General features: G+C 46.0%; 137 protein-coding genes, 9 tRNA genes, 1 pseudogene and 3 riboswitches. Of the genes and pseudogenes, 126 read left to right on the top strand and 21 right to left on the bottom strand.

The genetic code is table 11. The features are described 5' to 3' along the window. Positions 1–414: 414 nt before the first annotated feature. Positions 415–1,059, bottom strand: a complete 645-nt coding sequence (locus tag BLP57_RS06690) for a YesL family protein (protein WP_015526055.1) — start codon at positions 1,057–1,059, stop codon at positions 415–417. Between the two features lie 592 nt (positions 1,060–1,651). Here BLP57_RS06690 and BLP57_RS06685 point away from each other — a divergent pair. From BLP57_RS06685 to larE, 12 genes and pseudogenes are all read left to right on the top strand, one after another. Next, entirely contained in the window at positions 1,652–2,905 is a 1,254-nt protein-coding gene (locus BLP57_RS06685) for an ABC transporter substrate-binding protein (RefSeq protein ID WP_092070268.1), read from the top strand. A 99-nt stretch (positions 2,906–3,004) separates the two neighbouring features. Continuing rightward, positions 3,005–3,907: a carbohydrate ABC transporter permease gene (locus BLP57_RS06680; protein ID WP_092070265.1), complete on the top strand. Its 903-nt coding sequence runs from the start codon at positions 3,005–3,007 to the stop codon at positions 3,905–3,907. A gap of 15 nt (positions 3,908–3,922) precedes the next feature. Then, a complete protein-coding gene (locus BLP57_RS06675) occupies positions 3,923–4,762 on the top strand; it encodes a carbohydrate ABC transporter permease (protein WP_092070262.1) in 840 nt (279 codons plus the stop codon). Positions 4,763–4,942: 180 nt separating this feature from the next. Then, positions 4,943–7,162: an alpha-galactosidase gene (locus tag BLP57_RS06670; RefSeq protein ID WP_092070259.1), complete on the top strand. Its 2,220-nt coding sequence runs from the start codon at positions 4,943–4,945 to the stop codon at positions 7,160–7,162. Between the two features lie 149 nt (positions 7,163–7,311). Next, positions 7,312–8,232 (top strand): AraC family transcriptional regulator, encoded by a 921-nt coding sequence (locus BLP57_RS06665; RefSeq protein WP_092070256.1) that lies wholly within the window; start codon positions 7,312–7,314, stop codon positions 8,230–8,232. Positions 8,233–8,543: 311 nt separating this feature from the next. After that, entirely contained in the window at positions 8,544–9,869 is a 1,326-nt protein-coding gene (locus BLP57_RS06660; RefSeq protein WP_022426688.1) for an alpha-glucosidase/alpha-galactosidase, read from the top strand. Positions 9,870–10,021: 152 nt separating this feature from the next. Then, complete coding sequence (locus BLP57_RS18665) at positions 10,022–10,171, top strand: substrate-binding domain-containing protein (protein WP_092070253.1); 150 nt, start codon at positions 10,022–10,024, stop codon at positions 10,169–10,171. Continuing rightward, a pseudogene (locus BLP57_RS06650) lies at positions 10,146–10,478 on the top strand (L-arabinose isomerase family protein); the annotation flags it as partial. The gene BLP57_RS18665 and the pseudogene BLP57_RS06650, both read left to right, overlap by 26 nt. Before the next feature lie 107 nt (positions 10,479–10,585). Further along, positions 10,586–12,190, top strand: a complete 1,605-nt coding sequence (locus BLP57_RS06645) for a xylulokinase (protein ID WP_092070248.1) — start codon at positions 10,586–10,588, stop codon at positions 12,188–12,190. Between the two features lie 176 nt (positions 12,191–12,366). Further along, positions 12,367–12,705 (top strand): Uma2 family endonuclease, encoded by a 339-nt coding sequence (locus tag BLP57_RS06640; RefSeq protein ID WP_330389362.1) that lies wholly within the window; start codon positions 12,367–12,369, stop codon positions 12,703–12,705. Between the two features lie 113 nt (positions 12,706–12,818). Next, complete coding sequence (locus BLP57_RS06635) at positions 12,819–13,619, top strand: MBL fold metallo-hydrolase (RefSeq protein ID WP_022426660.1); 801 nt, start codon at positions 12,819–12,821, stop codon at positions 13,617–13,619. Between the two features lie 257 nt (positions 13,620–13,876). Continuing rightward, entirely contained in the window at positions 13,877–14,704 is an 828-nt protein-coding gene (gene larE, locus BLP57_RS06630; RefSeq protein ID WP_092070242.1) for an ATP-dependent sacrificial sulfur transferase LarE, read from the top strand. Between the two features lie 146 nt (positions 14,705–14,850). On the opposite strand, the gene BLP57_RS06625 is transcribed toward larE, so the two are convergent. Both BLP57_RS06625 and BLP57_RS06620 read right to left on the bottom strand, forming a co-directional pair. Next, positions 14,851–16,815 (bottom strand): oleate hydratase, encoded by a 1,965-nt coding sequence (locus BLP57_RS06625; RefSeq protein WP_092070239.1) that lies wholly within the window; start codon positions 16,813–16,815, stop codon positions 14,851–14,853. 157 nt (positions 16,816–16,972) lie between these two features. Further along, positions 16,973–17,557, bottom strand: a complete 585-nt coding sequence (locus tag BLP57_RS06620; protein ID WP_015526040.1) for a TetR/AcrR family transcriptional regulator — start codon at positions 17,555–17,557, stop codon at positions 16,973–16,975. Between the two features lie 142 nt (positions 17,558–17,699). On the opposite strand from BLP57_RS06620, the gene BLP57_RS06615 reads away from it, so the two are divergent. The 10 genes from BLP57_RS06615 (at position 17,700) to BLP57_RS18850 (ending at position 28,962) form a co-directional block, all read left to right on the top strand. After that, entirely contained in the window at positions 17,700–18,728 is a 1,029-nt protein-coding gene (locus tag BLP57_RS06615; protein WP_092070236.1) for a sugar ABC transporter substrate-binding protein, read from the top strand. Beyond that, on the top strand, positions 18,706–20,214 hold the full coding sequence (locus BLP57_RS06610) for a sensor histidine kinase (protein ID WP_092070233.1): 1,509 nt from the start codon (positions 18,706–18,708) through the stop codon (positions 20,212–20,214). The genes BLP57_RS06615 and BLP57_RS06610 overlap by 23 nt, the downstream gene beginning before the upstream one ends. Further along, positions 20,192–21,790 (top strand): response regulator transcription factor, encoded by a 1,599-nt coding sequence (locus BLP57_RS06605; RefSeq protein WP_092070230.1) that lies wholly within the window; start codon positions 20,192–20,194, stop codon positions 21,788–21,790. Before BLP57_RS06610 ends, BLP57_RS06605 begins: the two co-directional genes overlap by 23 nt. A gap of 5 nt (positions 21,791–21,795) precedes the next feature. After that, positions 21,796–22,875, top strand: coding sequence for a sugar ABC transporter substrate-binding protein (locus BLP57_RS06600; RefSeq protein WP_412209745.1), 1,080 nt, complete (start codon positions 21,796–21,798; stop codon positions 22,873–22,875). 308 nt (positions 22,876–23,183) lie between these two features. Next, on the top strand, positions 23,184–24,212 hold the full coding sequence (gene chvE / locus BLP57_RS06595; RefSeq protein ID WP_227588556.1) for a multiple monosaccharide ABC transporter substrate-binding protein: 1,029 nt from the start codon (positions 23,184–23,186) through the stop codon (positions 24,210–24,212). Between the two features lie 85 nt (positions 24,213–24,297). Next, entirely contained in the window at positions 24,298–25,836 is a 1,539-nt protein-coding gene (gene mmsA, locus BLP57_RS06590; RefSeq protein ID WP_092070227.1) for a multiple monosaccharide ABC transporter ATP-binding protein, read from the top strand. 4 nt (positions 25,837–25,840) lie between these two features. Beyond that, a complete protein-coding gene (mmsB, locus tag BLP57_RS06585; protein ID WP_092070224.1) occupies positions 25,841–27,016 on the top strand; it encodes a multiple monosaccharide ABC transporter permease in 1,176 nt (391 codons plus the stop codon). Between the two features lie 227 nt (positions 27,017–27,243). Continuing rightward, positions 27,244–28,035 (top strand): ParA family protein, encoded by a 792-nt coding sequence (locus BLP57_RS06580; RefSeq protein WP_092070221.1) that lies wholly within the window; start codon positions 27,244–27,246, stop codon positions 28,033–28,035. Beyond that, complete coding sequence (locus tag BLP57_RS06575) at positions 28,022–28,456, top strand: hypothetical protein (protein WP_092070216.1); 435 nt, start codon at positions 28,022–28,024, stop codon at positions 28,454–28,456. The genes BLP57_RS06580 and BLP57_RS06575 overlap by 14 nt, the downstream gene beginning before the upstream one ends. A gap of 176 nt (positions 28,457–28,632) precedes the next feature. Then, on the top strand, positions 28,633–28,962 hold the full coding sequence (locus tag BLP57_RS18850) for a DUF6783 domain-containing protein (protein WP_442855615.1): 330 nt from the start codon (positions 28,633–28,635) through the stop codon (positions 28,960–28,962). Here the strand turns inward: BLP57_RS18850 and BLP57_RS06570 are convergent. Next, entirely contained in the window at positions 28,877–30,598 is a 1,722-nt protein-coding gene (locus tag BLP57_RS06570) for an ABC transporter ATP-binding protein (RefSeq protein ID WP_092070213.1), read from the bottom strand. The two genes, BLP57_RS18850 and BLP57_RS06570, sit on opposite strands and share 86 nt — an antisense overlap. Positions 30,599–31,035: 437 nt before the next feature. Here BLP57_RS06570 and BLP57_RS06565 point away from each other — a divergent pair, with 437 nt between their 5' ends. Further along, positions 31,036–33,288 carry a PTS transporter subunit IIABC gene (locus BLP57_RS06565; protein ID WP_092070209.1) on the top strand — a complete coding sequence of 751 codons (2,253 nt, stop codon included), beginning with the start codon at positions 31,036–31,038 and terminating at the stop codon, positions 33,286–33,288. A gap of 242 nt (positions 33,289–33,530) precedes the next feature. After that, entirely contained in the window at positions 33,531–34,358 is an 828-nt protein-coding gene (locus tag BLP57_RS06560; RefSeq protein WP_092070295.1) for a PRD domain-containing protein, read from the top strand. A gap of 28 nt (positions 34,359–34,386) precedes the next feature. On the opposite strand, the gene BLP57_RS06555 is transcribed toward BLP57_RS06560, so the two are convergent. Continuing rightward, positions 34,387–35,265: a LysR family transcriptional regulator gene (locus tag BLP57_RS06555; protein ID WP_092070206.1), complete on the bottom strand. Its 879-nt coding sequence runs from the start codon at positions 35,263–35,265 to the stop codon at positions 34,387–34,389. Between the two features lie 166 nt (positions 35,266–35,431). Between BLP57_RS06555 and BLP57_RS06550 the strand changes: the two genes are divergently transcribed. Together BLP57_RS06550 and BLP57_RS06545 are read left to right on the top strand one after the other, a co-directional pair. Continuing rightward, a complete protein-coding gene (locus tag BLP57_RS06550) occupies positions 35,432–36,079 on the top strand; it encodes a YoaK family protein (protein WP_092070292.1) in 648 nt (215 codons plus the stop codon). Between the two features lie 15 nt (positions 36,080–36,094). Next, positions 36,095–36,850: a DUF4866 domain-containing protein gene (locus BLP57_RS06545; RefSeq protein ID WP_173739789.1), complete on the top strand. Its 756-nt coding sequence runs from the start codon at positions 36,095–36,097 to the stop codon at positions 36,848–36,850. A 95-nt stretch (positions 36,851–36,945) separates the two neighbouring features. Here BLP57_RS06545 and BLP57_RS06540 read toward each other — a convergent pair whose 3' ends face one another. Further along, on the bottom strand, positions 36,946–38,274 hold the full coding sequence (locus tag BLP57_RS06540; protein WP_059086780.1) for a threonine/serine ThrE exporter family protein: 1,329 nt from the start codon (positions 38,272–38,274) through the stop codon (positions 36,946–36,948). A 321-nt stretch (positions 38,275–38,595) separates the two neighbouring features. On the opposite strand from BLP57_RS06540, the gene pckA reads away from it, so the two are divergent. The 11 genes from pckA to BLP57_RS06485 all read left to right on the top strand — a co-directional run bounded on the left by pckA (position 38,596) and on the right by BLP57_RS06485 (position 50,635). Next, entirely contained in the window at positions 38,596–40,200 is a 1,605-nt protein-coding gene (gene pckA, locus BLP57_RS06535; protein ID WP_059086781.1) for a phosphoenolpyruvate carboxykinase (ATP), read from the top strand. A 296-nt stretch (positions 40,201–40,496) separates the two neighbouring features. Then, a riboswitch (NiCo riboswitch) is annotated at positions 40,497–40,677 on the top strand. Between the two features lie 200 nt (positions 40,678–40,877). Next, positions 40,878–41,807 carry a cation diffusion facilitator family transporter gene (locus BLP57_RS06530; RefSeq protein WP_059086782.1) on the top strand — a complete coding sequence of 310 codons (930 nt, stop codon included), beginning with the start codon at positions 40,878–40,880 and terminating at the stop codon, positions 41,805–41,807. Positions 41,808–42,112: 305 nt separating this feature from the next. Then, the gene (locus BLP57_RS06525) at positions 42,113–42,316 is read left to right on the top strand and encodes a hypothetical protein (protein ID WP_022426534.1); all 204 of its coding nucleotides are present in this window, start codon (positions 42,113–42,115) and stop codon (positions 42,314–42,316) included. 112 nt (positions 42,317–42,428) lie between these two features. Further along, complete coding sequence (locus tag BLP57_RS06520; protein WP_092070200.1) at positions 42,429–42,761, top strand: rhodanese-like domain-containing protein; 333 nt, start codon at positions 42,429–42,431, stop codon at positions 42,759–42,761. Between the two features lie 126 nt (positions 42,762–42,887). Continuing rightward, positions 42,888–43,430, top strand: a complete 543-nt coding sequence (gene yfcE, locus BLP57_RS06515) for a phosphodiesterase (protein ID WP_022426532.1) — start codon at positions 42,888–42,890, stop codon at positions 43,428–43,430. Beyond that, positions 43,427–44,584 (top strand): THUMP domain-containing class I SAM-dependent RNA methyltransferase, encoded by a 1,158-nt coding sequence (locus BLP57_RS06510; RefSeq protein WP_015526018.1) that lies wholly within the window; start codon positions 43,427–43,429, stop codon positions 44,582–44,584. Before yfcE ends, BLP57_RS06510 begins: the two co-directional genes overlap by 4 nt. Beyond that, positions 44,581–45,165: an XTP/dITP diphosphatase gene (locus BLP57_RS06505; RefSeq protein ID WP_015526017.1), complete on the top strand. Its 585-nt coding sequence runs from the start codon at positions 44,581–44,583 to the stop codon at positions 45,163–45,165. The genes BLP57_RS06510 and BLP57_RS06505 overlap by 4 nt, the downstream gene beginning before the upstream one ends. After that, entirely contained in the window at positions 45,162–45,641 is a 480-nt protein-coding gene (locus BLP57_RS06500; protein WP_015526016.1) for a metallophosphoesterase family protein, read from the top strand. Before BLP57_RS06505 ends, BLP57_RS06500 begins: the two co-directional genes overlap by 4 nt. Positions 45,642–45,879: 238 nt before the next feature. Continuing rightward, a complete protein-coding gene (locus BLP57_RS06495; RefSeq protein ID WP_092070197.1) occupies positions 45,880–46,461 on the top strand; it encodes a hypothetical protein in 582 nt (193 codons plus the stop codon). After that, on the top strand, positions 46,458–48,089 hold the full coding sequence (locus BLP57_RS06490) for a GH3 family domain-containing protein (protein WP_092070194.1): 1,632 nt from the start codon (positions 46,458–46,460) through the stop codon (positions 48,087–48,089). The genes BLP57_RS06495 and BLP57_RS06490 overlap by 4 nt, the downstream gene beginning before the upstream one ends. Positions 48,090–48,091: 2 nt before the next feature. Next, positions 48,092–50,635 carry an HD domain-containing phosphohydrolase gene (locus BLP57_RS06485; protein ID WP_044960578.1) on the top strand — a complete coding sequence of 848 codons (2,544 nt, stop codon included), beginning with the start codon at positions 48,092–48,094 and terminating at the stop codon, positions 50,633–50,635. A 68-nt stretch (positions 50,636–50,703) separates the two neighbouring features. Here BLP57_RS06485 and BLP57_RS06480 read toward each other — a convergent pair whose 3' ends face one another. Next, positions 50,704–51,477, bottom strand: a complete 774-nt coding sequence (locus BLP57_RS06480; protein ID WP_015526012.1) for a hypothetical protein — start codon at positions 51,475–51,477, stop codon at positions 50,704–50,706. Between the two features lie 262 nt (positions 51,478–51,739). Between BLP57_RS06480 and BLP57_RS06475 the strand changes: the two genes are divergently transcribed. From BLP57_RS06475 to BLP57_RS06445, 7 genes are all read left to right on the top strand, one after another. Further along, positions 51,740–51,814: transfer RNA gene (locus BLP57_RS06475), tRNA-Pro, on the top strand. Between the two features lie 27 nt (positions 51,815–51,841). Continuing rightward, a tRNA-Gly gene (locus BLP57_RS06470) sits at positions 51,842–51,912 on the top strand. Positions 51,913–51,930: 18 nt separating this feature from the next. Continuing rightward, positions 51,931–52,004, top strand: a tRNA-Arg gene (locus tag BLP57_RS06465). Positions 52,005–52,009: 5 nt separating this feature from the next. Continuing rightward, positions 52,010–52,083 (top strand) — tRNA-His (locus BLP57_RS06460). Between the two features lie 10 nt (positions 52,084–52,093). After that, a tRNA-Gln gene (locus BLP57_RS06455) sits at positions 52,094–52,165 on the top strand. A gap of 11 nt (positions 52,166–52,176) precedes the next feature. After that, a tRNA-Lys gene (locus BLP57_RS06450) sits at positions 52,177–52,249 on the top strand. Positions 52,250–52,316: 67 nt separating this feature from the next. Then, a tRNA-Leu gene (locus BLP57_RS06445) sits at positions 52,317–52,396 on the top strand. A 131-nt stretch (positions 52,397–52,527) separates the two neighbouring features. Here the strand turns inward: BLP57_RS06445 and BLP57_RS06440 are convergent. The 3 genes from BLP57_RS06440 to BLP57_RS06430 all read right to left on the bottom strand — a co-directional run bounded on the left by BLP57_RS06440 (position 52,528) and on the right by BLP57_RS06430 (position 57,371). Then, entirely contained in the window at positions 52,528–53,541 is a 1,014-nt protein-coding gene (locus BLP57_RS06440) for a transglutaminase domain-containing protein (protein ID WP_022426386.1), read from the bottom strand. 180 nt (positions 53,542–53,721) lie between these two features. Then, on the bottom strand, positions 53,722–55,608 hold the full coding sequence (locus BLP57_RS06435) for an ABC transporter ATP-binding protein (protein WP_092070289.1): 1,887 nt from the start codon (positions 55,606–55,608) through the stop codon (positions 53,722–53,724). 11 nt (positions 55,609–55,619) lie between these two features. Further along, a complete protein-coding gene (locus BLP57_RS06430) occupies positions 55,620–57,371 on the bottom strand; it encodes an ABC transporter ATP-binding protein (protein ID WP_092070188.1) in 1,752 nt (583 codons plus the stop codon). 262 nt (positions 57,372–57,633) lie between these two features. Between BLP57_RS06430 and BLP57_RS06425 the strand changes: the two genes are divergently transcribed. Next, positions 57,634–58,023 carry a metal-dependent transcriptional regulator gene (locus BLP57_RS06425; protein ID WP_015526009.1) on the top strand — a complete coding sequence of 130 codons (390 nt, stop codon included), beginning with the start codon at positions 57,634–57,636 and terminating at the stop codon, positions 58,021–58,023. 54 nt (positions 58,024–58,077) lie between these two features. Here BLP57_RS06425 and BLP57_RS06420 read toward each other — a convergent pair whose 3' ends face one another. After that, complete coding sequence (locus tag BLP57_RS06420) at positions 58,078–59,016, bottom strand: DMT family transporter (protein ID WP_092070285.1); 939 nt, start codon at positions 59,014–59,016, stop codon at positions 58,078–58,080. A 139-nt stretch (positions 59,017–59,155) separates the two neighbouring features. Then, positions 59,156–60,388 (bottom strand): argininosuccinate synthase, encoded by a 1,233-nt coding sequence (locus BLP57_RS06415; protein WP_015526007.1) that lies wholly within the window; start codon positions 60,386–60,388, stop codon positions 59,156–59,158. 528 nt (positions 60,389–60,916) lie between these two features. Here BLP57_RS06415 and argC point away from each other — a divergent pair. From argC to BLP57_RS06195, 43 genes are all read left to right on the top strand, one after another. Beyond that, on the top strand, positions 60,917–61,957 hold the full coding sequence (gene argC, locus BLP57_RS06410) for an N-acetyl-gamma-glutamyl-phosphate reductase (protein WP_015526006.1): 1,041 nt from the start codon (positions 60,917–60,919) through the stop codon (positions 61,955–61,957). A gap of 101 nt (positions 61,958–62,058) precedes the next feature. Beyond that, complete coding sequence (gene argJ, locus BLP57_RS06405; RefSeq protein ID WP_021650304.1) at positions 62,059–63,282, top strand: bifunctional glutamate N-acetyltransferase/amino-acid acetyltransferase ArgJ; 1,224 nt, start codon at positions 62,059–62,061, stop codon at positions 63,280–63,282. A 472-nt stretch (positions 63,283–63,754) separates the two neighbouring features. Further along, on the top strand, positions 63,755–64,651 hold the full coding sequence (argB, locus tag BLP57_RS06395) for an acetylglutamate kinase (RefSeq protein WP_022426393.1): 897 nt from the start codon (positions 63,755–63,757) through the stop codon (positions 64,649–64,651). Then, positions 64,638–65,828 carry an aspartate aminotransferase family protein gene (locus BLP57_RS06390; protein ID WP_015526003.1) on the top strand — a complete coding sequence of 397 codons (1,191 nt, stop codon included), beginning with the start codon at positions 64,638–64,640 and terminating at the stop codon, positions 65,826–65,828. Before argB ends, BLP57_RS06390 begins: the two co-directional genes overlap by 14 nt. A gap of 300 nt (positions 65,829–66,128) precedes the next feature. Then, positions 66,129–67,568, top strand: coding sequence for a sodium:proton antiporter (locus tag BLP57_RS06385; protein WP_092070182.1), 1,440 nt, complete (start codon positions 66,129–66,131; stop codon positions 67,566–67,568). 15 nt (positions 67,569–67,583) lie between these two features. After that, positions 67,584–68,588 carry a cytidylate kinase-like family protein gene (locus BLP57_RS06380; protein ID WP_022426396.1) on the top strand — a complete coding sequence of 335 codons (1,005 nt, stop codon included), beginning with the start codon at positions 67,584–67,586 and terminating at the stop codon, positions 68,586–68,588. 301 nt (positions 68,589–68,889) lie between these two features. Continuing rightward, positions 68,890–69,102 (top strand): FeoA family protein, encoded by a 213-nt coding sequence (locus tag BLP57_RS06375; RefSeq protein ID WP_015525999.1) that lies wholly within the window; start codon positions 68,890–68,892, stop codon positions 69,100–69,102. A 103-nt stretch (positions 69,103–69,205) separates the two neighbouring features. Then, positions 69,206–69,424 (top strand): FeoA family protein, encoded by a 219-nt coding sequence (locus tag BLP57_RS06370; RefSeq protein WP_015525998.1) that lies wholly within the window; start codon positions 69,206–69,208, stop codon positions 69,422–69,424. A gap of 58 nt (positions 69,425–69,482) precedes the next feature. Then, a complete protein-coding gene (feoB, locus tag BLP57_RS06365) occupies positions 69,483–71,666 on the top strand; it encodes a ferrous iron transport protein B (protein WP_022426397.1) in 2,184 nt (727 codons plus the stop codon). Positions 71,667–71,738: 72 nt separating this feature from the next. After that, positions 71,739–72,086 (top strand): FeoB-associated Cys-rich membrane protein, encoded by a 348-nt coding sequence (locus BLP57_RS18200; RefSeq protein ID WP_227574085.1) that lies wholly within the window; start codon positions 71,739–71,741, stop codon positions 72,084–72,086. Between the two features lie 18 nt (positions 72,087–72,104). Beyond that, positions 72,105–72,461, top strand: coding sequence for a heavy-metal-associated domain-containing protein (locus tag BLP57_RS06355; protein WP_021651583.1), 357 nt, complete (start codon positions 72,105–72,107; stop codon positions 72,459–72,461). 470 nt (positions 72,462–72,931) lie between these two features. Continuing rightward, positions 72,932–73,705 carry a nucleotide-binding protein gene (locus BLP57_RS06350; protein WP_021651581.1) on the top strand — a complete coding sequence of 258 codons (774 nt, stop codon included), beginning with the start codon at positions 72,932–72,934 and terminating at the stop codon, positions 73,703–73,705. Further along, on the top strand, positions 73,702–75,006 hold the full coding sequence (locus tag BLP57_RS06345; protein WP_021651580.1) for a nitrogenase component 1: 1,305 nt from the start codon (positions 73,702–73,704) through the stop codon (positions 75,004–75,006). The genes BLP57_RS06350 and BLP57_RS06345 overlap by 4 nt, the downstream gene beginning before the upstream one ends. After that, positions 75,003–76,040 (top strand): nitrogenase component 1, encoded by a 1,038-nt coding sequence (locus BLP57_RS06340; protein WP_021651579.1) that lies wholly within the window; start codon positions 75,003–75,005, stop codon positions 76,038–76,040. The genes BLP57_RS06345 and BLP57_RS06340 overlap by 4 nt, the downstream gene beginning before the upstream one ends. 78 nt (positions 76,041–76,118) lie before the next feature. After that, positions 76,119–78,491, top strand: a complete 2,373-nt coding sequence (gene hypF, locus BLP57_RS06335) for a carbamoyltransferase HypF (protein ID WP_092070280.1) — start codon at positions 76,119–76,121, stop codon at positions 78,489–78,491. A gap of 90 nt (positions 78,492–78,581) precedes the next feature. Next, the gene (locus BLP57_RS06330; RefSeq protein WP_022426401.1) at positions 78,582–78,791 is read left to right on the top strand and encodes a HypC/HybG/HupF family hydrogenase formation chaperone; all 210 of its coding nucleotides are present in this window, start codon (positions 78,582–78,584) and stop codon (positions 78,789–78,791) included. Next, positions 78,791–79,834 (top strand): hydrogenase formation protein HypD, encoded by a 1,044-nt coding sequence (gene hypD, locus BLP57_RS06325; protein WP_092070179.1) that lies wholly within the window; start codon positions 78,791–78,793, stop codon positions 79,832–79,834. The genes BLP57_RS06330 and hypD overlap by 1 nt, the downstream gene beginning before the upstream one ends. A gap of 130 nt (positions 79,835–79,964) precedes the next feature. Beyond that, positions 79,965–80,972 (top strand): hydrogenase expression/formation protein HypE, encoded by a 1,008-nt coding sequence (gene hypE / locus BLP57_RS06320; RefSeq protein WP_021651575.1) that lies wholly within the window; start codon positions 79,965–79,967, stop codon positions 80,970–80,972. A gap of 27 nt (positions 80,973–80,999) precedes the next feature. Continuing rightward, entirely contained in the window at positions 81,000–81,269 is a 270-nt protein-coding gene (locus tag BLP57_RS06315; RefSeq protein ID WP_015525986.1) for a TM1266 family iron-only hydrogenase system putative regulator, read from the top strand. Continuing rightward, positions 81,266–82,033: a nucleotide-binding protein gene (locus BLP57_RS06310; RefSeq protein ID WP_059086799.1), complete on the top strand. Its 768-nt coding sequence runs from the start codon at positions 81,266–81,268 to the stop codon at positions 82,031–82,033. Before BLP57_RS06315 ends, BLP57_RS06310 begins: the two co-directional genes overlap by 4 nt. Next, the gene (locus BLP57_RS06305; RefSeq protein ID WP_092070176.1) at positions 82,027–83,370 is read left to right on the top strand and encodes a nitrogenase component 1; all 1,344 of its coding nucleotides are present in this window, start codon (positions 82,027–82,029) and stop codon (positions 83,368–83,370) included. The genes BLP57_RS06310 and BLP57_RS06305 overlap by 7 nt, the downstream gene beginning before the upstream one ends. Continuing rightward, entirely contained in the window at positions 83,367–84,683 is a 1,317-nt protein-coding gene (locus BLP57_RS06300) for a nitrogenase component 1 (protein ID WP_092070173.1), read from the top strand. Before BLP57_RS06305 ends, BLP57_RS06300 begins: the two co-directional genes overlap by 4 nt. 180 nt (positions 84,684–84,863) lie before the next feature. After that, complete coding sequence (locus tag BLP57_RS06295; RefSeq protein WP_021651570.1) at positions 84,864–85,295, top strand: DMT family transporter; 432 nt, start codon at positions 84,864–84,866, stop codon at positions 85,293–85,295. Positions 85,296–85,405: 110 nt separating this feature from the next. Further along, on the top strand, positions 85,406–86,233 hold the full coding sequence (locus BLP57_RS06290; RefSeq protein ID WP_059086802.1) for a ComEA family DNA-binding protein: 828 nt from the start codon (positions 85,406–85,408) through the stop codon (positions 86,231–86,233). A gap of 10 nt (positions 86,234–86,243) precedes the next feature. Continuing rightward, positions 86,244–86,933, top strand: a complete 690-nt coding sequence (locus BLP57_RS06285) for a response regulator transcription factor (RefSeq protein WP_015525979.1) — start codon at positions 86,244–86,246, stop codon at positions 86,931–86,933. Between the two features lie 3 nt (positions 86,934–86,936). Then, positions 86,937–88,367, top strand: a complete 1,431-nt coding sequence (locus tag BLP57_RS06280; RefSeq protein WP_022426407.1) for a sensor histidine kinase — start codon at positions 86,937–86,939, stop codon at positions 88,365–88,367. A 10-nt stretch (positions 88,368–88,377) separates the two neighbouring features. Beyond that, positions 88,378–89,325: a GerMN domain-containing protein gene (locus BLP57_RS06275; RefSeq protein WP_092070169.1), complete on the top strand. Its 948-nt coding sequence runs from the start codon at positions 88,378–88,380 to the stop codon at positions 89,323–89,325. Positions 89,326–89,369: 44 nt separating this feature from the next. After that, positions 89,370–91,649, top strand: coding sequence for a DNA internalization-related competence protein ComEC/Rec2 (locus tag BLP57_RS06270; RefSeq protein ID WP_092070166.1), 2,280 nt, complete (start codon positions 89,370–89,372; stop codon positions 91,647–91,649). Positions 91,650–91,738: 89 nt separating this feature from the next. Continuing rightward, on the top strand, positions 91,739–93,118 hold the full coding sequence (locus BLP57_RS06265; RefSeq protein ID WP_092070163.1) for an NAD(P)/FAD-dependent oxidoreductase: 1,380 nt from the start codon (positions 91,739–91,741) through the stop codon (positions 93,116–93,118). Positions 93,119–93,437: 319 nt separating this feature from the next. After that, positions 93,438–93,612, top strand: a riboswitch (cobalamin riboswitch). Positions 93,613–93,774: 162 nt separating this feature from the next. Next, on the top strand, positions 93,775–95,067 hold the full coding sequence (locus tag BLP57_RS06260) for a sirohydrochlorin cobaltochelatase (RefSeq protein ID WP_015525974.1): 1,293 nt from the start codon (positions 93,775–93,777) through the stop codon (positions 95,065–95,067). A gap of 121 nt (positions 95,068–95,188) precedes the next feature. Then, a complete protein-coding gene (locus tag BLP57_RS06255) occupies positions 95,189–96,088 on the top strand; it encodes a hypothetical protein (RefSeq protein WP_092070160.1) in 900 nt (299 codons plus the stop codon). Next, positions 96,085–97,230 (top strand): ABC transporter substrate-binding protein, encoded by a 1,146-nt coding sequence (locus tag BLP57_RS06250; protein ID WP_092070157.1) that lies wholly within the window; start codon positions 96,085–96,087, stop codon positions 97,228–97,230. Before BLP57_RS06255 ends, BLP57_RS06250 begins: the two co-directional genes overlap by 4 nt. A gap of 96 nt (positions 97,231–97,326) precedes the next feature. Next, entirely contained in the window at positions 97,327–98,346 is a 1,020-nt protein-coding gene (locus tag BLP57_RS06245) for a FecCD family ABC transporter permease (protein WP_044961544.1), read from the top strand. 3 nt (positions 98,347–98,349) lie between these two features. Beyond that, positions 98,350–99,453 (top strand): ABC transporter ATP-binding protein, encoded by a 1,104-nt coding sequence (locus BLP57_RS06240; RefSeq protein ID WP_092070154.1) that lies wholly within the window; start codon positions 98,350–98,352, stop codon positions 99,451–99,453. A gap of 245 nt (positions 99,454–99,698) precedes the next feature. After that, positions 99,699–101,402 carry a DUF1002 domain-containing protein gene (locus BLP57_RS06235; protein ID WP_022426414.1) on the top strand — a complete coding sequence of 568 codons (1,704 nt, stop codon included), beginning with the start codon at positions 99,699–99,701 and terminating at the stop codon, positions 101,400–101,402. 232 nt (positions 101,403–101,634) lie between these two features. Further along, on the top strand, positions 101,635–102,837 hold the full coding sequence (locus BLP57_RS06230; RefSeq protein WP_015525970.1) for a class I SAM-dependent rRNA methyltransferase: 1,203 nt from the start codon (positions 101,635–101,637) through the stop codon (positions 102,835–102,837). 74 nt (positions 102,838–102,911) lie between these two features. Continuing rightward, complete coding sequence (locus BLP57_RS06225) at positions 102,912–103,325, top strand: hypothetical protein (RefSeq protein WP_015525969.1); 414 nt, start codon at positions 102,912–102,914, stop codon at positions 103,323–103,325. A 1-nt stretch (position 103,326) separates the two neighbouring features. Then, the gene (locus BLP57_RS06220) at positions 103,327–104,175 is read left to right on the top strand and encodes a DUF5685 family protein (RefSeq protein WP_015525968.1); all 849 of its coding nucleotides are present in this window, start codon (positions 103,327–103,329) and stop codon (positions 104,173–104,175) included. Continuing rightward, positions 104,169–104,816 (top strand): J domain-containing protein, encoded by a 648-nt coding sequence (locus BLP57_RS06215; protein ID WP_021651556.1) that lies wholly within the window; start codon positions 104,169–104,171, stop codon positions 104,814–104,816. Before BLP57_RS06220 ends, BLP57_RS06215 begins: the two co-directional genes overlap by 7 nt. Before the next feature lie 194 nt (positions 104,817–105,010). Further along, entirely contained in the window at positions 105,011–105,997 is a 987-nt protein-coding gene (locus BLP57_RS06210) for a diaminopimelate dehydrogenase (RefSeq protein ID WP_044961542.1), read from the top strand. A 284-nt stretch (positions 105,998–106,281) separates the two neighbouring features. Next, positions 106,282–107,772 carry an N-acetylmuramoyl-L-alanine amidase family protein gene (locus BLP57_RS06205; protein WP_242872560.1) on the top strand — a complete coding sequence of 497 codons (1,491 nt, stop codon included), beginning with the start codon at positions 106,282–106,284 and terminating at the stop codon, positions 107,770–107,772. A 283-nt stretch (positions 107,773–108,055) separates the two neighbouring features. Continuing rightward, positions 108,056–109,516, top strand: coding sequence for a C40 family peptidase (locus tag BLP57_RS06200; protein WP_092070151.1), 1,461 nt, complete (start codon positions 108,056–108,058; stop codon positions 109,514–109,516). Positions 109,517–109,748: 232 nt separating this feature from the next. After that, positions 109,749–109,918, top strand: a riboswitch (cobalamin riboswitch). A 266-nt stretch (positions 109,919–110,184) separates the two neighbouring features. Then, positions 110,185–110,472: a cysteine-rich small domain-containing protein gene (locus BLP57_RS06195; protein ID WP_173723397.1), complete on the top strand. Its 288-nt coding sequence runs from the start codon at positions 110,185–110,187 to the stop codon at positions 110,470–110,472. A gap of 107 nt (positions 110,473–110,579) precedes the next feature. Here the strand turns inward: BLP57_RS06195 and BLP57_RS06190 are convergent, their stop codons facing one another. Beyond that, complete coding sequence (locus BLP57_RS06190; protein ID WP_092070148.1) at positions 110,580–111,296, bottom strand: phosphatase; 717 nt, start codon at positions 111,294–111,296, stop codon at positions 110,580–110,582. Positions 111,297–111,649: 353 nt separating this feature from the next. Here BLP57_RS06190 and BLP57_RS06185 point away from each other — a divergent pair, with 353 nt between their 5' ends. The 16 genes from BLP57_RS06185 to BLP57_RS06110 all read left to right on the top strand — a co-directional run bounded on the left by BLP57_RS06185 (position 111,650) and on the right by BLP57_RS06110 (position 126,914). Continuing rightward, on the top strand, positions 111,650–114,175 hold the full coding sequence (locus BLP57_RS06185; RefSeq protein ID WP_092070145.1) for a glycyl radical protein: 2,526 nt from the start codon (positions 111,650–111,652) through the stop codon (positions 114,173–114,175). A gap of 11 nt (positions 114,176–114,186) precedes the next feature. Further along, positions 114,187–114,978 carry a glycyl-radical enzyme activating protein gene (locus BLP57_RS06180; protein WP_059086811.1) on the top strand — a complete coding sequence of 264 codons (792 nt, stop codon included), beginning with the start codon at positions 114,187–114,189 and terminating at the stop codon, positions 114,976–114,978. Between the two features lie 186 nt (positions 114,979–115,164). Beyond that, positions 115,165–116,052 carry a class II aldolase/adducin family protein gene (locus BLP57_RS06175; RefSeq protein ID WP_059086812.1) on the top strand — a complete coding sequence of 296 codons (888 nt, stop codon included), beginning with the start codon at positions 115,165–115,167 and terminating at the stop codon, positions 116,050–116,052. Between the two features lie 33 nt (positions 116,053–116,085). After that, complete coding sequence (locus BLP57_RS06170) at positions 116,086–117,474, top strand: aldehyde dehydrogenase family protein (RefSeq protein WP_092070142.1); 1,389 nt, start codon at positions 116,086–116,088, stop codon at positions 117,472–117,474. Positions 117,475–117,492: 18 nt separating this feature from the next. Continuing rightward, positions 117,493–118,725 (top strand): zinc-binding dehydrogenase, encoded by a 1,233-nt coding sequence (locus BLP57_RS06165; RefSeq protein WP_059086814.1) that lies wholly within the window; start codon positions 117,493–117,495, stop codon positions 118,723–118,725. Between the two features lie 24 nt (positions 118,726–118,749). Next, on the top strand, positions 118,750–119,064 hold the full coding sequence (locus BLP57_RS06160) for a BMC domain-containing protein (protein WP_015525953.1): 315 nt from the start codon (positions 118,750–118,752) through the stop codon (positions 119,062–119,064). 84 nt (positions 119,065–119,148) lie between these two features. Beyond that, entirely contained in the window at positions 119,149–119,424 is a 276-nt protein-coding gene (gene pduA / locus BLP57_RS06155) for a propanediol utilization microcompartment protein PduA (RefSeq protein WP_015525952.1), read from the top strand. 44 nt (positions 119,425–119,468) lie between these two features. Then, complete coding sequence (locus BLP57_RS06150) at positions 119,469–119,810, top strand: BMC domain-containing protein (RefSeq protein ID WP_015525951.1); 342 nt, start codon at positions 119,469–119,471, stop codon at positions 119,808–119,810. A gap of 72 nt (positions 119,811–119,882) precedes the next feature. Beyond that, positions 119,883–120,161: a BMC domain-containing protein gene (locus BLP57_RS06145; RefSeq protein WP_005427721.1), complete on the top strand. Its 279-nt coding sequence runs from the start codon at positions 119,883–119,885 to the stop codon at positions 120,159–120,161. A gap of 141 nt (positions 120,162–120,302) precedes the next feature. Beyond that, positions 120,303–120,914, top strand: a complete 612-nt coding sequence (locus BLP57_RS06140; RefSeq protein ID WP_370816971.1) for a phosphate propanoyltransferase — start codon at positions 120,303–120,305, stop codon at positions 120,912–120,914. A gap of 68 nt (positions 120,915–120,982) precedes the next feature. Beyond that, positions 120,983–121,249 carry a EutN/CcmL family microcompartment protein gene (locus tag BLP57_RS06135; protein ID WP_015525950.1) on the top strand — a complete coding sequence of 89 codons (267 nt, stop codon included), beginning with the start codon at positions 120,983–120,985 and terminating at the stop codon, positions 121,247–121,249. A 4-nt stretch (positions 121,250–121,253) separates the two neighbouring features. Next, on the top strand, positions 121,254–122,582 hold the full coding sequence (locus BLP57_RS06130; protein WP_015525949.1) for a 4Fe-4S dicluster domain-containing protein: 1,329 nt from the start codon (positions 121,254–121,256) through the stop codon (positions 122,580–122,582). A gap of 16 nt (positions 122,583–122,598) precedes the next feature. Continuing rightward, positions 122,599–123,147 (top strand): BMC domain-containing protein, encoded by a 549-nt coding sequence (locus BLP57_RS06125; RefSeq protein ID WP_015525948.1) that lies wholly within the window; start codon positions 122,599–122,601, stop codon positions 123,145–123,147. 72 nt (positions 123,148–123,219) lie between these two features. After that, entirely contained in the window at positions 123,220–123,984 is a 765-nt protein-coding gene (locus BLP57_RS06120) for a DeoR/GlpR family DNA-binding transcription regulator (protein WP_092070138.1), read from the top strand. Positions 123,985–124,120: 136 nt separating this feature from the next. Then, positions 124,121–125,272: a 1-propanol dehydrogenase PduQ gene (locus BLP57_RS06115; protein ID WP_015525945.1), complete on the top strand. Its 1,152-nt coding sequence runs from the start codon at positions 124,121–124,123 to the stop codon at positions 125,270–125,272. A 415-nt stretch (positions 125,273–125,687) separates the two neighbouring features. Then, the gene (locus tag BLP57_RS06110) at positions 125,688–126,914 is read left to right on the top strand and encodes a cob(I)yrinic acid a,c-diamide adenosyltransferase (protein WP_092070135.1); all 1,227 of its coding nucleotides are present in this window, start codon (positions 125,688–125,690) and stop codon (positions 126,912–126,914) included. A gap of 103 nt (positions 126,915–127,017) precedes the next feature. On the opposite strand, the gene BLP57_RS06105 is transcribed toward BLP57_RS06110, so the two are convergent. Further along, a complete protein-coding gene (locus tag BLP57_RS06105) occupies positions 127,018–128,328 on the bottom strand; it encodes a hypothetical protein (RefSeq protein ID WP_092070132.1) in 1,311 nt (436 codons plus the stop codon). 287 nt (positions 128,329–128,615) lie between these two features. On the opposite strand from BLP57_RS06105, the gene recQ reads away from it, so the two are divergent. Further along, positions 128,616–130,445, top strand: a complete 1,830-nt coding sequence (gene recQ / locus BLP57_RS06100) for a DNA helicase RecQ (protein ID WP_092070130.1) — start codon at positions 128,616–128,618, stop codon at positions 130,443–130,445. Positions 130,446–131,060: 615 nt separating this feature from the next. On the opposite strand, the gene BLP57_RS06090 is transcribed toward recQ, so the two are convergent. Beyond that, complete coding sequence (locus tag BLP57_RS06090) at positions 131,061–131,909, bottom strand: AraC family transcriptional regulator (protein ID WP_021651531.1); 849 nt, start codon at positions 131,907–131,909, stop codon at positions 131,061–131,063. Positions 131,910–132,114: 205 nt separating this feature from the next. On the opposite strand from BLP57_RS06090, the gene BLP57_RS06085 reads away from it, so the two are divergent. The 4 genes from BLP57_RS06085 (at position 132,115) to BLP57_RS06070 (ending at position 139,539) form a co-directional block, all read left to right on the top strand. Continuing rightward, complete coding sequence (locus BLP57_RS06085) at positions 132,115–133,911, top strand: L-fucose isomerase (protein ID WP_015525941.1); 1,797 nt, start codon at positions 132,115–132,117, stop codon at positions 133,909–133,911. A 161-nt stretch (positions 133,912–134,072) separates the two neighbouring features. Next, on the top strand, positions 134,073–135,113 hold the full coding sequence (locus BLP57_RS06080; RefSeq protein ID WP_092070126.1) for an aldo/keto reductase: 1,041 nt from the start codon (positions 134,073–134,075) through the stop codon (positions 135,111–135,113). Then, entirely contained in the window at positions 135,110–136,258 is a 1,149-nt protein-coding gene (locus BLP57_RS06075; protein WP_015525939.1) for an exonuclease SbcCD subunit D, read from the top strand. Before BLP57_RS06080 ends, BLP57_RS06075 begins: the two co-directional genes overlap by 4 nt. Beyond that, positions 136,255–139,539: an SbcC/MukB-like Walker B domain-containing protein gene (locus BLP57_RS06070; RefSeq protein ID WP_092070123.1), complete on the top strand. Its 3,285-nt coding sequence runs from the start codon at positions 136,255–136,257 to the stop codon at positions 139,537–139,539. Before BLP57_RS06075 ends, BLP57_RS06070 begins: the two co-directional genes overlap by 4 nt. Here BLP57_RS06070 and BLP57_RS06065 read toward each other — a convergent pair. Next, on the bottom strand, positions 139,533–141,104 hold the full coding sequence (locus BLP57_RS06065; RefSeq protein WP_118368601.1) for a response regulator transcription factor: 1,572 nt from the start codon (positions 141,102–141,104) through the stop codon (positions 139,533–139,535). The two genes, BLP57_RS06070 and BLP57_RS06065, sit on opposite strands and share 7 nt — an antisense overlap. Then, positions 141,101–142,846 carry a sensor histidine kinase gene (locus BLP57_RS06055; RefSeq protein ID WP_092070120.1) on the bottom strand — a complete coding sequence of 582 codons (1,746 nt, stop codon included), beginning with the start codon at positions 142,844–142,846 and terminating at the stop codon, positions 141,101–141,103. The genes BLP57_RS06065 and BLP57_RS06055 overlap by 4 nt, the downstream gene beginning before the upstream one ends. A gap of 156 nt (positions 142,847–143,002) precedes the next feature. Between BLP57_RS06055 and BLP57_RS06050 the strand changes: the two genes are divergently transcribed. Both BLP57_RS06050 and BLP57_RS06045 read left to right on the top strand, forming a co-directional pair. Further along, complete coding sequence (locus BLP57_RS06050) at positions 143,003–144,292, top strand: ABC transporter substrate-binding protein (RefSeq protein WP_015525935.1); 1,290 nt, start codon at positions 143,003–143,005, stop codon at positions 144,290–144,292. Positions 144,293–144,352: 60 nt separating this feature from the next. Then, positions 144,353–145,240, top strand: coding sequence for a carbohydrate ABC transporter permease (locus BLP57_RS06045; protein WP_021651521.1), 888 nt, complete (start codon positions 144,353–144,355; stop codon positions 145,238–145,240). On the opposite strand, the gene BLP57_RS18195 is transcribed toward BLP57_RS06045, so the two are convergent. Continuing rightward, positions 145,215–145,412, bottom strand: a complete 198-nt coding sequence (locus BLP57_RS18195) for a hypothetical protein (protein ID WP_242872559.1) — start codon at positions 145,410–145,412, stop codon at positions 145,215–145,217. The two genes, BLP57_RS06045 and BLP57_RS18195, sit on opposite strands and share 26 nt — an antisense overlap. Positions 145,413–145,419: 7 nt before the next feature. On the opposite strand from BLP57_RS18195, the gene BLP57_RS06040 reads away from it, so the two are divergent. Beyond that, complete coding sequence (locus tag BLP57_RS06040; RefSeq protein ID WP_242872558.1) at positions 145,420–146,058, top strand: carbohydrate ABC transporter permease; 639 nt, start codon at positions 145,420–145,422, stop codon at positions 146,056–146,058. 13 nt (positions 146,059–146,071) lie between these two features. Further along, positions 146,072–146,920 carry an MBL fold metallo-hydrolase gene (locus tag BLP57_RS06035; RefSeq protein ID WP_021651519.1) on the top strand — a complete coding sequence of 283 codons (849 nt, stop codon included), beginning with the start codon at positions 146,072–146,074 and terminating at the stop codon, positions 146,918–146,920. Between the two features lie 110 nt (positions 146,921–147,030). On the opposite strand, the gene BLP57_RS06030 is transcribed toward BLP57_RS06035, so the two are convergent. Further along, positions 147,031–148,515 carry a DUF1846 domain-containing protein gene (locus BLP57_RS06030; protein WP_015525931.1) on the bottom strand — a complete coding sequence of 495 codons (1,485 nt, stop codon included), beginning with the start codon at positions 148,513–148,515 and terminating at the stop codon, positions 147,031–147,033. A 175-nt stretch (positions 148,516–148,690) separates the two neighbouring features. On the opposite strand from BLP57_RS06030, the gene ftsH reads away from it, so the two are divergent. The 4 genes from ftsH to BLP57_RS06010 all read left to right on the top strand — a co-directional run bounded on the left by ftsH (position 148,691) and on the right by BLP57_RS06010 (position 154,756). Next, a complete protein-coding gene (gene ftsH / locus BLP57_RS06025; protein WP_092070113.1) occupies positions 148,691–150,829 on the top strand; it encodes an ATP-dependent zinc metalloprotease FtsH in 2,139 nt (712 codons plus the stop codon). Between the two features lie 72 nt (positions 150,830–150,901). Continuing rightward, on the top strand, positions 150,902–152,749 hold the full coding sequence (gene uvrC / locus BLP57_RS06020) for an excinuclease ABC subunit UvrC (RefSeq protein ID WP_092070110.1): 1,848 nt from the start codon (positions 150,902–150,904) through the stop codon (positions 152,747–152,749). Between the two features lie 110 nt (positions 152,750–152,859). Beyond that, positions 152,860–153,807: an HPr(Ser) kinase/phosphatase gene (gene hprK / locus BLP57_RS06015; RefSeq protein WP_021651515.1), complete on the top strand. Its 948-nt coding sequence runs from the start codon at positions 152,860–152,862 to the stop codon at positions 153,805–153,807. A gap of 13 nt (positions 153,808–153,820) precedes the next feature. Then, the gene (locus BLP57_RS06010) at positions 153,821–154,756 is read left to right on the top strand and encodes an ROK family glucokinase (protein ID WP_021651514.1); all 936 of its coding nucleotides are present in this window, start codon (positions 153,821–153,823) and stop codon (positions 154,754–154,756) included. A 177-nt stretch (positions 154,757–154,933) separates the two neighbouring features. On the opposite strand, the gene BLP57_RS06005 is transcribed toward BLP57_RS06010, so the two are convergent. Then, on the bottom strand, positions 154,934–157,570 hold the full coding sequence (locus BLP57_RS06005) for a transglycosylase domain-containing protein (RefSeq protein WP_092070105.1): 2,637 nt from the start codon (positions 157,568–157,570) through the stop codon (positions 154,934–154,936). Between the two features lie 178 nt (positions 157,571–157,748). Here BLP57_RS06005 and BLP57_RS06000 point away from each other — a divergent pair, with 178 nt between their 5' ends. Further along, positions 157,749–158,405, top strand: a complete 657-nt coding sequence (locus tag BLP57_RS06000) for a YigZ family protein (protein ID WP_092070102.1) — start codon at positions 157,749–157,751, stop codon at positions 158,403–158,405. Positions 158,406–158,509: 104 nt separating this feature from the next. On the opposite strand, the gene BLP57_RS05995 is transcribed toward BLP57_RS06000, so the two are convergent. Beyond that, positions 158,510–159,028 (bottom strand): peptidylprolyl isomerase, encoded by a 519-nt coding sequence (locus tag BLP57_RS05995; RefSeq protein ID WP_021651510.1) that lies wholly within the window; start codon positions 159,026–159,028, stop codon positions 158,510–158,512. Between the two features lie 93 nt (positions 159,029–159,121). Between BLP57_RS05995 and tsaE the strand changes: the two genes are divergently transcribed. From tsaE to BLP57_RS05955, 8 genes are all read left to right on the top strand, one after another. Continuing rightward, positions 159,122–159,562 carry a tRNA (adenosine(37)-N6)-threonylcarbamoyltransferase complex ATPase subunit type 1 TsaE gene (tsaE, locus tag BLP57_RS05990; protein ID WP_015525922.1) on the top strand — a complete coding sequence of 147 codons (441 nt, stop codon included), beginning with the start codon at positions 159,122–159,124 and terminating at the stop codon, positions 159,560–159,562. Beyond that, positions 159,559–160,284, top strand: coding sequence for a tRNA (adenosine(37)-N6)-threonylcarbamoyltransferase complex dimerization subunit type 1 TsaB (gene tsaB / locus BLP57_RS05985; protein WP_015525921.1), 726 nt, complete (start codon positions 159,559–159,561; stop codon positions 160,282–160,284). Before tsaE ends, tsaB begins: the two co-directional genes overlap by 4 nt. Then, positions 160,281–160,724: a ribosomal protein S18-alanine N-acetyltransferase gene (gene rimI / locus BLP57_RS05980; RefSeq protein ID WP_092070099.1), complete on the top strand. Its 444-nt coding sequence runs from the start codon at positions 160,281–160,283 to the stop codon at positions 160,722–160,724. Before tsaB ends, rimI begins: the two co-directional genes overlap by 4 nt. A gap of 77 nt (positions 160,725–160,801) precedes the next feature. After that, the gene (locus BLP57_RS05975) at positions 160,802–161,713 is read left to right on the top strand and encodes a ribonuclease Z (RefSeq protein ID WP_092070271.1); all 912 of its coding nucleotides are present in this window, start codon (positions 160,802–160,804) and stop codon (positions 161,711–161,713) included. Positions 161,714–161,717: 4 nt separating this feature from the next. Beyond that, positions 161,718–162,737 carry a tRNA (adenosine(37)-N6)-threonylcarbamoyltransferase complex transferase subunit TsaD gene (tsaD, locus tag BLP57_RS05970; protein ID WP_092070096.1) on the top strand — a complete coding sequence of 340 codons (1,020 nt, stop codon included), beginning with the start codon at positions 161,718–161,720 and terminating at the stop codon, positions 162,735–162,737. 21 nt (positions 162,738–162,758) lie between these two features. Continuing rightward, the gene (gene ispD, locus BLP57_RS05965) at positions 162,759–163,463 is read left to right on the top strand and encodes a 2-C-methyl-D-erythritol 4-phosphate cytidylyltransferase (RefSeq protein ID WP_092070094.1); all 705 of its coding nucleotides are present in this window, start codon (positions 162,759–162,761) and stop codon (positions 163,461–163,463) included. 190 nt (positions 163,464–163,653) lie between these two features. Beyond that, positions 163,654–163,739: transfer RNA gene (locus BLP57_RS05960), tRNA-Ser, on the top strand. A gap of 138 nt (positions 163,740–163,877) precedes the next feature. Then, positions 163,878–163,966 (top strand) — tRNA-Ser (locus BLP57_RS05955). Positions 163,967–164,197: the final 231 nt, after the last annotated feature.

The following is a 164,197-nucleotide window of genomic DNA, read 5'->3' as shown; positions in this document are numbered from 1 at the left end:
GTCCTACGATCTCGCCTCATATCGAGACACTCCTGTTACGCTACCTGGTCCCGGTCAAGCCCGGCCGGAAATTTCCCCGTACCAAAAAGAGGAAAGGCTTTGTAAGCTTTGCATACCGAGTGTCCTAATATAAGAATACTATAACTTTTTTTGGATAAAAACACAAGTTATTTAAAGGATAAAAGTACGATTTCTACCCCAAAGGGGAAGTTTGCGTATTTTTTCCTCTCAAAGCACTCCAAATATCAAAACATTACAGAATGTAACATAAAGAATCATCTACAAAATGTTCTATCTAAATGGCATTGAAAACGGGCTTCGCAACTCTGAGTGCTTTCCCCCTCGCAGATTTCCTCTGCTTTGAAAAGCGAAAATACTATATCTAAATAAATAACAATTTTCCCAAGCTTTTCATCACAAAAGCGAAATATCCTCCTCCGGAGGAAGCAGCTTCTTAAAAAATCGATACAACAGCATCGAATTTATAAAAGCTACAAGTCCAAATCCAAAGAAAAACCAGCAGCATGCGTAAAGTGGCTGTAGCTTTGCATCGAGATATGTCATATACAATGGAAAGATCGTGATCACCGCAATGGCGATCGTTGTGGGGAAATGCATAAATGCCAGCAGAAATGCATTTCTGCAAAGTGCCCCCAGTGTATTGGCAAAGGTTGCGATCACCGGGAATATGTATAAAGTAAAAATTATCAGCAAAGTCAGAACCCCCACAGAAAGATAAAACAGCATATGTGCAGCGCTTCCTTCTGCATGGAGCAGAAAGCGGATATTCAGGATGAGCATGGTTCCGGCAGCAAGGATCAGCAGCCATATGATCAGTGACTGTTTGAAGTTTTCCTTAAAAGCTCTGAAAAATGTTTTCGTTGTGCCGTTGTTATTCCCTTTTACTGTACGCATCATGCAGTGATAAAGAGCAGTTAGTGACGGCCCAATGGTGATCACGGGGATGCAGCAGAGAATAAAAAGAAGATTGGCGATCACGATGTCACCCAGCTTGTTGAGAAATACATGGACGACATTATCTTCATTTAAAAGATTCATAACGAAATACCTCCTTATATAGAAATGTAGAAATGAAAACAGACCATATGGGAAAAGTCCGATACAGCTAATCTTAGCATAGTTTTTGATTGTGTGTAAAGAGAGGGGACGCAGATAAGTATCAGCACGGTTTATGGGACTGTATAAAAAAACATGGAACTTTGCGTGCACATGTGAAAATGATGGCACGCATGGAATTATGTTAGGAAAGGAAAATTGTGTTTTTTGGAAAATGACATTTATACATGTGCTGAGTTAGTAAAAACATACAAAAACAGATATGTAAAAATGTTGGTTTTGCTACAAGGAAATAAATGGGTGCCAAAATATGCTCATAAATAGTGAAAAATATGAAAATATATGTAATAAATGAAAGAAAACATGTAAAAATGACGAATAATTAACTAAGTATGAACAAAAAATGGATAAAATGAATAAAAAGCAACATTTTTCCATATTGAAATGACAATAATCCATTTATCATTTTTCCATGTGCAATTATAATAATATCAACGGTCAGGGACGTGAAAAAATATAAAAACTGACCAAAGAAAGAGGGCAAATAAGAAAGATTTAAAAGGAGGAAGAAGTTATGAATTTCAAAAGAGTAGCAGCATTATTGTTAGCAGGTGCCATGGTAATGACAGCAGTTCCGGTATATGCAAAAGGTGACGATGTTACACTTTCCGTATCCATCTGGGACACCAACCAGGAGCCGGGAATCAAAGAAATTCTCGCAGACTTCACAGAGAAGACAGGAATCAAGACAGAGATCTCCGTTGTTAAATGGGATGAGTACTGGACAATGCTCGAGGCCGGTGCACAGGGTGGTTCCCTTCCGGACGTATTCTGGATGCACTCCAACGAGAGTCAGAGATACATGTCCAACGATATGCTTCTTGATCTGACCGATAAGATCAAAGACAGCGATCTGATCGATCCGGAGAACTATCCGGAGGATATCTGGGGACTGTATACATACGATGATAAATATTATGCAGTACCGAAGGATATAGATACAATCGCTCTCTGGTACAACAAGACATTATTTGACGAGGCAGGACTTGATTATCCGACAGCTGACTGGACATGGGATGATGTTACAGAGGCAGCTAAGAAGCTTACTAAGGATGATGGTTCCCAGTACGGTCTCGCAATGAGAAATGATAACAACCAGGCCGGATACTACAACCTGATCTATGATAACGGCGGATACATCATCAGCGATGACAAGACAAAATCCGGCTGGGATGATGAGAAGACGATCGCAGCTATGCAGACACTGGAAGGATGGATCAAGGATGGCGTGATCCCGTCTCTTGAGACAATGTCCGAGAACAACGAGGACGTACTTTTCGAGGCTGGCAAGATCGCTATGACATGCCAGGGCTCCTGGATGCTTGCAGCATTTAAAGAGAACGAGTACACAGCAGCTAACTGTGATTGTGTAGAGCTTCCTAAAAACGCTGAGACAGGCAGAAGAGCTTCCTTATATAACGGACTTGGATGGGCAGCATCTGCTTCCGGTGAGCACACAGACGAAGCTTGGCAGCTGATCGAGTACCTCGGATCCAAAGAGGCTCAGGAGAAACAGGCTGAGCTTGGTGTTACAATGAGTGCATACAAAGATACATCTGATGCATGGGCTAAATCCGCAGATTTCAACCTTCAGGCATACCTGAACATGATGGATGACATGGAGATCCGTCCATACTCCAAATCTACTGTAACATGGGAGAACGAGGACAACGAGATCCTTAAAGGCGTATACACAGGCGACATCACAATGGAAGAGGCTTGCAAGCAGATGGCTGATCAGATGAACGAGAAGCTGGCTGAGGAGTAAGCATTAAGAAACACCGATAATTAAGTGCAGTAATGAGAGGGGCCGCCGCACGCAGGTGCAGCGGCCTCATACATAGAAGGAATAGAAGGAGTGATTCTTATGGCTAAAACTACCAAGTCACAGGCACGGACAAAGAGAGAGCGCAGTGAGTTCCTCTGGGGCTGGCTGTTTATTCTCCCAACAACCATCGGATTGATCGTATTGAACATCATCCCGATCTTCCAGACTATTTACCAGAGCTTTTTCAAAACAGGAGATTTTGGTAAAGGAAATATCTTTATCGGCTTACAGAACTATCAGAAGGTTTTTGCAGATAAAGAGATCTGGCAGGCACTGATCAACACATTCAAATATGCGATCGTGGAGGTCCCTTTTTCCATTGCCATCGCACTTGTTCTTGCAGTACTTCTTAATAGAAAGATGAAGGGCCGTTCTGTTTACAGAACCATCATCTTCCTCCCGATGGTAGCAGCTCCGGCAGCGGTAGCCATGGTATGGAGATGGCTGTTCAACTCTGATTATGGTCTTATCAATAACGTTTTCCATGTTCATGTAAACTGGGTTTCTAATCCGAAAATTGCAGTATTTGCAGTTGCGATCATCGGTGTATGGTCTATCATCGGTTACAATATGGTTCTTTTCCTGGCAGGACTTCAGGAAATCCCGAGAGATTATTATGAAGCTGCATCTATTGACGGTGCTACAGGTGTGAATGCATTCTTTAACATCACGATCCCGCTTCTTTCACCAACCATTTTCTTCGTACTTGTTACCCGTGTGATCGGATCCCTTCAGGTATTCGACCTGATCTATATGGTTATTGACAAGTCAAACCCGGCACTTACCAAGACTCAGTCACTGGTTTATCTGTTCTATAAATATGCATTTATCAATAAGAACATGGGATACGGCGCTACGATCGTAGTAGTACTTCTTATTATCACCATGATCCTGACAGTATTCCAGATGATCGGTCAGAAGAAATGGGTATTCTACAACTAAAAAGGGGGATTAACCATGGATAGTATGGAAACAAAAAAGAAATTAACCACTATTTTAATACATGTCATACTGATCATTGTGTCCATAACGATGCTTGTGCCATTTATCTGGATGATCCTGACAGCTTTTAAATCTGTAACGGAAGCAACATCTGTAGATCCTTTCACCATTTTCCCGAAAATATGGAGAAAAGACGCATTTATTTCTGTTATCAATAATATGAACTTCCTGCTTCTGTACAAGAATACACTGCTTCTGATCTTCTTCCGAGTAGTGTGTGCGGTTCTTACAGCAACTATGGCAGGCTATGCATTTGGACGACTGAATTTCAAGGGTCGTGATCTCTGCTTTAGTCTTGTACTGTTCCAGATGATGGTTCCGGTACAGATCTTCATCATCCCGCAGTACCTGATGGTCAGCAAGATGGGTATGCTGAATACGATCTTTGCCCTTGTATTCCCGGGTATTGTCACTGCGTTCGGTACCTTCCTTCTGAGACAGGGATACATGGGACTGCCGAAGGATCTGGAGGAGGCTGCCAGACTTGATGGATGTAACATCGGTCAGACCTTCCTTTACATCATGGCACCACTTACAAGATCCAGTATGGTCGCACTTGGAATTTTCACAGCTGTATTCGCATTCAAAGATCTGATGTGGCCGATGATCGTTAATACAGATAAGGATATGCTGGTACTTTCTTCCGCACTTGCAAAGATGCAGGGCCAGTACGTATCCAAATTCCCGGAACTGATGGCTGCATCTCTGATCGCCTGCATTCCGATGATCGTGATCTACATGATCTTCCAGAAACAGTTTATCGAAGGTATTGCTACCAGCGGTGGAAAACTGTAATCAGAAATATTACATAAGGTAATACAAGACCGCTGACAATGTATATAACTGAGGATTTGGTTATTGAGGTTGTCAGCGGTATTTTTATCGAAGCAAATGCCAAAATGCACAGTTATTTGATGATTCTTAAGGAAAGAGGCGGATATTTTTATCCGCAGTAAACGAAAAAAGGAGAAAATTATGCCGATCAAATTTCACGAGGGATCAAAGACATTCCACATTTATAACAAACATTTAAGCTACATCACCTGTATCATGGAAAATGGCCAGATGGAGAATCTGTACTATGGAAAAGCTATCCGCGATAAAGAGGATTTCAGTTATCTTCACGAGGAGATCATGCGTTCCCTGATGGCTGTATGCGTTCCGGAACCGGGACTTCTTTCCATGCAGTATATCAAACAGGAGTATCCTGTTTACGGAACCGGTGATTTCAGAAGCCCCGCTCTTACTGTTCGTCAGGAGAACGGAAGTGAGATCGTAGATTTCAAATATGTTTCCCACGAGATCTATGGCGGCAAAAAGAAACTTGCAGGTCTTCCTGCAACTTATACAGAGAGCGATGAGGAAGCAACATCTCTGGACATCATACTTCATGATCCTGTGATGGACACAGATCTTGTTCTTACCTATTCTGTATATGAAGATTATCCGGTGATCACAAGAAGTGCACGCCTTGTTCAGAAAGGGGATCAGAAAATCCGTCTTGAGAACGTGATGAGCGCAGCAGTGGAGTTCCCGGATATGGATTATGAGATGATCCATCTTTCCGGTGCATGGGCACGTGAGCGCTATGTAAAAACACGCAAACTTGAGATGGGTATACAGGCTGTACAGAGTCTTGCAGGAACCGGCTCCAGCTCTGAGCAGAATCCGTTTATCGCGCTGAAGCGTCCTCATACAACAGAAGATACAGGCGAGGTTTTCGGCTTCAGCTTTGTGTACAGCGGAAACTTCCTTGCACAGGTTGAGGTTTCCACCTACGAGATGACACGAGTTATGATGGGAATCAATCCTCAGGGCTTTTCCTGGGAGCTTTCCAGAGATGAGGAATTCCAGACTCCGGAGGTCGTTATGGTATACAGCGATAAGGGCTTAAACGGAATGAGCCAGGCTTACCACAGACTGTACCGTGACCGCCTGATGCGCGGAAAATGGAGAAATCATGCACGCCCGATCCTTCTTAATAACTGGGAGGCAACCTATTTTGATTTTGATGAGGAAAAAATCCTCAATATTGCAAAAAAAGCCAAAGAGGTTGGGGTAGAGCTTTTCGTTCTGGATGACGGATGGTTCGGAACCAGAAACGATGATTACCAGGGCCTTGGCGACTGGTTCGTAAATAAGAATAAGCTTCCAAACGGAATTTCCGGACTTTCCCGTAAGATCGAGGAGATGGGCCTGAAATTTGGTCTTTGGGTAGAGCTTGAGATGGTAAACAAGAACAGCGACTGCTACAGAGCACATCCGGACTGGCTCATCGGAGCACCGGATCGTTTTGAGTCCCACTCAAGACATCAGCACGTTCTTGATTTTTCCAGACCTGAGGTTGTGGATTTTATTTATGATTCCATCTCCAAGGTTATCGAGGAATCTTCCATTTCCTACATTAAATGGGATATGAACCGCTACATGTCCGAGCCTTTCAGCCGCGGCGCATCTGCAGCAGATCAGGGCAAGACTATGCATAAATATATCCTTGGTGTATATGAGCTGTATACAAGACTGACAGAGAGATTCCCTGACATCCTCTTTGAATCCTGCGCAAGCGGCGGAGCAAGATTTGATCCGGGAATGCTGTATTTTGCACCGCAGACATGGACCAGTGATGATACCGATGCAGCAGAGAGAGAGAAGATCCAGTACGGTACCTCCTTTGTTTATCCGATCGTCAGCATGGGATCTCATGTATCAGCAGTACCGAATCATCAGCTGCACCGTACCACACCGCTTTCCACAAGAGCAAATGTGGCATATTTCGGAACCTTTGGCTATGAGCTGGATCTGAATCTTTTAAGTGCCAAAGAGATCGAAGAGGTAAAGGCACAGGTGGAATTCATGAAGGAACATCGTGACCTGATCCAGGTGGAGGGCGATTTCTACCGTATCTTAAGCCCGTTCGAAGGAAATGATACTGCATGGATGGTTGTTTCCAGAGACAAAAAACAGGCAGTTGCCGGATACTATGAAAGACTGAACAAGGTCAATGCTTCCTGGATGCGTCTGCGCTTCAAGGGTCTTGACGAGGATCAGCTTTACAAAGTAAAATGGGAAGATAAGTGCCTGAAAGCTTACGGAAATGAGCTGATGTATGCAGGAATCCCGGTTGATCGTGACTACTGCAATAAGACAAACGGTGATTTCCATTCTGTATTGTATACAATTGAAGCAGAGGACTGATTTCTGTAAATGATGGAATAAAAATTATCTGCAGAAAAACATCCGCCTGACCAGAAAAATAACAGGCCGCCGGATATGGCGGTCTGTTATTGGGTGGCGAAGCAGCTCACAGGCGGAAACATAATATATGACATCAGGGAGGTGACAAGTTGCTTCATACAGTTGGTTTTACAAACTCGGACAGCTATAAATGTCTGGAGAATTTAAAGAAAGGTGCGGTGGATCTCTGTCTTACTTATTGTGGGTGGGAAAAATGCGATCCGGGACATCGATTTGGACCAAATAAAAGGATCTCTCATGTACTTCATATCGTGGAATCCGGAAGCGGAGTTTTTGAGATGGATGGCCATCAGTATCATCTGACAGGTGGAGAAGCATTTCTGATCCCATCCAGTGTGGAGGCCTGGTATGAGGCAGACATGGATAATCCCTGGACGTACCGCTGGGTGGGATTTGAGGGAATGACTGCAGAGGAAGTGATCCATGTAAGCGGCTTCAGCAGGGAAAATCCGGTCCGAAGGATCCACTGCATGGAAAATGCTGCAAAATATATTGATGCAATGGTCCAGACCAACAAGCTCGTTTTTGAAAATGAGCTGAAACGGAACGGACTTCTGCTGCTCCTTTTGTCTGATCTGATCGTAGATAACCGGGATGCATGTCTGAGAGAAGGCAAGCTTCTTCCGTCCCACAGATATCCCAATTCCGTTTATGTGGAGCATGCAGTAGATTACATTGCAGCCAACTTTGACAAGCGGCTTAAGATCAATGAGCTGGCAGACCGCATCGGAGTCAACCGCAGCTATCTTACCAGCACCTTTAAGAAAAGCCTCGGATGTTCCCCGCAGGAATACCTGATGAATCTCCGCATTGAGAAAGCCAAATCACTTCTGAAAAAAGGAGATATCCAGGTCAACGAGGTGGCTGCAAGAGTGGGATATGGAGACCCTTTAGCTTTTTCTAAAGTTTTTAAAGCAAGAACAGGAAGGAGTCCAAGAGAATATAAAGAAGAAAAAAGAAGCCTTGTGGTGAAAGGGAAGAAAGGGGATTATACAGAATCTGAGCCCTGATCCTGTGATATATTTCACGAAGAAAAAAGAACTCTCTGTCTGGCCGGAATATATAAAATTCTGGTATCGGGCAGAGCGTTTTTTATGTCATAAGAAATGTTATAGAAAATTACTTCCAGGTATCTCATGCAACAAAACAACAATTATTAACATCAAAGTACATATTTTAAACAAGTTTCCGGTAGTATGATAAGATCACAAAGAAAACGAAGCGGGACTGCACCGCAGAAATAGCAGAAAATCAGGAATTTCAAAGAAAAATATAAGAATTCCGGATAAGAGATCCAACAAAGGAAACAGGAGGAACGAATATGATCAAAATTACATTCATGGGAGCTGGAAGCACGGTTTTCGCAAGAAATGTACTTGGCGATTGTATGTGCACACCGGCACTTCGCGAGAGCGAGATCGCACTTTATGATATTGACGAGAAGAGACTGGAGGATTCCAGAATTATCTTAAGTGCCATCAACCACAACGTAAACGAGGACCGCGCAGTGATCAAAACTTATCTCGGTGCCGAGAACCGTAAAGATGCACTTCGAGATGCAGATTTCGTAGTCAACGCCATTCAGGTAGGCGGATATGAGCCATGCACAGTTACAGATTTTGAGATCCCGAAGAAATACGGCATTAAACAGACTATCGCAGATACCCTGGGAATCGGCGGAATCATGCGTGCACTTCGTACCATTCCGGTCCTGGAAGAGTTTGCCCGGGATATGGAAGAAGTCTGCCCGAACACTCTGTTCCTGAACTACTCCAACCCTATGGCAATGCTTACCGGCTATATGCAGCGTTTTACAAAGATCCGTACTGTAGGCCTCTGTCACAGCGTTCAGGTCTGCTCCCAGAAGCTTCTTGAGGGAATGGGAATGGAAGACAAGATTGAGGGACGTACCGAGCTGATCGCAGGTATCAACCACATGGCATGGCTTCTTGAGATCCATGACAAAGATGGAAACGACCTGTACCCGGAGATCCGCAGAATTGCAGAGGAGAAGAATACATCCGGTGAGAAACATGAGGATATGGTACGTTATGAGTACATCCGTCATCTTGGCTACTACTGCACAGAGTCCAGTGAGCACAATGCAGAGTATAATCCGTTCTTCATTAAATCCAAATATCCGGAGATGATCGAGGAGTTCAATATTCCGCTTGACGAATATCCGAGAAGATGTATCAAACAGATCGAGGGCTGGGAAAAAGAGCGCGAGGATATCCTCAAGGATGGCAAGATCGGCCATGAGAGAAGTAAAGAGTATGCTTCTTATATCATGGAGGCTGTTGTTACAAACACACCGTACAAGATCGGTGGAAATGTTCTTAACAACGGTTACATCGATAACCTTCCGTCGGATGCTTGCGTAGAGGTTCCATGCTATATCGACGGAACCGGTGTACATCCGGTAAAAGTGGGCAAACTGCCCACACAGCTGGCAGCTATGAACTCATCCAATGTCAGCCCGCAGCTCCTTGCTATTGAGGCAGCAGTGACCAAAGACCGCCAGAAAATCTATCAGGCAGCCATGATGGACCCGCACACAGGTGCAGAGCTGAATATCAAAGACATCCAGGCAATGTGTGATGAGCTGATCGAGGCACATGGGGATTATATGAAGATGTACCGCTAAGGCAGGAAATGATCGGAAGGCAGCAAAAACTTTGAAATAAATATGCAAGGCGGCATATAAAGGCCGGAACACCAGAATGGGGAGGGTGTTCCGGCCTTTCTTTATATGGAACTTTTGATAAATAATAAAAACAACAGATCGCTGTCCAGGTCATGGAAGAACTGGAACGTCAGGGCAAAAAGATCCCGGAAGATGTTGCGGTAACCGGCTATGATAATTCACTATATGAAAGACAGGGACAGGGCATTACCACTATCACCCATCCCCAGGAAAAACTGGGAGATCGATGCTTATCCGGTTAATGAGATCGCAGAATATGTTCAGGATGTAAGCCAAGGAGATATTGATGTTCTGGTAGAAGAATATTATAATAAATACGATATGATTCTGGATGGACGTGACCCTGAGGAATTTAAGAAGCATGTAGCAGTCCAGGCAGGGATCGAGATCGGTTTTGAGCGCTTCCTCGAGGAGAAAAACTATCAGGCTATCGTAACACACTTTGGTGATCTGGGCTCCTTGAAACAGCTTCCGGGACTTGCGATCCAGCGACTGATGGAAAAAGGCTATGGCTTCGGTGGCGAGGGTGACTGGAAAACAGCAGCTATGGGGATTGAAGCGGTTTATATTGATGGCGATACAACGATCCGGAATCTGCAGAATGAGCTGAGATGGAACAGCATGTATTTCAGCAAATAATACGGGAGGTTTTTACAATGGGATTAAATGAGGCAAAAACAGCAATTTTTGAGAATCGCACGGCTCTTGGTATTGAGTTTGGTTCCACAAGGATCAAGGCAGTTCTGGTGGACGATAAGAACCAGCCCATCGCATCCGGAGCCTATGAATGGGAGAACCAGTATGTGGATGGTATCTGGACATACAGCCTGGAGGAAATCTGGAAAGGTCTCCAGGGCAGTTACCAGGATATGGCAGAAGATGTTCAGAAAAAATATGGAGTGGAGCTTACAAGCGTAGGTGCGTTTGGTGTCAGTGCCATGATGCATGGCTATATGCCGTTTAATAAAGAGGGAGAGCTGATGGTCCCGTTCCGTACCTGGAGAAACAACATCACAGGAGAAGCCTCTGAGAAGCTGGCAGAGCTTTTCCATTACAATATCCCTCAGAGATGGAGCATCGCACACCTGTATCAGGCGATCCTTAACGGTGAGGAGCATGTAAAAGATATCGATTATATCACCACTCTGGAAGCCTATGTGCACTGGAAACTCACCGGAAAAAGAGTCCTTGGTATCGGTGATGCGGCAGGTATGTTCCCGATCGACAGTGAAACGAAGGACTATAACGAGGAGATGGTTCAGAAGTTCGATGAACTGGTTGCGCCTTATGGTTTCCCATGGAAGCTTCGCGATATTATGCCGAAAGCTCTGGTGGCAGGTCAGGATGCAGGAGCTCTTACTGAGGAAGGCGCAAAGCTTCTGGATGTAAGTGGAAAGCTGAAAGCTGGAATCCCGATGTGTCCGCCTGAGGGAGACGCAGGAACCGGTATGGTTGCCACAAACAGTGTCCGCCAGCGTACCGGAAATGTTTCCGCAGGAACTTCCGTATTTGCCATGATCGTCTTGGAAAAAGCACTTTCCAAACCGTACAAAGAGATCGATATGGTTACCACTCCGGCAGGAGACCCGGTTGCCATGGCACATTCCAACAACTGTACTTCGGATCTGAACGCATGGGTAAATGTGTTTAGGGAATTTGCAGAAGCTATGGGCATGGAAGTAGATATGAACAAACTGTTCGGAACTCTTTATAACAAAGCCATGGAAGGCGACCCGGACTGTGGCGGACTTCTTTCCTACTGCTATTTCTCCGGCGAGCATATGACCGGCTTTGAAGAGGGACGTCCACTGTTTGTACGTTCTCCTGAGAGCAAATTTACACTGGCAAACTTTATGCGAAATAATCTTTACACCTGCCTCGGCGCCATGCGTGTAGGTCTAGATATCCTTCTGAATCAGGAGCATGTAAAGATCGATAAGCTTCTGGGCCATGGCGGCCTCTTTAAGACAAAGGGTGTCGGCCAGCAGATCCTTGCAGATGCGGTAAATGCACCGGTATCCGTAATGTCCACAGCAGGAGAAGGCGGAGCCTGGGGAATCGCACTTCTGGCTTCCTATCTGCTCAACAAGAGAGAAGGCGAAGACCTTGCGGATTTCCTGGATGAAGATGTCTTCAAAGGAAACGAAGGCAGCACACTGGCGCCGGAAGCAGAAGGCGTGAAAGGATTCAACGCATTTATGGATCGGTATATGAAAGGTCTTGGCATTGAGCGTGCGGCTGTAGAGTCTGAGATTTGGTAAAACGAAGAACGGATTGAAATAAAAATCTTCGATTTACTGGCATAATAGAAAAATCTGTTAATTTATTGTATGTGCTTAAAGAGGAATATAAATGAAGCAGATGATTTATGAAAAGAAGAAACCGACTCCGGGCCAGCTTGTACATATCATGATCGACCGTCCAATGAACAGTTATAGTGAAAGAAGATATTTACACCATTGAAGATATTTATAATCTTCCTGAAGGGGAACGGGCAGAACTGATTGATGGACAGATTTATTATATGGCACTGCCCAGCAGGAAACATCAGAAGATTTCGGGAGAAATATTTGCTTCTGTCAGTGAATATATTCGTTCCAATAAGGGAAAATGTGAAATTTATGCGGCTCCGTTTGCTGTATTTTTGGATGAAAAATCAAATACCTACTTTGAACCATTTTTCTGCTATGAAAATGAATGGATCTCATTGAAAATATTTCTTCATAATGTTATCATTGGACACGAAAAACACAGAAAAAATAAGAAAAAAAATTAAACGGTTGTATATGTGTCTGTAATATGATCAGAGACAGCCGGTCAGAGTGTCAGAGATCAGAATGGTGGGTGGCTGAATGTTTGATGACCAGGGCTATACAGGAGGAGAACAGAATGAAATTAACCATGCTTGGAACAGGTAACGCACTGGTAACAGAGTGCTACAATACATGTTTTGTGCTCAGCGATGAGTACGGCCATTTTCTGGTTGACGGAGGCGGCGGAAATACGGTGCTTTCCCAGCTGAAGAAGGCTGGCGTTGATCTGATGGATGTTCATGAGATCTTTGTTACACATAAGCACGTAGACCATATCATGGGAATCGTGTGGGTGATCCGCATCATTTGCCAGAACATGAAAAAAGGCACTTATCAGGGCGAGGCAAACATCTATGCTCATGATGAAGTGATCGGACTTCTCAAAGACATGGCATTTAAGCTTCTGAATAAGAAGGAGACACAGTACATCGGTGACAGACTTCATCTGATCGAGGTAAAAGACGGCGAGGAAAAAACAATTCTTAATAAGAAAGTGACCTTCTTTGATATCGGTTCCACCAAGGCGAAACAGTTCGGTTTCCAGATGATCTATGACGGTGGTAAGGTACTTACCTGCTGCGGAGACGAGCCATACAATGAATGTGAAGAGAAATACGCAAAAGGCAGCGACTGGATGTTCCACGAAGCATTCTGTCTGTATGGACAGCGTGATATCTTCAATCCATATGAGAAACATCACTCCACAGTTAAGGATGCCAGTGAGCTGGCTGAGAACCTTGGAGTTAAGAATCTTGTCCTGTATCACACAGAGGATAAGAACATTAAGAAACGTAAAGAGCTTTACGGAGCAGAAGGCAGAGAGTATTATCACGGAAATTTGTTTGTTCCGGATGATCTTGATGTGATCGAAATGTAATAACTGTAAAAAGAAAGACTGGAAGTATGGCATATGCTGTATTTCCGGTCTTATTATGTTTGGAAACAGAGAGGATACTAATAAATTTCATAGTACATCTGTCAGGTAGAAAAATACTTGTATGGCAAAAAGGTATCGTTTACAATAAAGAATACACACATAGCATTGCAAGAGCATGTCAATAAGAACAGATCTGAAAATTACAGATTCGGATCCGGCAAAAATAAGATTTTACAAATTACGAGGTGACAGAACATATGCCAGCAACAGATAACATCACACTTGAAAAAAAATACAGAAAACTTCAGGAAATCCTCCGTTCCCTGGGAAGTGTAGCCGTAGCTTTTTCCGGTGGAGTAGACTCCACATTTTTGCTGAAAGCTGCACAGGAAACACTTGGCGATAAAGCTATGGCCATTACCGCATGTCCATGCTCCTTCACCGACAGAGAACTGAAAGAAACGCAAGATTTCTGCCAGGAAAATCACATTTGCCAGGAGCTATGCAAGATCAACGAATTCGACATCCCGGGGTTCCGTCAGAATCCGCCGGATCGCTGCTATATCTGCAAAAAAGCTATCTTTACCAGACTTTGGGAAGCTGCAAAGGCGCGCCATATGAACATGATCGTGGAAGGTTCCAACATGGATGATCTGGGCGACTACCGTCCGGGAAAAAGGGCTATCCAGGAGCTTGGGGTCCGCAGTCCGCTCCAGGAAGCAGGCCTCTATAAAGAAGAAATCCGGGAGCTGTCAAAAGACATGAATCTTCCAACCTGGAACAAGCCATCCTTTGCCTGTCTTGCTTCCAGATTTGTATACGGTGAGACCATTACCGAGGAGAAGCTTCACATGGTAGATCAGGCCGAGCAGTTTCTGATGGATCTGGGATTCCATCAGTTCCGTGTTCGCATCCACGGTACCATGGCAAGGATCGAGGTTCCGGAAGAAGAGATCCTGAAAATTGCAGATAATGAAACAAGAACAAAGATCACAGAGAAATTCCGCACATTGGGATTTTCTTACGTGACTCTGGATCTTCAGGGATTCCGTTCCGGAAGTATGAATGAAACATTGGGAAAATAAAAATATGAAAATCAAAAAAATCCCCCGGAAATACCGCGCGAGAAGTATTTCCGGGGGATTGCTGCACGAATAGAACCGTAGGCTCCGTTACTGTGTTCAAATCTTAATTTTCGGATTGAGAATATCTGTCTGGCAGGCTGTATATCTTACATATAATCTTTCAGCACATCATGATCCCGCAGTACCTTCTCAACCACAGTACCCTTCACAACATTCAGAAGTGGTTTCTTCAGTGCATTCAGCGGCCCTGGCAGCTGGATCTCCAGCGGGGATTTTCCGTCCATCAGCTTCACACTGCTGTCCAGAAGCTCACGGATATCGTAAACGCTTCCCCATACTTCCGGAACTCCACGGTCTACACCGAAAAGTCCGTATACAGCCTCCATTGCAGTACGTACGGAATACTCTGTTGTGAATACGGTATCACGAGGAGTTTCCGCAAACTGGCCCAGGAATGCAAAGTTTACACAGCCATCCGGGATAACATCCGGGCGGTCACCTTTTGTGCGTGGCATGAAGAAGGCGGTGATGTATGGCATCATAGTCGGAACGCAGACAGCGCTGTTTTCTGCCATATCGTCGATCTGCTCTACCGGAACACCGAGGTGGTACAGCCACTCGGCGGTAATTTCCTTACCGGTACAATCCTTCATCGGCTTCTTGATATAATCACCGGGAACATCTGTGAACAGTCCGTAAACCCATACACAGACCTTCTTCGGATCTTGTTCCCTGAATTGTCCCTGACGGTTGATGGTCCAGCTTAAGAGCCATTTGGAATCCTGGCAGCTTACGATACCACCGGTAACAACCTTGCCGGTACGTGGGTCACGCTGGCAGATATTGGTGATATAAGGGATAATACGGTCATCCAAAGTGGTGACAGTAGCGGATTCCCAGTTTGTTCTGGAAATGTCTGAGCAGAACTTTTCCGGATGTCCGAAGGAAGGATCCTGAGCTGCGATATTTTTCCACAGAGACCATACACCACTGGTACGGACCTCTGCATCACCGTTTGGTGCGTGGTTCTGGTCACCGTAGATCGTGCCCTCTGTACAGCTTCCGTTAGTGACGAAAACATAATCATTCTCTGTAAGAAGGATACCTTGCTCCACATCCTTTACCTTGCATTCGATAGCAGTGGCGATCTTTTTGCCATCCTTGAAATTGAAGATCACGTTTGTGACCTCAGTATTAAACTGGAAGTCAACACCTGCATCCTCCAGATATTTTTTCATGGGAAGGATCAGGGATTCGTACTGGTTGTACTTGGTGAATTTCAGGGCGCTGAAATCCGGAAGACCTGCAATGTGGTGGATAAAACGCTGGAAGTAAAGCTTCATCTCCAGAGCACTGTGCCAGTTTTCAAATGCGAACATGGTTCTCCAGTACAGCCAGAAGGTGGAATCAAACACTTCATCATCGAATACATCTTCGATGGTTTTATCGTAAAGATCCTCATCCTTTGTCATAAACAGCTTCATGATCTCCATACAGCCCTTCTGGCTCAGGTTAAATTTTCCGTCAGTATGTGCATCCTGTCCACGATTGACGGTTGCACGGCAGAGAGAATAGTTCGGGTCGTGCTTGTTCAGCCAGTAGAACTCGTCCAGAACAGAAGCACCCGGTTTTTCAAGAGAAGGAATACTGCGGAAAAGATCCCACAGGCATTCGAAATGGTTTTCCATCTCACGACCGCCACGCATGATATAGCCTCTGGACGGATCAAAGATTCCATCGCAGGCACCGCCGGCAATATCCATGGCTTCCAGGATGTGGATATGATCACCTGGCATCTGTGCGTCTCTTACCAGGAAGCATGCAGCAGCCAGGGAAGCAAGACCGCTTCCTATAATGTAGGCATGCTTGTCGTCCACACCTTCCGGTTTTTCCGGACGGGCAAAGGCTTCGTAGTTACCGTTGGAATAATAAATCCCTTTGCTGTTTTTGTCATGCTTTCCACGCTCGGTGTTGCGGTAGTTTGCAGTAGTTTCTTTCACATGGAGGTTTTCCTCTTCGTTGATCTCTCTTGTTTTTTTCATCAGCATGGCTGCGCCGGCTCCGGCTGCCGCAAGTGCTGCAAGTCCCATGAATCCTTTTTTATCTGACATATGACATCCACCTTTCGTAAATGAGATACCTGTTTGTATCGGATTAACTGTTCTTTGTTGCTGTTGAGGCTATGATAGCCCATCCGGAAAAAAGATTCTATTTACAAAATACCGAAAGTGTTCAGTTTTTTATCATTATGTCTGTTTTGATAAGTTTTTATTCTGTATGCATTTCTGCTGTTTTGTTTCTGGCGGCAAAATTGCGGATGGCGTTGTCGATGCTTCCGTACAGTGCGGTTGCGGTATCATCTGCGATTTCGCGATAATCTTCGCGCATGCCGTTTTTGATCCAGTCCAGCATGATTCCTACAAAGCTGTATTTATACAGATCTGCGATAAAAATTTTCTGTTCATCCGTGATGGGGATATCTTTTGATTTTTCTGTTACCACGCCCATAAGAAGATCGCAGGTAAGCTGGAACAGATAATTCTCGATCTGTTCCCGCCCCACGCAGCGGTATACATTTAAGATAAACGGCTTGTTTTCCATCACGGCATCAAAGATCTGCAGAAGCCCTTCATGCCATGTGGAAGAGGTTTTTTTGCCCTGAAGGGCAATTCTGGCATCTTCCAGACAGCACCACTCCACAAGATCATAGATATCCTTGAAATGATAGTAAAAAGTCATGCGGCTGATCCCGCAGTCCGTAGTCAGGTCATTGATGGTGATCTTATCTAAAGGTTTCTTAAGAAGTAGATGCTTCAGGGATTCTTCCAGGGCAAGCTTGGTTGCATTTGTCATGTTTTGCGGCCTCCTTTGGTAATGTTGTGGTTACTAATATAACATGAAAGTGCACAGAAAATCCATGCCAAACAGTGACTTTTCTGTGAAATTATGATAAACTGAAACCCGGAATGTTTTGTGAAACAGAATGGAGTGTATTATGAAAAAGAAATCAGCTTGCATCCTGCTGGTTTTTGCTGCCGTGATAGTACTTACTTATATGACAGGAGAATCCTATTATAGAGGAATCAGTGAAAAAGCAGGGTTGGATGAACAGGAAGAGAAAATATATAAATACCAGTACGACATGATCGTGGACAGCCCCGATTCCCAGTTCTGGCAGGCAGTATATGACAGTGCGAAGAAAAAAGCAGCTCAGAATAATGTACTGCTTGAGATCATGGGGCCGGACAGAGAAACATCCTATGATAAACTTGATTATATGAATATGAGCATTGCGGCCAAGGCGGATGGTATTATCCTGCAGTATAATGGAGAAGCCGGTCTGGAAGAAGCAATCAATACTGCAGTAAGAAACGGAATACCGGTGGTTACAGTCATGAGTGATGCGGTGCACAGCCGCCGCCAGAGCTTTGTGGGAGTCAGCGATTATCAGCTTGGCATGGCTTACGGGGAAATTGTTGCCAAATACGTGGATGAGAACACGAAGAAGATCCTGATTCTGCAGAAACGGGACATTGATGATATGAACGAAAGTCAGATATACACTCAGATCAGCAATGCGGTGAAGATGGCAGCTGGTTCTGAGGATATTGAGATCAAGGGAAGGAATCTTCTGTCAACAGGAACCTTTGAAACAGAGGAGGCAGTTACTGATATTTTTCAGCAGAAGCGGAATGTTCCGGATATCCTTGTGTGTATGGATGAGGAGACAACGGAGTGTGCAAGACAGGCAATTCTGGATTTCAACCTTGCAGGAAAAGTGAAGATCATTGGTTATTATACATCTGAGGATATTCTGGCGGCAGTTGAAAAAGGTGTTATTTCAGTTACCTGTGATGTGGACACGACCCAGCTGGGACAGTACAGTGTGGAGGCAGTTACCAGCTATATAGAAGATGGAAGAACCAATTCTTTCTACAACGTAGACATTAATTTTCTTGACAGAACAGCAGTGAAGAAGATGAGGAGGGAGGCAGTCACAGATGAAAAAGATCCGTTGGAGTGACTTTTCTCTTGTAAGCAAGATCATGATCGAGGTTGGCGTGCTGGCAGTTTTACTGTTCAGCATCAACATGCTGTTTTATGCGCGGATCAACAACTCCATGCAGGAGATGGATGATGTGTATGCCAGCAATGCCCAGATCACAGAGCTTGGGCAGGTTTTTGACGATGTGCAGGACAGTATGTACCAGTATCTGAAGGTAAAAAACTCTCAGGCACTGATGGATTATTATCAGAATGAGGCGAAATACAGGCAGGAGCTGGAGAAGTTAAATGAACGGAATATTGATGATTCCGTAAAACTTCTGGAGAAGAAGATACGTAAGATGTCAGAATCATATCTTTACTGTACCGCAGGAACTGTAGCTGCCAAGAGAGGCAGGAATGTGGAGAAATATAAGCAGGAATATGATGAAAGTCTGGAGCTTTATAGTTATATCCAGAGTTCTATGGATGAGCTGAACAAGCAGCTTTTTAAAGAAAATTCCCAGACTTATGCAGCTCTCCGGGCGGTTATGAGATATCTGGAGATCAGTAATATGATGATCATGCTTCTGGTGGTGATCTGTGGGATGTTCCTTCTGATCATGGCAACAAGGGAGATGTTCCTGCCGCTGACTAATATGGCAGAAACTGCACAGCTGGTAGGTCAGGGGAATTTTAATGTAAAGATGCCCCCAGCAGATTCCAGGGATGAGCTTGGAACGGTAACAAGAGCCTTTAATACCATGGTGGATAATCTTGGTCTTTACATTGCCAGGACAAAGGCCAGCATGGAAAAAGAACAGCAGATGATAGAGAGGGAGCTTTTGATGGAAACACATCTCAAGGAGGCACAGCTTAAGTATCTCCAGTCTCAGATCAATCCGCATTTCCTTTTTAATTCCCTGAATGCAGGAGTACAGCTTGCAATGATGGAGGATGCAGAAAAAACCAGTATCTTTGTGGAAAAGATGGCAGATTTTTTTCGCTACAATGTAAAGAAGGGTGAGGAAGATGCCACACTGGAGGAAGAACTGGAGGCTGTGGACAATTACATTTATATTCTGAATGTACGGTTTGCCGGGGACATCCATTTTTCAAAAAAAGTGGAATGTGATGTGGAAAATGTACGTGTTCCCAGTATGATCCTGCAGCCGGTTGTGGAAAACGCAGTCAATCATGGAATCCGGAATATAGATTGGGAAGGACATATTGATCTCAGTGTGGAGAAATGGAACGACCATATTGAGATCAGTGTTCGGGATAACGGACTGGGCATGACCGGAGAACAGATACAAAGAGTACTGTCAAAAAAAGTCCACAGCAGTTCAGGCGAGGGTGATTCCACGGGAATTGGAATGAATAATGTGATCAGCCGTCTGGAACTGTATTATGAGCGGGACGGATTAATGGAAATATACAGTGAAGGTGAAGGAATGGGAACAGAGGTAGTGATTAATATTCCTCTGGAGAGGAGCGAAAAAAATGTACAGAATCCTGATTGCTGATGATGAGGGGATCATGCTGGAATCCCTGAAAAATATTATAAGTTCCAACTATGGAAATGAATGTGAGATCCATACAGCCAAGACAGGCCGTGTGGTTGTGGAGGAGGCGGAGAAATATCCGCCGGATATCTGCTTTATGGACATTCAGATGCCGGGCTTAAGTGGAATCCAGGCAATCCGGGAAATTCAGAAATTTAACAGATCTGTGGTCTTTGTGATCATTACAGCCTATGATAAATTTAATTATGCCAGGGAAGCGGTAAATCTTGGAGTTATGGAATTTCTTACCAAGCCGGTAAACAAAAAGGTGATTCTGGAAATATGCTCCAAAGCTATGGAAAAGGTAGATTCCACAAGACAGAAGCGAAGCGATGATCTCCGTATCCGTGAAAAGCTGGAGACAGTTGTACCCATGATCGAAAGCGGATATATCAATAATATTCTTCTGCAGGATGATTTTCAGACATATCAGGATAATTACAGGGAGCTTCTGGATATCCGGGAAGAATATGGATATATGATTGTGGCTGAATTCGGGGATTCCACGGAAAATGGTGTTCTTACCAATGCGGTGGGGGCCAGTGTGAAGGCAAACAAATTTTATTCCACATTCCGGGAAATCGCTCAGGGATTTTTTGAATGTCTGGTAGGACCCATTATGGGAAACCGTATTGTACTGCTTGTTCCATACCGTAATTCCAGGGAGTCCTATGAGGAACGTGTGGAGGTTGTAACAAGAACCAGAAACATGGTACATAAGCTGGAAAGCAGGATCGACAGTAAATTTCGCTGTGGTATCGGCCGGGTGAAGGAGATGGGAAGCACCATGAAAGAATCCTTCAAGGAGGCCATGATCGCACTTCGGGAAAGCACCAGCCATGTTATACATATTGAGGATGTTCCGGCTGCACAGAAATATGACGGCGAATATCCAAGAGATTTGGAACGTCGCTATGAAAAGCGGGTGATGGATAAGGATGTGGCAGGAGCTTTAAGCTGTGCCGAGGAATTTATCCGGTGGATGGAGAAGCAGCCGGGAGTAGATCTGGAGGACATGCGCATCAAGATCCTGGAGCTTGTGATGGGAGTGGAAAAAAAGGCCTTTTTTGCAGGTACCGTGAAATATGCGATCAGCTGCCGCAGAAATTATATTCATGAGATCCAGGAATATACAGATATAGAAGGAATGAAAAAATGGTTCCTGGGCAAAACATCAGAAATCTGCAGTAACATGGAAAGTGCAAGGGAAAAAGAAGCGGTTTCTATTATCGAAAAAGCAAAGTCCTATATTCGGGACAATTACAAAAAAGATATTTCACTGGATGAGGTGTCACGGGAGGTGGATATCAGCCCTTATTATTTCAGCAAGCTTTTTAAGCAGGAGACCGGAGGAAATTTTATCGAGTATCTTACAGAAGTGCGGCTTCGGAATGCAAGAGAACTTCTCAAGGATTCAGGGCTTTCCATCAAGGAGATCTGTGCGGAATCCGGATACAGCGACCCCAATTATTTCAGCAGGATATTCAAGAAATACGAAGGCGTGACACCAAGTGAATTTAGAGAGAAGTTGAGGTAGACAATATGAGCGGGGGGAAAATGATCAGGAAGCTGTTGATCTTGCTGTGTCTGTTGACATTGATGCTGAATGGCTGCGCTTCCGAAAAAACAAAGCAGACAGCTGCACAGGAAAACGATACAGAGGAAGACAGTGGTGAAAAGAAAATTCAGATCGGTCTTACAGTGGATTCTTTTGTTATTGAGAGGTGGATTCGTGACAGGGATGTATTCGTGGCAACAGCAAGGGAGCTGGGAGCGGAAGTGAATGTTCAGGATGCGGGAGCAGATACAAAAGAGCAGATCAGCCAGATTGACTATTTTATCAAGAAGCATATGGACGTGATCGTGATCATTGCCAGAGACTGCAAAGCATTATCTGAGGCTGTGGAGCGTGCCCACAATGCAGGAATCAGGGTGATCTCCTATGACCGCATGGTAAATGATGCGGATACAGACATGTATATTTCCTTTGATAACCGGAAAGTCGGAGAGGTTATGGCACAGTCCATGATGGAAGCGATCCCTGATGGCGGAAAGATTTTTATGATCCAGGGATCTGCTTCAGATAACAATGTGGACATGGTAAAAGAGGGATTTGAAGACACTCTGAAAAACAGTGATCTGAAGGTGGTTTACGAAGCCAACTGTGAGGGCTGGGTCGCGGAGCTGGCAGCAGATTATGTGGAGGAAGCACTGGAAGAGTATCCTGATGTAAAGGGAATCATGTGCGGAAATGATGATATTGCCAGCCAGGTGATACAGATTCTTGCGGAAAACCAGCTTGCCGGACAGGTGATCGTGGTAGGCCAGGATGGTGATCTGGCTGCATGTCAGCGTATTGTGGAAGGAACCCAGTACATGACAGCATTTAAATCTATCGAAGATCTGGCACGCCAGGCAGCTGAATATGCGGTGAAGATGGCAGAAGAGGGAAAGATTTCGTCAGATGTGACAGATACCATGAACGATGGAAGCTACGATATCCCGGCGAAGGTGCTGGAACCGGTTGCCGTTACAAGGGATAATATTGATGAGGTGATCATTGACGGCGGTTTCCACAGACGAGATGAAGTATATCTCAATATAGATTACGATACAGAGTAATGCAGAACAGATTGCATACCGGCATATATGTGGCAGTAAAATTCTGCAAGTAATGTGGCAGTGTATCCATATGCGCAATAATACACAATTATGACAAAAATCAATAGCAGATTTTTGGTGCAAAAATGTCTTGCCTGATGCAGGGCATTTTTCTTTTGCAAAAAAATGTCTCTGTCCTTGCCAACTATGTCCAGACAGTCCTGTGCTATAGTAACATCATCGAAGGAAACGTGATTCCAAAAACAAATAATGAAACGGAGGATTTTACAATGAAAAGAAAAATGGTATCTGCACTTCTTTGCGCAACAATGGTAGCTGGTATGGTGGTAGTTCCGGCAGCAACAGCACAGGCAGCAGACAAGAAACTGATCGGTGTTACCATGCCGACCAAGGATCTCCAGAGATGGAACCAGGATGGCGATAACATGAAGAAAGAGCTGGAGGCAGCAGGATATGAGGTAGACCTTCAGTATGCATCCAATGATGTAAGCACACAGGTTTCCCAGCTTGAGAACCAGGTAGCAAACGGATGTGACCTTCTGGTTGTGGCATCCATCGATGGAAGCAGCCTTGGCGAGCCTCTGAAACAGGCCAAAGAAAAAGGAATTCCGGTTATCTCTTATGACCGTCTTCTTATGAATTCCGATGCAGTAACCTATTATGCAACATTTGATAACTACAAAGTAGGTCAGAAACAGGGCGAGTACCTGGTAGATGCACTGGATCTTGACAATCAGGACGGACCATTCAATATTGAGCTGTTCACAGGAGATCCTGGCGATAACAACTGTAACTTCTTCTTCGGTGGTGCAATGGATGTTCTCCAGAAATACATCGATGACGGTAAGCTGGTAGTAAAATCCGGTCAGACAGAGTTCGAGCAGGTTGCTACAGCTAACTGGGACAGTGCAAAAGCACAGGACAGAATGGATACTATCATCGCAGGTAACTACTCTGACGGAACAAATCTTGACGCAGTTCTCTGCTCCAACGATTCCACAGCCCTTGGTGTTGAGAATGCACTGGCAGCTTCCTACACAGGAGAATATCCGATCATTACTGGTCAGGACTGTGACACACCAAACGTTAAGAACCTTGTAGCAGGAAAACAGGCAATGTCTGTATTCAAAGATACAAGAGCTCTTGCATCTGCAGTAGTAAAAATGGTTGACTCCATCATGAAAGGTGAGGAGCCGGAAGTGAACGATACAAAATCCTATGATAACGGAACCGGTGTCATCCCGACATACCTTTGCGATCCGGTTGTTGTTACAACAGATAACTACAAAGAGATCCTGATCGACTCCGGATACTACACAGAGGATCAGATCAAATAATCAGAATTTTTAAGAAAGAAATTTATCACATGCAGGCGGGGAATATAACCGCCTGCATGAACAGTGGAAAGGGAGGGAAATTGAGTTGGCTAAGATACTTCTGGAAATGAAAAATATCACCAAAACTTTCCCAGGTGTAAAGGCACTGGATAATGTTAATCTCCAGGTCGAGGAAGGCGAGATCCACGCACTGGTAGGTGAAAACGGTGCCGGTAAATCTACATTGATGAATGTATTAAGTGGTATTTATCCGTACGGTTCGTATGAAGGAAATATTATTTATGATGGTGAGATCTGTAAGTTTAACACTATCAAAGACAGTGAACATAAAGGAATTGTAATCATCCACCAGGAACTTGCTCTGATCCCGTACATGACTATCGGGGAGAACATGTATCTGGGTAATGAAAGAGGCAAAAGCTTTTCCATCAACTGGAATGAAACTTATGGAGAAGCAGATAAATATTTGAAAATAGTAGGACTGGAGGAATCCTCCAGAACTTTGATCAAGGATATTGGTGTAGGTAAGCAGCAGCTGGTTGAGATCGCAAAGGCACTTGCAAAGAATGCAAAGCTGCTCATTCTGGATGAGCCTACCGCATCACTGAATGAAGATGACTCCAAAGCTCTTCTGGATCTTCTTCTGAAATTCAAGAAGCAGGGAATGACCTCTATCATCATTTCCCATAAATTAAATGAAATCTCCTATGTAGCAGATAAGATCACAGTTATCCGAGATGGATCTACCATTGAAACACTGGATAAAAATAAAGACGATTTTTCTGAGCAGAGGATCATTCAGGGAATGGTTGGACGTGAGATGACAGACCGGTTCCCGAAACGTCCAAATGTAAAGATCGGCGATGTTTCCATGGAGATTAAAAACTGGAATGTTTATCATCCGCTGTATACAGAACGTAAGGTGGTAAATAACGTATCCTTTAAAGTACATAAAGGAGAGGTTGTCGGTATTTCAGGACTGATGGGAGCAGGACGTACAGAACTGGCTATGAGTATTTTTGGCAAGAGCTATGGAACTAAAATTTCTGGACAGGTGTTCATGAACGGAAAAGAAGTGAAGCTGAATACAGTTCAGGAAGCCATCGACAACAAGCTTGCTTATGTTACAGAGGATCGAAAAGGAAACGGGCTGATCCTTTCCAAGTCCATAAAGATGAACACTACGCTTGCAAACATGTCCGGTATCAGTAATGGAAAAGTGATCGATACGGATAAAGAATACGCAGTTGCTGAGGAATACAGGAAGAAACTGAAAACCAAGTGTCCGACAGTTGAGCAGAATGTCGGAAACCTGAGCGGTGGTAATCAGCAGAAGGTCCTTCTTGCAAAATGGATGTTTGCAGAGCCGGATATTCTGATCTTGGATGAACCTACAAGAGGTATTGACGTAGGTGCCAAATATGAAATCTACTGTATCATCAATGACCTGGTCGCAGCAGGAAAATCTGTGATCATGATCTCTTCTGAGCTTCCGGAAGTGCTTGGAATGTCAGACAGAATCTATATCATGAACGAGGGCAGATTCGTAGGTGAGGTAAGTGGTGAGGAAGCTACATCTGAGCTGATCATGTCCAGGATCGTGAAGTCAGGTAAAGGAGAGTAAGAAGATGGAGAAAAAGATTAGTTTTTCAGAAATATTAAAAAAATATACCATGGTCATTGTTCTGGTATTTGTTGTGATCATGTTTTCTGTGAACACAAAGGGCGTTATGCTTCTTCCGCAGAATGTAAATAACCTGGTAGCCCAGAATGCATATGTATTTATTCTTGCAACCGGTATGCTGTTCTGTATTTTAACAGGTGGTAACATCGATCTGTCAGTTGGTTCTGTTGTATGCTTTGTTGCTGCTGTCGGTGGTAAGATGATGGTTCTCAACAGTATGAACCCGTATCTCACTATGATCGTGATGCTTCTTGTGGGTATTGCCATTGGTGCATGGCAGGGATTCTGGATCGCTTATGTACGAATTCCTCCATTTATTGTTACTCTGGCAGGTATGCTTGCTTTTCGTGGCCTTTCCAACGTAGTTCTGGAAGGACAGACCCTGGCCCCGATGCCGGATGCTTATCTTGCTCTGTTCAATAACTATATTCCGGACTTCCTTGGTGGAGGTGAAGGATTTAACAGAACATGTTTTGTAGTTGGCATTATTGTCTGCATCGTCTATGTTGCACTTGTTATGAAAAACCGTGCAGACCGTGCAAAAAAAGGCTACAGTGTTGAGTCTTTCGGTGGTGTTGCAGTGAAGATGGTTCTGATCTGTGTAGTTGTTCTTGCATTCATGTTCAGACTTGCTCAGTACAAAGGTATCCCGAATTCCCTTCTCTGGGTTGCAGTGATCATCGCAATTTATACATACATTGCTTCCAAGACTACAACAGGTCGTTATTTTTATGCAGTTGGCGGTAATGAGAAGGCAACAAAGCTTTCCGGTATTGACACAAACAAGGTTTATTTCCTTGCTTACCTGAATATGGGCCTTCTGGCAGCTATTGCAGGTATGGTGACAATGGCCAGACTGAACTCATCCAACCCACAGGCAGGTACAAACTTCGAGATGGATGCGATCGGTGCATGTTTCATCGGTGGTGCTTCTGCTTATGGTGGTACCGGTACAGTTCCCGGTGTTATCATTGGTGCCCTCCTTATGGGTGTTCTGAACCTTGGTATGAGTATCATGGGTATTGACCAGAATATCCAGAAGGTTGTCAAAGGTATGGTTCTTCTTGCAGCCGTTATCTTCGATGTTGTAAGTAAGAGAAAATCCTTTATCGTAAAATAATAAAAATGAATGAAGTTTAGCAGCAGGCTTTCGGAAAGATCTGAAGCCTGCTGCTTTTTGTATAGGAAATTATTTCGCAACAGGATTCTTTTTTTGTTGTTGTTTTATGTGAGAGTTTTTTGCCAGATTTTGTGGTTTTATGGGGGATATGCTTGTTTTTGGGAGAGCGTTATATTATAATAAGGGAAAGTTAGTGATTTACGATTTTGTGTTGTCGGGAGGCTGTGATGGGAAATACAGTGACGATTTGTTTTGCGAATAATAAGGGCGGCAGCGGGAAGTCTACCAGCTGTTCCAATGTAGGTGCGGCACTGGCCGGTATGGGGAAGAAGGTTCTTCTCGTGGACGGCGATATGCAGCTGAATCTTTCCCTTTCATTTTTTGATGAAGAAGAAGTTCTGAAAATGGCTGCCGGGGAAAAAAATCTCTACTATGCCATTGGTCATCAGTCGGATCTCAGCGATTTTATCGTGCATACGAAGTATGAGAATCTGGATCTGGTTCCGTCGTCTACGCTGATGAGCTCCGTGGAATATGAGCTTTTTACGAAATGGCAGAGAGAATTTATCCTGCGGAAATGCCTGCAGAAGATCAAGGATTCCGGGGTGTATGATTACATTCTCATCGATGCACCGCCGACTCTTGGCGGCTGGGTGATGAATATCCTGTGTGCATCGGATTACGTTCTGGTTCCAGTGGAGGCCAGCCCGTGGGGCATGTTTGGGCTTGCAAATATGTTTGATTTTCTGAATGAGGTCCGTGAGATCGCTCCGGCGCTTCAGGTTCTGGGAATCGTGGTGACCAAGGCAGATGCCAGAAAGAATTATTTCAAACAGACCATGGAGACTTTGAAAGAGATGGAAGGAATCTATCTTTTCGAATCCTTTATCCGTGTGGACAGCTCTATCGAATGGTCACAGGACAGCAGCGAGCCGGTTGTGGAATTCAAAAAAAGCAGCCGCAGCGCAAAAGAATACATAGCATTGGCAGAGGAGGTAATGGATCGTGTCAGTAGGTAAAGCAAGCATCGCAAGAGCAGTAAATGCAGAGAAAACAGCAAAGACAGAAGAGAAAGTTACAGAGGTAAAAGTGACAGAAAAGCCGACAGAAGTAAAGACAGAAACAGGAGAGAAAGCTGCTGAAAAAACAGTCGAAAAGAAAACCACAGCGAAAGCTCCGGCAAAGAAGACCACAGCAAGGAAAGCAGCCACAACAAAAACAACAGCAAAGAAAACCACCACCAGAAAGACAACAACACGAAAAACTGCAGCTAAGAAAACAGCCGCCGCAGAAACCACAACAGGAACCGTAGCTCAGAATGTGATCAGTGGAGGAAACGCTGATGAACTTCAGGCCAAGTTCCTCACCCCAAAGAAAGACGAGCCGGACAACAACCAGCCGGTAGGAATCAAGGATGAGCTTCCGGTTTATCTGCTGTAATATTTGCTGAATTTTTTGAAAAATAAGTAACAAACAAAAAAGACTGCCATATATCCACATCATTTGTGATATACAGCGGTCTTTTATTTTTATCCCATAATAATCCCAGTGGGACAGCGAAGCGCCTCCCACGTCCGTACGTCACAGTCATCATTCAACCCATTCTGTCTTGATGAATCTGGCGTGCCCAAGAGGGTGGGAGCTTTAGCGCTGGGACGAAAAATCATTCCAACAAGCTGCACGCCCCAAACTGCGGAAAATCTGTCCCGAATTCAGTTGGCGTAGCCCGCTACGCCGCCCTCATCCGAAACAGATTTTCCGCAGTTTGTGACGCACATCTTGTCGAAAGCATTTTTCGTCCCAACGCTAGGAGGGTCTTCGGGCTTCGCAACTTTGAGATGACCCTCCCTCGTATCTTATTTACATATTGTAATACGCAGCATACAATCCATTCTTCTCAAGCAGCTCAGCATGTGTACCGCGTTCAGCGATACCATCCTCTGTGATCACAATGATCTCATCCGCATCACGGATCGTAGAAAGCCGGTGCGCGATCGTAATGGTAGTACGATTTTTTGAAAGTTCCTCCAGACTCTTCTGAATCCAACGTTCGCTTTCGTTATCCAGAGCGCTGGTGGCCTCATCCAGGATCAGGATCGGAGGATTCTTAAGGAATACACGTGCAATGGAGATCCGCTGCTTCTGTCCGCCGGAAAGGCGTGTGCCACGTTCTCCGACATAAGTGTCGTATTTATCCGGAAGCTCCATGATAAAGTCATGGATACTCGCACATTTGGCGGCTTTGATGATCTCTTCATCGGAAGCTCCGGGCTTTCCGTAGGCAATATTATCCTTGATGGTTCCATCAAAAAGATAGACATCCTGCTGTACCATACCGATCTGGCTTCGAAGGCTCTTAAGAGTCAGCCCGCGGATATCCTTTCCGTCTACAGTAATGGAACCGCCGGTCACATCATAAAATCTGGGCAGGAGAGAGCAGATCGTGGTTTTTCCGCTTCCGGAAGGTCCCACCAGGGCAATGGATTTTCCTGCCGGGATATCAATAGAGATATCGGAAAGCACAGGAGTTTCATCATCGCTATAATGAAAAGAAACATGGTCGTAACGCACATGTCCTTTCACGTCCGTAAGCTCCGCAGCGTTGTCTGCATCCCTGATCTCGGATTCTGTTTCCATCACATCCAGGAAACGGCGGAAACCGGAAAGACCCTTCTGCATCATTTCCACAAGTTCCACCAGGATCTGAATGGGGCTGATAAAGATTCCGATATACAGGGCATACATGGCAAGATCTGCAGTCTGCATTTCACCCTGAGCGATCAGATAACCGCCGTAAACAAGAGTTACCAGGTACATCATGCCCTGGAAGAAAAGATTGGAACTCATGAAACTTCCCATGCAGTGATAATTATCTCTTTTGGAAACAAGGAACGCTTCATTGCTTTTCTTAAATTTGGCACGTTCGATGTCCTCGTTTGCGAAGGACTGCACCACGCGGATTCCGGAAAGCGTATCCTGAAGACTGGCATTTACATCTCCGATCTTACGACGGTTTTCCATGAAGGTTTCCTGCATTTTTGCATTCTGGCGGAAGGAAAACACAAACATTACGATCACCAGGAGGATCAGCGGCAGTGCAAGCTTCTTGTTGATAAAGAACAGGAAGATAAAAGCACCGACGATCTTTACCAGAGAGATAAAAAGATTCTCAGGACCATGATGTGCAAACTCGGAAATGTCAAAAAGGTCACTGACCAGCTTGCTCATCATCTGACCGGAATTATTCCTGCTGTAATAGGAAAAAGACAGCTCCTGGTAATGGTCAAAAAGCTCCCGGCGCATATCACGTTCCATCTTTGCACCCATCATATGTCCCTGATAGGTTACATAATATTTGCAGAGACTTTGCACAATGTACATAACAAAAAGAGAAGCTGCAATCACAGGGAGGGCATGAAGAATAATATCCTTATCCTGTGTAAAGAGAGTTTTTGTCATAGTACGAAGAATCTGGGGATAAGCAAGATCTACCAGACTGATAACGGCTGCACAGATCAGGTCAATAAAAAAGACCGCTTTGTACGGGCCGTAGTAGTGGATGAATTTCTTGATGGTATTCATCGGAAAAGTACCTCCGTTTTTATGAAATGTATAGTGTTGTCTGGGCAAAAAACATTGCTGCCGGACATTCTATGTTCATCTTATCATAAGTAAGAATAAAGTCAAGATAAGTGAATTTCCGGTCTGTTTCGTTTCTGCATACTTTCTGAGAATAGAGGCTATATGGCTGCTGTTCACAGGTAATATTCCGCGAGGGATTGCTGGCAACGGAGCGGATAGTGATATGAGGAGATATCTTTTTGGGAAAAAATCAAATTACTCCTTGACACAGAAGAACAAAACCCGTATAGTGTATTTCAGATTTGGTGTGTAACTGATAAGCAGGCATTAACCAGTCATAAATGTTATTATTTGACGTTTATGGGGGTTGGTGTCTTTTTTTGTTGCCCACTTAAAAGACTCCCGCTCCAAAACGTCGAAAAAAAAGGAGAGAAAACATGAAAGACAAGATTTTCGGAGTTTTGCAGCGAGTGGGACGTTCCTTTATGCTTCCCATAGCAATCCTTCCTGTGGCAGGCCTGCTTCTTGGATTCGGCAGTTCCTTCACAAATGAAACAACCATTGCAACCTACGGACTTCAGAAGATTCTGGGAGACGGAACGATTTTACATGCACTCCTGATCATTATGAACAAAGTCGGAAGCGCGGTATTTGATAACCTGCCGCTGATCTTTGCGGTAGGTGTGGCCATCGGTATGGCAAAAAAAGAGAAAGAGGTAGCAGCTCTTTCTGCACTGATCGCTTACTTCGTTATGAATGTAGCCATCAATGGTATGCTGGTAGTAAATGGTAAGATCACAGCAGACGGACAGATCGCAAAAAGCGTTCTGGAAGGTACTGTAACCTCTGTCTGCGGCATCCAGTCCTTACAGATGGGTGTGTTTGGCGGTATCATCGTCGGCCTTGGTGTTGCAGCTTTGCACAACCGTTTTCATAAGATCGTGCTTCCAAACGCACTTTCCTTCTTCGGTGGTTCCAGATTTGTGCCCATCATTTCCACCATTGTATATATGTTTGTGGGAATCCTGATGTATTTCGTATGGCCGGTAGTCCAGAACGGTATTTATGCTCTGGGTGGTCTTGTAACAGGCAGCGGCTATATCGGAACTCTGATCTTCGGTATTATCAAACGTGCGCTGATCCCCTTCGGACTTCATCACGTATTTTATATGCCATTCTGGCAGACAGCCGTTGGCGGGACTATGGAGGTTGCAGGCCAGATGGTACAGGGCGGACAGAACATCTTTTTCGCCCAGCTTGCAGATTCCGCAAATGTAGCGCATTTCAGCGCAGATGCAACAAGATATTTTTCCGGAGAGTTCATTTTCATGATCTTCGGTCTTCCGGGAGCAGCTCTTGCCATGTACCGCTGTGCAAAGCCTGAGAAGAAAAAAGCAGCAGGCGGACTTCTTCTTTCTGCAGCCCTTGCATGTATGCTTACAGGAATCACAGAGCCACTGGAGTTCTCTTTCCTGTTTGTAGCTCCTGCATTGTTTGCGGTACAGGTTGTTCTTGCAGGCGCGGCTTATATGATCGCACATATGCTGAACATTGCAGTAGGACTTACCTTTTCCGGCGGTTTCCTTGATCTGTTCCTGTTCGGGATCCTTCAGGGAAATGCAAAGACAAGCTGGCTCAGGATTATCCCGGTAGGTATCATTTACTTTATTCTCTATTATGTGATCTTCACCTTCCTGATCAAAAAGTTCAACTTCAAGACTCCGGGACGTGAGGATGACGACACAGAAACAAAGCTTTATACAAAAGCAGATGTAAACGCGAGAAAAGAAGCCGGAAAAGCCGGTGAAGCAGCAGGAAGCACATCCGCAGATCCGGTAAGTGAAGCCATCACAGCCGGTCTTGGCGGAAAGAAAAACATCAGTGATGTGGACTGCTGTGCAACAAGACTCCGTATCACCGTCCATGATGCAGCAAGAGTCAACGACGACATTCTGAAAACAACAGGCTCCAGAGGAATCGTGAAAAAAGGTCAGGGCGTGCAAATCATCTACGGTCCGCAGGTAACTGTGATCAAATCCAAGCTGGAGGATTATCTGGAGACAGCGCCGAATGAATATTTTGAAGGTGCAAATGAGACAGAATCAGACAATGCGGAAAATCAGGCTCAGTCTGATACAGAGCGTACAGCAGAAAGTACAGGTGAGGCTGCTCAGAACACAGCTCCGACATCCGAAGCCAACACGCAGCCGGAGAAAAAGGTTCTCAGAACAGCGATTGTCTACAGCCCGGTAACCGGTATCGCCGCAGACCTTTCCACAGCGCCGGATGAAGGCTTTGCGGAAGGAATGATGGGAGAGGGTGCTGTAGTCACACCGAAGGACCCGGTGATCTGTGCTCCGGAAGACGGCGAGGTAGAGTTTATTTTTGACACAAAGCATGCCATCGGATTCCAGACAGATACAGATCTTCCTATGCTCCTCCATATCGGCATTGACACTGTAAAACTGGAAGGAAAAGGCTTCGAGATCCTGGTAGAGCAGGGACAGCATGTAAAAAAAGGCGAGCCGTTGATGAAGATTGACATCCCGTATCTTACAGAAAACGCTCCGTCCTTATGTTCTCCGATCCTTTGCACAGAGATCGAGGATAATCAGAGAGTACGCCTTCTTGCCAATGGAGAGATCAAGGCAGGAGAGCCGCTGTTCGCAGTAGAGACTGTGGAAGAATAGGAAATTTTTCAGCAATAATAATATAGAAGATTGGTTTTGTGAAAAGCGCGCCTAATGCCCGGGCGCGCTTTTCCTGTGGCAAAGAAAATAACTGTCTGTCAGAAGGACTTTACACAAAAGAAAGATTCTGTTACGATAAAGAAAATCAACAGCTGCAGACAAAAATGTCGACTGAAAATCCGGGGCAGACAGTGGTGGAATGTGGAAAAGCAGCAGGATATATAAAAATGGTGGGGAAAAAGATGTACAGAGTGAGCAAGGTATTGAACAATAACGGCATCATTGCCATAAATATGGAAGAAAACCAGGAATATGTACTTCTGGGAAAAGGTGTGGGATTTGGAAAGAAGGTCAGCCAGCGTTTTGAGGCTCCGGCAGACTGTACTATTTACAGGCTGGCTCAGGAGACAGAACGTGGCTCAGCAAAAGAACTGGCAAAGAGCGTAGCACCGGAATTTCTGGAGATCGCAGATGAGATATTGAGAGAAGCTGAGAAGACCTTTGGGGATACCATAGACAGAAGGATCCTGTTTCCCCTTGCTGATCATATTTCCTTTGCAGTGGGACGTATCCGGAATCATGAGCAGATCAGCAATCCTCTGACGGATGATATCAAGGTGCTTTTTTACAGCGAATTCAAGGTGGCGGAGGTATTGAAGAAGATCCTGAAGGAGCGGATGGATATTGAGATCGACGAGCATGAGGTGGGATATGTGGCACTTCATATTCACTCAGCACTTGGAGATGAAAAGGTGTCTGTTGCCATGCAGACAGCAAGAACGGTACGGGAATGCATTGCCATGATCGAGATGGCCACAGGAAGAAAGATCGATGTGATCTCTCTATCCTACAACCGTATGATGAACCATATCAAATATATGGTAGCCCGTGTCTCCACAGGGGAGACACTGAAGCTGGATATGAATGAATATATAGAAGAAAAATATCCGGAATCCTACAGGATCGCAGAGGATGTCTGCGAGAGCCTGGGCAAAAGCCTTGGGAAAAAGCTGGACCCTATCGAGATCGGTTATCTTGCCATGCATATTGAGCGGACAGTAGAGCAATAAATATAAATGGCTGATCCGCCTCAGGGATTTACACAATAAATTCAATGGCTTTTTTGACAGCAGTACTCATGGTAGTACTGCTGTTTGTGACTAGGCAGACTTCCCTCTGGGGGAGCGGCTCTTTAAGCTGAAGGGCAAAAATCTTCCCGTCATTGATCACTTCCCGGGCAAGGGGTTCCGGGTAAAAGCCGATTCCCAGATTATGGACGATCATGGGAAGGACCTGGTCTGTAGTTGCTGCCTCGATGTCAGGATGAAAAGAAACACGGTTTTCCATAAAGTAATTCATATACATTTCTCTGGTGCTGGTCCCTTCCGCAAGACCTACAAAGGGCAGGTCCTGAAGCTCATGGATGCTGATGGGGGCAGTGGTCAGATCCTTATATTTGCTTCCACACACAAGGATCTCCCGGTAACGCAGGAGACTTTTTTTCTGTAAAGGCTTGCGGATGGAGATCGGAGTGGTGACAATAGCGAAATCCACCGCATAATTTTTCAGTGCCTGTACTGCCTGAGGAGTAGAATGGTTAAAGAGGCGCAGGCGAACATGGGGATATTGCTCGCGGAACAGCTCCAGCTTTTCCAGAAGGATCAGACGCAGGGCATTTTCGCTGGCGCCGATGGAAACCAGACCATGCTCCAGCTCTCCGTTCTGGCGGATTTCCTCCTCGCCGATGGACAGCTGCTCAAAAGCCAGGGCAACGTGTTCATAAAGCTGGCGGCCTTCCGGTGTAAGTGCGATTCCCTTGTTGGAGCGGAGAAAGAGCGTACATTTCAGCTCCTGCTCCAGGTTGTTCATACAGCGGGTGATATTTGGCTGATTGTTGTGAAGAGCTCTTGCTGCCTTGGTAAAGCTCTTATACTGGGCTACATAATAAAAGATCCGGTAGTAGTCGTAAGTGATCATATATTGTCTCCATCCTGTGATATGATTTTAATATGTTTACGATATTAATAATACTTTTTACATTTGCTTCTGAGCAAACTATAATACACCCGAGGAAAAAAATCAATGACAGGAGTGATTTAGAGTGGTTTCAGGAGGCAGAAAGCTGCAGAGCGCAGACCGGCAGATGTCAGAAGCTTTTATCACAAGTGTATTTCTGGCAATGTCCGGCGGATTTCAGGATGCCTACACATACTTTACAAGAGATGAGGTGTTTTCCAACGCCCAGACAGGCAACGTGGTTCTGATGAGCCAAAATTTTATGACAGGACAGTGGGGAGACGGTTTAAGGTATCTGTTTCCTATTTTAGCCTTTGCCATTGGTGTTGTAGCGGCGGAGCGGATCCAGAGTACCTTTAAATATGCAAAAAAACTTCACTGGAGGCAGATGATCCTGCTGATCGAGATCCTGATCCTTTTTGCGGTGGGATTTATGCCGGGAGAATTGGATATGCTGGCAACCGTACTGGTATCCTTTTCCTGCGCCATGCAGGTACAGACCTTCCGGAAGGTGGGCGGTTATTCCTATGCAAGCACCATGTGCATCGGAAATTTACGAAGCGGCACGGCGGCGTTGTCCGTGTATTGTCGTGAAAAACGTCCGGAACAGCTGAAGCAGGCTCTTTATTATTTCGGGATAATTTTCTTTTTTGCCATTGGAGCCGGCGGCGGAGGAAATCTGTCCATGAGGCTGGGGATCCCGGCAATCTGGGTATCGGATGTTTTGCTTCTGATCAGCTTTATTCTGATGTTTTCCAGTAAACATAGAGATTAGAAAGGGTGAGGAATTGTGGAAAACAGCACATTATTCCCAAGAGAGGAAAAGGCAGAGCTTTTATTTGAAAAGATCCTGAAGGATCCGGAGGCGTGCAGACGGCTGACTGAGACCTTCTATGAATCCATGGATGCGGATACAGACATAGAATGCGGATATCTTCCTCCGGAAAAATTCGCCTATGCATTGCTGGACGCATATAAAAACCGTGATCTGACTGCTCTCCTTATGGCGATCTGCCAGAACAGTATGTTTGATCTTCTGCGAAATTCTTTTCTGGCACCGTTCAGGTTCAATGCAGATGGACAGGAGAATCCGGTATTTCTCACAGATGAAAAAGGAAATTTTCTGCGGGAAAAGGGAATTCATGTAAGTGATAGGGATTACGACCGGTTCCGCAGGATATACAGGGAGAAGCAGGGCGTAAAGATGTATCTGGCGTATGGCTACCGGAAGCGCCATGCCTATGATGAAGATACCATGGAAGTAGAAGAGTACAAAATGGGCGAACATATCGGTGTGCTGCTGGTGTATGAGCTTCCGGACAGCGTAAGGGAAAAGGAAACGGAGGCACAGGCCTATGCGGCTGTATGGGATATCATGATGGCAATTCAGAAGAAGCTTCCAAGAGCCTTTGTATATTATGGGCAGGATTCTGTGGAGGATGGTGGAAAACGTTATGACGGACTGGGCGTTTTTCTCCCCATCCATAAATTTGCGGACCGCCTGGAAAAAATGATCGGGATCGCGGATGAGATCGTAATGAAATAGAATGTACAAAAAAGGACTGCTTTTGTATTGCTCCGGTTATCAGAAGGATAGCTGATGACCGGAAGCTACAGAAAGCAGTCCTTTTTGTATGCCAATTAGGTGCAGTAGCGGAACATTTTGTCCGTAAGGATCCTGGCGAAAATAAGGCCCAGGGGAAGAGCAACGATGATCAGGATCGCAGCTGCAAACCAGGAGGCGGAAACATTCAGGGACATGATCCCCAGATTGTAGATCGCCCGGTAGAGATAAAGTCCGGGAACCATGATCACAATGGATGGTACGGTAATGGAAATCCTGGGATATCCCACTTTTGTTTTGATGAGGGAGGCCAGAAGTCCGGCTGTCAGTGCTCCGAAAAAAGCCGCGGCAGCAGGTGGGAAACCGGCAAGATCAACAAGCTCCAGACGTAAAGTGTTGGACAGTGCGCCGATGAAGGCGGCAGCTGCGGCTAGACGGACAGGGCTGTTGAACATGACCGAAAAGCCGAATACCCCGCAGAAGCTTGCCAGAAGCCGGAACAGGATCCTCTGAGCTGCCGAAAGCTCCAGAGGCAGGAAATCCACAGGCTTCAGATGAAGAAGCAGTGCCATCAGCCAGGCAGAGACAGCAGCCACCATTACAACAATAATGGCGTAGGCCAGTCGTTCCAGACCGGAACGCATATCCAGCTTGGCAAGGTCGATCCCGCTTGTGATAAACGGAAAGCCCGGAATGATAAACAGCATGGAACAGATGTACCCGGCCTCATGCTGGACGGAAATGTGGAACAGAAGCTCTGCCAGCTTCAGGAATCCTGCATATACAAGACAGGCAGAGGAAACAGAAACTGCAATGCACATAAACAGAGTAAAATGATGCTTGCCAAGCTTGCAGCGGATGGCGTTTCCTATGCCTGCGCCTGCAAAAGCCAGGATCATTTCCAGCGGGCCACCGCCCAGAAGAAAAGTAAATGCACCACAGGCCAGTGCAGAAGCCAGGCCCAGGGCGGCAGGGGAATAAAGCCCGTGGATCCGCTCGATCTCATCTAACTGACTGTGCAGTGCTTCACCGCTCATATGGATACCCTCCGCAGGAAAATCACTGACAAAATGTTCCAGCCTGTTCAGTCTGGAAGTATTTACGCCGGTGGTAGTCAGACTAAGTGCATGGGAAAAACTGCTCTCACCGTCAAAGCAGGTGTAGCTTATGGACATCAGTCCGATATCTGCGGAGCAGGTGATACCAAGTGCTTCTGACAAGGTATTCATGGAACTCCGTACCCGCCAGGCACCGGTCCCACAGGAGAGAAGCATCATGCCTGTACGGCCGATCAGGGAAGCTTTTTCGGAAAGAGAAGCTTCGGTAATGGGCTGGCTGTTCCTGGTACTTACGTAGTTGTGCCAAGGGATTTCCATATGATTACGTTTGATCAGAATATCTGACATAGAAATCACTTCTTTCTATATATTAAAATCATATAGTTGCTATTATAAATATATATAATAACTATAATCAGATATATTGTAGCCATTATTCTGAAAAAGTCAAGTATAGATGGAGTAAAATCTGACAGTACCAAAACGTCACTGTTAAAGATTTATCATTTTTTTGCGGAAAATGAATTTTTTTGGTTGCTTTTACGTACAATTTATGTATAATTGTGGATAGGGATGTTGGAATGACCAATTCCTATGGCAGGATGACAAAAACCTGCAGCAGTAGGTGGCTATCATAATTACTATTAAAGAAGAGAGGTAAATGTTAAGATGGCAAAAATCGATTTAACAAAGTATGGTATTACCGGAACAACTGAGATCGTGTACAATCCTTCTTACGATGTATTATTCGAGGAAGAGACCAAACCGGAGCTTGAAGGATTTGAGAAGGGTCAGGTCAGTGAGCTTGGTGCTGTCAATGTAATGACAGGTATCTACACAGGACGTTCCCCTAAAGACAAATATATCGTTATGGATGAGAACTCCAAGGACACAGTTTGGTGGACATCCGATGAGTACAAGAACGATAACCATCCGGCAACTCAGGAAGCATGGAATGCAGTTAAAGATCTTGCCAAGAAGGAGCTTTCCAACAAGAAACTTTTCGTAGTAGATGCATTCTGCGGAGCTAACAAAGACACACGTATGGCTATCCGTTTCATCGTTGAGGTTGCATGGCAGGCACACTTCGTAACAAACATGTTCATTCAGCCGACAGCTGAGGAGCTTGAGAACTTTGAGCCGGATTTCGTTGTTTACAACGCATCCAAGGCTAAAGTTGAGAACTACAAAGAATTAGGACTTAACTCTGAGACAGCTGTAATGTTCAACATTACAAGCCGTGAGCAGGTTATCGTTAATACATGGTACGGCGGAGAGATGAAGAAAGGTATGTTCTCCATGATGAACTACTATCTGCCGCTGAAGGGCATCGCTTCCATGCACTGCTCTGCAAACACAGACCTTAACGGAGAGAACACAGCAATCTTCTTCGGTCTTTCCGGAACAGGTAAGACAACACTTTCCACAGATCCTAAGCGTCTTCTGATCGGTGATGACGAGCATGGCTGGGATGACAACGGAGTATTCAACTTCGAGGGTGGATGCTACGCTAAGGTTATCAACCTTGACAAAGAGTCTGAGCCGGACATCTACAATGCGATCAAGAGAAACGCTCTTCTTGAGAACGTAACACTTGATGCTGAGGGCAAGATCGACTTCGCTGACAAGAGCGTAACAGAGAACACACGTGTTTCTTATCCGATCAACCACATCGAGAACATTGTTCGCCCTGTATCTTCTGCACCGGCAGCGAAAGAGGTTATCTTCCTGTCCGCAGATGCATTCGGCGTACTTCCTCCAGTATCTATCCTGACACCGGAGCAGACACAGTACTACTTCCTTTCCGGATTCACAGCTAAGCTTGCTGGTACAGAGCGTGGAATCACAGAGCCTACTCCTACATTCTCCGCATGCTTCGGACAGGCATTCCTTGAGCTTCATCCGACAAAATATGCTGAGGAGCTCGTTAAGAGAATGGAGAAGAGCGGTGCGAAAGCATACCTCGTTAACACAGGATGGAATGGAACTGGAAAACGTATCTCCATCAAAGATACTCGTGGTATCATCGATGCTATCCTTGACGGATCTATCCTTAAAGCTCCGACAAAGAAGATCCCATTCTTCAACTTCGAGGTTCCGACAGAGCTTCCGGGCGTAGATCCTGCAATCCTTGACCCACGTGACACATATGCAGATGCTGCAGAGTGGGAGACAAAGGCTAAAGATCTTGCTGCAAGATTCGTTAAGAACTTTGCTAAATATGAAGGAAATGCAGCTGGTAAAGCACTCGTTGCAGCTGGCCCGCAGGCATAATCAGTCATTCCAACTGAATACAGATCGTAGACTTAACCGGGAGCGGATTTATCCGCTCCCGGTTTTTTGACAAACAACTAAGGATCTATTATTTGATATAGAACTGTGCAGTGCGAAGCATGTTTCCAGACATGGAATAAACAGAAAGTTGAAGATATCTACCTGTAAAATAAAAAACTTTGGCTTGACTAACAGAGGGCATATGGTGTATCCTTTCTGAGAAGTTAAGCGGGAGACCCGTAAGACTGTAAAAATTCTCTTTGCACTGCATTACATTCGAACAGGATGCGAGATCAACAGTACAAACTGAGCAGGCGATGCTTTTCGGAATCGAAAATATTTATCGAAGGCATGGGGCCGGGCCGCAGGAAGCGGCAGCGGATATGGATTTAAACGTAATTGCAAAGAACCTGCATTCACGGAATATGAGGTGAAGCAGAATGTGACTTTGCTTTCAGACATATCTGCGGGACAGTGTATGTTTCGCAGGTATGTCTTTTTTACTGCAAAATATGGATGGAACAGAAGGTAGAAGCTGGGATATCCCTATACAGAAAAGAAAGAACACCGGCGGAAAATCGCACTGTAGCGAGTAGTGAAGGAACCGCCGGTTTTTTCACGGAAAATGTTGTGCCATAAGAAGAACCTGATCATATATTTAAAAGGAGATTCTGTTTATGGAACACACAGAAAACAAAACAATTATACATGATACAGAAAAAACAGCTTCATGGGAACAGCAGACAGCAATGAAGGTATCCGGGATCAGTATTCTGGTAAACCTTTTATTATCTGTATTTAAACTGATCGCAGGTATTGTGGCACATTCAGGAGCGATGATCTCGGATGCCATTCATTCTGCATCAGATGTGGGAAGCACCTTCATCGTAATTATCGGTGTCCGTCTTTCTACAAAGAAATCGGACAAAGAGCACCAGTACGGACATGAAAGAATGGAGTGTGTTTCTTCCATTGTCCTTGCAGGAATGCTGCTTGTCACTGGTCTCGGGATCGGAATTACCGGTGCCCGTGATATCGTAAAAAGCACATCCGGCGGAACCATTGCCATTCCGGGAACACTTGCACTGATTGCAGCAGTGGTATCCATTGTGGTAAAAGAGTGGATGTTCTGGTATACAAGAGGTGCTGCAAAGAAGATCAATTCAGGAGCCCTGATGGCAGATGCATGGCACCATCGTTCAGATGCACTTTCCTCTATCGGAGCGTTTGTCGGTATTTTAGGTGCAAGACTGGGATACCCGATCCTGGACCCGATCGCCAGTATCGTGATCTGCGTTATGATCGCCAAGGCATCGATCGACATTTTCAGGGATGCCATTGACAAGATGGTAGATCATTCCTGTGATGCAAAAACGGAGGAATCCATGAAGAGAGAGATCCTCAAGGTACCGGGCGTCAGAAGAGTAGACCTTCTTAAAACCCGTCTTTTCGGATCCAAGATGTATGTGGATATCGAAATCGCAGCAGATGGAAATATTTCCCTTTTTGATGCACATGATATTGCGGAAAATGTACATCATACGATCGAGAATAAATTCAAAGATGTAAAGCACTGTATGGTGCATGTAAATCCGATCAACGGATAAAAAACAAGCTACCGGAGCGACTGTGATCGTCAATCCGGCGGCTTGTTTTTGTATAGAGAAACACCCGGTAGGGGAGCTACCGGGTGTTTCGAGGGGAGTATAAATAATTAAATAAGGGGTTATGTAAAAAAAATTTTTGAAGGGTAAATTCTTTTTACAAGAATGATTATAATATAAACTGGAAAAAAAAGCAATATGATTTTGGCGAATAATCTCCAAACTTTTTGGGATACTATTTCCTGTAATAAAAAGCGGCAGAAAGCTTCGGAAAGCCGTAAAATCAACTTCATCAGGAGGTAATTCAAATGGCGAAAAATTACGAAACAGACAGAAATGAGTCTAATTATGCAGGAAAAAATCACGGGGAAAGTGCTTCCAGAAACTGCGGAAAAAACAGCTCTAAGAACAGTTCGGGAAATTCTTCCAGAAACAGTTCCAAAAGCAGCTACGGAAACAAAATTTCCGATGAATATGATTCTGAGAAGGACAGAGGCTCTGACAGATATTAAAGGATAAGAAAAGCGGGAAAAGTCAGAGATGGCTTTTCCCGCTTAAATACATATAAGGGAACATTCACCCGGAAGCTTCCATATAATATACCAAAAAGAGGAGATTTTTTCCATGTTTCAGATCGAAACTATCTCTGCAAAAATGCTGGATTATTATGTGGAGCGCAGCGACGCTGTTATCATAGATCTCCGGGATCCTGTCGCCTACAGAAGGGGACATGTCCGGAACGCGGTAAATATTCCATACAGAGAGCTGGAGGAATATCTTGAGAAAAAACAGGATCAGAAATATCGTTTTCCCAAAGATAAGCTGCTGATATTTTACTGCGACCGCGGCGGCGCCAGCATGCAGGCTGCCCGGAGCCTGGCAAGACAGGGCTGTCGTACCAGGTCCGTGATCGGTGGATTTGCAGCCTACAGAGGGAGAAATCTTGTGCGCGGATAAAAAAAGCGGACGATATCAAAATAGATTGCGAATGCATATCTGTAACAAATCTTGTATTTTAAAGGAAATCATGATAATGTAAAGAACAGAGATAAAAACCAACACAAATTACAAGGAGAAAAGCTTATGAAATATATGTTTGCGTCCGATGTACATGGTTCGGCATATTACTGCCGGAAAATGCTTGAAGCATATGACAAGGAGAAGGCGGAGAGACTGGTGCTTCTGGGAGATCTGCTTTATCACGGACCAAGAAATGACCTTCCGAAGGAATACGCACCAAAGGAAGTCATCCGCCTTTTAAATGAGAGAAAAAACCAGATCTATGCAGTACGCGGAAACTGTGAGGCAGAGGTGGATCAGATGGTCCTGGACTTCCCGGTTATGGCAGATTACTGTATCCTTGCCATCGAAGGAAAAACGATGTACGCCACACACGGTCATATCTATAATAAGGATAATCTTCCGCCGATGATGGACGGAGACATTCTGATCCACGGCCATACACATGTGCTGAAGGCAGAAAATATGGGGAATTATATCCTTCTGAACCCAGGTTCCGTATCCATTCCAAAGGAAGGTAACCCGCCGACCTATGCAATCCTTGAGAACGGAATTTTTACTATTAAAGATTTTGAAGGAAATACAGTACGGGAGATCACTTTATGAATCTGTGGGAATTAACGGCGCCCTGTCATTTTGGAACAGAGGCGGTGCTGAAGCGTGAAATACTGGATCTTGGCTATGAAGTGACCAGGGTGGAAGACGGAAGAGTAACCTTTGAGGCTGATGCCCAGGGTGTGGCAGACGCCAATCTGTTCCTTCGTACCACAGAACGTGTGCTTCTGAAAATAGGCGAAGTAAAGGCTGAGACTTTTGATGAGCTTTTTGAAAAGACCAAGGCCCTCCCATGGGAGAATTACATACCGAAAAACGGTAAATTCTGGGTAGCCAAGGCAAACTCCATCAAAAGTAAGCTTTTTAGTCCATCTGATATCCAGTCCATTATGAAAAAAGCCATTGTAGAGCGTCTCAAAGGCATCTACGGGATTTCCTGGTTTCCGGAAGATGGTCCGGAATTTCCTATCCGTGTGGCCTTTATGAAAGACGTAGCTCTGATCGGAATCGACACTTCAGGAGTATCCCTCCATAAGAGAGGGTATCGCCAGATGACTGTCAAGGCACCTATCACCGAGACGCTTGCCAGCGCTCTTTTGATGCTCACCCCCTGGAAAAAGGATCGTATTCTTGTCGATCCGTTCTGCGGAAGCGGCACCTTTCCTATTGAGGCGGCAATGATGGCAGCGGATATGGCGCCGGGACTGAACCGTCATTTTCTGGCCGAGAGCTGGGAGCATCTGATCCCGAAGGAATGCTGGGAGGATGCAAGAGAAGAAGCCAGAGAACGTGTAAATCTTGATATTGAAACCGATATCCAGGGCTTTGATATCGATGCAGCTGCCATCAAGGCAGCACGCGCCAACGCAAAAATGGCAGGAGTGGACAGACTGATCCATTTCCAGCAGCGCCCGGTCAGTGAACTCCGCCATTCCAAACCCTTTGGTTTTATCGTGACAAATCCGCCATATGGTGAGCGGATCGAAGAAAAATCCAATCTCCCTGCATTGTACCGTGAGATCGGTGAAAGCTATAAGGGGCTGGATCGCTGGTCCATGTATCTGATCACTGCCTATGACAAGGCAGAGAATGACATCGGCCGAAAGGCAGATAAAAACCGTAAGATCTATAACGGAATGATGAAAACCTACTATTACCAGTTTCTTGGACCACGTCCGCCGAAGAAAGGAAGTATTAAAGAATGAAAAAGATCATTTTTGCTACCGGAAATGAGGATAAAATGAAGGAGATCCGAAGGATACTTGCGGATCCTTCTCTGGAGATCCTTTCCCTGAAGGATGCCGGGATCCATGCGGATATTGATGAAAATGGAAAAAGCTTTGAAGAAAATGCCATGATCAAGGCAGAAGCAATCAGTAAAATGACTGGCGAGATCGTTCTGGCAGATGATTCCGGTCTGGAGATCGACTATCTGAACAAAGAGCCGGGAATCTATTCCGCACGCTATATGGGTGAGGATACTTCTTATCATATTAAAAACGCAAACCTGATCCAGCGTCTGGAAGGTGTACCTGATGAGAAACGTACTGCACGTTTTGTATGTGCTATTGCGGCAGTTTTCCCGGATGGCAGAAGAAAGACAGTCCGTGCTGCCATGGAAGGCCGCATCGGCTACGAGGAAAAAGGGGAGAATGGCTTTGGCTATGACCCGATCTTTTATCTTCCGGAATATGGCTGTACTTCCGCAGAGCTTTCCATGGAAGAAAAGAACAGGATCAGCCATCGTGGAAAAGCTCTTTGCCTTATAAAGGAAGAGCTTGTATGAAGGTGCTGATCGTAAGCGATACTCACGGAAGAGATGAAAACCTGGAGATCGCGATAAATCGGGAGGCTCCTTTTGACATGCTGGTACATTGCGGAGATGTGGAAGGCAGAGAATTTTATATCGAAGCCCTTGCAGAATGTCCCTGCAGTATTGTGTCCGGAAATAATGATTTTTTCTCGGATCTTCCGAGAGAAGATGTGATCGAGGTCGAGGAAAATAAGATTCTGGTAACTCACGGTCATTACTACGGTGTATCCATGGCCTTTGATCAGCTGGCAGAAGCTGCCCGCTCAAGGGGATGCAATGCGGCTTTTTTCGGACATATCCACGTACCGGTTGTTGAAAAGGAAGCAGGTGTGCTTCTGGTAAATCCCGGAAGTCTGGCTTATCCCAGACAACGGGGACGCCGTCCAAGCTATGCAGTAATGGAGACAGATGGAAAGGGCGAAATGCACGTAGAGATCCGTTACCTCTGATTCCGGCAGAAAAAACAAATAAACTGTCATAATTGATAAAATTTGTGCCAATATTCAGCATATATTAGTCAAAAACGATTGCGAAAGTCAGCTATGTGCTATATAATGAACAAGTAGCTGTTTTCTAGTAATATAGAGCATTCTTTAGGGTACTGACCATGAATGGGTCTCGTTCCTGAGAATGCAGCAGAGCGGAATGAGAAGGTCCGCTTTACATAAATGAAGGGGGAAAATACGCATGACTGCGGTTATTATAGGAAGTATCGGCTTTTTATGCTGCTTCCTGTATGATCATAACAGTATCCGACTGAAAAAAAGCTTTCTCCACCCGTTTTTTAGCATAGGATGTTTCCTGATCGCAGTGTCAACAGGTCTGGTGATCCGGAACTGCTGGCCGCGGCGGGGAAGTTCTTTTTTTATTTCTGCTGTTTTTCTGGCAGCAGCGCTCCTGTTTCTGGGACTGTTGATCTATACATTGTTTTTTGCGCTGCCCTTTGATGAGACATATGTCAAAGAAAATCATGAAAGGCTGGCTTATACAGAGGGTGTTTATGCACTCTGCCGACATCCTGGCGTTCTGTGGTTCGCCGGATTTTATTTTTGCCTGGCCGGATTTCTGGGATCCGGGAAGGCGCTGGGGGCTTTTGTGGTCCTTATCGTGTGGAACATATTGTACATTTTTTACCAGGACAGGATCGTGTTTCCGGAAACATTCAGTAATTACGGAGCGTATCAGCAGACAACTCCCTTTCTGATCCCAGACCGAAACAGTACAGCTGCCTGCATAAAAACATGGCGAAAAGGGGGGAAAAGGCGGTGAGTCTTGGCGAAAAGCTTCGAAAACAGCAGTATGATGCTATCTGGAAAGAATATTGCGGATTTCTTGATCTGACAATGCAGGATTACATGAAGATCCAGAATCGCCTGATGGAAGAGCAGATCCAGCTCTGGTCAGACTGTGAACTGGGCAAAAGCATTCTGAAGGGCAGGAGGCCATCCGGGATCGACGAGTTCCGTCGGCTGGTACCTCTTACCACTTATGAGGATTATGCCGACATGCTTTTGAAGAAGAGAAGCGAAACACTTCCGGGTAATCCGATCATCTGGATACAGACGACCTGGGAAGGCGGGCGCCATCCGATAAAAGTAGCACCATACACGAGAAGTATGCTGGATACCTACAGGAACAATGTAGTTGCCTGCCTCATATTGGCTACAAGCCACGAAAAGGGCAAATTTGATGTGGAGGAAACGGACAAGATCCTTTACGGACTGGCACCGCTGCCTTTTGCTACCGGTCTTTTTCCACTGGCGCTGAAAGAGGATATCGACATCCGTTTTCTTCCGGAAGTGGAAGATGCGGTAAATATGAGCTTTGGTGAGCGGAACAAAGAGGGATTCAAGATGGCCATGAAACAGGACGTGGAATTTTTCTTCGGACTTGGAAGTGTGGCCTATGCAGTAAGCCAGAGCCTCACTGGAAGCGTATCATCAGGAAAGAGCAAAACATCCTTTTCGGAACTTCTGCAGTATAAACCAAAGATGCTGAAAAGGATCCTGAATGCCAAAAAGATCTGTAAGAAGGAGAAACGGGAGCTTCTTCCGAAAGATCTTTTTCACCTGAAGGGATTTATGGTGGCAGGAACTGACAACCAGTGCTATAAGGATGATCTGGAGGAAATGTGGGGAGTTCGGCCCATGGAACTTTTTGCGGGAACGGAACCTTCCATTATAGGAACCGAGACCTGGACCAGGAACGGAATGTACTTTTTCCCGGATACCTGCTTTTATGAATTTATCACCGAAAAAGATATGCTCCATAATTATGAGGATCCCACGTTCACTCCTCCGACTTATCTTATGGATGAGGTTGTCCCCGGGGAGAAATATGAGCTTGTGATCACTGTGCTGAAAGGCGGAGCCTTTGCCAGGTATCGTGTGGGAGATATGTATCGGTGCGTGGGGCTTACCAACCAGGAGGACCGGACACAGATCCCAAGATTTGAGTACGTAGACCGGGTTCCATGGATCATTGATATTGCAGGGTTTACCAGAATTTCAGAGAATGGTATCAAAAGTGTGATCCAGCTGTCCGGGCAGCCGGTTACGGATTGGATCGCAGTGAAAGAATATAATGAGAAAAAACGCCCATATCTGCATCTTTATATAGAAGTAAAAAAAGAAGCGCTGATGTATCAGGCTATGAGTACGGATATTCTGAAAGAGCTTCTGACTACGTATTTCAAATATATTGATCAGGATTACCGGGATCTGAAGAAGATCCTGGGAATGGATCCCCTTGTGGTGACCATCCTGCGCTGTGGTACCTTTCATCTGTATGAGTCCAGAAACGGACGGAAACCACGGCATATGAGCACTCCTTATTATGAGGTGGCGGAACTTTTGAGACTGCAGGATGAGATTGGATCCGGGAATATGAGGAAGTAACTATGGAAAGCTATGTATCATTTTCAATCATTTCAGTTTTTTTCTATACATTTATGATACTGACTCTTCTGGCTGGTAAGCGCAGCCGGATCATCAACAGTTTCATGTGTGTGCTGGGAGGAATGCTCTGCTGGACGCTGGGCTCTTTTCTGATGCGTATGGAGGCAGGACCCTCTTACATCCTGTGGTATTATGTGTCTCTGGCCGGAATCCTGTTTCTGCCATATTTTTACTATGTGTTCATCAGTGAATTCATGGGAGTGCGTATGGGCAGAAAAAGCAAGATCCCATTGTTTTTGATGATGCTGCTTTTTGCGATCAATATCCCGGGCGGGATCATCCTGCGCTGGCCGGATCTGATCCGTAAAAACGGTGGTGCGCATTTTGTTTATAAGATCACACCCTGGTTCCTTCTGTTCTTTGTGGTGGCAGGGATCACCATTATCCAGATCTTTATCACCATGTACCGCGGATGCCGGAGACATCCCGGATACCGCAAACAGATCGAACCGATCCTTGTGGGGATACTGATCATTTTTGTGGGAAACCTTGCGCTGGCAGTGCCGGCATTTTCCGGATTCCCCATCGATATTGTCAGCGGCCTGATCAATGCTGTCCTGATGCTTTATGCACTGACCAGAAGACGGCTGTTCCAGATGCGCCGTCTTGCGTCAGATGGGGTTTGCTTTGGTGTGGGCGTGGTCCTGACGGTAGTACTGTTTATCAATCTTTCACCGTACCTGATGAGCTATATCCGAATGCTGCTCCCTGCAGCCAGTGAGTATCATGTGCTGATCTTTTCTTTTGTTTTTCTCATATCTGCATGGCTGGTCACCGTGCTGTGGAAATGTCTGATGAACAATGTTTTTATCAAAAAAGAGATCCAGCAGTCTCAGGAGCTGAAAGATTTCAGCCAGTCGGTTTCCAGGACACTCCGGGTAGGAGAGATCCTGCGCAATACGGTAAATGTGCTGAAGGAAACTACCAATGCAGGACGGATCTATATTTGTCTGAAGGACAAAAAATCAGGGGAATATCAGGCAGTTTACAGTGACCGTCCATTAAATGATCTGGCCTTTTCACTGAAAGCAGATAATCCGGTGGTCACCTGGCTTACCAGAAATGAGGACTGTGTGGTGATCCGGGATTTTCGTTCCTCCACAGCCTACAAATCCATGTGGGAGTCGGAAAAACATATGTTTTCGGAGCTGGGTATTGAATACTGTGCTGGTCTTCGCCAGAATGATGATCTGGCCGGGATCATTGCGATTTCCGGTGACGGACACAGAAATCTGAACCATAATGATCTGGCCATGCTGTCTTCGGTCAGTTCGGTAGCTTCCATTGCCATCAAAAATGCCAGACTTTATGAGGCGGCATGGACAGAGGCAAGGACCGATGAACTGACAGGCCTTCTGAACCGGAAATATTTTTATGAGATCCTGGATGAGGAATACGAAAAAAATAAAGATGGTTCGCTTGCACTGATCCTGTTCAATATCGATGATTTCAAGTTGTACAATCAGCTGTACGGAAATCAGCAGGGAGATGTTGCACTCCGAAAGGTGGCAGATATCATCCAGGCAAGTGTGGGAGAACGGGGATATGTGGCACGGCATAGTGCCAAGGAATTTGCGGTCCTGATGCCAAATTACGATATTTTTTCCGCCAGAAATCTGGCAGAATCCATACAGAAGCAGATCCTGCATATGCGCAACGATTCTGCAGACTACAAGCTGAAGATCCTTACGGTAAGCGTGGGGATCAGTGCGGCGCCTTATGCGGCACGCTCAGCAAAGGAGCTCCTGGATAATGCGGACCTGGCAGTATATCATGTAAAGCGCAGCGGTAAAAACGGCATCGAGATTTTTGACACCATGCTGAAGGAAAGCCTGGATGAAGAAAATGCGGGTAAGAAATCCGATCATGAACATATTTATCAGTCCTATGAATCCACGATCTATGCGTTGACTGCAGCCATTGATACCAAAGATCATTATACCTTCGGACATTCCAACAATGTGGCTTATTACGCAACAAGTCTTGCGAAGGCGCTGAACTATACAACGGAAATGGTGGAGATCATCCGTCAGGCGGCGCTTCTTCATGATGTTGGAAAGATCGGGATCCCGGAGCATATCCTGAACAAGGAAGGCAAGCTTACGGATGAAGAGTATGAGATCATGAAAGGTCATGTGGAGGCGTCCATCGGGATCATCCGTCACCTTCCGTCGCTGGATTATGTTATCCCTGCGGTTATCGGTCATCACGAACGTTATGACGGAAACGGCTATCCAAGGAGGATCGCGGGAGAAGATATCCCGGCATCTGCAAGGATCCTCTGCATCGCAGATTCCTTTGATGCCATGACATCCAAACGTTGTTATAAGGAACTGATGCCAGTGGAAAAAGCTCTTCGGATCATAAGAGAAGAGGAAGGAAAACAGTTCGATCCGGATATGGCGGAGGTATTTATCCACATATTTCGGGAAGGAAAGATCCATCTGGCAGAACCGGCGGAGCTGAAACGGGAAGAAAAAGCATAAAGAATATTAAGATTACGGGTCTGACAAGCTATGTCAGACCCGTTTTTGTGAAGAATATGAAGAAAGCTTTATTTATCATCTCCAGTAAGGCGAAGTACATCCCGGATCTCATCCACATTCATATCCAGGATCACGGCAAGCTCATCAATGGTGAATTTGGTGGCGTCATCATCGTCTGTGAGTTCTTTAACCGCAGCCTCCAGGTTTTCTACCTTGGATACCAGATAGTCGTCACGGAATTTCTGTTGTGTCTGTTCCTCAATGGCATGAAGGATCCCACTGCGGATACGACCACGCATCCAGGTGTCGTTTTTCTCCTGTGGGGCAGTTTCTTTGAGAGACGCCAGAAGGGCCAGATTTGCCTCCTGAATGAGATCGGCCAGGTGGATTTCCTCACAGTTCAGTTCAGCGGCCATCTGGGCTGCCTGAGCCATGTAGAACTGTGTCAGTGCACCTTCGGCAGCAGTGTCACCCTTTGCAAAGGCATGAAAGAGGGACGCAAGATCATCCGGATCAAGTCCTTCCGGGGAAAAGCTTTCCATATAGTCACTGAGATAAGCCTGTTCTTCGGCAGTAAGAGCAGCACGGGTACCCGGAAGCTCGTCCTTGTCGCTGGATTCGGATGAAACAGCATCTGCTCTGGCAGCGCCGGCAGCTTCATCGGCGCCTTCGATGGTGATCCCCTTTAATTTGAGATACTGCAGGATCTTTACAAGCTGTGAAGTGCTCAGATCCGATTCATCGAAATGATCACGGATCTGCTGCTGGGAGAGCTGCTTATTGTTTTCCTCAGCGATGGCACAGATGTCATTAAGCTTCTGCTGAAATAATTTTATATCCATGTAAAAACATCTCCTTATTATTTGCTTTTTTTCTTGACTTTAATTATGGTTTCATGATACCATAAGCCAGTCGCAAATGACAAGAAAACCTTTAAATAGGCGGAAAAAACGTGAAAAAAAGTTTTTTTAAAAAAATTCAAAAAAGGTGTTGACATTTGTAGATTGCTATAATATAATATCACTTGTCGTCAGGCAGGAAACGAAAACGAAACACAAACGAAGACGACAACAACTTAATAAAAACCATAAGTAAATGGTACATCGGGGTGTGGCTCAGCTTGGCTAGAGCGCCTGGTTTGGGACCAGGAGGCCGCAGGTTCGAATCCTGTCACCCCGACTGCTGTAAACTTATTACCGCAAGCATGCGGGTGTAGTTCAATGGTAGAACACCAGCCTTCCAAGCTGGATACGTGGGTTCGATTCCCATCACCCGCTTCTCTGAGAAGAGAGCATGTGTCTGTAGCTCAGCTGGATAGAGCAACGGCCTTCTAAGCCGTGGGTCGGGGGTTCGAATCCCTTCAGGCACGTTGTGGTGGGTATAGCGCAGTTGGTTAGCGCGCCAGATTGTGGCTCTGGAGGCCCAGGGTTCGAATCCCTGTATCCACCCTTCGCCCATTGGGCTATCGCCAAGCGGTAAGGCACAGCACTTTGACTGCTGCATTCGCTGGTTCGAATCCAGCTAGCCCAGTCCTTTTTTATGGGGTATTAGCTCAGTCGGTAGAGCACTTGACTTTTAATCAAGTTGTCCGGGGTTCGAATCCCCGATGCCTCATTAGCGGAAAGCATTTGCTTTCCGTTATTTTTTTATCATCAGACAGGATGAAAATATAATTGAATATGCGGATATGGCGGAATTGGCAGACGCGCTGGTTTTAGGTACCAGTGGGCAACCGTGCAGGTTCAAGTCCTGTTATCCGCAGTGCTTAAGAGGCTTTCTATAAATCTGATTTATGGAAAGTCTTTTAATTTTTAGAATTATATTCACAGAAAAATGCCACATATGCATAATGATATGTGGCATTTTGACTCTATCGAATTTCTTAAATGACGTTACAGTTTCTCCCCTTCATTCACTTCCTCAATAAACACCTTCCCTTCCGCCTGCTGTTCCACAAAATGAAATCGAAGTACAGCCTGAGGCCAGTTGAGTGTGATGATGGCTTTTTTGTCCCGTGTCTTTCCTGCGGCCTGGATCTGATCTACAAGGTCTGCGAGGACTTCACGGGTGAGATATCCGCCTCGCCAGTGGAAGGTGAATTCGCGGCCTTTTTTTGCGGCCTGGAGGGCACGTTTGTATACGTCTTCCAATTTGGTGAAGGATAGCTTTTTCTCACGGTAATAAAAGTGGTTTCCATCCGGGCAGGGAGGTGCCGGAGCGATCAGTGGTTCATGGTCACGGAAGATGTTTTTGTCATCCAGATTAAAATAATCGTAACGGATACTGGTTAAGCCGTCTTCGTTTTTGCCCAGAGTATTATCGAAGGTGGCATCCAGATGATAGTACTGTCCGTTGATCCGGACGATGTTCCAGGTATGACGGTATTTGATCCCTTTTTCCGGATTGTTCCCGCAGATGGCGATAATACACCATACACCAAGGGCATCACAGAGGACCTTTACGGATTTGGCGATTCCCTCGCAGACACCGACACCATGGCCCAGAGGCCCGATGATCTCGTGGGAATATGGCTTTTTCAGTTTGTCGTAGCGGATATTTTCGCAGATGAAGTCATGGACATATTTTTCCTTATCCCACTCGGAAAACTTCATGGCGGTGCGCACAAGCTTGTCTACGCGGGCTCCCAGGGCTTTCTGATGCTCCCGGATTTTATTTTTGTCGAAGATATATTCAGGAATCAGTATCAGATTTGGCGAGTCCTTGTAATAACGGTATTTAAACCCCACAGCCCAGAAAATCTCCGGGTGATCCAGACGAAGCTGGAAAAATACATCATAGAGCCAGTTTCCATCGGTGGTTGGTACCTGCGGGATCAGGAACTCGTCGGAAAGCTCCATAAGCCCGTGAAGCATTGCACGGTACACGTTTTGTTTATCTTTCGACATTTTGCCGTAGTAATATTCTTTAGTTTGTTTCATATATAAAAATACGGAGACTCCTTTCCGGAAAAATAGATTTCAATCAAAGATTATAGCATAAAAAAACATGCAGGACTATCAGAAAAGATACACCCTGCATGTTTTTTGTATTGAATATTTTAAATCGAAAATAACTGTGAGCCTGGATTAGCCGTTATACAGCTGATAATACCGGCCCTTCTGTGCAAGCAGCTCCTCGTGGGAACCACGCTCGATGATGTGTCCTTGCTCCAGGACCATGATGCAGTCACTGTTGCGTACTGTGGAAAGTCTGTGGGCGATCACAAAGGTCGTCCTGCCTTCCATCAGCTTATCCATACCATCCTGTACAAGCTTTTCGGTACGGGTATCAATGGAGCTGGTGGCCTCGTCCAGGATCAGGACGGGTGGGTCTGCAACGGCTGCACGGGCAATGGAGAGAAGCTGTCGCTGGCCCTGACTTAAGTTTGCACCGTTTCCGCGGAGAAGGGTATTATAACCCTGCGGAAGCCTGCGGATGAAACCGTCGGCGTTGGCAAGCTTTGCTGCTGCGATAACCTCCTCATCTGTGGCATCCAGCTTTCCGTAGCGGATATTTTCCATAACGGTTGCTGTGAACAGGTTGGTATCCTGAAGAACGATGCCCATGGAACGTCTGAGATCATCTTTTTTGATCTTGGTGATGTTGATGCCGTCATAACGGATCTTACCCTTCTGAATGTCGTAAAAACGGTTCAGAAGATTAGTGATGGTGGTTTTTCCGGCGCCGGTAGAGCCTACAAAAGCGATCTTCTGGCCTGGCTGTGCATACATGTTGATGTCATGGAGAACGATCTTGTTGGAATTATAACCAAAGTCTACATCCTCCAGGACCATATCACCCTTCAGCTCGATATAATCAGTGGTACCCTCAGCTTTGTGGAAATGCTTCCATGCCCAGCGGCCGGTACGTTTGTCGGATTCGGTAAGAACACCGTTTTCCTCTTTTGCATTGACGAGAGTAACGTAGCCTTCATCCACTTCCGGTTTTTCATCCAGAAGATCAAAGATACGTTTTGCACCTGCAAGAGCCATAACAATACTGTTGAACTGCTGGCTGACCTGGTTGATAGGCATGTTGAAGCTCTTATTGAAGGTCAGGAAGCTGGCAAGCCCGCCAAGTGTGAAGCTGCCGATGCCGTTGATAGCAAGGATACCGCCCACCATGGCGCAGATCACATAGCTGACATTTCCAAGCTGTGCGACCACAGGCATCAGGATGTTGGCAAAACGGTTTGCATTGTCTGCGCTGGTGAAAAGCTGATCGTTCAGTTCATCGAATTTCCGGATGCTTTCGTCCTCATGGCAGAAGACCTTGACAACCTTCTGACCCTCCATCATCTCTTCGATATAACCATTGACAATACCAAGGTTGGTCTGCTGCTCCAGGAAATATTTTCCGCTTAAGCCTGCAAGCTTCCGGCTGGCAGTCATCATAATGGCAACCATAAGCAGGGTAACTACAGTAAGCGGAACATTCAGGATCAGCATACTTACAAGAACACTGACGATGGTGATCACACTGGAAAGCAGCTGCGGAAAGCTCTGGCTGATCATCTGGCGCAGGGTATCAATGTCGTTGGTGTAGATGGACATGATATCGCCGTGTGCGTGAGTATCAAAATATTTGATGGGAAGCGTTTCCATCGTTGCAAACATATCGTTTCGGAGGTTACGTAAGGTTCCCTGGGAAACATTGATCATGATACGGTTATAAGTATAGGTGGCAATAACACCAATGGCGTAAAAGCATGCCACACGTGCGATGGCTACAGCCAGAGGCCCGAAATCCGGTGTATCTGCTGAGAGAAGCGGTGTGATATACTGGTCGATCAGGGTTTTCATGAACATGGTTCCCTGTACATTGGCAAGAACACTGACAAAAATGCAGATCACCACGATCACGATATGGATACTGTAGTTTTTAAAGATATAACGGGCAAGGCGTCCCAGAAGCTTTCCCGGCTGCTCCGGTGTTCCCATACCCCTTGGGCCAGGACCGCCCGGGCCTTTCATGTTCTGTTTTTTCAAGCCGGCTCACCTCCCTCGTCAAAATCACCGGCGCCGCCGGTCTGTGAATGAAATACTTCCTGATAAATGGCGTTGGTCTTAAGAAGCTCCTCGTGGGTACCAAAACCGTTGATCTCACCGTTATCCATAACGATGATCCGGTCCGCGTTCTGGATGCTGGAAACACGCTGTGCGATGATTAGCTTGGTGGTATCCGGGATCTCCTCGGCAAAGGCACGGCGGATCCTTGCATCTGTGGCAGTATCTACCGCACTGGTGGAGTCATCCAGGATCAGTATCTTCGGCTTCTTCAGAAGAGCGCGGGCAATACAGAGACGCTGCTTCTGGCCTCCGGAAACATTGGAGCCGCCCTGTTCAATGAAGGTATTGTATTTGTCCGGCATTTTTTCGATGAAATCATCGGCACAGGCAAGCTGGCATGCGCGGCGGCATTCCTCCTCAGTGGCATTTTTGTCACCCCAGCGGAGGTTTTCCAGAATGGTTCCTGAGAAGAGTACATTCTTCTGAAGAACAACGGAAACCTGATTTCTGAGAGATTCCAGATGGTATTTACGGACATCGATGCCTCCTACGGAAACAGAACCATCCGTTACGTCATAAAGACGGCTGATCAGGTTGACAAGGCTGGATTTTGCACTTCCGGTACCGCCGATGATCCCTATGGTCTCGCCGGAGCGGATCGAGAGATTGATATCCTTCAGAACGGGTTCCTGACTGTCTTTCTTATAGCTGAAATTTACATGATCGAAGACGATACTTCCGTCTGGGACATCTGTTACCGGATCCTCCGGATCTGTGATGTCAGCAGTATCATTGATGACTTCCGTAACACGCTCTGCGTTGGCAATACTCATTGTTACCATAACAAAAACCATGGAAAGCATCATAAGGCTCATGAGAATGTTCATGCAGTAGGTGAGAAGGCTCATAAGCTCACCGGTAGTAAGGGAGCTGCCTACGATCATTTTGGCGCCGAGCCAGCTGATCCCCAAGATACAGGCATAAACGGTAAACTGCATCAGGGGCATATTCATGACAACGATCTTCTCAGCACTTAAGAACATTTCGTATACTTTGTTGCAGGCTTTCTGGAATTTGCTGATCTCGTAGTCTTCGCGGACATAGGCCTTGACCACACGCACAGCGCCGATGTTTTCCTGGACACTTGCGTTCAGGTCGTCATATTTACGGAATACGGCCTGAAAATATACCGTTGCTTTTCTCATGATAAAGATCAGACAGCCTCCCAGGAAGATAACAGCGACAAGGTAGATGCTTGCAAGCTTTGCATTGATAAGAAATGCCATGACCATGGCACAGATCAGACTGGCCGGTGCACGGGTACACATACGAAGGATCATCTGATAGGCGTTCTGCAGGTTGGTCACATCAGTGGTAAGACGGGTGATCAGGCCGGCAGTGCTGTATTTGTCGATGTTGGAAAAAGAAAAGGTCTGGATGTTGGTGTACATGGCTTTTCGGAGGTTTCTGGCAAAGCCTGTGGAGGCCAGTGCTCCGTATTTTCCTCCCATGACGCCGGACCAGAGTCCGCACAGGGCAAGAGCTACCATAACTGCACCCATCCGATAGATATGGCCGATATTTCCGGCTTCCACACCCTTATCAATGATGGAAGCCATGGCCAGGGGGATCAGAGTCTCAAAGAGAACTTCCAGGATCATGAAAAAAGGCGTGAGAAACGATGCCTTTTTAAACTCCCTGACCTGGGCCAGAAGGGTTTTGAGCATAAAAAATCTCCTTTCTTTACTGTTCAAAAGACAGCACTACTGGAAAGAATTCCGGGCTGCTATAGAACAGATATATTGTTCAGCTACTATTATCGGGGAAATTATTTTTAATGTCAAGATAAACATGTGCGAAATGCTTGACACAACATCCTTTAAGCGGTATATTAAAAGTCAATATTCGCCTGTAGAACAGGGAAGGAATGGGATTCAGATCCCTTTAGAGGGTCTATATAGAGTTAAATTTTTGCAGGGAGGATTTTATATGGAAATCAGACAGTCAGCGGAGGATTATCTTGAGTCAATTCTGGTTTTATCCAAAAAAGGCGGAGGAGTTCGTTCTATTGATATTGCGACCAGACTTGGTGTTTCCAAGCCAAGCGTCAGTCACGCAATGAAGCTTCTTCGTGAGGATGGTTATATTGCCATGGACCGTTACGGTACCGTGACACTTCTGGAGAAGGGGGCGGAGATCGCCAATCAGATTTATGAGCGTCACATTGTTCTTGCCAGGATGCTGGAGGGACTTGGGGTTCCGGCAGAGATCGCAATGGAGGATGCCTGCAAGATGGAGCACGACATCAGTCAGGAGAGCTTTGAGAAGATCAAGGCACATTATAATAATTTCATTAAGAAAGAAGAAGCAGCAGAATAAGAAACATGCAGACAGGCAGCCGGAAGGTAAAATACCAAACCGGCTGCCTGTTTTTTATTTATTTTCTTTTTCTGGCAGCTGTGCCAGGATGATGGCTGCAAACATGATGACACATCCAAGAAGCTCTTTTATGGAAAGCTTTTGATCCAGGAGCACCCAGCCTGCAAGCACGGAGATGCAGGATTCAAGAGAAAGGATCAGAGAAGCAACGGTGGGATTCACATTTTTCTGGCCTACGACCTGCAGGGTGTAGGCAACACCGCAGGACATCACACCGGCATACAGGATCGGCAGCCAGGCAGTGAGAATGGAAGAAATCTGCGGATGTTCCAGAATAAGTGCCGGGATCATGGACAGGATCCCGCAGACAAGAAACTGGATACAGGAAAGCTTTACACCGTCTGCCTTCGGGGAAAAATAGTCAATCACCAGAATGTGCAGGGAAAAGAGAAAAGCACATACCAGCACCAGAATATCTCCGAGGCCAATGGAAAATCCGTCTGTGATGCAGAGAAGATAAAGTCCGACCAGTGCCATGACAACGGCTGCCCATATAAAGGGACTGCATTTCTTTTTCAGGAAAATTCCGATGATCGGGACGATGACAATGTAACAGGCGGTGATGAAGCCGGCTTTTCCTACTGTTGTGTACTGGATACCAAACTGCTGGAAGCTGCTGGCAGCAAAAAGAGCAAATCCGCAGGCAATGCCGCCCAGCCACAGGTCACGGCTGTTATATGGCGTGTGGGATACAGCTTTTTCTGAAGGTGCTGATGAGGATTCCGGTATTGCGGAGTCTGTGGCAGCAGAGGATTTATTTCCGGAACGGTTCAGGATAAAGAGCACCGGAACCAGGACAGCGGCGCCGATCAGGGAACGGACGCCGTTGAAGGTGAAGGGGCCAACATATTCCATGCCCACACTCTGGGCAACAAAGGCGATTCCCCAGATCGTTGCGGCCAGAAGCAGACAGAGAGAATTTTTCAGAGGCATTTTCTGTGAGTTCATGATAAAAAATCCTTTCGTTTATTAGGTATTATGTGATCAAAGCAGTATATAACAAAAGACCCCGGGGAACTTATATAGCTTCCCGGGGCATTCTTATGATCTGTCGGAACAATGTCCAACAAAATTAGTTCTGATTCTGGTTATTCTTAACTTCTGCAAGCTTCATGGCACGAACCTTCAGCGGCAGACCGAACAGAGTGATGAATCCGTCTGCATCATGATGATCATACATATCACCGGTTGTGAAGGAAGCAAGAGACTCATTGTAAAGGCTGTACGGAGAGGTTGTACCATTCTTGATGATGTTTCCTTTGTAAAGCTTGAATTTAACCTCACCGGTAACATATTTCTGAGTGGACTCAACAAATGCCTGGATAGCCTCACGGAGAGGTGTGTACCATTTTCCTTCGTAAACAACCTGTGCAAACTGGCTGCCAAGCTTTTTCTTGGCTTCCATTGTCTCACGGTCAAGGATCAGCTCCTCAAGCTGGTCATGTGCTGCCATCAGGATCGTTCCGCCAGGAGTTTCATAAACGCCACGGGATTTCATACCAACAACACGGTTCTCAACAATATCAACGATACCGATGCCGTTCTCACCGCCAAGCTTGTTCAGCTCTGTGATGATCTCGGAAACCTTCATTGCTTTTCCGTTGAGTGTTTTCGGAACACCCTGCTCGAATGTCATGGTGATCTCGGTTTCTTTATCCGGAGCCTTCTCCGGTGTTACACTTAATACAAGCATGTCATCATAGTTCGGAGCCTGGGATGGATCCTCAAGCTCAAGTCCCTCATGGCTGATGTGCCAGAGGTTTCTGTCACGGCTGTAGCTGTGGCTTGCATCAAATGGAAGAGTGATGCCATGAGCCTTACAGAACTCGATCTCATCTTCACGGGACTGCATGGTCCACAGATCGGTCATACGCCATGGAGCAATGATCTTGATGTCCGGAGCGAGAGCCTTGATGCCAAGCTCGAAACGGATCTGGTCATTTCCTTTACCGGTAGCACCGTGGCAGATAGCAACGGCACCCTCTTTACGTGCGATCTCAACCAGCTTCTTGGCAATGACCGGACGAGCCATGGAAGTTCCGAGAAGATAGGAATGCTCGTATACAGCACCAGCCTCTACACACGGCATGATGAAGTCATCGCAGAACTCATCGACGATATCCTCGATATATAATTTGGAAGCACCGGACATTTTTGCTCTCTCTTCAAGACCGTCCAGCTCGTTTCCCTGTCCGCAGTTTACACAGCAGCAAACAACGTCATAATCAAAGGTTTCTTTCAGCCACGGGATCAGGGCTGTGGTATCAAGACCACCGGAATACGCTAAAACAACTTTTTCTTTCATAATATATGTCCTCCTGGGATTTTTTTGATTTTGTATCGCTCCGGACATTTCCGGGACGGTGAATTTTTTTACGTTATCTGGAAAAAAATTATGCTGTTTTATAACTTTACCAGAGTGAATAAATATTCATGTACAACAAAACAAAATTTTCGGCTGTCCTGTCGACATGGCTTAATATACACCAGATTTTATAAATATGCAAGAGATAATTTGAAAAATATGAAAAAAAATTTGCATAAAAATACATCTAAAAGTAGGCGGTATTATAAGAAAATACAGGAAAAACAGAAAAGACCGTGAAAAATCAAAGAAAATGACTATTGCATAATATGCAGAGAAGATGTATAATCTATCCATTGATAAGATGGACATACGAGCTGGCAGTACAGACTGGTTTAAGATGTCCGTCTGACCTGTGCAGAAGGTTCAGATATCAGAAGACATAAAAAAGAGGCATAAATAAGAATAGCAAGCGCTTCTGCAGTGTGTATTAAGCCGTAGGAAAACGGCAGAGGAGGAATGTGAAAGATGATTAAAGCAGGAATTATCGGTGCGACAGGATACGCAGGAAATGAGATCGTAAGACTTCTTCTTGGACACAAGGACGTTGAGATCAAATGGTTCGGCTCCCGAAGCTACATAGATCAGCAGTATGCAGATATTTATCAGAATTTTTTCAGGCTGGTGGATGCCAAATGTATGGATGACAACATGGCTGCACTTGCAGATGAGGTGGATGTGATCTTTACAGCAACACCACAGGGCCTTTGTGCATCCCTTATTAATGAAGAAATCCTTTCCAAATGTAAGGTGATCGACTTAAGCGCAGATTTCCGTATTAAAGATGTGAAAAAATATGAGAAGTGGTACGGAATCGAGCATAAGGCTCCGCAGTTTATCGAGGAAGCTGTTTATGGCCTCTGCGAGATTAACCGTGAGGATATTAAGAATGCAAGGCTGATCGCCAACCCGGGATGCTATCCGACATGCTCCACACTGTCTATTTATCCGCTGTTAAAGGAAGGCCTCATTGATCCGAATACCATTATCATTGATGCCAAGTCCGGAACCTCCGGAGCAGGAAGAGGAGCCAAGGTTCCGAATCTCTACTGTGAGGTAAACGAGAGCATCAAAGCTTACGGTGTTGCCACACACAGACATACACCGGAAATCGAGGATCAGCTTGGATATGCATGCGGACAGGAAGTGATGATCAACTTTACCCCGCATCTTGTTCCGATGAACCGTGGAATCCTGGTAACAGCATATGCCTCCCTGACCAAGGATGTTACCTATGAGGAAGTAAAAGCAGCCTATGACAAATATTATAAAGACGAGTTCTTTGTACGTGTCCTGAACAAGGATGTATGCCCGCAGACAAGAAATGTAGAAGGCAGCAATTTTGTGGACGTGAACTTCAAGATCGATCCGAGAACAAAGAGAGTCATCATGATGGGCGCTATCGACAACCTGGTAAAGGGTGCAGCAGGACAGGCTGTTCAGAACATGAACCTGATGTTTGGATTTGACGAGAACGAAGGACTGAAACAGATTCCGATGTGTCCGTAAAACAGGCAGATCACAAATAAAATATGGGGGATGCCGAAGGACTTTAAACGAATGAACTGCGATATTCGATCCGGCATCACCATTGAGAGGAGATATATAATATGAAGATCATCGACGGCGGCGTTACAGCCGCAAAAGGTTTTAAGGCAGCGTCAACTGCAGCAGAGATCAAATATAAAGGCCGTACCGATATGGCCATGGTATTCAGTGAGGTTCCCTGTGTGGCTGCAGGAACCTTCACGACCAATGTGGTAAAAGCAGCTCCTGTAAGATGGGATCAGGACATTGTATACAACCACCCGGGTGCAAGAGCTGTGATCTGCAACAGCGGAATCGCCAACGCATGTACCGGTGAGGAAGGATTCGGCTATTGCAGGGAAACCGCCAAGGCAGCATCCGAAAGCCTTGGGATCCCGGAAGACAGCGTACTGGTAGCATCCACAGGTGTCATCGGAATGCAGCTTCCGATCGACCGTATCGCAAACGGAGTAAAAGCCATGGCACCGAAGCTTGAGGGAAGCCGCGAGGCAGGCCTTGAGGCAGCAAAAGCCATCATGACAACAGATACCGAGAAGAAAGAGGCAGCGGTAGAGATCGAGATCGGTGGAAAAACCGTAACGGTAGGCGGTATGTGCAAGGGCTCCGGAATGATCCACCCCAACATGTGCACAATGCTTGGATTTATCACCAGTGATGTGGATATCTCAAAGGAACTTCTTCAGGAAGCACTCAGCGAGGATATCAAGGACACCTACAACATGGTATCCGTTGATGGAGATACCTCCACAAACGACACTGTCCTCCTCCTTGCAAACGGCCAGGCCGGTAATCCGAAGATCACAGAGAAAAACGCAGATTATGAAGAGTTCAAAAAAGCTCTTAACTACGTAAACACAACCCTCGCCAAAAAGATCGCAGGTGACGGAGAAGGCGCAACTGCACTCTTCGAGGTCAAGGTCATCGGCGCAGCCACCAAGGCAGAAGCCGTAACCTTAAGTAAATCCGTAGTAACCTCTTCCTTAACAAAGGCAGCCATTTACGGCCATGATGCAAACTGGGGAAGAATCCTCTGCGCCCTCGGCTACTCCGGCGTCCAGTTCGATCCGGAAAAGGTAGATCTCTACTTTGAGAGCAAAGCAGGAAAGATCAAGATCATTGAAAATGGAGTTTCTACAGGCTACAGCGAAGAGGAAGCAACTAAGATCCTCTCAGAAGAGGCAGTGACAGCCATCGCGGATATGAAGATGGGAGATGCATCCGCAACTGCGTGGGGATGCGACCTCACCTATGATTACATAAAGATCAATGCGGATTATCGTTCTTGATGTAAGAGCTTTGTAGAATGTTTTTTATGGTGGATTTTAGTTGTAGTTTTGTTTCAGTTTGTAAGCTGAGAAAACCCTTAGGGGGAGCGAGCTCAAAGTTGCGAAGCCCGCACGCTCCCCCTAAGAACCCCCTCCGTTGGGCACGCTTGGCTGTGGCATGTAGAACTTCAGTCGCCGAAGGCAGACTGACGAGCTGTTCGCCTTCGGCGAAAGCGCGTCGGAAGCGGCTGTCTGCGACAGCCTGTCCGCAGCAGGCGCTTTGCCCGCAACGCGGGCAACAGCCCGTTCCCCGTGGCCGGAGGGGAGGAGCGCGAGGAGGGGAAACGGCCTTCGGAACTCCGAGTGCCTCCCCTCCTCGCAAATCCACAGCTGTCAGCTGAGACAAAATTATAATAAAAAAGAAATCCCTCCAACATACAACAACAAAACCTTTTTCAATCCATATCATTTTTCAAAAAAAGGAGACACCCACATGGTAAATCAGAAATATCTTGACAAAGCAGAGGTTCTCATAGAAGCCCTGCCATACATCCAGCGGTTCAACCGCAAGATCGTAGTCATCAAATACGGCGGAAGCGCCATGCTTGATGAAGAATTAAAGCGTAACGTCATCAAGGACGCAGTCCTTCTGAAATTAGTCGGTTTCAAACCAATCATTGTTCACGGCGGCGGCAAGGAAATCAGCCGCTGGGTCGGTAAAGTCGGCATGGAGCCGCATTTTGTAAACGGTCTCCGTGTAACGGACAAAGACACTATGGAGATCGCAGAGATGGTTCTTGCAAAAGTAAACAAGGAGCTTGTTACTCTGGTAGAATCTCTCGGCGTACAGGCTGTAGGTGTCAGCGGTAAGGATGGCGGCCTTCTCCAGTGCAAAAAGAAGCTTTCCAAAGGCGAAGACATCGGCTACGTAGGTGAGGTTACAAAGGTTAATCCGAAGATTCTTCATGACCTTCTGGAAAGAGATTTCCTTCCGATCGTATTCCCGATCGGCTTTGATGAAAATTTTGATTCCTACAATATCAATGCGGACGATGCAGCCTGCGCCATTGCAGAGGCAGTTGAGGCAGAGAAGCTTGCCTTCCTGTCCGATATTGAGGGCGTTTACAGGGATGCAGATGATCCCTCCACTCTGATCTCCGAGCTTCGTGTAGATGAGGCTGAGAATCTGATCTCAGATGGTACTGTGGGCGGCGGTATGATCCCGAAGCTGAAAAACTGTATCGACGCTATCGAGCATGGTGTAAACAGAGTCCATATCCTGGATGGAAGGATCCCGCACAGCTTACTGCTTGAGATCTTTACAAACAAAGGTATTGGTACTGCAATTCTAAAAGATGATGGGGAGAAATATTACAATGAGCATGAATGAACAGATGGAAGAATCTGAAGCCAGTATTCTTCATACATATAACCGTTTTCCAGTAGTTTTTGAAAAAGGCGATGGCTGTTACCTCTATGATTCCGAAGGAAAGGAATATCTGGATTTTGCGGCAGGTATCGCAGTAAATGCCCTGGGCTATCATTATCCGGGCTATGACGAAGCACTGAAATCCCAGATCGACAAGCTGATGCATATTTCCAACCTGTACTACAATGAGCCGATCATTGATGCAGGAGCCAGACTTGTACAGGCAAGTCATATGGAAAAGGCTTTCTTCACAAACAGTGGTACAGAGGCCATTGAGGGTGCTCTGAAGGCTGCCAAGAAATATGCCTACGAAAGAGATGGCCATGCAGACCATGAGATCATTGCCATGAACCATTCCTTCCACGGTCGCAGCATCGGCGCTCTTTCCGTGACAGGCAATGCACATTACAGAGAGCCCTTTGAGCCTCTGATGGGTGGGGTGAAATTTGCAGATTTCAATGATCTTGAGAGTGTAAAGGCTCAGATCACAGATAAGACCTGTGCCATCATCACCGAGACCGTACAGGGAGAAGGAGGTATTTATCCGGCTACAAAAGAGTTCCTGGAAGGCTTACGTAAGCTTTGTGATGAGAAGGATATCATCCTGATCCTGGACGAGATCCAGTGCGGCATGGGACGTACCGGACATTATTTTGCATGGCAGGCATATGGAGTACAGCCGGATATCATGACCTGTGCCAAAGCCCTTGGCTGTGGAGTTCCGGTAGGTGCTTTTGTGCTGAACAAAAAAGCAGCTGCAGCTTCCCTGAAGCCAGGCGACCACGGAACCACTTACGGTGGAAATCCCTTCGTATGTGCAGCAGTCAGCAAGGTATTTGACATTTTTGAAAAAGATCAGATCCTTTCCCATGTGCAGGGACTTACTCCGTATTTTGAGGAGAAGCTGGACGAACTGGTTGCAAAGCATGACTGTGCAGAAACAAGAAGAGGCAAAGGTTTCATGCAGGGTATCGTGATCAAGGGGCGTCCGGTAGGAGACGTGGTGAAAAAAGCTCTTGCAAAGGGCCTTCTGGTGATCTCAGCAGGAAGTGATGTTCTCCGCCTTGTTCCACCTCTTGTGATCACAAAAGAGGATATCGACAAGATGGCAGAGATCCTTGACGAGTGTATGGAATAATAAAAAAATAACAGATACAAAAGCAGCAGTATTTTCCGGAAAGGGTAGTGTGCCGATGGAGAATACGGCTGCTTTTTTGTCAGAGAGACAATGTATATAAATTATATAACAGATATAGAAAACAGTATCCGAAAATCTGGTCGTGTGTTTGAAAACAAACAAAAACTGCTATGACACACCGACAAAATGCACAAAAAAGAGAGAGGGTTCGAGTATAAATTGCACATCTACACAGTTGATTTTAGAACGCCATATGTTATAATTTCACTGGTAAAAAAATTTATGTGAGGGGTGAAAATTTTGAAAAAATTATTAACCGTCATGTGTACTTTTCTGACAGTATTTCTGGCATGTCCTGTGGGTGTATGGGCAGCCGGAAACGGTGGGACAGGATCTGGTGTGCCGGTGTGGCTTTGTATCCCTTTTGCGGGCCTTCTTCTGTGTGTTGCAGTGATGCCGCTGGTAAAGGGTGAATGGTGGGAGTCACATCAGCCCGTTGTGGTTGCATTCTGGATCGTTCTTATGATCATTCCGTTTGCAGCTGTTTACGGTGCCGGAAAAACTGCGGAAACAGTACTGGAGTGCGTGATCAATGACTATCTTACATTTATCATCCTGTTATTCGGACTGTTCTGTGTATCCGGTAACATTACAGTTGAGGGTGATTTTGCGGGCTCACCAAGAGTAAATGTAGGACTTCTTGCACTGGGAACCCTGCTTTCCAGCTGCATCGGAACTACCGGAGCCAGCATGCTGATGGTCCGTCCGGTGATCAAAATGAATTCCTGGAGAAAAAGAAAAGGTCATATTATGATCTTTTTCATCTTTATGGTATCCAACATGGGTGGCTGCCTGACACCGATCGGTGATCCGCCGCTTCTGATGGGCTTCATGCGAGGAGTTCCGTTCTTCTGGAGTCTGCATCTTTTTCCGGTACTGATCCTTAATATGGTGATCCTTCTGTTTGTGTTCTATCATCTGGATATGCGCTCTTACAAGAAGGATATCTCAGAGGGACGTAAACCGGATATCAGCAAACCGGGTACCGAGTTTAAGATCGAGGGTCTTCATAATATCATCTTCCTTGTGATGATCGTTGTGGGTGTTATCTTAAGCGGAATGCTTCCCGGTATGCCTGCATTCCAGGATGCAGCCGGAAATGTAAAGGGGATTCATATTTTCGGCGAGGTTACTTTAAGCTTCCCGTCGATCATTGAGATCGTCCTGATCCTGGCAGCTGCATTTCTGTCCTTTAAGACAACGGATAAGAGGATCCGTGTGCGGAACCATTTTACCTGGGGTGCGATCAAGGAGGTTGCAGTACTTTTCATCGGTATTTTTATCACCATGCAGCCGGCCCTGATGCTTCTGAAAGCAGTAGGACCGAATCTTGGTATCACCGAGCCGTACCAGATGTTCTGGGCGACCGGAGCTTTGTCCAGCTTCCTGGATAATACGCCTACCTATCTGGTATTTCTGACAACAGCAGGAACTCTTGGATTTACAAACGGAATCGCAACAACGCTGGGAACGGTTCCTGTAAAGCTACTTTCTGCGATTTCCTGCGGTGCTGTATTTATGGGCGCCAATACATATATCGGCAATGCTCCGAACTTTATGGTCAAGACACTTTCTGACGAAAATGGTATCAACATGCCGTCCTTCTTCGGATATATGGCATGGTCCATTTGTTTCCTGGTACCGGTGTTCATCATCGATATGCTGGTATTCTTTTTATAAGGGAGGAGGATCAATATGCAGGATAATAACATTCGAGAGAAATGCAGAGAGCTTGCCACCAGACTTTATGAACTGGATGGCGAGGTTTATGAAAGCGTAGGATCTTCCCTTGGACGTACCTTCACCGGTGACAGAGAAGGCACTATCCGGAACTTAAGTGCTCTGATGTATACCAAACCGGACGGACATCTTCTTCGAAGCGAGATGGCACTGATCAGCAACATGGCCAGAACCATCAAGGATAAAGAAGAAAAAAGCCGTCTCATGAAGAAATATGATGAGATCTTTCAGGAGATCCTGACGCTGCCGGAGACTTTTGTTGCTACGGATATCATGGATAAGGAACGTGTGGCACTGAATCATATGATCAAGCGCAGGGAAAAAATCTCTGAGAATGACCATCTGGTCATCTGTATCAGCCGTACACAGGGAAGTGCCGGCAATGATATCGGTTTCGGACTGGCAGACAAGCTTCGGATCAACTATTATGATGTGGAGATCTTTGATCAGGTATTAAGGCGTCTTGAGGCAGAAAAGGGCGCGGTCAACGATGCGGAATATTTTGCGGATTTCAATAAATATGAGAAGAAGCATAAATTTGATCCCAAGGGCTGGTTCCGGGAATTCAACCGTTACCATGGTCTTCCGAAACAGGATGCGGTATTCTTTAACATGAGTGACCTGATCTGCGATCTGGCCTCAAAAGAGGACTGCATCATTATGGGAAGGTGTGCGGATGCGATCCTCAAGAACAATCACATTCCGCATATCAGTCTGTTTATCACAGCTCCTTTTGCTATCCGTGTGCAGCATGTTATGGATGTACGGAAGATGAATATGAAGCAGGCAGTCCGTTTCCTGAAGAAGATGGACAGCCAGCACAGACGGTATTACAATTTTTACGGCGGAGCTCAGTGGGGCAAGCCGGATAACTACGATCTTTGTATCAACAGTGCAAGCTACGGAATCAATGAAACGGAGAATCTGATCCTGAAGCTTTTGAATGATCAGATCCACTAAGAGATAAAAATATGAGCAGCACGGAAGAAAGAAAAAGTTCCGGAAGGGGTTTTTAGCTTAACAGGCTGCAAACAGAAAAAGAATAAGAACAGAGTTCCTGCATTCTGAGGTAACCTTCTGCCAGACAGAAATACCTCAGAATGCAGGAACTTTTTTTATATTTTGTTTATAAAAACTTAATCTTGATTAACTTTTTTCATTTAGGGGATTGACATTCGAAAAAACTTAGTATAAACTAACCTATGAGTTAGGACCGACTAATTAGACCAAGTTAATTAATAGAAAGAAACGGAGGGATTCCATGCAGCCGATTTTATTTTTACAGTCAGGCGATACTGGTACGATCAAGCGTATTTCCGGAGCGGAGGATACAAGAAGATTTCTTGCAGGCCTCGGTTTTGTTGAAAATGCGGAAGTGACAGTTATTTCCCAGTTTGACGGCAATCTGATCGTAAATGTCAAGGATTCCAGAGTAGCAGTCAATAAAGAAATGGCCAGACACATTATGGTGTGACCGGACTGCGAGGCAGTGACCGGTAGTGGATTTGCCCCAAACTGCGGAAAGCGCAGTTGAGGATAGATTAGGAATTGGAATATGAACAGGGAGGAAAAGAGAAATGACTTTACGTGATGCAGCAGTAGGTTCTACAGTAGTTGTTTCCAAGATCACCGGCGACCCGGCTTACAAGCGTCGTATCATGGATATGGGAATCACAAAAGGCAGCGAGGTTTATATCCGAAAGGTAGCTCCTCTTGGAGATCCGGTTGAGATCACCATCAGAGGTTATGAGCTTTCCCTGCGTAAGCATGACGCAGCATGTGTGGAAGTAAAGTAAATAAGCTTCGAAAAATGACAGAGCGTCAGGCTCTGACCTGAAAAAAGGAGGATGCAAAATGTCTGTAACAATAGCTCTTGCCGGAAACCCGAACTGTGGTAAGACTACAATGTTCAATGCTCTTACAGGCGCAAACCAGTACGTTGGTAACTGGCCAGGTGTTACTGTAGAGAAAAAAGAGGGTAAGCTGAAAAACCAGAAGGATGTAACGGTAACAGACCTTCCGGGTATCTATTCACTTTCCCCGTATACACTTGAGGAGGTTGTCAGCCGTGATTATCTTCTGAAAGAGAAACCGGATGTGATCATCGATCTTGTGGATGCAACAAACATCGAGAGAAACCTGTATCTTGCAACCCAGCTTCTTGAGATCGGTATCCCGGTTGTTATCGCTCTTAATATGGTGGATCTTCTGAAAAAGAACAACATCCATATCAATGTAAAAGGCTTAAGCTCCGCGCTTGGATGCCCGATCGTTGAGACCTCTGCTCTTAAAGGAACAGGCCTTAAAGAGGTTGTTGATGAGGCAATCAAATGTGCGAACCAGCACAGAGTACCATCGAAGCAGATGGAATTTCCGAAAGCAGTAGAAAAAGCTGTAAATGAGATCGAGGGATTTGTTCCTGCAAACATCGCTGAGGAGAACAAGAGATGGTATGCAGTAAAGCTTCTTGAGAGAGACAGCAAGGTAAAAGAAGGTCTGAACCTTCCGGCTTCTGCACAGTCCAGGATCGAGGAGATTGCTTCTGGCCTTGAGAAGGCAGAGGATGATGATACAGAGAGTATCGTAACGGATGGAAGATATCAGTACATCCAGAAGGTTGTTTCTGCAAACGTTAAGAGAAGCGGAAATAAGATGACAGTTTCCGATAAGATCGACCGTATCGTAACAAACCGTATTCTCGGTCTTCCGATCTTTATCCTTACCATGTTTATCGTTTATTATGTATCGGTAACAACAGTTGGTACCATGGTAACAGACTGGACGAACGACAGCTTTGTGGGAACCATCCAGGGTGTTGTATCGGATGGACTCGGCAATGCCGGCGTTGCGGATTGGCTGGTAAGCCTTGTATCAGATGGTATCATCGGTGGTCTTGGTGCAGTGCTTGGATTCGTTCCGCAGATGGCAATCCTGTTCCTGTTCCTTTCCATCCTTGAGGACTGCGGTTACATGGTTCGTATCGCATTCGTCATGGACCGTGTATTCCGTCATTTCGGACTTTCCGGAAAGAGCTTTATCCCGCTTCTTATCTCCTCCGGCTGTGGAATCCCTGGAATCATGGCTTCCAAAACGATCGAGGCAGATAATGACCGTCGTCTGACGATCATGACAGCGACATTTATCCCATGTGGTGCCAAGCTTCCTGTTATCGCTCTTATGGGTGGTATCATGACAGCTTATGCAACCGGTGACTATGTAGCTGCTGGTTTCATCACACCACTGATGTACTTCATCGGTGTTGTAGCAGTTCTTGTAGCTGCGATCATCCTGAAGAAAACAAAACCGTTCTCCGGTAAACCTGCTCCGTTCGTAATGGAGCTTCCACAGTATCACATTCCGTCTGTAAAGACAGTTCTGCTTCACGTTTGGGAGAGACTGAAAGGCTTCATCATCAAAGCCGGTACCATTCTTTTCCTTGCAACCGTTATCATGTGGATCCTTTCCAGCATCGGAAATACAGGAAGCGGAATCGGATTTGTTGAGGACAGCAACGACAGTATCATGGCTATCCTTGGCGGTATCCTTGCTCCGATCTTTGCTCCTCTTGGATTTGGCAAATGGCAGCCGGTTGCAGCCTCCATCTCCGGATTCTCCGCAAAAGAGTCCATCGTAAGTACAATGGGTGTTCTTGCAAACGTAGCTGGTGATGATGCAGAGGATACCATGATCGTTGGTGCAGCGATCAAAGCATGGTTCCCGACAGCAGTAGCAGCATTTTCTTTCCTGCTGTTCAACCTGCTTGACTCTCCGTGCCTTGCAGCTATTTCTACAATGGCACATGAGATGCAGTCCAGAAAATGGTTCTGGTTTGCAATTCTCTTCCAGAACATTTTTGCTTATGTTGTAACACTTTGTGTATACCAGATCGGTCTTGTTGTCACAGGTGCCGGTTCCTTCGGAATTGGAACGATCGTAGCGCTGATCCTTGCAGCGATCCTGCTCTTCCTTCTGTTCAGACCAGATCCGTACAAGAACCAGAACGATGTTACAAAGAGATCTGTACAGGCAGCAGAGTAATTGAAAACCGGTCATACAGTAACGATCCGGTACATATGATAGCTTTGAAATGATGCTGTAAGAACAGCTGAAATGATAAGAAATGCAGGAGACCGGGGATGTAAATACCTGGTCTTCTGTGCTATAATAAGCCTGAAGAAATATGGAAGTTTTTTTACAAAAGTATTCATCAGAGGCTGGCAGCAGTTTACAGGCTGTGCAGCGAAAGAAAGGGTGACAGATATGAGTATGATAGCGGATATTATTGTACTGGCACTGGTGATCGCATATGGCGTATTTGTGATCAGTTATCTCTATTCAAGAAAGAAACAGGGGCTCAGCTGTGTCGGCTGTGCCGGTAACACACGTACAGGAGGCTGTGGCGGCAGCTGCTCCGGTCATTGCTCCGGATGCTCCGGCTGTAGTGGAATGCATAAGTAACCAGGAGGGAAAGAAATCATGGCAAATGCAATTGTTGTCATCGTTGTTATCATCATTATGCTGTTTGCCGGAAAAGGCGCATATAAACATCTGAAGGGCGAAGGCGCCTGCTGCGGAGGCGGCAGCAAGCCGGAGATCCCGAAGAAGAAGTTGGATGGAACCAAGCTGGGTGAGAAAACCATGAAGATCACAGGCATGCACTGTGAGAACTGTGTGGCCAGCGTCACAAGAGCGATCAACCGCATTGACGGTGCGGCAGCAAAAGTAAGCCTGAAAAAAGGTGAGGCAGTGGTTTCCTACGACAGAGAGATCTCCAACGAAGAGCTTAAGAAGGTAGTGGAAGACAGAGGATATCACGTAGTTTCTATCCAGTAAAGCTTTATCATAAGAATAACTTTGCCGCGGCTTCTGAGCCGGCAGATTAGAGAAGAGACTTCTCGGCGAAATGCTTAAAAATATTTCGCCTTGGGGTCTTTTTTTGTATAAAAAGTCAGAGTTGCAATTGACTCACTAATGTACACCATTGTATAATAAAAATAGAAAAATTCAGACGGAACGAAATATTTTCTTTCTATCCGGATGAGACATTAAAACAAAATACAGCAGGAAACAGACTTTGACGGCAAGGAATATCCGAGCAGGAATCGTTGTTCATCCGGCACAGCTTAACCGAATCAGCTGCGAAGCCGTTATTCGGTTATGAACAAGCGGCAAATGCGGATCGCGAATATCCGCTTGACTTTGTTTTGTGAGCGGAATACGGGACTCTTTCACCTTGTGCGTGAAAGAGCTTTTTTTATGAAAAATACCTGCGGGAGCGGACAGAATGAATTAGGGAGGATTTTATGCTGAAGGTAGCAGTATACGGAAAGGGCGGTATCGGAAAGTCTACAGTGACGTCCAACTTGGCGGCGGCTTTTGCAGCCATGGGGAAAAGAGTGATCCAGATCGGTTGTGATCCCAAGGCGGATTCCACCATCAATCTTCTTGGGGGAGAACCTCTGCGGCCGGTAATGAATTATATGCGGGAAGAGGATGAGGAGCCGGAAAAGCTGGAGGATATTTCAAAGGAGGGGTTTGGTGGAGTCCTCTGCATTGAGACCGGCGGCCCCACGCCGGGACTTGGCTGTGCAGGCAGAGGTATCATCGCAACCTTTCAGCTTCTGGAGGATCTGAAGCTTTTTGAGACCTGGAAGCCGGATGTAGTGCTTTACGATGTTCTTGGAGATGTAGTATGCGGCGGTTTTGCGGCACCGATCCGGGAGGGCTATGCGGAAAAAGTACTCATTGTCACATCCGGAGAGAAAATGGCACTCTATGCAGCCAATAATATTTCCAGTGCTGTGCGGAATTTTGAGGATCGAAGCTATGCGAGAATCTTCGGAATCGTGCTGAATCACAGGAATGTGGAGAATGAAACGGAAAAAGTAAATGCTTTTGCAGAAAAAAATAATATCCCGATCGTGGGTGAGATCCCGAGAAGTGACGAGATCATCCGATGGGAGGATCAGGGCAAAACGGTGATCGAGGGAGATGAAAATTCTGAGATCAGTGAGAAATTTTTTGCACTGGCCAGGAAGCTATTGGAAAGTGAAGAAACGGAGAAGGAGGATATATGAAAAAGGAAGCATATTTTGCAACTGCAGAAGAATTGGCCCGGGGCGGGCTGGAAGCGATCCCTCCGCAGATGCTCTCCGGGAAGCATCTGATCTACAGCTCTCCGGCAACTCTGGCATTTAACTCTCCGGGAGCGGAGGGCTTTGGCGTAAAGCGGGCCGGGCTTGCAGTGCCGGATTCCATTATGCTGATCGTGGCACCGGGATGCTGCGGAAGAAATACTTCTCTTATCAGCTCCATGCCGGAGTACAATGATCGATTTTTTTATCTGATGATGGACGAGACGGATATTGTTACAGGCCGTCACCTGAAAAAGATCCCGAAAGCGGTAAAAGAGATCTGCGACTGCTGTGAGAAGAAGCCGTCTGTGGTGATGATCTGTATCACCTGTGTGGATGCACTTCTGGGAACGGATATGGAACGTGTCTGCCGAAAGGCAGAGGAAAAGGTGGATATTCCGGTGCGCCCCTGTTACATGTACGCACTGACACGTGAGGGCAGAAAGCCGCCTATGGTCCATGTGCGCCAGTCCTTATACTCACTCCTTGAGCCACAGAAGAAAAAGGGAAATGTGGTCAATCTTCTGGGATTTTTTTCGCCGCTGGTTGATGACTGCGAGATGTATGAGCTGCTGCAGCAGGCAGGCGTAAAGACCATCCATGAGATCTCACGATGTAAGGATTATGAAGAATATCAGACCATGTCACAGGCCAATTTTAATCTGGTGCTTCATCCGGAAGCAAGGTTTGCAGCGGAGGATTTTCATGACCGGCTGAAGATTCCTTTTATTGAGCTTCGGAGGCTCTACCAGACAGATAAGATCGAAAATCAGTATCGTGCCTTGGGACAGGTTCTTGGAGTCTCTTTTGACCAGGAAGTGTATAAAAAAGCAGCAGAAGAGGCAGTGGAGCGATTCCGGGAGGTCTGTCCGGATGCGTCCTTTGCAGTGGGGGAGTGCATGAACGGAGATCCCTTTGAGCTGGCCCTTGCCCTGGTGCGGTATGGTTTCCGGGTGCCGGAGATCTACGGAACCATCACAGCCGAGAATTTTGTATACATACGGCATCTTGCGGAATTGAGTCCGGATACAAAGGTTTTTTCCAATATGGAACCCACCATGCTGTATTACGATCCGTCCGGGAGCGGAGTGAACCTTACTATAGGAAAGGATGCAGGATATTATCACCGGGATCAGCCAAATGCCGTGTGGAATCAGGACCGGCAGCCCTATGGCTATGCGGGGGTACGCAGGCTGTTTGAAACACTGACAGAGAAAGTTTTGCAGAAGGGAGAAAAGGTATGAGAGGACTTCGGAAATATCTGACACCCTTTGCACCGGATCAGTCCGGAGCCGTGTCAGTGCTGTATGAGCTTGGCGGGATCATCGTGATCTGTGATGCAGGAGGATGTGCGGGAAATGTCTGCGGCTTTGATGAACCAAGATGGTTTGAACAGAAAAGTGCGGTATTCAGCGCAGGACTTCGGGATATGGATGCCATCCTGGGACGGGATGACCGCCTGGTTGCCAAGCTTGTGGATGCAGCAGAAAAGGTGGAGGCAGGCTTTGCAGCCATTATCGGAACACCGGTACCTGCTGTGATCGGAACGGATCATCAGGCACTGCGGCGGATGTGCGAGAAGAAAACAGGTCTTCCGGTGCTTGCAGTAAATACCAACGGAATGGAGCTTTATGATGCGGGAGAGCGGAAGGCTTATCTGGAGCTTTTTAAAGCCTTTGCCCGGGAAAAGCAGCCTGTGGAGGCTGGTAAGACAGGAGTTCTCGGAATGACACCTCAGGATGTCAGTGACCTGAAAGCAGCAGACAAGATCCGTGAAAAATTCCGTACCAGAGGACAGAGAGCAGTCTGTTATGGAATGGGAGACGGGCTTGATGAGGTAAAAAAAGCCTCCTCTGCGGAAAAAAATATCGTGGTTTCTCCTGCGGCACTGGAATGTGCCAGATATCTGGAGAAAACCTTCGGAACACCTTATGAGGTGGGATATCCTCTGGCGGAAGAGCTGGTTCCTGATATGGATTATACAGGAAAAAAGATTCTCATCGTGCAGCAGCAGGTGATGGCCGGTTCCATAAGAGAGGAGCTACGGAAACGTGGTGCGGACGGAGAGCTCACCGTGGCAAGCTGGTTTTCCATGGAAAAAGATCTCCTGGAGGAGGGCGATGTGTCATTAAGGGATGAGGAAGATTACATGGAACTGGCAGAGAAGGGCGGATATGACGTGATCTTTGCAGATCCATGTATGAAGCGGATGACAAAGGCTTTTTCAGGAGTGTTTGTGGATACAGTGCATTTTGCAGTATCCGGAAAATGCAGGTAGACCATAAGGGCAGGACATAAAGTTACATGCATGCTGCAGCCGGATCAGTGGAAACAGTTGCAGGGAATGGAGAAACATATGGAGCGGGAAATTACGAAAATGATCCGTGTTTACGGGATCGTACAGGGAGTGGGATTTCGCCCTACGGTGAGTCGTCATGCTATGGCAAGAGGAATCCGTGGCAGTGTGTCCAATAAAGGACCCTATGTGGAGATTTTTGCTCAGGGTAAGCAGCAGGATGTGGATGCCTTTATCGCAGATATCGGGAATAAGCCACCGAAGCGTGCAGCTATCCTGAAGCTTCTTGAAGAACCGGTGGAGGAGCCGGAGAAATTTACACAGTTTGATATCATCGAAAGTGAGAAGACAAAGGGGGAAATCTTTGTCTCCCCGGATATCGCGATCTGCGATGAATGTAAGGCGGAGATGTTTGACCCGGAAAACAGGCGGTATCTTCATCCCTTTATCAACTGTACCTGCTGCGGTCCGAGACTGACGATCCTGGATTCGCTTCCTTATGACCGTAAACGGACCAGTATGAAGGAATTTCCCATGTGTCCCTCCTGTGCGGATGAGTACCATAACCCGGATACCAGACGCTATGATGCCCAGCCGGTGTGCTGTAATGACTGCGGCCCTGAGGTATACTTAGCGGGAAGAGAGGAACGGGGACGGGAGGCTATCACTTATACAAGGAAGATCATTGCTTCCGGCGGGATCGTGGCCATCAAAGGGATCGGTGGTTTTCACCTTTGCTGTGATGCTACCAGTGAGGAGGCTGTACAGCGGCTGCGGCAGCGGAAACGGCGTCCGGTGAAGCCTTTTGCAGTGATGGCACAGGATATGGAAACTGTGAAGAAGATCTGTAAGGTCAGCGAGGAACAGGAGAAGATCCTTACCGGTCATCAGAAGCCGATCCTGCTGTTGGATAAGCTGCCGGGAGAAACGGGGCTTTGTGAGAGCATTGCACCCGGGAATCCCAAGGTGGGTGTCATGCTTCCCTATGCACCGGTTCAGCTGCTTCTTTTTCATTACGATGATGGGATCCGGATGCCCGGGCTTCTGGTAATGACCAGCGGAAATACTTCCGGGGCGCCGATCTGCAGAGATGATGAGGAGGCGGCAGAGGAGCTTTCCCATCTCTGTGACTGCATTCTTTCCCACAACAGGAAGATACGTATCCGGGCCGACGATTCGGTGATGGATTTCTATAAGGGTGAACCCTATATGATCCGCCGTTCCCGCGGGTATGCGCCTCTTCCGTTTATGGTCTCCACACCCTGGAAGGGCCAGGTGATCGCAGCAGGTGGAGAACTTAAGAACACCTTCTGCATTGGTGTGGATAACCGTTTTTATCCTTCCCCTTATGTGGGAGATCTGGAGGATCTTCGAACGGTAAAAGCACTGAAGGAAACGATCGGGCGGCTGGAAACACTTCTGGAGGTGCAGCCGGAGGTAGTGGTCTGTGATCTTCACCCTAAATATAATTCCACAGTGGTGGCAGAGGAGCTAGGGCTTCCGGTTCTGAGGGTGCAGCATCATTATGCACACATTTTATCCTGCATGGCAGAAAATGACTGCGAAGAAAAGGTGATAGGGGTTTCCTTTGACGGAACAGGCTATGGAACCGATGGGACCATCTGGGGCGGAGAGCTCCTGGTTGCAGACTGTCAGGGATTTACAAGGCTTGGAAGTATAGAACCCTTTGTCCAGGTTGGCGGAGATATTTCCGCAAAAGAAGGCTGGCGGATCGCCGTTTCCCTGATCTGGCAGAATACGGGAAATCTGGAAAAAACCCTGGACACTGTCCGTAAACTGGGACTTTGCACAGATCAGGAAGCAAAGGTACTGGTGACTATGGCACAGCGGAAGATCAATGCCGTGACTTCCACCAGTGCAGGAAGACTTTTTGACGGGGTCAGTGCGATCCTGGGGATCCGGAGAGCGTCCACCTTTGAGGGAGAAGCGTCCACAGCACTGGAATTTGCGGCGGAGGCCTGGAGAAAGCAGCGGGAGATGCAGAAGAAAAATCCGGAAGAAAATCTGAAGATACGGATGTCAGAAAAGGAAGACATTCCGGAAAGCACAGGCATCTCAGAAGCGTCTGAAGATGAACGAAAATTTATTTTAAATACAGGTGAGATCGTTGCATATCTGGTCCGGGCAAGGCTTGCAGGAGAGGATCCCGGGAAGCTGGCTTATGGATTTCACCGGGCACTGGCAGATGAGATCCTTGCAGCCTGTGAGGAAGCAGAGCGGCAGACCGGAATCCGGAAAGTGGCATTAAGTGGCGGTGTCTTTCAGAACCGGCTGCTTCTGGAGCTGGTAGATGACGGCCTTACGGAAATGGGGTTTAAAGTTCTGAAGCACAGCCTGATCCCGCCGAATGACGGAGGGATCGCACTGGGACAGGCGGTGTATGGGATGGCTTATGTGCAGCGGCACAGATAAATATAGACGAGATCATGCAGATACGGATCAAAAATGTTTTATGATAACGCATGGAGCATACAGCAGAAATGCAGGATGGGAGGCACAGATATGTGTGTAGGATTATCAGCAAAAGTAGTAAAGATCAGTGACGGAACAGCAGTGGTGGATGCAGGCGGCGCAAAGAGAGAGGTTTCCGCCCAGCTCCTGGGAGACCTGGAGCCGGGGGATTATGTGATGGTGCATGCAGGTGTTGCCATTGCAAAGATCACCGATGATGACGAGGAAGAGACAGACCAGCTGATGGAGGAACTGCTGTGATGGAAGAGAGGAAAAAAACAGCAAGAGAGATCATAGAAGGATATCAGGGGCCGCCGGTGCGGATCATGGAGGTCTGCGGAACACATACCCACGAAATCTTCCGTCTGGGGATCCGCAAGCTTCTGCCACCGCAGGTGGAGCTGATCTCAGGACCGGGATGTCCGGTCTGTGTAACACCGGTAGGGTTTATTGACGAGGCCGTTTATCTTGCTCTGGAAAAACAGGTGACGATCTGCACCTTCGGTGATCTTGTCCGCGTACCGGGAACAAAGAAAAGCCTTGCAGATGCCAGGGCAGAAGGCGCCAGGATACGGATCGTCTATTCACCGGCAGATGCAGAAAAATATGCGAAAGAGCATCCAAAAGAGCAGGTGGTATTTCTTTCCGTTGGCTTTGAGACCACCACGCCTGCCGGCTGTCTTTCCGTGAAAAAGGCCGGAGAGGACGGACTTTCCAATTATTCGCTCCTTGTGGCAAACAAGACCATGCCCCAGGCTTATCAGGCATTAAAGGGCAGTGCGGATGTGTTCCTTTATCCCGGACATGTCAATGCGATCACAGGAACTGCGCTCTGCGAGCATCTGGCAGAGGAAGGCATCAGTGGTGTGGTGGCAGGCTTTACAGCGAAGGAGCTGCTTACGGCACTGGCTGTTGCACTGGTACGTTTTCAGGAAGGAAAACCGTTCTTTGTGAATTGCTATCCCCGTGTGGTAAAAAGTGAGGGAAGCCCGGAGGCACAGAAGCTGATCGATGAACTGATGGAGCCCTGCGATTCTGAATGGCGCGGTCTGGGTATGATCCCGGGGTCCGGGCTGGTGCTCCGGAAGGAGTGGGAAGCCTTTGATGCCAGAAAAAAATATGCAGTGCCGCCGATCCAGGGCAGGCCAAATCCGGCCTGTCGCTGTGGGGATGTGCTTCAGGGAAAATGCAGGCCATCAGATTGTAAGGTATTCGGAAAGGTCTGTACCCCGCAGCATCCGGTAGGTGCCTGTATGGTATCCAATGAAGGAGCATGTTCCGCATATTTTATGTACGGAAACTGATGTCCGTTTTAATGGACTGCGAAACATGATACATTACATATAGTACAAACGAAGGATCGTATCCGGAAAATCTGACAGGATGAAACCGATATGAAATTCCTTTGACCCAGCATAGAAAGAAGATAATATTATGGAAAATAAAACAGTGACCATGGCACACGGTGCCGGAGGCCGTCAGACCTCAGAACTGATCGATGAAGTATTCAAAGCGCATTTTGCAAACCCGGATCTCACAGCCGATGATGCGGCCGTGCTGGTTCCGCCTGCAGGAAAAATGGCAGTATCCACCGATGGATTTATTGTTTCTCCGGCATTTTTTCCGGGGGGAAATATCGGCAAGCTTTCCATCTGCGGAACCGTTAATGACCTTGCCTGTATGGGAGCAAAACCGATGTATCTTACCTGCGCTTTTGTTATTGAGGAGGGTTTTCCCATGGAGAAGCTGGAGGAAATCGCCGCAGCCATGGAAAAAACAGCAAAAGAAGCCGGAGTGCGTATTGTTTCCGGAGATACTAAGGTGGCAGGAAAAGGTCAGGTTGACGGTGTGTTTATCACAACAACCGGAATGGGTGAGATCCAGGAGGGCGTTCAGGTAGGCGGTGAGCTGGCAAAACCGGGAGATGCCATTATTGTAACCGGTGATGTGGGAAGACATGGATGCACCATTCTTCTGGCAAGAGAGGATTTCGGTATTGACGCAGATGTGACAAGTGACTGCGCACCGCTGTGGGGAGCTGTAAAAGATGTACTGGATGCCACCCATAACATTCATGTGATTCGTGATGCCACAAGAGGTGGTGTCGGAACGGTTCTTTACGAGATCGCAGGACAGAGCAACGTAGGGATCCGCCTGGATGCAGCAGCTGTTCCGGTAGCTCCGGAGGTAAAGGGTGTCTGCGGCATGCTTGGCCTGGAGCCTCTTTATCTGGCCTGTGAGGGACGAATGGTGATCATGGCGCCAAAGGAAGAGGCAGGAAGGATCGTGGAAGCACTGCGTAAATGTCCTTATTCCAGGGACGCAGCCATTATCGGTGAAGTTACGGAAGACCAGCCAGGAAAGGTTGTCATGACTACGGAGATCGGAACGCAGGCACTTCTTCCGCAGCCGGGAGGAGAGCTTCTGCCGAGGATCTGCTGATAATATCGGAAAGGAGAGTCAGATCTTATGGAGACAAGAGTGGCATTGATCTCGATCATTGTGGAAAACAATGACGTGATCGATGATATCAACCGTTTTCTTCATGAAGCGGGAAAATATATTATCGGGAGAATGGGGATCCCTTACCGGGAAAAAGGCATCAATATCATCAGTATTGCCATTGACGCACCACAGGATGTGATCAGCTCCTTATCCGGAAAGATCGGACGCCTCAGTGGAGTTTCCGCCAAAACGGCATATTCCAATGTGATCACAAAAGCGGAGGACAGAAAATGATAAAAGTTGCGGTATACGGAAAGGGCGGCATCGGAAAATCTACTACGGTTTCCAATGTGGCAGTAGCCCTTGCGGAAAAAGGAATGAAAGTGATGCAGATCGGCTGTGATCCCAAGGCAGATTCCACGATCCTTCTCAGGCATGGAAAAAAGGTTCCCACTGTGCTGGAGCTGTATAACGAAAAACGCCAGGAGCTGAAGCTTACGGATATGGTGCAGATCGGATATGGGGGTGTAGTCTGTGTGGAAGCCGGCGGTCCTGCACCGGGGCTTGGATGTGCGGGAAGAGGTATCATTACTGCTCTTGAGAAGCTTAAGGAAAACGGAGCCTATGAGACCTATAAACCGGACATTGTTTTTTATGACGTACTGGGAGATGTTGTCTGCGGTGGATTTTCCATGCCCATGCGAAAGGGGTATGCAGATAAGGTATTTATCATCACCTCCGGAGAAAACATGGCCATCCATGCAGGGGCAAATATTGCCATGGCAGTGGATAATTTTAGAAACAGAGGATATGCATCTCTTGGCGGCGTGATCCTGAACCGGCGGAACGTGCCGGGAGAGGAAGAAAAAGTCCGGGAGCTGGCAGAGGATTTTCATACGCGGGTAGTGGGAACGCTTTCCAGAAGTGAACTGGTCCTGGAAGCAGAGAATCGAGGAAAAACTCTTCTGGAAGCCTATCCGGATTGTGAGATGGCAGAGGAGTACCGGACACTGGCCGAGCAGATCCTGAGTGCATGCAGGGAGGAAGGCTCATGTTAAAAAGAGTTGGTAACAGAGAGCTTTTGGGAAAAACAGAAATATTTATAAAGGAAGCCTCTTTTCCGGTTCCCTTTCAGCCGGGGCTGGAATTTAATTCACCGGTCCATGGAAACTGGAATATCGTACATACGGGAATGCTGGTTCCAGAAGCAAGGCAGATCTACGTCTGTGCGGATAACTGCATGCGTGGCGTTGTGCTGACTGCTGCAGAGATGAATGCGGCAGACCGTTTTTCCTTTGTGATCGTGGAGGAAAAGGATCTTTTGGGCGGAAATCTGGAGGATGTAACCATTGAAGGAGTGACGGACATTCTGAACCGGCTGGATGAGAAGCCAAAGGCAGTATTGCTTTTTACCGTGTGTCTTCATCATTTTCTGGGAAGTGATCTGGACCGCATCTACGGCGAACTGGAAGAAAGATTTCCGGAGATCTTTTTTATGCGATGCTTTATGGATCCTGTCATGCAGAAAACAGGTCCGACTCCGGATCAGAAGCTGCGCCGTGCCATGTATGATGCAGTACCGGAGAGGAAAGCTGATCCGGAATGTGTCACAGTCCTGGGCAGTGATTTTGTGTTGGATGAGAGTGCAGATATCTGCCGGATCCTGAAAAAGAACGGAATCCGTCTCCGGGAAGCACCGGCCTGTAAGACCTGGGAGGATTATCAAAGCCTGGGAGAGGGAAGCCTGATCCTTAACTGTTATCCGGCAGGAAAATTCGGAGTACAGCAGCAGGCGGAGAGACTTGGAAGGCCGTTTTTATACCTGCCCGGAAGCTTTGACTATGAGGAGATAGAGACGCAGGAAAAGTATTTGCTGGAGCTGCTGAAGCAGCAAAGTGGCAGTAAAAATGGCCTGGATATCGAAACGGAGATCCGAAAATGCGAGGAAGCTCTTTTCCATGCACACCAGATCATCGGTGACACTCCCGTAGCTGTGGATTATCTTTTTCATCCAAGACCTCTGGGACTTGCAAAGCTTCTCCTTACCCATGAATTTCAGGTACAGTCCGTTTTTCTGGACAGTATCAGCCCGGAAGAAAAAGAAGTATTTTTCTGGCTGAAGGAGAATTATCCGGAACTCAGGCTGATTTCGACTGTTCGCCCGGAGATGAGAGTGCGGCCACGGCAGCATTCCGGAAAACTCCTTGCGATCGGACAAAAAGCAGCCTGGTTTACCGGAAGCCGGAATTTTGTCAATATGGTACAGGGCGGCGGGCTCTGGGGCTTTGACGGGATCAGACGTACTGCACAGCTGATGCTGGAGGCATTTAATGAGGAAAAAGCTCCGGAGGATCTGATCGTTCGAAAGGGATGGGGGTGCGAAAGCTGCATATGAGACAGGCATATCGGATCATACCGATCTACACGGCAGACGTGTCCGGCGTCTGCTCTGCATTGTATGAGCTTGGAGGAATGACAGTGATGCATGATCCCTCCGGCTGTAATTCTACCTATAATACCCATGATGAGATCCGGTGGTACGATCAGGACAGTCTGATCTTTATCTCAGGTCTTACGGATATCGATGCTATTATGGGAAATGATGAGAAATTTCTTCAGGATATCGAAGAGGCGGCAAAGGAGCTGAAACCGAAATTTATTGCACTTGCAAGCTCTCCGATCCCTTTTATGAATGGAACGGATTTTCCGGGACTGGCCCGTGCACTTACAGCAAGGACCGAAATCCCGGCATTTTCGGTTCCGACCAGCGGCATGCATGACTATGTATACGGAGCAGGGCTGGCGCTGGCAGAGATCGCCGGACATTTCACAGGAGCTGCAGAGAAAACCGGAAGGTGTTCAGAAGCACCCACAGGATCTGCTGAAAGATCTACAGAGAAGAGAAGCCGGAAATTAAATATTCTTGGAGCAACCCCCCTTGATCTTGGCCCGCAGTCTGCAGTAGATGCCATGAAAAAACGTCTGGAAAACTATGGCTGGGAGATACTTTCCACCTGGGCTATGGGGGATACGCTGGAAGCTTTGTCCCGTGCCGGTGAAGCAGCGGTAAACCTTGTGGTATCCTCTGTGGGAATCCCGGCGGCCAATGTGCTGAAAGAAAAATTCGGTACGCCATTTCTCGTGGGGAATCCTGTGGAAGGCTATGAGGGACAGATTTCAGATGCACTTGAGCGGATCGCGGATAGATCCTGTGGAGAGTGGGTAAATAAGAAGGATGACTCCGCAGAGGAAAGCGGAGGGCAGATCTTAGGGAAACAGGAGGAACTGTGGAAAGTAACTCCGGAGCAGGTAATCTATTTTCAGGGAAGGAACAGTCTGTCAGCAGTATCTGACCATTCAGGAGAAAGCAGGGAAATGCCCGACAAAGATGAGGTATTTTTTTCCGCACCGGACATTACCATCATCGGAGAACCGGTTACCATGGGATCCTTGGCAGCAGTCATAGAGCAGAAATACGGAAAAAAGGTTCAGCTGCTCTGTCCGCTGGAGATCACAGAGGGACTTTTGCACAAGGGAGATGAAGCCATCTGTGGCGAGGAAGCCATGGAAGAAAAGCTGAAAACAGCCAGGATCATTGTGGCAGACCCACTCTATCGTCCGATCTGTCCGAAAACAGCCATTTTTTATGAGATGCCGCATATTGCGTTTTCCGGAAGGATATATCTCAGAAAATATTTTTCGGAATAAAGAGCGTTTCGTGATCATGTATATAAATATTATGCGGATGAGAAAACAGGGCAGCAGTGTGTATAATTGCAGGAAAATCACATAAACTAAATTATAAGAAACCGTAAAGGCGTTGCAGAAATATGCAGCGCCTTTTTCCAGCAGTAATACCGGAAATGGAGTATATATGGAGGGATTTTTATGTGGGGATTTTTGTCAGCACTGATCTCAGGTGCACTGATGAGTATTCAAGGGGTATTTAACACAAATGTAACAAAACAGACCAGTCTGTGGGTTTCAACCGGCTGGGTACAGTTTTCTGCATTTCTGGTCTGTGTGGCAGCATGGTTTTTTACAGGCAGAGAAAGTATCGGCATGCTGTGGCAGGTAGAGGCTAAATATAATTTACTCGGAGGAGTGATCGGTGCATTTATCACTATCACAGTGATCCGGAGTATGGGAAGTCTGGGGCCTGCGCGGGCGGTTATGCTTATTGTCATTTCTCAGCTTGCGGTGGCCTATCTTATAGAATTGCTGGGGATTTTCGGTGTGGAAAGAGCAGATTTTCAGTGGAGAAAGTTGTTGGGAATGCTGATCTGTATTGCAGGTGTGGTTATTTTCAAATGGAAATAGAAATAAAAGTATTGTAATATTTGTAATACTTCGTTAAAATAAGGTATGGTTTTGCATGAGTAACGGGGCACCTGCCGCCACATCGGCGGAAAGGAGTGAACCGCCTACCTATGAAAATAAGATCACATATCAGAAGTGTTCGGCTTGTTTTTTCCATATTTTTGTTACAGATCCTGGCAGGGCTGACAGGCTGTAAGGATGACGGAACAGAATTTCTGGAGAAAGAACTGGTGCAGGAAGAAAGTACGGAAGCATCCGGAATGGATGCAGAGCAGGAAGAACCGAAGGATACGGAAAGTGAAGTATCCGGGAAGGCATCCGCAGGGGCTGCGGCAGATATATCACAGAAGAAACAGAATGAGTCTGCGGAGGAACCGGCTCCGGAGGTTGAAAAACAGCTGCCGGAGATCTCAGACACCCCTCAGACCATTTATGTAGATATATGTGGAGCAGTGACCAGCCCGGGAGTCTATGAGCTTCCATATGGCAGCCGTGTTTTTCAGGCTATCGAGCAGGCCGGAGGATATCTTCCGGAAGCTGCGGCAAGCTATCTCAACCGTGCTAAGGGACTTTCCGATGGACAGCAGGTTTATGTGCCTACCCAGGCGGAGGTGGACAGCCAGCGGATCGCAGCTACCCAAGATGGATCGGAAGTCACAGCAGAAAACAGTACCGAAACGGCGAGCGGACAGAAATCCGCCGGAGAGGATTCCGGTGAAGCTGAGACTGCATCTTCCACAGAGCAGAAGATCGATCTGAACACCGCTGATGTATCCCAGCTTACTACTCTCACAGGTGTAGGGGAGTCCAAGGCCCTGGCGATCATCGCTTACAGGGAAGAGAACGGTCCCTTTACTTCAGCAGAGGATATCATGAATGTACCAGGCATCAAAGAAGGAACCTATGAGAAGATAAAGGATAAAATAGCAATAAAGTAAGGAGCGCTAAATGAGCAGGAAAGTATTGGTAGTAGATGATGAGAAACTGATTGTCAAGGGACTTCGCTTCAGTCTGGAGCAGGACGGAATGGAAGTGGATTGTGCCTATGACGGAGAGGAAGCACTAGAAAAAGCAAAAGCAGGAGAGTACGATATCATCCTTCTTGACCTGATGCTTCCAAAAATGGACGGTCTTGAGGTATGCCAGCAGATCCGTGAATTTTCCAATGTTCCGATCATCATGCTTACAGCAAAAGGAGAAGATATGGATAAGATCCTGGGTCTGGAATACGGAGCTGATGATTATGTCACCAAGCCTTTCAACATCCTGGAAGTCAAAGCCCGCATCAAGGCGATCATCCGCCGTGCAGGCAGCAAACAGGACAAGCAGGAGAAGGCCAAGACTGTGGAAGTCGGAGAACTGAAGCTGGACTGCGAAGGACGCCGCGTATTTATCTCCGGAAAAGAGATCAACCTCACAGCCAAGGAATTTGATGTGCTGGAACTGCTGGTATTCAATCCGAACAAGGTATACAGCAGAGAAAATCTTCTGAATATCGTATGGGGTTATGAATATCCGGGAGATGTCCGTACCGTAGATGTACATATCCGCCGCCTGAGAGAAAAGATCGAGGCCAATCCCAGTGAGCCGAAATATGTACACACCAAATGGGGTGTGGGCTACTATTTCCAGGCATAACCTGTGAAGTTCAAAAAGAACGGCAAATTTTTCAAAAGTCTCCGCTTTCGTATTCTGATCATCCTGATCATACTGGGAATCGTACCGAGTGTCATCGTAACGGAAATGGTCATTGCCAACTATGAAGATCGTGCCATTGCCAACCGTGTGCAGAGCATGGAGAACATCTGTGACATCATGTGCGACCTGCTGATCAAGGAGAATTATCTGAATGACACCAGCTCTCAGACGGTGAACAGCAAGCTGGAATTACTGTCCAACAGCTATGGTGGCAGGATTCTCATTGTAGACAGGGATTTCAGGATCATCAAGGATACCTATGGCGTGGATGAGGGCAGGACTCTGGTTTCCCAGAAAGTATTGAACTGTTTTAAAGGAGAAGATGCCTACCAATATGACTCTGACAGCCAGAAGCTGATCCTGGCAGTTCCGGTAAAAAGTCCGGATGTAAAACAGGTGCAGGGTGCCATGATGATCATGGCATCTTCCAGTGAGGTGACAGCAACCATCCATGAACTGGAGCAGAAAGGGATTCTGATCATCGGTATCATTGTAGTGCTGGCCATTTTTCTGGGGTATATTCTTTCCACGATCCTGGTGAAGCCATTTGCCAGGGTAACGAAAGCAATCGAGGACCTTACAGACGGATATCAGAATGAGGAGATCTCGGTACCGGATTATACAGAGACAGCTTTGATCACAGATGCATTTAACAAGATGCTTTCCAGAATGAAGACGTTGGATGAATCCAGACAGGAGTTTGTATCCAATGTGTCTCATGAGCTGAAGACACCTATGACTTCAATGAAGGTTCTGGCGGATTCGCTGGTAGGACAGCAGGGGGTTCCGGAGGAACTGTATCAGGAATTTCTTTCTGATATCACAGAAGAGATTGACAGAGAGAACAAGATCATCACCGATCTGCTCTCCCTGGTAAAAATGGACAAAAAAGCAGCAGATATGAATATCAGTAATATGAATATCAATGAGCTGCTGGAGAATATTCTGAAGCGTCTCCGTCCTATTGCAGATCAGAGAAGGATTGACCTGATCCTGGATTCGTTCCGACCGGTAACGGCAGATGTGGATGAGGTGAAATTTACCCTTGCCATCAGTAACCTGGTCGAAAATGGTATCAAATACAATGTAGATGAGGGATGGGTCCGCGTAACACTGGATGCGGATCATAAGGATTTCTATGTGACGGTTGCAGATTCCGGCCTGGGAATACCGGAAGATTCCATTGAACGGATCTTTGAGCGTTTTTATCGTGTGGATAAATCCCATTCCAGAGAGATCGGCGGAACCGGTCTTGGACTTGCTATTACAAGAAGTTCTATAGCCATGCATCATGGGATCATCAAGGTATCCAGCAAAGAGGGCGAGGGAACCACATTTACCGTGAAGATCCCGCTGTCCTATATCCCGTCCTAGGAGGTACAGCATGAAAAAAACGATTTTGATCATCTGTGTGGCCGCTGCCTGCATCCTTTTTGGTTTGGTTGCTTTCATAGGTTTGTCGGGAAGAAATAAAAACGAAGAACAGCAGTATAGATTTTATTATATCAACAGCGATGAAACGAGACTGAAAGAAGAAAAATATACTCCGGAGAAGGAAACGACAGAAGTGATGCTGCGCAATTTTTCCGAGAGTCTGAATAACCGTGAGACCCGGGAAAACGGAATCTCACTTTTTCCGGATGGGGTAAAGATTTCTTCTTATTCCATACAGGATGGAGTCCTGAACGTAGAATTCAATGAGGCCTATGATAAAATGTCACGTACCAGAGAACTTCTGGTGCGGGCAGGTATAGTGAAGATCTTTTTACAGGTTCCAGGAGTGGATTCTGTGGAGATCTATGTGGGTAAAAAGCCGCTGACAGATACCAGGGGTGAAGAAGTGGGAGCCATGAACAACGACACCTTTGTGGAGTTTTCCGGGTCCGATGGGGATGTGTACAGCTATGACACCTTTACTCTGTATTTCACAAATAAAAACGGAGATAAACTGGTAGCGGAACAGAGAAGTGTCCGCTACAGACGAAATCTTCCGAAGGCTACGGTGGTTCTGGAGCAACTTGCAAGAGGTCCGCTGGAAAAAGGACATTATCCTACAATACCGGAGAATTCAGAGGTACTTTCCCTGACGAGAGCAAACGGAATCTGCTATGTGGATTATAATTCCGTATTTCAGGATTATGCGCTGGATGTTTCGGAACAGATTGCCGTGTATTCGGTGGTAAATACGCTGATCGCGGCAACGGATGTGGACAAAGTTGAGATTTCCATCGAAGGAAACAAGGAAGTGACCTTTGGCCAGAATATGCAGCTTTATAAGTTCTATGAATGGAACGACAGCCTGCTGGCACACACAAAGGCTAAAAAAGAATAGAAAAAATAAAACATTTCAAAATATCAGAAAACGGGAGAACATTTATGGCGAAAAGGCCGATGTGTCTGTTGTGTTTTCTTATGGTGCTGAGTCTTGGCGCACTGGAGCTTATGGGGATTCCTCTGATCAGGGGGAATCCCCTTCCGTTAAATGTGCAGGAGCAGATCGAAGCGCACCCTGGTTCCATGATCTGCGGGGAGGTGGAACAGTATGAAAACACAGAATTTTCCCAGTCTGTTTATCTGAAAAAAACATATCTTATCCATCAGTCAAAAAAATTTCCAATTGAAAATGTAAGAATATTTCTCAAAAAAGAAGAAGATCTGAAACCGGGAATGCGGATCCTGGTCAAGGGAACGCTGAAAAGAGTGGAAGGTCCTGCGAATCCGGGGGGCTTTGACAGCCAACACTTTTACGCCTGTCGTCATATTTATTATTTTATGAAGAACGCTGTGCTCCAAAAGAAAACAGCAGTGTATTCCGGCTACAGGCAGCTCCTTTTGGAGATAAAAGAAAGCTGCAGACAGATCCTGAAGGAAGCAGCAGGAAAAGATGCACCTGTTTTTTGTGCCATGACGCTTGGAGACAAACAGGAACTGGATCCGGAAACACAGATGCGCTATCAGCTGGCCGGGATCATACATATCCTTGCCATCAGCGGACTTCATATCAGTATTCTGGGAATGGGGCTTTACAACCTTCTAAAGAAGATGGGACTGGGAATCTGGCCTGCCGGGATTTTTTCTCTGGGAGTGATGCTGCAGTATGGGATCATGACCGGAGGGAGTGTTTCCACCATGCGTGCAGTAACTATGTTTTTGATCGCTATGGGAGCCAGGATCACCGGACGGATCTATGATATGATGAGTGCTCTTTCCGTAACTGCCATGATGATCCTTGTGGAATCTCCGGCCTATCTCCTGGACAGTGGATTTCTTCTGTCCTTTGGCTGTGTTCTGGGAATGGGGCTCGCTGCGGAAAAGATCTGTGCCCTTGCAGGAGCGGAGAAAAAATGGACAAAGGCACTGGTAAGTCCTATAGCTCTTCAGCTTGTGACTCTGCCGGTGATGCTGAAGTTTTTCGGAGAAGTCTCTATTGCCGGATTTATCCTGAATCTGTTGGTGCTTCCAAGTGTGGGGGTAGTGCTGACTGGAGGAATGGCGGCGCTGCTGCTGGGAATTCTCAGTATTCCTGCGGCAAAACTGGTAATCCTGCCGGCAAGGGTACTGCTGCTTTTTTATGAATATCTCTGCAGTCTGGTAGGAAGATCAGGATGGAGTACTTGGATCGGAGGGGAGCCGGAAATATGGCAGATTGTGGTATATTATGGCTTTTTGATCATAGTCCTGTTTATGGGACAGTATATAAAAGAACAGCTCCGGAAGAAAAAAGCAGTCAGTGAGGAAACGGAGTTATCAGAGGAGCGGGCGGAAGTAGGTTGCCGGAAGCTATATGCTATCCGGATAACAGCCGGTATTTTTCTGGCAGTCGGAATCCTGATACTGGGATATCATCCAGCAGGAAGTCTGAAGGTGATCTGCCTGGATGTAGGACAGGGGGACGGTATTCTTGTGGAGACCCCGGAGGATCATCATTTTCTGATCGACGGAGGAAGCAGCAGCCAGTCGGATCTTGGAAGATACTGCCTTTTGCCGGCATTGAAAAGCCAGGGGATTTCCTGGCTGGATGGGATTTTTATTTCCCATACAGATCAGGATCATATCAACGGTGTGAAGGAGCTTCTGGAATATATGGGAAAAGGTCTTACAACCATCCGGGCCGGATATCTGATCCTGCCTGCCTGGGCGGAAAGACCAGATGCATGGCGGGAGCTTGCAGAGGCAGCAAAAACAGCCGGAGTTAAGGTCGTGACAGCAGGAAAAGGGGATGAATTGCCTTGCGGCAAAGTATCTTTTTCTGTTCTGTGGCCGGAGAAAAATGCCACAGGAAAAGATGTGAATGAGGAAGCTATGGTGATGGAGTTGTCTTTTGGAGATTTTCAAATGCTTTTTACCGGAGATATCGGTGCAGATACGGAGAAAAAGCTTCTGGCAGCCGGGGGGCTTGAGGATGTTGACTGTCTGAAGGTGGGACATCACGGTTCCCGTTATTCTACCACAGAAGCATTTCTTGAGAAAATAAAGCCGGAAGTGGCGATCATTTCCTGTTCTTCCACCAACACCTACGGACATCCGTCACCGGAAACCGTAGAGCGGCTTAAAGCGGCCGGAAGTCAGGTGGAATACACCATGAAAAACGGTGCTATTACCGTGGAAACAGATGGAAAAAAGCTTAAGATCGGAAGGTTCCGAAAAAAACGGTGACTTTTGAACATGTTTGTTGTAAAATAGACAGGGTTTGTGCAAAAACAAAATACTGAAAATGTGCAATACAAGATAAGGAGTTTTTATTTATGAAATATGATGTACTGATCGTAGGAGCAGGTCCCGGTGGAATCTTTGCGGCCTATGAACTGATGAATAATGATCCGGAGAAAAAGATCGCGGTTTTTGAAGCTGGTCATCCTCTGGAAAAAAGAAAATGTCCCATCGACGGAAAGAAAGTAAAATCCTGTATCCACTGCAAAACCTGTGCGATCATGAAGGGATTTGGCGGTGCAGGCGCTTTCTCCGACGGAAAATATAATATCACCAATCAGTTTGGCGGAACTCTGTACCAGCATATCGGCAAGGATACAGCCACAGAGCTGATGGAATATGTAGATAAACTGAACCTGATGCATGGCGGTGAAGGAACCAGGCTTTATTCTACCACAAACAGCGAGATCCGTAAGCTCTGCCTTCAGAACGGCCTGCATCTTTTGGATGCATCAGTCCGTCATCTGGGAACAGATATCAACTATGTGGTGCTTCAGAACCTCTATGAAAAAATGAAAGACCATGTGGACTTCTATTTTGACGCATCTGTTGACAAAGTAGAAAAAACTGAAGACGGTTATGCAGTTTTTGTAGGAGATGAGCGTTACGAGGGAACTTACTGTATCATCTCCGCAGGACGAAGCGGAAGTAAATGGATGGAGACGGTATGTACAGAGCTTAAGATCCCGACTCTTTCCAACCGTGTGGACATCGGAGTCCGTGTGGAGCTTCCGGCAGAGGTTTTCAGCCGTCTGACAGATGAGCTTTATGAGAGCAAGATCGTTTACAGAACTGAGAAGTTTGAGGATATGGTCCGTACCTTCTGCATGAACCCGCGAGGTGTTGTCGTGAATGAAAATACCAACGGTATCATCACAGTAAACGGTCACAGCTACGAAGATCCGGCAAAGCATACCAACAATACAAACTTTGCCCTTCTGGTATCCAAGCATTTCTCAGAGCCGTTCCATGACAGCAACGGATACGGTGAGAGCATTGCAAGACTTTCCAATATGCTTGGCGGTGGTGTTATGGTACAGCGGTTTGGAGATCTGATCCGCGGAAGACGAAGCACAAAAGCCCGTATTGAGGAAAGTTTCGTAACACCTACACTTTCTGCGACACCGGGAGATTTAAGCCTTGTTATGCCGAAACGTATCCTAGATGGCATCATCGAGATGATCTATGCTCTGGATAAGATCGCACCGGGAACCGCAGATGATGATACTTTGCTTTATGGCGTTGAGGTTAAATTCTACAACATGGAGGTCGAGATCGACGAAAATCTGGAAACCTGCCACAAGGGTCTCTTTGTTATCGGAGACTGTAGCGGCGTGACCCATTCTCTGTCCCATGCATCTGCCAGCGGAGTCTACGTAGCCAGATACCTGGAGCAGGAGTATTTTAACAGATAAACTGCAGAGCAGTTTATCTGTTATGAGCAAGTAGCAAAGCGGATTGCGAATATCCAGTGTAAGACAGTCCATTTCTGATATCAGGGTGATGACAGAAAGGGGCTGTTTTTTATGCAGGATATGCATGAATATTGGAGAAAGTATTCTGATAATAACTGACAGATACAGGGAGAAAACCGGTTACTGTTCACTGGTAATAATTCGCGAGGTATTTTTTGTGAGTGAAGATCACAGAAAATCGTGAATCGTCTGACATCAATCTTGACAAATTTATGAGTTTGTGGTAAAAGTTAGATAACCAGGTAAAAGAAAATATGTGCAAATGTTATAATGATAAGGTTGCATCCAGTCGGATGTGCAAAAGAGAATCCGGTGAGAATCCGGAACGATACCGTCACTGTGAAAGGGGAGCTGCTTTTATAACCACTGGGAGACCGGGAAGGGAAAGCAGCGTGGAACCAAGTCAGGAGAACTGCCTTATTGTGAGATTCAGGGATTCGCGGTTTACGAATCGGTATTCTCCATAACAATACAGAACTTCTTTTTATGTATTTGTATTGCGCAGAGAATCATGTGTGAGCAGGCGGCCGCAGAGAGCTGCTGCTTTTTTGTACATATCAGTATTCTGGAAATACATGAAAAGAGGACAATGAGAAATGAAAAGAAAAACAATGTTAGCTCTGATGCTCGCAGTTTCCATGACATGCTCTATGGGTGCGGCTACAACAGCAATGGCAGCAGAGGATTCTGCTACAGAAGAGAACGCTGAGGCAGCTGATACCACAGAGGCTTCTGATGCAGATCAGGAAGCAGCAGATAATGTAGCAGCTCTGATCGACAAGATCTATGTACAGGAAAGAAACGACACAACAGATGAGGACTGCAAGGCAGCCAAAGAAGCATGGGATGCTCTGACAGATGCTCAGAAAGAACTGGTAGAGGGTGAGAATGCAGATCCGGATTATTTCGGACGTGACACAGGAGATGCTTCCAAGGACGATCCGCGTAACCAGGATGAGATCGGTGAGAATGAACTTCTTGTTGTAAGCTTTGGTACTTCCTTCAATGACAGCCGTGCAGAGGATGTCAAGGGAATCGAGGATGCTCTTGCAGAAGCTTATCCGGACTGGTCTGTAAGAAGAGCATTTACAGCACAGATCATCATCAACCATGTAGAGGCAAGAGATGATGAAGTGATCGATAACATGCAGCAGGCTCTTGACCGTGCAGTAGAGAATGGTGTTAAGAATCTGGTTGTACAGCCTACCCATCTGATGCATGGTGCTGAGTACGATGAGATGACAGAAGCGATCAATGGCTATAAAGATAAATTCGAGTCTGTAGCTATCGCAGAGCCAATGCTCGGTGAGGTTGGAGACGATGCAACTGTGATCAATGATGACAAGAAAGCCGTTGCTCAGGCAATCACAGATACGGCTTGCAAAGAGGCCGGATTTGACAGCATGGATGCAGCAGCTGAGGCTGGCACAGCATTCGTATTCATGGGACATGGAACATCTCATACAGCTAACGTTACATACGATCAGATGCAGACACAGATGGAAAACCTTGGATTGAAGAACGCATTCATCGGTACTGTAGAGGGTAAGCCGGAAGATACAGCCTGCGACAAGGTTATCGAGAAGGTAAAAGAAGCAGGATACAAGAACGTTGTTCTTCGTCCGCTGATGGTTGTTGCCGGAGACCATGCAAATAACGATATGGCCGGTGATGAGGAGGATTCCTGGAAGAGCCAGTTTGTAGCATCCGGAAACTTCGATAAGGTTGACTGCCAGATCGAGGGTCTTGGAAGAATCGAAGCAGTTGAGAAGCTTTATGTAGAGCATACAAAGGCAGCCATCGATTCTCTGGGAAGCACTGAGGAGTCCGCAGATTCTGATGCAGCAGCAGATACAGAGGCTGATTCTGCTGAGGAGTCCGCAGAATAATAAATATAAAAATATCTGAGTGAGTTCAGATACCTATAAGAAATCAATGTAACTGCCCGGAAAGATCAGGAAGACTGTTTTCCGGGCAGATTGCTGTATCTATGGAAGGGAGAAGATTATCATGAAAAAACGCTATGTAAACTTAATTCTTGCAATGGCAAGTGCATCAGTCCTGGTGCTGGGCTCTGTGCCTGCGATGGCAAAAACAGATGAAACAAAAACAGAGTCCGGTGAGGAAGCAGAAGCTTCCGAAGAAAAGGATACAGATGCAGCCAAAGCAGATACCCTGGAAGATGGCGTTTATACAGCAGAGTTTGGTACAGACAGCAGCATGTTTCATGTAAATGAGGCCAATGACAAAAAAGGAGAGCTCACGGTCAAAGATGGTAAAATGACCATCCACGTAAGTCTGGTTTCCAAGAAGATCGTTAACCTGTTTGCGGGAACTGCCGAGGATGCCCAGAAGGACGGAGCAGAGATCATTGAGCCGACCACAGATACAGTGAAGTACAGCGATGGTTATACAGAGGAGGTTTACGGATTTGATATCCCGGTACCGGCCATTGGTGAGGAATTTAACGTGGCGATCCTGGGAGAAAAAGGCAAATGGTACGACCATAAAGTCAGCGTAAAGAATCCTGTAAAAACCTCTGACGACAAAAAATCCGAAGGGAAAAAACCGGAAGAGCTGAAGCTGGAGGACGGAACCTATGAGACGGATGTAACCCTTACAGGCGGAACAGGAAGAGCATCTGTAGAATCTCCAGCTAAAGTAGAGATCAAGGACAAAGAAGCTACGGCAACCATCATCTGGAGCAGTCCGAATTATGATTACATGATCGTGGACGGCGAAAAATATGAGCCGGTGAACAAAGACGGAAACTCCACATTTGAGATCCCGGTCACAGTCTTTGACGCAGAAATGGAAGTGACTGCAGATACTGTAGCCATGAGTACTCCTCACGAGATTGAGTATACCCTGAATTTTGATTCTTCGAGCATGAAAAAGGAAGAAAAATGAAAAAAATAATTTCATACATATTTCTGACGCTGACCCTGATCCTGGGGTGTGCTTTTGCAGTGCAGGCAGCAGAGACAGAACATAAGCCTGCGGATATTCCAGGCCTTACCTTTGATCACAGTATGGAGCTTTCCTACGCAAAGGAATTTAATGTGGATTACTACAACGATGGCTATGCGCTGCTCACCATTGATCAGGAAGGACAGTTTCTTGTAGTTCCCGAAGGCAAGAAAGCACCGGAGGGGCTGGATCCTGACATTGCGGTTCTGCAGCAGCCCATAAACAATATCTATCTGGTAGCAACCTCGGCCATGGATCTTTTCCGCGCTATCGACGGGATTGACAGCATCAAGCTTTCCGGAACCAAGGAAGACGGATGGTATATCCAGGAAGCAAAGGACGCTATGGAACAGAAAAAGATGATCTATGCCGGCAAGTACAGTGCTCCGGATTACGAGCTGATCCTGAACGATGGCTGTGACCTTGCCATTGAATCCACCATGATCCATCACAATCCGGAGGTACAGGAGAAGCTGGAGCAGTTCGGGATCCCTGTAATGGTAGAGCGTTCCAGTTATGAGAGTCACCCTCTTGGAAGAACCGAATGGATGAAGCTTTACGCAGTTCTTCTGGGAAAAGAAGATGTGGCAGAAAAGGTTTTCAAAGAGCAGACGGACAAGCTGGATAAGGTTCTCACAGCAGATAAAACAGACAAGACCGTAGCGTTCTTTTATATCAACTCCGTAGGTGCGGTAAATATAAGAAAAAGCGGCGACTATGTTTCAGAAATGATCTCTCTCGCAGGAGGAAATTATGTTCCGGAGGATACGGGAGTAAATGACAATGCTCTTTCCACCATGAATATGCAGATGGAAGAGTTTTATGCCAAGGCGAAGGATGCAGACTATATCATCTATAACAGTACGATTGACGGGGAACTTAAGACCATTGATGAGCTTCTTTCCAAAAGTAAGCTTCTTGCAGATTTCAAGGCAGTGAAGAACGGAAATGTCTGGTGCACAGGCAAAAATCTCTTCCAGGAAACTACCGGACTTGGAACCATGATCGAGGATATCCACACCATGCTGACTACAGATGATGATTCTCTGGATGATCTGACCTATATGCATAAACTGAAATAAATTCCAGTGTTCGTTTTAACTCCTTTGCCGGTTTCCACCTGTGAGCAGGAAACGAAAGGACAGGATAACAAAACAGAAGAGGAGTGTACCAGAAAAATGAATGACAGAAAACGCGCAGTCCGATACGGGATCTCTTTTGTGATCCTTGCGGTACTTTTAATCTTTTTATTTATATGGAATGTAAATTCCGGAAGTATCCACCTCTCTGTGAAGGAGATCCTGAATATCATATTCCGGCATCAGGGAGATGAAACTTCTTATAATATCGTCTGGGAGATCCGTCTTCCCAGGATACTGGCAGTTATCATCCTTGGCGGAGCACTTTCTGTTTCCGGATTTTTGCTGCAGACCTTTTTTAACAATCCTATCGCGGGACCCTTTGTACTGGGGATCTCTTCCGGTGCCAAGCTGATCGTGGCGCTTCTGATGATCTTTTTTTTAAGCAGATCGGTGTCCATCGGTTCCGGTGCCATGATCCTGGCTGCTTTTGCAGGCTCAATGATTTCCATGGGCTTTGTGCTCCTTGTGGCAAAAAAAGTCCACAACATGTCCATGCTGGTCATCAGTGGTGTTATGATCGGCTATATCTGTTCGGCCATCACAGACTTTGTGGTGACCTTTGCAGATGATTCCAACATAGTCAATCTTCACAACTGGTCACTGGGAAGCTTTTCCGGTATGACCTGGGGGAATGTGCAGACTATGGCTGCTGTGGTACTTCTTACCATGGTGATCGTATTTTTTATGTCAAAACCGATCAGCGCCTATCAGCTGGGGGAGACTTACGCGCAGAATATGGGAGTTAATATCAAGGCTTTCCGGATACTTCTGATCTTGCTTTCCAGTATTCTTTCTGCCTGTGTGACCGCTTTTGCAGGGCCGATCTCCTTCGTGGGGATCGCTGTGCCTCATATTGCAAAAAGTCTCCTGAAGACTGCAAAACCCCTGCTTGTGATCCCGGCCTGTTTTCTGGGCGGTGCAGTGTTCTGCCTGTTCTGTGACCTGATCGCAAGAACTGTATTTGCACCGACGGAGCTGAGCATCAGTTCTGTGACAGCAGTTTTCGGAGCACCGGTAGTTATCTATATCATGATTCGCAGACAGCAGAGGATATAAACGATGAAATCATATTTTTTTTATACAGATCAGCTGACCGTAGGCTATGATGGAAAACCGCTGATCAAAGAGATCAATATTCAGCTGAATAAAGGAGAGATCCTGACACTGATCGGTCCCAACGGTGCCGGAAAATCTACTATTTTGAAGAGTATCACAAGACAGCTTTCCCTGATCAGCGGAACGGTATATCTGGAACAGGAACAGATGAGCCGGATGACCAACAGGGAAGTGTCAAAAAAACTGGCTGTAGTACTTACCGAGCGCATGCGACCGGAGCTTATGACCTGTGAGGATGTGGTATCCACCGGACGATATCCCTATACCGGAACTCTCGGGATCCTTTCCGCAGAGGACAAGGAAAAAGTTAAAAGTGCCATGGAGATGGTTCACGCCTGGGATCTGAAGAACCGGGATTTTACAGCTATCAGTGACGGACAGAGACAGCGTATCCTTCTGGCACGCGCCATCTGCCAGGAACCGGAGATCATTATCCTGGATGAACCGACCTCCTTCCTGGATATCCGGCATAAGCTGGAGCTTCTTGCCATTTTGAAGAAGATGGTATTGGAAAAACAGATGACGGTGATCATGTCCCTTCATGAGCTGGATCTTGCCCAGAAGATTTCTGACCAGGTGATCTGTGTTCATGGAGATCACATTGAGAAATATGGTGCACCGGAGGAAATCTTTACTTCCGATTATATTCGGAAGCTTTATGGCATCACCCGTGGAAGCTATAATGCAGAATTCGGCTGCGTGGAAATGGAACCTCCGGCCGGAAAACCGGAGGTGTTTGTGATCGGAGGAAATGGAAGTGGGATTCCGGTATATCGGAAGCTGCAGCGACAGGGGATTCCTTTTGTGACCGGAGTTCTCCATACCAATGATGCAGATTATCAGGTGGCAAAAGAACTGGCTGCAAAAGTGATCACGGAGAAGCCTTTTGAATGCATTTCGGAGTCTGCCTTTGAAGAAGCACTGGAGTTCATGGGAAAATGTGAAAAAGTGTACTGTCCGCTGAAGGATTTTGGTATCATGAATGAAAAAAACCGGGAATTGTTGAAAAAAGCAAAAGAAACCGGAAAATTAAACCAGATCAGATAAGTTCTCTGGGAAAATGAGAAAAGCAATAAAACGCTGTCAGAAATGAGTGATATAATTTCCGGCAGCGTTTTTTATATAATATAAATTACAAATATTTCAGCAGCTGTGTTATAATATGACAAGAACGACAGATCGTGAAGCGCTCGCATTCGTGGAGATGTAAGTAACGAAGAGGAATGTCCGCTTTACACCGCAAAAGTTAAGCAGATACAATCGATCCGAAAAAATATATGGAGGGAAGATCAATGAAAAAAAGAAACATGATCGCAGCTCTGCTCTGCAGTGCATGCCTTGTGGCAGGAAGTGTAAATCCCGTATTTGCAGATGCATCGAAGGTAGTAACACTTGGAGCAGATCTTACGGATGCTCAGAAGCAGACAATGATGAAATATTTTAATGTAAGTTCCGATCAGGTGCAGGTGATGACCATTACAAATGAGGATGAGCATAAACACCTGGATAATATCGCGCCACAGTCCCAGATCGGTTCCAGAACTTTGAGCTGTGCCTATGTGAAGCCTACACAGTCCGGCGGGATCAAGGTCCGCACAGCAAATCTGAACTGGGTGACAGGTAATATGATCGCAACGACACTTTCCACATCCGGTGTGAAGAATTGTGAAGTAGTTGCTGCCTGCCCGATGGAAGTATCCGGAACAGGTGCACTTACCGGCATCCAGATGGCATATGAGAAGGCCAGTGGAGAGAAGCTGGATGAGACCAAGACGAAGCTTGCCAACCAGGAGATCGTAACCACCGGTGAGCTTGCAGATAAGGTTGGTAAAAATGAGGCGACAACAGTTGTAAACCAGTCCAAGATGGATGTGATCCAGAACGGAGTACAGAATGCAGATGAGATCCAGAATATTGTTATCAATGTGGCTGAGCAGAACAATATTTCCGTAAGCCAGGACGATATTGACAGGATCGTGTCTCTTCTGAAGCAGATCTCACAGCAGGATTACAATTATGATGATGTGAAGGAAACACTGGAGCAGGTAGATGCCAATACCACAGGCCAGACCTCTTCCTCTGATGATACGCTGGATGGCGAGAGCAGTGATGAAACCGTAGATGTGGATGCAGATTCTTCTGATGATATTGTCAACAATGTAAATGACAGCATTCTTGGTGACGATGTGATCCAGAGCTCCACAGAGGATCCGGGTCTTGAGGAAGAAACAGGAGCAGATTCTCAGGATACAAGCAATGAGACCGGAATCCCGGATGCTACCGACGACGGAACCTATAGCAATGAGGAAAGCTCGGACGAAAGCAGCACAGACGAAAGTACCTCTGATGAGAGCAGTACAGAGGATAGTGCATCCGACGAGAGCAGTACAGACGAAAGTGCTTCTGACGAGAACAGCACAGATGAAAGCGCTTCTGATGAGGCTGCATCCGATGAGACCGGAATCCCGGAGGCAACAGAAGATACAGAATCTTCAGAAAGTACAGAGGGCTCAGACCAGGCAGATAGTGCAGAAAACGATACTTCCGTGCTCAGTGAAGAAGCAAAGAACAATTATGATAAATTTGTCCTCTTTGTAAAAGGCGAGTATGAGGGAGATGCAGATTCCCTTCTCGCTGCAACGGAGGATACAGAGGCAGTGGCAACGGTAACACTGGATGAGCAGACAGCGAAGAGTGTGGCAGAAACTGTTGAGAAGGATTATTATGATATCCTGAAGGATGGTACAGAATCCTATGAGGCAGATGGTACAGAAAAATATCAGAGTACAGAGCTGAATATGATGGATCAGAAGCTGAAGAAGCTGTTCAGTATTGACAGTTCCCAGGAGGCCACAGAGGCCACAGACGTGACAGCAGCTATTCTTGCAGATGTTCCCCAGGAAGATAAGCAGACACTTTATAAAGAAACCATGAAATATCTGGCAGGTCTTTACGGCGAGAACACGGACTCTTCTGAGGAATCCGCAGCAGAATAAAAGATTTACAGAAAAAGAGATAAAAAATACCGCAGCAGAGAAAACAACCTCTGCTGTGGTATTTTTTGTCGTGCAGGAAAGATATCATGAAAATTTTGTGATTTACGACAAGGATTTGTGTAAGCACTGGAAAAATGGATTTTTCTGTGATAAAATTGACCGTAAATCGGTTTTGTGGACTCATACATCGCAAACCGTGACAGGGAAACGAGAAAGGGAAAAGGTAGAATTTATGAGCCTGGCAGTAGTAACATTAAAAAAAGGCGAAGGCAGATTCCTGAAATCAGGAGGCCTCTGGGTATATGACAATGAGATCGCAAGCATCATGGGAAGCTTTGTGAACGGAGATATCGTTCTGGTCCGGGACTTTGACGGATATCCAATGGGAAGAGGATTTATCAACACCAATTCCAAGATCACAGTCCGTATGCTTACCAGAGATGAGCGTACAGAGATCAGTCCGGAATTTTTGAAACAACGTGTCCGCGACGCATGGGAGTATCGTAAGAAGGTAGTAGATACCGGAAGCTGCCGTGTGATCTTCGGAGAAGCAGACTTTCTTCCGGGTCTTGTTGTGGATAAGTTTTCAGATGTGCTTGTTGTACAGTCTCTTGCACTGGGAATCGACCGTCTTAAAGAAACGATCATAGATGCACTGAAGGAAGTCCTTGCTGAGGATGGGATCCGGATCCGTGGAGTCTATGAGCGGAGTGATGCAAAGGTACGCCGCCAGGAAGGAATGGAACTTACCAAGGGATTTATCGGAGAAGAATTTCCGACACTTGTTCAGATTGAAGAGAACGGTGTGAAATATGAAGTAGATATCAGGGACGGGCAGAAGACCGGATTTTTCCTGGATCAGAAATATAACCGTCTTGCTATCCAGAAGCTCTGCAAAGGGGCGAAGGTTCTGGACTGCTTTACACATACCGGCTCTTTTGCACTGAATGCGGGAATTGCAGGGGCACAGAGTGTTCTTGGTGTGGATGCGTCGGAAACTGCAGTCCTGCAGGCAAGAAGAAACGCCAGTCTGAACGGCCTGGACGGAACAGTGAAATTCCTCTGTGAGGATGTTTTTGAACTTCTTCCCGAGCTTGAGGAGAAGGGAGAGAAATTTGATGTTGTGGTACTGGATCCTCCGGCATTTACGAAATCCAGAAGCTCTGTAAAAAATGCCATCAAGGGATACCGTGAGATCAATCTCCGTGCAATGCGTCTTGTAAAGGACGGCGGATTTCTCGCAACTTGTTCCTGCTCTCATTTTATGACGTATGAGCTGTTTACACAGACCATCGGTCAGGCAGCGAAGAATGTCCATAAGAGACTGCGCCAGGTAGAGTACCGTACACAGGCACCGGATCATCCGATCCTATGGTCAGCAGATGAGTCCTATTATCTGAAATTCTACATTTTCCAGGTATGCAATGACCGTTAGGAACTGCCATCCGGATTTTTTTACGGAAATTTTTGGGCAGTGCCGTCTGGCAGTGAAAAGGAGATGCAGATCATATGAGAGACAAATTCAATAAATTTATGCAGGGACGTTATGGAGTGGATGATCTTTCCAGGTTCACCATGGGAGTCGCACTGGTTCTGATCATTCTGGCAATGTTTGCTAATATATTCAGCAGAACTGTCGGCAGCACCCTTGACATTCTCGGGGTCGCAGCGATCGTATATGCATATATACGTATTTTTTCCAGAAATATCCAGCAGCGTTATGCCGAAAATCAGAAATTCCTTCAGATGACGTCAAAGTTTCGTTTTCGCTTTAATAAAGAAAAGGATCTGATGAAGCAGAGAAAGACCCATCACATCTACAGCTGTCCGGGCTGCGGACAGAAGATACGTATTCCAAAGGGAAAGGGCAAGATCGAGATCGAATGTCCGAAATGCCACACAAAATTCGTAAAAAGGAGCTGACATGTTCGGATATGTGACCGTTAATAAACCGGAAATAAAATTCAAGGATTTTGATGTGTACCGTTCTTTTTACTGCGGTCTTTGCAGAGAATTGCGGGAGAGATACGGGATACCGGGACAGATCTCACTGACTTATGATATGACATTTGTGGTCCTTCTTTTAAGCGCTCTTTATGAACCGCCAACGAAGAAGGGAACCTCCAGGTGTGTGGTCCATCCGCTGAAGCCCCAGCCAGTGCGCAAAAATACAGTAACTGAGTACTGTGCGGATATGAATGTGATCCTTACCTATTACAAATGTATGGATGACTGGCAGGATGAACACAAACCACTGCGCTATGCATATGCAGGAATTCTGAAGAATTGCGGAAATATGCATATGTCCGCTTATCCGGAGAAGATCCAAAGGATCCGAAACGCACTGGAGGAGCTTTCTTCCCTGGAAAAACAGGGGGAAACCGATGTGGACCGTGTAGCCGGATGTTCCGGACGTATCATGGAAGAGATTCTGGCCTTCCGTAAGGATGTCTGGGAATCGTCCCTGCGCCGTCTGGGATTTTATCTCGGAAAATTTATCTACATCCTGGATGCTTATGACGATGTGGAAAAAGATGCAGAAAACGGAAATTACAATCCTTTCCTTGAAAAATATAAGATAGAAGGGTTCGAGGAAGAGGTACGTCGGCTTCTTATGATGATGCTTGCAGAATGCTGCAGAGAATTTGAAAAGCTGCCGATCCTCCGATACGGAGATATCCTTCGAAATATTTTATATTCCGGCGTCTGGTGCCGCTTTGCGGCGATCGGACAGAAGCGCAGGGAAGAACGGGAGAAAGAGAAAAAATGTTAGATCCATACAGCGTGTTGGGAGTTCCCAGAAACGCATCTGATGATGAAATAAAAAAGGCATACCGGAAGCTGAGCCGAAAGTATCACCCGGATGCCAATATCAATAATCCGAATAAGGATCAGGCCGAAGAAAAATTCAAAGAAGTGCAGCAGGCTTACGAGCAGATCATGAAAGAGCGTGAGTACGGAAGCAGTTCCCAGAATGGTTATGGCGGCTACGGAAATTACGGTGGTTTTGGAAATTACGGAAATGCCGGTTCCAGTGCCTATCAGGATGAGGAAAGTATGCGCAGAAGGGCGGCCGCCAATTATGTGCAGAGCGGTCATTTTCAGGAAGCTATGAATGTACTGGATTCTCTTGGTCAGAAAAATGGGGAATGGTATTACCTGGCTGCTATGGCAAATATGGGAATGGGAAATAATGTAACAGCTCTGGATCAGATCCGTGAAGCAGTCCGTCAGGAACCGGATAATATGCAGTACCGTATGCTGCTCCAGAGAATGGAAGGCGGTGGCGGCTGGTATCAGCAGCGGCAGGATCCCTTTGGGGGAATGCCGACCGCAGGAGGAGATATGTGTGATGCCTGCTGCAGGACCATGGCCTGTTTCATGTGCTGGCCGGGCGGCTTTTTCTGCTGCTGATGCAGGAAAAAGGTCTGTCATCGATGTCCTGAAACTGAGATCGGGGATATCATAAGGCAGCATATCCATATGTTTGTAAGGCGGATCCTGCAGATCCGTTTTGCGATATAGATCGCAGAAGGCTTTTTCTGACAGAGATTCACAATGCTGTCCGGGAAATGCTGCACTGCAGAGAAAAAGAGGAGGAAATCGTTATGAGTATAAGAATTGGTATTTTAGGTTACGGAAACCTGGGACGCGGCGTGGAGTGCGCCATCAAGCATAATCCGGATACAGAGCTGGTTGCAGTATTTACCAGACGTGATCCAGAGACTGTAAAGATCCTTACAGAGACCGCAAAGGTTTATTCTGTAAAAGATGCGGAGAAGCTGAAGGATGAGATCGATGTCCTGATCATCTGTGGAGGAAGTGCTACAGATCTTCCTGTTCAGACACCGGAGTATGTAAAATATTTCAATGTTGTGGACAGCTTTGATACACATAAGAAAATCCCGGAGCATTTTGCAAATGTTGATAAGGCAGCAGCAGAGAGTGGACATGTAGGAATCATTTCCGTAGGCTGGGATCCAGGAATGTTTTCTCTGAACCGTATGTATGCAAATGCGATCCTTACAAATGGAAACGACTACACATTCTGGGGCAAGGGTGTCAGCCAGGGACATTCTGATGCAGTCCGCCGCATCAAAGGCGTAAAGGATGCAAAGCAGTACACCATTCCGGTAGAAGCTGCACTTGAGGCAGTAAGAAACGGAGAAAATCCGGAGCTTACCACACGCCAGAAACATACAAGAGAATGCTTCGTAGTTGCTGAGGAAGGTGCTGATCTTGCACGCATCGAGGAAGAGATCAAGACCATGCCGAACTACTTTGACGAGTATGATACAACGGTACATTTCATTTCCCAGGAAGAGCTGAATCGTGACCACAGCGGTATCCCACACGGCGGTTTTGTGATCCGCAGCGGAAAAACAGGCTGGAACAATGAGAACAGCCATGTGATCGAGTACAGCCTGAAGCTGGATTCCAATCCTGAGTTCACATCTTCTGTGATCGTTGCCTATGCAAGAGCTGCATATCGCATGAACCAGGAAGGACAGAAGGGCTGCAAGACCGTATTTGATGTTGCACCTGCATATTTAAGTGCCCTTGACGGAGCAGAGCTTCGCAAAAAATTCCTGTAAGGATCTGTAACAGACCTGTAACAGACAGGAGCAAAACTGCATAAAGGATCATATCCCCGGAGCATCGGTGAATATTTCTGATGTTTCGGGGCTTTTTTCTGCATAAAATCAACATTGGTAATACCTGGATGATGTTTTTTCTGAAAGAAAAGGAAAGAGTTGACGGACCGTAAAGAATGTTATATAATATGGACGTAAAATTGTAACAAAATTGTAATGTTTACGATCAGCCGGACTTAAGAAATAGTAAATATCAATGATCTATCTATCAAAGGAAGGTATGTATGCGAAAATTAAGCAGAAAATGGAAACTCTGGGGACTTTTTTTTGTTCTGATGTTCTTTGCAGCCGGAGCAACTGTACATACAACGGCAACAGATGTACAGGCTGCGACCAAAAAAGGTTTTAAGACAGAAAAAGGAAAGTCCTATTATTATCAGAACGGCCAGAAGGTAAAAGGCTGGCTTACACTGAACGGCAGGAAATACTATTTTAATAAATCCACAGGCGTACAGGTGAAGGGCTGGACCAAGGATGGCAAGGGCAAACGATATTTTTATAATGCCAACGGTATCAAGGGTTATATGGCTACAGGCTGGATTACAGACAGCAAGAAAAATACCCGTTATTTTAACCCCACCAGCGGATATATGACAACGAAATGGGCCACGATCAGCAATAAGAAATATTATTTCTACAGCGGCAGTGGTGCTGCAGCCAGAAGTGTATTCCTTACAGACAAGCAGAATGTGACCAGATATTTTACCAGCAAATGCTTTATGGCAAAGGGCTGGGCAACGAATAAGAAACAGCAGAAGCGTTATTTTGATTCAAATACGGGAGCTATGTATAAGGGCTTCAAGAAGATCGGCAGCGATACCTATTATTTTTACAGCAAGAGCGGCGTGATGGCTACCGGTTGGGTCACAAATTCCAAAAAAGGATATAAATATTATTTCGATCCGTCAACCGGTGTCATGGCTACGGGAACGAAGACGATCGATGGCAAGAAGTATACATTTGGCAGCAATGGTGTCCTGGATACCAACCCAAGCACTACTACAGCGACAAGCTCCAGGACTATCAAGAATTTCCTTGCCAATGCATTACTTCCGGTAGGAAAGACTCTTTACGTATGGGGCGGCGGCCACAACTGGTCGGATGCGACCAGAAAGGGCATTAGTCCAAAATGGAAACAGTGGTATGACAGCAATTCCAGCTCCTATAATTACAGATATTATATGGATCTCAGTGAAGCTACAGAACAGAAGGGCCTTGACTGCTCCGGCTTTGTAGGATGGTCTGTATATCAGATCATGCAGAGCAGATCCGGTGGACCTATGTACACGGACGTTTCCGGAAATCTTGGATCTTTGTATTCCGGCAAGGGAATGGGTACCGTTGTTTCCCAGTCTCAGCTGGCAAGCTCAAACTGGAAGCTTTATCCGGGAGATATCGGATACAACAGCGGACATACTTGGATCGTTCTCGGACAATGTTCCGATAAGAGTGTTGTGATCCTCCACTGTACACCGAATGCCGGCGTACAGATTTCCGGAACACCGACACCAAGCGGAACTTACGGAAGCCAGGCGATCAAGCTGGCAGAAACTTATATGTCTAGGTATCCTGGAGCCAGCAAATATGACTATCATGAATCCAGTGGTAACTATATCCGAAACGGTGCATACTTCAGATGGAACAGAAGCACTCTTTCCGATCCCAACGGATATCTGAACAAGACAGCCAATCAGATCCTTGCAGATCTTTTCTGATCAGGATATGCTGAAAGAAATTTGTATGTAACAAATAGCAATAAGAAACGTGAGAGGAGAACCTGAGATAACCCGGGTTCTCCTTTTTTAATGTCAAAATCATTAATAAATATTACAAAGTTTTAAACTAATTAATAGAAAATCCTTGCAATCCAAATAACACTGTGTTAATATATAAAAAGATTGAAACAAGATATTGCAAAAGTATTACAAAGAAAACCAACGAAGCGGATGGTCAGATCCGCTGTATTAAATTAGAATCAGATTGCGAGGGTGAACAGTCATGAAGAAAAGGATATTATGTCTGACACTGGCGCTCATCATCAGCGGAGCACAAGTAGTCAGCGTAAGCGCAACAAGAGAAGATGAGGCAGCACTTCAGCAGGAGATGGATGCGACCAACGAACAGCTGAATGCGACTTATTCCAGATTGGATGAGCTTTCCTCACAGAAGTCACAGATTGAAGGCGAGATTTCAACTCTTGATGCCAATCTTGTAAACGTGATGGTTTCGATCCAGACACTGGAGGGAGATATCTCCAATAAGGAAGCCGACATTGCATCTACACAGACCAACCTTGAGAAGGCCAAAAATGCCAAGCAGAAACAGTATGAGGCAATGAAGAAACGTATCCAGTATCTCTATGAGAAGGGTGGAGACGATGCATGGTTCCAGATGATGCTGAATGCAGAGAACCTGTCTGACCTTCTTACAAGAGCAGAGTACACACAGAAGACTTATGAGCAGGACCGTAAGAGTCTTGAAAAATATTCCAATACGATCCAGCAGGTGGCAAACCTGGAGGCACAGTACACACAGGAGAAGGCAGAACTGGAGGGAATGAAGCAGGAATATGAGGCAGAGTCCCAGAACCTGCAGGCACAGCTGGATGAGAAGCGTGCCACATCCGCAGATTATGATAATGAGATCGCCTACGCACAGCAGCAGGCTACAGATTATGCAAACCTTCTTGCAGAGCAGACTGCAGAGCTTCAGAGATTAGAGGCTGAGCGTATTGCAGCAGAGGAAGAGGCAAGACGTCAGGCCGAGGCTGAAGCAGCAGCGAGAGCACAGGCTGAGGCAGAAGAGGAAGCAAGACGTCAGGCAGAGCAGGAAGCACAGCAGGATGAGGCGGACGAGAGCGAAGACGTACAGCACGATGAGGACGGCGACGTGATCGAGAATGCAGATGAGGATACTGCAGAAGATGACACCGAGGCTGTGGATGAAGATGCAGACAATGGTGAGAATGATGATGCGTCCGAGGATACTGAGAATACAGAGGATAATGCAGACGCAGATTACGATAACAGCACAGACGCATCTGAAGAAAGTGCAGAGGACACATCTAATGCAGAGGATACATCTTCAGACAGTGACAGTTCTTCTTACAGTAGCGGTTCCGGATCTTCTGTTGTGAATTATGCTACACAGTTTGTGGGGAATCCTTATGTATGGGGCGGAACAAGCCTTACCAATGGTGCAGACTGCTCCGGATTTGTACAGAGTGTCTATGCGAACTTCGGAGTCAGCCTTCCGAGAACCTCCTATGAGCAGCAGAATGCAGGTACAGAAGTATCCTACGCAGATGCACAGCCGGGAGATCTGATCTGCTATGGCGGACACGTGGCTATTTACATGGGTAATGGCCAGATCGTTCATGCATCGAACTCTCAGGACGGGATCAAGATCAGCAATGATGCTACATACAGAACAATTGTATCTGTAAGACGTCTTGTATAATAAAAACGTACAACAGAAAATAAAAATACAGCAGCCCGACAGCAGTTTGTCGGGCTGTTTTTAACGTCGGAAAAAATACTGAAAAACCTATGGAACGGAGTGAACAGCAACAAAATATGCTCAAAAATGTATAAATATTGAAAACAGTATTGACATATAATTAACAGGATGTTATTATAATGTCAGTATAATTCCATATTGAACATAGCAAGTGCTGAGGATAGCTGACAGTTATATATTGATTATCAGAAGTCCACAGAAAAGGGAATCAGGTGTGAAACCTGAGCGATCCGGTCACTGTAACGGAGGAGCGAATCTCATAGTCCATTGTACGTATGTATGAGAAGGAGAGAGGAGCCATGATCCCGGAGCCAGGAAACCTGCTTGTTATGGCGAGGTTAAACTTCCGTGTAAAGTGTAACAACCATTTCAGGGACTCCGCACCCCTGGGACGTTGTCTACTTTTTTACGAGAGTAGGCATTTTTTTATGGAATGCGCCTGTTCATATGAATTATACATGATTAAATGGCAGGCGATACTACTCCGGATACATTCGTTCCCTCCGCGCACTCATGAACGGATTATATTTCTACCCCGGGGTGGCATCGCTACCTCTTTTTATAGGAAAAAATTATGTGTGGTTATGTCAGGAGAGGAGAAAAGAGCCATGGAGAAACCATACTGGGAAGGCAAAGAATACTCTTACTTCAGCCACAAAAACTGTGAGTATTTTCCGTGCCATAAAGGAGCAGATCCGGAGAACTTCAATTGTCTGTTCTGCTATTGCCCTTTATATGCACTGGGAGATAAATGTGGTGGTAATTTCCGCTTTACGGAAAGCGGGATCAAAGACTGCACCGAATGCAAGCTTCCTCATAGAAGAGAAAATTTTGGATATGTTACAGGTAAATATAGCGAGCTTGCGGAAATTGTACGGAAGCAGCGGGAAAAATAAAAAACAGGCCAGTTCAGATACAGGAAAATGTATATTCCTGTGTTTGAACTGGCCTGTTTTGTTTGGGGTGGACAATATCTGTTATCTGTCGGAAAAGATACAGAAGATCATTCTCTGGTTTGGAGAAAAACCTTAAGTCTGGGAATCTGGTTGTTGAGGATCAGCTGTTCCGGAAACATGGCCTGATGAACAAACTCAGCAGCACAGGTAAAATCTCCGATATGCTCCGGGCCATGGCTGTCACTGGAAAGAAGCAGCGGCAGATCATATTTGCGGCAGCATCGAAGGATCTCGAAACAGTTTTCTCTTGTGTCGCCACGATAGCCATAAGGTGCAAGAGAAGCTTCGTTGATCTCAAAGATCGTGCCGGTTTCCCTGGCAGCCCTTGCAAGCGCATCATAATTAACCGGGTAATGAGTGTTATCACTATGTCCGAGGATCTTTACACAGGGGTTTTTCATTACATTGATAAAAGCTTCTGTGTTTTCGGCTCTGGTACCGCAACGGTAATTCCAGGCATGCATGCTGGCAATGGCGTAATCGAGTTTACATAATAATTCCTGACCTAAATCTACCGTTCCGCTGCGGTCAAGGATATTCAGTTCAATTCCGTAGAGTAATTCTACACCGAAATGTTTTTTGGGAGAATAGGTAAGGCTGCGGAAATAGGAGGAAGTTCCGGCTGCCAGAGTGCCGGGACCGTGATCAGTGATCCCGAGAAGCCGGAGACCTTTCTCGGCAGCTGCGCGTGCCATGTTGGTGATGGTACATTCCGTGCCGTGACCACTGGCGATGGAGTGGGTATGCATATCAGAAAGATACATAAAAATACACCTCTTTTACTGTTTGAGAACATGTGACAGAGTGGAATACGAATGTCCGCTTTGCATAAATTTTTCTGAAAAACAAAGGAATTCCTATATAAATCCAAGTATGGCAGAGCAGAAAAACAAAGTCAATAGAGAAAAACATAAAAATACAAAAAACAAATAAAATCAACAGGGCGCAACCGATAAAAACCACAAAAACAGCTAGAAACACATGTTGGATTTCGTTGACATCGAAGTAGGGGTAAGGTATAATAAAACTACATGAGCACATAGCCGGACAGGAGCGGTTCTGGAAGCGTAGAGGCAGACAGATCACCAGAAACAACCGGTTGTGAGAAAGGAGAATCATGGAGAAATTTCATATAGCAGATGTTCCGAAAACAGACAGGATCACACATCTTGTAGATAATCTTTATGCAAAGATGCCGGTAATCGAATCTGCCAGAGCAAAACTGATCACAGAGTCTTACAAAGCAACAGAAGACGAGCCGATCATCACCCGCAGAGCCAAGGCATTTGCCCACATCCTGCACAACATTCCGATCATCATCCGTGATGAGGAGCTGATCGTCGGAAGTAGCACTTTGGCGCCGAGAGGATGTCAGACGTTTCCGGAGTATTCTTTCCAGTGGCTGGAAGATGAGCTGGATACAGTGGCTACCAGAACAGCCGATCCATTTTATATTGCGGAGGAAACCAAGGCGGAGCTCCGTGAGGTACATAAATACTGGAAAGGCAAGACTACCAGTGAGCTTGCAACCTCTTATATGGCACCGGAAGCGATTCTTGCCATTGACCACAATATTTTTACACCTGGAAACTATTTCTACAATGGTGTAGGACATGTAACCGTTAAATATGAAGAAGTTCTGGCGATCGGTTATGAAGGGATCATTGCCAAAGCTCAGAAGGAACTGGATGAGTGTAATGTAGGAGATGGTGATTACGCAAAGAAATCCCGTTTCCTGGAAGCAGTTATCATGAGCTGTCAGGCAGTTATTGACTATGCACATCGCTATGCCGAGCTCGCAGAGCAGATGGCATATCAGTGTCAGGATCCGACCAGAAAACAGGAACTCCTTCAGATCGCATCCAATTGTACACGCGTACCGGCGAAGGGCGCCCGTAACTTCTATGAGGCGTGCCAGTCCTTCTGGTTTGTACAGCAGCTGATCCAGATGGAAAGCAGCGGACATTCTATTTCTCCGGGACGTTTTGACCAGTATATGTATCCATATTACAAGAGTGATATGGAAGCAGGCAATCTTACCAGAGAATTTGCACAGGAACTGATGGACTGCATATGGGTAAAATTAAACGACCTGAATAAATGCCGTGATGCTGCATCTGCAGAAGGCTTTGCAGGCTACAGCCTTTTCCAGAACCTGATTGCAGGCGGTCAGAACAAGGATGGCGAGGATGTGACCAATGATCTCTCCTTTATGTGCATCCAGGCGTCTATGCATGTGCACCTTCCGGCACCGTCTCTTTCTGTAAGAGTATGGAACGGATCACCACATGAATTCCTGATCAAGGCTGCAGAGCTTACAAGAACAGGAATCGGACTTCCGGCTTATTACAATGATGAGGTTATCATTCCTGCACTGCAGAACCGCGGCCTTTCTCTTGCAGATGCCAGAGAATATAACATCATCGGCTGTGTAGAACCGCAGAAGGCAGGTAAGACAGAGGGTTGGCATGACGCTGCATTCTTTAACATGTGCCGTCCGCTGGAGATGGTTTTCTCTAATGGTATGGACAAAGGGGTACAGATCAGTGTCCAGACCGGCGATGTCACAGAGATGAAGAGCTTCGATGAGTTCTATGATGCATATAAGAAACAGATGGAATATTTCATTTCCCTGCTTGTAAATGCTGATAATGCCATTGATGTGGCACATGCGGAGAGATGTCCGCTTCCATTCCTTTCCTGTATGGTGGATGACTGCCTGAAACGAGGCAAATCCGTTCAGGAAGGCGGAGCTGTTTATAACTTTACAGGTCCTCAGGGATTTGGTATTGCAAACATGGCAGATTCTCTGTATGCGATCCGCAAGCTTGTATATGAAGAAAAGAAGATGACCATGGAAGAGCTGAAGGAGGCTCTGGCATGGAACTACGGCAAGGGTATCGATGCACAGTCTGCAGCAGATATCACCACCATTGTTATGCAGAAGCTTCAGGAGAATGGCATCCGCGTAAATGAGCAGACCGCAACAGCTGTTATGACAGCAGCTCTCGGAACAGAGCCATCTCCGGAGAAGAAAGCAAGATTCGAAGAGATCCACAAGATGATCGAGGAGGTTCCGAAGTTTGGAAACGATATCCCGGATGTGGATTATTTTGCAAGAGATGTGGCTTATACTTACACCAAGCCGCTTCAGAAATATATGAACCCGAGAGGCGGACATTATCAGGCAGGACTTTATCCTGTATCTGCAAACGTTCCTCTTGGCGGACAGACCGGTGCAACACCGGATGGCCGTTACGCACATACTCCGGTAGCAGATGGTGTTTCCCCGTCAGCCGGCAAGGATGTGAAGGGACCGACAGCTGCGGCAACTTCTGTATCCCGCCTGGATCATTTTATCGTATCTAACGGAACACTGTTTAATCAGAAATTCCATCCGTCAGCACTTGCAGGAAGAGAAGGACTGGAGAAATTCGTAGCACTGATCCGCGGATACTTTGATCAGAAGGGTATGCATATGCAGTTTAACGTTGTTGACAGAGAAACACTTCTGGATGCACAGAAGCATCCGGAGAAGTACAAACATCTGGTTGTACGTGTTGCAGGCTACAGCGCATTGTTCACTACACTTTCCAGATCTCTGCAGGACGATATCATCAGACGTACTGAGCAGGGTTTCTAAAGGAGTAACGAATGGACTATTTGGATACAAAGGGCAGGATCTTTGATGTTCAGAAATATTCAGTACACGATGGACCGGGTATCCGTACCATCGTGTTCCTGAAGGGCTGCGTTCTTCGCTGCCGCTGGTGCTGTAATCCGGAATCACAGGAATACCGGATCCAGAACATGAAGGTTCTGGGAGAAGATAAAGTGATCGGTCGCGACGTGACAGTTCGTGAGATGATCGAAGAGGTGGAAAAGGACCGTGCCTATTATTATCGTTCCGGAGGCGGGATCACCCTTTCCGGAGGGGAATGTATGTGTCAGGCGGACTTTTCCAGAGATCTTCTTCGCGCAGCAAAGGAGAGAGGAATCAACACAGCAGTGGAAAGCATGGCCTGTGCCCCATGGGAAAAGATCGAACAGGTACTTCCCTATCTGGATGTATATCTGATGGATATCAAGCATATGGATCAGGAAAAACATAAAGAATTCACAGGACGGGCCAACGGACTGATGCTGGAGAATGCAAGAAGGGTTGCGCTCTACGGAAAAACCAGATTGGTGATCCGCGTTCCGGTGATCCCCACATTTAATGATTCTGTGGAAGAGATCCAGGCGATCGCAAGATTTGCAGCATCCCTTCCGGGCGTAAACAAGATCCATCTTCTTCCGTACCACAGACTGGGGCAGGATAAATATGAAGGACTTGGCAGACCCTATTTAATGGAAGGAATCCTTCCGCCTACAGCAGAACATATGCAGATGTTAAAGAATGCAGTGCATGCGGTATGCAGCCTGGACTGCCAGATCGGCGGCTGAGAGATACAGGATTACAGAAAAAAGATCCTTTACAAACAGAAAATATAAAAAACAATAAAAACAACACAAAATACAACAAGAAACCAACATAAAACAACGGATTGTCCTTGACTTATTTTGTGGTATGGGGTAAAATGTTCTCAGAAACAAAATAGTGCAATCCAATGCTCAAGGAGGAAATTAAGCATGGTAAACGAGTTTGAAATCAAAAAACAGCTTTGTGACATCGGTAAGAGAATCTACAACCGTAACATGGTTGCAGCTAACGACGGAAACTTTTCTGTTAAGATAGCTGAGAATGAATATCTTTGCACACCAACTGGTGTATCCAAAGGATTCATGACACCAGAGTTCATCTGTAAAGTAGATGGTAAAGGTAATGTAATCCAGGCTAACCCGGGATTCAAACCATCATCTGAGATCAAGATGCACATGAGAGTATATGAGAAGAGACCGGACGTAGGATCTGTTGTACATGCTCATCCGATCTATGCAACATCTTTCGCAATCGCAGGTATTCCGCTTACACAGCCGATCATGCCGGAGGCAGTTATCGCTCTTGGATGCGTTCCGATCGCTGAGTATGGTACACCTTCCACAATGGAGATTCCGGACAACCTTGAGAAATACCTTCCATACTTTGATGCAGTACTTCTTGAGAACCACGGAGCACTTACATGGAGCACAGACCTTAACGCTGCATACATGAAGATGGAGTCTGTAGAGTTCTACGCACAGCTTCTGTATCAGACCAAGCTCCTTGGCGGACCGAAGGAATTCGACAAAGAGAACATCGAGAAACTCTATGCGATCCGTCGTAAATTTGGTATGCCTGGTAAACATCCGGCAAGCCTCTGCCTGAACAAAGACGGCAAGAACTGCCACAACTGCGGTGGTGCATGCCACAGTGAGGACTACAAACAGTTCCCGGGATATCAGTATGATTTCGTTGGAAAAGACTGCGGAACAAGCGCTGCTGATCCTCAGGGTGAGGCTCCGGCTGCTGCAAACAACGATGCAGAGCTTGTTGCTCAGATCACAAAACAGGTTATGGCTCAGCTTGGCCTGAAATAATCTTTTGACGGAATAATTAAGGAGGACAATCTCATGCCAATAAGTGAGAATATGGTACAGGAAATTGTACAGGAAGTTATGGCAAAGATGCAGATTGCAGATGCTCCGGCCGGAAAACATGGCGTTTTCAAGGATATGAATGATGCTATCGAAGCAGCCAAGAAGGCTCAGCTGGTAGTTAAGACAATGTCTATGGACCAGAGAGAAAAGATCATCACCTGCATCCGCAAGAAGATCAAAGAGAATGCGGAAGTACTGGCACGTATGGGTGTTGAGGAAACTGGTATGGGTAATGTGGGAGATAAGATCCTGAAGCATCACCTGGTAGCAGACAAGACACCTGGAACAGAAGACATCACAACAACTGCATGGTCCGGAGACAGAGGACTTACTCTGATCGAGATGGGACCATTTGGCGTGATCGGTGCGATCACACCTTGTACAAACCCAAGTGAAACAGTTCTCTGCAACACAATGGGTATGCTGGCAGGAGGAAATACAGTAGTATTCAATCCGCATCCGGCAGCAGTTAAAACTTCTATTTACGCAATCAATCTTTTAAATGAGGCTTCCCTGGAATCAGGCGGCCCGGATAATATCGCTGTCACAGTTGAGAAACCAACTCTTGAGACAAGCAATATCATGATGAAACATAAAGATATCCATCTGATCGCAGCAACAGGAGGCCCTGGTGTTGTAACAGCGGTTCTTTCCTCCGGTAAGAGAGGCATCGGTGCAGGAGCAGGTAACCCGCCGGCACTGGTTGATGATACTGCTGATATCCGTAAGGCAGCTCAGGATATCGTAAACGGATGTACCTTCGATAACAACCTTCCATGTATCGCAGAGAAGGAAGTTGTTGCAGTATCTTCCGTAGTTGATGAGTTAATGCACTACATGCTTACAGAGAATGACTGCTACCTTGCATCCAAGGAAGAGCAGGACAAACTTGTTGAGACTGTACTTGCAGGCGGCAAGCTGAACCGTAAATGTGTAGGACGTGATGCGAAGACCCTTCTTTCCATGATCGGAGTTCAGGCACCGGCCAATACCCGCTGCATCATCTTCGAGGGACCGAAGGAACATCCGCTTATCACAACAGAGCTTATGATGCCAATCCTCGGAATCGTAAGAGCAAAGGATTTCGACGATGCTGTAGAGCAGGCTGTATGGCTTGAGCATGGCAACCGTCATTCCGCACATATTCATTCCAAGAATATCGATAACATTACAAAATATGCGAAAGCAATCGATACTGCGATCCTTGTAAAGAACGGCCCGTCCTATTCCGCACTTGGATTCGGAGGAGAAGGTTTCTGTACATTTACCATCGCAAGCCGTACAGGTGAGGGACTTACAAGCGCGAGCACATTCACAAAGAGAAGACGCTGCGTAATGACAGACAGCCTTTGCATTCGTTGATCAGGAGGAACATAAATCATGGATATGAACAATGTAAATATCGAAGAAATCGTTAAACAGGTTCTCTCCGGCATGACAGGAAACGCTCCGGCAGCAGCTGCTGCACCAAGCGCTCCGGCTGCTCCGGCAGGAAACACAATTCCGAAAAAAGCAAGAGTAGCAATGATGACAGAGAAGAAACATTTTGAGCTTCAGGAGTATGATCTTCCGGAAGTTGGCGACGACGACATCCTTGTTAAAGTTGAGGGATGCGGTGTCTGTGGAACAGATGCTCATGAGTACAAAAATGACCCGTTCGGTCTTATCCCGGTAGTTCTCGGACATGAGGGAACCGGTGAGATCGTAAAAATGGGTAAAAACGTTAAAGTTGATACAGCTGGTAAACCGGTTAAAGTCGGCGACAAGATCGTTACATGTATGATCTTCAAAGATGATCCGGAAATCACAATGTTCGACCTTAACAAGAAGAACGTAGGCGGCGCTGATGTATACGGACTTCTTCCAGATGACGATGTAAAATTCAACGGATGGTTCGCTGATTACATCTTCATCAGAGGCGGAAAATTCGGTTCCACATTCTTCAATGTAAGCGACCTGGATCTTGATTCCCGTATCCTCATCGAGCCATGTGCAGTACTTGTACATGCAGTAGAGAGAGCAAAAACAACAGGAATCCTGAAATTCAACAGCAGAGTTGTTGTTCAGGGCTGCGGACCGATCGGTCTGATCTGCATCGCTGTTCTCCATACAATGGGCGTTCACAATATCTGTGCAGTAGACGGAAATGAGAAACGTCTTGAGTTTGCCAAGAGAATGGGCGCAAACACAACTGTAAACTTTATGAATTTCAAAGGCATTGAGGCACTTACTGAGGCTGTTAAAGAGGCTCAGGGCGGACATCTTGCAGATTTCGCTTTCCAGTGTACTGGAAATCCTCATGCACATTCCAACATTTATAAATTCATCCGCAACGGCGGCGGTCTTTGCGAGCTTGGTTTCTTCATCAACGGTGGAGACGCAACCATTAACCCGCACTTCGACCTCTGCTCCAAAGAGATCAACCTTGTTGGTTCCTGGGTATACAACCTGAGAGACTATGCAACAACATTTGATTTCCTTAAGAGAGCAAAAGCAATCGGACTTCCGATGTCTGAGCTGATCACACACAAGTTCCCGCTTGAGGAGATCAACGAGGCACTTGAGACAAACCTGGCAATGACAGGTCTTAAGATCGCGATTGTTAATAAATAACCTTAACGGGAAAGGAGAAGCAACATGGCAGAAGCTGTAGGAATTCTGGAGGTCTTCGGACTTGCGACAGCCTTTGTGGCAGCTGACGCCGGGTGCAAGGCTGCAAATGTCCACCTGGAGGTATTCGATAAGAATAAACCGGCGAATGCGGACAGCCTGCCAGTACCGCTTCTTGTCTGCATCAAGTACCGCGGAAGCGTGTCAGATGTCACGGCAGCGGTAGAAGCCGGCATGAAAGTTGCAGAGAGCATGACAGGCGTGGTACAGCATTACATAATCCCCAACCCGGAACCAGGTACACAGAAAATGCTGAAAATCAGCGCCCTGGATAAAGATTAAGAGGATTCCGAAGTTCACTTTACAAAAGTGGCGGAATCATATATGATAAAATGTAACGAAGATAAGATTCAGGAGGATAGAATCATGGCACAGGAAGCATTAGGAATGGTTGAGACAAGAGGCCTCACAGCTGCAATCGAGGCAGCAGATGCAATGACAAAAGCAGCAGAGGTTGCACTTGTAGGAACAGAGAAGATCGGTTCCGGTCTTGTAACTGTTATGGTTCGTGGAGACGTAGGCGCTGTAAAAGCAGCAGTAGAGAGCGGAAGCGCAGCAGCATCCAGACTTGGAGAGCTCGTAGCTACACACGTAATCCCGAGACCTCATACAGACGTAGAGAAAATTCTTCCGAAGCTCTGATTTCAGGCTTTGAGAGGAACAGAAATTAATTAAGGAGTTCGCTCATGGGAAAATCATATGGATTTATAGAAATCACTGGTGTTGTAGCGGCGATCAATGCCCTGGACATCATGTGCAAAACGGCAGACGTTGAGCTGGCGTCATGGGAGCGTAAGCTGGGCGGACGACTGGTGACCCTGATCGTACAAGGCGATGTATCAGCAGTTACAGCAGCTGTCAATGCAGCAGTGGAGCAGGCAATCAAAAAACCTGCCAGCTATGCGGTAATTGCCAATCCTCACGAGGAAATCGTCAAACTGGTTGAGCTGAGTGCAAGCCGGTGGAAAAAGAAACAACAAGAAGATCCGGAAGAAGCACTGGAAAGCAAAAACAGCAGCAAAAAATAAGCTGCTGCACCAAAATAGTCAGAAGTAAACAGAACAAATAAAGCATTTATAATCCACAAGGAGGATATGATCATGACACAGGAAGCATTAGGAATGGTTGAGACAAGAGGACTTACAGCAGCTATCGAGGCAGCTGACCAGATGTGTAAAGCAGCTAACGTTGCTCTGGTAGGAACAGAGAAGATCGGTTCCGGTCTTGTAACAGTTATGGTTCGTGGAGACGTAGGAGCAGTTAAATCTGCAGTAGAGAGCGGAAGCGCAGCAGCATCCAGACTTGGAGAGCTTGTAGCTACACACGTAATTCCGAGACCTCATACAGACGTTGAGAAAATCCTTCCGGTTCTTAAATAATCCAACTGATTAGTTCCAAGATGCACCGGCCCAAGGGCCATTAAGGGTTCGGGCCGGTGCGTTTTGAGTTAATTTCAGTTATGAAACCGAAAGAAAGCAGGTGTACTCTTGGAAACGAATAATATTGAAATGATCACAAAAATGGTGATCGATGCGATCAACAAAAACGAAGACAAGGGCAATGGTTTTGTTGTACCTATCGGAGTTTCTGCAAGACATATTCACCTGACACAGGAGCATGTGGAGGCACTGTTCGGAGAAGGCTATCAGCTTACCAAGAAAAAAGATCTGATGGGCGGACAGTTTGCATCCAACGAAACAGTTACCATCGTAGGACTGAAGCTCCGTGCGATCGAGAATGTAAGAATCCTCGGACCTGTCCGCAGTAAATCACAGGTTGAGGTTTCAGCAACAGATGCGATCAAGCTGGGAATGAAGGTTCCGGTACGTATGTCCGGTGATCTTGCAGGAAGTGCACCGATCGCCATCGTTGGACCAAAAGGTGCCATTTATCTGAAAGAGGGATGTATTGTGGCTATGCGTCACATTCACATGGCTCCGAAAGATGCCCAGGCTGCGGGTGTACATGATGGCGATATTGTTTCCGTAAAAGCTGACAATGAGCGCGGAACGATCTTTAATCAGGTTAAGATCCGTGTAGATGACAGCTTTACATTGGAAATGCATATTGATACAGATGAAGCAAATGCAGCAAGAATTGCCACAGGCAATACAGTTACCATAATCAAATAATATTCCTCCTTTTGGGATGCCTGAAAACGGCATCCCAAAAGGAGGATATAGAGAAAACGGAGGCTCATATGATCGTAGGCAAAGTAGTTGGAAGTATTGTTTCCACACGAAAAAGTGAAAAACTCATAGGAAATAAATTCATGATCGTGGAGCCGGTGCATCATATGAAAGCCGAGCACAGCCAGATTGTCGCTATTGATATCATCGGTGCGGGAATCGGCGAATATGTATTGGTGGCACAAGGAAGCGCAGCAAGAATTGGCTGCGGCGTAGAAACAGCACCGGTAGATGCCGCCATCGTCGGTATCGTAGACGACGGTGCAGGATTGGAGTAACGCCATGGATATCAAAGAATTACAGAAAATTATGCAGGAGAATGGTGTTGTCGGAGCAGGTGGAGCAGGTTTCCCTACATACATGAAACTGACAGACAAAGCGGATACCATTCTTATGAACTGTGCAGAGTGCGAACCATTACTGAAACTTCACAGACAGTTGTTGGAGAAGCACGCATACGAGATCATGAAAACATTCGATATGGTTGCGGAGACGGTAGGAGCTTCACAGGCCATTATCGGAATCAAAAAATCTTATGTACAGACGATCAATGCTTTAAATCAGCATATTGAAGAATTCCCGAGGGTTAAGATCCATCTTCTGGATGAGGTTTATCCGATGGGTGATGAGGTTGTTCTTATTTATGAGGCAACCGGACGTGTGGTACGGCCCGGAGGACTGCCGATCGAGCAGGGAGTAGCCGTATTTAATGTAGAGACTCTATACAATGTATACCGCGCGGTAGAAGAACATAAACCGGTCACATGTAAATATGTTTCCGTTGTTGCTGAGGTTGAGAACCCTGTTACAGTGAAAGTTCCACTGGGATGTACACTGGAAGAGGTTGTTGCCCAGGCAGGCGGTACAACTGTAAAGGATCCTGTATATTTCGTTGGCGGCCCGATGATGGGACGTATCGGAAATGGTTCAGACCCGGTTACAAAAACAACGAATGCAATCCTGGTTCTTCCAAAGGACCATGTTATTGTCATGAAGAAGCAGCGGACTTCTTCTATAGATCTGAAGAGAGCAGCATCGATTTGCTGCCACTGCCATACATGTACAGATCTTTGCCCGAGACATAATCTGGGACACCCGATCGATCCGGCAATGTTCATGATGGCAGCATCTAATCAGGATTTCAGAAATGTAAATCCTTATATCAATTCTGCATTCTGCAGCTCCTGTGGTGTCTGCGAGATGTATGCGTGTCCGCAGAGCCTGGCTCCGAGAACACTGCTTGCAGATATGAAGGGCGGACTTCGTAAGGCAGGGATCAGACCACCTCAGGGTGTTCAGCCGAAGCCGGTTCAGGAGTCCAGAGAATACCGCAAGGTTCCTGAGGAGCGTCTGATGGCACGTCTGGGACTTACCAAATATGACAAGGATGCACCGCTTCAGGAAGAACTTGTAAACGTATCGAAGGTAAAGGTTCTCTTAAGCCAGCATATCGGTGCACCGGCACAGGCAATCGTAAATGTAGGCGATATGGTAACAGAAGGCCAGATGATCGCACAGCCTGCACAGGGATTAAGTGTCGGAATCCATGCAACCATCAGCGGTAAGGTTACAGAAGTGACAGACCGCCATGTTGTAATTGCAAGAAATTAGAAAGGACGTGCACAAAATGAGTAGAGCAATCGGAATGATTGAGTTTAAAACCACACCAGCTGGTATCACTGCAGCAGATGCCATGGTTAAGACATCTGAAGTAGAGATCGTGGAGGCGCAGACAGTATGTCCGGGAAAATATATTGCAATTATCACCGGAGATTTAAGCGCAGTAAAAGCTGCTGTAGACACAGCTGTAACAACATACGAGGACAAATGTATTGACAGTTTTGTACTGGGCAATCCACATGAGTCCATTTTCCCGGCAATCTACGGAACCACACAGGTCGAGGAGATCAGTGCCCTGGGAATTCTTGAGACCTATGATGCAGCATCTATCATCGAGGCGGCAGATCAGGCAGCTAAGACAGCTATCGTTGATCTGATCGAGCTTCGTATCGCCAAGGGTATGTGCGGTAAATCATACATGCTTCTTACCGGCGAGGTTTCTGCAGTGGAGGCTTCTATCGAAAGAGCAAAAGAGCTGGTAGCTGAAAAAGGAATGTACATGGATTCCTCAGTGATCGCTCATCCGGACAAGAGAATGATCGATACGATCCTTTAATATTGTCTTTATATCTGAGGGATATCCTTTTGAAGGGTATCCCTGCAATGACATCTGAAAAGGAGGCATCTTATGCTAGCATTAGAGAGAAGAAATCTGATTCTCGAGAAATTACAGGAAGAGAAAAGGGTTGTTGTAAGTGAACTAAGCCAGCTTTACAGTGTCTCAGAAGAAACCATCCGCCGTGATCTGGACAAGCTGGAAAAAGAGGGACTTGCCACAAAGAGTTATGGCGGTGCGGTGATCAACGAAGATGTCGGTATTGATTTACCATTTAATGTTCGTAAAAACCAGAATGTACAGGGAAAGCAGAAAATGGCGGAGATTGCTGCTTCCATGGTGAATGACGGAGATCACATTTTTCTGGATGCCAGCACAACGGCAGTTTTTGTGGCCAAGGCGCTGAAAGAAAAAGAACGTCTCACCGTTGTTACCAATTCTATGGAGATCCTTCTGGAGCTCTCGGATGTATCCGGCTGGAATATTATTTCCACCGGTGGAGTGATGAAGGAAGGGTATCTTGCATTTCTTGGTGCCAGAACCGAAGAAGTGATCCGTTCTTATTATGTGGACAAGGTGATCTTTTCCTGTAAGGCATTAAACGAGGATATGGGGATCATGGAATCCAAAGAAGCCTTTGGAACAACCAAAAAAGCCATGATCAATTCCGGAAAAATGCGTATTCTGGTGGTAGACAGCACAAAATTTGATCAGACTGCTTTTTCCGTGGCAGGACAGCTGCGGGATATCGAGACGGTCATCACAGACAAAAAACCGTCTGAAAAGTGGCTGAAGCATTTCAGCGCGCATAAGATCGAATGCATCTACCCGAAATAGGTTGGACATATATCGGAAAACGATTGTGTTCATGAGCATGCAGTGTATGCGGAATGCGGAGATCCGCTTTACTTTATCCGGCCACAGGCAGACAAAAGAGACCTGTGTTCCGGTATGACGAGAGGGAGCAGTTTCTATGAATACATTTGAAATGAAAACAGCCATCCATTTTGGAGCTGATGCCCTGGGAAGACTGAGAGATATTCCATACAAAAGAGTCCTTGTTATCACAGACCCGTTTGTTGTAAAAAGCGGAATGATCGATATGATCACAAAACCGCTTCAGGCAGGTGGAAAAGAATTTGATATTTTCTGTGATGTTGTTCCGGATGCACCGGTTGGAAAAATTGCCGAAGGAGTCAAAAAATTCCTTCAGTATCAGCCGGAAGCTATTGTTGCAGTAGGTGGTGGTTCTGCCATCGACTCCTCCAAGGCAATCCGTGAGTTTGCCCTGAAGATCAACAATTACGGAAAAGTCGGACTGGTTGCCATTCCTACAACAAGTGGTACCGGTTCCGAGGTTACTTCTTTTGCAGTTGTAAATGATACAGAAGCACATGTGAAGTATCCGCTGATCTCAGACAGCCTGACCGCCGATGAGGCAATTCTGGATGCGGAGCTTGTACGTAGTGTTCCGCCTGCGATTACAGCAGATACAGGTATGGATGTTCTGACTCATGCAATTGAGTCTTATGTCAGCATCAACCATAATGAGTTTACATCTGCACTTGCAGAGAAAGCAATCGAGATCTGTGGCGTATATCTTTATCGTGCATATGTTGACGGTAATGATATGCATGCAAGACAGAAGATGCATGTAGCGTCCTGTCTGGCAGGACTTTCCTTCAATGCAGCAGGTCTTGGAATTACTCACAGTATGGCTCATCAGCTGGGTGCTATTTTCCATATTCCTCACGGAAGAGCTAATGCGATGCTGTTGCCGCATATTGTTGAATATAATGCAAATATCAACAAACGCAGCAGAAGCCAGAAAGAATATCTTCCGGCAGTAAAGAGATATTCCAATATTGCACATCTTCTTGGACTGAGCAATTATAACGAAGTTATGAGCGTAAGATCTCTTGTAAACTGGATTCAGTTTATGCAGAAAGAGATGAATATCCCGCTTACCATCGAAGAGATGAAGACGATCACACCGGATGCTTATTTTGCGGCGGTTGATAAGATGGCGGATATGGCACTTGCGGATGCCTGCACAGCGGCAAATCCGCGTGTACCGAAGAAAGAGGATATTATTAAGATTTATACTAAACTTTGGTCTTTTTGATAAAAGATGAAAATCGCAAAGGGGCCGCAAAGCCGCGGCCCCTCTGCACACCCCTCGGGCTTTTTTTAGAGTGCTTGACTGTGGCGGGCGGAAGGGTATTGACTTGTGCCTGTATGCTGCGGTTGTTCCGGGTTGAATGTTGTGCCGATGGGGCGCTGTGGCGCCTTGAATGTGTGACGTTTTGGCGGAGGCTGGCGCGTTTGTGAACGCCGCGCTTGGTTTGCTGGGATGGTTGTGGTGTGTGTTACGTTTGCGTGGAATACGTGGACGCGTTTGTGGACACTGCGCCTGGTTTGCCGGGATGGTTGTGGTGTGTGTTTACGTATGTGTGGTATGCGTAGCATTTCGAGGATTGTAAAATTGGTCTGATATGGGTGGGATTATTTATCAGGAGTTGCTGGGAGGTTGAGCTGGGATGGAGGTTTATACCGGGTATGGTGATAAGGGGATGACGGATCTTTCCCATACGAAGAATGTTTCAAAGTCGGATGATCGGATTTGTCTGATGGGGTCAGTTGAGGAGCTGATGAGTCATATTGGGCTTGTGCGGGTTCTGGTTGATGATGTGGATGTTGTCCGGATGCTGGAGAAGATCTCGGAGACTTTGAAGAAGATCATAGATGGGGTTTCTGATCCTTATAATCGGGAGTTTAAGGTCAGTGAAGACCGGACGGAGCTTCTGGAGGAGGAGATTGGCCGGATGAAAGAGATTTTTTCCGGAGAGAGACTTCCGATTCTTCCGGGGGATTCCCGAGTTGCGGCTGAGATCGATGTGACAAGAGCTGTGGCGCGGAGGGCTGAGAGAGAGCTTGCGCTGGTCAGTGTGAAGTTTGGATCGGATACCGGAGCCAAGAAATATATGAACCGTCTGTCAGATTATTTTTATGTGCTGGCAAGGTATGTGGATGTTGCGAAGATCGAAGAGACGAAGACAGATATTTCTGAAAGTGTTCAGAAATCTGTGAAAGCAGAAATTGCTGGGATTGAAGCTAATGTTGGGGTAGAGGCTGTAGGAACTGTTGGAAGTAGTGCGGATGTTGCAGTGGGTACATCGGCGGTGGATGTAAGAGCACAGGATTCGCAGATGGTGCGGAAAAGGGATGTACAGGCTTTTGATGTGCAGAATGGGACTGTGACGACAGCAGCGGGAGGAAATACGGCAATGGCACAGAATGACAGTATAGCAGCAAACACGGCGATGATCCAGGAAGTGCTGAAGCGTATGGGTATCCAGGGTCGTATCACATTGGATTCTGCCAAGAGGCTTATTGAGAAGATCGAGCAGGAAGCTTTGAGAAGAAACAAGCCTTCCGTAATTGCGATATGCAGCCCGGATGGAAATCCGGTTGCGGTTCATGTGATGGATGGATCTTTTCTTGTAAGCTTTGAGGTGGCTTTGAAGAAGGCCTATACATCGGTTGCAGTGAAGATGTCCACCATGGAGCTTTCCAGATTGACACAACCGGGCCAGACATTTTATGGTCTTGGAAAAATGAGTGATAATATTGTGATATTCGGAGGCGGTGTACCCCTGAAGGTTGGAGACACCATCATCGGCGGTCTCGGTATCAGCGGCGGTACCGGCGAAGAGGATAACAGCCTTGCAGAGTATGGACTGCAGGTACTGAATGAGGTACTGTAGGATAAAAACAAAACGTATAGACAGCTCAGAGAGAATAAATAAAAGGGACGTGTTGCAGTGATGATTTTTAAATCAATACTGCGGCACGTCCCTTTTGAATTATTTATTTCCAGCTAATCTTCAGGCATTTAACGGAAATATCACTTTTTTCCGGCGCCTGGACCATGTTCTGGATGAAATAGGTTTTTGTCATGGATTTTCCGGGCTTTAGGTTCAGTGTCAGGTTCTTGGTCCAGTACATCTGGTCATAGATACCGGAACCGGTGGTGATCTGTACTTTTGCGGTGGTGATGGTTTTTGCAGAAGTATTGGTAAATTTTAAGGTATAATAGGTCTTCATGTCATTGGGGCCATACTTGATACCGGCAACACTGATCTTCAGATTTTTGACGGTAGGTTTGGCGGCCGGTGCGGATACGGTAATAGTGATCTTACGATTGACACCGTTTAAGTTTGCGGTAACCGTGGCTGACCCTTTTTTCTTTGGGACAAGATAGTTTCCGGAAATGGCAAGTACAGAAGGCTTGCTGGATTTTGCATTTTTGATGGTCAGATTGGTACCGCCCTTTAGATTGATAAGGGAACGCATGCTGACCTTGGAACCAACCTTGAGTGTAGTCTTGGAAGCGCGGAAGGTTGCTACGGTTTTTGAAGGCGAGGTTACTTTTCCGGTCAGCTTACAGGCTGCGGCCTTTGGATAGGATAAAGTGATCTTTGCGGATCCAGCTTTCATGCCCTTCAGGGTAACTGTGAAACGGCTGCGTTTTTTGGAATCCTGAGTGATGCTCTGTACCTTGAGAACAGAGCTGTTGGAAGAAGTAACCTTGAATTTTGATTTGCTGATGGTTTTTACGTAGGGATCAGAAATCTCGATTCCGATGGAAGTGGTTTTTCCGGTTCGGATGCTCTGGTTCAGATAATTGTTGTTGGTGATAAAAATTTCCGGAACAGCCTGTTTGATGGTAACCTCATAGTCACAGTCTACCGGTACCGGACATTCTTTATTGCCGAAATCGAACTCCAGGTAGCCATCCTCTATGTTGTCATCGTAGGTGAAAAAGGTTTCCTTGTATGCCAGTGGTGTATAATTTGAAGTGCTCAGCTTAACCACATTGATCCCATCGATGGAAAATGTGGTGCTTTTTGGGATGACTCCCTTGGGTGAATAAAAGCTTACACGAACTGTCACGGCATAGACCCGTTTTTGGCAGTTTGCATTTTTGATGTTGATCGGGAAATTAATGTCTGAAGACTCATCTTCGATCACACCGTCGGTATCACGGATAGTGGAAGTGGTTCCTTTGGTCACGACCCGGACTCTGGCGTGGGCATCCTGGGGAAGCAGGAGCACAATAACGGAAAAAAGAAACAGGAAAAAAATTGCTTCGATGGTTTTTATTTTTCTTTTACACATAACAAACCTCCTTTTTTTATGAGCATTCCGGCTGTTACTGAACAGAGGCCCGGGTACTCCATGAATTCATGGTCCTCTGCTGCGGAACAGTATAAACAGACTCTTTCTCTTATATCATTATAACAGGAAACCAGAGAGGAAGTGCTTTGTGATTTTTTTGTATCAATTGGCAATTTATCTGTAAATATGTTAAAATAAAATATTCGGAAAACAGCAGCGATTCGACAATGAAAAAGAGAAGCGTTACAGTTCCGGTGGGAACGTAACAGAAAGGATCATGTCGATTTATGACGAAACAGGAACTTTTAAAGACCCATTTCGGGTATGATACATTCAGAGAAGGGCAGGAAGCGGTGATCGATGCGCTTCTTGCAGGAAAAGATGTTCTGGCAGTGATGCCAACCGGCGCAGGAAAATCCATCTGCTATCAGGTACCGGCACTGATGATGAAGGGGATCACACTGGTAATATCACCGTTGATCTCCCTTATGAAGGATCAGGTGAGAAGCCTGAACCAGGTCGGTATCTCAGCAGCATACCTCAACAGCTCTCTGACGCAGGGGCAGTATTTCACAGCCTTGCGCTATGCAAAGGCAGGACGATATCCGATCATCTATGTAGCACCGGAGAGGCTTACCACAGAGGCGTTTCTGGATTTTGCGCTGAGCGCGGATATTTCCATGATCGCAGTGGATGAGTCACACTGTGTATCACAGTGGGGACAGGATTTTCGGCCAAGCTATCTGAAGATCGCAGAGTTTGTGGCACAGCTTCCAAAAAGACCGGTGATCGGTGCATTTACAGCTACAGCTACGAAGGAGGTCAGGGAGGATATTGCAAGACTTCTGGGGCTTCAGGATCCCTTTTGCACAACCACAGGATTTGATCGGGAAAACCTTTATTTTGCAGTGAAAACACCGAAAGATAAATATAAGGAAGTACACGATTACATACTGGAGCATCCGGACGACAGTGGAATCATCTACTGTCTCACCAGAAAGGTGGTGGAGGAGGTTTGCGGAAAGCTGATCCGTGACGGCATCACGGCCACCAGATATCATGCAGGACTTTCCGATGAGGAACGCCGGAACAATCAGGATGATTTTATTTATGACCGCTGTCGTGTGATGGTAGCCACCAATGCATTTGGAATGGGAATCGACAAGTCCGATGTGCGTTATGTCATTCATTATAATATGCCGAAGAACATGGAAGGCTATTATCAGGAAGCAGGCCGTGCGGGCCGTGACGGCGATCCTGCGGAATGTATCCTGCTTTACAGCGGGAAGGATGTGGTTACCAATCAGTATCTTATCGAGAGAGGACAGGATAACCAGGAAATGGAAGCGGCAGCCTGGCGCCTTGTCCGGGAGCGTGATCAGGAGAGGCTGAAGCAGATGACCTTTTACTGCTTTACCCATGATTGTCTGCGTGAGTACATCCTGAAATATTTTGGGGAATACGGAAAAAGCTACTGCGGAAACTGCCTGAACTGCCAGACCGAGTTTGAAGAGCAGGATGTGAGCCAGGAGGCCAGGGCAATGATCCGGTGCGTGGAAAGCAGTGGTCAGAGATACGGGGTGAACGTGATCCTGGATACTCTGCGCGGCGCATCTACGGCGAAGATCCGGCAGTATGAGATGGATGGAAATCCGGAATACGGAGTCTGTGCAAAGATTCCGGCACACCGGCTGCGGCAGATCTTTAATTATCTGGTACTGAAGGAATATCTTCATCTGACGGATGACGGATATACGATTGTGAAGTTGACCGCCGCTTCCAGGTCATTTCTGGAGGAGGCGCATATCCTCACAATGAAAATGCCAAAAGAGCTGGAGACGAAGAAAAAAGAGAAACGGAGCAGACTTCCGAAATCTGCAGTCGGGGAGCTGGGAGAACAGGATGAGCCCCTTTTTCAGAAGCTCCGTGCTCTTCGCCTGGAAATCGCCAGAGAGGAAAAAATCCCCCCTTATATGGTCTTTTCCGACAAAACCCTTATCCATATGTGCATTCTGAAGCCCGGAAACGAGGAGGAAATGCTGAATGTGACAGGAGTCGGCAGGCACAAGTACGAAAAATACGGAAAAAGGTTTATAGACGCGGTGAAAAATCTGTAGGAAATAGACTTTTGCCGTCGAAAAATGAAGAGCGAAATGTTCTGAAATTTCTTGCATTTTAAAGAGGCATTTGTTAGAATAAGACAAGCAGGAAACATCCGGCGGCTATAATGCGGCCGGATCGTTTTTAACTGTATCATATTTCTGCTGCATGTTCCGGTGCAGCGTACAGGCATTTCGCAAGCAGAGTTCTATGCAGCAGTGGAATCCCTTCGAGTAGATGGACCAACTGTGTGAGATATCCGTTGGTCAGAAGCAAGCAGTGAGGTGGATGATCGTATCCGCTTTCAATTAAGACATAATCTGGTGCTGGTCACTGCGTAAACAGAGATCAGGCTCCTTCACGATCTGCGTCGGCTTTTTCATGCAGAAAATCTGCCCTGCCGGCTTTTTTTCTCATACAGAAGAGTAGCATGTATTCATAAAGACATGAACATAGCCCGTCTGCAAAACGGGAATCCGTTCCGGCATGACTGTTCTCCGCCAGGCCGAAAAAGCTGTATTTACATAAAACAGCCCAATTCCTCAAAAAGCAGGATATCCGCAATATGTGCGAGATCCTGCTTTTTGTCATGTAATACTCTGATATGTGCCATTAAGACGTGGAAAAATATTTCAGCGTCTTTTATATTTGCCGGGGGTGATCCCCTTGTACTTTTTGAAGGTACGGATAAAATAGCTCAGATCATTAAAGCCATTCCGATAGGCAATCTCTGTGATGGAATCATCGGTGGTAGCCAGCTGGCAGCAGGCCTGCTCGATCCTCTGGCGGTTGAGGTAATCCATTGGTGTCTGATGCGTCATCTCGGAAAAGAACCGGCAGAAATATTTGGGAGACATGGAAACCGAAGCGGAAAGCTCCTGCAGGGTAATGGGGCTGGCATAGTTCTTTTCAATAAATTCCACGACCTGCTTCAGCTGGACAATGCGCTTGTAATCTCGTCTGGTTTTCCGCAGGCTTTCCAGGTAGTAATGATTACCAAAAACCAATCCGAAAAAGTGGTAAAATTGTCCAAACACAACCAGCTCATATCCTGGCTTCCTCTGCCAGAAAGAATCAAAAAGAGAGTTCACCGCTCTCTGGATATCAGGCTGCTTTTCGGTGAAATGGTGATAGATCAGCAGCTCCTGGTGGCTGATCTTCTGCATATATTCTGTGCAGACGGAATTAAATTTCAGAAACATGTTCATATCAAAAACAATGCACTGATAGATACAATCCTGAGGAATTCCGGAATGCAGAACTCCACTATTGACAAAAATCACATCTCCGGCTTTTGCTGTAAAACTTTTTTCGTCTAAAGTGACGGTGAGAGTGCCCTGTAATACACGCATGATTTCACATTCTACATGCCAGTGGTAGGACATGACATAGCGTGGATGGCTGCTGTCAATGTGGTGGAATTCAAAAGGAAATTCATAGGTACCTCGAAGTCTGTCCTCATTTCTTCCAAGATCGTGCAAAATACAACCCTTCTTTCTTAAATTTTATAGATTTTTTAGGAACTCATATGAAAAAGTGAATATTGTACTGTTTTTTGCTATTATAACACAAGTAATTTAAAAGATGCAATCGTATAATAAAAGCATAGTTCGGACAGGAGTTGTCAGAACGTGAAAAAACTGTAAGTTATAATAGTGAATATAAATTTAGGAGGTAATTGTTACTATGGCAAAGAGCAGATTAGTAGGCAGCTATCCGGTTATCGGTATCAGACCAACCATCGACGGACGTAGAGGAGCCCTCGATGTAAGAGGATCTCTGGAAGATCAGACTATGAACATGGCCAAATCCGCAGCAAAGCTTTTCGAGGAGAACCTGAAATATTCAAATGGTGAGCCTGTAAAAGTTGTTATTGCTGATACCACCATCGGACGTGTTGGTGAGAGCGCTGCATGTGCGGATAAATTCCGTAAAGAGGGTGTAGATATCACTCTTACAGTTACACCATGCTGGTGCTACGGAGCTGAGACCATGGATATGGATCCACAGACCATCAAGGCTGTATGGGGATTCAACGGAACAGAGAGACCTGGTGCTGTATATCTGGCATCCGTTCTTGCTACACATGCACAGAAGGGCCTTCCGGCATTCGGTATCTACGGACATGACGTTCAGGAAGCTGACGACACATCCATTCCGGAAGACGTTAAAGAGAAACTGTTAAGATTCGGTCGTGCAGCAGTTGCAGCTGCATCCATGAGAGGTAAATCCTACCTGCAGATCGGTTCTGTAACAATGGGTATCGGCGGATCTATCATCGATTCTGATTTCATCGAGTCCTATCTCGGAATGAGAGTTGAGTCTGTTGATGAGGTAGAGATCATCCGTCGTATGACAGAGGGTATCTACGATCACGAAGAGTTTGAGAAAGCTCTCAAATGGGCAAAAGAGACCTGCAAGATCGGTTGGGACAAGAACCCGGAAGAGCTTCAGTTCTCACCAGAGAAGAAAGAGGAGCAGTTCGAGTTTGTTGTTAAGATGGCAGTTATCATCAAAGAGCTGATGAACGGCTGTGATAATCTTGCTCCGGAATTCTCCGAGGAAGCGATCGGACACAATGCTCTTGCAGCTGGATTCCAGGGCCAGAGACAGTGGACAGACTTCTATCCGAACGGTGACTTCGCAGAGGCTATGCTGAACACATCCTTCGACTGGAATGGCGCTCGTGAGCCGTACATCCTTGCTACAGAGAACGACGTTCTCAACGGACTTGGAATGCTGTTCATGAAACTTCTTACAGGACGTGCTCAGATCTTCGCTGATGTTCGTACATACTGGAGCCCGGAGGCAGTTAAGAAAGCTACAGGATATGACCTTGAGGGTGTTGCCAAAGAAGCTGGCGGATTCCTTCATCTGATCAACTCCGGTGCTGCTTGCCTGGATGCTAACGGACAGGCTAAAGAGGCTGACGGAACACCAGTTATGAAACAGTGGTGGGATGTTACAGAGGCAGACCAGAAAGCAATCATGGACAATACAGAGTGGTGTATGGCCGACAACGGATACTTCCGTGGAGGCGGATACTCCAGCCGTTATGAAACACGTGCTCAGATGCCTGCAACTATGATCCGTCTGAATCTTGTAAAAGGACTTGGACCGGTTCTTCAGATCGCAGAGGGATGGACAGTAGCCCTTCCGGAAGAGGTATCTGACAAGCTCTGGAAACGTACAGACTACACATGGCCATGTACATGGTTCGCTCCAAGATGCGATGGCAAAGAGGGACCGTTCAAAACAGCTTACGATGTAATGAACAACTGGGGTGCTAACCACGGTGCGATTTCCTACGGACACATCGGTGCAGACCTGATCACAATGTGCTCTATGCTGAGAATCCCGGTATCCATGCACAACGTTCCTGAGAAGGATATCTATCGTCCGGCAGCTTGGAACGCATTCGGTATGGAAAAAGAGGGTGCAGACTTCCGCGCTTGCAAGAACTATGGACCACTTTACAAATAAATCATATTGTTAAGATAACGGAATATCAAATCCTCCGGCATGCATGTGCCGGAGGATTTTTTTGTGCCGTGGTATATGGATAGTTGGGAAATATACTGTTCGGATCTACGGAAAAAAGTTATAATAGAAAAAGATATATATGAATACGGGAGGTTACGTAGATGAAATATATACAGCTGAACAATACAGATCTGAACATCAGTTCTATTTGCCTCGGAACAGCAGGATTTGGAGATAAATCAGACCTGGAAAAAAGCTTTGAGATTCTGAACGCATTTGTACGCGCAGGTGGAAATTTTATTGATACGGCAAATGTCTATTGCAAATGGCTAAAAGGACATGGAAACTGCAGTGAGCAGATCATAGGAAAATGGCTGAAAGAGAGTGGCATGCAGGGAAAAGTTATTGTGGCAACGAAGGGCGCGCACTATTCCTTTGAGGATCCGAGCCGCAGCAGAGTGAACAAAGAAGATATCCGCATGGACCTGGATGAGAGCTGCCGCACACTGGGAAAAGATGAGATGGATTTTTACTGGCTTCACAGAGATGATCCGGAGAAACCGGCGGAGGAAATCGTGGATATTCTGGAAGAATTGAAAAAAGAAGGCCGGATCCGTTATTATGGATTTTCCAATTACCGCACAGAGAGGCTGAAAGAAATTGCTCAATGTCTGAGGGAACGAAATCTTTCAGGGATCACAGCAGTATCCAATCAGTGGAGTCTTGCAGGAATCAATCCCGGAGGAAATACAAATCCGGATCCTACACTTGTGGAGTTTTCCAGAGAAGAATATCAGTGGCACTGTGAGACAGGCGCTGCTGCCGTTCCGTTTTCTTCCACTGCAATGGGATTTTTTTCAAAACTTCAGAAAATGGGGCTTTCCTGTACAGATGCAGAGGTGGATGCATCCTGGATGCGGGAGAAGGAAACACAGATCACAGGTCTTTCAGAAAGTATGAAAAGATCCTACTGGAACGAGACAAACTTTCGCACCTATCAGAAGCTGTTAAAGTTGCAGAAAGAAACCGGCCACAGCCTGCAGGCCCTGTCTTTGGCATACTTTTTCAATCAGCCATTCCAGACTGTGCCTGTAACCGGTGTCAGCAATCCTTCACAGCTAAAAGATGTGCTGGATGCCTGTGAGATCGACCTTGCACCGGAACTGTTCGGAGGCTGGGTGAGCGCAGGAGGTGATCGATGAAACTGATCCATTTATCAGACCTTCACCTAGGAAAACGTGTCAATGAGTTTTCCATGATCGAAGATCAGAAATATATTTTGAATGAAATCCTGAGGATCATTGATGAAGAAGCACCGGATGGGATCCTTCTCGCCGGTGATCTTTATGACAGACCGGTTCCTTCGGCGGAGGCAGTGCAGCTTTTTGACCGGTTTCTTACCAGGCTTGCAAAGCGGAAGCTCCCGGTGTATGCCATCAGCGGAAATCATGACAGTGCGGAAAGGATCGCTTTCGGTTCACAGATCATGAGCAGCAGCGGGATCTGTATGTCCCCGGTATACGATGGAAAAACAGAAAAGTACTGTTTAACGGACAGCTATGGAGAAGTTTGGATCCATCTGCTTCCATTTGTGCGTCCGGCAACTGTGAGGCACGGACTGGAAGGAGAAGAAGAGGTGGATGAGATCCGTACCTACCAGGAGGCAGTGCAGGCGGCAGTTGCACATATGGAGATTGATAAACGTTATCGCAATGTATTGATCGCCCATCAGTTTGTGGTCGGTGCCATGCGCTGCGATTCTGAAGAGATCTCCGTTGGAGGTATCGACCAGGTGGAGGCAGATGTGTTCCGGGATTTTGACTATGTGGCACTTGGCCATATCCACAGTCCTCAGAATGTGGGAAGCGAGCACATCCGCTACTGCGGAACTCCTTTGAAATATTCTTTTTCCGAGGCAGGACAGCAGAAATCTGTGACAGTTGTGGAGCTTTTGGAAAAAGGAAATCTCAGGATCAGGGAGATTCCGCTGAAGCCTCTTCGGGATATGCGAAAACTGAAAGGCACATACATGGAGATCACATCACTGTCCAGTTATCAGGACACAAACACAGAGGATTATGTGCAGATCACGCTGACAGATGAAGAAGATATCGTAGATGGAATGCAGAAGCTCCGTACTGTTTATCCGAATCTGATGAGGCTGGAATATGATAACCGACGCACAAGAGAAAACCAGGAGATCGCAGGTACAGAAACGGTGAAAAGGAAATCCGAGCTGGAATATTTTGAGGAATTTTTTGAACTGCAGAATAACCAGCCCATGAATGAAGAACAGCGGAAATATTCCGAAGATCTGATCCGTAAGATCCAGGAGGTGAAACAATGAGACCGGAAAAACTGACCATCAGTGCCTTCGGGCCCTATGCAGACAAAACAGAGATTGATTTTTCAAAGCTTGGAGAGGGCGGTCTCTACCTGATCACCGGTGACACCGGAGCGGGAAAAACTACGATCTTTGATGCGATCACCTTTGCGTTATATGGAAGAGCCAGTGGAGAGGTAAGAGATCCGGCCATGTTTCGGAGCAAATATGCAGAGCCTTCCACAGAGACCTTTGTGGAGCTTGTTTTTTCCTATCAGGGGAAAAATTATCACGTGCGCCGGAGTCCGGAATATATGGCTCCGAAAAAAAGAGGCACCGGACAGACTCTTAGAAAAGCTGAAGCACAGCTGATCTATCCGGATGAACGTCAGCCGGTGACAAAGGCAAAAGATGTTACTGCGGCAGTGGAACAGCTTCTGGGACTGAGTTATGATCAGTTCACACAGATCGCAATGATCGCCCAAGGGGATTTCCAGAAATTACTTCTGGCAGGAACTACACAGAGAGGAGAGATCTTCCGACAGCTCTTTCACACAGGACTTTATCAGCAGATTCAGATGAAACTTAAGGATGCGTCAATAGCCAGATATAAGGAATATGATGAAATGCGCCGCAGTATTGCCCAGTATTTGGATGGAGTGAAAACGGAGACTGCTTCATGGCAGGAGGCAGAGGAATTTGACGAACTGAAAAAGATAAAATTCGAGGGAAAACTGGAGCGGAGTCTGGAACTTCTGAAGCAGTTTCTGGAATATGGTGAAGCACAGGAAAAAGAGCTCCGGGAAAAAGAAGACTCGCTTAATCAGGATATACGAAAATCAGAAGAGGCACAAAATCTTGTGGCTCAGAAACGAAATCTGGAGCTGAAAAAGAAAAAAGCGGAAAAAGATCTGGAAGAATTAACACCACTTCTACAGCTTGCAGTAGAAGTGGCGGAAAAATATAAAGATGCAGATCACAGATGTGAAGAGCTTGGAATCAGGATCCGTGAAAAAGAAGAAAAGCTGAAAAAATATCAGGAGCTGGAAAAGCTGAAAAAAGAGCTGGAAACAATCGAAGGAAAGCTTGAAACAGTCAGTGAAAAAAAAGAGAAGGATATTTCCGAAGAGCAGCTTTTGCAGAAAAAAGATGAGGAAGAAAAAAAACGCCTTTCAATACTGGCAGATGCAGGAGAAGAACTACAAAAATACAAGTTTGAGTACGATAAACTGGACAGTGAAAAACGAAGCTATGACAGCTGTCTGCTGACGGAAGAAGAGATCAAAAAAGAACAGAAACAGATAGATGGATGGCAGGAAGAAATCATCCGGAAAGAAACGCAGCAGAAGGAAGAGCTGGAGCAGCAAAAGAAAGACAAGGCGCTGTTGGACAGCGCGGAGCTGGAACTTCAGAAGGCAGAGACGAAAAAGACAGAAGGGCTTCGGAAAAAGAAAGAATTAGAAGGACTGATTGCTCTGGTTAAGGAGTTTCAAGGGGCTTATAATGCCACGAAAGAGCAGCAGGAAAAATATAAGATTTCCATTGAAAAAGTACAAAAGCAGAGAGAAGTTTACCAGAAACTGTTTCAGAGTTTTCTGGACGCGCAGGCAGGGCTCCTGGCGCAGGAACTGAAAGAGGGTTGCCCATGCCCGGTATGTGGTTCTTTCGAGCATCCGCGTCCGGGAATACTTCCCAAAGGACAGGTTGTGGATCAGGAAATCCTGGACAGAGAGAAACAAAAACTGGACAGACTGGAGAATGACGCAAATACGCAGAGTGTGGAAGCAGGAAAACGAAAAGAACGCCAGAAAACATTATGGCATCAGATCCAGAGGGAGGCACAAGAGCTTTTACATGAGACGGAATGGAAAAAGCTGATCCCTTTGCTGAAAGAAAAACAGGACCAATGTGAAAAGCAGCTGGCAGACAGCGAGGAAGAGATTCGCATAGCAATAGAACGTAAAAAAAAGAAGAACGAAACAGAAACGTGGATCGAAAAGCTGGAAACAGAGATCGTTCAGTTACAGGAAGAGAAAAATCAATGTGACAGAAAACAGGCCGGTCTTCAGACAAGAGACGTGGAAAACAAAAAGCAGCAGCAGATAACAGCAGAAGAGATCCGAAAACTGATTCAGAAAAGTCTGGTGTCAGGAAATGGAGAAGTGACGGACAACACAGCTGCAGGATTTGAAAGACAGATACAGGATATGCTCAGCTGCCTGTCAGAAAAAGTTCAGGGAAAGGAAAAAGAAGCAAAACAGAAACAGGATCTTGAGAAGCTGATCATAGAAAGAGAAAAGACTCTGAAAGAACTGGGAAGAGTTATCAATGAAGCTGCACAGGACATCGTACGTCTGGAAACAGAGAGGAAGAATAAAGCACAGAAAGTGGATGAGCTGAACGAAGAGATCGGAGAAGGTGGAAAAGAATCTCTGGAACAGGAAATAAAAACACAGAGGAAGCTGTATGAAGAGCTGAAAGAAAGCAGCAGAAGAGCTCAACAGAAATTACAGGAGATCCGGGCGGAAAAGGAAAGAATAACAGCGGTTGTAAAAAACTTTGAGGAGCAGAAAAAAGAAATCGGAGAAGTAGATGAGGATGCGCTCAGAGAGCAGTACAGCCGTTTTAGGGAAGAGAAAACACAGCTTTCGGAAAAACGAAAAGCACTTTTTTCTGTTCAGAAGGGAAATGAGGAAATATATCATAAAGTGCAGGTACGTCAGACGGAAATGACTGCGGCGGAAAAAGAATATGTCTGGATGAAAAATCTTTCGGATACAGCCAATGGAAAACTGAACGGAAAGGCAAAGATCGAGCTGGAAACTTATATCCAGATGGCATATTTTGACCGGATCCTGCGAAGAGCCAATCTCCGTCTTATGACCATGAGTAGCGGTCAGTACGAACTGAAACGCCAGGAGCAGAGCAAAAATCAGAAAGAAAAAGCAGGTCTCGATCTGAATGTCATAGATCACTATAACGGAACAGAACGAAGTGTAAAGACATTGTCCGGTGGGGAATCCTTCCAGGCATCTCTGTCCCTTGCACTGGGCCTGTCTGATGAGATCCAGGCCTGCGCAGGGGGAATCCGGCTGGATTCCATGTTTGTAGATGAAGGATTCGGATCCTTGGATGAGGAATCCCTGGAACAGGCCCTGAAAGCCCTGACAAGTCTGGCCGACGGAAAACGTCTGGTAGGAATTATCTCACATGTGTCAGAATTGAAGGAACGGATCGAAAATAAGATCATCGTCACCAAAAAATGTGGTGGGGATGGTGTGGGAAGCAGTATAAAAATTCAGTGAAAACGGCAGGAAATCTTCCGATAATCATTGGGAGTCATACCAGTTTGCTGCTTGAAAATACGGCTGAAGTAACGAAAATTGGGATATCCTACCATGTGGGATATCTCATTTACGTGATAGGAAGAAGTTTTCAGCAATTCTTTAGCTTTCTGGATACGCAGATCGGTAAGAAGATCCGTAAAATTTTTGCCGGTTGTCTGTTTGATCAGTCTGCTGATATAAGGAGTACTTCGGTTAAATTCATCGGCGATACTGTATAGGCTCAGAGGTTTTTCATAATTTGCGCGGATATATTCAATCAGCTGACTGGTCAGGTAGTTGTTTTTATTAATTTTATCAGTATTCAGAAGGCCTGCAATCTGAAACATCCAGTCCTGAAATATTTCAGTCTTTTTTTCCGGAAGTGAGGAGGTTGAAAAAAGCTCTTTCTGTGTTTTGGTGATCTGACGTACCGAATCTGACAGTTCCGTGGAAGCTGACTGAAAAAAAGAAAGAAAAAGAGTCATAAAACTATACATAAAACTGTTGAACTCATCAGGAGTTTGCCGGGTGAAAAACTGGGAGATCTCATCAAAATGCCTTTGAATCATTGTTTTGTCACCGGAAGACAGGGAATTGAGAAGAACCTGAAAATAGTTGGATTTTTCATACATGACAGCAACGGGGTTGGTTTCCAGATCACGGTAGAGCATGACAAAATGACTGGAATTTTTCAGGGTATTAAAAATTTCTACAGTCTGGCTTCGAAGCAGGGGAATTTCAGACAGATTCTCAGAGTGACTGCTGATGGCTGCGGACATGAGAACGTGATTCTTTTTTAGTTCCCCATGTATGAAATTAGTTATTTTTGTAAGTTGTTTTTCATCAATGTCCGGACATAAGGAATACAAAGCGTTTCCATAAGAAAAAATAAGAGCTCCCGGAATCTGTTCCTGAAGATAATGTTCGGCGATATGCGTAAAGTAATATTCTTTTTCCAGATCTTTTGAAACTGTTGTAGAACATTTGCAGTATAAAAGGTAATAGCTTTTAATATGATCCAGGCGGAGCATGGTGACTTCTTCATGAAAAGAAGAAGAAAGGGAAGTGGTGTTCCTGAAAAGTAACCGTTCAAAAAAATCTTTTTGAAGATTTCTGATATTTTCTTTTAGATAGGATTCATATTTTTTGCGCATGATCGCCTGATTTTTCCGTTCGGTGATAGTATGTATAGCTTTCAATACGGATTCTTTCAGGACGTTTTCGTCTACTGGTTTTAGGATATAATCGAAAACATGGTTTTTAATCGCTGTCTGTGCATACTTGAAATCAGAAAAACCGGTAATCAGTATTACGATCTTATCTGGAAAATTATTATGCACGAAAGAAGAAATATACAGGCCGTCTTTTCCTGGCATACGGATATCCGTAAGAATGATATCTGGTTGCTGAGAGGATATGATCTCCAGTGCTTTTGCTGCATTGTCAGAAGTAAAAATATTCTCTTTTTCTGTAAAAATCTGTGAAATATACATTTTAAGTTTTTCCAGGATGATCTTTTCATCATCAACGATCAGAATTTTCATTTTGTCAGGTCCTCCCTTTGATGTATTTGTGGAATACGGATCGTAACACATACAGAAGTACGGTCTTCCATATTTTCAAGAAGCAGTCCATAGGAATTTCCGAATTGGGACCGTAGCCGCATCTGAATATTTATAAGCCCAATGCTTTTCTGGTCGGAAAAAGAAGTTTGTGATACAGAGTGAATCTTTTCAATTACCTGGTGAGAAAACAGGGGGCCGGTGTTATAGACTTTGATCAGTACATCGTCTTTAAAAGTAAATAATTGAATAGAAAGAAAGCCATTTTCCACAGATTCACTGATACCATGTATGATAGCGTTTTCAACGACCGGCTGTATGATCAGTTTTGGGATATACAGATCTTCCATGGGATCGTTACATTCGATCAGAAAAAGAAGCCGATCCTGGAAACGCATTTTCTGAATATCCAAATATTCTCTTACGTAATTAAGATCTTCTGAAATAGGAAGAAGATCAGGGCCTTTGATGCTCATTCGCATGATATCAGCCAGTTTTGGAACGATATCTGTGATTTGCGCTGTTTTTCCAAGAGATGCCAGGCTTGAGATACAGTCCAGGGTATTGTAAAGAAAATGTGGGTTGATCTGTGCCTGAAGCGTTTTCAGCTCTGCGTTTTTTAGAAGAATCTGTTGTTCCGTGATCTTCTTTCCGGATTCCTGAAGGCGCAGGAGCATATGGTTGTATTCCTTTGTCAGCTCAGAAAATTCGTTGCTGGAAACTGTGTGGATCAGGGCGGTTTCATCGGCAACAGAAGTTTGTTTTAACTTAGTGATAAAAACCTGAAATTCCTGGGATATGGTTCTTGAAATCTGAATAACAGCGAAAACCAGTATCAAGAGAAAAAATATGGAAATAACCAGTAGCTGACGCCATACACGATTGATCGAATGAAATGCGCCGGTTGTGTTGAGAAGCCCTCCGATTTGTAAGAAATCGTTTACAGAATAGCGGATGGCATAAAAATTACTATTCCCCCTGTGGGAGTGATAATTCATATTCATGCTGGCTGTGACGGATGGGGCATAGGGGGAAGTTGTATATACCAGGTCACTATTTTGAAAAAGGGAATAATAACTATATTCAGAATCCTGATGCTCCGTGATCATATCCTCCATAAACCGGATATTGATCTCAGTCAGTAAAATACCGATCTTCTTTTCCGGTTTCTGAATGTCAAAAATATTTTTGGCAGCAGTGATGGTATAAGGTTCCTTTGGAGAATAGTAATAACAGAGAGTTCCCTTTGGTTGTTTTAGATACTCACTGAGCTGCTCCAGTTTTTGCTCCTGTTGTTCCAGGGTGGAATTATAAATAGTCTGATTGGAAATGATCCCATTATCGGTCAGAACAATATAAACCCGTTGAATTTTAGACTGAGCACCTAAAAGATATGTGGAGAAAAGGGTGTTACACTGGGACTGAACTTCTTCCGGACTGAGCTTTTTATCTGCATAGGAATGGATCAGAGACTGAATTTCTGTTCCGTAAAGCAGCAGATCAATGTTGGAGTTCAGTGAGGAAAAATAACTGGCTGTATTTTTTGCGATAGACAGAGTATTCTCTTCATGTTCCAGAAGAATATTGTTACGGGATTCTTTTACATAAATCATATAAAAAGAAGATAATAAAATGATATAACTGAGAATCACAACTGGAAGAACGATGACAAGAATTCGAAATTTTATAGAGTGTTCTTTAAATTTTGCAGTAATAGAAAACAATTCTTACCCCTCCTTTCGGTATTATTATATAATGATGAGTAAAAAAAACCAATACATATTATGAAAAGTGACACATAATGTCAAGAAGTGTGCACTGTTTTGATATTAAAAATTATAATATAATGAGTTCATCAAAAAAGAACGGAGGGTTTACAAATGAAGAGAAGAAAGGTGACAGCGTGCGCAATGGCAGCGCTCATGGCAATGGGGCTTGTTGGAACAGTGATGCCGGTTTACGCAAAAAGTAATCTGAAAAATGTAGACGATGTAGTTGAGATCAAGATGGCAGTGTGGACTTCCGGAGCTGCGGATATTTACAATAAAGCAGCGGAAGGGTTTAATCAGACTCATGATAATATAAAATTATCTGTGGAGATGCAGTCCGGAGATTATAACCAGTATCTTGGAGCAAAGACAGCGGCAAAAGATCTGCCGGATCTTTTTGAAGTAAGTTCTTATTCTCAGGTATATGATTTTGCACAGAACGGGCTGCTGGCAGACGTAAGCGATCATGAGTTTGTGGACAAACTTTATGACAATGCAAAAGAAGCAGTTACTTATGATGGCAAAGTGTGGGGATTTCCACAGATGTATGAATGGTGGGGTGTACTTTATAATAAAGATCTTTTTAAAAAAGCAGGAATTGAAAAAGTGCCGGAAACTTTTGATGAGATGAAAGCAGTCTGTGAAAAACTTCAGGCTGCGAATATTACACCATTTACCGCTATTTATAAAGATAACTGGACAGTAAGTCAGGAATTCTGCTCCTTATTCGGAGGAGTACTTGGTGGAAAAGATAAGATCGACAGCTGGCTGGATTCCATGAATAAGGGAGAAGGGAGCTTTAAGGTGGATGGCGTAGACAGAGTCTTTGATTTTATGGATCTTATGAAAGAAAATTCCGGACAGAATTATATGGATTCGGATGCGGCCACAGGATTTTATGCATTTGCAAACCAGGAAGCAGCAATGATCTTTCTTTCAGATGCGGCAACGATTTCTGTAGGAAGTGTAACACAGGATCTTCCCATCGGATTTTTTGCAGTTCCAGTAAGTGATAACGCAGATGATGCAGAAGTTGTGGCATGTGCAACAGATGCGATCGTGGCCAACGCAAACGGGGAACACTTGGATGAAGCCCTGGAAGTGCTTGATTATATCGGAGATGGCGGGGACTGGCTGAAAACAGTGACCAACAGCTACGGCGGCTTTATGGCTTGCATGGACATTGAAGCAGATGATGAAATTGCAAGTAAGGATTATTATAAAGATCTGAAAGCGTATATGGATGCAGGAAAGGTCAGAAGTACTTTGTGGAATCAGCTTCCAAGCGGAGCAAGCGATGTTCTGGGCGATGATGTTCAGGGATATTTTGCAGGAATAACCGATGAAGATCAGACCCTGGATGCTCTTGATGAAGGATTTAAAAAGCTTGCAGAAGAATAAACACACAGGAAAACAGGCGGACTTTTAAAAGTCCGCCTGCTATATACGGGGGTAGGAAACATGTCGGACATTTTATACAGAAAACAGAAAAAATATTATTTCCTTCTTGTGCTGCCGGCACTGTGTATTTATACTTTTGCGCTGGCAGGACCGTTAATTTTTGGAACGATCCCGAATTCGTTTTTCAGTTGGAATCTGATCAAAGGAACGCATAACTGGATCGGAATAAAAAACTTTGTCGATTTGGTTCATGATAGAGATTTTATACAATCTATGTTTTTGACGTTTAAACTTGCAGTGGTTACGATTGTTCTGACCAATGTACTGGCTTTTTTTATAGCTCTGGCGTTGAATACACATATTTTCGGTAAGCCAGTGATCCGGGCGTTCTTTTTTATTCCGAATATTATCAGTGGAGTTATGATCGCCCTGGCGTGGACATTTATTTTTCAGAAAGTAACGCCAATAATTGGAGAACTTTTACATTCGGAAGCAGTAACAGGGTTTAGCTGGTTCGGGAGTTCAACGGCAGCATTTGCGGCGGTATCAGTGGTTACCGTGTGGCAGGGCCTGGGATTTTTGATGATCCTTTACATCACAGGTTTGCAGTCGATTCCTCTTGATGTGATGGAAGCGGCATGCATTGACGGATGTGTGGGACTGAATCGTATTATAAAAATCCAGCTTCCGCTTCTGATGCCAACGATTACGATCAATCTGTTTGTATCTATTGCAAATGCATTTAAAGCATTTGATATTAACTACGCTTTAACCGGCGGCGGACCTTCAAAAACAACACAGACGATCGCCATGAATATTTATGATGACGCATTTGGAACTTTTAATATGGGGTATGGCTGTGCGAAATCGGTGATCCTGTTTTTGATCATAGCAGCAATTTCCTTGATTCAGCTTAATATTACTAGAAAAAGAGAGGTGCAGTCATAATGACATGGAAAAAGAAAATTGCAGGTACCGCAGCAATGTTTATATTAGGCTTTATTTTTATTTTACCGGTATTGTGGATCGTTATGAATTCAATTAAAACAAGTCCGGAAATTGCGGCTGATTTTCTGGCATTACCAAAGTCTTTATATCTTGATAATTTTAAAAATGCCATGGAAAGCATGAATTTTTTAGTTGCATTAAAAAATTCTGTTGTGATTACATTGGGAGCTATGCTGGGAGGGCTGTTCGTATCGTTTGCCGGTGCTTTCGGAATCTCACATCTTCGTGGGAAAATCTCACAGAATCTGTATCTGTATTTTGTTTTCGGACAGATCGTGCCGTTTCATGCAGTTATGATTCCTATTTCTGTACTTGCTACAAATACCAATCTTACCAATTCCCTTGGAGGAATTATCATTCTTGATATTGGATTCTTCTGTGCGTTTGGAATTCTGACGTTTACGGGATTTTTGAAAAATGTACCTCGGGAGCTGGAAGAAGCAGCCGCAATAGATGGATGTGGAGTTTTTCGAATTATGACGCAGATCGTATTTCCACTTGTTAAACCAGCAACGGTTACCATTGGTGTATTGTTTTTTATGTGGTCCTGGAATGACTTTCTGCTTCCCAGTATTCTCATTGGAGACAGTGAACTGAGACCGCTGACGGTAAATCTTTTCATGTTCAGAAGTGCTACCAGCACACAGTGGAATCTGTTTATTGCAGGACTTACCTTGTGTATTATTCCCACAATTATCCTTTACATCTGTGCACAAAAATATATTACAAGCGGACTGACAATGGGAGCTGTAAAATAAAGGAGGAATGAAGATGCAGTTATTCAGGATCATTCCGTTGGAAAAAGATCTGTGGGCGATCAATGAAATAGATAAGACGGTTATGTATGTGATAAATGGAACAGAAAGAGCTCTTCTTCTGGATACGGGACTGGGACTTACCGATTTAAAAGAAGAAGTTTTGAAACTTTGTGGAGAAAAATCTCTGATTGTTGTAAATACTCATGCTCATGTGGATCATAATTCAGGAAATTATCAATTTGAAGAAGTATGTGTGGGAAGGTATGACGAACCTTTTTCCCATCAGATCGTAGACCAGGAGCTGAGAGAAATGTCTGAGCTCATGTTCTTTGAAATTCCTGAAAAAGAGGGATTTTCGTTTGAAATGTGGAATCCCGGACCGGCAAGAAAAATCTGTACAGTCAGGGATGGGGATATCTTTGATCTGGGAGATAAAAAACTTAAAGTTCTGGAAGTTCCCAGTCATACCCTGGGGTGTATTGCATTGTTTGAGGAGAAGAAAGGATGGCTTTTTACAGGAGATATCATGCTCACCTGGGAAGTGTGGGGACATTTGAATCCTGGAAAAAGTCCGCTTGCCCCATCTGCTTCTTTGCGTGTATACTATGAAAGCCTTTTAAAATTGAAGAAAATCAGAAAAAAAGTAAGCAGCGTTTTTCCTGCTCATGTCTGCGAAAAAGAAAAAGACTGTTATAAAAAGTATGCGTTATCTCCAGAAATTATAAATATATATTGTGACGGAATTGAGAAAATATTTTCAGGAGAACAGAAAGGTGAACCTTATTTTCATATGGTCGAAAACGGAAGTGTTGTGAAATTTACAACAGGTGGTATTGTCTATCAGAAAGATAGGATGAATTAAATAGGAAAATATCGGCAAGTTGATTGATTATAGATTCCCTCAAAAAAATCCCCTGTACGGTTCGGCGTTTGTACGTAGATCCGGCACAGGGGATTTTGGTGTTTATAAGATCAGACTTTCTGATATTCTTTCTTTTTCTCAGCCTTGGCTTCGCAGGTAAGCTCAACACCAAGCTTACGGAAGCTGATCACATCCACATCGGAAAGCATTACGGAAGTATGAGCCTGGCATCTACGGAGATTCGGGATCTGTTCCAGGGCAAGGCGTGCGGCATCGCTGGTTGCGGCACTCATGGAAAGGGCGATCAGAATCTCATCAATGTGAAGACGTGGATTTTTGCTTCCAAGATATTTGGTCTTCAGCTGCTGGATCGGATGGATGGCATCCGGAGAGATTACATGAAGCTCGTGATCGATTCCTGCCAGCTCTTTCAGGGCATTGAGAAGAAGAGCAGCGGATGCGCCGAGAAGATCGGAGGTTTTTCCGCATACGATCTTTCCGTCAGGAAGTTCCATAGCGGCGGCAGGGCCATTGGTTGCTTTTTCTTTTTCGAGGGCAGCCGGAACAACCTTACGGTCCGTGATCTCTGCATGAGCCTGCTGGAGAAGAAGCTCGATCTTACGTACCTCATTCTCTGTGCCGGAGCCGGAAACCAGAGCGTTCATGCTCTTATAATAACGGCGGATGATCTCCTGGCGGGAAGCCTCCTGGCATACTTCATCGTCAACGATGCAGTTACCTGCCATGTTGACACCCATATCTGTCGGAGATTTATAAGGGCAGCTGCCCATGATCTTCTCAAACATGGCCTGTACAACAGGGAAAACTTCTACGTCACGGTTGTAGTTGACGGTAGTTTTGCCGTAAGCCTCCAGATGGAACGGGTCGATCATGTTGACATCGTTCAGATCCGCAGTGGCAGCTTCGTAGGCAAGGTTTACCGGATGTTTCAGAGGAAGATTCCAGATCGGGAAGGTCTCAAATTTTGCATAGCCGGCTTTTACTCCTCGTTTGTATTCGTGGTAAAGCTGGGAAAGGCAGGTTGCCATCTTTCCACTTCCTGGTCCCGGTGCTGTGATCACGACCAGAGGTCTGGTAGTTTCAATATAATCATTCTTTCCATAACCCTCGTCACTTACAATAAAGGAAGTGTTGCTTGGATAGCCGGGGATCAGGTAAAGCTTGTAGACACGGATTCCCAGTTTCTCCAGACGTTTTTTGAAGAGATCGGCACTTTCCTGGCCGGAGTACTGTGTGATGCATACGCTTCCCACATACAGGCCACGGCTTGAAAACTCATCCATAAGACGGAGTACATCTTCGTCATAGGTGATTCCAAGATCGCCACGTATTTTATTCTTGTCAATGTCATTGGCACTGATAACAATAACGATCTCCGCCTGATCAGAAAGCTGCATCAGCATGCGGAGCTTGCTGTCCGGTTCAAAACCCGGAAGAACACGGGATGCATGGTAGTCGTCAAACAGTTTGCCGCCGAATTCAAGATAAAGCTTGTTGCCGAACTGACCGATTCTTTCACGGATGTGTTCTGACTGCATTTTCAGATATTTGTCATTATCAAAACCTATTTTCATTTGTCTGATTTCCTCTCCTCTTTAATTTTCCAATTCACTGGGAACAGTATACTACAACTTTACGTTCACTGGCAATATCCAATGCGGTGTTTTTTCGATGGTATTTTTGTAATCTCGCAGTTGATTTATATGGTTTTTCTCTTTATAATAAAGAAATGACAAGAGGAGGAAAAAAATGAATAATCAACTGAATAATGATCAGGACGGGAAGCGACCTGACAACAAAGATCCCAGGCAGGGATCAGGTAAAAATCATCAGTCGATTCTGGCTTTTCTGATATGCCTCCTGGTCACACTGGTGTGCTTCGCGTTGTTTACCAATATGCTGAAGGATAACAGCAGTGAGATCTCCTATGATAAATTTATCGATATGGTGGATAAGGACCAGGTTAAGGAAGTAACGATCCAGTCCAGTACATTGACGATCGTACCCAAGAAAAAGAATTCCAAGTACGAGGATATGAGCTATTACACCACGAAGACCGAAGACAGTACAGCACTTACCAAGAGACTGGAAGGAAAGGGAATCAAGTTTGAGACCGATCCGCCGGATGTTTTTGGTGAATTTGTTGCAATGATCCTGAGCGTGGTTCTGCCGACACTGCTTCTGTTCGGACTTCTGATGTTCTCCATGCGCCGCATGAACAAAGGCGGCGGGATCATGGGCATGGGCGTAGGCAAGAGCAAAGCCAAGGCATATGTGCAGCAGGAAACGGGCGTTTCCTTTAAGGATGTGGCAGGTCAGGATGAAGCCAAGGAATCTCTCCAGGAAGTTGTGGATTTTCTTCACAACCCCGGAAAATACACAGCCATCGGAGCCAAGCTACCTAAGGGCGCACTTCTTGTAGGCCCTCCGGGAACCGGTAAGACATTACTTGCCAAGGCAGTTGCAGGTGAAGCGCAGGTACCGTTCTTCTCTCTTTACGGCTCGGAATTTGTGGAGATGTTTGTGGGCGTGGGTGCCTCACGTGTCCGTGACCTTTTCGAGGAAGCCAAGAAGAATGCTCCGTGTATTGTATTTATCGATGAGATCGATGCCATTGGTAAAAGCCGTGATTCCCGCTATGGCGGCGGAAATGATGAGCGTGAGCAGACATTGAACCAGCTGCTTGCGGAGATGGATGGCTTTGATACATCCAAGGGACTTCTGATCCTTGCTGCGACAAACAGACCGGAGGTTCTTGATCCGGCTCTTCTCCGTCCGGGACGTTTTGACAGACGTGTGATCGTTGACAGACCGGATCTTAAAGGAAGGGTGGATATCCTGAAGGTACATGCCAAGAACGTGCTTCTGGATGACACCGTTGATTTTGAAGCTATTGCACTTGCAACTTCCGGTGCGGTAGGCTCTGATCTTGCCAATATGATCAATGAAGCTGCGATCCTTGCAGTCAAGAAGGGACGTAAAGCTGTATCACAGAAGGACCTGGAGGAATCCGTAGAGGTAGTTCTGGTGGGAAAAGAGAAGAAGGACCGTATCTTAAGCAAACAGGAACGCCGGATCGTATCCTACCATGAAGTCGGACACGCACTGGTAAATGCACTCCAGAAGGATGCGGAGCCTGTACAGAAGATCACCATCGTACCCCGTACCATGGGAGCACTGGGTTACGTTATGCAGGTACCTGAGGAAGAAAAATATCTCAACACCAAGAAAGAGCTGGAAGCTATGCTGGTAGGCTATCTTGGCGGACGTGCTGCAGAGGAGATCGTTTTTGACACAGTCACTACAGGTGCTGCCAATGATATTGAGCAGGCTACCAAGGTGGCCAGAGCCATGATCACACAGTATGGTATGTCTGAGAAGTTCGGACTGATGGGACTTGCTACACAGGAGAATCAGTATCTCAGCGGAAGAGCAGTTTTAAACTGTGGTGATGATACCGCAACAGAGATCGATCATGAGGTGATGAAGCTTCTCCACCATTCCTATGAGGAAGCCAAGAGGATCCTTGGAAGTCACAGAACAGAGATGGATAAGATCGCGGAATATCTGATCCGCAAGGAAACCATTACAGGTAAAGAGTTCATGAAGATCCTCCGTGCAGTTCAGCAGGGCCTGGATATCCCGGAGAATCTGGATGATTTGGTACTTTCCGAGGATGAAAAAGAGGTGTCCAATAAACAGGATATTGAAATGATCGCGGAAAATAACGAGGCTGCAAAAAGTACAGAATCGGTTCAGTTCAGACCGGAGATATCTGGACAGGAACTGACAGAGGATATGCAGGCACCGGAGAAAACAGAAGAATCTGCTCAGACAACAGATAGCGATCATGCAGAAACAGAAGAAAAGCCGGGATCACAGGCATAAAACAGATCATAAGAAAACCGGGAGAAATCCCGGTTTTCTTATTACTGTAATAGTAAAACAGGAGAATAAAGTATGTTCATAATCGAGGAAGAATTAAAGAAGCTTCCGGCAAAACCGGGAGTTTATATCATGCATGGCGAGAAAGACGAGATCATCTATGTGGGAAAAGCCATAAGCCTTAAGAATCGTGTGCGCCAGTATTTCCAGAGCAGTCGTAATAAAGGTGCCAAGATTGAACGGATGGTTACACATATTACCAGATTTGAGTACATTATTACGGATTCGGAGCTAGAAGCCCTTGTGCTGGAGTGTAATCTTATCAAGGAACATCGTCCAAAATATAATACCATGCTCAAAGATGACAAGAGCTATCCGTTTATTAAGGTGACAGTTCATGAGCCATACCCGAGAGTGCTTTTTGCCAGGAGAATGAAAAAGGACAAGGCAAGATATTTTGGTCCCTATACAAGCGGCGGAGCAGTAAAGGACGTGATCGAACTGGTGCGGAAGCTGTATCAGGTGCGCTCCTGCAACCGCAGTCTTCCGAGAGATACCGGAAAGGACCGGCCCTGTCTGTACTATCATATGAAACAGTGCAAGGCACCCTGCCAGGGGTATATCAGCCAGGAAGAATACCGGAAGAATATCAATAAGGTGATCAAATTTCTGAATGGAGATTTTCAGGACGCCATTAGTGAACTGATGGAAAAAATGCAGAAAGCTTCGGAGGAAATGCGCTACGAAGATGCTATGGAATACCGGGACCTGATCAGCAGTATCCGGAAGATCGGTGAACGGCAGAAAATCACCGGATACGGGCAGGAAGACAGGGACATCATTGCAGTAGCCATGGATGACAGTGAAGACCTCAGGGATCAGGATGCGGTTGTCCAGGTGTTTTTTATCCGTGATGGCAGGCTGATCGGCAGAGATCATTTTTATCTCCGTGTGGCAAAAGGCGATACAAAGGCGCAGGTCCTTTCAAGCTTTCTGAAACAGTTTTATGCGGGAACGCCATTTATTCCATCTGAGATCATGCTCCAGAGTGAGATCGAAGATGCAGATATCATCGAGGAGTGGTTGTCAGGAAGAAGAAAGCAGAAGGTACACATCCGGGTCCCGAAGAAGGGAACCAAGGAAAAGCTGGTAGAACTTGCCCTGGAAAATGCCCGTATGGTACTTGCCAAGGACAGAGAACGGATCAGGCGGGAGGAAGGACGAACTATTGGAGCTGTTCATGAGGTGGAAGAATGGCTGGGACTGAAAAACGTGGTGCGCATGGAAGCTTACGATATTTCCAATATCAGTGGCTTTGAGTCTGTGGGATCCATGGTGGTTTATGAAAAAGGCCGTCCCAAACGAAGTGATTACCGTAAGTTCAAGATCAAATGGGTACAGGGACCCAACGATTATGCCAGCATGGAAGAGGTTCTGACCCGAAGGTTCACTCATGAGAGTAACGGAGAATTTGACAGCTTTGCAAGGCTTCCGGATCTGATCCTGATGGATGGTGGAAGAGGGCAGGTAAATATCGCTCTGAAGGTGCTGAATGAGCTTGGGATAAGCATCCCGGTCTGCGGTATGGTCAAGGACGATCATCATCGGACGAGAGGCCTGTATTTCAACAATGTGGAGATTCCTATTGACACATCCGGCGAAGGCTTTCGCCTGATCACCAGGATCCAGGATGAAGCCCACCGGTTTGCCATTGAATACCATCGTTCTCTCAGGAGCAGGGAACAGGTCCATTCTATCCTGGATGATATCCCGGGGATCGGTGATACCAGAAGGAAAGCCCTTCTGCGTAAATTTAAATCTGTGGAAAATATCCGGGATGCATCGGAGGAAGAACTGGCACAGACAGAGAGCATGAATGCCAGAAGCGCCCGTCAGGTCTATGAATTTTTTCATAAATCCTGATGCTGCATTGCAGTTTCAGCAGTGATTGTGTATAATTGAAGATAAGGTGTCTCACGCCCCGGTAAAACGGCAGTGAGAATGCAAACTTTCAGCGAAAAGGAGACAAAAGTATGAAGGGTGTACAGTTGACAAAGATGGTACAGGAACTGGAGCTTAATAATCTGACTCCGGAGATCGACCTGTCAGGCATCGTGATCAAGACTGCAGAGATCAACAGACCTGCGCTTCAGCTTACCGGATATCTGGAGCATTTTGCCAATGAACGAGTTCAGATCATCGGATATGTAGAGTATACGTATCTGATGCAGCTTAATGAGGAGGAGAGACGTTTTAAATATGAACGTTTCATTTCCAGCAAGATCCCATGTGTTATTTTCAGTACCATGACTCGTCCGTCTCAGGACATGATCGATCTGGCTGTTAAATATAATGTTCCGACATTCGTGACAGAAAGAACAACTTCCAGTTTTATGGCAGAGATCATCCGTTGGCTGGGCGTGCAGCTTGCACCATGTATTTCTATTCATGGTGTGCTGGTTGATGTTTACGGCGAGGGAATCCTGATCACAGGTGAGAGCGGTATCGGTAAGAGTGAGGCAGCCCTGGAGCTGATCAAGAGAGGTCATCGTCTTGTCAGTGATGATGTTGTTGAGATCCGTAAGGTCAGTGACGTAACACTGGTGGGATCTGCGCCGGATATCACACGTCACTTTATCGAACTTCGTGGTATCGGTATCATCGATGTAAAAACACTGTTCGGTGTTGAGAGCGTTAAGGATACCCAGTCTATCGATCTCGTGATCAAGCTTGAGGAGTGGGACAGAGACAAGGAATACGATCGTCTTGGACTGCATGAGGAGTATACAGAGTACCTTGGAAATAAGGTAGTATGCCATTCTCTTCCGATCCGTCCGGGCCGTAACCTGGCGATCATCGTTGAGGCAGCGGCTGTCAATCACAGACAGAAGAAGATGGGATACAATGCGGCAGAGGCTCTGTACAAGCGTGTACAGGCAAATCTTGCGAAAAAAAGAGAAAATCCGGATGACGAAGAATAAGAGAGGGTAAGAAATGGGAACATATTGTTTTGGAATCGATGTAGGTGGAACAACTGTAAAATGCGGACTTTTCCGTACGGATGGTACTCTTGTTGAGAAATGGGAGATTCCAACCCGTAAAGAAAACAATGGAGATCAGATCCTTCCTGATGTGGCAGCAGCAGTAAATGCCAAGATGGAAGAAAAGGGTATCTCCAAAGAGGAGGTGGAAGGCGTCGGGATCGGTGTTCCGGGACCGGTAAACTCCAAAGGCGAAGTATCACGTGCAGTAAATCTCTTCTGGGGATATAAGAACGTTGTGGGAGAGATGGAAGAACTTACAGGTCTTCATGCGGAAGCTGGAAATGACGCCAATGTAGCGGCATTGGGAGAGGCATGGAAGGGTGCTGCAGCAGGCTCCTCCGATGTGATCATGGTCACACTTGGAACAGGTGTAGGCGGTGGTATCATTGTTGATGGAAAGATCGTGACCGGACATCACGGAGCTGGCGGTGAGATCGGACATGCCAATGTGGATCATCATGAAACAGAATCCTGCAACTGCGGAAACAGGGGCTGTCTGGAACAGTATGCTTCTGCGACCGGAATTGTCCGCATGGCAAAAAAAGAGCTTGCAGCTTCCGGTGAGAACAGTGTTCTCAGAGATGCCGAAGAGATTTCAGCAAAAGCAGTTCTGGACGCATTTAAGGAGAATGATCCGGTAGCTGTAGCAACCATGGAAAAGGTCGGAGAGCAGCTGGGTGGTGCTCTTGCCATTATTTGCTGTGTGACAGATCCGGAGACCATTGTTATCGGCGGAGGAGTTTCCAAGGCCGGACAGCCGCTTATTGACTGTATCCGGAAATATTACAGAGAGTATGCTTTTGAATCCTGCAAGGATACTCCTATCGTGATCGCGACACTTGGCAATGATGCAGGAATCTACGGTGCAGCCAAGATGGTACTTTAACCGAACCAGGGAAGTACCCTGCTTCAATTGCGAAAAGTAATAAGCGGTGGGTGGGACTTGCCTGAACTGATAAACTGCGAGACAGTAAGAAGTTATTAAAAGTAAAAAAAGTGGTTTCCATATTTCAGGAAACCACTTTTTTTATATGTTGTTTATGAAAGATACCTATAATGGAGATCATTCATAATATTCTACCGGATCTTCGCCGGTGTCATCGCCACCGGTATCATTGCTGTTATCATAGCTGCCGTCATCACCACCGGTGTTGTCGTCTGTTCCGGAATTGTCAGTATCATCACCGGTATTATCGGAACCGTCATCGGAATTGTCAGTATTGTCAGTGTCGGTGCTGTCAGTACTGTCCGGAGCTGCGCTTGGAATCGCTTCAGCTGCTGCATCGGTATCGGCGTCCGTATCTTCGTTATAATAATAGTCCTCTTCATCGTAATCGCTGCTGCCGTAGAAATGCTGATCACAGTATTCGGTGGGAAGACTGGAGATATCAAAATACTCTGTGATAGTCGGGCATCCGGATCTGGGAAGAAGACCGGTTTCTGCGCAGACACTGGCTTTTTCCACACTGGAAGGCATATCGAAATCTCTGTCCTCCAGGCCCTCGTGGATACGGGTCATAACCTTTTTCCAGAGGTTTTTGTGGAAGTTACGGGCATCTTCCGGAATTTTTTCGTTGTTGTCATAGCCGGACCATACTGCACAGGTGTAGTACGGTGTGTAGCCTACGAACCACAGGTCATTGTAGTCCTCTGTAGTACCTGTTTTTCCGGCTACAGTCATATTATCCAGCTGGCAGGCGGTACCGGTACCTTTTTTTACAACGTCTTCCATGGCGCTTGTAAGAAGATAAGCGGTACTGTCTTTGATCACAGATCTGGAAACGGAGGAGTTCTCGATCAGAACATTTCCGTCATGATCAAGAATCTGTGTATAATAGATCGGTTTGATATAGTTCCCGCCATTAGCAATGGCTGCATATGCAGCACAAAGTTCCACGTTCTTGACACCTTTGGTGATACCGCCAAGAGCAGTAGCCAGGTTAGCGTCACTCCAGATATTTCCGTTGGCATCTTTATCTGCCTCAGTTCCGTGAGCTAGTGTGGTGAAACCGAAATCATCCAGATATTTAAGGCCGAGAGCCGGGGTAACCTGCTCTAGGCATTTAACAGCTACAACGTTGATAGAATTCTGGATCGCTTTGCGGATGGTGGTCTCGCCGCCGTAGCTTCTTGAGGCGTTGTTGACAGGAGATCCGTCCGGGTATTCGTAAGGCTCATCCATAAAGGTTGTAGCAAGTGTATCGCCTTTTTCGTTCAGCGCCGGTGCATAGGTGGAAACGATCTTAAAGGTAGAACCAGGCTGTCTGGTCGTATCAGTGGCACGGTTCAGAGTCAGGCTGGCTGTTTTTTCACCACGGCCTCCGATCAGGGCTTTTACGTAACCGGTATGCTGGTCAATGACAGTCATGGAAGACTGTGGCTGTGGCGCAAAGTTTACACGCTCAGATACTACGGTGCTTCCGTCTGCCAGGATGTTGGCCTTGTACTGATCCACATACTGCTGACCTTCCTCAGGAGAATCAAAGAGAAGATCAAATTCTGGATCCTGATCGCGGAAATACAGCTGCAGCATTTCTTTGCTGTAGTTTGTCTGTTTTCCATCCGGGCTTTGTACAGTCAGCGCATAATCCAGTTCATACTGAACATTGGCCGGATAGTTATCAGGGTTCGCATATTCCTCATCAAGGATCTGCTGCATGTTGGAATCCAGGGTTGTCATGATCTTCAGACCACCGCTGTAAAGAAGATTGGTAGCCTGTGTCTTGGTATATCCTTTAATGTTCATCAGGTCGCTGATGACCTGATTGGTAACCTCATCTTCGAAATACGTGTAAACAGTACTTTCTTCTTCGGTGTTCTCAAGCTGTGCGGCCTGGATACGGGAATAAACGTCATCATTCAATGCTGCATTATATTCATCCTGTGAGATGTAATTCTGATCCAGCATGTGATCCAGGACTTCCTTCCGTCTCTTGGAGTTTGCTTTTGGATTGGTGATCGGATTGAATTTGGTAGGGTTCTGCGTGATGCCGGCAAGGGTGGCACATTCAGAAAGGTTCAGATCCCATACGTCTTTGTTAAAGTATTTTTTGGAAGCGGCCTGTACACCGTAGGAACCTGCACCCAGGTTAATGGTATTCAGGTAATTCTCAAGAATCACATTTTTGTCATATTTTTTTTCAATCTGTACAGCAAGGTACTGCTCCTGGAACTTACGTGTGAAACGTTCCAGCTGTGTGGATTCGTTGGTCCAGTCAGTGAAAACATTATTCTTCAGAAGCTGCTGTGTGATGGTACTGGCACCCTCGGAAAAGTTACCGGTGGTGATCGCCTTCATTCCGGCACGTGCGATACCGCGGACATCAATACCGTTATGTTCATAAAAACGCTCATCCTCAATGGCTACCACTGCATGCTGCAGACTGACCGGGATCTGGTCCAGGGAGACCGGAAGACGGTTGGATGTAGGGGCTGAAAGCTGTCGCATCTGTGTTCCCTGGTCATCATACAGGAAGGTTGCATATCCGAGAGGTGAAATATCCACATCGTTGACGTCAGGTGCTCCGGCGATCACGCCCCGGAAGGAGCCGATACCAAGGCAGACAACCATGACGCAGACTGCGATCAGAGCTGTAAATAAAACCCGGATAAACGAAACGTGTGCTCTTTTTTCCAGCATGGAAGTACGGGAGATCAGAGCATTCCGCTTCTTGGAAGTGGATCTTTTTCCGTAGTTCATAATATTCCTCCTTTATAATCCGTTTCATTATAACAAATATGAGATGTCAAATAAAGCCTTAAAAAAAATTTCACAATTCATGATATCTTATACATTGTGCAATGAAGATAATTATTATACAATAAAGAAAACTCTGCCTGAAACAGAGGGTTGGATATAGATAACGGAGGCGTAAACCATGCTGGAACATTATAAAACCATATACGAAGGCGGCGAAGGCGAACTTGTGGAAAAAAAATCCCGTTTCATCGCAACCGTCCGTCCTGTGGAAACAGAAGAAGAGGCCCTTGCCTTTATCGAAGAAATGAAAAAAAAATACTGGGATGCACGTCATAACTGCTATGTATATTCTGTAGGGATGAACCGGGAAGCCACCCGCTGCAGTGATGACGGAGAACCATCCGGAACAGCCGGAAGGCCTATGCTGGATGTGCTTCTGGGAGCCGGGATCTATAATGCGGCCATTGTGGTGACCAGATATTTTGGAGGTGTCCTTCTTGGGACAGGAGGGCTTGTGCGGGCATATTCCGGTGCAGTCCAGGCAGGACTGGCGGCAAGTACCGTCATTGAGAAGCATCATGGGATCTCTCTTCAGGTGACGACGGATTATACAGGGATCGGAAAGATCCAGTATATCTCAGGAGAAAGAAGTTTGCCGATCCTGGATTCCGAATATACCGACAAGGTTGTCCTGAAGCTTCTTGTGCCGGATGATCAGGTCGAAGAGGTGAAGAAGGCGATCACAGAAGGAACAAACGGAAGAGCCGGACTTGAGAAGGATGCAGAACTGTATTTTGCGAAAGTAAACGGAGAAGTGAGGACCTTCGAAAAGTAAAAGAAAAGAGAATGTCAGTATAAAAATACCCCGGGAAGAGGGCAGATGATCTGTGTTACAGTCTGCTCTTCGCGGGGCTTTTTTATTTCAGAAAATTATTCCTGTTAGCATTTCTCCGGTTCCGGATAATCCACACCAAAGGTATCAACAGTCATGGAGCTGATCTTCTGCTCGTCAAGAGGACGGTCACTGTAGTCCGTGTCTGTCTCTGCGATAGCATTTACAACATCCATGCCCTCAATGATCTGACCGAATGCAGCATAGCTTCCGTCAAGATGCGGAGCAGCCTTGTGCATGATAAAGAACTGGCTTCCGGCAGAGTTCGGATTCATGGCTCTTGCCATGGAGAGAACACCTGGTGTATGCTTCAGGTCGTTTTTGAAACGGTTCTGGGAGAACTCACCCTTGATGCTGTATCCCGGGCCACCCATACCGGTTCCGTCCGGGCATCCGCCCTGAATCATAAAGCCGTTGATGACACGGTGGAAGATCAGGCCGTCATAAAAGCCCTTTTTTACAAGGCTGATGAAGTTATTTACTGTGTTCGGGGCAACTTCCGGATATAATTCCGCTTTCATTACATCGCCATTATCCATTGTGATGGTAACGATAGGATTTGCCATAGTTTTCGCACTCCTTTTCAAAAAGTATTGTATTTCGCTGTTCGCTCTATTATAATATGCAAAGAATAATTGTGCAAGAAAAAGGTGGAAAATATGGTCATAGAAACGCATGATCCTGAGGAAACATTCGAGGTCGGAAGGACGATCGGAATGAATGCGAAGCCGGGACAGATCTACACACTGACAGGCGATCTGGGAGTTGGAAAAACCGTGTTCACACAGGGAGTGGCAGCAGGTCTTGGAATTACAGAACCTGTAAACAGCCCTACGTTTACCATTATCCAGGAATATGAAGACGGACGTCTGCCATTTTATCATTTTGATGTATATCGTATCGGGGATCTGGAAGAAATGGAAGAGATCGGATACGATGATTATTTTTTCGGGCAGGGAATCTGTCTGATCGAATGGGCGGAACTCATTGAGGAGATCCTGCCGGAAAAAAGGATCGAAGTTACCATTGAAAAAGATCTTGAGAAGGGCTTTGAATACAGAAAGATCACCATTGAGGAGAGAGGAGAAAAGACAGAATGAGAGTTTTGGCACTGGACAGTTCCGGAATCGTGGCATCCGTAGCCGTTGTGGAGGACGATACACTGGTAGCGGAATATACAGTTAATTATAAGAAAACACATTCCCAGACTCTTCTTCCCATGCTGGATGAGATCGTGAAGATGACAGAGCTGGATCTGAAGACGATTGACGCTATTGCGGTAGCCAAGGGACCGGGCTCTTTTACCGGACTCCGTATTGGCTCTGCCACAGCCAAGGGACTTGGACTTGCCCTTGACAAACCACTGGTCGGGATTCCGACTGTGGAGGCACTGGCCTATAATCTCTATGATGTAAACGGACTGATCTGTCCGATCATGGATGCCAGAAGAAAGCAGGTTTATACGGGAATCTATCGTTACGAGGATCACAGGCTCATGACGGTAAAGGATCAGATGGCAGTGGGAATTGAGGAGCTTCTTTCCATGCTGAATGAGATGGGAGAAGCCGTAACATTCCTCGGAGACGGAGTCCCGGTATTTAAAGATATCATCGCAGATAAGCTTACTGTACCGTTTTCTTTTGCACCGGCCCATCTTTCCAGACAGAGAGCAGGTGCTGTAGGTGCACTTGGTGTCCTTTATTATAAAGAAGGCAGAACCGAGACAGCGGCTGAGCACAAACCGGATTATCTCCGTGTTTCACAGGCTGAGCGGGAGCGTGCCCAGAAACTGAAAAAAGGATCAGAAGGGGAAAACGCATGATCTTAAGAGAAATGCTTGTGGATGATCTGGATCAGGTTATGGAGATCGAAGAAGAACTTTTTTCAGTCCCCTGGACAAAAGAGGGATTTCTGACATTTCTTATGAAAGAGAATGGGATGTTTCTTGTTGTGGAAGAAAAGGGCCGGATCCTGGGATATTGTGGTCTTCTTACGGTGCTGGATGAGGGGGATGTGACCAATGTGGCTGTCCGCAGAGATCGTCAGAGAGAGGGAATCGGAAATTTCCTTATGGAAAGTATGATCCGTCTGGCAGAAGAGCGTGGGATCACCATGATTCATCTGGAGGTCCGGGCAGGAAATGAGAATGCGATCCGGCTTTATGAACGTCAGGGCTTTGTGCGGGATGGCCTGCGAAAGGGATACTATACAGATCCCACAGAGGATGCTGTTCTTATGACACGCACCGCAGTTTCTGAATAGGCTTACCCGGGAGAGGTACTTGTCTGTACGGGATAAGTATGCTAAACTTTGCCACAGAACAGGAAAAGAGGAAAAATATGTTAGATGTTTGTTTACTTGGCTGCGGAGGAATGATGCCGCTGCCACGCAGATGGCTTACCGCGCTGATGACCCGTTATAACGGCAGCAGTCTGATGATCGATTGCGGGGAAGGCACTCAGGTGGCCATTAAAGAAAAGGGCTGGAGCTTCAAGCCTATTGATGTGATCTGTTTTACCCATTATCATGGGGATCATATCAGCGGACTTCCGGGACTCCTTTTGACTATGGGAAATGCAGACCGCACAGAACCGCTGACTCTGGTAGGCCCAAGAGGACTGGAACGTGTGGTAAGCGCACTTCGTGTGATCGCACCGGAGCTGCCCTTTGAAATTAAATTTATCGAGATCACGAAACCGGAGGAAGTTCTGGAACTGAATGGGTACCGGATCACTGCATTTCGGGTGAACCATAATGTTACCTGCTATGGCTATACCCTTGAGATCCTGCGCCAGGGAAAATTTTCTCCTGATAGTGCCAGAGAGCATGAGATCCCGCTGAAATTCTGGAATCCGCTGCAGAAGGGACAGACTGTGGAGGATGAAGGAAGGATCTACACACCGGATATGGTGCTTGGTCCGCCAAGAAAAGGGATCAAGCTTACCTATACCACAGATACCAGACCGACAGAGTCTATTTTATGTAATGCAAAAGGTTCCGATCTTTTTATCTGTGAGGGAATGTACGGTGAAGATGACAAGATCGAAAAGGCAAAAGGCTACAAACACATGACGTTTCGTGAAGCGGCCACTCTTGCCCGTGATGCGGAAGTGGGGGAAATGTGGCTGACCCATTACAGCCCTTCTCTGGTACGTCCGGATGATTACATGGATACAGTACGTGAGATCTTTCCGAAGGCATGGCCGGGAAAAGACGGGAAGAGTGTGGAACTGAATTTTGAAGAGGATTGAAAAAATGAAAGATACATTAATTCTTGGTATTGAGAGCTCCTGTGATGAAACGGCAGCTTCCGTTGTAAAAAATGGAAGGACTGTCTTATCAAACGTGATTTCCTCACAGATCGAGATCCATAAACTGTACGGAGGTGTTGTACCGGAGATCGCCTCCAGAAATCATATAGAAAGGATCAACCAGGTCATCCAGGAAGCGCTGGACGAGGCAAATGTCACTCTGGATGATATTGATGCTATCGGTGTAACCTATGGACCGGGGCTTGTCGGTGCACTTCTTGTAGGTGTGGCAGAAGCCAAGGCTATTGCCTATGCAAGAAACCTGCCACTGGTAGGCGTGCATCATATAGAAGGCCATGTTTCTGCCAATTATATTGAGCATCCGGATCTGGAACCGCCGTTTCTCTGTGCCATTGTATCCGGTGGACACACCCATCTTGTTATTGTGAAGGACTACGGCCAGTTTGAGATCCTGGGCCGAACCAGAGACGATGCGGCAGGTGAGGCATTTGATAAGGTTGCACGTGCCATTGGGCTGGGATATCCGGGAGGACCGAAGATCGATAAGCTGGCAAAGGAAGGAAATCCGGACGCTATCGAGTTTCCACGTGCAAAAATCGGCGAAAATCCATATGATTTCAGCTTCAGCGGCGTGAAGTCCGCAGTTCTTAATTATTTAAACGGGGCAAAAATGAAAGGTGAGGAAGTAAACCGTGCAGATATCGCGGCATCCTTCCAGAAGGCGGTTGTTGACGTACTGGTAGAGCATACCATGCAGGCAGCAGCTGATTTTGGCATGAAAAAGGTTGCCATTGCAGGAGGTGTTGCTTCCAACGGAGCACTTCGCACTGCTATGGAAAAAGCATGTACAGGACGTGGATACAAATTTTACCGTCCGTCACCGATCTTCTGTACGGATAACGCAGCGATGATCGGTGTGGCAGCTTACTATGAATATATCAGGGGAACACGCCACAGCTGGGATCTGAATGCGGTTCCGAACCTGAAGCTTGGCGAAAGATAAAAGAATCCGGGGTAATTGATCATGGGAGAGTGCAGAAATACAGCTATTGTCCTGGCAGCAGGCCAGGGAAAGAGAATGCACAGCAAAATACAGAAGCAGTTTATGGAGCTTGACGGGATGCCGGTGCTCTGTTATTCTCTGCGCTGTTTTCAGGAAAGTCCGCTGATCAGGGATGTGATCCTGGTAACAGGGGAGGAGTATGTTTTCTGGTGCAAAGAAGAAATCGTGGAAAAATATGGTTTTACAAAGATTTCTGCTGTAGTATCCGGCGGAAAAGAACGGTACGATTCTGTTTATGAAGGACTTCGTGCGTGTAAAGACACAGAGTATGTGCTGATCCATGACGGTGCCAGACCATTTATTGATCATGGGATCATTGAAAGAGGACTTATGGCAGCAGCACTGACAGGTGCCAGTGTTACAGGCATGCCTTCCAAGGATACAGTTAAGATCGCAGATGAGGATGGGAATGTCAGTGAAACTCCGGATTGCAGCAGTGTATGGATCGTCCAGACTCCGCAGATCTTTCAGTACCCACTGATCTATGGCGCATATACCAGCATTCGGCAGAAGGAAATGACAGGAATTACAGATGATGCCATGGTTGCAGAACATGAGACCGGGGTGAAGATCCGCTTTTCAGAAGGTTCTTATCGCAATATCAAGATCACAACACCGGAAGATCTGGTGGTTGCGGAGGCATTTTTGAAGGAAAACAGAGAGTAGAATAGAGAGTAGAACAGAGAGTAGAACAGGGTGAAAATCCCGGTAAATATGGACATATAGCAGAAATTGAAGCTATATGTCCAATTTTTTGAAAAAAATATCAAATTTGTTATTGACAGGGGAGATATTTGATGATAGAATACAACATGCGCTGACAAAACAGCACAAAAAATGTTGAAAAACATTATATGGAGAGATATCGAAGTGGTCATAACGAGGCGGTCTTGAAAACCGTTTGTCCGCAAGGGCGCGTGGGTTCGAATCCCACTCTCTCCGTTTGTCAAATACAGAATAAAAACTTTTTAAAAAAGTTAAAAAAGTACTTGACAACATAAAAGATACGAGATATAATATCACCTGTCGCTGAGAACGGCAGAGATAAATATCGGAACTACTTAGTAAGTAGGGCAATTTGGAGAAGTACCCAAGCTGGCCGAAGGGGCTCCCCTGGAAAGGGAGTAGGTCGTTAACGCGGCGCGAGGGTTCAAATCCCTCCTTCTCCGTTTTGATTTTTTTGAAGACTAAATACTTCAAAAAAATTAAAAAAAGTTCTTGACAAGCAGTTGAGAATGAGATAAAATGAACAAGCTGTCCGAGAGACAGACACAACAAACCTTGATAACTAAACAGTGAAACACATACGATTCTCGAAAATTTCTTTACATTTAAAGAACGGTTTAAACAAACCAAAAGCAGTAAAAACGAGAGATAGCCAAACGGTTGTCTTGAGTAAA

Origin of the sequence: Blautia sp. SF-50, from assembly GCF_900101315.1 — a bacterium.
Classification (GTDB): domain Bacteria; phylum Bacillota; class Clostridia; order Lachnospirales; family Lachnospiraceae; genus Blautia_A; species Blautia_A fusiformis.
This window is presented reverse-complemented; position numbering and strand designations above follow the sequence as displayed.

Excerpts from the sequence above, each read along its gene's own strand:
- BLP57_RS06105 (WP_092070132.1), bottom strand. The coding sequence starts at position 128,328 with ATGTGTAAAAGAAAAATAAAAACCATCGAAGCAATTTTTTTCCTGTTT.
- tsaD (WP_092070096.1), top strand. The coding sequence starts at position 161,718 with ATGAAAGATACATTAATTCTTGGTATTGAGAGCTCCTGTGATGAAACG.
- BLP57_RS06115 (WP_015525945.1), top strand. The coding sequence starts at position 124,121 with ATGAATACATTTGAAATGAAAACAGCCATCCATTTTGGAGCTGATGCC.
- BLP57_RS06390 (WP_015526003.1), top strand. The coding sequence starts at position 64,638 with ATGAGCATGAATGAACAGATGGAAGAATCTGAAGCCAGTATTCTTCAT.
- BLP57_RS06685 (WP_092070268.1), top strand. The coding sequence starts at position 1,652 with ATGAATTTCAAAAGAGTAGCAGCATTATTGTTAGCAGGTGCCATGGTA.
- BLP57_RS06500 (WP_015526016.1), top strand. The coding sequence starts at position 45,162 with ATGAAGGTGCTGATCGTAAGCGATACTCACGGAAGAGATGAAAACCTG.
- BLP57_RS06510 (WP_015526018.1), top strand. The coding sequence starts at position 43,427 with ATGAATCTGTGGGAATTAACGGCGCCCTGTCATTTTGGAACAGAGGCG.
- BLP57_RS06380 (WP_022426396.1), top strand. The coding sequence starts at position 67,584 with ATGCAGGATAATAACATTCGAGAGAAATGCAGAGAGCTTGCCACCAGA.
- hypE (WP_021651575.1), top strand. The coding sequence starts at position 79,965 with ATGGAAAATAAAACAGTGACCATGGCACACGGTGCCGGAGGCCGTCAG.
- BLP57_RS06190 (WP_092070148.1), bottom strand. The coding sequence starts at position 111,296 with ATGTATCTTTCTGATATGCATACCCACTCCATCGCCAGTGGTCACGGC.
- BLP57_RS06690 (WP_015526055.1), bottom strand. The coding sequence starts at position 1,059 with ATGAATCTTTTAAATGAAGATAATGTCGTCCATGTATTTCTCAACAAG.
- BLP57_RS06185 (WP_092070145.1), top strand. The coding sequence starts at position 111,650 with ATGGAGAAATTTCATATAGCAGATGTTCCGAAAACAGACAGGATCACA.
- BLP57_RS06290 (WP_059086802.1), top strand. The coding sequence starts at position 85,406 with ATGAAAATAAGATCACATATCAGAAGTGTTCGGCTTGTTTTTTCCATA.
- BLP57_RS06485 (WP_044960578.1), top strand. The coding sequence starts at position 48,092 with ATGGAAAGCTATGTATCATTTTCAATCATTTCAGTTTTTTTCTATACA.
- BLP57_RS06310 (WP_059086799.1), top strand. The coding sequence starts at position 81,266 with ATGATAAAAGTTGCGGTATACGGAAAGGGCGGCATCGGAAAATCTACT.
- hprK (WP_021651515.1), top strand. The coding sequence starts at position 152,860 with ATGAAGGGTGTACAGTTGACAAAGATGGTACAGGAACTGGAGCTTAAT.
- tsaE (WP_015525922.1), top strand. The coding sequence starts at position 159,122 with ATGGTCATAGAAACGCATGATCCTGAGGAAACATTCGAGGTCGGAAGG.
- BLP57_RS06295 (WP_021651570.1), top strand. The coding sequence starts at position 84,864 with ATGTGGGGATTTTTGTCAGCACTGATCTCAGGTGCACTGATGAGTATT.
- BLP57_RS06635 (WP_022426660.1), top strand. The coding sequence starts at position 12,819 with ATGAAATTAACCATGCTTGGAACAGGTAACGCACTGGTAACAGAGTGC.
- BLP57_RS18195 (WP_242872559.1), bottom strand. The coding sequence starts at position 145,412 with ATGGCATTTTTAAAATTATCAAGATATAAAGACTTTGGTAATGCCAGA.
- BLP57_RS06130 (WP_015525949.1), top strand. The coding sequence starts at position 121,254 with ATGGATATCAAAGAATTACAGAAAATTATGCAGGAGAATGGTGTTGTC.
- pduA (WP_015525952.1), top strand. The coding sequence starts at position 119,149 with ATGGCACAGGAAGCATTAGGAATGGTTGAGACAAGAGGCCTCACAGCT.
- BLP57_RS06315 (WP_015525986.1), top strand. The coding sequence starts at position 81,000 with ATGGAGACAAGAGTGGCATTGATCTCGATCATTGTGGAAAACAATGAC.
- BLP57_RS06270 (WP_092070166.1), top strand. The coding sequence starts at position 89,370 with ATGGCGAAAAGGCCGATGTGTCTGTTGTGTTTTCTTATGGTGCTGAGT.
- BLP57_RS06255 (WP_092070160.1), top strand. The coding sequence starts at position 95,189 with ATGAAAAAACGCTATGTAAACTTAATTCTTGCAATGGCAAGTGCATCA.
- BLP57_RS06180 (WP_059086811.1), top strand. The coding sequence starts at position 114,187 with ATGGACTATTTGGATACAAAGGGCAGGATCTTTGATGTTCAGAAATAT.
- BLP57_RS06345 (WP_021651580.1), top strand. The coding sequence starts at position 73,702 with ATGAAAAAGGAAGCATATTTTGCAACTGCAGAAGAATTGGCCCGGGGC.
- BLP57_RS06010 (WP_021651514.1), top strand. The coding sequence starts at position 153,821 with ATGGGAACATATTGTTTTGGAATCGATGTAGGTGGAACAACTGTAAAA.
- BLP57_RS06120 (WP_092070138.1), top strand. The coding sequence starts at position 123,220 with ATGCTAGCATTAGAGAGAAGAAATCTGATTCTCGAGAAATTACAGGAA.
- BLP57_RS06050 (WP_015525935.1), top strand. The coding sequence starts at position 143,003 with ATGAAGAGAAGAAAGGTGACAGCGTGCGCAATGGCAGCGCTCATGGCA.
- BLP57_RS06140 (WP_370816971.1), top strand. The coding sequence starts at position 120,303 with ATGGTGATCGATGCGATCAACAAAAACGAAGACAAGGGCAATGGTTTT.
- BLP57_RS06670 (WP_092070259.1), top strand. The coding sequence starts at position 4,943 with ATGCCGATCAAATTTCACGAGGGATCAAAGACATTCCACATTTATAAC.
- BLP57_RS06230 (WP_015525970.1), top strand. The coding sequence starts at position 101,635 with ATGAGCCTGGCAGTAGTAACATTAAAAAAAGGCGAAGGCAGATTCCTG.
- BLP57_RS06150 (WP_015525951.1), top strand. The coding sequence starts at position 119,469 with ATGGGAAAATCATATGGATTTATAGAAATCACTGGTGTTGTAGCGGCG.
- BLP57_RS06420 (WP_092070285.1), bottom strand. The coding sequence starts at position 59,016 with ATGCCTCTGAAAAATTCTCTCTGTCTGCTTCTGGCCGCAACGATCTGG.
- BLP57_RS06035 (WP_021651519.1), top strand. The coding sequence starts at position 146,072 with ATGCAGTTATTCAGGATCATTCCGTTGGAAAAAGATCTGTGGGCGATC.
- BLP57_RS06285 (WP_015525979.1), top strand. The coding sequence starts at position 86,244 with ATGAGCAGGAAAGTATTGGTAGTAGATGATGAGAAACTGATTGTCAAG.
- BLP57_RS06210 (WP_044961542.1), top strand. The coding sequence starts at position 105,011 with ATGAGTATAAGAATTGGTATTTTAGGTTACGGAAACCTGGGACGCGGC.
- ftsH (WP_092070113.1), top strand. The coding sequence starts at position 148,691 with ATGAATAATCAACTGAATAATGATCAGGACGGGAAGCGACCTGACAAC.
- BLP57_RS06260 (WP_015525974.1), top strand. The coding sequence starts at position 93,775 with ATGAAAAGAAAAACAATGTTAGCTCTGATGCTCGCAGTTTCCATGACA.
- argJ (WP_021650304.1), top strand. The coding sequence starts at position 62,059 with ATGAAGATCATCGACGGCGGCGTTACAGCCGCAAAAGGTTTTAAGGCA.
- BLP57_RS06200 (WP_092070151.1), top strand. The coding sequence starts at position 108,056 with ATGAAGAAAAGGATATTATGTCTGACACTGGCGCTCATCATCAGCGGA.
- BLP57_RS06160 (WP_015525953.1), top strand. The coding sequence starts at position 118,750 with ATGGCAGAAGCTGTAGGAATTCTGGAGGTCTTCGGACTTGCGACAGCC.
- BLP57_RS06275 (WP_092070169.1), top strand. The coding sequence starts at position 88,378 with ATGAAAAAAACGATTTTGATCATCTGTGTGGCCGCTGCCTGCATCCTT.
- BLP57_RS06505 (WP_015526017.1), top strand. The coding sequence starts at position 44,581 with ATGAAAAAGATCATTTTTGCTACCGGAAATGAGGATAAAATGAAGGAG.
- BLP57_RS06425 (WP_015526009.1), top strand. The coding sequence starts at position 57,634 with ATGGAAATCAGACAGTCAGCGGAGGATTATCTTGAGTCAATTCTGGTT.
- BLP57_RS06350 (WP_021651581.1), top strand. The coding sequence starts at position 72,932 with ATGCTGAAGGTAGCAGTATACGGAAAGGGCGGTATCGGAAAGTCTACA.
- BLP57_RS06265 (WP_092070163.1), top strand. The coding sequence starts at position 91,739 with ATGAAATATGATGTACTGATCGTAGGAGCAGGTCCCGGTGGAATCTTT.
- argB (WP_022426393.1), top strand. The coding sequence starts at position 63,755 with ATGGTAAATCAGAAATATCTTGACAAAGCAGAGGTTCTCATAGAAGCC.
- BLP57_RS06215 (WP_021651556.1), top strand. The coding sequence starts at position 104,169 with ATGTTAGATCCATACAGCGTGTTGGGAGTTCCCAGAAACGCATCTGAT.
- BLP57_RS06220 (WP_015525968.1), top strand. The coding sequence starts at position 103,327 with ATGTTCGGATATGTGACCGTTAATAAACCGGAAATAAAATTCAAGGAT.
- BLP57_RS06175 (WP_059086812.1), top strand. The coding sequence starts at position 115,165 with ATGGTAAACGAGTTTGAAATCAAAAAACAGCTTTGTGACATCGGTAAG.
- BLP57_RS06045 (WP_021651521.1), top strand. The coding sequence starts at position 144,353 with ATGTCGGACATTTTATACAGAAAACAGAAAAAATATTATTTCCTTCTT.
- BLP57_RS18665 (WP_092070253.1), top strand. The coding sequence starts at position 10,022 with ATGGAAGAACTGGAACGTCAGGGCAAAAAGATCCCGGAAGATGTTGCG.
- BLP57_RS06250 (WP_092070157.1), top strand. The coding sequence starts at position 96,085 with ATGAAAAAAATAATTTCATACATATTTCTGACGCTGACCCTGATCCTG.
- recQ (WP_092070130.1), top strand. The coding sequence starts at position 128,616 with ATGACGAAACAGGAACTTTTAAAGACCCATTTCGGGTATGATACATTC.
- BLP57_RS06305 (WP_092070176.1), top strand. The coding sequence starts at position 82,027 with ATGTTAAAAAGAGTTGGTAACAGAGAGCTTTTGGGAAAAACAGAAATA.
- BLP57_RS06005 (WP_092070105.1), bottom strand. The coding sequence starts at position 157,570 with ATGAACTACGGAAAAAGATCCACTTCCAAGAAGCGGAATGCTCTGATC.
- BLP57_RS18200 (WP_227574085.1), top strand. The coding sequence starts at position 71,739 with ATGATAAGAAATGCAGGAGACCGGGGATGTAAATACCTGGTCTTCTGT.
- BLP57_RS06430 (WP_092070188.1), bottom strand. The coding sequence starts at position 57,371 with ATGCTCAAAACCCTTCTGGCCCAGGTCAGGGAGTTTAAAAAGGCATCG.
- BLP57_RS06560 (WP_092070295.1), top strand. The coding sequence starts at position 33,531 with ATGTACAGAGTGAGCAAGGTATTGAACAATAACGGCATCATTGCCATA.
- BLP57_RS06435 (WP_092070289.1), bottom strand. The coding sequence starts at position 55,608 with ATGAAAGGCCCGGGCGGTCCTGGCCCAAGGGGTATGGGAACACCGGAG.
- BLP57_RS05975 (WP_092070271.1), top strand. The coding sequence starts at position 160,802 with ATGTTAGATGTTTGTTTACTTGGCTGCGGAGGAATGATGCCGCTGCCA.
- BLP57_RS06680 (WP_092070265.1), top strand. The coding sequence starts at position 3,005 with ATGGCTAAAACTACCAAGTCACAGGCACGGACAAAGAGAGAGCGCAGT.
- BLP57_RS06080 (WP_092070126.1), top strand. The coding sequence starts at position 134,073 with ATGAAATATATACAGCTGAACAATACAGATCTGAACATCAGTTCTATT.
- argC (WP_015526006.1), top strand. The coding sequence starts at position 60,917 with ATGATTAAAGCAGGAATTATCGGTGCGACAGGATACGCAGGAAATGAG.
- hypD (WP_092070179.1), top strand. The coding sequence starts at position 78,791 with ATGGAAGAGAGGAAAAAAACAGCAAGAGAGATCATAGAAGGATATCAG.
- BLP57_RS06300 (WP_092070173.1), top strand. The coding sequence starts at position 83,367 with ATGAGACAGGCATATCGGATCATACCGATCTACACGGCAGACGTGTCC.
- ispD (WP_092070094.1), top strand. The coding sequence starts at position 162,759 with ATGGGAGAGTGCAGAAATACAGCTATTGTCCTGGCAGCAGGCCAGGGA.
- BLP57_RS06355 (WP_021651583.1), top strand. The coding sequence starts at position 72,105 with ATGGCAAATGCAATTGTTGTCATCGTTGTTATCATCATTATGCTGTTT.
- BLP57_RS06195 (WP_173723397.1), top strand. The coding sequence starts at position 110,185 with ATGGAGAAACCATACTGGGAAGGCAAAGAATACTCTTACTTCAGCCAC.
- hypF (WP_092070280.1), top strand. The coding sequence starts at position 76,119 with ATGGAGCGGGAAATTACGAAAATGATCCGTGTTTACGGGATCGTACAG.
- feoB (WP_022426397.1), top strand. The coding sequence starts at position 69,483 with ATGTCTGTAACAATAGCTCTTGCCGGAAACCCGAACTGTGGTAAGACT.
- BLP57_RS06205 (WP_242872560.1), top strand. The coding sequence starts at position 106,282 with ATGCGAAAATTAAGCAGAAAATGGAAACTCTGGGGACTTTTTTTTGTT.
- BLP57_RS06580 (WP_092070221.1), top strand. The coding sequence starts at position 27,244 with ATGGGAAATACAGTGACGATTTGTTTTGCGAATAATAAGGGCGGCAGC.
- BLP57_RS06540 (WP_059086780.1), bottom strand. The coding sequence starts at position 38,274 with ATGTCAGATATTCTGATCAAACGTAATCATATGGAAATCCCTTGGCAC.
- tsaB (WP_015525921.1), top strand. The coding sequence starts at position 159,559 with ATGAGAGTTTTGGCACTGGACAGTTCCGGAATCGTGGCATCCGTAGCC.
- BLP57_RS06070 (WP_092070123.1), top strand. The coding sequence starts at position 136,255 with ATGAGACCGGAAAAACTGACCATCAGTGCCTTCGGGCCCTATGCAGAC.
- BLP57_RS06520 (WP_092070200.1), top strand. The coding sequence starts at position 42,429 with ATGTTTCAGATCGAAACTATCTCTGCAAAAATGCTGGATTATTATGTG.
- BLP57_RS06235 (WP_022426414.1), top strand. The coding sequence starts at position 99,699 with ATGAAAAAAAGAAACATGATCGCAGCTCTGCTCTGCAGTGCATGCCTT.
- BLP57_RS06480 (WP_015526012.1), bottom strand. The coding sequence starts at position 51,477 with ATGGATATAAAATTATTTCAGCAGAAGCTTAATGACATCTGTGCCATC.
- mmsB (WP_092070224.1), top strand. The coding sequence starts at position 25,841 with ATGGAGAAAAAGATTAGTTTTTCAGAAATATTAAAAAAATATACCATG.
- BLP57_RS06125 (WP_015525948.1), top strand. The coding sequence starts at position 122,599 with ATGAGTAGAGCAATCGGAATGATTGAGTTTAAAACCACACCAGCTGGT.
- BLP57_RS06040 (WP_242872558.1), top strand. The coding sequence starts at position 145,420 with ATGAATTTTTTAGTTGCATTAAAAAATTCTGTTGTGATTACATTGGGA.
- BLP57_RS06340 (WP_021651579.1), top strand. The coding sequence starts at position 75,003 with ATGAGAGGACTTCGGAAATATCTGACACCCTTTGCACCGGATCAGTCC.
- BLP57_RS06170 (WP_092070142.1), top strand. The coding sequence starts at position 116,086 with ATGCCAATAAGTGAGAATATGGTACAGGAAATTGTACAGGAAGTTATG.
- BLP57_RS06495 (WP_092070197.1), top strand. The coding sequence starts at position 45,880 with ATGACTGCGGTTATTATAGGAAGTATCGGCTTTTTATGCTGCTTCCTG.
- BLP57_RS06135 (WP_015525950.1), top strand. The coding sequence starts at position 120,983 with ATGATCGTAGGCAAAGTAGTTGGAAGTATTGTTTCCACACGAAAAAGT.
- BLP57_RS06620 (WP_015526040.1), bottom strand. The coding sequence starts at position 17,557 with ATGACAAATGCAACCAAGCTTGCCCTGGAAGAATCCCTGAAGCATCTA.
- BLP57_RS06225 (WP_015525969.1), top strand. The coding sequence starts at position 102,912 with ATGAGAGACAAATTCAATAAATTTATGCAGGGACGTTATGGAGTGGAT.
- BLP57_RS06375 (WP_015525999.1), top strand. The coding sequence starts at position 68,890 with ATGCAGCCGATTTTATTTTTACAGTCAGGCGATACTGGTACGATCAAG.
- BLP57_RS06000 (WP_092070102.1), top strand. The coding sequence starts at position 157,749 with ATGCTGGAACATTATAAAACCATATACGAAGGCGGCGAAGGCGAACTT.
- BLP57_RS06440 (WP_022426386.1), bottom strand. The coding sequence starts at position 53,541 with ATGTCGAAAGATAAACAAAACGTGTACCGTGCAATGCTTCACGGGCTT.
- BLP57_RS06550 (WP_092070292.1), top strand. The coding sequence starts at position 35,432 with ATGTCAGAAGCTTTTATCACAAGTGTATTTCTGGCAATGTCCGGCGGA.
- uvrC (WP_092070110.1), top strand. The coding sequence starts at position 150,902 with ATGTTCATAATCGAGGAAGAATTAAAGAAGCTTCCGGCAAAACCGGGA.
- BLP57_RS06525 (WP_022426534.1), top strand. The coding sequence starts at position 42,113 with ATGGCGAAAAATTACGAAACAGACAGAAATGAGTCTAATTATGCAGGA.
- BLP57_RS06615 (WP_092070236.1), top strand. The coding sequence starts at position 17,700 with ATGAAAAAGAAATCAGCTTGCATCCTGCTGGTTTTTGCTGCCGTGATA.
- BLP57_RS06645 (WP_092070248.1), top strand. The coding sequence starts at position 10,586 with ATGGGATTAAATGAGGCAAAAACAGCAATTTTTGAGAATCGCACGGCT.
- BLP57_RS06145 (WP_005427721.1), top strand. The coding sequence starts at position 119,883 with ATGACACAGGAAGCATTAGGAATGGTTGAGACAAGAGGACTTACAGCA.
- BLP57_RS06075 (WP_015525939.1), top strand. The coding sequence starts at position 135,110 with ATGAAACTGATCCATTTATCAGACCTTCACCTAGGAAAACGTGTCAAT.
- BLP57_RS06085 (WP_015525941.1), top strand. The coding sequence starts at position 132,115 with ATGGCAAAGAGCAGATTAGTAGGCAGCTATCCGGTTATCGGTATCAGA.
- BLP57_RS06530 (WP_059086782.1), top strand. The coding sequence starts at position 40,878 with ATGGAACACACAGAAAACAAAACAATTATACATGATACAGAAAAAACA.
- chvE (WP_227588556.1), top strand. The coding sequence starts at position 23,184 with ATGGTAGCTGGTATGGTGGTAGTTCCGGCAGCAACAGCACAGGCAGCA.
- BLP57_RS06565 (WP_092070209.1), top strand. The coding sequence starts at position 31,036 with ATGAAAGACAAGATTTTCGGAGTTTTGCAGCGAGTGGGACGTTCCTTT.
- BLP57_RS06165 (WP_059086814.1), top strand. The coding sequence starts at position 117,493 with ATGGATATGAACAATGTAAATATCGAAGAAATCGTTAAACAGGTTCTC.
- BLP57_RS05995 (WP_021651510.1), bottom strand. The coding sequence starts at position 159,028 with ATGGCAAATCCTATCGTTACCATCACAATGGATAATGGCGATGTAATG.
- BLP57_RS06110 (WP_092070135.1), top strand. The coding sequence starts at position 125,688 with ATGGAGGTTTATACCGGGTATGGTGATAAGGGGATGACGGATCTTTCC.
- yfcE (WP_022426532.1), top strand. The coding sequence starts at position 42,888 with ATGAAATATATGTTTGCGTCCGATGTACATGGTTCGGCATATTACTGC.
- BLP57_RS06675 (WP_092070262.1), top strand. The coding sequence starts at position 3,923 with ATGGATAGTATGGAAACAAAAAAGAAATTAACCACTATTTTAATACAT.
- BLP57_RS06660 (WP_022426688.1), top strand. The coding sequence starts at position 8,544 with ATGATCAAAATTACATTCATGGGAGCTGGAAGCACGGTTTTCGCAAGA.
- BLP57_RS06030 (WP_015525931.1), bottom strand. The coding sequence starts at position 148,515 with ATGAAAATAGGTTTTGATAATGACAAATATCTGAAAATGCAGTCAGAA.
- rimI (WP_092070099.1), top strand. The coding sequence starts at position 160,281 with ATGATCTTAAGAGAAATGCTTGTGGATGATCTGGATCAGGTTATGGAG.
- BLP57_RS06625 (WP_092070239.1), bottom strand. The coding sequence starts at position 16,815 with ATGTCAGATAAAAAAGGATTCATGGGACTTGCAGCACTTGCGGCAGCC.
- BLP57_RS06570 (WP_092070213.1), bottom strand. The coding sequence starts at position 30,598 with ATGAATACCATCAAGAAATTCATCCACTACTACGGCCCGTACAAAGCG.
- pckA (WP_059086781.1), top strand. The coding sequence starts at position 38,596 with ATGGCAAAAATCGATTTAACAAAGTATGGTATTACCGGAACAACTGAG.
- BLP57_RS06330 (WP_022426401.1), top strand. The coding sequence starts at position 78,582 with ATGTGTGTAGGATTATCAGCAAAAGTAGTAAAGATCAGTGACGGAACA.
- BLP57_RS06600 (WP_412209745.1), top strand. The coding sequence starts at position 21,796 with ATGAGCGGGGGGAAAATGATCAGGAAGCTGTTGATCTTGCTGTGTCTG.
- BLP57_RS06610 (WP_092070233.1), top strand. The coding sequence starts at position 18,706 with ATGAAAAAGATCCGTTGGAGTGACTTTTCTCTTGTAAGCAAGATCATG.
- BLP57_RS06555 (WP_092070206.1), bottom strand. The coding sequence starts at position 35,265 with ATGATCACTTACGACTACTACCGGATCTTTTATTATGTAGCCCAGTAT.
- BLP57_RS06605 (WP_092070230.1), top strand. The coding sequence starts at position 20,192 with ATGTACAGAATCCTGATTGCTGATGATGAGGGGATCATGCTGGAATCC.
- BLP57_RS06240 (WP_092070154.1), top strand. The coding sequence starts at position 98,350 with ATGAAATCATATTTTTTTTATACAGATCAGCTGACCGTAGGCTATGAT.
- BLP57_RS06415 (WP_015526007.1), bottom strand. The coding sequence starts at position 60,388 with ATGAAAGAAAAAGTTGTTTTAGCGTATTCCGGTGGTCTTGATACCACA.
- BLP57_RS06245 (WP_044961544.1), top strand. The coding sequence starts at position 97,327 with ATGAATGACAGAAAACGCGCAGTCCGATACGGGATCTCTTTTGTGATC.
- BLP57_RS06065 (WP_118368601.1), bottom strand. The coding sequence starts at position 141,104 with ATGAAAATTCTGATCGTTGATGATGAAAAGATCATCCTGGAAAAACTT.
- BLP57_RS06370 (WP_015525998.1), top strand. The coding sequence starts at position 69,206 with ATGACTTTACGTGATGCAGCAGTAGGTTCTACAGTAGTTGTTTCCAAG.
- larE (WP_092070242.1), top strand. The coding sequence starts at position 13,877 with ATGCCAGCAACAGATAACATCACACTTGAAAAAAAATACAGAAAACTT.